The following is a 193,962-nucleotide window of genomic DNA, read 5'->3' on the forward strand; positions in this document are numbered from 1 at the left end:
TCTTTTCTTCTTCATCGGCATATCCATGACTTTTACACCTCATGATATGCCTCGCCCACGAAATCACGGATAGGTCCGCTCCGATCGCCCAATCGATGGCGGTTACGCCTGTCTTCGTAACGAACAAGGCAAGAACGATGGCCAACATCCTCGTGAACAGCTCCCAGCCAAGCTTTCGATCCTCGCTCATGAGGCCCCAGTACTCTTCAGTGATGCCTTGTTTTACGATTGCGGTCATTGGTCGCTGCTCCAGTTTTCACGACGTAAGTACTTCGTTGACAGGACGTCGTAAGTCTACATCGATGCCTAGCGATGTCGATCGCTTAACCATCGGGAACTACCCTCCAGCAGCCGTTCGGTGCGGCAGGTCAGCTCGTAGTGATGTAACAGGTCATTGACCGTTTCGATATGCCCGACGAGGCGGCTCGTTTGTGGTGCCAAGAAATTAAAAAGCCCGGAGGACACAGGGAGTCGACCGGGCTACAGCAGTGACCAAATTTTCACGAACACTGAGGAATTTTTTTCATCTCAGTGATACGTTTTTCACGATCTCTGACAACCTACAGAGTTAGACATCAATATTCCCCGCCCGCAACGCGTTCGACTCAATAAACGCCCGCCGCGGCTCGACGTCATCCCCCATGAGGGTAGTAAAGATCCCATCCGCAGCAATCGCGTCTTCGATCTGCACGCGCAGCAGACGCCGCACTGCCGGATCCATCGTCGTTTCCCACAGCTGCTCGGGGTTCATCTCGCCGAGCCCCTTATAGCGTTGTTTGGAGACGTTCCGCTCCGCATCCGCCAGCAGCCACTTCATCGCGCTCTTGAAGTCCGCCACGGCCATGCTGCGCTCACCGCGCTTGATGACCGCCCCTTCCCCAATCAGCCCCTTGAACGTATTCGCGGTGGTCACGAGCTGCTGATAATCCGCCGTGTGCTGGAATTCCTGGTCGATGACCGAGACCCGCACGTTGCCGTGATGCGTCCGCTCGACATGCAGCGCCCGCTGTTCGCGAACCGCGTCATACGAAGGCACAACCCGGACTTCGTTCTTCAGCGCCTCATCATGCAACGCCGCGTGCAGAGCCTTAGCCGAAGCCTCGGTCGACTCTTCGTTGGAAAGATCGATCACCACGCCGTCCATAACCGCTTCCAGCGCGGCCGGGTCATACAACCGGCTCAACCGATCGATCACGCTCTGCGACAGCAAATACGACCTTGCCAGCTCCCCAAGCGCATCACCCGAAATCGCCGCCGCATTCTCACCCGGCACCAACTCCGACCCTTGCAGCGCCAACCGCAGCATGTGCGCGTTGAGCTCCACGTCATCCTTCAGATACCGTTCGTCCTTGCCCGCCTTGATCTTGTAAAGCGGCGGCTGCGCGATATACACGTACCCGCGCTCGATCATGTCCGGCATCTGGCGATACAGGAACGTGAGCAGCAGCGTCCGGATGTGCGCACCGTCGACGTCCGCGTCGGTCATGATGATGATGCGGTGATAGCGGAGCTTCTCGAGGTTGTAGTCTTCCTTGCCGATCCCGCACCCAAGCGCGGTCACGAGCGTGACGATTTGCTCCGACGACAGCAGCTTGTCGTAGCGCGCCTTCTCGACGTTCAGCACCTTGCCGCGCAGCGGCAGGATCGCCTGAAATTTCCGATCACGCCCTTGCTTCGCCGACCCACCTGCCGAGTCACCCTCGACGATGTAGATTTCGCACTTCGCCGGGTCTTTCTCCTGGCAGTCCGCGAGCTTGCCGGGCAGGCCGACGCCGTCGAGCACGCCCTTGCGTCGTGTCATCTCGCGAGCCTTCCGCGCAGCATCACGCGCACGCGCGGCTTCAACGATCTTCCCGCAGATGATCTTCGCGTCGATCGGCGTTTCCAGAAGGAACTCTTCCAGCGCCTTCGCGACGACTTCTTCCACCGGCGCACGAACCTCGGAAGAAACCAGCTTGTCCTTCGTCTGCGAGCTGAACTTCGGCTCCGGCACCTTCACGGACAGAACGCACGACAGCCCTTCACGCATGTCGTCGCCGGTCGTCTCGACCTTCGCCTTCTTCGCGATTTCGTTGTCGGTGATGTACTTGTTGATGACGCGCGTCATCGCGGCGCGCAGGCCAGTCAAGTGCGTGCCACCGTCGCGTTGCGGAATGTTGTTCGTGAAGCACAGCACGTTTTCGTTGTAGCTGTCGTTCCACTGCATCGCGACTTCGACGCCCACGCCATCCTTCTCGCCGTTGGCGAAGAACACGGTCGGGTGTAGGTTGGTCTTCGTCTTGTTGATGTACTCGACGAAGCCCTTCACACCGCCGGCGAACGCGAAATCGTCTTCCTTGCCCGAACGCAGATCGGTGAGGCGAATCCGCACGCCGTTGTTCAGGAACGAAAGCTCGCGCATCCGCTTCGCGAGGATGTCGTAGTGATACTCGACCGTGCCGAAAATCGTCGGATCGGCCATGAAATGCACTTCGGTGCCGCGGTTCTCGGTGTCGCCCGTCACGAGCATCGGCGACACTTCCACGCCGTCCACCGTCTCGAGCACGCGATCCTGCGCAACACCGCGATGGAACTCCATGAACCGCTTCTTGCCGTCGCGGCGCACCGTGAGGCGCAGCCAGCTCGACAGCGCGTTCACGCACGACACGCCCACACCGTGCAGGCCGCCGGACACCTTGTAGCTGTTCTGGTCGAACTTGCCGCCGGCATGCAGCTCGGTCATCACGATCTCGGCGGCACTGCGCTTCGGCTCGTGCTTGTCGTTCATCTTCACGTCGGTCGGAATCCCGCGGCCGTTGTCGGTCACGGAAATCGAGTTGTCGGCGTGAATCGTCACGTGGATGTCGTTGCAGTACCCGGCCAACGCTTCGTCGATCGAGTTGTCGAGCACCTCGAACACGAGGTGGTGCAGACCGGTGCCGTCCGACGTGTCGCCGATGTACATCCCGGGGCGCTTGCGCACCGCTTCCAGACCTTCGAGGATCTGGATCGACGAGGCGCCGTAGCTGCTGTTATCGGGTTGCGAATTGTGCTGTTCACTCATGGATATCTTCCGGTTCTGCGGGGCCACTCTCGTGGCGGCGCGGTGCGTTTCAGCGAGAGAAATCGCCGGGCCGCTCGAGTTTCCTGGCCCGCCCCAAGCGCCGAAAAGGCACCAAAAGGGCGGGTTGTCAGTTCGCCATAAAAACGCCAAAGGGGCTTGCCGCCCCCTGGTGTGTGTCGCGATGTCGAGCGCGTCAGATGCGCATCGGCATCACGACATACTTGAACTCGTCGTTCTCGGGCACGGTGATCAGCGCGCTCGAGCTGGCGTCGCCGAGGCTCACCTGCACGGTGTCGACCTTCAGGTTCGCGAGCACGTCGAGCAGATACGTGACGTTGAAGCCGATGTCGACGGTATCGCCCTGGTAGGCGATTTCGAGTTCTTCCTGCGCCTCTTCCTGATCGGCGTTGGTCGACATGATTTTCAGCTGGCCCGGCGCGATGATGCAGCGCACGCCCTTGAACTTGTCCGACGTCAGGATCGCCGCGCGCTGCAGCGAACGCTGCAGTTCTTCACGGCCGATCTCGAACGTGTTCTTGTGCGCCTTCGGGATCACGCGCTGGAAGTCGGGGAACTTGCCCTCGACGAGTTTCGACACGAGCTCGACCTGGCCGAACGTGAACTTGGCCTGGGTTTGCGCGATGTCGATGGTGACGGTGTCGTCGATGTCTTCGAGCAGGCGCTGCAGCTCGAGAATCGTCTTGCGCGGCACGATGACTTCCTGGCGGCCGAACGTGCCGCCTTCGAGCTTCATCGACGAGAACGCGAGGCGGTGGCCGTCGGTGGCCACGGCCATCAGCTGGTCGCCGTCGACGACGAGCAGCATGCCGTTCAGGTAGTAGCGGATGTCCTGCTGCGCCATCGCGAAGTGCACCATGCCGAGCAACTGGCGGAACGACTTCTGCGGGACGGTCAGCGTGGCGCCGAAATCCTTCGCCTGCGCGACGGTCGGGAACTCGTCGGCCGCGAGCGTCTGCAGTGCGAAACGGCTCTTGCCCGATTGAACGGTGAGGCGCTTGTCGGCGAGCGACAGCGTGACCTGGCCGTCAGGCATCGCGCGCAGGATGTCGAGCAGCTTGCGCGCCGCGACGGTGGTCGCGACCTGGTCGCCGCCGACGCCGAAATCGGCGCGCGTGGTGATCTGCAGCTCCAGGTCGGTCGACAGGAACGAAACGTCCGGGCCGTTCTTGGTGATCAGCAGGTTGGCGAGGATCGGCAACGTATGGCGGCGTTCGACGATGCCGCTGACCGTTTGCAGCGGCCTGAGGAGGGTGTCTCGTTCGGTCTTGACCAGTTGCATAGAGTTCCTTCGTTGAGTAACGGCCTGCAGCGCAGCAGCCTCGCAGCGCCCCGCCGGCCGGGCTCTTGGCCCGCCACCACCGGGGCGGTCAAACCAGTATTGTGCCTCAAAACCGAACCGCCCCCCTTAAATTGGGGCGGAGGCCGAATTATCAAGCGCGGTGCGCGCGCTCAGCCCTTCAGCGTCTGTTCCAGCACGTGCAGCTCGTGGTTGAGCTGCGCGTCCTTGCTGCGCTCGTCGGCGATCTTGCGCACGGCGTGCAGCACGGTGGTGTGATCGCGACCGCCGAACAGCTCGCCGATCTCGGGCAGGCTCTTCTGCGTGAGTTCCTTCGCCAGGTACATCGCAATCTGCCGCGGCCGCGCGATGTTCGCGGGACGCTTCTTCGAATACATGTCGGCGACCTTGATGTTGTAGAAGTCGGCGACGGTCTTCTGGATGTTCTCGACCGAAATCTGCCGGTTCTGCACGGTCAGCAGGTCCTTCAGCGCTTCTTTGGTCAGCTCGATCGAGATCTCGCGGCCGTGGAACTTCGAATACGCGAGGATCTTGCGCAGCGCGCCTTCGAGTTCGCGCACGTTCGAGCGCAGGTGCTTCGCGACGAAGAACGCGACGTCTTCCGACAGGTTCACGCCTTCCGACTGCGCCTTGCGCATCAGGATCGCAACGCGCATCTCGAGCTCGGGCGGCTCGATCGCGACGGTGAGGCCGGAGTCGAAGCGCGAGATCAGGCGATCGTCGATACCCGAGATCTCCTTCGGATACGTATCGCTGGTGATGATCACCTGCGCCTTGTTCGCGACCAGCGCCTCGAACGCGTAGAAGAATTCCTCTTGCGTGCGCGACTTGCCGGAGAAGAACTGAATATCGTCGATCAGCAGCAGGTCGAGCGAATGGTAGTAGCGCTTGAAGTCGTCGAACGCCTTGCGCTGGTACGCCTTCACCACGTCGGACACGTATTGCTCGGCGTGGATGTAGCGGATGCGCGCGCCGGCCTTGTCGAGCAGCAGCTGGTTGCCGATCGCGTGGATCAGGTGGGTCTTGCCGAGGCCGACGCCGCCGTACAGGAACAGCGGGTTGTACGAGATGCCGGGGTTGTCCGCGACCTGGATCGCGGCGGCGCGCGCGAGCTGGTTGGCCTTACCGGTCACGAAGTTGTCGAAGGTGAGCACCGGGTTCAGCTTCGAGCGTTCGTACATCGAATCGGCTTCGCCGCCGTTCGCGGGTGCCGCACCGGGGCCGGGACGCCACGTGCGGCGGCCGGCCGCCGCTTCGTGCGCGGGCAGGCTCGGCAGGTCGATGTCGGCGTCGTCGGCGTTCAGGTGATGCGCGGCGGCCGCCGACGGCGTCATCGGCACGTTGGCCGGCGCGCTGGGCGCAGCGGCGGCATTCGCGGCCAGGTTGGCGGCGATCGCGGCGACCGTCGCGGCGGGGCCGGTCGGTGCCAGCGGCGCGCGCGGGGCGGCCGGCGCGGCGGCAGTTGCGCTGCGCATGCCGGCCTTCGGATCGAGGACGAACTGGACTTCGATCGGCGCATTCCAGAAATCTCGGGCCAGATCGGAGATGCGGCCCGAAAACTGGCTCTTGACCCAGTCCAGCTTGAAGCGGTTCGGCGCGGCGATGGACAGCGTGTTCGCCGACGCATCGAAGGCCACCGGGGCCAAGGGTTTGATCCACGTCACGTACTGCTGGGGCGTCAGCTCGCGCTCCAGCAGTGCGGAACAGTGTTGCCAGAAATCGTTCATCAAGTAACTGTCGTTTTTTGCGTGCACAGTGCGGCTCGCCGGCGCCCTTGTCGCGGTTGCGCAACAAGGCCCGAAGCGGTCGTGCGAGCGTGCGTCGGACGCCTGCGTCACAGTGTCGGAGGGGCAGGCGGGCACCGAAGCGGCGTGCGGGATTCTTGGAGATAAGGCGAGATTCTAACGCCAAACGCGGCCACAGCGGGACTTATCCACAGGCTGTGATTGTGGGTCGCGGGGCCGGATCGGCTGAGGCTGGCACAGGCGGACGACTCCTAAAGTATTGACCGTCAAGAGAAAAACGGTTTAAATAGCGGGTTCCGCGAAAACCAATCCTGTATTCCCGGCGATTGCGTTCGCCCGAATGCCTCCGGTTAAGGGCACGCGGTCCCCTGAATTTCGACATTCTCGAACAAGTGAGAACATCATGAAACGTACTTACCAACCGTCCGTGACGCGCCGCAAGCGCACCCATGGCTTCCGTGTCCGCATGAAGACGGCAGGTGGCCGCAAGGTCATCAACGCTCGCCGCGCGAAGGGCCGCAAGCGCCTCGCCATCTAAGGCAGGTTGCGCGCTGTGTCCGCCGTCCGCAGTCCTGCGGAAGGTACCGTCGAGCCGGGTGCGAATCCGTCGCAGACGAAAGCCGCCTTCCCGAAAGCTGCGCGGCTTCTGAAAACGGATGAATTTTCATCCGTTTTTCGTTTGCGCCCCTGGCGGCGCTCCGCGCACTTCGTGATCTACGGCAAGCCGACCGGCCAGCCTGCCCGTCTGGGGCTCGTCGTCGGCAAGAAGTATGCGCCGCGGGCAGTCACACGTAACCTCGTGAAGCGGCTGGCGCGCGACGCGTTTCGCCTGCGCCGGGCCGAATTCGCCGGTTACGACCTGCTGCTGCGGCAGCACACGCGCTTCGACAAGAAAGCGCTGCCGAGCGCGGCTTCCGCCCCGCTCGCGGCGATGTGCGCGGCCGAAATCCGCGAACTGCTCGACAGGGCAGTCCGGGAGATCGCCCGCCGGGCGTCGAAGCCCGCGTCCGAGTGACGCATCCGTGTCCGGGGCGGCGTTCGCGCCTGCCCGGCCGGTTTTGACGCGGCGTCGAACGGCGCCGCCCAAGGTATGGAAACGGTATTGATCGCCTTGCTGCGCTTCTACAAGGTTGCCGTGAGCCCGATGCTCGGCAACCGTTGCCGTTTTTATCCTTCCTGTTCGGATTACGCGCGCGAGGCAATCCAGTATCATGGCGCCGCGCGCGGCACGTATCTCGCCGTCAGGCGCGTGTGCCGATGCCATCCGTTTTCCGCGGGCGGCATCGACCTCGTCCCGCCGCCCAACTCCGACACTCGCGCTCGCGGCGAAGCCGACGCGCGGTCCCATCGACTCTGAGACAACGCATGGATATCAAACGCACCGTCCTATGGGTGATCTTCTTCATGTCAGCTGTCATGCTGTACGACAACTGGCAGCGCTCCCATGGACGCCCGTCGATGTTCTTCCCCGGCGCCACGCAGACGGCCCCCGCGGCTGCCGGCGGCGCATCGGGCACGGGCGCGACGACGACCGCAGGTGAAGTGCCTGCCGCCGCGGCAGGCACCGCTCCGTCGACGACGGCACCGGCCGCGCAGGCGCAGCTCGTGAAATTCTCGACCGACGTGTATGACGGCGAAATCGACACGCGCGGCGGCACGCTCGCGAAGCTGACGCTGAAGAAGCAGGGCGACGGCAAGCAGCCCGACCTGTACATCACGCTGTTCGACCACACGGCCGGCCACACGTATCTCGCGCGCTCGGGCCTGCTCGGCGGCGACTTCCCGAACCACAACGACGTCTACACGCAGCTGAACCCCGGCTCGACGTCGCTGACGGGCGACCAGAACGCGCTGAAGCTGTCGTTCGAATCGCCGGTGAAGGGCGGCGTGAAGGTCGTGAAGACCTACACGTTCACGCGCGGCAGCTACGTGATCGGCGTCGACACCAAGATCGACAACGTCGGCACGGCCCCGGTCACGCCGACGGCCTACATGGAACTGGTGCGCGACAACACGGCCGTCGAAACGCCGATGTTCTCGCATACGTTCCTCGGGCCCGCGGTCTACACGGACGCGAAGCACTTCCAGAAGATCAACTTCAGCGACCTCGACAAGAACAAGGCCGACTACGTGAACTCCGCCGACAACGGCTGGGTCGCGATGGTGCAGCACTATTTCGCGTCGGCATGGATTCCGCAGCAGGGCGTGAAGCGCGACATCTACGCTGAAAAGATCGATCCGACGCTGTACCGCGTCGGTGTGAAGCAGCCGGTCGCCGCGATCGCCCCGGGCCAGTCGGCCGACGTGCAGGCACGCCTGTTCGCCGGTCCGGAAGAAGAGCGCATGCTCGAAGGCATCGCGCCGGGCCTGGAACTCGTGAAGGACTACGGCTGGGTGACGATCATCGCGAAGCCGCTGTTCTGGCTGCTCGAGAAGATCCACGGCTTCGTCGGCAACTGGGGCTGGGCGATCGTGCTGCTGACGGTCCTGATCAAGGCCGTGTTCTTCCCGCTGTCGGCCGCGAGCTACAAGTCGATGGCGCGCATGAAGGAAATCACGCCGCGCATGCAGGCGCTGCGCGAACGCTTCAAGAGCGATCCGCAGAAGATGAACGCCGCGCTGATGGAGCTGTACAAGACCGAGAAGGTCAATCCGTTCGGCGGCTGCCTGCCGGTCGTGATCCAGATCCCGGTGTTCATCTCGCTGTACTGGGTGCTGCTTGCATCGGTCGAAATGCGCGGCGCGCCGTGGATTCTGTGGATTCACGACCTGTCGCAGCGCGATCCGTTCTTCATCCTGCCGGTGCTGATGGCCGTGTCGATGTTCGTGCAGACGAGCCTGAACCCGACGCCGCCGGACCCGGTCCAGGCGAAGATGATGAAGTTCATGCCGATCGCGTTCTCGGTGATGTTCTTCTTCTTCCCGGCTGGCCTGGTGCTGTACTACGTCGTGAACAACGTGCTGTCGATCGCGCAGCAGTACTACATCACGCGCAAGCTCGGCGGCGGCAAGAAGGCCTGACGTCAGTGGCACACGCGGGCGGCCAGCCGCCCGCGATACACGTGAAAAAGCCGCATGGTGCGAACCATGCGGCTTTTTTGTTTCCGGCGGGTGGGTGGCGTGCGGCGCTTGACCGCTGCCGATCAGGCCTTCTTCGCTTCGATTTTCGCGTCGCTGCCGTAGAACTGCTCGATCAGTTCCTGAACGAGGTAACGCTGATGCGGCGCCAACGCCTCGATCTTCGACGCGAGTTCGATCGTCTCGGGTGTCGGCGGATAGCGTTCGTCGCGCGGCAGCGGTTGCGGCGTCGGATGTTCGGTCACGCTTGGCGACGGGCCGTAATGCAGCCAATGCAGTTCGACGCGCAACCAGTCGGCGAGCGTTTCGAGTTTGTCCGGCGTCGGAATCGTGCGGCCCGTCAGCCATTTGTGCGCGGTTTGCGGCGAAACCGGCTGCGCACCGTGGTGACGCAGGTTGAACCGGTTCGCGAGCTCGGTCGCGCCGGCGACCTTGTCCGGGCTGCGCCGCAAGGCGAATTTCAGGCGTTCCGAGAACGCTGCTTTTTCTTCGGGTGTCGGCATGGAGGTGATTGTGCAATTCGACCGACGCATCTCAGACAACCATATAAGCTAAACATAGCTTATTCGGATGAATCCCAACCTGCCGCGGATCGTGCGGCGGAATGGGGGGCCTCGGCGTCGGACTACTCCGACAGGCATACTCGTCCGATACGGACAGTATGCGGTTGCCCGAGATTTGTACTCGACTTAGCTCCGTCGGGATAAATTCGGGCGAGTTCGAAGCTATCGGGCGTCCGGTGGCGTGCGGGCCGGCACGCTACAATGCCGGCGTCCCGTGCGCGGACTGTTGCGCGGGCGCACCATTGACTCTCTGTTGACCTGATTCATCCGATTCCCATGCTCGCTACCGATTCCGATCCGATCGTCGCCATTGCCACTGCTGCCGGCCGGGGAGGGATCGGCGTCGTCCGCGTGTCGTTCGGACGCGGCGGCGAGGCGGCCGCGCTGCCGCTGATCGATGCGTTGTGCGGGCAGCGGCTCGCGCCGCGCCACGCGAGCTACGTGCCGTTCCTGGACGAGCACGGCGCGCCGCTCGACCGCGGGATCGCGCTGTATTTCCCCGCGCCGCATTCGTACACCGGCGAGCATGTGCTGGAACTGCAGGGGCACGGCGGGCCGATCGTGATGCAGCTGCTGCTGCAGCGCTGCCTGGATGCAGGGCGCGGCTTCGGGCTGCGGCTCGCGGAGCCGGGCGAGTTCACGCGGCGCGCGTTCCTGAACGACAAGCTCGACCTCGCGCAGGCCGAGGCCGTCGCCGACCTGATCGAGGCGAGCACCGAGGCGGCGGCGCGCTCGGCCGGGCGTTCGCTCGACGGCGCGTTCTCGCGGCAGATCCACGCGCTCGTCGAGGACGTGATCACGCTGCGGATGCTGGTCGAGGCGACGCTCGATTTCCCGGAAGAGGAAATCGACTTCCTGGAAGCGGCGGATGCGCGCGGCAAGCTCGCGAAGATTCGCGAGCAACTGGCGCACGTGCTCGGCGACGCGCGGCAGGGCGCGCTGCTGCGCGAGGGGCTGTCAGTCGTGCTGGCGGGGCAGCCGAACGTCGGCAAGTCGTCGCTGCTGAATGCGCTCGCCGGCGCGGAGTTGGCGATCGTCACGCCGATCGCGGGCACGACGCGCGACAAGGTCGCGCAGACGATCCAGGTCGAAGGGATTCCGCTGCACATCATCGATACGGCCGGGCTGCGCGAGACGGAGGACGAAGTCGAGCGGATCGGGATTGCGCGCACGTGGAGCGAGATCGAGCGCGCGGACGTCGTGCTGCACCTGCTCGATTCGCGCACGGGGATGACGGCGGACGACGGGACGATCGCGGCGCGGTTCCCGGCTGGCGTGCCGGTGGTGCGCGTGCTGAACAAGACGGACCTCACCGGCGTGCCGGCGTGCGTCGAGCATCCGGCGGCCGAAGGCGACCTGACCGAGGTGCATCTGTCGGCGAAGCGCGGCGACGGGATCGACATGCTGCGCGCGGAACTGCTGCGGATCGCGGGGTGGCAGGCGGGCGCCGAAGGCGTCTATCTGGCGCGCGAGCGGCATCTGATCGCGCTGCGGGCTGCGCAGGAACACCTGGCGCAGGCGGTCGATCATGCGGAGCAGCGCGCGCAATCGCTCGATCTGTTTGCGGAGGAGTTGCGGCTCGCTCAAGAACAACTCAATGCGATTACCGGGGAGTTTACGTCGGATGATCTGCTGGGGGTGATTTTCAGCAGGTTTTGTATCGGGAAGTGAGCGGCAAACGGGATTGCAGACCGGGAACGTTGCTACCTTCCCGGAAACCGGGCATATCGGTATCCGCGTGGTGGTCGTCGAGCGGACTACTACTGTGCCGTTTCACAGATGTGGACGTTCTGCGAGCAGTCTATCGAGGAGCGTAGGAGGCAATGATATATACACCGAGTTATCACCACCATCGCCCTTTGAAAAGGATACGTATACGTCGCTATAGCTATGCCAGGATATTTCAGGAACGGGTGTGCTAAATGCGTGCTGTGCGAGTAGCTTCCCGGTTTTCGCGCGGTATACGCGGCCGACATATCGAGAATTGCCACCCGGTACCCAAGCTAGAAGGCATAGATCGGCAATGTATGTACCATCAGGAGATGTCGATTCCCTGCACTCGTCGCCGCGTGGGGTTCGATCAAAGAGGGTGAGGCCAATTAGTCCTGTGATGGATAACACGAGAATCGATTTAAAGAGTGTTTTCATGTATTTGGATGGCGCGCTATTGGCTTTGTCGTGGTTTTTGATCATAGATGGATTTTTATAAAAGGGGAGAGTGGAACGTATCGTTTGTCGGAATAGATAATAAAATCTCCTCCTCTGTTGTGTATTTCGGACCATCTCCGGAAATCACGATTCTCAACAGGATAATAGACATTTCCTTTGGCAAACGGGTTGCCTCTCGCTACAGCGTATTTGACATACGGAACATACTCTGAATTTAAAAGCGAGGATGCTACACTGTATGGAACGACGATTACGCCATCGTTGCTCCAATGCCCCAGGTATTGCGATCGATCGCCCAGTTTGTCTGTGAAGGTATAGTTGTCTTTTACATATACCCACACACCTGTCACTTCTGCCGTCGTCCTGCGTGACTCCGCGTCCCACGAGAAGCGGGCGCTTCCGAGTGCCGCATATATATTAAATGAGCCGAGCGCTCCAGATAGATCGTCGGGGGCACCATTATTGCGAAATCGCGCGTCCAGTTGGGTTTCTAGTTTTTGCCCAAACGTACCGTCAACTTTCGAGTATTGAAATTGAAAGTGATGATGCAGGTCGCGAAGATTTTCTCCGCAAATGTCTTCACTATAAAATCTTGTTGCGCCATTTTTGTATTGGAGTAGCTTTTTGTGGAGCTCGTCTCGAGATTTCTGAGATCGAATGGCTTCGTTGATGAGAAAATCGAACTGCTTTTTTGCTCGTGGAAAGCGAAGTACCCAATCCAGCTTAACGGTGGATGTATCGTACATGTCATCCGGGTAAGGTTGCCTATCCTGATTGATTTCGGATAGTTCGTCCTGGGAGGTGGGCGAATAGTTTAGTTTTCCGGAAAACCATCGTTCCATAAGCGCGGCGGATACTGGGAGGTATAGCTTGCGCATTGCTCCGGGGATTTCTTGGATATCGAACGCAGGTATGGAGGCGTCTTTTTCCAGTTTTACCGCAGTCACCTTTGGCGGACTCGGGGCGTTGAGCCACGTTTGGAAGCGAGCCAGTGCCCTGCCAGCCTTTTCTAAATCATCAACCATCTTATCGAGCGAGTCGCGCTTCGGGGTTGCAGGTGCGTGTTTGGGCTCGGCTGCTGATTTTTTCGGAGGTGCTGGAAGCGGAGGCGCGGGCTTAGCCGTGGACAGCGCAATGTTGGGAACGATCTTGCATCCGTCCGCGCCATCATGAAGTTTCCATCGCCAGAGGAATTTATTGATTGTGAAATAGGGAATTCTTTCGTTGTTTAATGGCATTTCAATTTGGTATCCGTTGATATTGAGTGGTGTCCGCGGCGTCTATCACGCTAGCGCGGTCATCTTGATGTAATCAATCGGACCAGTCTGAAATTTCGTCGAAAACAATGAAATTTAGAATGAAATTGAATTGAACGCGTAGGCCCCTTCCGGGGCAACGTAAATGCACGGAGCAATGTGCGTCGTCGGCGCGCCATTTTGGAACGAGCATTGACGTCTTCTCATAGCGTCGGTGCCACGGAGATACGCCGACGCGTTGCCCGGTTTGTTATTCGAAATGGGCCCATCCAGCCGACGGACACCAACAGGGTGATGCAGATAGGGGCAATGATGTTGAGGTGGCCGTTGGCTTATTGCCGAATCGACGGCACGTGACTATAGAGGGCGGCCAACCTGCACGAGCCAGATTGGCCGACATGCCTGACGAGCCGCTCCTGTGTGGTAGCAACGGCCTTGGTGGAAGATGGGAAAAGAATGTGCGTTTTGTGAAGCTCCACTCCAAAACGCTTGCCACGCTACGAGGGCTGCGGATGCATGCTGATCTGACCAAGCTGGTCCGCTCGGGTCGGCTCGTCCAGCATACTTGCCGCCATCAATCCCAATCCCGATGATGATGGTGGTAATACCCGCCACCACCGTAATACCCGCCACCATCCGGCACCACGATGCAGCCGCTCAACAGCACCGCCACACCGGCAATCAGCAAAAGGGTCTTCTTCATCACGCTCACCTGCTCGGATTCGACATGAACCCAGCATAGCGAGCGCGGTCAACACCGGCTGTAAGCGATCGTATCCCGGCGCCGCAATCCGTAACGGCGGATTATTCCGGTCACAATGACCGTAACAAATCCCCAATCCGCAGACGTTTTCACGCCGCGGCGACGCGGTTTCGCCCTGCATCCTTCGCGCGGTACAGCGCCGCATCGGCGGCCTCGATCAATGCATCGGACGTCGACAGGTCGTCGGCCGACAGGGTCGCACAGCCGACGCTGACGCTCACGCGCCCCGCCGGCGACCCGGGCATCGCGAGATCGAGCCGCAGCACCGCTTCGCGCGCCTCCTCGGCAACGACCCGCGCACCGCGTGCGCCGGTGTTCGGCAGCACGATCGCAAACTCCTCGCCGCCGTAGCGCGCGACGATGTCCGCCGGCCGCCGCACCGCACCGGCCAGCGCATTCGCGACAGCGATCAGGCATGCATCGCCCTTCACGTGACCGAACGCGTCGTTGTAGGCCTTGAAGTGGTCGACGTCGACCATCAGCAGCGACAACGGCTCGCTTTGCCGCCGCGCCTGCAGGAACAGCGTGTGGAAATAGTCGTTGAAGTGGCTGCGGTTGAACGCGCCGGTCAGCGCGTCGCGCGCGGACGAACGAACCAGCGTCGCGTGCGCCTCGAACAGCTGCTGATACAGCTTCGTCACTTCCCAGGCGAGCACGCACACCAGCACGCCGGGCGTGAACATGCTGAACACGCGCGCGAGATACCAGCCGACCGTGAAGCGGTTCGTGGTCAGCAGGTTCAGCGTCGTGTCGGTGAGGCAGGCGAGCACCGCGATCGCGAGCCACAGGTCGAGTGTCGTGCGCAGCCGGCCGGCGGCCACCGCCGCGACGAGCGCGAGCGCATTGAGGATCCATACGACCAGCGCGATTCCGTTGACGGGCAGCGCGGCCGCATCGCCCGGCGGATGGAACGCGGGCGGCAGCGCGACGTTCAGCGCCAGCACGCACAGCAGCGCGGCCGCGACGGCCGGGCCGCCGACCAGTGCGAAGGTCCACCAGCGCGTCTGTGCCGCGCCGACCGGTGCACGCGCGAGCCGCTCGCGCGCGAGCAGCGCGAGCATCACGAAGCACGGAAAGCCGGCATGCCAGAAGATCCACATCCACGCGGCGGTTTGCGGACGCGCGTCGAACAATCCATGCGGCGCAAATACACCGGGAAAGGTGAGCAGCTGCAGCGCGACGGCGAGTGCGGTGAACGCATAGGCGCCGCCGAGCACACCGAGCACGGGCTGGCGCGTGACGGTGAACTGCGCGCCGAGGAAGAAGGCGGCGATGCTCGCGGTGGTGAACACGGTCAGCGCGCACATCGGCATGAACGGCTCGACCGCCGGCAGCGCGACGTTCGCGTGCGGCACGGCGATCCCGAGGGCGAGCACGATGACGAGTGCCGTCAGCGCGCCGAACCAACGCTGACGACGCGTCGTGTGCTGGATCAGGATACCTTCCATGGATTCCCCCGGGCGCTCGTGCGGTCACGCCCGGTCTTGGCGCCGGGCAGCATGCATCCGGCCGCGATGCGACCGGTGCGGCCCGATCCTATCGCGTTATTCGCGCGCGCTCAAATACCGAGGCCGGGGCCGAAGTTGCCGGCGACCCAGCGCGTGACGGCATCGACGTCCGCGTAATCCTGTTCGGGCAGGCCGTCGAGCATCGACAGCACTTCGTTGCTCGCGCCGGCGTCGCGTGCGGCGTCGACGATCGCATCCTTGTTCGCCGGGTAGCGGACGGCGGCCAGCACGTCGGCGATCTGCAGGTCGATCGCTTCACCGGGGATATCGTGCGGAGGGAGAGTGGGTTTGTCGTTCACGTCGGCGTCTCGCTGATTGAGCGGGATTCGGTTCGAAGCGGGTTCGTAGCGGAAGGCGGTTGCGCCGTTCCGGGCGCCCCGCCAGGGCGGGTGATCGATTCAGTGCCCGCGCCGCACCCGGCGCCACGGATGCTTCCAGTCGATATGCGGTGCGTTTTCGTCGCGCGGATGCTGACGCCGATGTTCCTGCCACAGTTCGTCGGAGAACAGCGCAGCCACGATCATGAGTGGCAACACGAGGAAGATGCCGAGTATGACTTGCTCGATCACGATAGCCTCCTTGCGGTGGCAGGAACCCTTGCTCCCATTCTAGGCTCTGAGCTTCGCCCGCGGTCAACTTCTTGCAGCGCGGCAAGCGCCCCGTTCGCGGCGGCGCTGAACGGGTGTTTCACGCGCGCGCGGGCATCAAAAAAGGACACGAACATGCAACTCCAGAACGACAAGCACACGCTTGCACTGCGGCCGCTGGAGCGCCAGGACCTGCGCTTCGTTCACGAGCTGAACAACGACGCGAAGATCATGCGCTACTGGTTCGAGGAGCCGTACGAAACGTTCTCCGAGCTGTCGCAACTGTATGACCGCCACGTGCACGACCAGCGCGAGCGCCGCTTCGTCGCGGTCGATCCGCAGGACGAGCTGGTCGGCCTCGTCGAGCTGATCGAGCTCGACTACATTCACCGTCGCGGCGAGTTCCAGATCATCATCGCGCCCCAATGCCAGGGGCGCGGCTATGCGGGGCAGGCGACGCGCCTCGCGATCGAATACGCGTTCAAGGTACTGAACATGCGCAAGCTGTACCTGATCGTCGATACGTCGAATGCGGCGGCCATCCACGTGTACGAGAAATGCGGATTCCAGCACGAGGCGGAATTGAAGGAAGAATTTTTCGGAAACGGCGCGTATCACAACGCCTATCGCATGTGCATCTTCCAGCGCGATTATTTCGAGCGCCCGCAAGCGGTCTGAATAAAGCCGGGTAGAAGACACCGATGAAAACGCGCTGCGGTCCCGCTGCCGCGGGCGTCTGGCGCACTCGGGAAAATACGGATAAATACGCACGCGCTTATACCTGGCATTTTTCTTGTATCAGGTAAATCCGGTCCCGCACTGCGGTAAATTCACATCGTTGCGGATGACTTTATGTGCAACGCATCAAAATAGTCCCGATATTGAGATGAATTATCCAAACCGTTCAATCAGCGCATCGCAATTTCGCTGAAAGTCTTGTGGGGCAACGCTTTACGCCCGGCGGCGCGGGTGCGTTCGCCCGGCAGCAGACGCCGCCGCGCGTGCGCGGCAAGCGAAAAACCGGGTGCGCGCAGGGTGCGACAATTCGCCGCTATTGCGATCGCACAACAAATGTGCTTGATATCGCTTGCCGGTCTTCTAAAGTGAAAAACGCGGGTTCACGATCATCTTTAAACACATAGCTAACCGAGCCTGGTGCCCGCAAGCCTGGAGACAGAACATGATGAAGCGAACCGGTGTCCTTGTTGCCCTTGTCGGCGCATTTTCCGTGGTGTCGATCGCCCAGGCGAGCGGCGATGCGGCTGTCCAGCCGAAGCAGGAAATCCAGCTGACGAAGAATGCGTGGGGCTGTCTGTCGAAAGACAATCTGGACTCCGTACTGAGTCACGAGCGTGACGGCAAGTCGCAGGCGAAGCAGCAGTACTTCGACGACTACCGTTGCCTGTCGGTGCCGGAAGGCCAGCGCTTCCGCGTGGTGTCGGTCGATCAGGGCGACGTGCAGTTCGTCAGCGCCGACAATAGCGACCAGCAGGGTCTCTGGACCGATTCGCGCTTCGTCAAGCAGTAATCCGCACGCGCACCTCTCGCCTCGGCGCGCCGGCCCGAAACGTCGGCGGCGCGACCTGAACGCGGCCCGGCCGATGCCGGGCCGTCGTGCTGTGGCGTGCCCGTCACGCGCCGGGCGGCGCGCATTCGGTATCATCACGGCCCGACCGAACCGAATGCCCGCCCGGGCCGTATCCGCATGGCGCTGAAATCCACGATCTACAAAGCCGAGCTGCAAATCGCCGACATGGATCGGCACTACTACGCCGATCACGCATTGACGGTCGCCCGTCACCCGTCGGAAACCGACGACCGGATGATGGTGCGCATCGTCGCGTTCGCGCTGTTTGCGCACGAGCGTCTCGAATTCTGCAAGGGGCTGTCGGACGTCGACGAACCCGATCTGTGGCAGAAGGACCTGACGGGCGCGATCGACGTGTGGATCGAGGCCGGCCAGCCCGACGAACGGCGCATCTCGAAGGCGGCCGGCCGCGCCGGGCAGGTCACGGTGATCGCATACGGCGGCAAGACCTCGGATATCTGGTGGCAGGGCGTGCGCAGCAAGGTCGAGCGGCTGCGCAACGTGCAGGTGCTGTCGCTGGGCGACGGCGTCGCGGCCGCGCTCGGGCGCCTCGCCGAGCGCACGATGCGCCTGCAGTGCACGGTGCAGGACGGCACCGCCTGGATTTCGAGCGCCGACCACGATCCGGTCGCGGTCGAATGGACGGTGCTGAAGGCGCGCGCCGACGCGTGACGGCCGGCGCTCAGCCGAGCGCGGCCGGCGGCCCCTTGAATTCCAGCATGTTCCCTTCGGGATCGAACAGATAGATCGACGGCCCGTAGCCGCCGGCGCCGTAGCGCTCGGCGGGCGCGCCGGGGCGCGCGCCATGCGCGGCGAAATGCTCGGTCAGCGCGTCGGGGTCGAACGGCTCGACGCGCAGGCAGAGATGGTCGAGATTGCGGCCGGTGCCGGGCGGGCCGCTGTCGGGACGGTCGATCGGGCCGCCGACCGACAGCAGGTCGATCAGCGCGTCGCCGGCGCGCAACTGCACGAGGCCCAGGTCGGGCTGTTCCTTCTCCACGTGACAGCCGACGGCCTCGCAGTAAAAGCGGGTCATCGCAGCCATGTCGGTCACGCGCAGCACGACGTGATCGATCGCGCGGATGGTCGGTTTCATGAGCGGGGCACTCCTTCGCGGATGGCGTGCACCGAGTGTAGACCGTGCCGATGACGCATGCCGCAACGCTGCACGATCGACGGACGAAAAAAAGCCCGTTCACGCGGAGCGGAACGGGCTTAATCCATATCAGGAGGAGACATGGAGGAGACAGTTCCAACTATACACACGGCGATGGTGCGTTGCAATATTCCGAGTGTAAAAAATGGTCAGGACGGCGATTTGTCGCAGCCGCACTGCAACAAAATGGTGACGGAATGATGGCGAAAGCGGCGTCGAGGCAGCGCTTGCGCGGTTTTTCGTCCGATTGATCGATTCAGATGCGTCCCCGGTTTCGCCGGCGCGAATCACAGAGCAAGATTCAGGGCGCGACGGCCTGGGCCGATGTCTAGAGTAGGCACCATCTACACTAGGGAATGCGAGGTTCCGATGAAAACCGCCTATCCGACCGACGATGCCCGCTGGGGCGCCGTGACCGCCCGTGATCCGCATGCGGACGGCGCGTTCTTCTATGCCGTGCGCACGACCGGCGTGTTCTGCCGCCCGAGCTGCGCATCGCGGCTGCCGCGGCGCGAACATGTGTCCTTCTTTGCCAGTCCGGCCGACGCGCGAGCGGCCGGCTTCCGCCCGTGCAAGCGCTGTCAGCCCGAAGGGCTGCCGCGCGAGCTCGAGATCGTCAATCGTGCATGTGCGGTGCTCGACGCGCATCCGGAGCGGCTCACGCTGCAGCAGCTGAGCGACGCCGTGTACGTGAGCCCGTTCCACCTGCAGCGGCTGTTCAAGCGCGTGGTCGGCGTGTCGCCGCGGCAGTACCAGGCCGCGCAGCGCGGCGCCGCGTTGCGTGAGGCGCTGCAAAGCGGGCAGCCGGTCACGCAGGCGGCCGTCGACGCGGGCTTCAACTCGCCGTCGCGGCTCTATGCATCGGTGCCGCGCGAGCTGGGGATGGCACCGTCCGCATTCCGCCGCCAGGGCGCGGGCCTGCGGATCGACTATGCGACCGCGTCGACGCCGCTCGGCGCGGTGCTCGTCGCCGCGACCGAACAGGGTATCTGCCGGATCGCATTCGGCGACGAACCGGCGTCGCTCGTCGGCGAACTGAAGGATGCGTTCGCGCGTGCCGAGCTGGTCGAATCGCCGTCGCGGCTGGCGCCGTTCGTCGCGCAGATTCGCGCGTACCTGGACGGCACGCGGCACGCGTTCGATCTGCCGCTCGACATCGCGCCCACCGCGTTCCAGCAGCGCGTGTGGGAAGCGCTGACGCACATTCCGTACGGCGAAACGCGCAGCTATTCGGAGATTGCCGAGGCACTCGGCTCGCCGCGTGCGGTGCGGGCTGTCGCATCGGCCTGCGCATCGAATCCGGTCGCGCTCGCGATCCCGTGCCACCGTGTCGTGCAGAAAGGCGGCGCGCTCGCCGGATATCGCTGGGGCGTGCGCCGCAAGGCGACGCTGCTCGCGTCCGAGGCGCGCCATGTGCACGACGATGAAACCGAAGCCGTTGCGGAGGGCAACGCAGTTTGAGCATCGAACCAACCACGATCACGTTGATCGAGGGCGGCGGCCAGGTGCCGCCGTCCGCGCAGATGGCGCTGCGCTTCAAGGCGCCGTACGACTGGGCGCGCGTGCTGCGCTTCTTCAGCGGACGAGCGATTCCGGGTGTCGAACAGGTCGTCGACGGCGTGTATCGCCGTATCGTCGATCTGCACGGCGACGCGGGCCGGCTCACCGTCACGAAGCATCCGCGCCGGCATTGCCTGATCGCGACGATCGAAGGGGCGGCCGCGCGCCATGTCGACGACGCGTTCGCGCACCGCGTCGCGTCGATGTTCGATCTCGGCGCCGACCCGGCCGCGATCGGTGGCGGGCTCGCACGCGACCCATGGTTCGCGCCGCTCGTCGAGGCCGCACCGGGGCTGCGCGTGCCGGGCGCCTGGTCGGGATTCGAGCTCGCGGTACGCGCGATCGTCGGCCAGCAGGTGAGCGTGAAGGCGGCGACGACGATCGTCGGCCGGCTCGTCCAGCGGGCCGGCGAACGCGTCGCGCACGACGACGGCATGGCGGCGCCGGACGGCGTGCCCGCCTGGCGTTTTCCGACGCCGGACGCGCTCGCCGCATGCGATCTGGAGAAGATCGGGATGCCCGGCAAGCGGGCCGCGGCGCTGACGGGCATGGCGCGCGCGGTGGCGGCCGGCCATGTGCCGCTCGATCCCGCACAGGCCGATCTCGCGACGCTGCGCCGCGCGTGGCTCGACCTGCCCGGCATCGGCCCGTGGACCGTCGAATACATCGCGATGCGTGCGTGGCGCGACCCGGACGCCTGGCCGGCGTCCGATCTCGTGCTGATGCAGTCGATCACCGCGCGCGATCCGTCGCTCGACCGGCTCACGAGCCAAAAGCGCCGCACCGAAGGCTGGCGGCCGTGGCGCGCGTATGCGGCGCTGCATTTGTGGAACGACGTGGCGGACCGGGCAGGCGGCGCGCGCGGCGGATGACGGTCGCCGGCGGCCGGCGGGTGCGACCGGGCAGGGCGGCGCTGCGACCCGCAAAGGGCGCGGCGCCGGCAGCGATCGGTCGGTCGTCCTCACGGCGCGACGCTTGACGGCGATCTGGCCGCTCCGGCGCGCGTCGCCCCCGGCGTATGGTTGGCTCGAGTGCGACGGTGATACATCGCGGGTTCGGCTGCACGGGTTGCACCTGGCGGCACCGTTGCGCGCACTGCTCACGTTCCTTCCGACGAATTTTGCGTGATCGCCACGTCCGGCGGCACCGAAGACGGGTTGCCGCGCGCGCAGCGATCATGGCCATCGGCCCGTCCGGCGGCCCGCCACGGGCGGGTCCGCACCGCCCGGAGCCACCTCAAGCGCGCGTGACGGCGAGATGTTAAAGTGCCCGCTACCAACGAAGCGACCCATAATCCAGCCGGCCGCGCGGCATCCCGCGCGCGGCCGTCACGCACTTGCGTCTCCATGTCGAACACCATGACTCACCGCCAGTCCGAACTGCTGCTGAATCGTCTCGAAGCGCTGAGCTCGGGCCCGACGCGGCAGCATCTGCCCGACGGCCTGCGCGGCATCGAAAAGGAAAGCCTGCGCGTGACGCGCGACGGGATGATCGCGTTTACACCGCATCCGCGCGCGCTCGGTTCGGCACTCACGCACCCGTCACTGACGACCGACTATTCCGAAGCGCTGATCGAACTGATCACGCCGGCGGAAGCCGACGCGTCGATCACGCTCGAACGCCTCGACGATCTGCACCGCTACGTATATGCGTCGCTCGGCGACGAGATGCTGTGGAACGACTCGATGCCGGGCCAACTGCCGGCCGACGATGAAATCCCGATCGCCGACTACGGCACGTCGAACATCGGCCGCCTGAAGACGGTGTACCGCCGCGGCCTCGCGTATCGCTACGGCCGCACGATGCAGTGCATCGCGGGCATCCACTACAACTACTCGCTGCACGAGGAAGTGTGGCGGCGCCTGCATGCGGAAGAGGGCTCGACGGCCACGCTCGTCGACTACCAGTCGGAGCGCTATCTCGCGCAGATCCGCAACTTCCGCCGCCGCAGCTGGCTGCTGATGTACCTGTTCGGCGCATCGCCCGCGCTCGACGCGAAATTCCTGCGCGGCAAGCCGCACACGCTCGACGCGTTCGATGCCGATACGCTGTACCGGCCGTATGCGACGAGCCTGCGGATGAGCGACCTCGGTTACTCGAACACGACTGCGCAGGCCGCGCTGCACGTCGACTACAACACGCTGCCCGGCTATCTCGACGCGCTGTCGACGGCCGTGAGCGAGCCGTATCCGCCGTACGAGGCGATCGGCACGCATCGCGACGGCGAGTGGATCCAGATCAACACGAATGTGCTGCAGATCGAGAACGAGTTCTATTCGACGATCCGGCCGAAGCGCGTCACGTATTCGGGCGAGCGTCCGCTGCATGCGCTCGCGTCGCGCGGCGTGCAGTACATCGAAGTGCGCTGCCTCGACATCGATCCGTTCGAGCCGACCGGCATCGCGCTCGAGACCGCGCGCTTCATCGATGCGTTCCTGCTCGCCTGCGCGCTCGACGAGAGTCCGGCGCTCGACTGCGACGCATACAAGGAAGCGAATGCGAACTTCGGCAGCGTGACGATGGACGGGCGCAAGCCGGGGCTCACGCTGATGCGCGACGGCCAGCCGGTCACGCTGCAGGCGTGGGCGGACGACCTGATGGCCGATATCGAAACCGTCGGGCGCCGTCTCGACGAGATCCGCGGCGGCGACGAGCATGCGCGTGCGATCGCCGCGCAGCGCGAGAAGCTCGCCGATCCGGAGCGCACGCCGTCGGCGCGCGTGTTGCGCGAGATGCGCGAAAACGGGCAGTCGTTCCTCGCGTTCGCGCTCGCGCACAGCGAAGCGCATGCCGCGCATTTCCGTGCGAACCCGCCGTCGGCGGAGACGATGCGCGCCGAGCAGGCGCTCGCGGCGAAGTCGCTGGCCGAGCAGGCCGAGCTGGAAACGAAGGAGGCCGGATCGTTCGACGCATTCGTCGCGGCCTATCGTGCCTATACGCTGAACCGCTTCAGCGTTTGATCGCCGCCGCCCGCTGCGCACCGTGCGGCGGGCAGGCCGGCTGCGGTTCGGGTGGTCGCGCGTTCACGCGCGCGGCCCGGTTTCATCCGCTTCAGTGATGCGCGTACGTGTCGCGATCGACCACGTGCGGCAGCGCCGGTTTCCCCGATTCTCCATTCGCATGGCCGTCGCCGCCGTAGCCGGCCGCATCGCCGCGCGCCTGCGCGGCACGCTGCATGACCGCCTGCATGTTCTGCGGAAAGTCGGGACTGCTGGCGAGACTCGCCCGGTAGCCGGCGGCCTGCAGTTCCACGAGTTCCTGGCGAACTTCGGCACGCGTCAGCGTCGACGCGGCCTGGGCCTGGGCGGCAACAGCCGAGCCGATCAGCAGTAACGCGCACGCCGCAAGTTTCATGGTTTTCATCGTGATTGCTCCGTGAGGTGTCCGGAGCCGCACCTTCGTCGGCGCGGGCGGAATCGATGCAGCCAGTCTAGGCTTCGGATACCCAACGAAACACCCCGCTCGCCGTCAGTCACCTTTGTCGCCTGAGCAACATTGCGCCGGCGGCTTGCTGGCGCGCGCGTCAGCGGGGCGCCAGCCGCCGTTCAGCGTGCGGCGGATCTGTGTATCGGCACCGCGCGCATCGGGCTTGCCCCCCTTGTGCAAGCGCGATGCGCCTCCTAACCTTTTTTAAGCGACCGATCGGTTGGCGCTGCGGCATGGTTGCATGCGCAAGCGTCGCTCGGTTTTCGCCGCCGTCAAACGCACGTTTGATACAGGACCGGGGCATGCGCTAAAGCGCTAACTCCGTTCGACCGCAAAGCATGGGACCGGAGTAAGCGCTAAAGCGCTAACTCCGTTCGACACGGAGACGCGAGACACGATGAATCCTACCGCCGCCCTGCCGCCCGGCATCCTGTACACGCAGCCGTTGACGCCCGTCGCCAACTCGCTGTTCCTGTCCTTCCTCGTCGCCGTGATCCCGATCGCGGTCGCACTGATCGCGCTCGGCGTGCTGCGCCGGCCGGCGTGGCAAGCGTCGCTCGCCGGGCTCGTCGCCGGCCTCGCGGTCGCGATCGGCGCGTGGGGCATGCCGGCCGGCCTCGCGTTCAACGCGGTCGGCGCCGGCATGGCGCTCGCGGTCGTGCCGGTGATGTGGATCGTGTTCAACGCCTTGCTGCTGTACAACATCGCGGTGAAGTCGGGCCGCTTCGACCAGTTCCGTCAGTGGATGCTCGACCACCTGCCCGACGATCGCCGCCTCGTGCTGCTCGTCGTCGCGTTCTCGTTCGGCTGTCTGCTCGAAGGGATCTCCGGGTTCGGCACGCCGGTCGCGATCACCAGCGCGCTCTTGATCGCGCTCGGCTTCCCCGCGCTCGAAGCGCTTACCTACACGCTGCTGTTCAACACGGCACCGGTCGCGTTCGGCGCGCTCGGCGTGCCGATCACCGTGCTCGGCGCGGTCACGTCGCTGCCGCCCGCGACGCTCGGCGCGATGGTCGGCCGGCAACTGCCGTTCTTCGCGCTGCTGCTGCCGTTCTACGTAGTCGGCGCGTACGGCGGCCTGCGCTCGATCTCGAAGCTGTGGCCCGCGCTGCTCGTGTCGGGCGGCAGCTTTGCAATCGCGCAGTTCGTCACGTCGAACTTCCTCGGCTACCAGCTCACCGACGTGCTGTCGTCGCTCACGTCGTTGATCGTCACGATCGGCTTTCTGCAGGTGTGGAAGCCGCAGCCCGATCCGCAATACGCGCTCGCGCGCAGCGCGCCCGCCACGGCCGGCGCCGCGCGCGCGGGCTTCGGCGGCTGGCTGCCGTGGATCGTCGTGTCGGTGGTCGTGATCGTCTGGGTGCATGCGAACATCGCGGCAATCGGCGACGTGAAGATCAAGTGGCCGGGCCTGCACAACACGGTGTTCGTGTCGCTGTACCACAAGCCGTATGCGGCGATCTGGGACTTCCAGCCGCTCGGCACCGGCACCGCGATTCTCCTGTCGGCGATCATCACGGCGGCGCTGACGCGCACCGGCGTCGGCGCGTTCCTCGAATGCGTGGTCAAGACGTGGCGGCAGACGTGGATCGCGATCATCACGGTGATGATGATCGTCGGGCTCGCGTACCTGCTGAACTACTCGGGGATCAGCTACACGCTCGGCACCGGCGTCGCGTCGACGGGCGCGCTGTTCCCGCTCGTGTCGGCGTCGCTCGGCTGGATCGCGGTGTTCCTGTCCGGCAGCGACACATCCGGCAATGCGCTGTTCGGCAACCTGCAGGTGGTCGCCGCGCGGCAGCTCGGCCTCGATCCGGTGCTGATGGCGGCGACCAACTCGTCCGGCGGCGTGATGGGCAAGATGATCTCGCCGCAGAACATCGCGACGGGCGTGTCGACGACCGACCTGAAGGGGCAGGAAGGCGTCGTGTTCGCGCGCACTTTCTGGCACAGCGTGATCCTCACGCTGCTGCTCGGCGTGCTCGTGTTCCTGCAACAGCACGTGTTGACGTGGATGATCCCCGCACTGCCGAAGTAACGCGCGGCGGGAAGCAGCAACGCAGGCACGCGGAAAACGGCAGCACCGGAAAGGTACGGAGAAGTGCGGGGAAGTGCGGTGGGAAAGACGCGAAGCCGGTGAACGCGGGGCGGCTCAGCGCGCGTTCACCCGCCGCGTCATGCCGTGCGCGTCGTGCCCGTCGTGCCCGTCGTGCCCGTCGTGCCCGTCGTGCCCGTCGTGCGTGACGGGCTGCGCCGGCAGGATGCACGCGAGGAACGCATCGATCGCGGGGCTCTGGCGGCGCGCCTTCAGGTAGTACACGTATTCGTCGATCGTCGTGTCGACGCCGCGCAGCGCGACGACGCGCAGGTCCGGATGACGCTCGGCCTCGCCGCGCGGAAACAGGCTTCCGCCCACGCCATGCAGGATCGCCTCGCGGATCGCTTCGCGGCTGCCGATCTCGGCGACCGACGTGGCCGCGACGCCGGCCGCCGCGAGGATCGTCTCCGTGCAGCGGCGCGTGACCGACCCTTCCTCGCGAATCAAGAGCCGCACGTCGGCGAGCTGCGCGGCGTCGATCGCGTCGAAGCGGGCGAGCGGATGGTCGCGATGCACGACGAGCACGAGCGGATCGGTGGAAATCACCTTGCGTTCTAGGCCGTCCGCGTCATTGCGTTGCGACGACACCGCGAGGTCGATGCGAAACTCGTGCAGCGCCTGCAGGATTTCCTCGGAATTGCCGATCCGGCACGTGAGCGCGATCGACGGATGCGCATGCGAGAAGCGGCCGACCGCGTCCATGATGTAGTACGGCCCGGTCGCGCCGATCCGCAGGTGTCCTTCGAACAGGCCGCCGACGTTGCGCAGCATGATGTCGGCCTGCGCCTCGAGCGCGATCATCTTCTCGACGAGCGGCAGCAGCTCGATGCCGGTCTCGGTGACCTCGAGCTTGCGGCCGCTGCGATAGAACAGCTCGACGCCGTACAGTTGCTCGACCTGCCGGATCTGCGCGGCGATCGTCGGCTGGCTCACGCCCAGGTGGCGCGCGGCGCGCGTGATGCTGCCCTGCCGCACGGTCGCGTGGAACGCCTTCAGCTGATCGAACACGACTCGGCTTCTCCCCCCTCTTCATCGCGCGTCAGCGTAGCGCACGCATGTGTCGGCCGGATGAAAGGCGCGTCGGGCGTCGCTTCGAAAAAAAGCTGGGGGTGACCGCAAGAAACCTGCTGGAACCGGTCACGGCCGGGACATGCCGGTGCGGAGTAATAACGGTAACGCACCGACCGCCGGCCCCGCTCGACCGGCGCCACCCTTACCGACCCACAGGATCCCCTTCATGTCCGCCACCAATCGACGCGATTTCCTGCGCCTCGCCGCCCAGTCGGCCGGCGCGATGGCCGCCTACGCCGGCTTCCCGCCCGCGATCCGCAAGGCGCTCGCCATGCCGGCCGCGTATCGCACCGGCACGATCCGCGACGTCGAACACGTCGTGATCTTCATGCAGGAAAACCGCTCGTTCGACCATTACTTCGGCGGGCTGCGCGGCGTGCGCGGCTTCAACGACCCGCGCCCGCACCTGCTGCCGAGCGGCGCGCCGGTGTGGCAGCAGCCGCCGGCGTCGGTGTTCACGAAGCACTACCATTCGCGCGGGCTCGACCCGTCCGCGCCGTACGTGCTGCCGTTCTACCTCGACCCGAAGCAGACGACCGAATTCCAGCCGGGCACCAACCACGGCTGGAGCAGCGGCCACCTCGCATGGAACAACGGCCAGTGGGACCAGTGGGTGAACCAGAAGCAGGACGTGCTGACGATGGGCTACCTGAAGCGCCAGGACCTCACGTACCACTACGCATTGGCCGACGCGTTCACGATCTGCGACTCGTACTTCTGCTCCGCGCACGCCGACACGGCGCCGAACCGCATCTACCTGTGGACCGGCACGGTCGACCCGCGCAACATCTACGGCAACCCGCCGAACGGCCCGGGCATCGGCGAGCGCGACGACGTGAACGGCTACACGTGGACGACCTACGCGGAACGCCTCGAGAACGCGAAGATCAGCTGGAAGGTGTACCAGGGCGGCACCGGCATCCCGGGCGACCCGACCGACAACTACACCGACAACTCGCTGATGTTCTTCAAGCGCTTCCAGGTGAAGGAAGGCGCGAGCGGCCCGCTGGTCGACAAGGGCGCGTCGGACCACACGCTCGCCGAGCTGAAGGCCGACGTGCAGGCGAACCGCCTGCCGCAGGTGTCGTGGATCGTGTCGCCGTACAAGTACAGCGAGCACCCGCAGGCGTCGCCGACCGACGGCGCGTTCTACATCAACATGGTGCTCGAGGCGCTGACGTCGAACCCCGAGGTGTGGGCGAAGACGGTGTTCATCCTCAACTACGACGAGAACGACGGACTGTTCGACCACGTCGTGCCGCCGGTGCCGCCGGTCACGAGCGGCGTGGGCGGCCAGGGCATCGTGTCGTCGAACCTGCTGTCGAACCTCGGTGACGAACTGCTCGACCTGAACAAGTACCCGGGCGAGATGAGCCCGCTGGTGCCGGGCGCGGACCCGGGCGGCATCCAGCCGATCGGCCTCGGGCCGCGCGTGCCGTTGATCATCATCTCGCCGTGGACGAAGGGCGGCTGGGTCTGCTCGGAGACGTTCGACCACACGTCGGTGCTGCGTTTCCTCGAAGCGCGCTTCGGCGTGATGGAGCCGAACATCAGCGCGTGGCGCCGGTCGATCTGCGGCGACCTCACGTCGGCGTTCGATTTCTCCGCGCGGCCCGATACGCGCACGGTGAGCTTCACGGTGCCGCAGCACATCGCGACCGCCGGCCAGGCTTACCAGGTGCCCGCGCGGCAGTCCATGCCGGCGCAGGAGCCCGGCTCGCGTCCGGCGCGCGCGCTGCCGTACGAGCTGTTCGTGCATGCCCGCGTGAACGGCCGCGACGACAGCGTGTCGCTCGATTTCGCGAACTCGGGTGACGCGGGCGCCGCGTTCTACGTGTACGACCGCCGCAATCCGGCGACGCCGCCGCGCCGCTACGCGGTGTCGGCGCACGACCGCTTCGCCGATACCTGGAGCACGTCGGCCGCACGCGGCGACTACCATCTCGCCGCCTATGGCCCGAACGGCTATCTGTGCGAATTCCAGGGCAACACGCGGCTGGCCGCGGACGGCCGTCACGCGAACCCGGAAGCGAAGATCGGCTACGACGTGCGCAACCGCCACGTGTACCTGCAGCTGCGCAACAGCGGCCGTGCGGCGTGCCGCGTGGTCGTCGACAACGCTTACAGCCACGCGCACGCGCGCAGCTACACGCTGGAGCCGGGCGAGCGCATCGAGGATCACTTCGAGCTGTCGTCGAGCCACGGCTGGTACGATCTGACGGTCACCGCGACGACGCTGCGCGGTGGCGACGACAAGATCGTGCGCCGTTTCGCGGGCCACGTCGAGACGGGCCGGCCGAGCCAGAGCGACCCGGGGCCGGTCAAGCAGACGGCCTGACGACAGGCCCGGGTCGTGCGGACCGGCGTGCCCACGCCGGCCGCGCGCCGCCGCGTGCCGGCTGCATTCCTCCACGCGGAACCGGTTTTTGGAAACTGAAAACTGTTGACAATGTATCGGGCCGAGGGTATATAGGGATCATTCGCCGACATGGCGCCCTCGTTTCCTTCCGCGGCTTCGCTGCCTGCCCGACCATGACTGCCCCGAACGCGCTCAACGCCATCGAACTCCTGCAAAGCCAGTCGCTCGCGATGATTGTCCAGGACATGCTCGAGCGCGCGATCGTGTCCGGCGAATATGCGCCGGGCGAGAAACTCAACGAAGTCGATATCGCGACCAAGCTGAACGTGTCGCGCGGCCCCGTGCGTGAAGCGTTCCGCGCACTCGAGCAGGCCGGGCTGCTGCGCAACGAGAAGAACCGCGGCGTGACGGTGCGCGTCGTGCCGCTGCGCGAGGCCGAGGAGATCTACGAAGTGCGCGCGATGCTCGACGAGTCGGTCGCGCGCGCGCTCGCGAAGCGCATTTCGCCCGACACGCTGAAGGTGCTGAAGGGCATCATCCAGTCGATGAAGGATGCGGCGAAGACGCATGACGTCACGCGCTACACCGAGCTGAACGTGCAGTTCCACGATGCGATGGTGGTCGGTGTCGGCAACACGCATCTCACCGACACCTATCGCCGGCTCGTGCGCCAGCTCGGGCTGCTCCGCCAGGCCGCGATCGAGGCCGAGGAGAATGCGATCGCGGTGTCGGCGGCCGAGCACGACAAGATCGTGCAGGCGCTCGCGAGCGGCGACGAGGAGAAGGCCGTTGCGCTGGTGCGCGAGCACGTCGCGCACGGCCTCGCGCGGATGCGCCGCACGCACGAACAGGGGCTGCCGGGCACAGGCAAGGCGGCGCGCGAAAAAGCCGAGCGCGTGTAACGCGGCTGCACCGGGCCGCCGCGACGAAAGCAAAGGGACGCTTCGCAGCGTCCCTTTTGCGGTGCGCGTCACGTCATCGCATCAGCGCCTCGTCACGTTGACGCCTCGTCACGCCTTGTCGGCCTTCCCCGCCGCGCTCGCGAATTTCGCGAGCCACGTGTCGACCAGCGCCGGCCGCCGGCTCTCGTCTTCCGCGCGCTCCTTGCGGCGAATCGCGTTGCGCACGACGTGCGCGCCGACATAACGGATCGGCTCCGGCGGGAAATGGCCGAGCGGGCCGCGCACGATCGGGCTGCGCGTCCACGCGTTGTCGAGGCCGAGCACCAGCGACGACAGGATCCGCCCACCCATGTAGGTCGGCCCGACGCCGTTGCCCGAATAGCCGAAGCCGTAGAACACGTTCGGCGCGTCGTCGAGGCGGCCAAAGAACGGGAAGCCCGTCACCGAGCGGTCCGACGGGCCGTTCCAGCTTGCGGTGACCGGCACGCCCGCGAGCGACGGGAAGAACTCGCGCAGGCTCTGCGTGAGCTGCGCCTCGTACGGCGAGCGCCGGTCGAACACTGGCGCGATGCGGCTGCGCCACGAGAACGTGTTGCCGCCCTTGCCGAGCATCAGCCGGCCGTCGGCTGTCGTGCGGTAGTAGTACACGAAGATCCGCGAATCGAGCACCGATACGCCGTCCACGAGCCCGGTCTGCTCGAGCAGTTCCGGGCATTTCTCGGTGATGACCATGTCGCTCGACACGACGGCGATCGTGCGTTCGAACTGCGGGAAGCAGCTCGCCATCCACGCGTTGATTGCGAACACCAGCTTGTCCGCCCGCACGCTGCCGGACGGCGTGAGCACGATGGCCGGCTGCCCGGGCGTGAAGTCGACAAGCGGCGTGTGCTCGTAGATCCGGATCCCCATGTCGAGCGCGACGCGGCGCAGCCCACGCACGAGCTTGCCGGGATGCACGGTCGCGGCGATCGGCGAGTACACGCCGTCGAGATTGCGCGCGGAGCCCGAGCGGCGCACGACTTCCGCAGCCGGCAGCGGTTCGTAGCTGTGGATGCCGCACGCGGCGAGCGCGTCGAGCACCGGCGCGAGCGTGCCGACCTGCGCGCGCGACGTCGCGGTGTACAGCGTGCCGTCGAGCCGCAGTTCGGCATCGATGTCGTGTGCGCGGCAGAAATCGGCGATGTGCTGCACGGCCGCTTCGGATGCCTTCACGAGCCGGATCGCCTCGGCTTCGCCGAACAGGCGCCGCAGCGTCAGGAATTTTGCGGACCACGTGAGCAGGCAGCCGCCGTTGCGGCCGCTCGCGCCGGCGCCGCACAGGTCGGCCTCGATGATCGCGATGTCGAGTGCCGGGTTCTGCTGCTTCGCCTGGATCGCGGTCCAGAGCCCGGTGAAGCCGCCGCCGACGATGCACACGTCGGCCGGCGTCGCACCTTGCAGTGCGGGGGCGAGGTCGCCGTCGTTGAACAGCGCTTGTTCGATCCAGAAGGGTCGCATCGGGTGCCGTATCAGTGAGGGTGGGAGGTCGCCGTGCCGCACACGGCGCAAAAACGAAAACCAGTGCGAACGCGAAACCGACACCGTCGCACCGCGATGCACGGCAGCGTGCCGCGCGCCGCCGTGCGGCCCGATTCGTCGAGCCCGGCCACCACGGCTGCGGGCATGCGGCGCACGCTCATCGCGTTCAGCGTGTCGATGATCGCGGCGCCTGCTCCCGGCATACCGGCTTCGCCGAAGTGGCCGATGCAGCCGACGCGGAACGCGTGGGCCTCGGCGAGCTTGCCCCGCGACCGAATGTAGCCGCGCTTTTTGACCGCCTGATAAAAACCGCGCCGCAGCACGAGGCGGCCGAGTGGTCGCCACCCTTCACGCTCCTTACCCACCCGCCTTTTGCTTTCTGTTCTCTGCATGTTGTTGACAATCTACAAATCATCCATTTTAATGTCAAGTCTGGAAACACTTCCCTTCGGCGCGGCGCGGGCGCCGACGGCTCACCCCTTCGATCGGAAAGGATTGAACGTCATGACTGAAACGCCTGTATCCGTGGAAGTGAACGGCCGCCGCTACAACTGGATGAGCCGCCCCGTGGTGGTGGTCTGCGTCGACGGCTGCGCCTATGAATATCTCGAGATGGCGGCCGAGGCCGGCGTCGCGCCGTTCCTGCGCACGCTGCTGAAGCCGGGCACGGCGCTCAAGGGCGAGTGCGTGGTGCCGAGCTTCACGAACCCGAACAACCTGTCGATTGTTACCGGCGTGCCGCCGGCGATCCACGGGATCAGCGGCAACTACTTCTACGATCGCGACACCGGCGCCGAGGTGCTGATGAACGATCCGAAGTACCTCGTCGCGCCCACCGTGCTCGCGACCTTCGCCGAACAGGGCGCGCGCGTCGCGGTCGTCACCGCGAAGGACAAGCTGCGCCGCCTGCTCGGCAAGGGGCTCAAGGGCATCTGCTTCTCGTCGGAGAAGGCCGACGAGGCGAGCCTCTCGGAAAACGGCATCGACAACGTGCTCGAGCTGGTCGGCAAGCCGGTGCCGAGCGTGTACAGCGCGGACCTGTCGGAATTCGTGTTCGCGGCCGGCGTGCGCCTGCTCGAGACGCGCCCGATCGACCTGATGTACCTGTCGACGACCGATTACGTGCAGCACAAGTGCGCGCCCGGTACCCCCGGCGCGAACGCGTTCTACGCGATGATGGACACCTACCTGCGGCGTCTCGACGAGCTCGGCGCGATCGTCGCGATCACCGCCGATCACGGGATGAATGCGAAGCACGACGACGCGACCGGCGAGCCGAACGTGATCTACCTGCAGGAGCTGTTCGACGAATGGCTCGGCCACGATGCGGCGCGCGTGATCCTGCCGATCACCGATCCGTACGTCGTGCACCACGGCGCGCTCGGCTCGTTCGCGACCGTCTACGTGCCGGCTTTCGCCGATGCCGACGCGCTGCGCGCGCGGCTTGCCGCCGTGGACGGCATCGAGGTCGTGCTGACGGGCGCCGAAGGCTGCGCGCGCTTCGAGCTGCCGCCCGACCGGATGGGCGACCTGATCGTGATCTCGAAGCAGGACGTCGTGCTCGGCACGCGCCGCATCAAGCACGACCTGTCGGGCCTCGACGTGCCGCTGCGCTCGCACGGCGGGATCTCCGAGCAGATCGTGCCGCTGATCTTCAGCAAGCCGGTCGCGACCGACGTCACGGGCCGCGCGCGGCTGCGCAACTTCGACATCATCGACATCGCGCTCAACCATCTGCAGTGACGCGGACGCATCCGCCAGGGAGACACTCATGAACGCCATTGCAGCATCGACGGAGGTCCGCGCGCTTCATCGTGAAGCACTGCGAATCGATGGTGAAAGGATTCATCGCGACGCGGTGATCGAAGTGCGCAATCCGTATGACGGAACGCTCGTCGGCACCGTGTCCAAGGCGACGCTCGACGACGTGCGGCGCGCATTCGCGGTCGCGCGTGCGTACCGGCCGTCGCTCACGCGCCACGAGCGCGCGGCGATCCTGCGCCGCGCGGCCGACATCGTGCGCGCGCGCACCGCCGAGGTCGCGGCGCTGATCACGGCCGAGGCCGGGTTGTGCATCAAGGATTCGACGTATGAAGCCGGGCGCGTGGCCGACGTGCTCACGTTCGGCGCGGGCGAGGTGCTGAAGGACGACGGGCAGATCTTCTCGTGCGATCTGACGCCGCACGGCAAGAAGCGTCGCGTATACACGCAGCGCGAGCCGCTGCTCGGCGTGATTTCCGCGATCACGCCGTTCAACCATCCGATGAACCAGGTCGCGCACAAGGTCGTGCCGTCGGTCGCGACCAACAACCGGATCGTCGTGAAGCCGTCCGAGAAGGTGCCGCTGTCCTGTTACCTGTTCGCGGACATCCTGTATGAAGCCGGCCTGCCGCCGCAGATGCTGCAGGTGATTACCGGCGACCCGAAGGACATCGCGGATGAGCTGATCACGAACCCGGCGATCGACCTGATCACGTTCACCGGCGGCGTGTCGATCGGCAAGTCGATCGCGTCGCGGATGGGCTACCGGCGCGCGGTGCTCGAGCTCGGCGGCAACGATCCGATCATCGTGATGGAAGACGCCGATCTCGACGAGGCGAGCACGCTCGCCGTGTCGGGCTCGTACAAGAACTCGGGACAGCGCTGCACCGCGATCAAGCGGATGCTCGTGCACGAGGCGGTGGCCGACCGCTTCACCGAGCTGGTCGTCGAGAAAACCCGTGCCTGGAGCTACGGGAACCCGGCCGATCCGTCGGTCGACATGGGCACGGTGATCGACGAAGCGGCCGCGAAGTTCTGCGAGCAGCAGGTGAACGACGCGATTGCGCGCGGTGCGCGGCTTCTGGTCGGCAACGTGCGCGACGGTGCGCTGTATTCGCCGACGGTCATCGATCGCGTGACGCCCGACATGCCGCTCGTGAAGTACGAGACGTTCGGCCCGGTGTCGCCGATCATGCGCTTTCGCGACATCGACGAGGCGATCCGGATGTCGAACAGCACCGACTATGCGTTGTCGTCGTCGGTCTGCACGAACCGCTTCGACAACATCACGCGCTTCATCACGGAGCTGGAAGTCGGCAGTGTGAACGTGCGCGAGGTGCCGGGCTACCGGCTCGAACTGACGCCGTTCGGCGGCGTGAAGGATTCGGGCCTCGGCTACAAGGAAGGCGTGCAGGAAGCGATGAAGAGCTTCACGAATACGAAGACCTATTCGCTGCCCTGGTAAGCGGTGTGTAATTCGGACGCGCCGGCTCGAAGGCCGGCGCGCGGAATGTCCCCCGGCGGGATGCGGCTGCGACGGGCGCCAGGCAACGGTTAATCGTCGTCGTCGCGGTGATGTCGCCAGCCGCGGTGCCAGCCGTTGTCATGCCGGTAGCGGCGGTAGCGATATTCGCCGTAGTACGGGCCGTAATAGGCTGGCGCCGGCTCGTACACGACGGGCGGCGGCGTGTAATAGACAGGCGGCGGCGCCTCGATCACCGGCCCCGGCACGCCGAAGTACACGCCGACGTCGGTGTGCGCGAACGCGCTTGCCGACAGGCAGGTGGCCGCGATGCCGAGGGCACTGGACAACAGGATGCGTTTCATTTGCCGTTCACTCCGTTCGTGGGGGCAAGGCCCGCGAGCAATAGGTTCACCGGTCTTCCATGCTACGTAGCGCACGCCGAATGGGTGATACCGCGGTGTCGCTTCTGTAACCGCCGGTAACAAATCGTCGGGCGATGGCCGTGCTGCATCGCGACAGATTTCATCTGCGGGGTGAACCTTGCTGGCCGGCGCGTTATTCGACGCGCTCATATCGATAGCGGATTTGCGTTTTTGCGGGGCATCGGCGCGTCGGTAGAATTCGCGGACCGCTCGCCGGGCCGCTCGGGCCGGCGGGTTCACTCCCTTCCATCGTTCGGGGTCCGTACCATGAAATTCCTTCGCTCCATCCTGGTCGTCGCATTGCTGCAGGCCACTGCCGTCACGAGCGCACTGGCTGCCGACGACCTGTCGCAGATCAAGTCGGCCGGCGTGTTCCGGGTCGGCACCGAAGGCACCTATGCGCCGTTTACGTATCACGACGCGTCGGGCAAGCTGACCGGCTTCGACGTCGACATCGCGACCGCGATCGCTCAGCGGCTCGGTGTGAAGGCGACGTTCGTCGAAGGCAAGTGGGACGGGCTGATCGCGGGCCTCGACGTGAACCGCTACGACGCGGTCGTCAACGAAGTGTCGATCACCGATGCACGCAAGGCGAAATACGATTTCTCGACGCCGTACATCACGTCGCACGCGGTGCTGATCGTGCGCGCGGACAACACGTCGATCCGCTCGTTCGACGACCTGAAGGGCAAGCAATCCGCGAACACGCTGACGAGCAATTTCGGCAAGCTCGCGGCCGCGCACGGCGCGGACGTGGTGCCCGTGCAGGGTTTCAACGAGTCGATCGACCTGCTGAGCTCGGGGCGCGTCGACGCAACGATCAACGATTCGCTGTCGTACCTCGACTTCCGCAAGCACAAGCCCGACGCGAAACTGAAGATTGCGGCGACCGACACGACCGGCGCCGGCGATGCATCGGGCGTGCTGCTGCGCAAGGGCAGCCCGGCGCTGGTGGCGGCGATCGACAAGGCACTCGCGGACATCAAGGCCGACGGCACCTACGCGAAGATCTCGCAGAAGTACTTCGGCCGCGACGTGTCGCAGCCGTGACGCGAGGCTGACCGATGCCGCCCTGGCTGCACCTGATGGGGGAATCGCTGCGGCCCCTGCTGGTGGCGGGGCTCGTGTTCACGGTTCCACTGACGCTCGCGTCGTTCGCGATCGGCCTGCTGTTCGCGTTCGGCGCGGCGCTCGCGCGCCTGTTCGGGCCGCGCTGGGTGCAGGCCAGTGTCCGTTTCTACATCTGGCTGTTTCGCGGCTCGCCGCTGCTCGTGCAGCTGTTCGTGATCTTCTACGGATTGCCGAGCGTCGGCATCGTGCTCGATCCGCTGACTTCCGCCGTGATTGGTTTCTCGCTGAACGTCGGCGCGTACAACGCCGAGGTGATCCGCGGCGTGATCGAATCGATCCCGAAGGGACAGTGGGAAGCCGCGTACTCGATGGCGATGACGCGCGCGCAGGCGCTGCGCCGCGCGATCCTGCCGCAGGCCGCGCGCGTCGCGCTGCCTGCGCTGTCGAATTCGTTCATTTCGCTCGTGAAGGACACGTCGCTCGCGGCCGTGCTGACCGTGCCCGAGATCTTCCAGGCCGCGCAGCGCATCGCGGCCGTCACCTACGAGCCGCTGATCCTCTATACCGAAGCCGCGCTGATCTATCTGCTGTTCAGCTCGGCGCTCTCGTCGCTGCAACGTCGGCTCGAACTCCGTTTCGGCCGTCACGCGCTGTTCCACGCGGAGTTGCGATGATCCGTCTCGAACGCATCGACAAGTCGTTCGGCGCGCAGCGCGTGCTGACCGGCATTGACCTCGCATTGCAGCCCGGCAGCGTGACCGCGTTGATCGGGCCGTCCGGCAGCGGCAAGAGCACGCTGCTGCGCTGCGTGAACCTGCTCGAAGTGCCGGAGACGGGCACACTGACGGTCGGCGACGCACGCATCGACTTCGCGGCGGGGCGCCCGTCGCGCGACCACGTGTTCGCGGTGCGCCGCCAGACCGGCATGGTGTTCCAGAACTTCCAGTTGTTCCCGCACCTGAGCGTCGTGCAGAACGTGATGGAAGGGCTCGTGACCGTGCAGCGCTGGCCGCGCGAGCAGGCGCGCCAGCGGGCGGTCGCCTTGCTGGACAAGGTCGGAATCGCGGACAAGGCCGATGCATGGCCCGCGACGTTGTCGGGCGGCCAGCAGCAGCGCGTGGCCATCGCGCGTGCGCTCGCGCCGTCGCCGCAGGTGCTGCTGTGCGACGAGCCGACGTCGGCGCTCGATCCCGAACTGTCCATCGAAGTCGTCGAGGTGCTGCGCCAGCTCGCGCGGGAAGGCACGACGATGCTGATGGCCACGCACGACCTGCGCCTGGCCGCGTCGGTCGCGCACGATGCGGTGTTTCTCGCGGATGGCCGGGTCGTCGAGGCCGGCGCATCGCGCGAGCTGTTCGGTCGACCACGCGACCCGCGCACCGCGAAGTTCGTCGCGACGCTTGCACAGGGCGTGCCGGCCTTCTGACGCGCGACGTCACGCGGCTGCGTTGGCGATCAATCCAGTCCGTGTCCGTCGAACACTGCGGCGACAATCGCCTCCGGCGCATCCTCCTGGACCAGGTGGCCCGCGCGCGGCACCCTGATCAGCTTGCCGTTCGCGATGCGATCGGCAAGCGCCTGCCCCTGTTCGAGCGGAATCCACGCGTCGTCCTCGCCCCACACGATGCGCACCGGAAAGTCCGGCGGCGCATAGCGGGCTTCGGCTTCCTCGATGTAACGCTGGCGCATCTGCGCGATCTGTCGATAGAACGCCGGCTGGCCGGCCGGCGTGAGCCATGGCGAGCGATAGATCGACAGCACGTCGTCGCTCAACGGCTGCGCGACTGCATTGCCGATATAGGCCGACACGAGCGCGTGGTGCGCATACGCCGGCAGCCCGGTGAACGCGGCTTCGTGCAGCGCGACATGTCGGACGAACGGCGAGCCTTGCGGCGCGATCGCGACCGGGTTCACGAGCGTCAGGTCCGAATACGCGATGCCGTCGAGGAAATGCGCGCGCAGTACCGTCGCGCCGCCGTAGTCGTGCGCCAGCACGCGCGGGCGTGAAATACTCCATTCGCCGAGCAGCGCGCCGAACAGCACGTTCTGCCGGCCGAGCGAGACGTCAGCGTCGGGCATGTCCGACTGGCCGTAGCCGAGCAGGTCGTAGAAGAACACGCGATGGCGCCGTGCGAGCCACGGCGCGATGCGGCGCCACACCTGCGATGAAAACGGCGTGCCGTGCACGAGTACGAGCGGCGGCCCTTCGCCGAGCGTGCCCCACGCGATCCGGTGACCTTCAAAAATGAAGCGCTTGTCGAGATCGAGCATCGTGCCTCCGTGCTAACCTGTTTCGGTGGTTAACAGGTTACGCTTGTTTATCCGGACATGAAACCGATAGGTGTGAATAAATGGTTACTCGACACGAGCCTGCGCGACAGGTGCACGCATGGAGCGCTGCCGATTTCGTCGGCGGCCATCCGGCACTGGATTTCCTGAACACGGTGGCCGACACGGGCAAGACGCGCGACGAGGACAAACTCGCCGACTGGGCGGCTGTGCGGGCATGGGCCGGAAAGTCGGGGTTGCTGGCGGAGGCCGACCTGGCGCGGTTTCTGCGTCATTCGCGGCAGGATGGCGCGGACGAACTCGCCGCGCTGCATGATTTTCGCGAGGATGCATATGCAGCGCTCGCGCACCTGACGGCCGACGAGGGCGGCCGCGCCGGCGCGCGAGCGGCGGACCGGCTCGCCGAGGCGATTCGCGATGCGATCGGGCGCAGCAGATTCGACGCGGCCGATGGCCGCTTCGCGTGGCGGCCCGATGCGCGTGCCGCGGCGCGCTGGATCGATGCGGCCGCGCTCGGGTTCGAGCATCTGATGCGCGGCGACGACTTCGCGCGTGTGCGGCAGTGCGGCCGCTGTACGTGGTTCTTCATCGATCGCGGCCGCGGCGTCGGGCGACGCTGGTGCGACATGCGCACGTGCGGGAACCGCGCGAAGGTGGAGGCGTTCAGGGAGCGGTGAAGCCGGTGCCGCGGTGTCGACGGCTCGGCTCCGCGTTGGTCATTCAGCGAGTTCGTGCGACCGATGCTCGGGCCACAGCGCCCCGACGACGAACAGTCCGGCGACGAGGAACGGCGCGCCGATCGCGAACAGGATCGCCGTGAGTCCCCACCGATCCCAGAACCGGTCGATGACTGCGCGCTCGGGCGTGACGGGGTCGTACAGCACGTTGACCACCTCGCCTTCGTACAGCCCGGGATGCGATGAAGCCGAGCCTTGGGCGAATGTGACCGGGCGGCCGCTGTCGGTCGTAAACGCGACGCTTACCGAATAGAGCGATGTGCGGGTGCGGGACGAGCGTGCGGTTTCGGCGATCTCGACGACATGGCCGGTCGAGTGCGCGTAATGGTGCGCGATCTGCCACTGGCGCAGCCCGGCAGCGCCGGCACCGGCCAGGAAGCCGGTGCCGATCGCGATCGGAATCAGCACGATCGCGATGTTCCAGCGGCGCCGGGCCGTCTTGCGGGCGGCCGGTGCGGAAAGCGCGTCCGCTTGCCGGCCGCGGCGCTCGTTCACGTACAGCAGGCTGCCGATCGCGAGCGACGCGATCGCGAGCAGTGCCGGCACCGCGACGGGAAACCAGCGTTGCGTGAAATCGTCGATCACCGCGGGACGGTTCGGATGGGCCGGATCAACCAGGACGTCCACGCTTTCACCGATGTCGTACGCCGGGACCACCGATGCGGTATTGCCGGCGACTTCACGGCGGCGGCCGTCATTCGCGAGATAGGCGACGATCGGGCGATAGGCACGCATCGCGTCGCTGTCCTGCACGATGCGCACGACCGTGCCCGGCGCGCGGACCAGATCGCCGGCCGCATGGCGCGCGGCGAGGGCGAGCATGGCTGCGACCACGAGCAGCGCAACGCCGAGCGCAAGCGCGACGAGCGCGTCCTTACGCGGCATGGCCGGATCCACGGTGCGCGCCGTGCGACGGGGCCGGATGCGATCGGGGGGATGGCGCGACTCGACGTGCGCGCCGTTGTCGGCGTGACCATGCCCTCTGAATGGTCGCGTCTCGCTCACATGATTCCATGTCTGACGTCCCATGCTCTCTCAGTGCCGGCGGCGATACGGCGATCGCCGTCCCGGTCGTGTGATATTTGTCGGACGATTCTAGCGGAAAGTATATGGGCGGGGCATGTATGTGTATGTGATTGCATGCCGTGATGCGGGGGAGTCGGGCGGGCGCCGAAACGGAAAAAGGCCGGTCAGCTTGCGCTGACCGGCCTTTGGAATTCCTGGTGGGGCGTGAGTGACTCGAACACTCGACCTACGGATTAAGAGTCCGCTGCTCTACCAACTGAGCTAACGCCCCCAACAGAAGAAAGATTATGCACGTGTATTTTGGACTTGGCAAGCCCTTTCTGCGAATTTCCTCAAAATAGTTCGTCACGGCAACGGCGGCGGTCCGCGCGGTCACGAGCCATCGCAGTTGGCGCGGTCCCGGTATGATGACGTCCACACCCGTTGCGCGGCGGTCGCGCAACGTTTTCTGGACATTCGAAGATGGACGAAAACGCAGTCCGCGAATTGCTGGATCGCCTGCTGGCCCCGTGGGTCCGGTCGCTCGGTCTGGTCCCCGTATCGATCGGCGACGACAGCGTCACGATGCGCCTGCCGTTTTCCGGCGAATTCCGTCATTCGGGCGGCATCATCTGCGGCCAGGTGTTCACTGCCGCCGCCGATACCGCGATGGTGGTCGCGATCTCGGTCGCGCTCGGCGAGTTCCGGCCGATGACCACCGTGTCGCTGAACACGAACTTCATGCGTCCGGTGCGCAAGGGCGACGTGCTCGTCACCGCGCGGGTGCTGCGGATGGGCCGCAACCTGGTATTCGGCGAAGTCGAGCTGTTCGACGAGGACGGCAAGATGGCCGTCCACGCGACGTCGACCTACGCGCTCGTCGGCTGAGCGGCGCGATGTTCGACCAGATCGTCTTCGCGGGCGGCGGCAATCGCTGCTGGTGGCAGGCCGGCTTCTGGGACGTCGCGCAGCCGGCGCTCGGCTTGCGCCCGCGCGTGATCGCCGGCATCTCGGCCGGCGCGGCGACGGCCTGCATGCTGTATACACGCGACGCCGCGTGGGTGATGCGCTATTACGAGGAGGCGCTGCGCCACAACCGCAAGAACGCGTACTGGGGCAACCTGTTCGGGCGCGAGCCGGTATTTCCGCATTACCGGATCTATCGCCAGGCGCTGCTCGACATCTACGGCGAGCCGTTTGCGCGGCTCACCGACGCGCCGGAGATCCGCATCGGCGTGTCGCACGTGCCGCGCTGGCTTGGCGCACGCAGCGCGGTCGCGGCGGGCCTCATCGCGTACAACATCGAAAAGTACGTGCGCAAGACGCTGCACCCGACGCTCGGGCGCACGCTCGGCTTCCGGCCCGAGTTCGTGCGCGCGCAGGCGTGCACGAGCGTCGACGAACTCGCCGACCTGATCCTGCAGTCGTCGTGCACGCCGCCGTTCACGCCGGTGCTGCGCCGCGGCGGCCGGCCGGTGCTCGACGGCGGGATGGTCGACAACGTGCCGGTCGGCGCGCTCGACGCATCGCCGGGCGACGTGCTGGTGCTTGTCACGCGGCTGTATCCGCGCCCGCAGATGTTCACGGTCGCGCATGGCGACCAGCGGCGGCTTTATATACAGCCGTCGAGCAAGGTGCCGATTTCGAGTTGGGATTACACGAGTCCATCGCAGATGCGGCAGGCATACGATCTCGGACGGCGCGACGGCGAGCATTTCCTCACGCGTGTCGACGCGATGACGGGCGGCCGCGGGGCCGCCTGAAGGCGGGAGCGGAGAAGCAGGGCCGCGCGGCGGGCGCGGCCCGTGTCGGTCAGCGTACGCGGCGCGGCGTCAGCGCTTCCGGGTTGACGACGCTCGACAGGTCCCCCTGGTCGAACGCGAGGATGTTCCGGAACGCCGCGCTGAAATAGAGCTCGTAGCTTTCGCGCTCGACGTAGCCGATGTGCGGCGTGCAGATCACGTTTTCCATCCGCAGCAGGCTGTAGCCCTGCAGGATCGGCTCGCTCTCGAACACGTCGATCGCGACCATCCCCGGACGGTTGTGCGACAGCGCGTTGACGAGCGCGTTTTCCTCGAGCAGCTCCGCGCGGCTCGTGTTGACGAGCAGCGACGTCGGCTTCATCCGCATCAGGTCTTCCTGCTTGACGATCCCGCGCGTGTCGTCGTGCATGCGCAGGTGCAGCGACAGCACGTCGCTCTGCTCGAACAGCGCTTCGCGGCTCTCGGCGGCCGTGTAGCCGTCGGCGCGCGCGGCCTCGAGCGAATGCTCGCGGCCCCAGATCAGCACGTTCATCCCGAACGCCTTGCCGTAGCCGGCGACCAGCCGGCCGATCTTGCCGTAGCCCCAGATGCCGAGCGTCTGGCCGCGCAGCACCTGGCCGAGGCCGAAGTTCGGCGGCAGCGCCGACGTCTTCAGGCCCGACTGCTGCCAGGCACCCTGCTTCAGGTTCGCGACGTATTGTGGAATCCGGCGCTGGGCGGCCATCACGAGCGCCCAGGTCAGTTCGGCCGGCGCGACCGGCGACCCGGTGCCTTCGAGCACCGCGATGCCGCGGTCAGTACATGCTTCGAGGTCGATGTGCGTCGAGATGCGGCCGGTCTGGCTGATCATGCGCAGGTTCGGCAGCTTGGCGAGCAGTTGCGACGAAATCGGCGTGCGCTCGCGAATCAGCACGAGCGCCTCGACTTCCGCGAGACGACTCGCGAGTTGCCCCAGGCCGCGTACCGTGTTGTTGAAGACCTTCACGTCGTGCTCGGCAAGCATCTCGAAGCAGTTCAGCTTGCGGACGGCGTCCTGGTAGTCGTCGAGGATGGCAATTTTCATGGTCAGCGGGAGTCGCGCGTTGAAAGCGGCAGTGGCGGCGGCGCACGTCGCGCACCCGTCCCGCCCGGCCGGGGCCGACATGATGCTACGTCGGCGCACCTCGTGGTGTCTTTTTAACAGGTTGTTACGCTCCGCCGCAATCGGCGCCGGCCTGATCCGGCGCCGCTCCCGTCGGGTGGGGCGGGGTGCGCTGCCGTGTCGCATCAAACACGTCCTTCCTGATTCGGCCGCTTACCCGACGAGGTTCACCCAATTGTTGCTCCAATCAGAATAATTGGATCATCCATTCGCGATGAGTGAGGATGTTTGACTATTTTTATCTCGTTTCTCGGTGTCGTTAGGCAACTCTGCATCATTTCCGCTGTCGTAGGAGAATTACGCATATGCTTCAACTTTTTGAAGTTGTAACAGCGGCAGGAGTCGTTTATGGATCATTTGCAGTCGATGCGCGTGTTCGTCAAGGTTGCGGATCTCGGTAGTTTCGCGCGGGCCGCGAGTGCAATGGATATCTCCAACGCGGTCGCGACGCGTCACGTCGCCGATCTGGAAGGCCGGCTCGGTACGCGCTTGTTGAACCGCACCACGCGCAGCCTTTCGCTGACGGAGTCGGGCCAGGTCTATCTGGAGCGGGCGCGCCAGATTCTCGATGAGCTCGAGGATGTCGAACAGATGGTCGTCGCGCGCAATCACGAGCCGGTCGGCACGTTGCGCATCGTCGCGCCGGTCGTGTTCGGCCTGCACAACCTTGCCCCCGTCATGCAGTCGTACACGGAGAATTTCCCGAAAGTCGTGCCGGATCTGACGCTGGTCGACCGCCAGGTCGATCTCGTCGAGGAAGGTTTCGACGTCGGCATCGTCGTCACGCGCCAGATGCGCAGCGCGAGCATCGTCACGCGTCGGCTGACCACGGGCTGCATGACCGTGTGCGCGACGCCGAGCTATCTGGAAAAGCACGGCGTACCCACCCATCCGGAGCACCTCGCCGAGCACCCGGCGCTGAGCCTGCCGACCGAATACTGGGGCGACGAGCGCGTGTTCACGGGGCCGGACGGCGAAGTGCGCGTGCGCCCGACCAACGTGATCGTCGCGAACAACACCGCGATGCTGCGCCAGTTCGCGCTGCTCGGGATGGGCGTCGCGATCCTGCCGAGCTACCTGATCGGCAGCGACATCGCGCGCGGCGCGCTGGTGCGGCTGCTGCCGGATTTCCGGCTGCCGCAGGTGGAGATCAACATCGCGTATCCGAGTCGGCGCCATCTGCCCGCGAAGGTGCGCACGTTCATCGATCACCTCGTCGAGTATTTCAGCCACTCGACCGACGCGATGATGGGCGAACAGTGGGCCGCACAGGGTGCGGCGCCCGCGCCGATCGGCGTCGAGATGCGTGCCGAGCCGCCCGAATCGACCGACCCGAACCTGCAGCCGCGCCTCGCACGTTCGCCGCGCGCGCGCGTTGCGGTGCCGTCGCCGCTGTAGCGCCACGGCGGCCGCGCACCGTCACGGCCGGCATCAGGCATCGGGCACCAAGAAAAAACGCGGATCGAGCGATCGATCCGCGTTTTTTATCGCCGTTTGACCGGCGTGCAACGCGCCGGGGAAAGCCCCGGCGGCCGGGTCGTCACGAGCCCGTCTTGCGCGCCGTCGTCTTGCGGGCGGCGGTCTTGCGGGCCGGTGCCGGTTTCTCGTCGGCGCCTTCGGTCACGGTTTCGGCATCCTTCGTCGCCGATTTTGCCGTCTTCTTCGCCGCGGCGGCCTTCGGCTCCTTCTTCTCGAACTCGAAACCGATCTTGCCGTCCGGCTGCTTCACGAGGAATGCCTTGAAGTTGCGGCCCGTGCGCGACGACTTGAAGTTCGGCAGCAGATCCGTGCGGCCGTCGGCCAGCAGCTTCGCCATCTGCTCGCGCGTGATTTCCTGCTGCAAAATCACCTTGCCCGAACGGAAGTCGCAGGTCTTCGGATTCGCGACCGAGTGCTCGCACACATAGCTCATCCCGTGCTCGAACACGCGGCCCTTGCACTTCGGGCATGCGCCGACCGGTTCCTGCGCGGAGAAGTCGGGTGCTTCGCCTTCCTCGCCGCCCTGGTCCTGGCCGAAGTCGAACTCGAGCTTGTAGTTCTTCGTTTCGTCGTCGAACGAGAGCTTCAGGATCGCCGAGAACGGACGGCCCATCTTGCTGCGGAAGCCGGACAGCGGACCGATAGTCTTCTCCCGCAGCAGCTCCTCGACTTCCGCGATCTCGAACTGCCGGCTGCCCGGAATCTTCGAGATCGAGAACTCGCACTTCGTGCACGCGAAGCGGCGGTAGTTTTCCTTCACCTGGCCGCCGCAGTTCGGGCATGGCGTCTCGAGCGTCGCGTAATCGCCGGGGATCGTGTCGGAATCGTATTCCTTCGCGCGCTTGACGATCTGCTGCGTCATGCGGGCGATTTCCTGCATGAACGCGTCGCGCCCGAGGTTGCCGCGCTCCATCTGCGACAGCTTGTATTCCCATTCGCCGGTGAGCTCGGGCGCGGTCAGTTCCTTCACGCCGAGCCCGCGCAGCAGCGTCATCAGCTGGAATGCCTTCGCGGTCGGGATCAGTTCGCGGCCTTCGCGCACGAGGTATTTCTCGCCGAGCAGGCCTTCGATGATCGCCGCGCGCGTCGCCGGCGTGCCGAGGCCCTTCGCGGCCATCGCCTCGCGCAGTTCGTCGTCCTCGACGAGCTTGCCCGCGCCTTCCATCGCGGACAGCAGCGTCGCTTCCGAGTAGCGTGCGGGCGGTTTCGTCACGAGCGCGACGGCGGCGATCTCGTCCGTCTTCACCTTCTCGTCCTTCTGCACCGGCACGAGGTTCGCGTCCGCGCCTTCGGCGTCGCGGCCGTACACCTGCAGCCAGCCCGGCTCGACGAGCACCTTGCCTTCGGTCTTGAAGTGATGGCCGGCGACTTCGGTGATCCGCGTCGTGACGCGGAATTCGGCCGCCGGGAAGAACACCGCGAGGAAGCGCTTCACGACCATGTCGTACAGCTTCTGCTCCGGCTCGGACAGCGACTTCGGCGCCTGCAGCGTCGGGATGATGGCGAAGTGGTCGCTGATCTTCGAGTTGTCGAAGATCCGCTTGTTCGGCTTCACCCAGCCCTTGTCGAGCACCTGCTTCGCATGCGGCAGGTAGTTGTGGCTCTCCTTGAGCATCTCGAGCGTGGACTGCACCGTCGAAATGTAGTCTTCCGGCAGCGCGCGCGCGTCGGTACGCGGGTACGTCAGCACCTTGTGCTTTTCATACAGCGCCTGTGCGAGGCCGAGCGTGTTCTTCGCGGAGAAGCCGAAGCGGCTGTTCGCCTCGCGCTGCAGGCTCGTCAGATCGAACAGCAGCGGCGACAGCTGGGTCGACGGCTTCGATTCCTCCGACACCGTGCCGACCTGGTCGCGGCATGCGGCGACGATGGTTTCGGCGGCCGGCAGGCTCCACAGGCGGGAATCGCGCTTTTCCGGATCGAACTCGTCGCGCTTGAATTTCGGGTCGAACCACTTGCCTTCGTAGAAGCCGCCCGCGCACGCGAACTCGGCCTTCACTTCCCAGTAGTCGCGCGGGATGAATCGACGGATTTTCTCTTCACGTTCGACGACGATCGACAGCGTTGGCGTCTGAACGCGGCCGACGGTCGTCAGGAAGAAGCCGCCGCCCTTGCTGTTGAACGCCGTCATCGCGCGCGTGCCGTTGATGCCGACGAGCCAGTCGGCTTCCGAGCGGCAGCGTGCGGCGTCGGCGAGCGGTTGCATGTCGGTGTCGCTGCGCAGGTGTGCGAAACCGTCGCGGATCGCCTGCGGCGTCATCGACTGCAGCCACAGGCGCTGGACCGGCTGCTTCGCCTTCGCGTGCTGCACGATCAGGCGGAAAATCAGCTCGCCCTCGCGCCCCGCGTCACATGCGTTGATCAGGCGGTCGATGTCCTTGCGCTTCATCAGCTTGGTCAGGACTTTCAGGCGCGATTCGCTTTTTGCGATCGGATTCAGGTCGAAATGCGGGGGGATGACGGGCAGATGAGCGAAGCTCCATTTCCCGCGCTTGACCTCGTACTCTTCCGGGGCGGCAATTTCCAGCAGGTGGCCGACCGCGGACGACAGGACGAATTCGTCGCTCTCGAAGTATTCGTCATGCTTGGTAAAGCCGCCCAAAGCGCGCGCGATGTCGTTCGCGACAGAAGGCTTTTCCGCAATGATCAGAGCTTTGGACATGACAGGTGTATGTTGGTAGACCGGGTTCGCCGGCGTGGGTCCCTTTTACGACGGCTTTATAGCACACGCCGCAGCGACGGCGGCTCGGCGTGCAAAAAGCGGCTCATCATAGAGGGGGGGCGCAACGGCGGCAAGCGCCCGGCGTGGCGGCGCGCGCAACGGCGCGACAAGCCGCCCGGCCGGTGCGCGGTTTACGCCTCGACGTTCAGGATGTTGCGCAATTTCGGTGCGTGCGGCGCGCCGGGTACCGCGCTCAGGTCGGACAGCATCCGTTCGACGATCGCCGCGTGCGGCAGCACCGTGCCGAAGAAGCGCGCGGTGTTCGCGTCCTCGATCAGGATCGTCGGGAAATTCTCGACGTCGAGGTCGTCGAGCCGGTCGGCATGGGTTTCGATGTCGATCCACGCGAAGCAGGCGTCGGGATGGGCGTCGGCCAGCTGGTCGAAGGCCGTCCGGTAGTCGCGGCAGGTGCCGCACCACTCGGCGCACAGGCAGGCGACCAGCAGCGTGTCGGGGTCGGCGAGGCGCTCGGCGATCCGATCGGCATCGGTGTCGAGATTCAGCGCGGGCATGGCGTTCCTTGGGTATCGTCGGCGGCACGGCCGCCTCTATGCGGGGGACTGTAGCACGCCGGACGGGGGCGGGGTGGGCGCCGCGTCAAGCCGCGCGAAGCGTCCGCCGGGCACGCTCGCGATGCGGCCGGCCAGTTCGAGCGCGAGCAGCGCGCGGTGCAGCACGTCGTCGGACAGGCCGCTGTGCTCGGCGAGCCACTCGTAAGTGACCGGGCCGTATCCCAATGCGGCGAGCACGGACCGTTCGGCCGGGTTATCGGGTGGCGGCGCGCCTTCGATTCCGGCGGATGCTGATGCGGCGGCGGGAGCGGGGGCGTTCGTCGTCGCGACGTGCTCGCCGGCGCGTTGATCCGTGGCGACTGCTTCGCCGTTATCGGGGCGCGAACGCGAATTCGCCGTGGTGTGATGGGTGTGAACTGCCGGTTCGCCCAGCCCGTATTCCTCGAGCACGTCGAGCGGCGTCGAGGTGAGTTTCGCACCGTCGCGGATCAGCGCATGGCAGCCTTGCGCGAGCGGCGCGTGGATCGAGCCCGGCATCGCGAACACGTCGCGGCCCAGCTCGTTCGCGAGCCGCGCGGTGATCAGCGAGCCGGAGCGCGGCGCGGCTTCGACGACGAGTGCACCGAGCGCGAGCGCGGCGATCAGCCGGTTGCGCTGCGGGAAATGTGACGCCCGCGCGGGCGTACCGAGCGGCCATTCGGATACGATCGCGCCGCGTGCGGCGATCTCGTGCGCGAGCGTGCGGTGCCGCGCCGGATAGACGAGATCGGCGCCCGTCGCGATCACCGCGATCGTGCCGGCGCGGCCGTCGAGGCCGCCGCGATGCGCGGCGCCGTCGATGCCGAGCGCGAGGCCGGAGACGATCGCGAGCCCCGCATCGGACAGCACATGCGCGAAGTGCGTCGCGTCGGCGAGCCCTTGCGGCGTCGCGTGGCGGCTGCCGACCACGGCGAGCCCGCGCGCATGCAGCAGGTCGAGCCTGCCCTTTACATATAGCAGCGGCGGCGGATCGTGCAGGTCGCGCAGCCGTGGCGGATAGACGGGGTCGTTGAGCGTGACGATCGCGTTGCCCGGTGCGTCGAGCCATGCGAGTGCGGCGTCGGTGCACGCGTCGAGGTCGTCCCGCTCGCTGGCGCGCACCGCCCGCGCGGCGGCAGTGCTGCTCGCCGCGCCGATGGCCTGGTCGGACGCGCGCAGCAGCGCCGCCGGCGAGCCGAACGCATCGAGCAGCGCGTGCAGCACGGCGGGGGCGAGGCCCGGCGCATGCGCGAGCTGCAGCCACGCGCGCAACGCGGAAGTCGTCAGCGTTTGCGGCGACATGAGGTTCCCCTCGAATGCGGCGGCCAGCGGACCGCGTGGCGCCATGATAAAATTTTCATCATCCGAAATACTCGACAGGGCCGCGCGCGCGAGCGTCCGGCCAATTGCAGGAGGTATGACCTGCGGCGTTGATATGCCGCGCGTCCGCCTCATCTTCATTGCATCCCGGCGGCGGCGCCAGCCGGCCGGATGGCCGATGCGGCACGCCGCCCCACCGAATACCGAACACCATGGCTTTGCTGAACATTCTTCATTACCCCGACAAGCGGCTGCACAAGGTCGCCAAGCCCGTCGAGAAGGTCGACGACCGGATCCGCAAGCTCGTCGCCGACATGGCCGAAACCATGTACGCGGCGCCCGGCATCGGCCTCGCGGCGACGCAGGTCGACGTGCATGAGCGCGTGATCGTGATCGACGTCTCCGAGGAGAAGAACGAGCTGCGCGCGTTCATCAACCCCGAGATCACCTGGTCGAGCGACGTGAAGCAGGTCTACGAGGAGGGCTGCCTGTCGGTGCCCGGGATCTACGACGAGGTCGAGCGTCCGGACCACGTGCGCGTACGTGCGCTCAACGAGCACGGCGAGACCTTCGAGCTCGACTGCGAGGGCCTGCTGGCCGTGTGCGTGCAGCACGAGATGGATCACCTGATGGGGCGCGTGTTCGTCGAATACCTGTCGCCGCTGAAGCAGACCCGTATCAAGACGAAGATGAAGAAACTCGAACGCGCGATGTGACGCGCGTGTGCCCAGCCCGATCCCGAACGCTGTCATGACCCATACGTTGCGCGTGATTTTTGCCGGCACGCCGGAATTCGCCGCGGCCGCACTCGCCGCGATCCACGAGGCCGGTTTTCCGGTGCCGCTCGTGCTTACCCAGCCCGATCGCCCTGCCGGGCGCGGGATGAAACTGCAGGCGAGCGCGGTGAAGCGCTATGCCGTCGAGCACGGGATGCCAGTCGCGCAGCCGCCGTCGCTGCGCCGCGCGGGCAAGTACCCGGCGGAGGCGGCCGACGCGATCGAGCTGCTGCGCACGACCCCGCACGACGTGATGGTGGTCGCCGCATACGGCCTGCTGTTGCCGCAGGAAGTGCTCGACATTCCGCGCGCCGGCTGCATCAACATCCACGCGTCGCTGCTGCCGCGCTGGCGCGGTGCCGCGCCGATCCACCGCGCGATCGAGGCCGGTGACGCCGAGACGGGTGTCACGTTGATGCAGATGGACATCGGCCTCGACACCGGCGCGATGATCGAGGAGGCGCGCCTCGCGATCGCGCCCGACGATACGACCGCCACGCTGCACGACCGGCTGGCCGCCGACGGCGCGCGGCTGATTGTCGACGCGCTGGTGCGGCTCGAGCGCGACGGCACGCTGCCTGCCACGCCGCAGCCGGCCGACGGCGTGACCTATGCGGAAAAGATCGGCAAGCACGAAGCGGCGCTCGACTGGCGCAAGCCGGCCGACGAGCTCGCGCGCCAGGTGCGTGCGTTCGACCCGTTCCCGGGCGGCGTCGCGACGCTCGACGGCGCCGCGATCAAGCTGTGGGCGGCCGAGCCCGTGGCGGCGCGCGGCGACGCGGCGCCCGGCACGATCGTCGAGGCTGCGCCGGAAGGCGTGATCGTCGCGTGCGGCAGCGGCGCGCTGCGCGTCACGCAACTGCAGAAGCCGGGCGGCAAGCGGCTGCCCGCGCGCGAATTCCTGGCCGGCTCGCCGCTCGCCGCGGGCCAGCGCTTCGCGTTGCCCGACGCGGCCTGAGCGTCATTCGACCCGACATGCCGGCCGCACGCAATCGGCCGGATGGCCGAGTCGCGCGGCGCGGCTGGCGCGCGTAGAATTTCCCTGCGGTTCCCCGTCTTGAGGTTCTCATGCTTGGCATCACCCATTTCGGCTTCTTCGTGCTTGCGGTTTTCCTGCTGAACGTCACGCCCGGCCCCGATACGGCGTACATCGTCGGCCGCAGCGTCGCGCAGGGCCGCGGCGCGGGGCTGATGTCGGCGCTCGGCATCTCGGCGGGCTGCTGCGTGCACGCGCTTGCGTGCGCGTTCGGCCTGACCGCGCTGCTCGCGGCGTCGGCCGCCGCGTTCACGGTGATCAAGCTGATCGGTGCCGCTTACCTGATCTACCTCGGCGTGCGCATGATCGTCACGAAACAGGCTGCCGCGCCGGCAGGCGCCGAGGCGGCGCAGGCCACGGCCGCGAAGCCGCTGCGCCAGCTGTTCATGCAGGGTTTCTGGACCAACGTGCTGAACCCGAAGGTCGTGCTGTTCTTCGTGTCGTTCTTTCCGCAGTTCGTGTCGGCCGACAGCCCGCACAAGGCACTGGCGTTCCTGGCCCTCGGTTCGGTGTTCGTCGTGATGAGCACCGTCTGGACCTGCATCGTCGCGTGGGTCGCGGGCAGCGTCACGCAGCGCTTTTCAGGCAAGCCGGGCGTCAAGAAGTGGCTCGACCGCACGGTCGGCAGCGCGTTCGTCGGCCTCGGGCTGCGGCTCGCGGCGGCGCAACGCTGAAATTGAATTTTTCCGGCAAGACCTTATCTAACAAATCGCTTACAATTTTCCGCCATGCACGGTGATGTGCGGCGGGTCCCCTGACGGATAAGGAGTGGGTATGTTCAATTGGGTCAAAACGGCGATGCTGATGGCCGCGATCACGGCCCTGTTCATCGTGATCGGCGGCATGATCGGCGGCTCGCGCGGCATGACGATCGCGCTGCTGTTCGCGCTCGGCATGAATTTCTTCTCGTACTGGTTCTCCGACAAGATGGTGCTGCGCATGTACAACGCGCAGGAAGTCGACGAGAACACGGCGCCGCAGTTCTACCGGATGGTGCGCGAGCTCGCCACCCGCGCGAACCTGCCGATGCCGCGCGTCTACCTGATCAACGAGGACGCGCCGAACGCGTTCGCGACGGGCCGCAACCCCGAGCACGCGGCGGTCGCCGCGACGACGGGCATCCTGCGCGTGCTGTCCGAGCGCGAGATGCGCGGCGTGATGGCGCACGAACTCGCGCACGTGAAGCATCGCGACATCCTGATCTCGACGATCACCGCGACGATGGCGGGCGCGATTTCGGCACTGGCCAACTTCGCGATGTTCTTCGGCGGCCGCGACGAAAACGGTCGCCCGGCCAACCCGATCGCGGGGATTGCGGTCGCGCTGCTCGCGCCGATCGCCGGTGCGCTGATCCAGATGGCGATCTCGCGGGCGCGTGAATTCGAGGCCGACCGCGGCGGCGCGCAGATCTCCGGCGATCCGCAGTCGCTCGCCACCGCGCTCGACAAGATCCATCGCTATGCGGCGGGCATCCCGTTCCAGGCGGCCGAAGCGCATCCGGCCACCGCGCAGATGATGATCATGAACCCGCTCCATGGCGGCGGCCTGCAGAACCTGTTCTCCACGCACCCGGCGACCGAGGAGCGCATCGCGCGCCTGATGGAGATGGCACGTACCGGCCGCTTCGACTAAGTCGCGTCATACTCGACACATCACCCCGCACGCCCCGCGCTGCGGGGTGTTTCATTTGTGCATCCCGTAAAGGGGCCGCATGGCCTCACGCTACAATGCGCGGTTTGGAATCGCGGCGGCCACGTGGCCGCCGGGTTCCCGCCGCTCGCGGCGCCCGTTTGCCGATTTTGCTCCGATGACACGAACCCGTTCCTCCGCCCAGTCCTCCTCCGGCCGCCCTGCGCGCCTGGCCGCGCTGCATCTCGCGCCCGATTCGCTGGGCTTTGCGCTCGACGCGGCCGCGCAGGCAGTCGATGCGGTGCGGCGCGGCACCGCGCTGCCGGCGGCACTGGCCGCGGTGTTCGCGCAGATGCCGGCCGGCGCGCAGGCGCTGGCGCGCGGCGCGACGCAGGACGTCGCGTACCGGACGATGCGCCGCCTCGGCACCGCGGACTGGCTGATCGGCAAACTCGTCAGCAAGGCGCCGCCCGCGCACGTGCAGGCGGTGCTCGCCGGCGCGCTTGCGCTGCTGCTCGATCCGGAAGAATCGGCTGCGTATCCGGCGTTCACGATCGTCGACCAGGCCGTGACCGTGATCGGCGCACGGCGCGAATATGCGTTCGCGAAGGGGCTGGTCAACGCGGTGCTGCGCCGTTTCCAGCGTGAACGCGACGCGCTCGTCGCGGCGCTGCAGGACGATCCGGTCGCCCGCTGGAACTATCGCCCGTGGTGGATCGATGCGGTGAAGCGCGCGTGGCCGGACGCATGGCAGGCGATCCTCGCGGCCGGTGAGCGCCAGGGACCGCTCACGCTGCGCGTGAACGCGCGCCGCGCGACCGTCGACGCATATCTCGACACGTTGCGCGCGAACGGAATCGACGCGATCGCGATCGGCCGCCATGCGGTGCGGCTCGCGTCGGCGCTTCCCGTCGATCGCATTCCGGGCTTCGCCGATGGCGTCGTGTCGGTGCAGGATGCCGGCGCGCAACTCGCGGCCGAATGGCTCGGCGCGCGTGACGGCATGCGCGTGCTCGACGCGTGCGCGGCGCCCGGCGGCAAGACCGGCCATATCCTCGAGCTTGCCGACGCGGACGTCGTCGCGCTCGAAAGCGACGCGACCCGTGCGGCGCGCATCGGCGAGAACCTCGCGCGCCTGTCGCTCGCGGCGGACGTGCGCGTCGGCGATGCCGGCGTGCCGGACGCGTGGTACGACGGCCGTCCGTTCGACCGCGTCCTTGCCGACGTGCCGTGCTCCGCGTCGGGCATCGTGCGCCGTCATCCCGACATCCGCTGGCTGCGCCGCGAAGCCGACATCGCCGCGCTCGTCGCGGAACAGCGCCGCATCCTGACGGCGTTGTGGTCGCTCGTGAAGCCGGGCGGCGAACTGCTCTATGTGACCTGCTCGATCTTTCCCGAGGAGGGCGAATTGCAGGCCCGCTGGTTTGAAGCGTCCTGTGAAGATGCGGTACGATTGGACGCGCCCGGCCAACTGCTGCCGGGCGGCGTGCACGTCGGGGCGGCCGGCGCACGCGACCAGAACACCGATCACGACGGATTTTTCTACGCGCGGTTTCAGAAACGGTGACGATCAAACACCTTTTTCCACTTCGGCTCGCGGCCGTCCTGCTGGTCGCGCTGGCGCTGTGCCTGACTGTCGTTCGGCCGGCGCGCGCCGAGTCGATCGCCGTGCAGCGCGCATCGCTGCAGGCTGACGGAAGCGGCTGGAGTCTCGATGCCCGCTTCGATTTCGAGCTGAATCCGAACCTCGAGGATGCCGTCAACAAGGGCATCCCGCTTTACTTCACGACCGACTTCGAACTGGGCCGCGCGCGCTGGTACTGGTTCGACGAGCAGCCGGTGTCGGTGTCGCAGACGATCCGGCTGTCGTTCCAGCCGCTCACGCGCGAGTACCGCGTGTCGACGGGCGGGCTGCAGCTCGGCTTCCCGTCGCTGAAGGACGCGCTCGCGGTGGTCCGGCACATCACGTCGTGGCACGTGATCGACCGCAACCAGGTGCGCGCCGGCGAAACCTATACGGCCTCGGTGCGGATGCAGCTCGATACGGCGCTGATGCCGAAGCCGTTCCAGGTCGACGCGGTGAACAACCGCGACTGGACGCTCGGGTCGGACTGGAAGCGCTTTACGTTCACGGTGACCGAACGTGCTAAATAAAGTGCGCCGCGCGGCCAGCGGGAAGAGCCTCCTCGTTCGCGTGATCGTCTCGACCGTCGCGATCACCGCGCTGCTGCTGCTCGTGCTGCTCGCGGCCGCGAGCGCGAACACCGAATTCTTCGACCGCTACTACTCGTGGCTGTACGCGATGAACATCATCGTCGCGCTCGTGTTCCTGCTGGTCGTGCTCGGGCTGATCGGGATGATCGTCGCGCGCCTGAGGAAGGGCAAGTTCGGCACGCGGCTGCTCGCGAAGCTCGCGGTGTTCTTCGCGCTCGTCGGCGTGGTGCCGGGCGGCATCATCTACATCGTGTCGTACCAGTTCGTGTCGCGCAGTATCGAGTCGTGGTTCGACGTGAACGTCGAGACCGCGCTGACGGCCGGCCTGAACCTCGGCCGCGGGATGCTCGACGCGTCGCTGTCGGACCTGCAGACGAAGGCACGGCTGATGTCCGACCAGCTTGCGAGCGTCGATGCGAACACGAACGGCACGACGCTCACGCTCTTGCGCCTGCGCGACCAGTTCGGCGTGCAGGACGCGACGATCGTCGAGCCGAGCCGCGGCGCCTCCGGCGCGGCGCCCGACCTGCACATCGTCGCGCAGGCATCGGGCAATTTCGCCGCGCTGATTCCGGACGACCTGCCGACGCCGCTGATGCTGAGCCAGGCGCGCGAACACGGCGCGTACGCGGCGATCGAGGGCGAAGTCGACGGCGACCCGCGCGCGCACGGCGCGAAGGGCGCGTTGCGGTTGCGGGTCGTGCGGCCGATTCCCGATGCGACGACATCGCTGCTGCAGCCGGCGGAGCGGTTCCTGCAGCTCACGCAGCCGGTGCCGCCCACGCTCGCGCACAACGCCGACGCGGTGCAGCGCGCGTATCGCGAGTACCAGGAAAAAGCGCTCGGCCGCACCGGGCTGCGCAAGATGTACATCGGCACGCTGACGCTCGCGCTGTTCCTCGCGACCTTCATCGCGATGATGCTCGCGCTCGCGCTCGGCCAGCAGCTCGCGCGGCCGCTGTTCCTGCTCGCGCAGGGGACGAAGGAGATCACCGAAGGCGACTACACGCCGAAGCGCGAGATCAAGTCGCGCGACGAGCTCGGCTTCCTCACGCAGTCGTTCAACGCGATGACGCGCCAGCTGTCCGAGGCGCGGCTCGCGGTCGAGAAGAACCGCGTCGCGCTCGAGCATTCGAAGACGTATCTCGAGAGCATTCTCGCGAACCTGACCGCCGGCGTGTTCGTGCTCGACCGCCAGTTCCGGCTGACGACGGCCAACCGCGGCGCCGAGCGGATCTTCCGGCAGCCGTTCAGCGCGATGATCGGCACGGCTCTCGACCGGATCGGCGTGGTAGCGGAATTCGGCGCGATGGTGCGCAAGGCATTCGCCGATCGCGAGGCGGCTTCCGACGGCGGCAGCGGCGATCGCGGTCACTGGCAGCAGCAGTTCGCGATCGAGGTGCCGGGCGAAGCCGATCCGCTGACCCTGCTCGTGCGCGGCACGCGCCTCGTGTCGACGGTCGAGGGCGAGGCCGACGATCCGCAGACGTCCGGCTACGTCGTCGTGTTCGACGACATCTCCGACGTGATTTCCGCGCAGCGTTCGGTCGCATGGGGCGAGGTCGCGCGGCGGCTCGCACACGAGATCAAGAATCCGCTGACGCCGATCCAGCTGTCGGCGGAGCGGCTGCAGATGAAGCTGTCCGACAAGCTTGCGCCGCAGGATGCGGACGTGCTCAAGCGCGGCGCGACGATGATCGTCAACCAGGTGGCCGCGATGAAGCGGATGGTCGACGACTTCCGCGAATATGCGCGCACGCCGCCGGCGGTGCTCGCGAACCTGCAGTTGAACGAACTGGCGAGCGAGGTGCTCGGGCTGTATGGTGTCGGCGAAGGCAAGAGCGCGATCGTCGCCGAACTCGCGCCGTCGCTGCCGGTGATCCGCGGCGACGCGACGCAACTGCGCCAGGTGATTCACAACCTGTTGCAGAACGCGCAGGATTCGGTCGCGGAAGTCGCGCATCCGCGTGTGTTGATCGAAACCAAGACAGTAGAATATGGCGATCCCGACGCCGAGGGCAAAACGCGCGTCGCGGTACGTCTTACCGTGTCCGACAACGGGCCCGGTTTTCCGGCACGCATCCTGACCCGTGCGTTCGAGCCTTACGTGACGACGAAGGCGAAGGGCACGGGGCTCGGGTTGGCCACGGTCAAGAAAATCGTCGACGAGCACGGCGCGCGGATCGATCTGCGCAATCGCATGCACGGCGAGACCGTCGAGGGTGCGCAGGTGTCGATCCTTTTCCTGCAGATGGCGAGCGATACGCCAGATGCCGAATCCGGCGCGCAGGGCGGGACGGCTCCCGCCAAGACAAAAGCAAGTGTGCAGACAAAGGCAGCGTAAATGGCAACCATCCTGGTGGTAGATGATGAAATGGGCATCCGGGAATTGCTCTCGGAGATCCTCAGCGATGAAGGACATGTCGTCGAGGCGGCGGAGAACGCGCAGGCCGCGCGGGAATACCGTCTGAATCAGGCGCCCGATCTCGTGCTGCTCGATATCTGGATGCCCGATACCGACGGCGTCACGCTGCTCAAGGAATGGGCGGCGCAGGGCCTGTTGACGATGCCCGTGATCATGATGTCCGGGCACGCGACGATCGACACGGCCGTCGAGGCGACGAAGATCGGCGCACTCGATTTCCTCGAGAAGCCGATCGCACTGCAGAAGCTGTTGAAGTCCGTCGAGCACGGTCTCGCACGCGGTGCGGCACCGGTGTCCGTCAACGCGGCGGCGAAGGGCGGTGTCGGCCAGGCCTCGGGCCCGGCGGCGGTCGCGTCCGCGGCCGCGCTGCCGACGCTTGGCGACGACATGGCCGTGGCGCTCGGCCTCGCGGGCCAGACGGCCGCGATTCCGTTCGACATCCCGTTGCGCGAAGCGCGCGACGCGTTCGAGCGAGCGTATTTCGAATATCACCTCGCGCGCGAGAACGGCAGCATGACGCGCGTCGCGGAGAAGACGGGCCTCGAGCGCACGCACCTGTATCGCAAGCTCAAGCAGCTCGGCGTCGAGCTCGGCAAGAAGCCGTCGGAAGGTGTCGCGTAAAATATTTCGCGAAAACACTTGCGCAAGTGGAGATGGCTGGATATACTTTCTCTTCTTCGTTGGCCCGGTAGCTCAGTTGGTAGAGCAGCGGATTGAAAATCCGCGTGTCGATGGTTCGATTCCGTCCCAGGCCACCAGCAGTTCCAACCCCAAGAATCGGAAGGTTCTTGGGGTTTTTCGTTTGTGGTGGGTTTGCGTGGCATCGGCGGCGCGCCCGGCAGCATTCGCCGGGGCGTGATAAAATCCGTGCCCGCTCAATGACTTAGCGCATCGTTTCATGCGCACCGCAGGCGCCGCCGTGATGCGCGGCAACGATGCCGCGCGATGGGCGGTATAAGCGCCCCGTCGCGTTCGCGGCCGAGCGCGCTGCCTATACTGGTCGAGCCGGCGCAGGCCGGCACGCGTCGGGCCGCCCGGCGGCAGTCGGCCCCGGGGCGCAGCGCGACGCGAGCCTACACATTCACGGAGTATCACGGTGATTCGGACAGACGCTAAAGACGGCGCGCTCGTGTTGTTTTCCGGCGGGCAGGACTCAGCCACGTGCGTGGCCTGGGCCCTCGAACGCTACCAGACGGTCGAGACGCTTGGCTTCGATTATGGCCAGCGCCACCGCGTCGAACTCGAATGTCGCGAAGGCGTGCGCGAAGCGCTGAAGCGCAAGTTTCCGGCGTGGTCGGACCGGCTCGGCGACGATCACATGATCGACCTGTCGGTGCTCGGCGCGATCAGCGATACCGCGATGACGCGCACGATCGAGATCGAGACGACGGCGAACGGCCTGCCGAACACGTTCGTGCCGGGCCGCAACCTGATGTTCATGACGATCGCCGCGGCGATCGCCTATCGCCGCGGGCTGCGCGTGTTGGTCGGCGGGATGTGCGAGACCGACTTCTCGGGCTATCCCGACTGCCGCGACGATACGATGAAGGCGCTGCAGGTCGCGCTGAATCTCGGGATGGATACGCGCATGGTGCTCGAGACGCCGCTGATGTGGCTCGACAAGGCGCAGACCTGGCAACTCGCCGAACAGCTCGGCGGCGACGCGCTCGTCGAACTGATCCGTGTCGAGACGCACACGTGCTACGTGGGCGAGCGCGCGGAACTGCACGACTGGGGCTTCGGCTGCGGCGAATGCCCGGCCTGCAAGCTGCGCAAGCGCGGCTACGAGGCCTACCTGAAGGGCGAGCGGGTGACCGAAGCGCCGCTGTGACGCGGGTGCGCCGGCAGCGCTTGATGGATAACGGATTCTGATCGACAACGAGCGGCGCGAGCCGGACGAAGCACGATGACTTACGCGGTCAAGGAAATTTTCTACACGTTGCAGGGCGAGGGCGCGAACGCGGGCCGTCCGGCCGTGTTCTGCCGGTTCGCCGGCTGCAATCTGTGGTCGGGCCGTGAAGAGGATCGGGCGGACGCCGTGTGCCGCTTCTGCGATACGGACTTCGTTGGCACCGACGGCGAGAACGGCGGCAAGTTCAAGGACGCCGAGGCACTCGTCGCGACGATCGCCGGTCTGTGGCCGGACGGTGAGGCGCACCGCTTCGTCGTCTGCACGGGCGGCGAGCCGATGCTGCAGCTCGACCAGACGCTCGTCGACGCACTGCACGCGGCGGGCTTCGAGATCGCGATCGAGACCAACGGCTCGCTGCCGGTGCTCGAGACGATCGACTGGATCTGCGTGAGCCCGAAGGCCGACGCGCCGCTCGTCGTCACGAAGGGCAACGAACTGAAGGTCGTGATCCCGCAGGACAACCAGCGGCTTGCCGACTACGCGAAGCTCGATTTCGAGTATTTTCTCGTGCAGCCGATGGACGGCCCGTCGCGCGATCTCAACACCAAGCTCGCGATCGACTGGTGCAAGCGGCATCCGCAGTGGCGGCTGTCGATGCAGACCCACAAATATCTGAACATTCCCTGAGCCACGGCTTTTGACATCGTGCTGATTACCCGAAAACTCGAATTCGACGCGGGCCACCGCATTCCCGATCACCGCAGCCAGTGCCGCAACCTGCACGGCCATCGCTACGTGCTCGAAGTCACGCTGCGCGGCGATCTCGTCGATACCGAGGGGGCGCCCGACCGCGGCATGGTGATGGATTTCGCCGACGTGAAGGCGCTCGCGGTCGAGCACCTCGTCAACAAGTGGGATCACGCGTTCCTGGTCTACGCGCGCGACGAAGTCGTGCGCTCGTTCCTCGAGCAGATGGCCGATCACAAGACCGTCGTGATCGACCGGATCCCGACCGTCGAGAACCTGGCGGCGATCGCGTTCGACATCCTCGCGAACGTGTACGACGCGCACTATGGCGTGAACCTGCGTCTGGAACGCGTGCGCCTGTACGAAACGCCGAACTGCTGGGCCGACGTCGAGCGCCAGCCCGGCCGCTGATCCCGCCTTTCCGGCAGCCCCGCCAGCCGGCGCGGGCTGCCTGCCACCGCGCCGTACGGCCTCGTCCGGCGCCACTCCCCTCCGGTTCCCACATTCCGCGTAGCGCCGCGCTATGATCGTTGCGTGGCACCGGAAAACACATAGGTGCGCCGTCGTGCGGCCCGCGCTGTCAGATCGGCCGCCCACGGCCGACTGACGTTCATGGGCCCGGTCCGGCGCCGCCGGGCATGGCGGTCCGGCGTGTTGCGCCCGCTTGGCCTGTTGCTTGTCCCGTTCGATTGCCGTTCCGTCCAGGAGCCCGTATCGATGAGCACGCTCACCAATTCCCTCAAACTACGTCTGCATGACGGCAACGAGCCGCTGTACGGCCTGTGGCTGTCGCTCGGCTGCGATTCGGCCGCGGAAGCGCTCGCGCACGCCGGCTACGACTGGCTCTGCATCGACATGGAGCACGCGCCGAACGACAGCCGCGACGTCGCATCGCAGCTGCGCGCGCTGGCCGCCGCGCACCTGCCGAGCGAGCCCGTCGTGCGCGTGCCGGGGCGCGAGCCGTGGCTTGTGAAGCGCGCGCTCGACGCCGGCGCGCGCACGCTGATGTTCCCGTGCATCGAGACGCGCGACGAGGCCGCGCACGCGGTGCGGCTCACGCGTTTCCCGTCGCCTGACTCTCCCGACGGGCTGCGCGGCGTGGCCGGCATGGTGCGCGCGGCGGCATACGGCATGCGTCGCGATTACCTGCAGACGGCGAATGCGCAGGTCGCGGTGATCGTGCAGATCGAATCGGCGCGCGGGATCGACGAAGTCGAGCGGATCGCCGCGACGCCGGGCGTCGACTGCCTGTTCATCGGCCCGGCGGATCTGGCGGCGAGCCTCGGGCATCTCGGCGACAGCCGCCACCCGGATGTCGAGACCGCGATGGCGCGCGTGCTCGCGGCCGGCAAGCAGGCCGGCGTCGCGGTCGGCATCTTCGCGAGCGATACGGCGACCGCGCGCCAGTATCGCGAGGCCGGCTACCGGATGATCACGCTGTCGGCCGACGTGAGCTGGCTGCTGCGCGCGACGCGCCAGGCGCTGCAGGAGGTACGGTCATGAACGGTGGTGAGGGCGCGGGTCCGGGACGCGCGCGGCGTACGACCGGCGCGCTGCTGGGGCTGTGGATCGTGAGCGTCGCGGCGTTGGCACAGAATGCGCCACACGCGAAACCGGACCCGGCGCACGAGACGCAATCGGCGGTGGCCGACTACAACGCCGGCGACTATCGTGCGGCGCTGGTGCAGTTCCACGACGCGGCCGAACGCGGCGACCGGCTCGCGCAGTTCAATTACGCGATGATGCTGCTCACCGGCGTCGGCGTGACCGCGAACGTCGACGAAGGGCTGCGCTGGTTGAAGCGGGCGGCCGACGCGAACATGTCGCATGCGCAGTACGTGTACGGGCGGATGTTCGACGACGGCGAGTTCGTCGCGCGCAATCCGGCCGAAGCGCACCGCTGGTTCCTGCGCGCGGCGAAGCAGGGGCACGTGCAGGCCGAGCTGTCGCTCGCGAACCAGTTCCTCGACGGGCGCGGCACGCCGCGCGACAACCGGCAGGCCTTCACGTGGTACAAGCAGGCAGCCGACGCGGGCGAGCCGACCGCGCAGTACGTGACCGCGTCCTTCTACGAACGCGGCGGCGACGGTGTCACGCAGAACCTGAACATCGCGCGTGCGTACTACGCGGCCGCGGCCGCGCAGGGCGACGAGACGGCCGGGCTGAAATTCAAGGAGCTGAGCGCGCGGCTGAAGACGCAGGAGCCGGCATCGGGTGCCGGTGCGGACCACGGAAGTCCGCGCGCGACGCCGCAGTGAGTGGGCGCTATCCGCTGCATTCGGCCTGGGCAATGAAAAACGGCGCCCGCGGCGCCGCTTTTCATTGCTGCGAGTGCTCGCGGCTGCGTGCCACGCCGCGTCGTCAGCTCTTCATCAGTCGCCGCTGCCGCCCGACGCTCATGATCATCCCGATCGCGACGCCGAGCGTCGCGAGCGCGGTGCCGCCGTAGCTCATGAACGGCAACGGCACGCCGACGACGGGCAACACACCGCTCACCATCCCGATGTTGACGAACGCGTAGACGAAGAACGCGAGCGTGAGCGAGCCCGCGAGCAGCCGGCCGAACAGCGTCGCGCCCTGCGCGGCGATGTAGAGCCCGCGCGCGATCAGCGCCATGTAAAGCGTCAGCAGCACGAGGCCGCCGGCGAGCCCCCATTCTTCCGAGAACACCGCGAAGATGAAGTCAGTGTGCTTCTCCGGAATGAATTCGAGGTGGGCCTGCGTGCCCTTCAGGTAGCCCTTGCCGAGCGCGCCGCCCGAGCCGATCGCGATCACGGCCTGGATCGTGTGGAAGCCCTTGCCGAGCGGGTCGGAGGTCGGGTCGAGCAGCGTGCACACGCGGTGCTTCTGGTAGTCGTGCATCAGCGGCCATTGCACTTCGGGCTGGCAGATGCGCTCTTCGAACACGGCGATCGAGCCGACCGCGATCACGCCCGCGACGAGTACCGGCACGATCAGCTTGAACGACAGGCCGGCGAGGTAGATCACGAAGAAGCCGGCCGCGAACACGAGCAGGCCGGTGCCGAGGTCGGGCTGCTTCGCGATCAGGCCGACGGGCACCAGCAGGATCCCGAACGCGGCGATGAAGTCGTACCAGCGCAGCCCGCCTTCGCGGCGCTGGTAGTACCACGCGAGCATCAGCGGTGTCGCGATCTTGAGGATTTCCGACGGCTGGATCACGACGCCGACGTTCAGCCAGCGCTTCGCCCCCTTCTTGGTCATCCCGAACAGCGCGACCGCGACCAGCAGCGCGACCCCGAACGTATAGAGCGGGACCGCGAAGCGCATCAGCGTCGTCGGCGGGATGTTGGCGATCACCCACATCAGCACGAACGTCAGCAGGATGTTGCGCAACTGATCCTCGACGCGGCCCGGCATGTCGATCGCCGCGCTGTACAGCGTGACGATGCCGACGCACAGCAGCAGGAACACGATGAGGGCGAGCGGGCGGTCGAAGCCCGCGAACATCTGCTTGATCTTGTCGAGCCAGGCGCGCTTGTCGAATTGCATGCCTTTCTCCGTTAATGAGCGGTGCCGGCGTTTGCCGCTTTCGCGGAGGCCGTGGCACGGAAGTTGTCGTCACGCGGCGCGGTGGCGAGCGGCTGCGCGTCGCTGGCGGGCCGGCGCGGCCGGTGCGGGCGCCGGATCGGCGGCAGGCTCGCTGCCTTCGGTGCCGCGGTGCTCGCGTCGGACGCCTGCGCTGCGCTCGTGCTGGCTGCGCCCGACGCATCGGGTGCCGATGCGGCCGATGCCGCATCCGCCGCGCTGGCCGCGTTCGGCACGACCGGCTGCGGCAGCGCGGTGAAGCCGGCCGCGACGGCGGCGGGCTTCACCGCGTCGCCGATCACCGGCGTGCTCACCGGCTCGGTCGCCGACGCGGCGGCGGCCACGGCCGCGGCCTCGTTCTGCGGATTCTGGCGCTCGACGAGGTAATAGTCGAGCACGCGGCGCGCGATCGGGCCCGCGGCCTGCGCGCCCCAGCCGCCGTTCTCGACGACCAGCGCGAGCGCGATCTGCGGATGGTCGACCGGCGCGTAGGCGATGAACAGCGCGTGGTCGCGCAGGTGCTCGGCAAGCAGGTGGCCCTTGTAGTTCGAGCCCTGCAGCGAGAACACCTGCGCGGTACCGGTCTTGCCGGCGGCGAGGTACGGCGCGCCGCGGAACACCTTGTACGCGGTGCCGGACGGGTTCTCGATCACGTTCTCCATCCCGCGCTTCACGACGTCGATGTCGGCCTGCTTGAGCGGGATCGTTTCGCTTTCCTTCGGCACCGTCAGATGGCGCGCGCGCGAGATCGGATCCTCGACTTCCTTCACGAGGTGGGGCTTCATCACGACGCCGTTGTTCGCGAGTGTCGCGGTGGCATGCGCGAGCTGCAGGATCGTGTACGAGTTGTAGCCCTGGCCGATCCCGAGGCTGATCGTCTCGCCGTCGAACCACTTCTGTTGCGCGGCCTTCTTGAACGCCTTCTTCTTCCAGTCGGTCGACGGCAGGATCCCGCGCGCCTCGCCCTGGATGTCGATGCCGGTGATCTGGCCGAAACCGAACGGCTTCATGAAGTTCGCGATCGCGTTCACGCCGAGGTCGCGCGCGAGCATGTAGAAGTAGGTGTCGTTCGACACCATGATCGCCTTGTTCATGTCGACCCAGCCCTGGCCCGAGCGCACGTCGTTGCGGAACGTGTGGCCGCCGAACGTGAAGTAGCCGGGATCCTGGAAGCCCCAGCCCGGCGTGCGCTTGCCGAGCGTCAGGCCGGCCAGCGCCATGAACGGCTTGTACGTCGAGCCGGGCGGGTAGGTGCCGTGCAGCGGGCGATTCAGAAGCGGCTTGTCGGACGAGTTGTTCAGCTCGTCCCAGGTCTGCTGGTCGATGCCGTCGACGAACGAGTTCGGGTCGAAGCTCGGCGACGACACGAACGCGAGCACGTCGCCCGTCTTCGGCTCGATCGCGACGAGCGCGCCGCGCTTGCCGGCGAACGCCTGCTCGGCGACCTGCTGCAGCGCGATGTCGAGCGACAGCACGAGGTTGTTGCCGGGCGTCGCCTGCGTGCGCGACAGCGTGCGCACGGGCCGCCCGCCCGCCGTCACCTCGACTTCCTCGAAGCCCGTGAGGCCATGCAGCTCGGTTTCGTAGCTCTGCTCGACGCCGATCTTGCCGATGTAGTCGGTGCCCTTGTAGTTGTTCGCGTCGCGGCGCGGATCGTAGTGTTCCTGGTCGCTGTCGTTGTCGTCGCTCATCGCGTCGATGCGATCCTGGTCGCGCTTCGAGATCCGGCCGATATAGCCGATCACGTGCGCGGCGGTCATGCCGAGCGGGTACTGGCGGAACAGCCGCGCGCGCACGTCGACGCCGGGGAAGCGGAAGCGCTGCGCGGTGAAGCGCGCGACTTCCGCATCGGTGAGGCGTGTGCGGACCGGCAGGCTCTCGAAGTTCTTCGAGTCTTCCTGCAGCTTCTTGAAGCGGCGGCGGTCGCGCGCGTCGATCGGGATGATCTCGGACAGCTTGTCGATCGTGTTGTCGAGCGTGTCGTCGAGCTTCGACGGCGTGATCTCGAGCGTGTACGCGGAATAGTTCTTCGCGAGGACCACGCCGTTGCGGTCGGTGATGATCCCGCGGTTCGGCACGATCGGTGCGACCGAGATGCGGTTTTCCTCGGCCTGCAGCGCGTATTTGCCGTGCTGCATCAGCTGCAGGTAGAAGAAGCGGCTCGCGAGCAGCCCGAAGCACACGAACACGAACACGCCCGCCGCCGCGACGCGCAGGCGGAACTTCGAGAGCTGCTGTTGGGTGTCGTTGAATTCGGTCATGCGGTTACAGTCGATCCGGCCCGTGCGCGGCGCACGCGCGCGGGCGAGGGGCCGCCCCGAAGCGCGGCGCGCGGCGGGCGTGGGGGCGGCGGGTATTCAAGGTCGGTCCTGGTGCGGCTCAGATGGGGCGCGTATCGTCCGGGTCGACCGGACGGCGTTGCGGCATCAGCAGCAGGTGGCTCGCGATCGGCCACAGCGCGGCCTCGACGAAGCCGTCCACCAGATAGCGCCAGCCGGGAAACGCCGCGCCCATCACGAGGCGGATCACGAACGGCACCAGTTGCGCGACGACGAGCAGCGGCGTGACGTACAGCACCTGCACGCCGATCGGCATCCACAGCACACGGCGGTGGATCGTGATCGCGCCGTACGACAGCAGCGTATAGGCGAGCGCGTGCTCGCCGAGCAGCCCCGCATCATGCACGTCCATCAGGATGCCGAGCGCGAACGCGACGCCCATCCCGACCTTGCGCGGCTGGTGGATGTTCCAGAACAGCAGCACGAGCGCGACGAAGTCGGGCACGCCGGGCAGGCGGCCCCACGGCATCAGGTTAAGCAGGAACGCGGCGGCGAGGCTGAAGACGATGAAGTACGGGTTGACCGGCTGCAGGATGTATTGCGGACGGTTCATCGCTGGGCTCCTGGTTGCCCGGCCGCGGGCTTCGCCGGAGCGGCAGGCGCAGCCGGCGCGGGTGGCGCGCCGGGCGCGGCCGCGGTGGACGGCTTCGCGTTCGCGTCGGCCTTTGCGGCCTTGTCGCCCTTCGCGGCGGCCTTGGCGCCTTTCTTGCCCTTCGCGTTCTTGTCGGCGGCCGGCTCGGGCTCGGCCGGGCGCGGCGGGACGTCGTTCTGGTAATGCAGCACGAGCATCTGGCGCGCGCCGCGCACGGCGGCGACCGGCGCGCAGGTCACGCGTGCGAACGCGGTATCGGCGAGCTTGTCGACGCGCGCGACCTTCGCGACCGGCAGGCCCGGCGGGTACACGCCGTCGAGGCCGCTGGTGACGAGCTCGTCGCCCGCGACGAGGTCCGAACTCGTCGGCACGAAGCGCAGATCGAGCGAATCGCCCTTCGGCGTGCCGTAGATCACGCTGCGCAGGCCGGTGCGCAGCACCTGCACGGGAATCGCGAGATCGCGGTCGGTGATCAGCGTGACTTCGGCCTGCAGCGGGAACACGCGCGTGACCTGGCCGACCACGCCGTCCTCGCTGACAACCGGCGCGCCGTTCTGGATGCCCTGCTGCGAACCCTGCCCGATCACGATCTTCTGCGTGAACGGGTCGCTGGTGTCGTACTGGATCTCGACCGGCGTCGATTGCGTCGCGATGTGCTGGCGCAGCTCGAGCACCGCGCGCAGATGCATGTTTTCCTGCGTGAGCACGGCGGCCTGGTTGGCCTGCGTGGACAGCTGCAGGTTGCGCTTGCGCAGCGCGTCGTTCTCGTGGCGCAGCGATGAACCCGTGACGGCGATGTCGGCCGCGCCCATGAACAGGTCGCGCGGCACGAGCGCCGCGCGCTGCAGCGGGTACAGCACGGTGCCGAGCACGCCGCGGACGATTTCGAGCGTGCTGAAGCGCGCGTCCGATACGAGGAGCGCGATGGCGAGGGCGACGAAGAAGATGAGCCGCGCGAGCGCGGGCGGACCTTGCTTGAAGAGGGGCGGCGGACTGTATTCCATGGTCGGCGCCGGGCGCGTGGTGATCGGTTAAATGATGCTCAGACGCGCAAACGGCGTGGCGGTTCGTTCTGAACGAGCGATCCGGCCACGCCGCGGGTGCGTCATATCAAACGGGACTGCTTAGGCGATCACTCGTACGAGAAGATGCTGCCCAGCTTGTCCATGCGTTCGAGCGCCATGCCCGAACCGCGTACGACGCAGGTGAGCGGATCTTCCGCGACGAGCACCGGCAGGCCGGTTTCTTCCGCGAGCAGGCGATCGAGGTCGCGCAGCAGCGCGCCGCCGCCGGTCAGCATCATCCCGCGCTCGGCGATGTCGGCGCCGAGTTCCGGCGGCGTCTGCTCGAGGGCGATCTTCACGGACGACACGATCTGGTTCAGCGGATCGGTCAGCGCTTCGAGGATTTCGTTGCTGGAGATCGTGAAGCTGCGCGGAATGCCTTCCGACAGGTTGCGGCCCTTCACTTCCATTTCCTTGACTTCGGAGCCCGGGAACGCGGAGCCGATTTCCTTCTTGATCGCTTCGGCGGTCTGTTCGCCGATCAGCATCCCGTAGTTGCGGCGGATGTAGTTGACGATCGCTTCGTCGAACTTGTCGCCGCCGACGCGCACCGAGCCTTTATAGACGATGCCGCCGAGCGAGATCACGCCGACTTCGGTCGTGCCGCCGCCGATGTCGACGACCATCGAGCCGGTGGCTTCCGATACCGGCAGGCCCGCGCCGATCGCAGCCGCCATCGGCTCCTCGATCAGGTAGACCTGCGATGCGCCGGCGCCGTGCGCGGCTTCCTTGATCGCGCGGCGCTCGACCTGGGTCGAGCCGCACGGCACGCAGATGATGATGCGCGGCGACGGCGAGAACATGCGCGACTCGTGCGCCGTCTTGATGAACTGCTTGATCATCTGCTCGGTGACGGTGAAGTCGGCGATCACGCCGTCCTTCATCGGGCGGATCGCCTCGATGTTGCCCGGCACCTTGCCGAGCATCTGCTTGGCTTCCTTGCCGACCGCCTGGATCGTCTTCTTGCCGTTGGGGCCGCCTTCCTGGCGGATCGACACGACCGACGGCTCATCGAGCACGATGCCCTTGCCGCGCATGTAGATCAGGGTGTTTGCGGTGCCGAGGTCGATCGCCAGATCGTTGGAGAAGTAGCTGCGCAAAAAACCGAACATTCAGAATCCTGTTTCGCTCTGGGCCGGCCCTGCATAGCGAGCGCTGAGGGCGGCAGCGGAAAAAATAACAGCCTCGGGAAGCGTGGCGGAAGCGGCCGCCGCGGCGCACGAAGCTGCGAGTGATGTCTACCGGGGATCGCACGAAGCACGCACGGCTTGCCGAAGCGGGGCGAAACGGTGCGGGAAAAGGCTGCCGGGTTTGGGTCGAACGCGTAATGATACCTTATAATTTCGCGGTATTTGAATCGAAACGGACGGTATTTTTGCCGCTTCGGCCCCGATTATTGAGGGTGGGATCGTACCCTCCAACCCCCCGCCGCAGCGCGGTTTTTGATCCGCTGCGCAGTCTTGTTTTTCCGGTGATCGCATGGCCCTGACCCTGACCGATGTGAAACGCATCGCGCACCTGGCGCGACTCGAAATGGCCGACGCCGACGCCGAGCATACGCTCGGCCAGCTCAATGAATTCTTCGGCCTCGTCGAGCAGATGCAGGCGGTCGACACCGCCGGCATCGCGCCGCTCGCCCACCCGATCGAACAGATCCAGGAAGTCGCGCAGCGCCTGCGCGACGACGCCGTGACGGAAGTCGTCAATCGCGACGACAACCAGCGTCCGGCGCCGTCCGTCCAGGACGGCCTCTATCTCGTGCCGAAGGTGATCGAGTAAGCATTCGATGAGAAGCGCGCCGGCCGGCTTGCGCCGCGCGCCACCCAGAATTCCCAGGAAAACCACTCAATGCACGCAAAAAGCCTGACCGAACTGCGCGCCGCGCTCGCCGCCAAGGAATGCTCGGCCGTCGAGCTCGCGCAGCTCTACCTGAAACGGATCGACGCGGCACGCGACCTGAACGCGTTCGTCCATGTCGACGCCGACCTCACCCTCGCGCAGGCGAAGGCCGCCGACGCCGAACTCGCGCGCGGCGCGGGCGGCGCGCTGACCGGCCTGCCGATCGCGCACAAGGACGTGTTCGTCACGCGCGGCTGGCGCTCGACCGCCGGCTCGAAGATGCTCGCGAACTACGAGAGCCCGTTCGACGCGACCGTCGTCGCCCGCCTGCAGGCGGCCGGCATGGTCACGCTCGGCAAGACCAACATGGACGAGTTCGCGATGGGCTCGTCGAACGAGAATTCGGCGTTCGGCGCGGTGAAGAACCCGTGGGACACGAACGCGGTGCCGGGCGGCAGCTCGGGCGGCAGCTCGGCGGCCGTCGCCGCGCGCCTCGCGCCGGCCGCGACCGGCACCGACACCGGCGGCTCGATCCGCCAACCCGCGTCGTTCGCGGGCGTGACGGGCATCAAGCCGACCTACGGCCGCGTGTCGCGCTACGGGATGATCGCGTTCGCGTCGTCGCTCGACCAGGGCGGCCCGATGGCGCAGAGCGCGTCCGACTGCGCGCTGCTGCTGAACGCGATGGCCGGTTTCGACGAGCGCGACTCGACGAGCCTCGAGCGCGACGATGAAGACTTCACGCGCCACCTCGGCCAGCCGTGGGCGGCGGGCAACGACGCGGGCAAGCCGCTCGCGGGGCTGCGCATCGGCCTGCCGAACGAGTATTTCGGCGACGGCCTCGCCGACGACGTGCGCGCGTCGATCGACGCGGCACTCAAGCAATATGAAGCGCTCGGCGCGACGCTCGTGCCGGTGTCGCTGCCGAAGACCGAACTGTCGATCCCCGTGTACTACGTGATCGCACCGGCCGAGGCCTCGTCGAACCTGTCGCGTTTCGACGGTGTGCGCTTCGGCCATCGCGCCGCGCAGTACGGCGACCTGCTCGACATGTACAAGAAGTCGCGCGCCGAAGGCTTCGGCCCCGAAGTGAAGCGCCGGATTCTCGTCGGCACCTACGTGCTGTCGCACGGCTACTACGACGCGTACTACCTGCAGGCGCAGAAGATCCGCCGCATCATCGCGAACGATTTCCAGGAAGCGTTCAAGTCCTGCGACGTGATCATGGGCCCGGCGTCGCCGACGGTCGCATGGAATCTCGGCGCGAAGGGCGACGATCCGGTGCAGATGTATCTCGCGGATATCTACACGCTGTCGGTGAGCCTCGCGGGCCTGCCCGGCATGAGCGTGCCGTGCGGCTTCGGCGCCGGCGCGAACGCGAAGCGCCCGGTCGGTCTGCAGATCATCGGCAACTATTTCAACGAAGCCCGGATGCTGCAGGTCGCCGACGCGTTCCAGCGCGCGACCGACTGGCACAAGCAAGTTCCGGCGGGGGTGGGGAATGAGCCCCCACGCTCACTTTGTTCGCTGCCCCCCGAGGGGGCGCATGCCTCCCTTGAGGCGGCTCGGCGGGAGGCATGAACATGGCTACTCAATGGGAAGTCGTCATCGGTCTCGAGACGCACGCGCAACTGTCGACCGTCTCGAAGATTTTCTCCGGCGCGTCGACGCAGTTCGGCGCCGAGCCGAACACGCAGGCCTGCCCGGTCGACCTGGCGCTGCCGGGCGTGCTGCCGGTGCTGAACCGCGGCGCGGTCGAGCGGGCGATCCGCTTCGGCCTCGCGATCGGCTCGACCATCGCGCCGCGCAGCATCTTCGCGCGCAAGAATTATTTCTACCCCGATCTGCCGAAGGGCTATCAGATCAGCCAGTACGAGATTCCGGTCGTGCAGGGCGGCCAGATCACGATCCAGGTGCCCGCCAACGAAAAGGCCGGCAAGGAAGCGTACGAGAAGACCGTCAACCTGACCCGCGCGCACCTCGAGGAAGATGCGGGCAAGTCGCTGCATGAAGACTTCGCCGGGATGACCGGGATCGACCTGAACCGAGCGGGCACGCCGCTGCTCGAGATCGTCACCGAGCCGGAAATGCGCAGCGCGGCCGAGGCCGTGGCCTATGCGAAGGCGCTGCATGCGCTCGTCGTGTGGCTCGGCATCTGCGACGGCAACATGCAGGAAGGCTCGTTCCGCTGCGACGCGAACGTGTCGGTGCGCCCGGTCGGGCAGGAAAAGTTCGGCACGCGCGCCGAGATCAAGAACCTGAACTCGTTCCGGTTCCTTGAAGAAGCGATCAACTACGAAGTGCGCCGCCAGATCGAGCTGATCGAGGACGGCGGCGAAGTCGTGCAGGAAACGCGCCTCTACGATCCGGACAAGCGCGAGACGCGTTCGATGCGCAGCAAGGAAGACGCGCACGACTACCGCTATTTCCCCGACCCCGACCTGATGCCGCTCGTGATCGGCCAGGACTGGATCGAGCGCGTGCAGGCCGGGATGCCCGAACTGCCGGCCGCGATGCAGCAGCGCTTCGTCGCGCAATACGGCGTGTCCGCGTACGACGCGGGCGTGCTGACGTCGAGCAAGGCGATGGCCGCGTACTTCGAGGCCGTGGTCGCGAAGGCCGGCGCGGCGAACGCGAAGATCGCCGCGAACTGGCTGATGGGCGACGTGTCGTCGCAGCTCAATCGCGACGGCATCGAGATCGACGCGATTCCGGTCTCGGCTGCACAGCTCGCGCTGGTGCTGCAGCGCATCGCCGACGGCACGATCTCGAACAAGATCGCGAAGGAAATCTTCGCGACGATCTGGGACGAGAAGGCGACCGACGATGCCGCGGCCGACCGCGTCATCGACGCGAAGGGCCTGAAGCAGATCTCCGACACCGGCGCGCTGGAAGCGATCATCGACGAAGTGCTCGCGGCCAACGCGAAGTCGGTCGAGGAATTCCGCGCGGGCAAGGAAAAGGCGTTCAATGCGCTGATCGGCCAGGCGATGAAGGCGACCAAGGGCAAGGCGAATCCGCAGCAGGTCAACGAACTGCTGAAGAAGAAGCTCGGCTGAACATGGCCGCGCGCCTGAACCGCGCCTGACGACGGGCCGCCGCCGGATTCGTTCGGGGCGGCCCGTCGCTTTGGTGCATGCGTTATCGTGTGCGCGTGTGCATCGCACCGCCCAACGGAGGAACGAATGGCGAAACAACCGTCGCTCGACGATTTCCGCGTGCCGTACAGCACGCGCGAGAAGGAAGCTGCCGCATTCAAGCTCGATGCGTTCGATCCGGCCGCGAAGCCGTTCTCGTCGGGGGAGAAGGATGCCGACCGCGAACGGCTGTCGGCCGTGTCGACCGAGCTCGACGTGCAGCAGGAGCGCCTGCACACGCAGCAGAAGAAGCGCGTGCTGCTCGTGCTCCAGGGGATGGATACCAGCGGCAAGGACGGTACCGTGCGCGCGGTGTTCCGCGAGGTCGATCCGCTCGGCCTGCGCGTGGTGTCATTCAAGGCGCCGACGCCGATCGAGGCCGCGCACGACTTCATGTGGCGCGTGCATGCGCAGGTGCCGGCTGCGGGCGAGCTCGCGATCTTCAACCGCAGCCACTACGAAGACGTGCTCGTGCCGCGCGTGCTCGACGCGATCGACAGCAAGGAATGCGAGCGCCGCTTCCGCCAGATCCGCGATTTCGAGACGATGCTGTTCGAGAACGGCACCACGATCGTCAAGTGCTTCCTGCACATCTCGAAGGACGAGCAGCGCGCGCGGCTGCAGGCGCGCATCGACGATCCGACCAAGCACTGGAAGTTCGACATCTCCGATCTCGACGCGCGCAAGCACTGGGACGCGTACCAGTCGGCGTACCGCGATGCGCTCGCGGCGACGTCGGCCGAGCATGCGCCGTGGTACGTGATCCCGGCGAACTCGAAGACGCACCGCAACGTGATGATCGCCGAGCTGCTGCTGCGCACGATGACCGATATGAAGCTCGAATTCCCGCCGCCGAAGCCGGAACTCGAAGGCGTGAAGATCCGCTAGGCTGCGATCCTGCAAGAACTTCGAACAGAACTGAACTGAACAACGGAACCCGACATGATGCGAGTGATTACCGCCAACCTGAACGGCATCCGCTCCGCCGCGAAGAAGGGCTTCTTCGAATGGCTCGGCGAACAGAATGCCGACTGCGTATGCGTGCAGGAAATCAAGGTATCGGCCGACGACCTGCCGGCCGAGTTCGTCGAGCCGCACGGCTTCAGGAGCTACTTCCACCACGCGGAGAAGAAGGGCTACAGCGGCGCGGGCGTGTACAGCCGCCACGAGCCCGATGACGTGATCATCGGCTTCGGCAGCAGCGAATTCGATTCCGAGGGGCGCTACGTCGAGGCGCGCTACGGCAAGCTGTCGGTCGTGTCGGTGTACGTGCCGTCCGGCTCGAGCGGCGAAGAGCGCCAGCAGGCGAAGTACCGCTTCATGGACGAGTTCATGCCGCACCTCGCCGCGCTGAAGAAGACGCGCGAGGTGATCCTGTGCGGCGACGTGAACATCGTGCACAAGGAAATCGACATCAAGAACTGGAAGAGCAACCAGAAGAACTCGGGCTGCCTGCCGGAAGAGCGCGCGTGGCTCACGCAGCTGTTCGACGATGTCGGTTATGTCGACGTGTTCCGCACGCTCGACCCGCGTCCCGAGCAGTACACGTGGTGGAGCAACCGCGGCCAGGCGTACGCGAAGAACGTCGGGTGGCGGATCGATTACCAGATCGCGACGCCGGGCGTGGCCGGCACCGCGAAGCGCACGTCGATCTTCAAGGACATCAAGTTCAGCGATCACGCGCCGCTGACGGTGGATTACGACTACAAGAAGTGATGTTTTCCGCCGCGCATCGTGCGCGGCGGCGCGGTACGTGTCCGATCGCAGCTTGCCCCGGTGTATCGGGGGAAACTTCATATTGACTCGCGGGCGGCATCTTGCCCAATTGCAGTCGTCTCGGTTCGCCGGACACGGGTGCTTCATCACATCCGGCCGTTCGGCGGGCATTTCTCCCATGCGCCACGAAGTTACTTCAGGCGTACATTTCATCCAAATTTTCGTACTCCTCCTATTTTCGCGTGTGCGCGTTTTCGGAAGACTGTCTGGCGAAATGGCGTGTGCGGGCTGAAGGTGCGAATCACCAATGACCAGTCATGTGGGCGGGCGTGATTGTGCGAGCCCGCGCTTCATGTCGAACGACGGGGATGGAATGGGAGCGCGATGATGAAGCTGTCGTATTACAGAGTCAACAAGATCTTCTGGATATGGACGCGATGCGAAGGCAAGGACGGTTGCGAAATTGTTCGTGATGCGAGGTTGTCAATGGGCAAGGCGCCACCACCATTGCCAGAGCCGCCGAAGAAGCCCGAGCCCCAGAAGCCGCGCCCCCGGCGGTTGACTCATAAGGATCGCGTGAACAATACCTTCGATGGGCTGTTGGCCGCGGCCGAGGGAATTTCGCGCTTCAAGAAATGGCTGAACACACCTGATCCGCCGAAGGAACACAAGCCTGCACCGGTCAAGAAACAGGAAAAGGAGTCGACTGTCCCGCCGTTCGATATTCAGGAAATTCCGCGGGCGATGCGCAAGATCTTTTTGCCGAAGTCGGCCGAGTTGATGGAGCGATGGTTTGCCGGACGGCTCAACTATTCGCCGGTCGACGCCGACGAAGGGGCGGAGATCAATCAGGACGGCAAGCCCTATCCGCCTGATATGTACGATACGACGACGATAAAGCTGGATTGGGTGCTCCGCTTTCCTCGTGCCAAGGAGAAATATGACTATCTGATCAATGAAGGCATTCGGTCCCCGAATGCAATCGATGTGCTCACAAAGATGCTCGTGACATACAAGAACCAGGTGATCGATCTCTACACAGGAGACATTTGTAGAAACAATCCTGTGACCTTACATCGCAATTTTCAGTTTCAGCGTGTTGCAGTCGATGGGACGTTCGGGCAGAAGATAAATCTATTGCTGACAGCGGAGTGGGAGCGTAGTGGTGCTCCTGACGATCTCACCGGTGCCCTCGGTTCGTTCGTCATCTACGCCGCCCTTGGTCGTGCACAGTTCTCCTGGGATGTCGAATGGCGCCGGACCGTGGTCGAGGTAACCGGCATTTGGGTATACGTGAAAGACAACTACACATTCACCGACAAACCCGGCGACCGTTCGCAATACTTGGGCCACTGGAGCAGTAACGGCGTCATCGTCGTGCCGCTCGATACGTTCGCGGCCCAGTCTCGTTATATCCCGTATGTCAAATCCGCCGTCACGCTTGGAAATCCTGCGACGAAGGGAAACGTCTACTATCCGGTGCACAACGCCGATTTTCGACAGTGGGCGATCAAGCATCAACGAGGTGGGGATTTCATCATCTACTCTGATTGTCGTTATGTTCCTGTCAATCCGAGTATCAAGATCTATCTATGATTCGATCAGCCAAGACCATCACGCTGCCGAAGTCTGATACAGCGGAAGAACATCCTTGCAACATGGAGAAGCGGCGAACATCAATTGAACGGCGGATGACACCATTGGTTGTTCCACTGGCACGCCGATCGAGGTGTCGCCGTGATAGTTGATTTCGGTGAGCCGCTCGCAGCGCTGTTCGGCGCATCTGCCGCATTGATTACTATCGCCTTCACGGCAATCAAGTGGCGCACGTGGCAAGAGGCGTCACGTGCGAGAGCGACGAAGATCGGCAAGGCGGCCGTGATATTGGCCGCCATCTACATGTGTTACGCGAGTCTCTTCAACAGCACGCCGGATGGAACCGGGTGCCAGAGTTCAGCCTCTTTGGATGGCCTTTACATTGCAGAGCGATGCTTGCTGAAATGGGTGCCTGGGGGGAGTTCCAAGTACGTAGGACGGTTGTTCGACGCAAAGAGTAGAAAGTTGCTCGCCCAACGTACGTTCACTACATCGAGCCCGGCGATCGAGTGGTCCATAAACGGTCGTTCTGCTTACTTCTCGAGGGGAGATTCGGATGATGGCGACGATGAAATAACGCTGCCACCTTCAAGATGGGACAGACTACTTGCCGCGCGCCTACGTTTGTAACAACCGCTACAGGCCCGTTATTTCACAGGCTGGCGTGATCGCATGCGGCGGCACGTGACGCGATCCGCATCCGTGCCGCCATTTCACGACATCGTCCGACCGGCTGACTGAAATGCCGAATCGTTGCTCAGTGCTTGATCGACGCCATGTCCACCACGAACCGATACTTCACGTCGCTCTTGAGCATCCGTTCGTAAGCGGCATTGATCTGCTGCATCGGAATCGTTTCGATATCCGACGTGATCCCGTGCTCCGCGCAGAAATCGAGCATTTCCTGCGTTTCCGCGATCCCGCCGATCAGCGAGCCCGCGAGGCGGCGGCGCTTGAAGATCAGGTTGAACACTTGCGGCGACGGATGGTCGTGCTCCGGCGCACCGACGAGCGTCATCGTGCCGTCGCGCTTCAGCAGGTGCAGGAACGGGTTCAGGTCGTGCTGGGCGGCCACCGTGTTCAGGATGAAGTCGAAGCTGTTCAGGTGCGCGTTCATCTGCGCTTCGTCCTTCGAGATCACCACTTCATGCGCGCCGAGCCGCTTGCCGTCCTCGATCTTCGACGGCGACGTCGTGAACAGCACGACGTGCGCGCCCATCGCGCGCGCGAGCTTCACGCCCATGTGGCCGAGCCCGCCGAGGCCGACGATCCCGACTTTCTTGCCGGGCCCGACGTTCCACTGGCGCAGCGGCGAGTAGGTCGTGATCCCCGCGCACAGCAGCGGCGCGGCGCCGGCCGGGTCCAGCGTCTCGGGCACGCGCAGCACGAACGCCTCGTCGACGACGAGCTGCGTCGAATAGCCGCCGTACGTGACGTCGCCGGTCACGCGGTCCTGGCCGTTGTAGGTGCCGACGAAGCCGTTCTCGCAATACTGCTCGAGGCCTTCCGCGCAGCTCGGGCAGGTGCGGCACGAATCGACGAGGCAGCCGACGCCGACCAGCTCGCCGACCTTGAAGCGCGTCACTTGCGGGCCGGTCGCGGTCACGCGGCCGACGATTTCATGGCCCGGCACGACCGGGTAGATCGTGTTGCGCCATTCGTTGCGGGCCTGGTGCAGGTCCGAGTGGCAGACGCCGCAGTAGAGCACCTCGATCTGGACGTCGAGGTCGCGCAGCGCGCGGCGCTGGAATTCGAACGGGGCGAGCGGCGAGCGCGCATCGGTCGCCGCGTAAGCGTAAGTTGTGCTCATGCAGGGGGCTCCTTGTCCGGGAAAAACGTCCGGCGAATCAGACTGCCGCCGCATCATGTGGCGACGCGGCGAGACAGGTGCCCATCGTAAGGAGCAGGGCGCTTCGGCGAAATACACGAAGGTCTCGAAGATTTGCCTATTCCTCTCGAATTGCGCGCGAACGACCATCAAAATGCTTTCAAGATGCTACATTGCGAGCCTGATTCTCTTGCCGGACAGGACGACGCCGATGAGCTTCCAGCCCCTTTTCGACGACTCGGGCGACCGTGTGCGGCGCCGCATGATCGAGCTGCATGCGCGCCTCGCGCCGAACGAGGGCGATACGCTGGCGGCGCTCGACGGCGTGCGCTTCATTCGCGTGAGCCGTCCCGTGCCTCGCATGCCGGTGCTGTACGAACCGAGCATCATCGTCGTGTGCCAGGGCCGCAAGCTCGGCTATCTCGGCGACCGCTCGTTCGTTTATGACGCGCAGCAGTATCTCGTGCTGTCGGTGCCGCTGCCGTTCGAATGCGAGACCTTCGCGAGCATGGACGAGCCGTTTCTCGCGATCTCGATCCGCGTCGATCTCGCGGTGATCGCCGAACTGGCGATCCTGCTCGACGAGACGCTCGGCGCGGCGGTCAGCGAGCCGCACGGCGTCTATTCGACGCCGCTCGATGCGCCGCTCGCCGACGCGGTGGTGCGGCTGCTCGAGGCGCTCGCGTCGCCGCACGACACGTGCGTGCTCGGGCCGGCGATCATGCGCGAGATCGCGTACCGCGTGCTGACGGGCGCACAGGGCGACGCGATTCGGGCGGCGCTCGCCCAGCAACATCATTTCGGCCGCATCGCGAAGGCGCTGCGGCGCATCCATGCGGACCTGAAGGCCGAACTCGACGTCGAGACGCTCGCGCGCGAGGCCGGGATGAGCCTTGCGGTGTTCCACGCGCAGTTCAAGCACGTGACGGCGACGTCGCCGATGCAGTATGTGAAGGCCGCGCGCCTGCACCAGGCGCGGTTGATGATGGTGCAGGACGGCGTCGGGGCGGGGGCCGCCGCCGCGCGGGTCGGCTATGCGAGCGCGTCGCAGTTCAGCCGCGAGTTCAAGCGGCTGTTCGGCCGCAGCCCGGGAGACGACGTGCGCTGGATGCGAGAAAGCGGAAGCCGGCCCATCGGCGAACCGGGGGCGATCGACCTGGCGACCTGAGCGAACGGCGGCGCGAGAGCGGCGGTGCCGCGCGCGTGAAATCGCGGCGTGCGGCGCTGCCGCCTGCTCAGCGTCGCACCACCTTGCGACGCTGCGCGCTGATGCCCGCGTAGTCGGGCAGCGTGTCGACGCGCAGGCCCGTCGCCTTCGCGTACAGCGGCATGAGATCCGGCAGGCGGTTCAGCAGATCCTGGCGGCGGGCGGCGCTGTACGGGTGCATGTAGATGAAGCCCGACGTCCTGTTCGCGCGCGTCGCCACCGCGAGCTTGTCCCACAGCGTGATCGCCGCGCGCGGATCGAAGCCCGCGCGGGCGGCGATGTCGCCGCCGATCACGTCGGCTTCGGTCTCGTCGGTCGGGTCGTAGCGCAGCGTCTGCAGGCGGGCGCCGAGGTTCAGCGCCTGCGGCAGCGGATCGCCGACGCCGAACAGCGGCGGTAGCGTGGCCGCGCGCAGCGAGGTTTGCGACATCTCGCTGAAATTGCTGCGCGCGTGTTCGCGCAGCGCATGCGCGATGCCGTGCGCGAGCAGCACGCCGAATTCGTCGTCGTTCAGGCGGACGCGATCGAGCAGCCCGCCGTACACGAGCACCTTGCCGCCCGGCAGGCAGGTGACGCGGATGTCGCGCGAGCGGATCGCGTTGACGTCCCACGCCCAGTTCTTCACGCGATCGTTCCATTTCACCGAATACGGCGCGAGCTTCATGACGATCGCGCGCAGGCGCTTCACACGCGGCTGGTTCGCGGGCAGCAGGCGGTCGCTGTCGGCGGCCGTCTGCACGATCTGCGCGTATTCGCTCGCGGTCAGCAGTTCGAGCAGCGGCGACGGGATCAGCGTGCGGAACGCGATCGCGTTGCCGTAGCGGAGCTGCTGCGGCGTCGGCGTATAGGCTTTCGCGGGCACGGCCGCGCCGGTCGGTTGTGCGGCTTCGGCGGTGGATGGCGGAACGGGGAGCGCCGGCGTGGACGGCGCAGCCGGCGCGGCTGCGGAGCCGGCCACGGCCGCACCGGTGTCGGACGCGTGAGCGCTTCCCGCCGCGCCGAGTGTCGCGATGCCGACGCTCAGCGCGGCGGCGACGCGTGCCAGGCGATGCCGGCGATCATTGCGCACGGCTGGCCTCGCCGTTGCGCGCGGCGCCGTTCCACGGCGCGATCTTGAACAGCAGCAGCATGCCGGGGATCGCGAGCGCGGTGCACACGATGAAGTAGTCGAACCAGCCGATCGTCGCGACGATGAAACCGCTCGCGGCCGATGCGAGCGTGCGCGGCACGGACGCGAGGCTCGTGAACAGCGCAAACTGCGTGGCCGTGTAGCGCGGGTCGGTCGTGCTCGCGATATACGCGACGAACGCGGCCATCGTCAGGCCGGTCGTGAAGGTTTCGACGCCGTAGACGATCGCGAGCGCGACCGTCATCGGGCTGAATTGCGGCGTGACGGTGATGCCGAACACCGACAGCGCCGCGGCGATCGCGTGGCTCGTCGATACCGTGAAATCGTACAGCACGGCAAGCACGGGCGAGCCGGGGCCGAGCTGCGCGAGCCACGCGAAGCCGAGCGTCGATACCATCTGCAGCGCGCCGAAGATCCATAGCCCACGGCCGATCCCGATCTTCACGAGCCAGACGCCGCCGATGATGCCGCCGGCGACGCTCGCGACGAGCGCGGTGGTTTTCGCGACGATGCCGATTTCGGTGCGCGTGAAGCCGATGTCGAGGAAGAACGACGTCGACAGCGTGGTCGCCATCGTGTCGCCGATCTTGAACAGGAAGATGAACGCGATGACGAGCAGCGCGCCGGCCCAGCCGTCACGCTGGATGAATTCACGGAACGGCAGCACGATCGCGTCGCGCAGGTTGCGCGGCGGCGCGCCGACGACTTCGGGCTCGCGCACGACGAGCGTCATCAGGATGCCCGGCAGCATGAACGCGCCGGTGAGCGCAAACACGGCGTCCCACGGCATGTGGTCGGACAGGATCAGCGCCAGCGAGCCGGGGATCAGCGCGGCGAGCTTGTACGCGTTCACGTGCACCGCATTGCCGAGGCCCTGTTCGGTGTCGCGCAGCAGTTCGCGGCGATACGCGTCGATCACGATGTCGGAGCTTGCGCCGAAGAACGCGACGAGCGTCGTGAGCGCGGCGACCGTCCAGATCGAGTCGCGCGGCGACACGAAGCCGAGCGCGGCGATCGCGCCGGCGACCAGCACCTGCGTGAGCAGCATCCAGCCGCGCCGGCGGCCGGGCCGCCAGCCGGGCAAGCGCGGGATGAAGCGGTCCATCAGCGGCGCCCACAGGAACTTCCACGTATACGGGAACTGGATCAGCGCGAACAGGCCGATTTCCTTCAGGTTCACGCCCTCGGAGCGCAGCCATGCCTGCACGAGGTAGACGAGCGTGAACAGGGGGAGACCCGACGTGAAGCCGAGGAACACGCAGATCAGCATGTGCGTGTTCAGATAGGCTCGCCAGCCGGGGTGATCCTCGTGAGCGGTGAGCGCGGGCGCCTCGTGTGGCGTTTTGGACATGGACTGGAACTGGGTAGCGTTGACTGATTGCGGCGGCAGCGCAGGCGGTGCGGACGGCGCAGAAGGGGCGGCCGCACGCGCGTGCGGGCCGGATCTTCGGTCAACAGCCCACCGGCTCAGCTGCGCTTGACGCGGTAGACAGCAAGACTACCACGCCAGTTCGCTCCCCATCGAATCGGCTGGCCTTCGTGCAGCACCACGCGGTCGAGGATCGTCACGCCGACTTCGGGCGCGAGCGCCTCGAAATCCTCGATCGTCAGCACCCGGACGTTCGGCGTGTTGTGCCACTGGTAGGGCAGCGACTTCGACACCGGCATCCGGCCGTTCAGCACCGACAGCCGGTGCGGCCAGTAGCCGAAGTTCGGGAACGACACGATGCATTCGCGCCCGACCCGCGCGGTTTCGCGCAGGATCGCGGCCGTCTGGTGAATCGTCTGCAAAGTCTGCGACAGGATCGCGATGTCGAAGCTGTGGTCCTCGAACAGGCGCAGGCCGTCCTCGAGGTTCTGCTGGATCACGTTGATGCCGTTCTTCGCGCTCGCGAGCACGCCCGCGTCGTTCAGCTCGATCCCGTAGCCGGTCACGTCCAGTTCTTCCATCAGCAGCGCGAGCAGCGAGCCGTCGCCGCAACCGAGGTCGAGCACCGTCGAGCGCGGTTCGACCCAGCGCGCGATCGTGCGGAAGTCCGCGCGCGCGGACAGGGAATTCAGCGCTTGCTGGTTCATGCGCCCACCTCGTTGGCGATTCGTTCGTAATACGCGCGGAGCAGGTTGTGATAGCGCGCGTCGTCGAGCAGGAACGCGTCGTGGCCGTGCGGCGCGTCGATCTCCGCGTAGCTGACCGTGCGCTTGTTGTCGAGCAGCGCCTTCACGATCTCGCGCGAGCGGGCCGGCGCGAAACGCCAGTCGGTCGAGAAGCTCGCGATCAGGTATTTCGCCTGCGTGTGCGCGAGCGCGGCCGTCAGGTTGCCGTCGAACGCCTTCGCCGGGTCGAAGTAGTCGAGCGCGCGCGTGATCAGCAGGTACGTGTTCGCGTCGAAGTAGTCGGCGAACTTGTCGCCCTGGTAGCGCAGGTACGACTCGACCTCGAACTCGACGTCGAAGCTGAAGTTGTAGGCGTCGAGCGCGCCGTCCGCGCGGCGCAGCGCACGGCCGAATTTCTCGGCCATGTCGTCGTCGGACAGGTACGTGATGTGGCCGATCATCCGCGCGACGCGCAGGCCGCGCTTCGGTTTGACGTTGTGCGCGTAATAGTCGCCGCCGTGGAAATCGGGATCGGACAGGATCGCCGAGCGCGCGACCTCGTTGAACGCGATGTTCTGCGCGGACAGCTTCGGCGTGGATGCGATGTCGATGCAGTGCGCGACGCGCTCCGGATACATCAGGCTCCATGCGAGCGCCTGCATCCCGCCGAGGCTGCCGCCCATCACCGCGGCGAAACGCTCGATGCCGAACGCGTCGGCGACACGCGCCTGCGCATGGACCCAGTCCTCGACGGTCACCACCGGGAATTTGGCGCCGTACGGTTTGCCGGTCGACGGATCGATGCTCATCGGGCCGGTCGAGCCGAAACACGAGCCGAGGTTGTTCACGCCGATCACGAAGAAACGGTTGGTGTCGAGCGGCTTGCCCGGGCCGACCATGTTGTCCCACCAGCCGGTGCTGCGCGGATCGTCCGCGTAGACGCCGGCGACGTGGTGCGACGCGTTCAGCGCGTGGCAGACGAGCACCGCGTTCGAGCGCGCGGCGTTGAGCTCGCCGTACGTCTCGACGACGAGCTGATAGTTGCCGATCACGCTGCCGCTTTGCAAGCGCAGCGGTTCGGCGAAGTGCATGGTCTGTGGAGCGACGATGCCGATCGATTCCATTCGTTCCGCCTTATGACTGGGCGGCTAAACGGTGTCGGCGATGCGCGGAGGCGAAGGTGCGCGGCTGACGACCTCTTTAGCCGCATTTGTAGTGAACCGCCGGGACAAAGATATACATCCATGCCCGGCCGGTTCGCGCGCCCGCAATCGAGTCAGCAAATCGGCGCGCTTCCGACTGCCGCCAAGCGGGCGGCAGTCGGAGGAGTATAGCGGAATTCCGCGGGGCGCGGATTTCATGCCCCGCCGGCGGTCTGCGCGGCTTACCAGCGATATTTTGCCGAGAGTTGCCCCCGGACGACCGAATAGTCGGACAGATTGCCTTCCACGCCGACGCTCGCCGATATCGAGAATTGCCGGCTCAACTGCCCGGTCGCGCCGATCCGGACGGCAACCCGGTCGCGCGGTACGCTGAACGAGAACGCATTGCGATCGAGCGTCAGCGAGCGCGAGCCGGGGCCGTGCCACCAGTTTGCCTCGATGAACGGCCGAAGTTCGCGTCCATGCGGCATCGCGGTGATGCCATGCACGCGCACGCCCAGGCGGGTGAGCACGTCGGTGGAGCCCTCGCCGTCGATCCGGCCGCCGGGCGTGGCGTGTGCGTCCGCGCGATAGTCCGACACGACGACCTGCGCTTCGGGTTCGACGAAGAAGCGTGTGTCGCCTCGCTCGTAGAAGGGCAGTGAATAGCCCGTTTCGAGCGAGCCCGTAACGGTTCGCGATCGGTACGAGTCGGCAGCCAGACTGCCGCCGATGCTGTTCGCATACGCGCCATACATGAACCACGCATCGACGTACGGGCCGGTCAGGATGTCGCGGTTGCCGTACCACGTGCCGTACAGCCCGACGTTGTAGCCGGAGACGCTGCCGCGCGCGGTGGCGTTCATCACGCGGTGCTCGATCGCGTTCCACAGGGGGCGCGTCGACCAGTTCGTCTGGCTGCCGTACATGCCCATCGCGCCGACCCGGATGCTGCCGCCGCGACCGTCGTTGAAGCGGAGCAGGTCGGCGCCCGCGTGGATCAGGCGGCCGTTACCCGACACGCTGCGGTTGCCGCCCGACATCGACGTCATCTGGCCCTCGGCACGCAGCCAGACCGCACCATCGAGCGGGCCGGCTGCTTCGGTGCGCAGCGAGCGATCGTCGCGCTGATGCAGCGTGTGGATTGCCATCGTCGACGCTGCATCGGCGTTCGCGAGATACGCATCGGGCTCCGGGGCGGCAGTGCGAGGGGGCGGAACGATTTCCGGGCTGATCGGCGGATCGGGATCGACGGGGCCGGGCGGCTGCGGCGGTTCCGGCGGCTGCGGCGGTTCCGGCGGTACGGGTTTTGCCGCGGAGACGAGATACCAGTCGTCCTCCCGGCCGCCCTGGCCGCCGCGCTTGAGCATGTAGTCATAGCCGCCGGCCGACAACGTGCCGAAGCCGTTCCGGTAGCCGTCCGATCCCGCATCGAGCGTGAAGGCCGACGCGTCGGTCGTGCCGCCATTGCGGGTTTCGACGAGCGGGATGCCGATGGTCGTCGGCGCGCCGTCGCCGCCGGAACGCTTGACGACGATGCCGGTGTCGCCCGACGCGTGGCCGCCGTCGATCACGAGGCGATCGGTCGGCGACGCGTCGTCCTGCAGCGTCGTATGGAGGACCAGCCGGCCGTTGCGGGCCGTATAGTCGCCCGTCACGACGAGTGTGCGTGGTGTCGGCGTGCCGCGTGCCGCGGGCGCGGCGAACGCGATCGTCGAATCGTTCAGCGCGACGGAGCCGACCGTCGAATTGGCGGTGACGGTCCAGCGGCTGTTCGTGTTCAGCGACAGTGTGCGGACCGCGTCGGTCGAGCCGGTCCATACGGATGCATTGGCGAGCGAGACGTCCGTCACGGCATCCGTCGGGCTGCCGTCGTCGGTCGGCTGGTTGACGATGTCGCCGTCGGCACGGGAGCCGGTGTCGAGCGTCAGGCGCACGGGAGCGCCGGACTCCGCATGGACGGATAGCAGCGTGCCGTTGCCGCCGATGGCGTGCGTGCCGTTCTTCAGCGCGATGATCGCGTCGGACGCGTCGATCGCGCCGTGGCGTTCGCTGATCAGCGAGCCGTCGTCGATCGTCAGCGTGCCGCCGTAGACGGCCGCTGCATGGGCGCCGTCGCCGGTCGCGCGCGCGCTGCTCCGCACCAGGTCGATCGTGCCGCCGGCGCTTGAATAAAGCGCGGCGGCTGCCTTGCCGTGGGTTTCGACGCTCGTGTCGACGAGGGACGCGACGGAGTCCGTGCCGGCCGACATCACGCCGCGCGCGCGTTCGCCGTCCGTCGTGATCCCGCCGCGCGTCATCGCGATCTTGCCGCCGAGGCGGGCGATCACGCCGATCGCGCGGTCGCCGGTGGTGGTCACGAACGTATCGGTTGCATTGACGACAGGCGTATCGGTGTATTCCTTCGATGCATAAAGCCCGTGCGCGCTCTTGCCGTGCGTGATGACGCGCGTGCCCGCGAGTTCGACGCTGCCCTCGCGCGTGTCCACGCCGAGCGCGTAGTCGCCGGCGGTTTCAAGGTGCGAGTCGCTGAATGCAACCGTGGAGGCGCTCGGCAGGTACAGCACCGACGCATAGTCGCCATCCGTGCGGATATCGGTGCGGGTCAGTGTCGCGCGGACACCACCGTAACTGATGGACAGGCCGACGCCGAACAGGCCGCTGGTACGAACCAGCGTATCAGCCACGTCGATGGTGCCGCCCGGCGCCAGGATCGCCGTGATGCCATGTGCTTCCTTGCCGCGTGTCACGATCACGCTGTCGGAGAGCGTGAGGCGCGCGTTGGTGCCGTCGACGGACGCGCCATGCGAATAGTCGCTGTCGGTATCGATGGACACGCGTTCCGCGGATGCGTTGCCGCCGTTACGAAGTTCGATGCCGGCGCTGGAGCCGCCGCGAGTCCGGATTTCGGTATCGCGGAGGACGATGCGCGACGTGCTGCCCCACGCGGAGACACCCGCGGCGCCGTTGCCGGTCGAAAAAACGCGGGTCCGGCCGCTGGTCGTCAGGATGCCGCCGTTGATCGCGGAAAGCACGGCTTCGCCGGACTTGCGCGTCGAATATTCACCCGGCGCGACTTCGAGTTCAATGCCGTCGGCTCGCTGCGGGCCGCCGCCCGTGACTTGTGCGGTTGACGGCGACGACATCGCCGCGCCTGCGAGCAGGGCCGAATGTGCGACATACAGGCGGACGCGCGCACGGGCCGAGATGAAATAACTGCGGTTCACCAGATCACCTTTCCTTTCTTGAGTAGGTGAAAAGTAGTTCCATTGAGCACGTTTGGATATTGGACGAGTTCGAATTTGTGGAAGGCGCCGAAGGGCGGCACGGCGTACACGTGAGGCGCGAAGGCGCTTCGGTGCCGACTCCTGGATGATTGCGGGCGTGGTGGGGCGGACCCGGAACCGGGCCGGCCAATTGCGTGGCGCCCGGCGCGAGCGTTTCCGGCCGGGTTCGTGAGGGAATCCTGAAAGAGGTGAGATGCAGTGACGACTGCTCGAACGACCATGCCGTCCGCGGGCGGATCGATGGCCGCTGGTCTGCCGAGGATGTGGGGGAAGGGGCGCACCCCCGCGCCCCGGTGACGATCCGGCGCGCGGGACGTGCGCCGGATCGTGGACTTTACTGATACATGATCGAGTACATCACCGAGGTGTTCACCGTGCCCTGGCCCGCGGCGCCGCCCGTCGCGACATACTGGGCGTAGTACGGCAGGTCCGCAGCGCCGTCCTTCAGCGCGACGGCCTTCGAGTTTTCATCGGCCTTGCCGACTCCGATATTGCTCGTGTCGCCGTTGAGCAGGCCGACTTCGACGTTCTTCGCGGTGCCCGATGCGTTGAGCAGCTGACCGGTCGTCGAGTTGACCGTGGTGCCCGGTTCGAAGTGCGTGTAGACGTTGCCGGTGGCCGGCGAGCAGTTCTTCAGGCCGATCTTGAACGGCGTGCGGCCGGCCGTCGCGCCGCCGCTGGCGAGCGACGTCGTCGACACCTTCGGCAGCGCGACCGTGAAGTCCTTGCCGCCCGTGCCGTTGCCGTCGATCGTGCAGGTTTGCGTACCGATCTTGCCGTTGATGGTGATGGTGCCGTCGGCGGCGTGCGAGACGGCCGGCATCATGGCTGCGGCAGCGACGGTGAGAGCAGCGATGCTGGAGAGTGCGAATTTCATATCAATTTCCTCGAGTACTGGTTGAAAAAACGCGGACTCCGTCGTCGTGCCGCCTGCTCGCCGGGACTGGCCGTGCGTGCGGCATGTCGAGTTCATCCGATAAGCACCTTCCGATGAAGTCCTGTCGGACTGCTAATCAGAAGCTTGTTCCGGTCACCGATCGGGCGGTGACCGATGGAGCGCGCCGGCTGCGTGAAACTGGGTTGCGGCCGGCGCACTGCCGAATTGCTTTGATCGAGTGCGACGCGTTCACTGATAGCTCAACGTGAACGTCGCGGCGCCCTTGACCTTCCCGCCGGATACGACGCCGGTCGCGATGTATTGCGCGCTCAGCGGGATGCTGCTGACCGACCCTGACGATCCGACGTACCACTGGTTCGGGTTGCCGACCGCGGACGAATCGGGACCGTAGCTGACGGGTTGGCCGTTCCTGAGGATCCGCAGCTTGACGCCCTTCGCCGTGGCGTCCGGCGTGAGCGTGAGTGCATTGCCCATGTTTCCCGGATCGGTCAGGTCCGTCAGCGTCACGTAGAGGTTCGTACCGGCCTTGCAGGACAGGCTGATGGCGAAGTCGCGATCGCCGGCTGTCATGCCGACCGCGTTCAGCTTGCTGGCGGCGACCGGTGGCAGCGGGACGTTCACGTTGTTCGTCAGGACGGTACAGCTGGCCGGCGTGAGCGCGATGTTCCCGGTGTCCCACCAATAGGATCTCCAATACCCTTTCAGTTGATTGGTATTCCTGTTGAATGCTTGTATTTCCGAGTCGTATTGAGTCATGTTGAACAGGACTGCATTGGGATAGTTGTAGATGTTGTCGCTCAGTTTGATCAGCTCTTTCTTGATCCTCAGCACGCCTTGGGTAGCCCCGGTCTGACCGATTGGTGGCCCCCACGGCTGAGTAAGAGCGGTATTCGCCATCATGACTTCACCCGTATCCAGGTTCGTCGTGCGGATGCCAACGTACAAATAGTGAACAGTATTCGAGCCGGTCAACCCGCCGGTGTTGTAGGCCCCCGGTATGTTGGTCGGGTAGTAATACTGCGCGAACCTGAACTCCCATCCGCCGGGATTGGCGTCACACTTGTACGAAATGTCCTGGGTCGCGGTTCCAATTACGGCGCCGTTCGGCAAATTGGGCGGAATGACGAGTTTCCCTCCCTTGACGAATCCGTAGGGCCAGAAGATCCCATTGGGGGGGGTGTCAAACTTGCAGTATTGCGCATGCGCAATGCCGATACCGCATGCCACCGGCATCAACCAGACGATGAGCAGCCGGAGAAGATGAATGGCGAATCTGCGTGGGGTGAACTTCATGAAACCTCACCGTAAAAATTGTGTGTTCGAAGGAGTCGGCCGCATGTGGAACGGCTTACGGCCGGGCCTTGATCGGCGAGTAGTCGCATTTCGCGTTCATCCGCTCGTACGCGGCATGCTTGCTCCGCTCCGTCGGCAAACTGTAGGAGAACGAACAGGCCTGATTGGCGCGGTTGCCCCATTTCGCGGTCAGCACACCCGAGTCATTCAGGCCGCGCGTGAATACCGTGCCGCCCTGGCCCGCCATGCCGATCGAATTGCCTTCCTCGTCGACCACCGCGCTGCCAAACGGAATGGGCGTGCCGTCCGGCTGATGAATCCCGAGCAGCACCGCGCGTCCGCTGACGGTGCCGAACTTGAGCTTCACCACCGAATTCGCGCGCGGAGCGACCTGCTGGCTCGTCGTCAGCATTTCCACGTCGAGCGGAATGCCCTTCGGGTCGAGCTCGATCGTGTTCATCTTGTACGGCGTCAGATACGGCAGCACCGCATAGCCGCGCCGGCCGATCCGAACGTCCGTGCCGTTGGTGACACGGGCACCGACGGCGTCCTTGGCCTCGATGATCGCGACGGTATCGCCGAGATCGTTGGCCAGCGTGACGCCGCCCGCATGACCGACGACGCCGCCCGATACGCCGACGGATACGCTCGAGTAGCCGCTGCCGCCGGCCGCGCTGCCCGAGAAAGTCGCGAACGGGCTGCGATACTGCGCGTTGCCGCCGCCCGACGTCGTGCCGCCGCCGGTGGTGGTGTTCAAGCCGTAGGTGAGCGCGCCGGATTCGCCGAGCGTGCCGGTCAGCGACATCTGGCCGGTGGTGCCGCCCTGGTTGTCGTGCGCGATACTCGAGCTCAACGTCGGCGCGTACGAGCGCCGGCCGAGCGGGATGGTCACGTTCGCGTAGATCTGGTTGTTCAGGTTGCCGGAATAGCCGTCGCGCTGCCGCGACACCGACAGGTTGTAGCTCACGTTGAGGCCGGCGATCCGCAGACTGTTGTTGTAGCCGACCTGGAACTGCGTGGTCGTGCCTTGCCGATTCCAGTAGCTGGACGACGAGCCGATCGCGAACAGCGTGCCGCGCCCTTCGCCGAGCGTCTGGTTCAGCGTCAGTTGAACCTGGTTGCGCTGCCGGTACACGTCGCCCGGATTCCGGCCTGCTGCCGCTTGTTCCCGGGCATACATCGCATCGCGCATGCCCCAGTATCCGCGCGACGAGTAGCGGTACGCGGCGACCGCGACGTTGGTGCCCGTCGCTTCGACGGACTTGCTGTAGCTGACGCGCACGCTCTGGCCGCTCGTGGCCGACACGCCCGGGATGCGGGCGCTCGCCTGCGTGACATCGACCGCGAACGCGCCGGCCGGCGTGTTGAACGCGGCACCGACCAGCCCGGCCAGATAGTTTTCCGCGACGATGGCCCCGACATAGCCGGTCAGCAGGTTGCTGATGCCGCGCTGATAGGTGGCCTGCGCAAAATTCGGGTGACGCTCGAGCAGCGGCTCGCGCAACTGCCCCACCGCGACGCCGAAACGCGAGAGGCCGGGGCGCAGCGACTGCACGACTGCCGCATACGGCACCGTGAAGCTGTGCTTTCTACCGTCGGCCTCGGTGACCGTGACGAGCAGGTTGCCGCCATAGCCGGTCGGGTACAGGTCGTTGATCTCGAACGGGCCGGGCGCGACGTTGGTTTCGTACAGAAGCGCGCCGTTCTGCGACACCTCGACGTGCGCATTGCTCGTGGCGACGCCGCGGATCATCGGCGCATAGCCGCGCATCGAATCGGGCAGCATCCGGTCGTCCGTCTCGAGCGTGGCGCCGCGAATGCCGACGCTCTCGAACAGCGTGCCGTCGGTATAGGTCTCGCCGATCTTCAGCTGGCTGCGCCATGCGGGCAGGTCGCGCTGCAGATAGGTGTTGAGGCTCCGATAGCGGCTCGGCCCCTGGGATTGCGCGCTATAGGAGCCGTTGTGGCGGAAATGCCAGTTGCCGATATTGGCGCCCGCATTCAACCCGAGATAGGCCTGCGTGCTGTCATAGCCGGACGACATGTTCCGGAACACGTTCGCGTCGTACTTGAGCGTCATGCTCGGCACGCCGCTGTCCCAGAGTTCCGGACTCACATAGCCGCGCGGATTGCGCAGCAGCGATGCCTGCGGAATGCTCACGTTCAGCCGCAGCTCGGACATGTCGAACTCAACGGTGGCGCCGGCCACCAGACTGGCGACGTCCGTGCACTCGCCGGCCTGCACGCGCGCCAGCTCGGCGCGCGCTGCATCGGTCAGCGTCTCGCTGTCGAGGCCGAGCCGGCTCACGAGCGTGCGGTCGAAGCACGGCGTCGCGCTGACCGCGCCTGCCGGTGCATCGAAGCGTACCGTCGAGCGGCCCGTCCACGTTTCGTTCACGTAGAGGTCGACCAGATACTCGCCGGCCGGAACCGGGTTGCCTTTCGCGAAGCGATCGAGGTCGAGCCGCTGGCCGCGCGGCTTCATCATCAACGTGTCATTGAACTGAACCTGCGCGACGTCGAAGGGCTCCGCCGGAGCGGCTGACGCGTCGGCGGCGAATGCACCGGCCGTCCAGCCGCCGAGCGTCGCCATGACGAGCAGATAGCCCGGCTTGAACGCGAAACGCGGAGACTCCAGTGGTTGAATGTGATGATTCGCTCGCATGAATTCAATGTGTTGATGCCGCATCGTCATAACGCGAGCGACGGTCTGCCTGCGCCGGTGCGACTGCCGCACCGCCGGTCAGCATCGGGTTGAGTCGGGAACGGTCGGGCCGTGTCAGTGCGCCTTTTTCGGCGCGTAACGGCCTTCGATGGCGGCGCCGTAATCGTTGAGGAACGTGTAGTCGACCTCGATCGGCGCGCCGGACGGCGACGGCACATTGCCGACGTCGAATTGTTCGGTGGCGCCCGGCTTGACCATGCCGCCCTTGTCGTCGGTCCAGGTCGCGCCGCCGGACTTGACGACCAGCTTGGTGAACGTCACGTGGTAGGGCGTCGGATTCGTCGCTTGCAGCGCATAGCCGCCGCTGGACTTCGGCGCGAAATTCCAGGTGACTTTTTCCGCGGATTCGTCGGCGACGCCTTGCAGTGCCGCAGGGCGGAAGAACAATTTGATGCGCGTGCGGAACGCGAGCTGCAGCATGTTCGGATCATTCGAATCGCCGGTGGCCTGAGGCGGGACGTCGAGCACGTTGAGCCAGTACAGCGTTTCCTTGTCCGGCGCGAGCGGTTCCTGCGTATAGATCAGCCGCAGGCTCTGGCCTTTCTTCGGATCGAGACGGAACAACGGCGGCGTCAGCGTAAACGGTACCTTCGAGTCGTCCGGCAGCGCGTTCGCGTGGCCGTCGTCGACCCATGCCTGGACGAGCGAAGGCCGGTCGCCCTCGTTGGTCAGCTTGACCGTGACCTCGCGCTCCTTTTCCGGATAGATCACGCGCGTTCCGCCGATTACGACGCTTGCATCCGCGGTGCTCAGGCCGGACAGCGACGCGATCAGCGTTGCGGCCCCCACGCTCAAGCGCAAGTTCATTGGCATTCCCATCGCTGACTTCTCCTTGTAGATGGACAGTTCACTGTTGGTCGGACGCGGCCCGTGCAGCGCCACTGCATCGCGTGCCCGGGCCGCCGGTCGGCAGACCGCGTTACTGGTACGAGACCGAGTACATGACCGACGTATTGACCGTGCCGGCCGTGGACGCGCCGCCGGTCGCGACGTATTGCGCAAAGTAGTTCAGCTCGGCTGCGCCGGCCGCGATCGGCACGGTCTGCGAGTTCTGCTGCGCTTGCGCCTTGCCCAGCTCGATCTTCGAACCGTCCTTGTTCAGCAGGCCGACTTCGACGTTCTTCGCGTCACCCGTTGCATTGAAGAGCTGGCCCGTCTGCGCGTTGACCGTCGTGCCCGGCTCGAAGTACACCGACGCATTGCCCGAATTCGGCGAGCAGTTGGTCAGGTTGATGCGGAACGGCTTGCGGCCGGCCGTCGAGCCCGGCGTAGCGAGGGCGGACGTCGACACGTTGGGCAGCGTGACGGTGAAATCCTTGCCGCCGCCGTCACCCGAGATGTTGCAGGTCTGGGCGGTGATCTCGCCGGTGATCGTGATCGTGCCGTCGGCTGCCTGGGCCGACGAAGCAACGGCCAGGAGGCCCGCTGTCGTCATCAGAATGGAAAGTGCTTTTTTGGACATGAAAGTACCTGTTAGTAAGGAGTCCTGCGTCTATAGACGACGCACCGACGTTTCCTGAGCGCTGCCTGTCGACGTCGTTGAAACGGAACGGAAGCGGCGACAGGAAACAGCCGATATTGTTGAGTTTTAATGCGTTTGAAAGAATTGGACGATTACTAATCCATTTGTTTATTTGTTCGTTCTGGTACTAAATTCTTTCAAATATTGTCAGACGAGCGGGTTCGCATGCGTTGACGCCGGACTCGGATGCTGTCGGTGCAGGGCTGGAGGCCATTCAGCGGGGGCGCGGCGCAAATGCCTGAGCGAGAGGCGATAGACGCAGGGGGAGCGGCGACGTCGATAGCGAGTTGTTGATACACGGCAACAAACAGGAATCCTGATCGTATACGGTGAGGTGCTCACGTGTCGCGCGTGTCGCGCCGAATCGGGGGGCGTTCGGCAATCGTGCCCGTGGTTATAAAGGCGGACGCCGCGCGGGCGATCGATGCCGGTGCGGGCGCCACCCGGATCAGGACGGTTCGAGTCGGAAATGCGCTCGATCCGGTGGGAGATCGTTACGCTGAAGCGCCGGACCGCGTGTCAGTCGGTGCGGACGCGCCGCGCATCACTGCAGGATCAGCAGCAAATGTGCATCGGCCTGCTCGCCGGGCGGTTTCTGGAACCCGCCTTTTGCGAACCGATGCCACCGGCCGATCACGTAGCTGACGAGCAGGCTTGCGCGGGCGGCGGGATCGTAATCGGCCGGCAGCACGAACGGCGCCGCGCCGTCGGGCGCCTGCGCCTCGGTGCGCGCGACGCGCAGGCACTGCTTGACGGTCGCCTCGATCCGGTCGAGCAACTGGTTCACGCGCTCGGTGAGCCGCTCGTCCTCGCCGACCAGCGCCTCGCCGGTCAGCACGCGCGTCATCCCCGGGTTCTTCGCGGCGAAATTGAGCATCGTCAGCGCGATCGTGCGCGCCTGTTGCACGCCGTTCGGCTCCTTCGCGACGATCTGGTTGACGAGCCCGAACAGCGCCTGCTCGATGAACTCGATCAGCCCTTCGTACATCTTCGCCTTGCTGGCGAAATGCCGGTAGAGCGCGGCTTCCGACACGTCGAGCCGGGCCGCGAGCGCGGCGGTCGTGATTTTCTCGGGTTTCGGCGCCTCGAGCATCGCGGCGAGCGTCTGCAGGATCATCACGCGCCGCTCGCCCGGCTTCGGGCGCGGGCGCGACGGCGTGGCCTGGTCTTCCGTTACGGCTTGGTCCTGCGGGTAAGTCGGCTGCATTTCTGTCGCCCCGATCGTGTGCCCAGTCGCAGTGATTTTAACGAACGAATCCGCTGGTCGACATAATGCGGGCGGCCGGTGTTCGGCAGGTGGCCCGGCAGGTGCCCGGTGATCCACACCGTGCCGATGCCGAGGCGCTTGTAGCGCTTCAGGTGGCCGCGCGTATCCTCGACGAGGATCGCGTCTTCCATACGCGCGTTGGCCGCACGCAGCGTCCGGCGCAGCATCGTGTGATCGGGCTTCGCGCGCCAGATGCGGCGGTCGCGCATGTGCTCGATCGCGATCACGCGCTCGAACAACCGCTCGATGCGCAGCTCGCGCAGCACCGCGCGCGCGTAGTTCTCCGGCGCGTTGGTCAGCACGAACTTGCGGCCCGGCAGCGCGGCGATGATGTGCGCGAGGCCGCGCTCGGCGCGCAGCATCGCGGGCAGGTCGGAGAACGTGTGGACCACCCGCAGGAAGTCGTGCGGATCGATCGGATGATGGCGCGTGAGGCCGAGGAGCGCCGCGCCGTAGCGCTGCGTGTAGCCGGTGCGCAGCCGGTCGGCCTCGGCACGCCCGACGTGGAGCGTGTCGACGATGTACTGCGTCATCGCGCGGTTGATCTCCGGAAAGATCGCGTGCGATGCGTGGTGCAGCGTGTTGTCGAGATCGAACAGCCAGACGGGCGCGCCGGCACGCGGCCGGCTGCGGGAGATGCGCCGGCGTCGCAGCGACGCCGGCAGGTCGGAACGCTTGGGCAGGCGGCGTGCGCTCAATGCGAGCGGATCATCGTGCCGAACGGCTGCTCGGTCAGGATTTCCAGCAGCACCGAGTGCTCGATCCGGCCATCGACGATGTGGACCGACTTCACGCCGCTCTTCGCGGCGTCGAGTGCCGACGAGATCTTCGGCAGCATGCCGCCCGAGATCGTGCCGTCCTCGAACAGCGCGTCGATCTCGCGGGCCGACAGGTCGGTCAGCAGGTTGCCGTCCTTGTCCATCACGCCGGGGATGTTGGTCATCATCAGCAGCTTCTCGGCGTTCAGCACGGTCGCGAGCTTGCCGGCGACGAGGTCGGCATTGATGTTGTACGACAGGCCGTCCTCACCGAAGCCGATCGGCGAGATCACCGGGATGAACGCGTCGTCCTGCAGCGCCTTCACGACGGCCGGATTGATCGCCTCGACTTCGCCGACCTGGCCGATGTCGATGTACTGGCCCGGGTTGTCGCGGTCCGGCATCAGCAGCTTGCGCGCGTGGATCAGGCCGCCGTCCTTGCCCGTCAGGCCCACCGCATGGCCGCCGAAGTGGTTGATCAGCGTCACGATGTCCTGCTGCACTTCGCCGCCCAGCACCCATTCGACGACTTCCATCGTCTCTTCGTCGGTGACGCGCATGCCCTGGATGAAGGTGCCGGCCTTGCCGATCTTCTTCAGTGCCTGATCGATCTGCGGACCGCCGCCGTGGACGATCACCGGGTTGATGCCGACCAGTTTCAGCAGGATCACGTCGCGCGCGAAGCCTTGCTTGAGCCGCTCTTCCGTCATCGCATTGCCGCCGTATTTGATGACCACGGTCTTGCCGTGGTAGCGACGGATGTACGGCAGCGCTTCCGCGAGGATTTCTGCTTTCAGCGTGGGGGCGATCTGCGAGAGGTCGATGGGCTCGGACATGGCGGCGGCTCTGGCTGGGAACGGTTGAAACAGGGCGAATTGTACAGGAGTGGCGCAGCGCAGCATCGGGTTTTTGGGCTGGCCGGACGGCGGATCGCGCGGGCCCCGCGCCACGCGCGGCGGCCCGCCGGCCGTGGCGCCGGACCCTGCGCCGGGCCCCGCGGCAGCGGCGCGGGCGGGGCGGCGCCCGGCGTGTGCGGCGGTGTCGGCGGCACGCATCGGCTGGACGGCCGACGTGCAAAATCCGTGCGCCGCGCTATGCTTGTCGCGTAGGGTGAGGTTCATGCCCGCTTTCGCGCTTTCGCCATGACCGATTCCGCCGCCGACGCCCGTTCGACCCCGCGCCGCGCGCGTTGCCCGCACTGCGGGCGTGGCTTCGACTGCGGCGCCCGCACGCAGCCGTTCGAGTGCTGGTGCGCGTCGATGCCGGCCGTGCCCGGCGGCGTGCCGCCTGTGGCCGGTACGCGCTGCCGCTGCCCGGAGTGCCTCGCCGACGAGATTGCGCAGCGCATGGCCGGGGCGGTTGGCTGACGGTGCAGGCCCGTGCAACCGGACGCGCCACCGGCTTGCCCCGGCGGTCCATTGATCCTTCCAGATCCGGCCCCCGGTAGAGGCGTCGGGCGCTAAACGGGTAAACTGCTCGGATGCAACGAATCACCACCACCGGGCGCGTCAACCTCAGTCACCTGTTCTGGCTGCGCAATCTTGCGATCATCGGTCAGCTCGTGACGATCGGCGTCGTGCAGACCTATTTCGGCGTGCACCTGCCGTTGCCGGCGATGCTGATGGTCATCGCGCTCGAAATCGTTTTCAACGCGCTGACCTGGGTGCGCGTGCTTCGCGCGCGGCCCGAGACCAATTTCGAGCTGCTCGGCCAACTGTGGGTCGACCTCGGCGCGTTGTCGGCGCTGCTGTTCCTGTCGGGCGGGACGACGAACCCGTTCGTGTCGCTGTACCTGCCGTCGCTCGCGATTGCGGCGGCCGTGCTGCCGTGGCACCTGATGATCTGGCTCGCGGCGTTCGCGGTCGCGTGCTACGCGGCGCTCGGTTTCGATTCGGTGCCGCTCAACATGGACAACCCGGCGAACCTGTTCGACTATTACCGCACCGGGATGTGGGCGAACTTCATGGTCAGCGTCGGGCTGATCGCATGGTTCGTCGCGCGCATGTCGAACGCGCTGCGCCAGCGCGATGCGGCGCTCGGCGAAGCGCAGGCGCACCTGCTGCGCGACGAGCGGGCGGTCGCGCTCGGCGTGCAGGCGGCCACCGTCGCGCACGAGATGGGCACGCCGCTGTCGACGATCGCGATGCTCGCGGAGGAGCTGCGCGACGCGGCACGCGCCGATCCGGGGCTCGCGCGCTACGAGGCCGACCTGAAGGTGCTGGAAGAACAGATGACGCTCTGCACGTCGGCGCTCGCGCGCCTGCGCAGCCGCGCGAGCGCGCCGGCGAGCCGCCAGCCCGTGGACGACTGGCTCGACACGTTCGTCGAACACTGGCGCCTGCGGCATCCGCACGTGCAGTTCGAATTGCTCGGCGCGCGTCCGTCGGGCGTCGGGCTCGACGACACGGTCGCGGCCGGCCAGATCCTGACGATCCTGCTCGACAACGCCGCGCGGGCGAGCCCGCATCGCGTGACGCTGGCCGCGAAGCTCGCGCACAACGAGCGGGCGGCCGACCGGATCGAATTCGAAGTATGCGACGACGGCCCCGGCATTCCGGCGGCGTTGCGCGAATCGCTCGGCGCGATGCCGGTCGACAGCACGCAGGGCGGGCACGGGGTCGGCCTGTACCTTGCGTTCAGCGCGGCCGTGCGCCTCGGCGGCGAGATCGAGCTGTCCGACGTCACGCCGCGCGCGGCGGGCGGCAACGGGCGCGCCGGTGGCGGCGCGAACGGTCACGCCGCGGCTGCGGCGGGCCAGCGCGCGGCCGAGCGGTCGGCAGCCGCGCCGGACAGCCGCCCGGCCGGTGCGCCGGGCCGCGGCACGCGCGCGGTGCTGCGCCTGCCGGTGGCGCGCATCGCGGCGCCGGCCGCCTCAACCAACACGTAGACGGAGAAACCACATGAGCGAGAACAATTTCCTGGTGATCGACGACAACGAGGTGTTCGCGGGCACGCTCGCGCGCGGCCTCGAGCGCCGCGGCTATGCGGTCCAGCAGGCGCACGACAAGGAGGCGGCGCTGCGGCTCGCGGCCGGCGGCAAGTTCCAGTTCATCACCGTCGACCTGCATCTCGGCGACGATTCGGGCCTGAGCCTGATCGCGCCGCTGTGCGACCTGCAGCCCGACGCGCGGATTCTCGTGCTGACCGGCTACGCGAGCATCGCGACCGCCGTGCAGGCCGTGAAGGAGGGCGCCGACAACTATCTCGCGAAGCCCGCGAACATCGAGTCGATCCTGGCCGCGCTGCAGACCAACGCGAGCGAAGTGCAGGCCGACGAGGCGCTCGAGAATCCGGTCGTGCTGTCGGTCGACCGGCTCGAATGGGAGCACATCCAGCGCGTGCTGGCGGAGAACAACAACAACATCTCGGCAACCGCGCGCGCGCTGAACATGCACCGCCGCACGCTGCAGCGCAAGCTCGCGAAGAAGCCGGTGCGGCAGTAAGCGGCGCGGCGGCATCGGCCGGCCGCATCAACGAAAACGGGCGGCCCGCCGGGCCGCCCGTTTCGCATTCGACGCCGCGTGCGTTACAGCACGTAGCGCGACAGGTCTTCGTCCTGCGACACTTCGCCGAGCGCGCGGTCGACATACTTCGCGTCGATCGTCACGCGCTCGCCGGCATGGTTGCCGGCCGAGAACGACACTTCCTCGAGCAGCTTCTCGATCACCGTGTAGAGCCGGCGCGCACCGATGTTCTCGGTCTTCTCGTTGACCGAATACGCGATCTCGGCGAGGCGGCGGATACCGTCTTCGGCGAACTCGAGCTGCACGTCTTCGGTGGCGAGCAGCGCCTGGTACTGCTTGACGAGGCTCGCGTCGGTCGCGACGAGGATCGCCTCGAAATCCTTCACCGACAGCGAGTCGAGCTCGACGCGGATCGGGAAGCGGCCCTGCAGTTCGGGAATCAGGTCGCTCGGCTTCGCGAGGTGGAACGCGCCGCTCGCGATGAACAGGATGTGATCGGTCTTCACCATCCCGTACTTCGTGTTGACGGTCGTGCCCTCGACGAGCGGCAGCAGGTCGCGCTGCACGCCCTGGCGCGACACTTCGCCGCCGCTGCCTTCGTTGTTGCGCGACGTGATCTTGTCGATCTCGTCGAGGAACACGATGCCGTTCTGTTCGACGTTCTGCACGGCCTTCGACTTCACTTCCTCGTCGTTGAGCATCTTGGCGGCTTCCTCGTCGGTCAGCAGCTTCAGCGCTTCCTTGATCTTCACCTTGCGGCGCTGCTTCTTGCCGCTGCCGAGGTTCGAGAACATCGAGCGGATCTGCTCGGTCATCTCTTCCATCCCCGGCGGTGCCATGATGTCCATGCCGGCCGACGGCTGCTCGATGTCGAGCTCGACTTCCTTGTCGTCGAGCTGGCCTTCGCGCAGGCGCTTGCGGAAGGTCTGGCGCGTCGCGTTGTTGTCGTCGTTCGCGTGTTCGGCATTGCCGCCGAAGCCCACCGCGCGCGGTTGCGGCAGCAGGATGTCGAGAATGCGGTCTTCCGCCTGGTCGGTCGCCTTGCTGCGCACCTTGCGCATCTCGGATTCGCGCGTCTGCTTGACCGAGATCTCGATCAGGTCGCGCACGATGCTGTCGACGTCGCGGCCGACGTAGCCGACTTCGGTGAACTTGGTCGCCTCGATCTTGATGAACGGCGCGTCGGCGAGCTTCGCGAGGCGGCGCGCGATTTCGGTCTTGCCGACGCCCGTCGGCCCGATCATCAGGATGTTCTTCGGCGTGATTTCCTGGCGCAGCGGGTCGGCGACCTGCTGGCGGCGCCAGCGGTTGCGCAGCGCGACCGCGACGGCCTTCTTCGCGTTGGCCTGGCCGATGATGTGCTTGTCGAGTTCCGAGACGATCTCGGCAGGGGTCATGGTGCTCATGGTGCGGTCCTTACTCGATCGTTTCGATGATGCGGTTGTGGTTCGTATAGATGCACATGTCGCCGGCGATCTCGAGCGACTTCTCGACGATCTCGCGCGGAGACAGCTCGGTGTTCTCCGCGAGCGCGCGGGCCGCGGCCTGCGCATAGGCACCGCCCGAACCGATCGCGCAGATGCCGCCTTCCGGGTCGAGCACGTCGCCGTTGCCGGTGATCACGAGGGTGGTGGTGGCATCGGCCGTGATCAGCATCGCCTCGAGGCGGCGCAGCATCCGGTCGGTGCGCCAGTCCTTCGCGAGCTCGACGGCCGCGCGGGTCAGGTTGCCCTGGTGCTTCTCGAGCTTCGCCTCGAAGCGATCGAGCAGCGAGAACGCATCGGCGGTGCCGCCCGCGAATCCGACCAGGACCTGGTTGTTGTAGATCCGCCGCACTTTCCGCGCGCCACCCTTCATGACGATGTTGCCGAGGGTTACCTGGCCGTCGCCGCCGAGCGCGACCTTGTCGCCGCGCCGGACCGAAACGATGGTCGTGCCGTGAAATTGCTCCATCTGCGTTCCTTGAGAAAAACGGGGAAGAGTCGGGCGGCGCCGGGCGCCGCCGCGTGAATCGCAGTGCGCCGGGGAGTGGCCCGGCGCGCGTCCGATTCATTTTAGGGCGGGCGCCGGGATATCAAGAGGGGGATGCAAATCGGCCCGGGCGGGAACCGGTGCCGGAAAAACAAAAAGCGCGCGGCAGGCCGCGCGCTTTCGGGAAGCAGCGTGTCGGAGCGGAACGCCGCTCGATCAGTCGCCGAACAGCTTCTGGCGCAGCTCTCGGCGCTCTTGCGCCTCGAGCGACAGCGTGGCCGTCGGACGCGCGAGCAGGCGCGGGATGCCGATCGGTTCGCCGGTTTCCTCGCACCAGCCGTAGTCGCCGGAATCGATGCGGGCGAGCGACTGCTGAACCTTCTTGAGGAGCTTGCGTTCGCGATCGCGCGTGCGCAGTTCGAGCGCGTGCTCTTCCTCGATCGTCGCGCGATCGGCGGGATCGGGGACGATCACCGTCTCGCGCAGGTTCTCGGTCGTCTGGCCTGCGTTCTTGAGGATGTCCGCCTGCAACTGTTCGAGCCGATTTTTGAAGAAGGCGAGCTGATCCTCATTCATGTAATCCTTGTCGCTCATCTTCAGGATTTCGGCTTCGGTCAAGAGTTTCTTCGTCATCTGCTTGCTTCTTCAATGTGCGGCAAATCAGGAGATAGTGCCTGCACTTTGGGATTACCCGCAACTGCGCTTGCAATCATTTGCGATTTGCCGCCGCGGGGCCGAAAGCCTCTGGAAAACCGGTTCTCAAATACCAGGATAGGCCTGGCGCGGATTTGCGCGCGCGGCGAACCGGTGCTGCGCGGCAGATCGCATCGGCCGCGGCCGGTTGGCGGATGGGCGATCCGGCGCGGTTGCGATGCCCGGGTAATGGTTCAGCAAGAACCGGGCCTGTTATTGCCGTACTCCAGCGGGCACGTATTGTAACTGAATCGCAAGCGGGCGCCGTATCGGGTCGATCCCCGTCGGCTGCGCCAATATCTAGAAAATATAACGCGCAAATCGCGAAAAAGCGATGACGGCGAAACCCTGCCCGGAAAAGGCACCGCGCAAGCGCCGCGGCCGCCCGCGAGGGCGGCCGCACGGAAGGTGCGCGACGCCGGCCGAACGCTCAGGCGAGGCAGGCGTCGAGGCCGTCGGTGATCAGGTCCTGCGGCAGGTCGACGCCGATGAACACCATCTTGTTGGTCTTCTTCTCGACCGGCAGCCATTTCGCGGCGAGGTCGCTGCCCATCATCTGGTGCACGCCCTGGAACACGACCTTGCGGTCGACGCCCTTCATGTACAGCACGCCCTTGTAGCGCAGCATCCGTTCGCCGTAGATCTGCAGGATGCCGCCGAGGAAGTCCTCCAGCTTGTTCGGGTCGAACGGGCGATCGTTGCGGTACACGAACGACTTGATCTTGTCGTCGTGGTGCGCATGGTGGTGGCCGTGGCCGTGGCCGTGGTCGTGATCGTGCGCGCATTGACCGTGATCGTGGTCGCAATCCGCGTGATCGTGGTCATGGTCATGGTCATGGTCGTGATCGTGGTGATGGTGCGCGTGGTCGTCCTCGGCCAGGAAGTCCGGGTCGATCTCGAGCTTCGCGTTCAGGTTGAAGCCGCGCAGGTCGAAGATTTCCTTGATGTCGGCTTCGCCGAAGTTGACGACCTTGATCGCGGCGCGCGGGTTCATGTGCATCAGGCGGTGCTTGAGGTCGGCCACCGTCTGGTCGTCGACCAGATCCGACTTCGTGATGAACAGGCGATCGGCGAAGCCGACCTGGCGCTGCACCACTTCGTGTTCGTCGAGCTGCGCGTTCGCATGCTTCGCGTCGACCAGCGTGATGACCGCGTCGAGCAGGAAATCGTCGGCGATCTCGCTGTCGATGAAGAAGGTCTGTGCGACGGGGCCCGGATTCGCGAGGCCGGTCGTTTCGATCACGATGCGGTCGAAGTCGAGCTTGCCTTCGCGCTTCTTCGCGGCCAGGTCGCCGAGCGCGCGTGCGAGGTCGCCGCGGATCGTGCAGCAGATGCAGCCGTTGCTCATCTGGATGATCTGCTCTTTCGTGTCCTGAACGAGGATCTCGTTGTCGATGTTCTCTTCGCCGAATTCGTTCTCGATCACGGCGATCTTCATGCCGTGCTGTTCGTTCAGGATGCGCTTGAGCAGCGTCGTCTTGCCGCTGCCGAGGAAGCCGGTGAGGATGGTGACGGGAGTGGCCATGTCGGTCGCCTGTGGTTCGTGAATCGGGGTCAAAACCAGGATGTGTGCGTCGCGCCTTCGACTCGCGAGCCGGGGCGCACAACCATCCATTGAAACATACCTGTCAAGCCCTCGCCCGTCGTCCGGACGACAGGCGGGAGTGCGAATCCGCCGGGCGCGAGGCTGCGGCCGGCGGATGGTTACGCGCGTAGATCGGGGCGATCAGACGATTTGCAACAGCAGGCCCTTCAGATATTCGCCTTCCGGGAACGCGGCGAGCAGCGGGTGATCGACGCCCGCGCCGAGCCGTTTCAGGATGCGTGCGTCGACCTTCGCGTCGGCGGCCGCGCCCGCGACGATCTTCTGGAACAGGTCCATGTCGATCGCGCCCGAGCACGAGTACGTGAACAGCAGGCCGCCCGGGCGCAGCAGCCTGAAGCCGCTCAGGTTGATGTCCTTGTACGCGCGTGACGCGCGGTCGACGCTGTCGCGGGTTGGCGCGAACTTCGGCGGATCGAGCACGATCAGGTCGAAGCGCTCGCCTTCGTCGACGAGGCGGCGCAGCGTCTTGAACGCGTCCGCGTCGAGCCAGGTCGCGCGTTCGGCGTCGAAGCCGTTCGCCACGACGTTCTGCTGCGCGAGCGCGAGCGCGTCGCCCGACGAGTCGATCGACACGACACGTTTCGCGCCGCCCTTGAGCGCGGCGAGCGAGAAGCCGCCGGTGTAGCAGAAGCAGTTGAGCACGTCGCGGCCGTCCGCGTATTGCGCGACGAGCGCGCGGTTGTCGCGCTGGTCGACGTAGAAACCCGTCTTGTGGCCGTTCGGCACGTCGACGTGATAACGCACGCCGTTTTCGTTCGCGATCAGCGTCGCGGGCGGCGCGTCGCCGGCGAGCACGCCGGTCGTCTGCGCGAGCCCCTCCTTGTCGCGGATCGACACGTCCGAGCGCTCGTAGACGTTCGGGCAGCCGGTCGCGCCGCTGAGCGCCGCGACGATCGCGTCCTTCCACGCCTCGACGCCCGCGGCCATGAACTGGCACACGAGCTGGCCGCGCGGCGCGGCGCCCGGTTCGGCCGTGTCCGCGATGTAGTAGTCGACGATCAGCCCGGGCAGCCCGTCGGCTTCGCCGAACACGAGCCGCACCGCGCCCGTGCCCGACACCATCGTCGTGCGGTGCGCGACCGCGCGCTGCACGCGGCGCTTGAAGAACGCGTGATCGATCGGCTCGTTCTCGTCGAAGCTCCACACGCGCACGCGGATCTGCGACTGCGGGCTGTACGCGCCGCGTGCGAGGAAGCGGCCGTCGTGCGCGCGCACGAGCACGGTCGCGCCGGGCGCGGGCTTGCCGTCGACGCGGTCGATCGCATTGGCGTAGATCCACGGATGGCGGCGCAGCAGCGATTTTTCCTTGGACGGCTTGAGGGTGACGGTTTGCATGATGAGATCGAAATGGGCCGCGCGCGACGCCGGCCGGTGCCGGCCGCCGCGCGTGGCGGGTAACACGGGACGCGCGTCAGTCGCGCTTCTTCGCGCGCGGATGCGCGCTGTCGTAAATTTTCGCGAGATGCTGGAAGTCGAGCGACGTGTAGACCTGCGTCGCGGCGACGCTCGCGTGGCCGAGCAGTTCCTGCACCGCGCGCAGGTCGCCGCTCGACTGCAGCACGTGCGTCGCGAACGAGTGGCGCAACACGTGCGGGTGAACGTTGGCGGGGATGCCGGCGGCGAGCGCCGCGCGCTTCACGCGGTCGCGCACGACGCCCGGCGACATCCGGTTGCCGCGCACCGACACGAACAGCGGATGCGGATCGTGCTTCACGAATTCGTCGCGCACCGCGAGCCACGCATTCAGCGCGTCGATCGCCTTGCGGCCGACCGGCACCTTGCGTTCCTTGTTGCCCTTGCCGCGCACGGTGACTTCGGCTTCGGCGAGATCGAGCCAGCCGGCCGAGCGGTAGCCGTCCGCGTGCGTGTACATGACGTCGAGCCCGACCAGTTCGGCGAGGCGCAGCCCGGACGAATAGAACAGCTCGAGGATCGCGTGATCGCGGATGCCTTCGGTCGTGCTGGCGAGCGGCGCGTCCATCAGCGCCGATGCGTCGTCGACCGACAGCGCCTTCGGCAGCGTCTTCGGGCGCTTCGGCGCGCGCACCGCGGCGACGGGGTTCGCGGGCATCTCGATGCGCTGCGCGAGCCAGCGGTAGAACGCGCGCCACGCGGACAGCCGGTGCGAGATCGAGCGCGCGGACAACCCGCCCGCATGCGCGCGCGCGACCGCACCGCGCATGTCGGCGGCCGTCAGTGCGTCGAGCGGGCGGCCGGCCGCGAGCTTCTTCAGTTCGTCGAGTTCGTGCGTGTACGCACGCAGCGTGTGTTCCGACAGCTGCCTGACGTGCTTCAGGTTCGACAGGTAGGCGGCGATCGGATCGTCGGTCATGGGCGCGACGTCAGTGCGGCAGCAGGCGCGTGAGCGCGGCGCTCGCGAGCGTCGCGATCTGCGCGAGGAAGTCGGTCGCCATCCCGTCGTGGAAGCGGCGCGGATCGGGCGAGCCGAGCACGAGCAGGCCGAACGCGGGCGCATCGGTGCCGGCGAGCGGTGCGCGCAGTGCGAGCAGCGCGACCGACGTGGCCGCGCCGTCGCCGGCCGGTGCGGCTTCGGCGCCTTCCGCCGTGTTCGCGGCCGGCGCCACGAGCGCGGGCGCGAGCCACTGGGCGGCTTCGAATCCGGTGTTCGCGCCGCAGTACGGCGTCGACAGCCCGTTCGTGAACAGGCGCACTTCCTCGCCGACCTGGCGCGCGAAATCGGCCTGCGCATAGGTGTCGGCGACGTCCCATACGCGCAGCGCCGTTTGCGGCACGTCGAATACGTCGGCGATGCCTTCGGCGATCGTGCGCGGCAGCGCGTACGGGTCGCGTTCCGCGATCACGCGCGCGGTCCAGCGGCCGAACTTCGCGGACAGGCTGTCGTTCTCGTGCCCGTAGCGCACGAGCTCGGCGAGCCGGCGCTCGAGATGCTTGTTCTTGTCGCGCAGCATCTCCATCTGCCGCTCCTGCAGCGAGATCGCGGCCTTGCCGTGCGGGTTCGCGAGACGGATCGTCGCGAGCAGTTCCGCGTGTTGCGCGAAGAATTCGGGATTGGCGAGCAGGTAGTCGGCGACTTCGCGATCGTTCATGTGGCTGGAGCGTTCAGTTATCAAGGACGTTGCAGGGTCAGATGTTCAGATCGATCTCGCCTTCGAACACGGTCGCGGCGGGCCCGGACATCATCAGCGCGGCGGCTTCGTCGCGCGCGCCGCCCCAGCCGATCGTCAGCGTGCCGCCATGCGTGTGAACGGTCACCGGCGAATCGAGCAGGCCGCGCCGGATGCCGGCCGCGACCGCCGCGCACGCGCCGGTGCCGCACGCGAGCGTCTCGCCCGCGCCGCGTTCGTACACGCGCAGCTTCACCTCGTTGCGCGACACGATCTGCATGAAGCCGGCGTTCACGCGCTGCGGGAAGCGGACGTGGCGCTCGATCAGCGGGCCTTCGTCGAGCACGGGATACGCTTCGGCGTCGTCGACGACCTGCACCGCGTGCGGGTTGCCCATCGACACCGTCGAGATCCAGCGCGTGTGGCCGCCGACGTCGAGCGGCCACAGCGTGTCGTTGCCTTCCGGCCGGCCGTCGAGCCCCGATGCGTCGAACGGCACTTCCGCCGGCGTGAACACGGGCGCGCCCATGTCGACGGCGACTTCGCCGTTGTCCTGCATCGTCAGCGTGATCAGGCCCTTCATCACCTGCACGCGCACGCTGCGCTTGTCGGTCAGCCCGCGGTCGCTGACGAACTTCACGAAGCAGCGCGCGCCGTTGCCGCAGTGTTCGACTTCGCCGCCGTCGCAATTGAAGATCCGGTACTTGAAATCCGCGCCCTCGATGGTCGGTTTCTCGACGAGCAGCAACTGGTCGGCGCCGATGCCGAAGTGTCGGTTGGCGAGCGCGCGCACCTGCGCCTCGGTGAGCGGCGGCAATGCGCGCGAATAGCTGTCGAGCACGACGAAGTCGTTGCCCGCGCCGTGCATCTTGGTGAACGAGAGTTTCACTGGGTCCGGAATTCCATGGCGAACAGGGCGGCCGGCACGACGGACGCGGCGTGCCGCCATGCCGGGCGGCGTCGTTCGTCGTGCTGATCTCAACCGCAAATGATACATGCAGCCGACAGGGGCGAGGAAAACGGCGGGAAGGCGGATCTGTGGCTCGCGCAGCAGTCGGCCTACGATCTCTGGCAGGCACGCGCGAAAGGCGCGCCGAAGGTGGCGAGGGTGCAGGCGCGCATCTGACGGCGCGCCCGCGGGTTCGACTCAGTAGAGGCTCGGCTCGCCGGGCGGGCGCGTCTTGAAGCGCTTGTGCACCCAGTAATACTGTTCGGGCATCAGCGGAATCTGCTCCTCGAGGAATTCGTTCATCCGCCGCGCATCGAGATCGTCGTCGCCGGTCGGGTAATTGGCCCACGGCTTGAAGACCTTCAGCCGATAGCCCTTGTAGTTCGGCAGCACCTCGCCGATAAAGGGCAGCACCTGCGCATGGCCCGTCTTTGCGAACCGGCCGACAGCCGTCAGCGTGCAGGCCGGTACACCGAAGAAGGGCACGAACGTCGAGTTGCGCAGCCCGTAGTCCATGTCGGCGCCCAGCATCACCGGCTTGCGGTCGCGCAGCCACCGCAACACGGTTCGCGCGCTGTCGGCCCGGCTCGCGAGTTCCGCGCCGAAGCGGCTGCGGCCGGCCTTGGCCGCGGCTTCGATTTCCGGGCTCTTCATCGGCGTGTAGAGCGAGCCGCACGTACGGCCGAGTGCGAGGTTGATCGCCATGGAGCCGGCCTCGATGCCGACGAAATGGAAGCCGAGCAAGAGCGTCGGCGGCATGTCCGGATCGCTGAGGTCAACCTCGCTCTCGACCGTAAACAGCTTGCGGTATGCCTGCTCCGACGCGAACCACTGGTAGCTGCGCTCGACGTAGCTGCGGATCGCATGGCGGAAATGCAGGCCCGCGACTTCCTCGCGCCGTTCGTCGCTCCAGTCGGGGAAACAGAGTTTCAGATTGATATGTACGATGCGCTTTCGCCGGCTCGGAATCTGGTACAGCAGCCAGCCGAGGCCATCGCCGAACCGCGCGGTCAAACCGTACGGCAGCAGGGCGAGCAGCTTCAGCAAGCCGATGGCGAGGTGCGTGCCGAGGCGGCCTAGCATGCGGAATCTCCGTGGGGCCGGCGGGCCGGCACGTTGCGAACAGGGGGGGAGGACAGCGGACGATGCAGCACGGGCGGCGCTCTGTGACAATTCACGAAAGCCGCTATAATACGGTCTTCGCCGAGTTAACTGACAACTTGCGGGGCGAAGCCGGCTGGCGCGAAGCGCGCTGCCCGGTCCTGGTAATCCGCTAAAGCGTCGCCGCTTCAGGCCCAACGAAGCTGGCTACGTGAAACCAACCGTAACCACACAGGAGCCTGAAAAAGTGGCAAACGATTATCTCTTCACGTCCGAATCCGTCTCCGAAGGCCATCCGGACAAGGTCGCGGACCAAATCTCGGACGCGATTCTCGACGCCATCCTCGAGCAGGACAAATACTCCCGCGTTGCGGCGGAAACGCTGTGCAACACGGGTCTCGTCGTTCTGGCCGGTGAAATCACCACGACGGCGAACATCGATTACATCCAGATCGCGCGCGACACCATCAAGCGCATCGGCTACGACAACACCGATTACGGCATCGACTACAAGGGTTGCGCGGTGCTCGTCGCGTACGACAAGCAGTCGCCGGACATCGCGCAGGGCGTCGACCGCGCGCATGACGACAACCTCGATCAAGGCGCGGGCGACCAGGGCCTGATGTTCGGTTACGCATGCGACGAAACGCCGGAACTGATGCCGCTGCCGATCTACCTGTCGCACCGTCTCGTCGAGCGCCAGGCGAGCCTGCGCCGCGACGGCCGCCTGCAGTGGCTGCGTCCGGACGCGAAGTCGCAGGTGACGGTCCGCTACGTCGATGGCCGCCCTGATTCGATCGACACCGTCGTGCTGTCGACGCAGCATGCCCCGGACATCGAACTGCCGGCGCTGCGCGAAGCCGTGATCGAGGAAATCATCAAGCCGACGCTGCCGGCCGACCTGATCAAGGGCGACATCAAGTTCCTGGTGAACCCGACCGGCCGGTTCGTGATCGGTGGCCCGCAGGGCGACTGCGGCCTGACGGGCCGCAAGATCATCGTCGATACCTACGGCGGTGCCGCACCCCACGGCGGCGGCGCGTTCTCGGGCAAGGATCCGTCGAAGGTCGACCGTTCGGCAGCCTATGCCGGCCGTTACGTCGCGAAGAACATCGTCGCGGCAGGCCTCGCATCGCGCGCGCTGATCCAGGTGTCGTACGCGATCGGCGTCGCCGAGCCGACCTCGGTGATGGTCAACACGTTCGGCACGGGCCGCGTGTCGGATGCGGTGATCACGAAGCTCGTGCGCGAGCATTTCGACCTGCGTCCGAAGGGCATCATCAAGATGCTCGACCTGCTGCGCCCGATCTACGAGAAGACGGCCGCTTACGGCCACTTCGGCCGCGAAGAGCCGGAATTCTCGTGGGAAGCGACCGACAAGGCACTCGCACTGGCCGAAGCGGCCGGCGTGGAGCCGACGGCGCGCGTCGCGTAAGCGTCGTCCGCGTGAAACGAAAAACCCCGGCATGCCGGGGTTTTTTTATGCGTGTCGAGCGCCGGCGAGATGCCGGCGTCGCGACGATCGCGGCGGGCACTGCCCGCCGGCGCGGCGTCAGCGTGCGCTGAACCCGAACCAGCCGTTGCTGGCCGCGAGGCGGCGCGGGCGGTTGACGCGGCGCTGCGGGCCCAGCGTGCGGCGCAGCGCGAGCGCGCGCAGCGACGATGGCTTCTGCAGCAGCGAGCGCAGGCCGGCGCGGCGTGCGAACCCGTGCGCGCTCATCATCGAGAAGAACGCGTGGAACCACGCGCGGATGCCGTCCAGCCGGCTGTGCGCGTGCGTGTGCTCGGCGAGCACCTGCGTGCGGGCGCGGTGATGGCGCAGCGGACGGGAGGGAGCGGGCGGCACGACGCGCTTCGCAGCGCGGCTGAGACGGGAAGTCAGACGGAATGGCATGTGAACGATGCTTCGCTTGTATGAATGGCGCCCTTGAAGAGCGCACTGGTATGAACGGCCTCGGATGGCGCAACGGATCTTACCGAAAGTCGTTGCGCGCCGCGCCCGCCAGAATTGACAGGCCGCGACAGGCTACAAGGGTTTCATGACCGGCAAAAGTCGCGATAAACCCTTGTGCCGCAAGCGTGTCGCCGCATACCGCCTGTCGCTGAGGCTCGCGCCGCGCCGCACAGTTCCCTTGCGCCAGATCAAATCGGCGATTGGCATGCCCCCGCGCACGACAATGGCGCTGTTCGCGGCATCCGGCGCCGATTTACAATCGTCACATTCACACAATAAACGTCTGGCATCCCATGTCGTCTCCATTGCAGTCGGAATCGATCCGCGCGCAAGTCGCGGAATTGCGCGAACGCGGCTTCGTCGTCGCGCGCGGCCTCGTCGGCGAAGCGCGGTGCGCGGCGCTCAAGCAGATCGCGGCGCGCCAGTTGCAGGAAGCGGCGGAGCCGATCGAGTTCGAGGCGGATTTGCGCTACCCGGGCGCGCCCGAGTCGAAGCATGCGCCGGGCGGTCATACGGTGCGGCGGCTGCTGGACGCCTATGCGCGCGATCCGGCGTTCGCCGAGCGCGCGATCGCACCCGAAATCGGCGCGTGGATGCGCGAATACTTCGGCGAGCAGCCCGTGCTGTCGCGCGCGCATCACAACTGCATGATGACGAAGCACCCTGCGTACGGCAGCCTGACGGGCTGGCATCGCGATTTCCGCTACTGGTCGTTCGAACGCGCGGACATGGTGTCGGTGTGGCTCGCGCTCGGGCCGGAAACGAATGAAAACGGCGCGCTCTGGCTGGTGCCGGGCTCGCATACGGCCGAATTCGGGCCGGAAGCGTTCGACGATGCGAAATTCTTCCGCAGCGACCTGCCGGAGAACCGCAAGATGATCGACGCGGCAACCTGCCCGCCGCTGCAGACCGGCGACGTCGTGTTCTTCCACTGCAACACGCTGCATTCGGCGGGGCAGAATCGCTCCGACCAGGTGAAGTTCTCGCTCGTGTACACGTATCACGGCGTGAGCAACCGGCCGGTGCCGGGCACGCGTTCGGCGGCGAAGCCGGAAGTGCAGCTCTAGCAGCGGTTCGGACGACGAGGCGGCCGCGTCGTCGTCCGATGCGGCACGGCGGCCGCGCAAGCGGATGAACAAACGGGCGGCCTGGGCCGCCCGTTGCGTTTTGCGCGGCCCGCTCGCGCGATGCGGGCCTTCACGAGTCGCGCGGCTGCGCGATCAGCGCTTGTTGGCCGGCATCGCGAGGCCGATCAGGCCGATCAGCAAGGCGACGGCGCCGCCGGCGATCAGCAGGATCGTCTTCGTGGCAGGCGAGCCGGTGAAGAAGCGCGACACGTTGTCGTTGATCGAATGGAACGACTGGCCGCCGAAATACAGCAGCACGACGCCGCCGACGAGCAGCGCAACCGAGATGACCCGGGACATACCAACCTCGCTGTAACGGTGATTCGAGACGCCGCAGTGTAGGCGACGCGTGCGACCGCGTCCATTGCCGTGCGCGCTTCGGCCACGTTCGCTACCATAACCGTCGTATGTTTCCTTCGCCGCCGGCGCGTGATGTTCGCGCGCGGCGCGCGTCCCTTCCCCGACGTCCTGACGGAACCGACTCATGGCCTACGAAGCAGCTTCCGAACGTTATGCCGACATGCAATACCGCACCTGCGGCAAATCCGGGCTCAAACTGCCCGCCCTGTCGCTCGGCCTGTGGCACAACTTCGGCGACTCGACGCCGATCGCGACGCAGCGCGACATCCTGCGCACCGCGTTCGACCTCGGCATCAATCACTTCGACCTCGCGAACAACTACGGGCCGCCGTACGGGAGCGCCGAAACCAACTTCGGCCGGCTGCTGAAGGAAGATTTCCGGCCGTATCGCGACGAGTTGCTGATCTCGACGAAGGCCGGCTGGGACATGTGGCCGGGGCCGTACGGCAGCGGCGGCGGGTCGCGCAAGTATGTGCTCGCGAGCCTCGACCAGAGCCTGCAGCGAATGGGGCTCGACTACGTCGACATCTTCTATTCGCACCGCTTCGACGCGCACACGCCGCTCGAGGAAACCGCCGGCGCGCTCGCATCGGCCGTGCAGCAGGGCAAGGCGCTGTACATCGGCATCTCGTCGTACTCGGCCGCGAAGACGCGCGAGATGGCCGAACTGCTCGCGCAATACAAGGTGCCGCTGCTGATCCACCAGCCGTCGTACAACCTGCTGAACCGCTGGATCGAGCAGGATCTGCTCGGCACGCTCGACGACATCGGCACGGGCAGCATCGCGTTCACGCCGCTCGCGCAGGGGCTGCTGACGTCGAAATACCTGAACGGCGTGCCGGCCGATGCGCGCGTGAACAAGCCGGGCGGCGGCTCGCTGAAGCAGGATCACCTGAGCGCGGACAACCTCGAGCAGGTGCGCAAGCTCAACGGCATCGCGGAGCGGCGCGGGCAGAGCCTCGCGCAGATGGCGCTCGCGTGGGTGTTGCGCAACGGCCGCGTGACGTCCGCACTGATCGGCGCGAGCCGTGCGGAGCAGGTGCGTGAAAACGTCGGCGCGCTGAAGAATCTCGAATTCTCGGCCGACGAACTCGCGGAGATCGATCGCTACGCGACCGAAGGCGGCATCAATCTGTGGGAAAAGCCGTCCACCGATCAGGCGATCTGACCGGCGGCAAGGACAGTCGATACGGGATGCGAACTATATCGCATGCCGTATCGCGGCGCGCGCACACAAGCCGTCACGTCGCTGCGATGCGGGGCGATGTGACCGGCGCGCGCCAACGCGTCGCTAGAGCAGCGCAGGCAGGCCTTCGACGAGCAATACCGCCACGCCGACGCCGAGGATGACGCCGAGCACGCGCAGCAGGTTGTGGCGGAATTCGGTTGCGCACGGCACCGCGCCGAGAAATAGCGCTCCGGCCAGCGCCATCGGAATCAACAGGATGAAGTCGCCGATCGTGAAATAGGTCGTCATGCGTGTCTCCATAGTCGGCCGGAACAGGCGCACACGCGTCTTCCAGCCCCATGCCGGGCATTTCTCATATTTGGGCCGACCCGATTTCGAGCGGGTCGGACAGTTCGAGTATAGGCAACCTCGTCGCGTTTTTCGCTATCCGAACCATTAAAAGTATGCGGAAAACCCCGGGGATTCCGCATTTTTTCCGCGAATCGGACGAATGCCTTGCGCAAGTCTTTCCCGTTCCTTTCGATTCGTGCGGAAACGTCGTACGTGTGCGATACGGGCTGCCGCACCCGCGGGTGCGGCAGCCCGTCCGCTTACGCGCGATCGGGTTGCGCGCGGACGGCCGGCGTGCGGAACACGAGTGCGAGCCCCGCGACGATCGCCCCCATGCCGGCGAGCGCGAGCGGTTCGGGCCGGTTGCCGAGCCAGACCGCGTCCATCAGCGTGGTGACGACGGGCACGAGATAGAACAGGCTCGTCACGTTGACGAGATCGCCGCGTTGCATCAACCGGTAGAACAGCAACTGCGCGATCACCGAGATCACGATGCCGAGCCACAGCAGCGGCACGACGAACGCCCAGCCGATCTCGAGCGAGATCGGCCGGAACGGCAGGATCGCCACGCACAGCGCAAGGCCGATCGCGTTCTGCAGCGGCAGCACGTCGGCAGGCGCCGCACGCACGCGCTTTTGCAGCAGCGAGCCGGCGGTCAGCGCGACGAGCGCCGTGAGCGCGCAGACGACACCCATGATCGGCAGGCCGGCACCGCCCACGCCGCGGCACACGACGAGCGCGAGGCCGGACAGCGACAGCCCGAGCCCGGCGATACGCATCGGCTGCCAGCGCCGCTCGACGATCGCGAGGGTGAGGATCGGCTGTACGCCGAGGATCGTCGCGAGCACGCCTGGCGCGATCCCGCGGTCGAGCGCGAGCAGGTAGAAGATCGAATAGCCGCCCATCATCAGCAGGCCGGTCAGCGCCGCCATGCGCCGCTCGCGGCGTGGCGGCAGCCAGCGTCCGCGCATGATGGCCGGCACGAGCAGCACGAGTGACGCGAGCGCGAATCGTGCGGTGAGAAAGACGAACGCGGATGCGTGATGCAGACCGAGTTCAGCGAAGATCGCGCCGCTGCTCCACAACAAGACGAAGAGCGACGTCACGCCATGCGCGGCGAGCGCGCGTTTGAACGAAACCATGTGAATCCACCTGTCGAACGGATCGAAACGTTCCATGTCGCGCGCGCGGGAACGCGCCGTGCGTGATCACGCACGAACGGCCGCAAACGGGCGAATGGAAAACGGAAAACGAGCGCCGGCTGGGGTCAGCCGACGCGTGCCGCCGGCGGGGGCGGCGCGGCGCCGACGCGCGGCGGTGCGACAGGAGGAGGGAGGACCGACGGATGCGCGCACGCCTGCGGCCGCGAGTCGAACTGCGGCCGGGATTTTGCAAGAGCGGACGTGAGCGGATGCATCGTGTCGAAATGCGATTGAACGCGAATGAGCGTCAAAGGTAACGCAAGGCGGCCATCCCGCGCAACCGCTGTCGGCGGTGAGCCGGTGCCGCGCGCTCGAGCGTCACGCACGCGAAGCTTGCTGACGACCGGGCAAAGGGCAGACGATACGCACGGTGCGCGATTCGCGTGCGCGCCGCGCGTGTGGCCGGATTCGGCGGACAGTCACATTTGACAGGGTATGATGGGGGTAACCGCCCGTGCAAGCGCACGCGCGGCGCAGTGGTTGATTGGAGACATTCGACGAATTCGCGGCACTTCGCCTGCTTCTTCTTCTTTTCGCGCTTCGATAAACCGTGAACAATGGGATCACGCGCAACACCCCGACGAGGGCGGCGCGGATCGTGCATTTGCCGGCTCGCCAGCGAGCCGGGTTTCAAGTTTCAAGAGTGGGGAACCATCATGCATGTCGGGTCGATTGTCTGCACTACCCATATCGCGGTGCCGAAGGGCGCGCGCGGCATCGTTCAGCGCCTTCTGGGCGACATGGCCATGGTGACCTGGTACGCGGGCGTGCCGGGCGAGTCGAAGGAACTCAACACCGAGCCGTTCTTTCTCGAGGACCTGATCGACACCGGCGAATCCGTGCTGCCGGCCGGCGCCGCGATCCACTGAGTGCGCGTGCCGCACCGGGCGCTCGTGTTTCGGCGCGGCTGACGGCACAATGCGGGGCATGAAAGACGACACTTCCGCCCCCGCAGCTCCCGCCGGCCCGCCGTTCGCCGGCCTCACGCCCGAGTGCGTGCTCGACGCGCTCGACAGCGTGCTGATGCCGGCCGGGCTGCGTACCGACGGGCGCCTGCTCGCCCTCAACAGCTACGAAAACCGCGTCTACCAGGTCGGCATCGAAGACGGTCCGCCCGTCGTCGCGAAGTTCTACCGGCCGGCGCGCTGGTCGGACGACGCGATCCTGGAAGAACACGCGTTCGTCGCCGAACTCGCCGCGCGCGAGATTCCGGCGGTGCCCGCGCACGCGTTCGACGGCCGCACGCTGCACGCGTTCGACGGCTTCCGCTTCTCGATCTTCGAGCGGCGCGGCGGCCGCGCGCCCGATCTCGACCGCAGCGACACGCTCGAATGGCTCGGTCGCTTCATCGGCCGGATTCACGCGGTCGGCGCGACCCAGCCGTATGTCGCGCGTCCGGTGCTCGACATTCGCACGTTCGGCTACGAGCCGCGCGACTACCTGCTCGCGCACGATTTCATTCCCGACGATGTGCGGCCCGCCTACGAAACGGCCGTGACGCTCGCGCTCGAAGGCGTCGAGGCCGCGTTCGAGCGTGCGGGCGAGATCCGCCTGCTGCGCACGCACGGCGACTGCCATCCGAGCAACGTGCTGTGGACCGACGCGGGCCCGCATTTCGTCGACTTCGACGACAGCCGGATGGCGCCCGCGATCCAGGATCTGTGGCTGCTGCTGCCCGGCGATCGCGAAGGCGCGTCGCGCGCGCTCGCGGACCTGCTCGCCGGTTATGAGGACTTCTGCGAATTCGAGCCGCGCGAGCTGCATCTGGTCGAAGCGCTGCGCACGCTGCGCTTGATCCACTATGCGGCGTGGCTTGCGCGCCGCTGGGATGATCCGGCGTTTCCGGCCGCATTCCCGTGGTTCAACACGCATCGCTACTGGGAGGCACGTGTGCTCGAGTTGCGCGAGCAGATCGGCGCGATGCAGGAAGGGCCGCTCTGGCCCGTGTGACGGCGCGCGCGGCAGCGTCGCCGCGCCGCGTGGTCCGGTGGGCCGCCGCGCGTGGCGCGCGGCCCGCACCGCTCAGAACTTCAGCATCATCCTGATCACTGCCGCGAAGCGCTTGCCGTAAGGCGGCGCGATCAGCCCGCGGGTATTCAGGCGCGCCTGCGTGAGCACGGGCTTCATCTTCGAGAACGTCACGAAGCCGTCGTAGCCGTGATACGCACCCATCCCGCTCGCGCCGACGCCGCCGAACGGCAAGCTGCCGCACGCGATGTGCATCAGCGTGTCGTTGACCGTCACGCCGCCCGAGATCGTTTCGCGCATCACGCGGTCGACCGTGCCGCCATCCTCGTCGAACAGGTACAGCGCGAGCGGGCGCGGCCGTGCGTTCACGTACGCGATCGCCTCGTCGAGCCGCTCGTACGGCACGAGCGGCAGCAGCGGCCCGAAGATCTCCTCCTGCATCAGCTGTGACGAGGCCGGCACGTGCGTGACCGCGCACGGCACGAAGCGGCGCGACGCGGGATCGGACCGCGCGTCCGACAGCGGATGCAGTTGCGCGCCGGCCGCCTGCGCGTCGGTCGCAAGCTGCTGCAGCCGGGCGTAGTGGCGCGGCGACACGATCGTCGTGTAGTCGCCGTTGGTCGACAGGTCCGGATACAGCTTTGCGAAGCGCGCCCGCGCGCGCTCGATGAACGCGCCCTCCATCCCGCGCGGCAGCAGCACGTAGTCGGGCGCGATGCAGGTCTGGCCCGCGTTCAGCGTCTTGCCGCCGATGATTGCGTCGACGGCCGCATCGAAGCGCGCATTCGGGCCGACGATCGCCGGCGACTTGCCGCCGAGCTCGAGCGTGACGGGCGTGAGATTGTCCGCCGCGGCACGCATCACGTGGCGGCCGACGTGCGTCGAGCCGGTGAACAGCAGGTGATCGAACGGCAGCGCGCTGAATGCGGCACCGATCTCGGCATCGCCGTTCACGACCGCGACGTGGTCGCGCGAGAAGGTCTTCGCGATCAGCTGCTCGAACAGCGCCGACGTGCGCGGCGTCAGTTCGGACATCTTGATGATCGCGCGGTTGCCGGCCGCGAGCGCGCAGATCAGCGGTCCGGCCGCAAGCAGGATCGGATAGTTCCACGGCACGACGATGCCGACCACGCCGAGCGGCTGCGGCAGCACCTTCGCGCGCGCCGGCCGCAGCCACTTGTTCATCGGCTTGCGGATCGGCTTCATCCAGCGCTTGCCGTGCTTGAGCGCGTCGTCGATCTCTTCCTTCGCCATCCAGATTTCCGACAGCAGCACTTCCTGCTTCGCGCGATGCCCGAAGTCGGCGCTGACCACATCGGCGAGCGCATCCGCGTGATCGATCAGCATCGTGCGCAGCGCGCGCAGGTGCTGCGCGCGAGTGTCCCACTCCGGGTACGGCGCGCGCAGGTAGGCCGCGCGCTGGTCGCGCAGCAGCGACGTCAGCGCATCGACCGATGGCGGCGCTTGCGGGGCCAGTTCGGGCAGGTCGTTCTTCATGTCGTCTCCTCCAGTTGGGCGTGGCACGGCGGCCAGCAGTCAGGTCGCACGTACTCGCTCGGCGAGCGTGGCGGGGCGGGGCCGGATGACGCGCGTCGCGCGGCGTGGGGCCGGGTGCGATGCGCGGGCGAAAAAAACAGGGTGCAGCGTGCGGCAAGCGTCGCATCCGCGCGACGGTGTTCGCGTTCCAACACGGGATTGCGCGGGGTGCGCGCAGGGCTCGATGCGACTGCTGACCGATGCGCGATCGTGCGTTGCAGGCGTTTGCCGCCGCGCTGAAGCGGCGTCGTGCGATGCGCGCGGCGACGCACGCACCGGCAGGTCGCCCCGCGCATGCGACGAGCCGTCCAAACGGTCGGCGATACGCGGTGTCGTTCGATTTCGACCGGCCGCGCGCGCGGTGTTGCACGTCACCGTCCGGGCATCCGTTTGAAATGAAATGCGGGCCGCGCGCGGTGCGTCCGGACAACCCGGTCGGCACGCGGCCTGTGGAACGTCACGCTGCATCGTCGTCTCCCCAGTTTCGCGACGGCGCGGCTTCTGTCGGCCGATGCATCGCGTCACATCAATCGATACATCTTAAATTTAGTTCACGCGGGCGTTTAGAGGAATCGCTCTTGAATCGGCGTGCCGCGCGCGCGACGGCCATTCCTACAATGCCCGAACATTACAAGCGGGAGCCGGGCCGCGCCGGGCGCCGTTCATGACACGAAGGAGACGTGACATGCAATACGACTACATCATCGTGGGTGGAGGGTCGGGCGGGTCGAGCCTCGCCAGCCGCCTCGCCGATGCATGCCCCGACGCGACGATCGCACTGATCGAGGCCGGCTCGCACACGGAGCGCAACCTGCTCGTCAACATGCCGGTGGGGATCGCGGCGCTCGTGCCGTTCAAGCTCGGCACGAACTACGGTTACGAGACGGTGCCGCAGCCGGGCCTCGGCGGCCGCCGAGGGTACCAGCCGCGCGGGCGCGGGATGGGCGGCTCGAGCGCGATCAACGCGATGATCTATACGCGCGGCCACCCGGGCGACTACGACGAGTGGGCACAACTCGGCGCGACGGGCTGGGGCTGGCAGGACGTGCTGCCGTATTTCCGCCGCGCGGAAGGCAACGCGCGCGGCGCCGATGCATGGCACGGCGCGGACGGTCCGTTGACGGTGTCCGATCTGCGCTTTCGCAATCCGTTCTCCGAACGATTCATCCAGGCGGCGCACGCGGCCGGTTATCCGCTCAACGACGATTTCAACGGCGCGACGCAGGAAGGCGTCGGCTTCTATCAGGTCACGCATCGCGACGGCTCGCGCTGCAGCGTCGCGCGTGCGTACATCTATGGCCGCAACCGGCCGAACCTGCATGTGATCACCGACGCGACGGTGCTGCGCGTGGGTTTCGACGGCAAGCGCGCGGTCGGTGTCGTGGTGTCGCGCGACGGACGCGTCGAGACGCTCGGCGCGCGCGCGGAAGTGATCCTGTCGGCCGGCGCGTTCAATTCGCCGCAACTGCTGATGTGCTCGGGGATCGGTCCGGCGGAACAGTTGCGCCGGCACGGGATCGCGGTGGTGCAGGACGCGCCGGCCGTCGGCACCAACCTGATCGACCATATCGACTTCATCATCAACACGCGGGTGAATTCGTCGGAGCTGGTCGGCATCTGCCTGCGCGGGATCACGAAGATGACGCCGGCGCTCGCGCGCTACTTCTCGAGCCGCACGGGGATGATGACGAGCAACGTCGCGGAGGCCGGCGGCTTCATCAAGAGCGATCCGTCGCTCGATCGCCCGGACCTGCAGCTGCATTTCTGCACTGCGCTCGTCGACGATCACAACCGCAAGATGCACTGGGGCTTCGGTTATTCGCTGCACGTGTGCGCGCTGCGCCCGTTCAGCCGCGGCACGGTCGCGCTCGCGAGCGGCGATGCGCGCGACGCGCCGCTGATCGATCCGCGCTTCTTCAGCGATACGCGCGATCTCGACCTGCTCGTGCGCGGCGCGCAGGCGATGCGCCGGATCCTGTCGCAGGCGCCGCTCGCGTCGCAGGGCGGGCGCGAGCTGTACACGCGGGCGGACCAGAGCGAAGCCGAGCTGCGCGCGACGATCGTCGCGCACGCCGACACGATCTATCACCCGGTCGGCACCTGCCGGATGGGCTCGGATGCGCGCGCGGTGGTGGATCCGCAACTGCGCGTGCGGGGTGTCGAAGCGCTGCGGGTGGTGGATGCGTCGGTGATGCCGACGCTGATCGGCGGGAACACGAATGCGCCGTCGGTGATGATCGGCGAACGCGCGGCGGACTTCATCGTCGCGACGCGCAAGAGCGGCGTGCCGCGCGGCCAGGCGGCCGCGGCGGTGCACGGCCGCTGAGCGGCGCGCACCGGCACGCGACCGGCGCGATGCTCAGGCGAACGTATCGACGAGGCCCGCGCGGCTCACGGTCGCGCCGGCCGCTGCGGATTGCGCAGCGTCGACCGGTGCATCGACGGCTGACGATCCGGCGCGCGCGCGCGGCGACGACTGGCCGCCGGCGAAGCGCTGTTGCGGGTTCTGCTGCTGCGACGCGAAGCCGCCGTCGCTGACGGTCGCGCTACCCAGGCCGAGCCCGCCCGCTTCCATCGCTTCGCGCAGCTTCGGCAGCGCGGCTTCCACCGCGTCACGCACCTGCGGGTGCTGCGACACGAACAGCGCATGTGCGTGGTTGTCCGCGACGCGCAGCACGACCTGCAGCGGGCCGAGGTCCGGCGGGTTCAGCGTCAGCTCGGCGCTCTGCTGGTGCGCATTCGACAGGAACACGACCTTCTGGCTCAGCGCGTCGGTCCAGTCGGCGGTGCCGACATGCGGGGCCAGCACATGCGCGTTGGCCGCGGCGATCGAGCTTGCGGCGGGCGATGTCGGGAGGTTCGCCTGTGCAGCTGCCGCGGCCGTCGCGGCGGCCGCGACCGTTGCGTCGGGAGCCGGGCCGGCGGTTTCTTCGGCGGCCGCGAATGCATGCGCCGCGGGCTGGCCGGTTGCGCCGGCCTGCAGTGCCGGCGCGGTGGCTTGCGCGGGCGTTTGCTGCGTCGCGAGCGCACCTTTCGCGTCGGCGAGCGTGTGGTCGAAGGTGGTGACTTTCGGTGTCAGCGGTGCCGCGGCGGCCGATGGGGACGTCGTCGATGCCGGTGCTGGCGCGGCGGCTGCCGTGCCGGTCGCGGGCATCGCGATCGCACCCGGGCCGCCGGTCAGCTTCGCCAGCGCCGCCTGTAGCGCGTCGCGACCCGACGCCGGCACGGCCGGCTCGGCGGCCGCATCCTTGCCGGCATGATTCGTCAGCGCGGCCGTGGCGTCGGGCTGGCCGGACACGGCCGTCGTTTGCGCGGCGGTGGCGGCGGTAGCACCGGTGGCGGCGCTGGCGGCATCGGCCGGCACCGCATCGTTCGCGCGCGCCTGCAGTTGCGCCTGCACGGCGGCGGCCGCGGCGAGCGCGGCGGCGTCGGGATTGGGCGGTGTGTTCGCGTCGACGATCGACTTGTCGCCGTCGCCGTCGTTGTCGGACGGCTTCGTGCCGGCGGCGGGCGTCGACGACGCCTGTTTCGTCGAGACGTCCGGCTTGCCGGCGAGCGTCGCGTCGTGCCGCGTGACGACGCTTTGCTTCAGCGTCTGCGCGAACGGCACGGCGGCCGGACTGGTTGCGGCATCGTTGCCGGCGGACGTGGCGACGGCGGACGAACCCGCGTCGCGGACGGCCTTGAGTGCGGTGCCGGCGGTGTCGAGCAGCGCGCCGAGCAGGGGCAGTGGAGGCATGACGATTCTCTCGTTCGAAAGCGGTGAGCAGTTACGCCGAGCGGGCCGCGTCGGCCCGCATGCGCAGGATCTTCGCGGCGTGTTCGTCCGCGTCGCGCTGTTCGCGCTTCGCGGTACGCCGCGCTTCCTGCGCGACGCCGCGCGCCTGCAGGATTTCGTATGAGCCGACGGTTCGCTTCTTCTGCTGCCAGTTCGGGCGCGCCTCGTCGATGCGGACCTCGGCCGCGGCCAGCACGTTGCGCTGCTGCACGATCGCCGCGTCGAGCGTATCGATGAACGCCTGGAAGTTGCGCCAGTTGCCGGCCGGCATCCCGTGCTGCGCGGACTGCGCGAAGCGCGCGTGGTATTCGTCGCGATAGCGCAGCAGCGCATCGAGCTGTTCGGCGGCCGCGGTGCGGTCGCGCTGCGCGGTGCCGAGTTGCTTCGCGGCCGTGTCGAGGTCTTCCTGCGCACGGTCGAGCAGCAGTTGAAGAGGAAAGCCGGGTGCCATCGGGATCAGCCTCCGTGTACGTCGAACAGCGCATCGAGTGCGGCGAGGCTCGACGCGAACGGCGCGCATTCGCGAAAGCCCTGCTGCAGGAACGATTCGATGCGCGGGTAGAGCGCGATTGCGCGGTCGAGCTGCGCGTCGCGGCCGGGCGCATAGGCGCCGACCGCGATCAGGTCGCGATTGCGCTGGTAGCGCGACAGCATCTGCTTGAACTGCCGCACGCGGTCGAGATGCGTTTCGTCGATCAGCGCAGTCATCGCGCGGCTGATCGATGCCTCGATGTCGATCGCCGGATAGTGGCCGGCCTCGGCGAGCGCGCGCGACAGCACGATGTGGCCGTCGAGGATCGCGCGCGCCGAGTCGGCGATCGGGTCCTGCTGGTCGTCGCCTTCGGTCAGCACCGTGTAGAACGCGGTGATCGAGCCGCCGCCTTCGGGCCCGTTGCCGGTGCGCTCGACGAGCGCGGGCAGCTTCGCGAACACCGACGGCGGATAGCCCTTGGTCGCGGGCGGCTCGCCGATCGCGAGCGCGATCTCGCGCTGCGCCATCGCATAGCGCGTCAGCGAATCCATCAGCAGCAGCACGTGCTTGCCCTGGTCGCGGAAATACTCGGCGAGCGACGTCGCGTAGGCGGCGCCCTGCATCCGCAGCAGCGGCGACACGTCGGCCGGCGCCGCGACGACGACCGAGCGCGCGAGCCCGTCCTCGCCGAGGATCTGTTCGATGAATTCCTTCACTTCGCGGCCGCGTTCGCCGATCAGCCCGATCACGATCACTTCCGCGCTCGTGTAGCGCGCCATCGTGCCGAGCAGCACGGACTTGCCGACGCCGGAGCCCGCGAACAGGCCCATCCGCTGCCCGCGGCCGACGGTGAGCAGCCCGTTGATCGCGCGCACGCCGACGTCGAGCACGTGGTCGATCGGCTCGCGATCGAGCGGGTTGATCGATGGCGCCGACAGCGGTGCGTCGACCTTCGACGCGAGCGGGCCCAGGCCGTCGAGCGGGCGGCCCGACGCGTCGACGACGCGCCCGAGCATTTCCCAGCCGACCGGCAGCCGCTTCGCGCCCGCGAGCGGATCGGCGACGGGCGCGGCCTCCAGCGGCCACACGCGCGCGCCGGGCAGCACGCCTGCGACGTCGGTGGTGGGCATCAGGAACAGGCGATCGCCGGAGAACCCGACGACTTCCGCTTCCGCGTGCGGCAGCGTGCTGCCGGGCGGCAATTCGATCGTGCATTCGGCGCCGACCGACAGGCGCAGCCCGATCGCCTCGAGCACGAGGCCCGCGGCGCGCGTGAGGCGCCCGCACGGCCGCAGCGGCAGCGCGCGGTGGCTGCGTGTCGCGAGCCCGTTCAGGTGCGTGCGCCAGTGCGCGAGATGCGGATTGTGCGGTGCGCGCGGTGCATCGCAGGCGGCATCCGTCACGTGCGCAGGTGCGCCGTGAGCAGTGTCGTGCGTACTGTCGGGACCGAACGACGCGAGCGCGAGCTCGCGCTCGAGCGGCGTCATCCCGTCGTACAGGATCGATTCGGGCGTGGGCGTCACCATGCGCTCACCTTGCCGATCGCGGCGGCGACGCGCTGCCAGCGGGTGGGCAGCGTCGCGTCGACCTCGCCAGTCGCGGCGTGCGCGCGGCAGCCGCCGCGCTCGATCGACGCGTCGGTGCGCACGTTCCATCCGAGCGTATCGAGATCGTCCTGCAGATAGGCTTCGACGACGGGCAGGTCGGCCGGATTCACCGCGAGATGCGGCGCGCCTGACAGCGCCGGTTCGGCGGCGAGCACGTCGCGCACGGCCGCGACGAGCGCGGCGGGATCGTGCTTCACGTGCTGGCGCACGACCTGCTGCGCGATGTCGAGCGCGAGCTGCGCGAGGTCGGACGCGAGATCGTGCTCGACGCTCGACACGGCTTCTCGGAACGACGCGGCGAGCGCCGCGAGCTGCGCGGCCAGTTCGCGGGCTTCAGCCTGGCCGGCCTCGAAGCCCTGCTCGCGGCCCTGGTCGAAACCGGCCTGGTAACCCAGCGCCTGGCCCTCGACGTGACCGGCCGCATGGCCTTCGGCATGCGCGGCGTCGCGCACGCGCTGCAGTTCCGCGGCGAGCGCGGCGGCGGCCGCAGCCGCGTCGTCGGGCGGCGGCGGGGGCGGCGGCGGATCGAACGACGCCATCTCCCACCGCTGGTACGCGGTGAGGGTGCCGGCGCGGTCGCGCGCGGAATCAGACATACGCGTCTTCCGCCTTGCCGCCGATCACGATCTGACCGCTCTCGGCGAGGTTGCGCACGATCTGCAGGATGCGGCGCTGCTGCGTCTCGACTTCGGACACGCGCACCGGGCCGCGCGCGTCGAGATCCTCGGCGAGCAGCTCGGCCGCGCGTTGCGACATGTTCGCGAGGAACTTCTGGCGCAGCGCGGGCGGCGCGCCCTTCAGCGCGATGATCAGCGTTTCCGACTCGACTTCCTTGAGCACCATCTGGATCGCACGATCCTCGAGGTCGAGCAGGTTCTCGAACACGAACATCTGGTCGACGATCTTCTGCGCGAGGTCGGCGTCATACTGGCGCACGCTTTCGAGCACGCCTTCTTCATGATTGCTCGTCATGAAGTTCAGGATCTCGGCCGCGGTGCGGATGCCGCCCATCGGGCTGCGCTTCAGGTTGTCGCTGCCGGACAGCAGGCCGGTCAGCACGTCGTCGAGCTCGCGCAGCGCGGCCGGCTGGATGCCGTCGAGCGTCGCGATCCGCAGCAGCACGTCGTTGCGCAGCCGCTCGGTGAAGCATGACGCGATCTCGGACGCCTGGTCGCGGTCGAGGTGCACGAGGATGGTCGCGATGATCTGCGGATGCTCGTTCTTGATCAGTTCGGCGACGGCGCCCGAGTCCATCCACTTCAGGCCCTCGATGCCGCTCGTGTCGCTGCCCTGCAGGATCCGGTCGATCAGCACGCCGGCCTTGTCCTCGCCGAGCGCCTTGGTCAGCACCGAGCGGATGTACTCGCTCGAATCGAGCGACAGCGCGGTGTGCTGCTCGGCTTCCTTCGCGAACTCCTGCAGCACGTCCTCGACCTGCTCGCGCGTGACGTTCTTCAGCGCGGCCATCGCGGCGCCGATCTTCTGCACCTCGCGCGGCGCGAGGAACTTGAATACTTCAGCGGCCTCTTCCTCGCCGATCGACATCAGCAGCAGCGCGCTCTTGGTCAGGCCTTCAGCGTTCATCGGACACCCAGTTCTTCACGACGGTGGCGACGATCTTCGGATCCTGGCGGGCGATCGTGCGCGCGTAGTCGAGGTTGCGTTCGTAGCGGTTCTTTTCGTTCTCGAAGCCGAGCAGCAGCGCATCGGGCTCCTCGGCCTTGTCCGGGGCGGGCAGGCCGTCGAGCGCGACCGCATCCTCCGGCGCCGCGAGCGCCGGCGCGACCGGCTCGGGCGGCGGGAACGCGCGGCGCATCGCCGGGCGCACGAACATGAAATAGAGCGCCGCCGCGGCCGCCGCGATGCCGAGCCACTTCGCGGCTTCCTTCGCCATCGCGATCATGTCCGGCTGGCGCCACCACGGCAGGTCGGCGTACGGATCGCTGGCGGTCGAGAACGCGCTGTTCACGACGTTCACCGAGTCGCCGCGCTTCTCGTCGTAGCCCATCGCGTCCTTCACGAGCTGTTCGATCTGCGCGAGCTTCGCGGGCGGCAGCGGCTGCATCGTCACTTTGCCCTTCGCGTCGGCGACCGGCTGGTAGTTGACGACGACGGCGACCGACAGCCGCTTCACGTTGCCCATCGGCTGCTCGACGTGACGGATCGTCTTGTCGAGCTCGTAGTTGGTCGTCTGGTCCTTGCGGTCGCTGACGGGCGTCGACTGCGGCCCGTTCTGGCCGTTGCCGGCGACGATCGGCGCGGAGGCCGGCTGCGGCGGCGTGTTCGACAGCGCGCCCGGCACGCCCGATGCGCCGCCCTGCGCGAGTTCGGTCGCGCTGCTGGTCTGCTGGCTGCGGATCGCGGCCTGCTGCGGCGCGCCGTTCGGGCCGTAGCTTTCCGAGGTCTGCTCGAGCTTCGAGAAATCGATGTCCGCGCTGACCTGCGAGCGCGCGTTGCCGGTGCCGAAGATCGGCGCGAGGATCGTGTCGATGCGCTTCTGCGTATTGCGCTCGACCTGCTGCACATACTTGAGCTGGCTCGCGTCGAGGCCGGAGGCCGACGCGGTCTGCGTCAGCAGGTTGCCGTCCTGGTCGACGATCGTCACGTTCCTGGCCGGCATGTCGGGCACGCCGGACGACACCATCCGCGTGATCGCCTGCACCTGGCCCTCGTCGAGCACGCGGCCCGGGTAGAGGTCGACGAATACCGACGCGCTCGGCGCTTCCTTGTCGCGCACGAACACCGACGGCTTCGGGATCGCGAGATGCACGCGCGCGCCGCGCACCGCGTTGATCGATTCGATCGTGCGCTGCAGCTCGCCTTCGAGCGCGCGCTGGTAGTTCACCTGCTCGGCGAACTGGCTGATGCCGAATTTCTGGCTGTCCATCAGCTCGAAGCCGACCGAGCCGCCCTTGGGCAGGCCCATCGCGGCGAGCTTCAGGCGTGTTTCGTGCACCTGGTTCGACGGCACGAGGATCGCGCCGCCGGCATCGGCGAACTTGTAGGGAACGTTTGCCTGCTGGAGCGCGGTGATGATCGCGCCGCCGTCGCGGTCCGACAGGTTGCTGTACAGCACGCGATAGTCGGGCGCGCGGCTCCACAGCACGAGCGCGGTGATCGCGGCGATGGCGAACGCGACGGCGATCACGAACGGCAGCTTCGGGTTGCCCTTCATCCGCGAGATGCCGGAGATGCGTTCCGCGAAGCCGCCGAAGCCGAAGTCCGCGCCGGCGCCGCCTGCTCCCGGCAACGCGGCGGCCGCGGCGGCGCCTGGCACCGGGCTGGCGAGGCCCGTGCGGGCGTCGGGGTTGATCAGCGAGTTGGCCTGCGAATCCATGCGTGGAGTTTCTCCGGAGCGGGACGACTGAGCCGCTCGGACGAGCGGACGGACAATGACACGATGCGATTATCGGGACCCGGGCACGACTCCGATCGACCGAAAAGAGCGGGGTTTCCCCCGTACTTTCGCGGCTTTGGCGCGCGCCGCGCTGCTATCCTTTTTCGCGATCCGGCATGGTGCGCGTCGTGCGGTGCCGTCGGAAACGCCCGGTGCGCCCGGGTCTTTTCTCTTATATGTCTGGGGACAGCATGGCTGCCAACGTCAGCGGAATCGGTTCGGTGTTGCAACAGATGCAGGCGATGGCCGCGCAGGCGAGCGGCGGCGTCGCCAGCCCCGCGGCGGCGCTCGCCGGCTCGGGTGCCGCGACGGCCGGCACGTTCGCGAGCGCGATGAAGGCGTCGCTCGACAAGATCAGCGGCGACCAGCAGCACGCGCTCGGCGAGGCGCACGCGTTCGAGGTCGGCGCGGCGAACGTGTCGCTGAACGACGTGATGGTCGACATGCAGAAGGCCAACATCGGTTTCCAGTTCGGTCTCCAGGTCCGCAACAAGCTCGTGAGCGCGTACAACGACATCATGCAGATGTCGGTGTGATGGGACGGCCACCCGGCGACGGGCATCCGGGGACGGCCATCCGGGGACGGCCATCCGGGAGCGGCCGGCCCGGCGGTCCGTGCGCCTAAAGCTTTTCAATTCCCTTCCGATAACTCTGGAACAAGGCCGCGCCGTGCATCGCAGGGCGGCGGCCGCTGCATAGCCACCGCATCACAAGGAGAAGCGCATGTTTTCCCCAGGACACGCTGGAGCCAGTGCGTACGCGCGTGTCGGCGTCGAGACGGGGGTGATGGGCGCCTCCCCGCACCGGCTGATCGCGATGCTGTACCAGGGCGCGCGACAGGCCATCGCGCTCGCGCGCATGCATTTGCAGCAGGGCAACGTGCCCGCACGCGGCGAAGCGATCGGCAAGGCGATCGGGATCGTCGAGAGCGGCCTGCAGGCGTCGCTGAACCGCGACGCGGGCGGCCAGATCGCCGGGCGCCTCGACGCGCTGTACGCGTATATCGGCCGGCGCCTGCTGGAAGCCAACCTGCATGCGAGCGACGCGATGCTGGTCGAGGTCGACGGGCTGCTCGCGACGCTCGAGGAAGCGTGGACGGGCATCGCCCCGGAAGTCGCGCGCATGGCCGCACAACAGGCGGTGGGCGCGGCGCGATGAATCTCAAGGCCGAATACTTCGCTCGCTACGAGGCGCTCGCGGCCGTGTCGGGCCGCATGCTGTCCGCGGCGCGCGGCGCGGACTGGCGCGCGCTGCCGGAGTTGCAGGCCGAATTCCTGAGGCTCGTCGACGGGTTGAAGGAGGCCGATCCGGGCGTCGCGTTCGACGAAGCGGACCTCGGCCGCAAGCTTGCGCTGATCCGCCGCATCCTCGCCGACGACGCCGCGATCCGCGATCTCGCGAGCCCGGAGGTCGCGCGGCTGTCCGCGCTGTTCGAGGCGCGGCGCTCGACCAAGGTATTGACCGATCTCTACCGCGCTCGCGGGTAGTGCCCGTTCGCCGGGGCGGCGGTTGCCGCGTGCCCGGCTTCGCAACGATGTGGCTGAGGTGAGCAGGCTCCGATCATGACCGGTATCGACTCCGTTGCGGCCGCCCTGCTGGCGAGCCGCCTCGACAGCCTGCTGACCGGCACCGTGGCGGCGCCCGCCGGCGGTGGCGCGACCGCGCAGGTCGGCACGCCGGGCATGGGCGCTTCGTCGCCGTCTTCGACAGGGGCCACGCCGGCCGCGCCGCCGGCGTCCGCGCAGACTGCGCTGTCCGATGTCGCGCTCGTGCTCGACGCGATCTCGCGCTCGGGCGGTGTCGCGACCCCGGCGATCGCCGGGCGCACGCCGCTGCTGGCCGATCCTTCCGTGCTGCTGAGCGCCGCGGCGGCCGCGCCGCCGGACGGACAGCCGTCGACGGAGCCGGCGTCCTCCGCGTCTTCGTCGGTAGCTTCTTCCGCTGCGTCGGCCGCATCGGGAGCGTCAGCCGCGTCGGCGGTGCGCGATGCGGCGAGCACGCCGCCCGTCGCGGCGCTGCGTGCGGCGCTTGCGCAGGCCGTGAGCGAAAGCGGCCTCTTTTACGAATCCCATCTCGCGCAGTGGCTGGCCGGCCAGCGCCCGCTCGCCGCGCTGATGCGCGAACCGCAGGCGCGCCTCATGACCGCGCCGGTGCAGCCCGCCCCGGATGCCGCGCAGCACGACGCGCCCGACGTGCTCGACGAACTGCTCGCGCGGCGTCTGCCGTTGCCGACGGCGGCGCCGCGATCCGCCACGCAGCCGGGTGCGCCCGCGCCGGGCGGTGCGGGGCCGCACGAACTCGCGCAGAGCGCGGCGGTGACGACCCGGCAGTCTGCCGCGTCGAGCACGGCCGCGACGACCGGCCCGCTCGGCGACCACCCCGACACGCGCTGGACGCCCGCGCGCGCCGAACTGGCCGCCGCGTCGGCCGATCCGCAGACGCAGGCACAGGTTCCGGTGCATCCGGGCGCCGTGCCGATCGTCCGGCAGCAGCTCGATGCACTCGCGACCGACCAGTTCCGCTGGGCCGGCGAGGCGTGGCCCGGCGCGAGGCTCGACTGGACGATCGAGCCCGACGACCCGGGCGGCCACGCGTCGCGCAGCGGCGACGACACGGGGGACGGGATCGCGTGGCGCACGCGGCTGACGCTCACGTTGCCGTCGCTCGGCACGGTCGACGCGGAGCTGGTGTTGAACGGCAAGCAGCTCGTCGCACGGTTGCGCGCGAATTCGGCCGGCGCCGACCGGCTCACGCGGAACGAGGCCGCACTGCGGCAGCGGTTCGAGGGATCGGGGCTGCAACTCGGCGGACTGTCGATTCGCGCGGTCGGCGACGAACCGGACGGCCTCGACCCGCTCGTCGCGCAGGCCGCCGTCGCCGCATACACGCGCGGCGCGGCCGGCGGCACGCCGCGCGCCGACGACGAGAGCCCGCGATGAGCATGACGTCCCGCAAGCGCGCGACCGCGCTCGTCTACGATCCGAAAGGCGGCGATACGGCGCCGCGCGTGGTCGCGAAGGGGTATGGCCTGCTCGCCGAGATGATCGTCGCCCGGGCGCGCGATGCGGGGCTGTACGTGCATACCGCGCCGGAGATGGTGTCGCTGCTGATGCAGGTCGACCTCGACGACCGGATTCCGGCGCAGCTTTACCAGGCCGTCGCGGATCTGCTCGCGTGGCTGTACGCGCTCGATCGCACCGAGCCCGAGCCGGGCGACGTCGCGCCGCGCTTTCCGCTGCCGCCGCTGCGCCGCTGAGCGTGCGCCGGCCTCGCTTTTCTTGCGACATGCTGCCCGGGGCTTTCCCGATCGTTTCACAGGCATTTTTCTTCTATTGACCGGAATCGGCGTGCAATCCGCGTGCTTTGTCGGTTATCACCGGACTTGTGCGCTCGCCCCCCGTGCGCCGTCGGATTGAGCGGCCGTGCTATTTATGTAATGATATCCATTCTCATTTCATGTTGACCGGGCGGCGCACGTTTTCCCGTGCGCCGCCCGTTGTTTTGAACGAATGGACACTCTCGCGTGAACGCGCCCGAAACGATCGCCCCGCCGCAGGCGGGCAGGCCCCCCGCGGGCGTCACCGTGCCGCATCCGGCCGCACGTTCCCTGAGCGACGCCGAACTGGCGGCGCGCCGCCAGCGCTCGCGCCGTGCGACCTTCATCAAATGGCTGCGCAAGGTGCACGGCTGGGTCGGGCTGTGGGGTGCGGTGCTGGGGCTGCTGTTCGGCGTGACGGGCGTGCTGCTGAACCATCGCGCGCCGCCGCTGAAGATCCCGACCGGCGAACCGCAGGTCGAGCAGATGCAGATCGCACTGCCGGATCCGGTGCCGAAGTCGCCGGCCGCGATGACGAAGTGGCTGCAGCAGGAACTGCACGTCGACGGCCGGCCGGGCCGCGTGCGCAAGGAGCCTGCGCAGCCGGTCGCCTGGGGCGACCGGCGCGTGATGCAGCCCGAGCACTGGCAGATGGGCCTGTTCGGGCCGCACCAGAACCTGCAGGCCGAATACTGGGTCGGCAACGGCTACGTGTCGGTGAAGCGCACCGGCAACACGTTCCTGACGACGCTGAACAACCTGCATCGCGGCGTCGGCATGAATCTCGGCTGGGTGCTGCTGATGGACACGATCGCGGGTTCGCTGATCCTGTTGTCGCTGACGGGCGTGCTGCTGTGGACGGAGCTGAACAAGCGCCGCACGGTCGGCGTCGTGCTGGTGGCCGGTTCGGTCGCGGCGGCGCTCGCCGCGGGCCTCGCCTGACGCAACGGTCGCAACGGTCGCAACGGTCGCAACGGTCGAAACAGTCGCAACAGTCGCAACGCGCAGGCTTGCTGCCGGCGCGCCTCAGAGGCCGCAGGTCGCGCCGCGGTTTGCCGCGATCTCGCGGGCGGCCTTCGCGCCCTCGACCTGCAGGATCGTCGGCAGCGACACGTTATTCTTCGCGGCCGTCACCTCGGCGAGGATCGAGATCGCGATTTCCGGCGGCGTGCGGCTGCCGATGTAGATGCCGGCCGGCCCGTGCAGCCGTGCCAGTTCCGCGTCGTTCAGGTCGAATTCGAGCAGCCGCTCGCGCCGCGCCGCGTTGTTGCGCCGCGAGCCGAGCGCGCCCACGTAGAACGCGGGTGTCTTCAGCGCTTCCATCAGCGCGAGATCGTCGAGCTTCGGGTCGTGCGTGAGCGCGATCACGGCCGAACGCACGTCGAGCTTCATGTCGAGCACCGTGTCGTCGGGCATCGTATGCGCGACGCGCGTGCCCGGCACGTCCCACGCATCCGTGTATTCCTCGCGCGGATCGCAGACCGTCACCTGGTAGTCGAGCCCGACCGCGATCTGGCAAAGATAGCGCGACAACTGCCCCGCGCCGATCACGAGCATCCGGTAGCGCGGCCCATGGATCGTCACGAGCCGTTCGCCGTCGAACGCGAGCCCGTCGGTCGCCTGCGCGGGCGACAGCGACGCGCGGCCGGTGGCGAGTGTCATCGTGCGCGTGACGAGGCGGCCGGCTTCGACTTCCGCGCACAGCGCGGCGATCCCGCTGTCGCGCGTGAGCGGCTCCAGCACGAGCTGGATCGTGCCGCCGCAGGGCAGGCCGAAGCGGTGCGCTTCCTCGGCCGTCACGCCGTACTTGACGGCTTCCGGGCGCGCGTCGGCCGCGATTCCGCTCGCATGCACGCGGGCGATCAGGTCGTCCTCGATGCACCCGCCGGACACGGAGCCGACCACGAGCCCGTCCTCGCGCACCGCGAGCATCGCGCCCTCGGGGCGGGGTGACGAGCCCCACGTCTTCACGACCGTCACGAGCAGCACGCGGCGCCCTTCGTCGAGCCAGCGCGCGCTGGATTTCAGTACATCGAGATCGACGCTTTCCATCATCCTTTCCTGTTGCCGGACGGCCCGCCGGGCAGGACCGTGTTCGATGGCGGGATTATGAACCGCCCGGCGCGCGCCTGCAGGCAGCGTGCGAATCGTCCGCGCAAATCCGGAGGATCGGGCAAGACATCGCGACGATCGGGCAGCGGCGGCGCGCGGGCGCGGCGCGGCGGCGCGTGCCCGGCGGCGGTGGGTTCGACAACAGGAGGGAGGGGTGCCGCACGGGGCCGCTCATGGCCGGGTGCGGCATCGCACCGCCGCGCGCGGCATGCGCACGCGGCGGCTCGGGTCAGTGCGCGTCGTGGTGACCGCGGGCGAGCTTCGAGTGGTGTCGCGAATACAGGAAGTAGATCACGAGGCCGATCACGAGCCAGATGCCGAACGCAGCCCACGTGACGGGCTGCAGGTTCAGCATCAGGAACAGGCACGCGCCGACCGCGAGGATCGGCACCACCGGCACGCCCGGGCAGCGGAACGCGCGCGGCAGGTCCGGGTGCGTGCGGCGCAGCACCAGCACCGCGATCGACACCATCGAGAACGCGGCGAGGGTGCCGATGTTGATCAGCTCGGCGAGCACGTTGAGCGGCACGAGCGCGGCGATCAGCCCGAAGAACAGGCCGACGAGCCAGGTCGTCAGGAACGGCGTCGCGTAGCGCGGATGCACGCGCGACAGCGTTGCGGGCAGCAGCCCGTCGCGCGACATCGCGAAGATGATCCGCGTCTGGCCGTAGCTCATCACGAGGATCACGGTCAGCATGCCGAGCACCGCGCCGAGATCGATGAAGCCCGCGACCCACTTCTCGCCGGCGATCTGCAGCGCATATGAGATCGGGTGCGACACGTTCGCATACTGCGCCGCCGGCACGATGCCGGTCGCGACCGCGGCAACCGCCACGTACAGCACCGCACACACCGCGAGCGACGCGATGATGCCGATCGGCAGGTCGCGCTTCGGATTCTTCACTTCCTCGGCCGCCGACGACACCGCGTCGAAGCCGATGAACGCGAAGAACATCACGGCCGCCGCGCCGAACACGCCGTTCCAGCCGTGCGGCATGAACGGCTTCCAGTTCGCGGGGGTCACGTGGAACAGGCCGACCGCGATCACGAGCAGCACCACCGACACCTTGATGAACACCATGATGTTGTTGATGCGGGTCGACTCGCGGATGCCGATCGACAGCAGCGTCGTGATCACCACCATCACGAGGAACGCGGGCAGGTTGAACCACGTGACGACGCCCGGAATCGCGCCGGGTGCGGCCGTCAGCACGGTCGGCAGCGAGAGCCCGAAACCCTGCAGCAGCGACTGCAGGTAGCCTGACCAGCCGACCGACACGGCCGACGCCGCGAGGCCGTATTCGAGCATCAGGTCCCAGCCAATGATCCAGGCAACGAGCTCGCCGAGCGTCGCGTACGAGTACGTATAGATCGAGCCCGCGACCGGAATCGTCGACGCGAATTCGGCGTACGACAGCGCCGCGAGGCCGCACGCGATCGCTGCGATCACGAACGACAGCATCAGCGCGGGGCCGGCCTGCACGGCGCCCGTGCCGGTCAGCACGAAGATGCCGGTGCCGATGATCGCGCCGATGCCGAGGAAGGTGAGGTCGATTGCGCCGAGCGCTTTCTTGAGTCCGGCGCCGTGCGCGCCGGCGATCATGCGATCGACGTTTTTCTTGCGGAAGAGGGACATTGCGGATGAGTCTCCAGCGCGCGAGTGCGGCGCCGCCGAGTGAGTGAAAAACCCGTAATTTTAGCCGATTTGGCGTGGAAGACCCGCTGCGGCGCAGCGGTGCGCACCAGAATCGTCCGATAAAACAAGCGCTTGCGCGCAAGGTTCGGCGGCCGGCGCCGGCGCGGAGCACGCCGGCGCGGTGAATCGCGCGATTCCGGTGAATTCGGTGGATCAGGCGCCCGACGCGGGCGCCATCTCGACGAGCCGGTTGCTCATCACGTAGAACGTCAGTTCCGCGTTGTTCGACAGCCGCATCTTCTCGAGCAGCCGCGTCCGGTACACGCTCACCGTCTTCACCGACAGCGACAGCGTGTTCGCGATGTCGGTGAGGCGCTTGCCCGACGCGAGCATGCAGAGCGTCTGGTATTCGCGGTCGGACAGCTTCTCGTGCGGCAGCGGTTCGTTCTCGAACGACACGTATTCGGCGAGCGCCTCGGCCATTGCCGGGCTCACGTACTTGCGGCCGGCCGCGACCTGCTGGATCGCGCCGATCATCTGCGCGGCATTCACCGTCTTCGACAGGTAGCCGGCCGCGCCGGCCTTCAGCGCGCGCACCGCGTACTGGTCCTCGCGGTACATCGAGAACATCAGCACCGCCGCGCCCGGCAGCTTGCGCTTGATGCGCTTGAGCACCTCGATGCCGTTCGTGTCCGGCAGCGAGATGTCGAGCAGGATCACGTCGAAGGCCTGGCGGTCGACGGCGGCCACCGCATCGCTGCCGGTCTCGGCTTCGGTCACGTCGCGCGCGACGCCGCGGTCGATCAGCAGGTGGCGGATCCCTTGCCGGACGATCGCGTGATCGTCCACGAGCAGGATGTTCAGGCTCATGACGACCTCACGAAAGCGACGCGCGGCGCGCGGCGGCCGGCACGGCGAACAGCGAGTCCCACGCGAAGCGGGCGGTGACGCGTGTGCCGCGGCCCGCTTCCGGTCCGCTCGCGTCGAAGCTGCCGCCGAACGCCTCGCAGCGTGCACGCATCCCGGCGAGGCCGTAGCCGGTGCGCCGGCCGCGGGAGAAACCGGTCCCATCGTCGGTGACGATCAGGGACAGATGCGAGCCGTCCGTGTCGATCCGCACGTCGACGGACGCCGCGCGCGCATGCTTCGCGACATTCGACAGCGCTTCCTGCGCGACGCGGAAGATCGCGAGCGCGCCGGCGCCGCCGAGTTGCGTGAGCCGTGCGTCGGCCGCGCAGACGAAGCTCGTGCGCAGGCCGGTGCGGGCGGCGTGGCTGTCGGCCCACGCCGACAGTGCACCGACGACGCCGCCGTCGAGTGCCGGCGTGTCGCGCTCGTCGATCAGCCGGCGGTTGGCGTCGGTCGCGGCGTCGAGCGACCGCTGTGCCAGCTCGAGCGCGCGCAGGCAGCCGTCCGGCGCATCGGCCGGCAGCCACGTTTGAACGTTTGCGAGCGCGAAACGCGCGGCGGTGAGTTCGGCGCCGAGCCCGTCATGCAGCTCGCCGGCCAGATGGCGGCGGGCCGCTTCGTCGGCGACCATCAGCTGGAGGGACAGCGCGGCGATCCGGGCGGCGGACGTGTCGCGGTTGGGCAGGGCTTCGGCCACGGGGGCGGCCGCGTCGCAGCCATGCACGAGCGGCTGCGACGGGAACGGGGCGTGGGCGCGTGGGGGCGCGTTGAGCGACGTATCCATGACTCTCCCTGCTGTCAGAAAGCGGTTCAGGCACCGGCTGGCTGCGTGGATCGGCTGCCGTTTCGATGACGGTCGCCGCCAGGGAATCGCCCCTTGCCGAGGTAACAAAAGTTACATCTCGTAACGTTTGAGTCCGACCCTTCAATGACCATCCGCATGGCATCCACGCGGGCCGAATAATATCTCAAAATTTCTGAAAAGATCATGTCAGGCGGACATTTAAGGGTAAATGTGAATAATCGGAATGAAGCTGTTGTAGGAAAAACACCGACACGAAAGCACCTGGACGGCCCGTATCCAAATGTAACGATTTGACGTGGAATGGTCCCAGTTTGTTACGAGTTCGCCAAGTAGGGACAAAAAAAAACCGGAGCTTTTGCTCCGGTTCTTGATGCGGCACAAATTCGGGGATCGATCAGTCCACGAATGCGCGTTCGATCACGTAGTGACCCGGTGCGCTGTTCTTGCCTTCGACCAGGCCGGCCTGCTTCAGCAGGTCGGTCGTATCCTTCAGCATCGCGGTGCTGCCGCACAGCATCACGCGGTCGTTTTCCGGCGAGAACGCCGGTACGCCGAGGTCCGTGAACAGCTTGCCCGTCGCGATCAGGTCGGTGATCCGGCCCTCGTTGTCGAACGCCTCGCGCGTGACCGTCGGGTAGTAGACGAGCTTTTCCTTGATGATGTCGCCGAGGTACTCGTGGCCCGGCAGGTCGTGCTTGATGTAGTCCATGTACGCCAGCTCGCCCTTCAGGCGGCAGGTGTGCGTCAGGATGACCTTGTCGAAGCGTTCGTAGATGTCCGGGTCGCGGATGATCGACATGAACGGCGCGAGGCCCGTGCCGGTCGACAGCATCCACAGCGTCTTGCCGGGCAGCAGGTTGTCGGCGACGAGCGTGCCGGTCGGCTTCTTGCCGATCAGCACCGAGTCGCCCACCTTCAGGTGCTGCAGGCGCGACGTCAGCGGGCCGTTCTGGACCTTGATGCTGAAGAACTCGAGATGCTCTTCGTAGTTCGGGCTGACGATCGAGTAGGCACGCGCGAGCGGCTTGCCGTCGACCTCGAGGCCGACCATCGTGAATTCGCCGTTGTTGAAGCGCAGGCTCGGCTCACGGGTGCAGGTGAAGCTGAAAAGCGTGTCGGTCCAGTGATGGACGGATTGGACGGTGGCGGTGTCGTATTTGCTCATGGCTTTGAAAACGGACGCGCGTAGCGGACGCGTGTAACGGGCCCAAAAACGGGCAAAAAAACCGAGTGCGTCGGCCCGATCGCGGATCGGCCGGCCGGCGCGTCGGACACGCGCCTTCTCGATGACAGACGTTTGAGGAACTCGTTATTTTACCCTGCTTGGGGCAGATGCGGGCTTGACCCGCGCGGCTGCGCGGATTTGGCGCAACGAAATCTTGCGATCGGCTTTCAGTGATCGGCCGCGAGCTGCGCGCCGAGGCCCACGAGCGCGGCGCCGCGCGGCCGCGCTGGCGGTGCCGCCGCGCTACCGCGACCGCGGATCGAGGCGCAGCCGCGCGATATACGGCAGGTGGTCCGACAGCCACGCGGTTTCGCCGGACGGCGCCTGCCATTCGAGCGGCGTCAGCCCGCGCACGAACATCTTGTCGAGCGCGAGCGCCGGGGAGAACGCGGGGAACGTGCGGCCCGACTGGCCGAGCAGCGTCGCGACCTCGGACAGCCCGATCTCGGCGAACAGCGCGACCGAATCGTTGCGCCAGTCGTTGAAGTCGCCGGCGAGCACGAGCGGGTCGTCGCCCGCGTTGCGCACGATCCAGTGGGCGATCCAGTGCATCTGGCGCAGCCGCGCCGCGCGCGTGAGCGCGAGGTGCGCGCACAGCAGCGTGACGGGCCGCGCGCCGGCGAGCGTCGCGCGCGCGACCAGCAGCCCGCGCCGCTCGAAGCGGTGCGCGGAGATGTCCCAGCGGCCGCCCAGGTCGAGCGGATGCGGCGACAGGATCGCGTTGCCGTGCCGCCAAGACGGCTTGAACACGTTCGGTCCGAGCGCGATCTGCCAGTCGAGCGCCTGCGCGATCTCGGTGGCCTGGCAGTGCCATACGTCGTCGACCGCGTCGTCCATCGGCGCGCCGAAGCCGGGTGCCAGCATCGGGCGCGGCATGCGGCGCGCCATCGCTTCCTGCAGAAAATACACGTCGGCGTGCGTCGACTGCATCCAGTTGCGCATCGCGTTCCATGCGGTGAAGCCGAGCGGCGAGCGGCCCTTGTGCAGGTTCCAGCTGACCGCGGTGATTTCGTCGGGTGCGGCGTGCGGTTCGGCGAACGGCAAGGACAGGGCGTCGGCGGACATGGCGCTCAGTCCTTCGCGACGTGCGCGCGCACGCGGTAGACGAGATGCGGGTGCTGCTCGACGAGCGTCCAGTCGGTCCATGCGTCGCCGCCGACCGACAGCCCCGGATGGCTCGCGACGATCTGCCGCGGCGACGCGGGCAGGCACGGATCGCTGCGCGTCGCGTTTTCGTCGTCGAGGGTTTCCTGCACGTCGAGCGCGAGCGACACCGTGTGCGCGGCGTCGTCGACGGTGAGCGGCGCGACCGTCACCGAGCGCGAGCGCTCGGTCGGCACGACGCGCGCGGCATTGCCGCAGCCGACGGGCACGGCGGACGGATAGCGATGAGTGTCGGTGCGGGTTTGACCGACGGTGGTGCGTTGCTGGAACGTGTCGATCGTCTGACCGTCGCGCACCACCTGGATCTCCCATGCGACGACGGCCGGTGCGGGGCTCTGCGCATGGGCCGCGAGCACGGCGCTCGCGAGCAGGACGGCCAGGCCGTGTTTCAGCATGAAACTTCTCCGGAAACGCGGGGTAGCGGGGAACGGACGCACATCTTACGCCCGATCGATTTGAACGGTGGTGTGACAGGATGCGTCGCCGCGGGTTCGCAGCACGCTCCGGTCCTGATCGAAAGGTAGGTGCGCGTCACGCGTTTTCAAGCGAAAAAGCGCGTGAACTCGGCGACGCTCGCGCGCCGTCGGCGAGGCCGGTACCGCGGCCGGTGAACTTTCGATCATACGCCGCGCGGCGCGACGCTGCAGTGCGCGCGCGGTGTTAGCAGCAGACCGGGACGGCTGCTTGCTTGCACGCCGATGCGAGATCGCTACACTGAAATCGTAAGGGTCTGATGGACGTGTGACGGCAGCGGTAGCGAGGTTGGTATGACGACGGCGATGGTGAAACAGGAACTGGCGGTGGCGTCCTTCAGCACGGTGTACGACCTCGAGCAGGTCGAGACCGCGCTGAACGACCTGAACGAGAGCGCGAGCGACGCATTGCGCGCCACCTACGAGCGGATGCTCAAGACCGGCAATTTGCGCTTTTGCGTGAAGCCGAACCGGATGCCGTCGTTCGACGAACTCGGCGACGCACTGCCCAATTTCACCGAGCCGCTCGACGACGTGCGCAAGCAGGTCGCGCTGTGCCTCGAGACGGACGACCGGCTCGAACTGATGCCGATCCTGCTGCTCGGGCCGCCCGGCATCGGCAAGACGCACTTCGCGAAGGCGCTCGCGCAACTGCTCGGCACCGCGTATCACTACGTGCCGATGAGTTCGCTGACGGCCGGCTGGATCCTGTCGGGCGCGTCGTCGCAATGGAAGAACGCGAAGCCCGGCAAGGTGTTCGATGCGCTCGTCAACGGCAGCTATGCGAACCCGGTGATCGCGGTCGACGAGATCGACAAGGCGGGCAGCGACGCGCAATACGATCCGCTCGGCGCGCTGTACGCGTTGCTCGAGCATGACACCGCGCGCGCGTTCGTCGACGAATTCGCCGAAGTGCCAATCGATGCGGGCAACGTGATCTGGGTCGCGACCGCGAACGATGCGCAGGCGATTCCGGAGCCGCTGCTGAACCGGATGAACGTGTACGAGATCGCGCCGCCGGACGCGGCCGGCGCGCGCCGGATCGCGCAGACGATCTACGACGAGATTCGCACGTCGCACGCGTGGGGGCGGCGCTTCCCCGACACGCTCGACGACGACGCGCTCGACGTGCTGGCCGCGACGCCGCCGCGCACGATGCGCCGGGCGCTGCTGCATGCGTTCGGCGCCGCGCGGCTCGACGGCCGGGACGTGATCGCACCGTCCGACATCCGCGCCGACGAGGGCGCGACGAAGCGCCGGCCGATCGGATTCTGAGCCGGCGGCGTGCGCGTCGCCGCGGCCCGCGCACGTCGCGTCGGGCCGCGCGACGCGCTCGCCCGACCGGATGTGCATGCGTTCGGCAAGCGGGCGAGCCGGGACGTACAATTCTCTTCTCTCCCCTCGACGCGTGAGCGACGCGAAACGCCATGGAGCAGATGGATTGTGTGGTGATCGGCGCGGGTGTGGTCGGTCTGGCGATTTCGCGGGAACTGGCCGCGCGCGGGCGCGAAACGATCGTGCTCGAGGCGGCCGACGCGATCGGCACGGAAACGAGTTCGCGCAACAGCGAGGTGATTCACGCGGGGCTCTATTACCCGCGCGGCTCGCTGAAGGCGATGTCGTGCGTGCACGGGCGCGACCTGTTGTACGCGTTCTGCGAAACGCATCACGTGCCGCACCGGCGCACCGGCAAGCTGCTCGTCGCGACCAGCGCCGCGCAGGTGAAGCAGTTGAAGGCGATCGCCGCGCGCGCGGCGGAAAACGGCGTGCTCGACCTGATGCCGCTCACGCGCGGCGAGGCGCAGACGCTCGAGCCCGCGCTCGAATGCGTCGAGGCGCTGTTCTCGCCGAGCACGGGCATCGTCGACAGCCACCAGCTGATGCTCGCGCTGCTCGGCGATGCGGAGCGCGACGGCGCGACGTGCGCGCTGAAATCCCCGGTCGAGTCGATCGACGTGTTGCGCGGCGGCCGCTTCGTCGTGCGTACCGGCGGCGACGCGCCGACCGAAATGGAGGCCGCGTGCGTGATCAACAGCGCGGGCCTCGGGGCGCAGGCGCTCGCGCGCCGCACGCGCGGCCTCGACCCGCGCTGGGTGCCGCCGCTCTATCTCGCGCGCGGCAACTACTTCAGCCTGTCCGGGCGCGCGCCGTTCTCGCACCTCGTGTATCCGATGCCTGACCGGGCAGGGCTCGGCGTGCACCTGACGCTCGACCTGGCCGGGCAGGCGCGCTTCGGACCGGACGTCGAATGGGTCGACGCGCTGCGCTACGAAGTCGATCCGGCGCGCGCGCAGGCGTTCTACGCGTCGATTCGCGCGTACTGGCCGGAACTGCCCGACGATGCACTGCAGCCGGCCTACGCGGGGATCCGGCCGAAGCTCGCGGGGCCCGGCGAGCCGCCGGCCGACTTCATCGTGCAGGGCGCGGCGCAGCACGGCGTGCGCGGGCTCGTGAACCTGTTCGGCATCGAGTCGCCGGGGCTGACCGCGTCGCTCGCGCTCGCGCAGCGCGTCGGCGACATGACGTCATATACGTGACGCACACGTGACGCACGGGGCCCGGGTCCGTGCGGGCCGGCCGTGCGAAACCCCGTGTGAAATCCCTTATCTCCGGCATTTCGGCGCGCACATTTGCTCGCTTGAGCGTTATTCTGTCGAACGGCCGTCGCCAGAACGGCTTTCAAACCGATAACGTTGGAGCGAGTCCCCATGAAAGCAACCCGTCGGAGTTTCCTGATTACGAGCATTGGTGCCGTGTCCGCGCTGGCGCTGTCGCGTGAAGCGCTGGCCGATGCGCCGATGCTGTCGGAAACCGATCCGACCGCGGTGGCGCTCGGCTACAAGGCCGATGCCACGAAGGTCGACAAGACGAAGTATCCGAAATACGCAGCGGGCCAGGATTGCGCGGCCTGCATGCTGTACCAGGGCAAGAAGGGCTCGGCTTCGGGCCCGTGCGGCGCGTTCCCCGGCAAGCAGGTATCGGCGAAGGGCTGGTGCAGCGCATTCTCGAAGATGGGTTGATGCCCGCGGCGGCATCGTGCGATGCCGCAATGTGGCGAAAACCGCAAAACGCCCGCCGTCGAACGACGGCGGGCGTTTTTTATGCTTGAAAACGGTTCCGTCGCTTTCTACACTCGCTGCAAACCAGCGCGCCGCGGCCCCCCGCGCCGCACCCGACCGATACGGCGAATTCACGAGGACGAGGCTCGCATGGCGACGATTGCGAATTCAACGAAAACGATCCGGCCCGAGCGTGCGCTGAACCGGCGCGCGGTCGCGGCGGCCGTGATCGGCAACGCGCTCGAGTGGTACGACTTCACGGTGTTCGGCTTCATGACGGTCGTGATCGCCGAGCTGTTCTTCCCGACTTCGAGTGAATACTCGTCGCTGCTCTTGACCACCGCGACGTTCGGCGTCGCGTTCTTCATGCGCCCGATCGGCGGCATCGTGTTCGGGCTGTACGCCGACCGCGCGGGCCGCAAGGCCGCGCTGTCGCTCGTGATCCTGCTGATGACGGCCGGCATCTTCCTGCTCGCGATCGCACCGCCCTACGCGGCGATCGGCATCGGCGGCCCGCTGCTGATCGTGCTCGGCCGCCTGTTGCAGGGTTTCTCGGCGGGCGGCGAATTCGGCAGCGCGACCGCGCTCCTGATCGAAGCCGCGCCGTTCTCGAAACGCGGTTTCTACGGCAGCTGGCAGATGGCGAGCCAGGCAGCCGCGCTGCTGATCGGCGCGCTCGTCGGCGCGGCCGTCACGCGCGGGCTGTCGCACGACGCGCTGCACAGCTGGGGCTGGCGCGTGCCGTTCATCCTCGGGCTCGTGATCGGGCCGATCGGTTTCTACATCCGCCGTCATCTCGCGGATTCCGAAGCGTTCCTGCATGCGCAGCAAAGCGCACGCCGCGCAACGCTCGGCGAAGTGTTTACGCGCCATCCGCGCGAGGTGCTGTGCGGGCTCGGCTCGGTGATCGCGCTGACGGTGACGGTCTACGTGCTGATCAGCTATCTGCCGACCTTCGCGGTGAAGCAGCTGAAGCTGCCGTATGCGCAATCGTTCTATGCGGTGATCATCGGCAACCTGCTGCTGATGGTGCTGTCGCCGGTCGCAGGCGCATGGTCGGACCGCATCGGCCGCAAGGGGCTGTCGCTGTGGTCGCTCGTGCTGACGCTCGTACTGATGTATCCACTGTTCGCGTGGCTCGACGCGGCGCCGAGCATCGGGCGGCTGATCGCGGTGCAGGCCGTGCTGTCGGTGACGCTCGCCGGCTACTACGGGCCGTTCGGCGCGATGATCGCCGAGCTCTTCCCGGCCAACGTGCGCTCGACCGGGCTGTCGATCGCGTACAACGTCGCGGTGATGCTGTTCGGCGGTTTCGGGCAGTTCATCGTCACGTGGCTGATCAAGGTGACGGGCACGCCGCTCGCGCCGACCTATTACGTGATGGCGGGGCTCGTGCTGTCGATCGTCGCGGTCGCTTTCGTGCCCGCGCGCAGCGCGGATCTCGACGCGCCGGCCTGACGGTTGCATTGCAGCGCATGCAACGTTTCGAAAGCCGCAACGATGCGCGACCTGGCCCCGAAAGCGGCGTGACAACCCTTCGCATACGCGTCCGAATTGTTTAGTTGTAGAAGGAAACATGCGCAGGATGAACGAAATGGCCGCTCGCACGCGCAGAGGCACTTTTCGCGTGCGCAAGACATCGGCAAAAACCCGCGTGGATGCGTCTAGAGGAGTTATTTCTCCAGCTTGTTGCAAAATTGCTGGCTCAAGTAATATCCGCGTACCCGGCCCCTGGGGGGACCGGTTCCGATCTGGAGACCTGGAGGAAACATGGAATACAACCGTCTGTTGCACACCCTGCGTGTTACCGCCATCGCAGGCGTGGCAGCGGCATCGCTCGGCGTCGCGGGCTCTGCTTTCGCACAGATCCCGAACAAAACGCTCGTCTACTGCTCAGAAGGCAGCCCGGCGGGTTTTGATTCCGCGCAATTCACGACCGGCGTCGATTTCACCGCCGCCACGTTCACCGTCTACAACCGTCTCGTCGAATTCGAGCGCGGCGGCACCAAGGTCGAGCCGGGCCTCGCCGAGAAGTGGGACGTCTCGTCCGACGGCAAGGTGTACACGTTCCACCTGCGCCATGGCGTGAAGTTCCACACGACCGACTTCTTCAAGCCGACGCGTGAATTCAACGCGGACGACGTCGTGTTCTCGTTCGAGCGCATGCTCGATCCGAACCAGCCGTTCCGCAAGGCCTACCCGGTGTCGTTCCCGTACTTCACCGACATGGGCCTCGACAAGCTGATCACGAAGGTCGAGAAGGTCGATCCGTATACCGTGAAGTTCACGCTCTCCGAGCCGAACGCGCCGTTCATCCAGAACATGGCGATGGAATTCGCGTCGATCCTGTCGGCCGAATATGGCGATCAGCTGATGAAGGCCGGCAAGGCCGCCGACATCAACCAGAAGCCGATCGGCACGGGCCCGTTCATCTTCCGCAGCTACACGAAGGACGCGACGATCCGTTTCGACGGCAATCCTGACTACTGGAAGAAGGGCGCGGTGAAGCTGTCGAAGCTGATCTTCTCGATCACGCCCGACCCGGGCGTGCGCGTGCAGAAGATCAAGCGCAACGAATGCCAGGTGATGAGCTATCCGCGTCCGGCCGACATCGCGACGCTGAAGGCCGACTCGGGCATCGACATGCCGTCGCAGCCGGGCTTCAACCTCGGCTACCTCGCGTACAACGTCGAGCACAAGCCGGTCGACAAGCTCGAAGTGCGTCAGGCACTCGACATGGCGATCAACAAGAAGGCGATTCTCGAGTCCGTGTACCAGGGCGCAGGCCAGGCCGCCAGCGCGCCGATGCCGCCGACCCAATGGTCGTACGACAAGAACCTGAAGATGGCGCCGAACGACACCGCGAAGGCGAAGGCGCTGCTCGAGAAGGCCGGCTATCCGAACGGTTTCGACATCACGCTGTGGGCGATGCCGGTGCAGCGCGCGTACAACCCGAACGCCCGCCTGATGGCCGAGATGATCCAGGCTGACTGGGCGAAGATTGGCGTGAAGGCGAAGATCGTCACGTACGAGTGGGGCGAGTACATCAAGCGCGCGCACACTGGCGAGCAGGACACGATGCTGATCGGCTGGACGGGCGACAACGGCGACCCCGACAACTGGCTCGGCACGCTGCTCGGCTGCGAAGCGATCAAGGGCAACAACTTCTCGCACTGGTGCTACAAGCCGTTCGACGAGCTGATCCAGAAGGGTCGCACGACGACGGGCCAGGACGCGCGCACGAAGATCTACACGCAGGCCCAGCAGATCTTCGCGCAGCAGCTGCCGTTCTCGCCGATCGCGAACTCGACGGTCTACCAGCCGGTCCGCAAGACCGTGGTCGACATGCGCATCGAGCCGCTCGGCTATGCCCGCTTCGACGGTGTCGGCGTGAAGTAACACGACCCGTGTAAGCTGTCGAGAAGACTAGCTCATTCATCCGGCGGCGGGAGGCCAAAAGCTTCCCGTCGCCGGTCGCACATTTCCCACAAGAAAATACGAGACGCATCATGTTCACGTTCGTGTTGCGCCGCGTGGGCATGGTGATCCCGACCTTCATCGGCATCACCATCCTGGCGTTTGCGCTGATTCACCTGATACCGGGCGACCCCATCGAAGTGATGATGGGCGAACGCGGCGTCGATCCCGCGATGCATGCGGAGGCAATGAAACGCCTCGGGCTCGACCAGCCGCTGCCCCTGCAGTACATCCACTACATCGGCCGTGCGCTGCACGGCGACCTCGGCACGTCGATCATCACCAACACCAGCGTCGCGGGCGAGTTCTTCGCGCGCTTCCCGGCGACCGTCGAGCTGTCGCTGTGCGCGCTCGTGTTCGCGCTCGTAGTCGGCCTGCCGGCCGGCGTGATCGCCGCGCTGCGGCGCGGTTCGGTCGTCGATCACGGCGTGATGGGCACCGCGCTCACCGGCTACTCGATGCCGATCTTCTGGTGGGGGCTGATCCTCATCATGGTGTTTTCGTCGTATCTCGGCTGGACGCCCGTGTCGGGACGCATCGCGGTCGAATACGACTTCCCGCACCCGACCGGCTTCATGCTGATCGACGCGCTGCTCGCGCCGGACGAAGGCGCGTTCAAGTCGGCGGTCAGCCACCTGATCCTGCCCGCGATCGTGCTCGGCACGATCCCGCTCGCGGTGATCGCGCGGATGACGCGCTCGTCGATGCTCGAAGTGCTGCGTGAGGACTACATCCGCACCGCCCGCGCGAAGGGGCTGTCACCCGCGCGCGTGGTCGTCGTGCATGCGCTGCGCAATGCGCTGATCCCGGTCGTCACCGTGATCGGCCTGCAGATCGGCACGCTGCTCGCGGGCGCCGTGCTGACCGAGACGCTCTTTTCGTGGCCCGGTGTCGGCAAGTGGCTGATCGATGCGATCGGCCGTCGCGACTATCCGGTCGTCCAGGGCGGCATCCTGCTGATCGCGACGCTCGTGATCGTCGTGAACCTGGTCGTCGACCTGCTGTACGGCGTGCTGAATCCGCGCATCCGCCACACGAGGTAATTCCATGAGCAATCTGCAAAATACCCTGCCGAGCGAATCCGCGCCGGCCGGCGGCCGTGCGCTCGCGCTGCGCGAGTTCTGGGCCAACTTCTCGCGCAACCGCGGCGCCGTCGGCGCCGGCATCGTCGTGCTGGTGCTGATCCTGGTCGCGATCTTCGCGCCGCTGATCGCGCCGCACAGCCCGGTCGAGCAATACCGCGACTACGTGAAGATCCCGCCCGCGTGGCTCGCTGGCGGCAACTGGCGGTTCATCCTCGGCACCGACGAAGCGGGCCGCGACATCCTTTCGCGCCTGATGTTCGGCGCGCGCATGTCGTTCTGGATCGGCTTCGTGTCGGTCGTGCTCGCGCTGATCCCCGGCATCGTGCTCGGGCTGGTCGCCGCGTTCTTCCAGAAGTGGGCCGACACGCCCGTGATGCGCATCATGGACGTGCTGCTCGCGCTGCCGTCGCTGCTGCTCGCGGTCGCGGTCGTCGCGATCATCGGCCCGGGCCTCACCAACACGATGTTCGCGATCGCGATCGTCGCGCTGCCGGCCTACGTGCGTCTCACGCGCGCGTCGGCGCTCGGCGAACTGCAGAAGGAGTACGTGACGGCGTCGCGCGTGGCCGGTGCCGGCACGCTGCGCCTGATGTTCTCGCAGGTGCTGCCGAACTGCACCGCGCCGCTGATCGTGCAGGCGACGCTCGGCTTCTCGTCGGCGATCCTCGACGCCGCGGCGCTCGGCTTCCTCGGCCTCGGCGTGCAGCCGCCGACCGCCGAGTGGGGCGCGATGCTCGCGTCCGCGCGCGACTACATCGACAACGCATGGTGGATCGTGACGATGCCCGGCCTGTCGATCCTGATTTCGGTGCTCGCGATCAACCTGCTCGGCGACGGGCTGCGCGACGCGCTCGATCCCAAACTGAAACGGATGGCCTGAAGATGAAACAACCCCCACGCTCACTTTGTTCGCTGCCCCCCGAGGGGGCGGTCATCCTCCTTGGGGCGGCCCGGCGGAGGATGACATGAGCCAAGATCTTCTGACCATCCGCAATCTCGCGGTGAACTTCAACGGCCTGCCCGCTGTCGACCGGATCAACCTGTCGATCGCGCCGGGCGAGGTGGTGGGCGTCGTCGGCGAATCGGGCTCGGGCAAGAGCGTGACGATGATGGCGCTGATGGGCCTGATCGACGCGCCGGGCAAGGTGACGGCCGACGAGGTCACGTTCAACGGTGTCGATCTGCTGAAGGCGTCGCCGAAGGCGCGACGCAGGATCGTCGGCAAGGACATCGCGATGGTGTTCCAGGATGCGCTGACGAGCCTGAACCCGAGCTACACGGTCGGCTACCAGATCAAGGAGGTGCTGAAGCTGCACGAAGGCCTGCGCGGCGACGCGCTGCACCGGCGCGCGCTCGAACTGCTCGACCAGGTCGGCATTCCCGATGCGAAGAACCGCATCACGGCGTTTCCGCACCAGATGTCCGGCGGGATGAACCAGCGCGTGATGATCGCGATGGCGGTCGCGTGCAACCCGAAGCTGCTGATCGCCGACGAGCCGACCACCGCGCTCGACGTGACGATCCAGGCGCAGATCATGGATCTGCTCGTGAAGCTGCAGAAGGAGCGCGGGATGGCGCTCGTGCTGATCTCGCACGACCTGGCCGTGGTGTCGGAGGTCGCGCAGCGCGTCGCGGTGATGTACGCGGGCGAGGTCATCGAGACCAATCGCGTGCCGGACATCTTCCGTGCGCCGCATCATCCGTACACCGAAGCGCTGCTCGCGGCGATTCCCGAGCACAATCAGGGGGCGCGTCGCCTTGCCGCATTGCCGGGCATGGTGCCCGGCCGCGATGATCGCCCGTCCGGGTGCCTGTTCGCGCCGCGCTGCAAGTACGTCGTCGACGATTGCCGCAAGGCGCGTCCGGCGCTCGATACGCTGGTGCCGGCCAACGATGCGATGCGGGCGCGCTGCATCAAGCCGCTCAATGTTTCCAACCTCGACCTGACGGGAGGTGCACGATGAATGCAGTCAATCAAACGCGTGCCACGCCGCACGACGAGGAAGCCGTGCTGGTGGCCGACGGCCTCGCGAAGCACTATACGGTCAAGCGCGGGATGTTCGGTCAGGGCACGGTGAAGGCGCTGAACGGCGTGTCGTTCTCGCTGAAGCGCGGCAAGACGCTCGCCGTCGTCGGCGAGTCGGGCTGCGGGAAATCGACGCTCGCACGCCAGCTCACGATGATCGAGACGCCCACCGCGGGCAGCCTGGTGATCGACGGCAAGAACGTGGCCGGCGCGAACCGCGAGACGGTCGCCGACCTGCGCCGCCGCGTGCAGATGGTGTTCCAGAACCCGTTCGCGTCGCTGAACCCGCGCAAGACGGTCGAGCAGACACTCTCCGAGCCGCTCGAGATCAACACGAACCTGACGGCCGCCGAGCGCGCGCAGCGCATCGCGCAGATCATGCGCACGGTCGGCCTGCGGCCCGAGCACGCGAAGCGTTATCCGCACATGTTCTCGGGCGGCCAGCGCCAGCGGGTCGCGATCGCACGCGCGATGATCCTCGATCCGCGGATCGTCGTCGCCGACGAGCCGGTGTCCGCGCTCGACGTGTCGATCCAGGCACAGATCCTGAACCTGTTCATGGATCTGCAGGAGCAGTTCAAGACGAGCTACGTGTTCATCTCGCACAACCTGTCGGTGGTCGAGCATGTCGCCGACGACGTGATGGTGATGTACTTCGGCAGCGTCGCCGAGCTCGGCGACAAGGCGACGATCTACGCACGGCCGCGCCATCCGTACACGCGCGCGCTGATGTCGGCGACGCCGGCGATCTTCGAGGAAGACCGTCGCGTGCAGATCAAGCTGCAGGGCGAGCTGCCGTCGCCGCTCAATCCGCCGTCGGGCTGCGCGTTTCACCAGCGCTGCCCGTACGCGGTCGAGCGCTGCCGCGTCGAGGAACCGCAGCTGCGCGACGTCGACGGACGCCGCGTGGCCTGCCATCGCGCCGAGGAGGTAGGGGAGGTGAATGCCTGATGGTTTGGCGGCGCGCGCGCCTGGCGTGCGCCGTTCGGGGGCCGGCAGCGCGCGCGTGATGCGCGCGTGCCGCAACGCACGGCGCTGGAGCGTGCGCACGGTCACGGGCGCGGCGCTGGCCGGCGCGTGCGTGGCCGCCAGCGTGCTGGCGCCGGTCGACACCGCGCATGCCGAAGGGCGTGCGCCGGCGAGTTCGCCGATCCATCCGGCGCAGGTTCCGCCGCCCGCCATGAACCTGCCGGGCTTCCATGCGCCGTCCGTGTCGAACGGCGCGGTCGCGCGCGGCACGGTGCGCGTGCAGCCCGCGCGCATGCCGTTCTATGTCGCGACCCGGGGCAAGGTCACGCTGTACGTGCTCGGCACGCTGCACACGGGCGACCCGTCCGACTATCCGCCCGCGCAGCCGTTCCGGCCGGGCATCCTCGCGGCGCTCGCCGCGTCGCCGACGCTCGCGCTCGAGCTGTCGCCGGACGACCTCCTCGAATCGCAGGACGACGTGTCGAAGTACGGCGTGTGCCGCTACCCGTGCCTGCAGCGCCAGCTGCCCGAGCCGCTGTGGCAGCGCCTCGCGGCGCGCCTGCGCGGCAATCCGGCCGCGCTCGCGGAGATCCGCCGGATGCGGCCGTGGCTCGCGGCGCTGGTCGTCGAGACCTACGACTCGCTGTCGGCCGGCCTGCAGACCGAGTACGGCACCGAGGCGCAGCTGCAGAACGTGTTCCTGAAGAAGAAGGGCGGCCGCGTGATCGGGCTCGAGACGCTCGCCGAGCAGATGCGCGCGTTCACCGGGCTGACGCTCGCCGAACAGCGCGAGATGCTCGCGCAGGACTTGGTGCAGACCCCGGCGCAGAATGCCGACGACATCAAGTCGCTGCACCGGCTGTGGCGAATTGGCGACGCCGATGCGATCTCGGCGTGGGCGGTCGCGAAGAGCGAGCGGCTGGCTCGTTCGAAGGCCCTGTCGGCGTCGATCGACAACAAGATCCTGTACGAGCGCAACCGGCGCTTCGTTGCACGGATGACGGCAATCGCCGCACCGAACCGGCCGGTATTCGTCGCCATCGGCGCGCTGCATCTGGGTGGCCCGCGCGGCGTGCTCGAATTGTTGCGCCAGCAAGGGTATCAGGTGGACGCGAACTGATCGCGCCGGGTGCCGCGCATCGATCCTCCCCTGTTTGATTGACGGCGCGCGAATGGTGCGAGGCGCCTGCGCGGCCGCGCGATTCGATAAGGAAAACCCTCGAATCCTCAGGAAATAGCGTTTAAAACGATTGACATCCGCTTCGGCCAATCTCTATTCTTCATCCCACAAGTTGAAAAAATGAAAAGAATAGAAAACGTTCTACGGGGTAGCAGAAAACAAAGCGCGGGGTTAGCGTAGCCGGCACGTGATAGTCGTGCCGGCCGCGGAATGTCTGCATGCACGGCGGGGCCAATCATCGTCGGCACAACAAATGCATGCGGCAGACTTGCGGTATAAGCAACGTTCCGTCGTCCAACCGGGGAAGCAGTAAGCGGGGGGCGGCGGACGTTTTTTAACCGGAGCATTTTTCCGGTCACCGTCGACAGACGGTTTCGGGGGGCGAATCGACAGACGGCGAAGTCCGCGGCGATTGCGCCAACAGAAAGGCGCCACGAGGGCGCTTTTTTTCTTTGGTGCGGCGGTTTTCGCCGGGCGGCGGCGGGGCGTGCGTGCCTGTCAGGTGCCTTCGTCGGCCTGCACCGCGCCGGGCGCGACGACGTCGACACCCGCCGCTTCGAGCGCCGTGCGAATCCGCTTCGCGAACGCGAGCGCATGCGGGCCGTCGCCGTGCAGGCAGACGGTCTGCGCATTGAGCGGCACCCACTCGCCGCTCACCGCCCGCACCTTCCGCTCGCGCACCATGTCGAGCGTGCGCGCGAGCACCGCATCTTCATCGTCGATCAGCGCGCCGGGCTGGCTGCGCGGCACGAGCGAGCCATCCGCGCGGTAGCCGCGATCGGCGAACACTTCCTCCACCGCGGCGAGCCCCGCGTGGCGCGCGGCCGCGACGAACACGCTGTTCGCGAGCCCGAACACCGCCAGCGACGGATCGAAGTCGTGGATCGCGGACACCACCGCGTCGGCGATCATCGGGTCGCGCGCGGCCTGGTTGTACAGCGCGCCGTGCGGCTTCACGTGCGCGATGCGGCCGCCCTCGGCCTGCGCGATCGCCGACAGTGCGCCGAGCTGGTACAGCACGCCCGCATAGATGTCGCCGGCCGGCAGCTGCATTTCCTTGCGGCCGAAATTCTCCGGGTCGTGAAAGCTCGGGTGCGCGCCGATCGACACGCCCTTCTGCACGGCCCAGCGCACGCAGTCGCGCATCGCATTCGCGCCGCCTGCATGCCAGCCGCATGCGATGTTCGCCGACGTGACGAGATCGAGCAGCGCCTCGTCCGAGTCGCATCCTTCGCCGAGATCGGCATTCAGATCGATTTCCATGGTGTTCCTCGTCCACTGATTGCGTGGCGCGTCCTTCGTCCTGCTTCCGCTATTGTCACGCCGCGCGCGATTGCGCGCGGCGGCGCGTTTCCTCGCGCATCTCGATCGCGACGTCGATCTGCCGCAGATAGGCACGTTCCGCGGTCAGGGCGGCGCGCGCGGCGTCGGGTGTCGTGCGCACGAAGCGGATCGGCAGGTTGAGCCGCGCCTGTGCGAGTTTCCAGAGATCCGCGCGGATCACCGTGCCGATCTTCGGATAGCCGCCGGTCGTCTGCGCGTCGTGCATCAGCACGATCGGCTGGCCGTTCGGCGGCACCTGGATCGTGCCGGGCAGCACCGCGTGCGACAGCAGCTCGGCCGGCCGCTCGCGCACCAGTTCGGCGCCGGCGAGACGATAGCCCATCCGGTTGCTGTTCGCGGTGACGAGCCATTCCTCGTCCCAGAACGCCTGCTGCGAATCGGCCGCGAACGACGCGTAGTCGGGGCCCGGCAGCACGCGCACGGGCATTGCCCACGGCGCATGCGCGGGCCGGTGGCGGCGCGGCGGTTCGTCGACGCGCACGAACGCGCACCACGCGGGCGCCTTCACGCCGAATTCGGGCGCAGCGGCCGCGAGGCAGCCGGCGCCGGCCGGCGGCACGCCGACCGGGAGCCGATCGCCGTCGCGCAGCGCGCGGCCGCCGAGGCCGCCGAAGCGCGACGCGAGATCGGTGCTGCGCGAACCGAGCATCGGCAGCACGTCGATGCCGCCCGCGATGCACAGGTAGCCGCGCATCCCGCGCTTCGCGGCCGGCAGCACGAGCGTTTGCCCGGCCTCGACCGGCAGGCTCCACCAGGAATACACGGGCCTGCCGTCGAGCGTCGCGCCGAATTCGGTGCCGGTGATCGCGATGCGCGTCGCGCGCGTGAAGCGGAACGCGGCCGGGCCGATCGTGATCTCGACGGCCGCCGCGTCGGGGCGATTGCCGACGAGGCGGTTGCCGACCTCGAGCGCGAGGCCGTCGAGCGCGCCGCCCTGCGCGACGCCGAGATGGCGCGTGCCGCGGCGGCCGAGATCCTGCACGGTCGACAGCGGGCCGGCGCGGACGACCTCGATCGTGCCCGGTGCGGTGTTCTGGCTCATGTCGCGTCGACTCCGGCAATGGTGAAGCGCACGCGGTCGCCGGGCACCAGCAGCGTCGGCTGCGGCCGCGTGGGGTCGAACAGCACGCGCGACGTGCGGCCGATCAGCTGCCAGCCGCCGGGCGACGTGGCCGGATAGATGCCCGTCTGCGCACCGCCGATGCCGACCGAGCCGGCCGGCACCTCCAGTCGCGGTGCCGCGCGGCGCGGCGTGTGCAGCGACGCGTCGAGGCCGCCGAGATACGCGAAGCCCGGCTGGAAGCCGACGAAGAACACGACGTATTCGCCGCCCGCGTGGCGCGCGACGACCTCGTCGGCCGACAGCCCGGTGTGTGCGGCGACCGCCGCCAGGTCGGGGCCGGCCGCGCCGCCGTATTCGACCGGGATCTCGATCTCGCGGCCGTCCGCATGCTCGACGTCGGCGGTTTCCCACGCGTCGCGCAGCGCCGGCGTGAGCGACTCGGCCGTCGCGGCGAGCGCGTCGAACACGATCGTCAGGTTGTTCATGCCGGGCACGACGTCGATCACGTCGGGCCACGCGCGCGCAGCCTCGGCGACGGCCCAGACGCGGCGCTGGCAATCGAGCGTGGCGGGCGGCGGCACCTCGCAGACGAGGGCGGCATCGCCGAGCGGATAAAAGCGGGGTTGCGTCATCGGACTGGCACGGTTCGGACGGCAATGTTAGCGCACATTGTCAATAAAATATCGACAACTTCCCAATAAGCGTTTTCGCCTAGCCCGTATGTCAGGGCTTCTGGCGTACACTCGGCACACCCTGTCATCCGGCTTGCGCCGCCTTTCCATGAAGCGTCCTGCGACCAAGATCGTGTCATCCGAACACCTCGTTTCCGATTCCAGCGCGGAGCTGTCGGAGCTCGAATACGGGCTCATCATGGCCGGCAACGCATTTAACCGCTGGATGGTGCGCTGCATGTCGGCGGCGGGCGCGAAGGACATGACGGCGGTCGAGGTGTCGCTGCTGCATCACGTCAGCCATCGCGAACGGAAGAAGAAGCTCGCCGACATCTGCTTCGTGCTCAATATCGAGGATACGCACGTCGCGACCTATGCGCTGAAAAAACTGATTGCGCGCGGCTATGTGAAGAGCGAGAAGAGCGGCAAGGAAGTGTTCTTCTTCGCGACCGACGCGGGCCGCGCGCTGTGCCTGAAGTATCGCGAGGTGCGCGAGCATTGCCTGATCGAGACGCTGAAGGACAGCGGCCTCACCAACGAGCAGATCGGCGACGCGGCGCAGCTGCTGCGCCACGCATCGGGCCTCTACGACACGGCCGCGCGCGCGGCGGCGTCGCTGTAAACGATTGCGAACGGGACGGTGAACGCGGTGACGCGCGGCATGCCGCTGACGCAGCGTCGCGCGCCGCGTCATCCGGCGGCCGGGTAAAGCGCGCCGTCGGTCACGATCCAGCGCATCGCGAGATCGTGCGCTTCGGCCGGCAGCGCATCCACGCGGCACGCGTCATATGCGATGCCGACCGTTACCGGCAGCGTGTCGCCCGGCCACACCGCGAGCGTGCGGTCGTAATAGCCGCCGCCATAGCCGAGCCGGTAGCGCTGCAGGTCGAATCCCACACACGGAATCAGCAACAGATCGGGCACGACGACGACCCCGGACGCCGGTTCCGGAATCCGGTGGTGCCCTTCGCGCATCGGCGTATCCGCATCCCACGCATGGAACGCGAGCGGCGTGTGCTTCTCGCCGATCACCGGCAGCGCGGCACGGCGGCCCGGGCCTGCCGCGGACCACGCGAGCACCGCGTCGCGCGCGTCGAATTCGCCCGGCAGCGGCCAGTAGAAGCCGACCGTGCGCGGGGCGAGGCGCTCCAGCAACAGGCGCAGCCGCGCGTCGAGCGCGGCGTTCGCGGCAGGCTGCGACGCGGCGTCGCGACGCGCGCCGGACAGCGTTTTGCGCAGCGCAACCTTCGGGTTCGGCACAGGGTTGCATGCTATGCTTTCGCTCAATTCGTGCTCCATTCAAAACGATGTCGAACAGCCTTTTCCGAGTATATCGCGCGGTCGCGCTCACGCTGTCGGCCGCCGCGCTCGTCGCGGGCACGGCCGCGTGCGCCGCACCGGGCGACGACACGCTCGCCGGGGACGACCAGATCTTCGTGCAGCTGCGCGAAGCCGCGCGCCGCAACGACGCCGCGAAGGCCGCGCAGCTCGCGTCGACGATCCCGAACTATCCGGTCCCGTCCTACGTCGAGTATTTCCAGATCAAGCCGCAACTGTTCGATTCGACCGGCCGCGCGCGTGTCGACGCACCCGACGCACCCGTGCAGTCGTTCCTGCAGCGTTACGACGGCCAGGCGATCGCCGACCGCCTGCGCAACGACTACCTGCTCGTGCTCGGCGCGCGCCACGACTGGCGCACCTTCGACGACCAGTACAAGCGCTTCGTGCTCGACGACGACACGCAGGTCAAGTGCTACGCGCTCGAATCGCGCGCGGCGCGCGGCGAGAACGTCGCCGAGGCGGCGCGCGCGCTGCTCGTCGAGCCGAAATACTACGGCGACGCCTGTGTCGACCTGATTACGGCGCTGACGGTCAACCAGCAGTTCACGAGCGACGACGTGTGGCAGCAGGCGCGCCTCGCGTACGAGCAGAACTACACGACGCTCGGCGGCAAGATCGTCGATGCGCTCGGCCCGCGCCCGGTCGGCTTCGATCAGGCGACCAGCGCGCCGCCGCTGTACCTCGCGCGCGGCGTCGGCGCCGACGCGGCATCGCACCAGCTCGCGCTGATCGCGCTCGGCCGCATGGCGCGCAACGATCCGGATGCGGCGGCGGGGATGCTGACGTCGGTCGCCGGTTCGCTGACGAAGCAGGAGCAGGCGATCGCGTGGGGGGCGATCGGCTACCAGGGCGCGATCAAGCGTTCGCCGCTCGCGTCGGTCTGGTATGCGAAATCCTCGAACGCGCCGCTGTCGAACCCGGGCTACGAATGGCGCACGCGCGCCGCGCTGCTCGCCGGCAACTGGCCGATGGTGCGCTGGTCGATCGAACAGATGCCGCCGTCGCTGCGCGACGATCCGGCCTGGATCTACTGGCATGCGCGCGCGCTCAAGCAGAGCGGCGACACGCTGCAGGCGAACCAGGAATTCGAGCAGGTCGCGGGCCAGTACAACTTCTACGGACAGCTCGCCGGCGAAGAGCTCGGCCAGCGCACGTCGATCCCGCCGCGCACCAAGGTGAGCGACGCCGACGTCGACGCGATGAGCAAGATCCCGGGCTTCGCGCTCGCGCAACGCCTCTACGGGTTGAACCTGCGTCTCGAAGGCAACCGCGAATGGAACTGGCCGCTGCGCGGGATGACCGATCGCCAGCTGCTCGCGGCCGCCGAATACGGCAAGCGCATCGACCTGCTCGACCGCACGGTCAACACGGCCGACCGCACGAAGGCCGAGCACGACTTCACGCTGCGCTACCCGTCGCCGTACCGCGACATCGTCGAGCGCTACGCGCAGTCGTCGGGCCTCGACATCGAATGGGCGTACGGGCTGATCCGCCAGGAGTCGCGCTTCATCACGAACGCGCGTTCGTCGGTCGGCGCGGGCGGCCTGATGCAGCTGATGCCGGCCACCGCGCAACTGGTCGCGAAGAAGCTCGGGATGGGCACGATCACGCGGGCGCAGATGCACGACATCAATACCAACGTCCAGCTCGGCACCTGGTATCTGGCGGACATCTACAACACCTTCGACAGCTCGCCGGTGCTGGCGACCGCCGGTTACAACGCGGGCCCGGGCCGGCCGCGCCAGTGGCGCCAGGTGTTGACGCAGCCGGTCGAAGGCGCGATCTTCGCGGAGACGATTCCGTTCAACGAGACACGCGACTACGTGAAGAACGTGCTGTCGAACACCGTCTACTACGCGGCGCTCTTCGAGGGCAAATCGCAGTCGTTGAAGAAACGTCTAGGCATGATCTCGCCCTGATCCGCAATCTTCACACTGCCGCGCGAGACGCGGCAGTGTTTAAGAGGCTGTTCACGCTAATAACGGGCTCGTTCCCCTGTTTGAAAAAAATCATTCGAGGGGCTGGCCGCCAGAAGGGCCGATCGCTGCGTCATGCTCCTTGCGAATACGTCGAGTATTCGCTTCGTCGCAATCCTTGCGCTCGGCCCTTCTGGCGGCCAGCGCAAGCCCGTTATTAGCGTGAACAGCCCCTTAGAGGACCGAACAATGGATCGCCAGACCGTCGCGCTATTGGGCGGCACCGGCTTCATCGGCAGCCGGCTCGTCAATGCGCTGATCGATGCCGGCAAGCAGGTGCGGATCGGCACGCGTCGGCGCGAGCACGCGCGCCACCTGCAGATGCTGTCGGTCGAGATCGTCGAGCTCGACGCACTCGATACGCGCACGCTCGCCCGGTTCGTCGCCGGCGCGCACGCGGCCGTCAATCTCGTCGGCGTGCTGCATGGCGGCCGCGGCACGCCGTACGGGCCCGGGTTCGAGCGCGCGCACGTCGCGCTGCCGGCCGCGCTGGCCGCCGCGTGCGTCGAAGTCGGCGTGCGGCGCGTGCTGCACATGAGCGCGCTCGGCGCCGATTCGCACGGCCCGAGCATGTACCAGCGCTCGAAGGGCGACGGCGAGGCCGCGCTGCATGCGGTCGCGGCGACCGATTCGCTCGCGCTGACGATCTTCCGCCCGTCGGTCGTGTTCGGCCCCGGCGACGCGTTCCTGAACACGTTCGCGAACCTGCAGCGCACGCTGCCCGTGCTGCCGCTCGCGATGCCCGATGCGCGCTTCCAGCCGGTGTTCGTCGGCGACGTCGTGCGCGCGTTCGTCAACACGCTCGATCTCGTGGCCGCGCACGGCAAGACCTACGAACTGGGCGGCCCGACCGTCTACACGCTCGAGCAGCTGGTGCGTTATTGCGGCACGCTGGTCGGCCGGCAGGCACGCATCGTGCGCCTGCCCGACGCGCTCGCCCGGCTGCAGGCGAGCGTGTTCGAATGCCTGCCCGGCGAGCCGGTGATCACGCGCGACAATCTCGCGTCGATGTCGGTGCCGAACGTGCTGTCCGGGCCGCTCGCACCGGAACTCGGGATCTCGCCCGCGAGTCTCGAGAGCATCGCACCCGCGTATCTCGGCCACGCGGCACAGCGGTCCCGCTTCGACTGGTTCCGCTCGCGCCGCCGCTAGGCGGTTCGGGCCTCCGCTTCCGTCCTTCACTTTCGCGCTTATCGGAACACCACCATGAAACTCGTCATTGGAGACAAGAATTACTCGTCGTGGTCGATGCGGCCGTGGCTGCTGCTCGCGCATTTCGGGATCCCGTTCGACGAGATCGCGATCGAGCTGCGCCGCGACGACACGGCCGCGCGCATCCGCGAGTATTCGCCGACCGGCAAGGTGCCGTGCCTGATCGACGACCACGGCGTCGCGATCTGGGATTCGCTCGCGATCGCCGAGACGCTCGCCGAGCGCTATCCGCAGTTTCCGATGTGGCCGGCCGATCCGCTCGATCGCGCGCATGCACGCTGCATCTCGGCCGAGATGCATTCGGGCTTCGCCGCGCTGCGCACGCAGATGGGGATGAACGTGCGCGCGTCGATGCCGGGACGCGGTGCGACGCCGGAGGCGCTCGCCGACGTCGCGCGCATCGACGCATTGTGGGGCGCGTGCATCGAGGCATCGGGCGGGCCGTTCCTGTTCGGTGAATTCGGGATCGCCGATGCGATGTATGCGCCCGTCGTGATGCGCTTCAACACGTATGCGCCGGCGCTGTCGCCGGAAGCGGCCGGATATGCCGCGCGCGTGACGGCGCTGCCGGCGGTGCAGCGCTGGATCGATGCCGCGCGCCGCGAAACCAACGTGATTGCCGAATACGAACCCGCTCCATGAACATCTATGCAGTAGGCGGAGCGATCCGCGACGAATTGCTCGGCGTGCCGGTGCAGGACCGCGACTACGTGGTGGTGGGCGCGACGCCGGAACAGATGGCCGCGCAGGGCTTCCGGCCGGTCGGCAAGGATTTCCCCGTGTTCCTGCATCCGGACACGCAGGAGGAATACGCGCTCGCGCGCACCGAGCGCAAGACGGCGGCCGGCTATCACGGCTTCCAGTTCTACTACGCGCCGGACGTGACGCTCGACGAGGACCTCGCGCGGCGCGACCTGACGATCAACGCGATGGCGCGCGAAGTGAGCCCGGAGGGCGCGCTGATCGGGCCGGTGATCGATCCGTTCGACGGACAGGCCGACCTGCGTGCGCGCGTGTTCCGGCACGTGGGCGACGCGTTCGTCGAGGATCCGGTGCGGATCCTGCGGATCGCGCGCTTTGCCGCGCGCTTCGCGGATTTCACGGTCGCGGACGACACGCTCGCGCTGATGCGGCGCATGGTCGACGCGGGCGAGGCGGACGCGCTGGTTCCCGAGCGCGTGTGGCAGGAGATCGCGCGCGGGCTGATGGAGGCGAAACCGTCGCGGATGTTCGCGGTGCTGCGCGAGTGCGGCGCGCTCGCGCGCATCCTGCCCGAGGTCGACGCGCTGTGGGGCGTGCCGCAGCGCGCGGACTACCATCCGGAAGTCGACACGGGCGTGCATGTGATGATGGTCGTCGACTATGCGGCGAAGCAGGGTTATTCGTTGCCGGTGCGCTTCGCGGCGCTCACGCACGATCTGGGCAAGGCGACGACGCCTGCCGACGTGCTGCCGCGCCATGTCGGCCACGAAGGCCGCAGCGCCGACCTCATCAAGCCGTTGTGCGAGCGGCTGCGCGTGCCGAACGATTGCCGCGATCTCGCGCTGGTGGTCGCGCGCGAGCACGGCAACCTGCATCGCGTGATGGAAATGGGCGCGGCCGCGCTGGTGCGCTTCTTCGAGCGCAGCGACGCGCTGCGCAAGCCGGCGCGCTTCGCCGAGATGCTGCAGGCGTGCGAATCGGATGCGCGCGGCCGGCTCGGGCTCGACACGCAGCCGTATCCGCAGGCCGAGCGGCTGCGCGTGGCGCTGGTGGCGGCGCGCAGCGTCGATGCGGGCGCGATCGCGCGCGGCGTCGGCAACGATGCGATGCAGATCAAGGACGCCGTGCATCGCGCGCGGGTCGAGGCCGTCAAGCAGGCGCTGGCGATCGGCGAATAGCCAGGCACGAGGCGCGGCCGGGGGGGCGCGGATGGCCGCCCGCCGTTATTGCTTCGTGCGGGCGCCGGCGCGGCGGGCCGGGGTTGCGGCGGCCGGACGTTTGCCGGCGGCCGCGCGCGGTTTCCCGGCGGTCGGCTTTGCCGCTGAGCGGACCGGCGTGTCGGCGGGCGTTGCCGCATCCGCGTCGCGCTCGCGTGCCGGCGCGGGTGCGCGGCGGCTTACGCGCGGCTCGCCCGGCGTTGCGCCGGCATCGCGCGCGAGCAGCCTGATTTTCATCGCCGCGGAGCCCAACTCGGCGCAGTTGTCGTCGAAGAGGGGCAGCGTGCCGACCGCGATCAGCTCGGCGGGCCCGTCGCCGACGTTCGCGACGCGATGGCGTTTCCGCGCATCGAAGTGCAGCGAATCGCCGGGCGACAGCGGGTAATCCTTCTTGCCGATCGTGTAGCACAGCCGGCCGGTCAGCACGTACACGAACTCGTCGCCGCCGTGCGCGACCCATTCCGAACGGTAACCCTCCATCATCCGGACCTTGAGCGCGTTGATCTGGCTGCCGTCGAAGGTGCTGGACAGCCGCTCGTACCACTGCGACGCGGCGTCGACCGCGTACGGTTCGCGGCGGCCCGCGTGCGAATCCGGCTGCGCCTGGCGCGGCTGGTCGATCAGCGTGCCGAGCGGCACGTTCAGCGCCTTCGCGACGTTGACGAGCGATGACAGCGAGATGCCGGTGAGATGGCGCTCGACCTGCGACAGGAACCCGACCGACAGATTCGCCTCGGTCGCGACTTCCAGCAGCGTCTTCTTCGCTTCCCGGCGCAGGCGCCGAATGCGCTGGCCGATACGCATGATGTCTGAATCCATGAATCTCTTTCGTGGCAACGAACCGGAAGGCGAGCGCACGGCGGTGCTGTCGCCGGGATGTTGCTTTGCGCGAATCGCACGAAGCACGGCCGTCGGGACGACGATGCCGGCGCATTGTACCGCGCGGTCGCGCCCGGACGGCGCCGCGCAGGGCCGTGCCGCGTGTTGCCGCGCTCGCGCGCCGTGCCGGTAATTTTAGCCCTACGAAAATTTTGGCTTGACCTCAATTTCAGCGTGCTCTAGATTCTGTCGCGCGAATCAAACAAAGTTAAGTGAGACAAAAATTTCCCCCTCAAGGCCTGTCGCCGGAACGGCACCGCGGCCCAGCTGTCCGGCTGTCCGCTGGACCGCGCGTCGTCCGCGCACGGGCGGCTTGCCGTTTCAGGCATGCGCCATGCCGCGTGACCCCGCCGGCCGCCGACAACAATCAAGAACGGGTATCCGATGATCGATCGACTGAAATACAGCTTCTCCGGCCTTCCCTCGTATGACGCGTCCGTCGCCGACACGCAGGCCGGCCTGTCGCGCCTGCTCGACGCCGCCCGGCTCGACGCGGTCGTGGTCACGTCGCAGGACGAGTACATCACCGAATACCTGCCGCGCCGCAACAACCCGCGCTACGCGCTGTCGGGCTTCGACGGCTCGGCCGGCTGCGGGATCTTCCTGAGCGCGGCGACCGCGCAGGCGCTCGGCGTGCCGCCGTTCGTGCTGTTCGTCGACGGCCGCTATCACCTGCAGGCCGAACAGCAGTGCGACCCGGTGCGCGTGCGCATCGAGAAGCTCGGGATGAACGTGACGATCTGGCAGGCACTGGCCGACTGGCTGGTCGCGCACGCGAGCCGGCTCGCGCGGGTCGGCTACGACGCGCTGCGGATCAGCGTCGCGCAGCGCGACCGGCTGGTCGAGCGGACGCAGGCCGCGTCGCTCGACTGGACGAGCCTCGGCGAGCGCGAGATCGACCGCGCGATCGCGTTGCCGGGCTGGGTGGTCGAGCGGCCGATCTTCGAGCTGCCGGACGCGATGACCGGCGCGAGCGTCGCGCAGAACCTCGACGCGCTGAACCGGCGGCTCGCCGCGCACACCGGCGCGGCGCCCGGCAAGACCGCATTCTTCACGTGCGCGTCGGACGATCTCGCGTATCTGCTGAACAGCCGCGGCTATCACATCCCCAATGCGTCGTCGCACCTGGGCTTCCTGTTCGCCATCGGCGAGCAGGTCGCGCTGTTCCTGCCGGAAGGCTGCGATCGCTGCCCGGTCGAACTGGCGTCGTATCCGGCGCTGCACGTGATCCGGCGCGACTTCGCCGAACTCGAGCGTTTCCTCGCGCAGTTCGCGGTCAACCACGTGTGCTACGGCTTCGAATCGGTCAACTGCGCGCTCGTCGAATCGGTGCGCCGCGTGTGGCCGCACGCGCGCCACGCCGATTTCAACCCGGTCGAGGCGCTGCGGGCCGGCAAGACGCCGGCGGTGCTCGACCGGTTCCGCGACGCGTTCGCGCGCAGTTCGGCCGCGATCGCCGAAACGATGCGCTGGGCGAAGGCCGGCGAGGCGGGGCAGCGCCATACCGAATACGACCTGGCCCGCACGATCAACGACGCGTACGGCGCGCGCTCGGCGGTCGCGCTGACATTCCCGTCCATCGCGGCGAACGGCGCGAACAGCGCGTTCGCGCACTACACGGCGGCGAGCGCCGACGTCGCGCTGACGGAAGGCGAACTCGTGCTGCTCGACAGCGGCGCATACTACGACGCCGGTTTCGCGACGGACTGCACGCGCGTCGTGCTGCGTCGCACGCAGCCGGAGACGGTCGCGCAGCCGTGGCAGCGGGAGATCTACACGGTCGCGCTGAAGGCCTGCATCAAGGGGCTCGTCACGCGCTTCCCGAAGACGGCGACGGGCGGTGACGTCGATGCGACGGTGCGCCAGGTGTGCCGCGACCACGGCTACGATTTCGGCCACGGCACCGGGCACGGCGTCGGGATCCACGTGCACGAGGGCGGCGTGCGGTTCGCGCCGGGCGCGAAGTACGGGCTGGTGCCGAACGCGGTGATTTCGGTCGAACCGGGCATCTACGTGCCGGGCAAGGGCGGCGTGCGGATCGAGAACATCGTGGTCGTGCGCGCGGACGACGAGGCGTCGGACACCGTCGCGTTCGAGAACCTCGTCACGGTCGGCTACGACTGGGACCTGATCGATGTCGAGCTGCTGGACGACGACGAGCGCGCGTACCTGCGCGACTACGAACGGCTTTGCGTGGAACGCGGCACGCAGGTCACCGCGTGTCCGCTGCTGTAAGGCGGGGAAGGCGCGCGCGGCCGCGGCAGGGCCGCGCGGTGCGCGGCCGGCGCGTCGGTGCGCCGGCATGATCGGTACATCGGTGCGGGCGGCGTATCAGCGCATCAGCGCATCAGCGCCGATACACGCCCGTCGGGCCCGTAGACGCCGGCCGGCGCGGGCGCCGAGCGCAGCACCGCGAGCGCGCGCTCGTTGTAGTCCATCCGGATCCGGATCAGCATCCCGTTGGTCGCGTTGGCCTGGCGCGCGCGTTCGGCGGCCTGCAGCAGCAACTGCCAGCGGCCGGCGAGGCGTGCATCGCGCTCGGCGGCCTGGTCCATCCCTTTCTTGCCGGCCGGAAAGCCGAGCGCGGACAGCTGCGTGTCGCGCGTGCGCTCGAGCTGCGCGAGCCGGTCGATCAGCGCGCTCTTCTTCTCGACGATGCCGGGCAGCATTTCCAGCGGCTCCGGCGTCGTGAGCGCCTTTTCCTCGTAGGCGAGCAGGGACGCGAATGCTTCGACCGTCGCGTGTTCGTCGTTGACCGTGGCCAGCAGCTCTTCTCTCATCGCGTCATGCTCGTCGCGCCGGCACGCGTGTCCGCATGCCGGCAAACCAGGGGACCGGTCTGGGCGTGACGGGCCCCGGGCCGGCTCAGTTGCCCTTCGCGCGCTGCTGTTGCAGCAGGTCGCGGGCGGTATTCAATACGCCGTCGGCGATCTTGTTCACATCGATCGTCAACGTGCCGTTGTTCAGCGCATCCTTGATCGACTGGACGAGGGCCGTGTCGATGTCGGCGCTGCCGGAGCCCGACAGCGAACGCAACTGGCCGGACAGACCCGACAGGTTCACGGTCGTGTCGCCGCCGGTCGATCCTGCGTCGGCCGCCTGCGCGGGCGACGACGAAGCCGCGCCGGATTGCGCGCGGGCCGCGCCGTTGCCGGTCGACGCGAGGGGGCTCGGGTTCGGAGTGGAATCGATCTTCACGATGGGTTTCCTGGACGGTATGACCCAGATAACGGCGGGGTCGGCCCGAACTTTAGCATCGTGAGCCCGAAATTCTCCGAATAAACAATTCTTTGCAATCTTGCGGCGGCATTCGTCCCTATAGCGGAATTTCCACGGTCCCGGCGTCCTTGACGATCGCCGTGACGATTTGCCCCGCCGCCATCCTGACCCGCACCGACTGGCCCGGCGCCGCATTCGCGAGCGCGCTGCCCTCGGCCGAGATCGTGAAGCCGGGCCCGGCCGCGACGACCCGCACCGTCTGGCCGGCCGACACCGACGCGGCGCTCTTGAGCATGTCCTGGCGCAGCGGCAGCCCGGCCGAGATCCGGGCCAGCGCGGTCGCGCCGACGGCCTGCGCGGGATCGGTGATCACCGCGAGCGGCAGCACCGTCAGGTCGCCGTCGCGCGCGACGAGGTCGGCCGCGGTGAGCGGCTCGCCGGGCGCGATCTGCCGCGCGGCGACGTAATAAGTGGCCTGCACGGCGACCTTCGCCTGCAGGTAGACGGTCCACGGCCGCTCGCCGGCGCAGCGCACGCCGACCGTCGTGCGGCCCCACAGGCGCGCGCCGGTCGGCAGGAACGGCTCGAGCGTCGTGCACGCGGCGAGCCCGCGCGGAAACGCGGCCGCGACCGTCGCGGTGGTCTTGCCCGGCAGGCCCGCGACCTGCTGCTGCAGGAACGCGAGGGCCGTGCGCCGGATCGTGTCGGGGTCCTGCTGGCCGGGCGGTGTCGCAGGCAGGGGCGCGGCGCCCGCCTGGAGCGGGTTGGCTGCCTGGGCCGGGTTGGCGGCAGCCGCCGGCGCGCGCGGGGCCGGCGCGGCCGGCGCGGCCGGCGTGGCGCGTGCCGCCGCCATGCGCGCGGCGACGGCCGGTCGCGCGGGATTCGATGCGGGGTCGGCCGTACCGGCGACGACGGTCGCGACGGCACCCGAAGCCGTTCCCGCATTCCCGCCGAATTGCCCGCCGCTCGCCGCGTTCGCATGCGCGAGCGCGGTCTCGGCCGTCTCGCCGCGTCCGGGAATCACGATCATCCCGTCGTCCGCGTGCGCAACCGGCACCGCGAGCCACAGCGCCGCGGCGAGCGCGAACGCACGCGGCAGGCGCGTGCCGCGTGCGTCGTTTCCGCGAAGTGCGCTGCGTGTCATCGCCGTGTCCTCGAAGCCGTTGATCCGATTCGCATTCTAGGGAGCCGGGCCGTCGCGCAAACGATGAATAGAGGGGGCCTTTGCCGCGTTATTCGTCCGATTGCCGGTTGCGCCCGGCGCCTACCATCGCTGTCATGGAAAAAAGCCCCTTGGGTCGCCATCCGGCGCAACGGGCGTGCAGCGCTTCATACGGAGAGACGCACACATGCTGGACAAACTCGATGCCGAATTCGCGTTCGGCCGACAGGCGCTCGACGTGCGCGCCTATCGGCAGGAACTGCTGTCGTCGAACATCGCGAACGCCGACACGCCCGGCTACCAGGCCCGCGACACCGATTTCGCGTCGACCCTCGCGCGCTCGCTGAAGCAGACCAGCGGCGGTCTCGCGCCGAGCAACGCCGCGCAGCTGCCGATGGCGCAGCCGGCCGGCGTGACGAGCGGGATGACGATGGCGTCAACGGCGCCGGGTCACATGGCCGGCACCGCGAAGCTGATTCCGACCGGCGGCCCGGCCGATGACTACGGTCGTGCGCAGTACCGGATGCCGCTGCAGCCGTCGCTCGACGGCAACACGGTCGATCTCGACGTCGAGCGCGTGCAGTTCGCGAACAACGCGCTGCACTACGAAACCGGGATGACCGTGATGACCCAGCAGATCAAGGCGATGATCGCCGCGATCTCGACGAACTCGTAAGCGCGCGCCGCTTCCGCACCCGAACCAGGAGTCTCCATGCCCTCGTTGATGAACATCTTCGGCGTCGCCGGTTCGGCGCTGTCCGCGCAATCGCAGCGCCTGAACGTCACCGCGTCGAACCTCGCGAACGCCGACAGCGCGACCGGCCCCGACGGCAAGCCGTACAAGGCCAAGCAGGTCGTGTTCGCGACCGACCCGATGGGCGGCGCGCGCACCGCGTCCGGCCAGGGCGTGGGCGGCGTGCGCGTGACCAGGGTGGTCGACGATCCGTCGCCGATGAAGTCGACCTACGACCCGGCGAACCCGGCCGCCGACGCGAACGGCTACGTGCAGATGCCGAACGTCGACCCGGTGCAGGAGATGGTGAACATGATCTCGGCGTCGCGCTCGTACCAGGCCAACGTCGAGACGCTGAACACCGCGAAGACGCTGATGCTCAAGACGCTGACGATCGGCACGTAAGCCGCGCGCCGAGCGCCCTTCCACACCGAGACCCGGATCCGACAGTTCCGACACAAGGCCACCCAGGATGACTTCCACCAGCACGACGATCGGCGGCAACGGCACCAGCGTGTCGACCCTGCCGACCGACACGATGAACACCAACAACGTGTCGACGACCGGCACGTCGGCGAGCGACCTGCAGGCGACGTTCCTGAAGCTGCTCGTCACGCAGTTGCAGAACCAGGATCCGACCAGCCCGGTCGACAGCTCGCAGATGACGTCGCAGCTCGCGCAGATCAACACGGTGAGCGGCATCGCGCAGCTGAACACGTCGCTCACGTCGCTGTCGACGCAGCTCGCGGCCGGCCAGCAGACGCAGGCCGCGCTGCTGATCGGCACGAACGTGCTCGCGCCGGGCAATAGCGTCGCGGTGAAGAGCGGCGCGGCGTCGCCGTTCGGCGTGTCGCTCACGAGCGACGTGTCGAACCTGACGATCACCGTGAAGAACAGCGCGGGCGCCGTCGTGAACACGATCAACGCGGGCCAGCAGTCGGCCGGCACGGTGCCGTTCAACTGGACGCCGACCGATGCGGCCGGCAACGCGCTGCCGGACGGCAAGTACACCGTGAGCGCGCAGTACACGGGCAGCGACGGCAAGACGTATGCGCCGACCGTGCTCGCGGCCGCGCAGGTCCAGAGCGTGATCAAGCAGGCCGACGGCACGGCGGGGCTCGTGCTGTCGAACGGCACGACGGTGGGGCTGACCCAGGTCGCGTCGATTTTCCCGAACACCGCGTCGTCGTCGTCCGGCGGCACGACCACCACCAACTGATCCAGCTTTCTCGAAAACGGAGACCGAAATGGGTTATCAACAGGGTCTGAGCGGCCTCGCCGGCGCATCGAACGCGCTCGACGTGATCGGCAACAACATCGCGAACGCGAACACGGTCGGCTTCAAGTCGAGCACCGCGCAGTTCTCCGACATGTACGCGAACTCGGTCGCGACGTCGGTCAACACGCAGATCGGGATCGGCACGACGCTCGCGTCGGTGCAGCAGCAGTTCGGCCAGGGCACGATCAACACGACGAACTCGTCGCTCGACGTCGCGATCAACGGCAACGGCTTCTTCCAGATGTCGAACAACGGCGTGACGACGTACTCGCGCGACGGCACGTTCCAGCGCGACAAGAACGGCTTCATCGTCAACTCGGCGGGTGCGAACCTGATGGGCTACGCCGCCGACAAGAACGGCGTGATCAGCACCGCGCAAACCGTGCCGCTGCAGGCGCCGACGACCAACATCGCGCCGACCGCGACGACCAAGATCTCGGCCCAGTTCAACCTGAACTCGCAGGACACGCCGCCGACCAAGACCCCGTTCAGCGCAACCGACACCACGACGTACAACTACTCGACGTCGATCCAGGTGTACGACTCGCTCGGCGGCTCGCAGGCGGTCAACATGTACTTCGTGAAGTCGGCGGCCGGCACGTGGGAGGCCTACGCGGGCGTGCAGGGCGCCGCCGCGACCGACCTCGGCACGGTCACGTTCAACTCGTCGGGCGCGATCCAGGGCACGACGACGGGCACGCCGGCCGCGCCGACCGCGTCGCTCGGCCAGTTCCAGTTCACCGTGCCGAACACCGATGGCTCGGCGACGCCGCAGCAGCTCACGCTCGACCTGACCGGCACCACGCAGTACGGCGGCAAGGACGGCGTGAACAACCTCGCGCAGGACGGCTATGCGAGCGGCACGCTGACGACCTTCTCGATCGGCGCCGACGGCAAGCTGACCGGCAACTACTCGAACGGCCAGACGTCGGTACTCGGCCAGATCGTGCTCGCGAACTTCAACAACCCGAACGGGCTCGTCAACCTCGGCGGCAACCAGTACGCCGAATCGTCCGCGTCGGGCGTGCCGCAGATCTCGTCGCCGGGCAGCACGAACCACGGTTCGCTGCAGGGCAGCGCGCTCGAGAACTCGAACGTCGACCTGACGTCGCAGCTCGTCAACCTGATCACCGCGCAGCGCAACTACCAGGCGAACGCGCAGACGATCAAGACGCAGCAGACCGTCGACCAGACGCTCATCAACCTGTAATGCGCGGATAACCGGCAGCCATGGACCGACTGATCTACACGGCGATGACGGGCGCGTCGCAGTCGCTCGACCAGCAGGCGATCGTCGCGAACAACCTCGCGAACGCATCGACGACGGGCTTTCGCGCGCAGCTCGCGACCTACCGCGCGGTGCCGATGAATTTCGGCGACGGCAGCACGATCGACCCGACGACGACGCGCACCTACGTGCTCGCGTCGACGCCCGGCGCGGATTACGCACCGGGTCCGATCACGCGCACCGGCAACCCGCTCGACGTCGCGGTGCAGGGCGCCGGCTGGCTGTCGGTGCAGACGGCCGACGGCAGCGAGGCGTACACGCGCGCCGGCAACCTGCACGTCGATGAAAACGGCCAGCTCGTCAACGCGAGCAACCTGCCGGTGATCGGCAACGGCGGCCCGATCTCGGTGCCGCCGAACGCGGAAGTGACGATCGGCAAGGACGGCACGGTGTCCGCGCTGATGCCGGGCGACCCGCCGACGGCGGTCGCGATCGTCGACCAGATGAAGCTCGTGAACCCCGATCCGGCCACGCTCGCGCGCGGCAACGACGGGCTGTTCCGCACCGCCGACGGCAATCCGGCCGACGCCGACCCGACCGTGGTCGTCACGCCGAATTCGCTCGAAGGCAGCAACGTGAATCCGGTGACCGCGATGGTCGCGATGATCGACAACGCACGGGCGTTCCAGCTGCAGTCGAAGCTGATCCAGACGGCCGACCAGAACGAGCAGACGGCGAACCAGCTGCTCAACTTCAGCTGAGCGGCACGGCCCTCGCTACCAGGAGAAGATTCAACATGAACCGATCGCTCTACATCGCCGCCACCGGCATGAATGCGCAGCAGGCGCAGATGGACGTGATCTCGAACAACCTCGCGAACACCAGCACGAACGGCTTCAAGGCGTCGCGCGCGGTGTTCGAGGATCTGCTGTACCAGACCATCCGCCAGCCGGGCGCGAACTCGACGCAGCAGACCGAACTGCCGTCGGGCCTGCAGCTCGGCACCGGTGTGCAGCAGGTCGCGACCGAGCGCCTGTACACGCAGGGCGGCCTCACTCAGACGGGCAACTCGAAGGACGTCGCGATCAACGGCGCGGGCTTCTTCCAGGTGCTGATGCCGGACGGCACGAACGCCTATACGCGCGACGGCTCGTTCCAGACCAACGCGCAGGGCCAGCTCGTCACGTCGAGCGGCTATCAGATCCTGCCGGCGATCACGGTGCCGCAGAACGCGCAGTCGCTGACGATCGGCAAGGACGGCGTCGTGTCGGTCACGCAGCCGGGCTCGAGCAACGCGGTGCAGATCGGCTCGCTGCAGATCGCGACCTTCATCAACCCGGCCGGCCTCGAGGCGAAGGGCGAGAACCTGTTCGCCGAGACCACGTCGTCGGGCGCGCCGAACGTGTCGCAGCCGGGCCTGAACGGCGCGGGCGTGCTCAACCAGGGCTACGTCGAGGCGTCGAACGTGAACGTCGTGCAGGAACTCGTCAACATGATCCAGACGCAGCGTGCGTACGAGATCAACAGCAAGGCCGTGACGACGTCCGACCAGATGCTGCAGACCGTCACGCAGATGAAGAGCTAACCGGAAAGTCACGCCGTCGCCATGAAGCAGGTTCGCCTCCTCCCGTCAGCCCCCGTCCGCGCCGTGTGCGCGGTCGCGGTGGCCGCGCTCGCCGGTTGCGCGCAGATTCCGCGCGACCCGATCATCCAGCAGCCGATGACGGCGCAGCCGCCGATGCCGATGTCGATGCAGGCGCCCGGCTCGATCTACAACCCCGGCTTTGCGGGGCGGCCGCTGTTCGAGGATCAGCGGCCGCGCAACGTCGGCGACATCCTGACGATCATGATCGCGGAGAACATCAATGCGACCAAGTCGTCGGGCGCGAACACCAACCGGCAGGGCAACACCGACTTCAGCGTGCCGACCGCCGCGTTCCTCGGCGGGCTGTTCGCGAAGGCGAACCTGTCGGCGGCCGGCAACAACAAGTTCGCGGCGACGGGCGGCGCCAGCGCGGCGAACACGTTCAACGGCACGATCACGGTGACCGTCACCAGCGTGCTGCCGAACGGCAACCTCGTCGTCAGCGGCGAGAAGCAGATGCTGATCAACCAGGGCAACGAATTCGTGCGCTTCTCGGGCGTCGTCAACCCGAACACGATCTCGGGCGCGAACTCGGTCTACTCGACGCAGGTCGCCGACGCGAAGATCGAATATTCGTCGAAGGGCTACATCAACGAAGCCGAGACGATGGGCTGGCTGCAGCGCTTCTTCCTCAACATCGCACCGTGGTGATGACGATGCCGCTGCCTCTTGTTCACCACCTTTCGTTCAGTTCGTCCCGGGCGTTCCGTGCACTGGCCGCCGCGCTTGCGCTGGCGGCGTGCGCGTTCGGCGCGGCGCCCGTGCACGCGGAGCGCCTGAAGGACCTCGCGCAGATCCAGGGCGTGCGCGACAACCCGCTGATCGGCTATGGCCTCGTCGTCGGCCTCGACGGCACGGGCGACCAGACGATGCAGACGCCGTTCACCACGCAGACGCTCGCGAACATGCTCGCGAACCTCGGCATCTCGATCAACAACGGTTCGGCCAACGGCGGCCCGTCGTCGCTGAACAACATGCAGCTGAAGAACGTCGCGGCCGTGATGGTGACCGCCACGCTGCCGCCGTTCGCGCGGCCCGGCGAGGCGCTCGACGTGACCGTGTCGTCGCTCGGCAACGCGAAGAGCCTGCGCGGCGGCACGCTGCTGCTCACGCCGCTGAAGGGCGCGGACGGCCAGGTATACGCGCTCGCGCAGGGCAACATGGCGGTCGGCGGCGCGGGGGCGAGCGCGAACGGCAGCCGCGTGCAGGTGAACCAGCTCGCGGCCGGCCGGATCGTCGGCGGCGCGATCGTCGAGCGCTCGGTGCCGAACGCGATCGCGCAGATGAACGGCGTGCTGCAGCTGCAGCTGAACGACATGGACTACGGCACCGCGCAACGGATCGTGTCCGCGGTCAATTCGAGCTTCGGCCCGGGCACCGCGACGGCGCTCGACGGCCGCACGATCCAGCTCGCCGCGCCGGCGGATTCCGCACAGCAGGTCGCGTTCATGGCGCGCCTGCAGAACCTCGACGTGAGCCCGGACAAGGCCGCCGCGAAGGTGATCCTGAACGCGCGCACCGGCTCGATCGTGATGAACCAGATGGTCACGCTGCAAAGCTGCGCGGTCGCGCACGGCAACCTGTCGGTGATCGTCAACACGCAGCCGGTGGTGTCGCAGCCGGGGCCGTTCTCGAACGGGCAGACGGTGGTCGCGCAGCAGTCGCAGATCCAGCTGAAGCAGGACAACGGGGCGCTCAAGATGGTGACGGCCGGCGCGAACCTCGCCGACGTCGTGAAGGCGCTGAACACCCTCGGCGCGACGCCGGCGGACCTGATGTCGATCCTGCAGGCGATGAAGGCGGCCGGCGCGCTGCGCGCGGACCTGGAGGTGATCTAAATGGCAGCCAATCTCCCGAACGCGAACGACCTGACGCAGCGCTTCGCGCTCGACGTGCAGGGCTTCGACGCGCTGCGCGCGCAGGCGAAGCAGTCGCCGCAGGCCGGCGCGAAGGCGGTCGCCGGCCAGTTCGACGCGATGTTCACGCAGATGATGCTCAAGAGCATGCGCGACGCGTCGCCCGACGGCGGGCTGCTCGATTCGCACACGTCGAAGATGTACACGTCGATGCTCGACCAGCAGCTCGCGCAGCAGATGTCGAAGCGCGGGATCGGCGTGGCCGACGCGCTGATGAAGCAGCTGCTGCGCAACGCGGGGCAGGGCACGGACAGCGACACGGCGGCCGACGCCGGCGCGGCCGGGCTCGGTGCGGCGGGCTTCGGCGCGACCGGCGTCGGCGCGTCGGGCAACGAAGGCAGCCTCGCCGCGATGAACGCGATGGCGCGGGCCTACGCGAACGCGGCGAACAACGGCGGGCTCGCCGGCGCGCGCGGCTACTCGGCCGGCAGCGCGCTGACGCCGCCGCTGAAGGGCGCGAGCGGCGTGCAGGACGCCGACGCGTTCGTCGACCGCCTCGCCGGCCCGGCGCAGGCGGCGAGCGCGACCACCGGCATCCCGGCGCGCTTCATCGTCGGGCAGGCCGCGCTCGAATCGGGCTGGGGCAAGCGCGAGATCCGCGCGAGCGACGGCTCGACGAGCTACAACGTGTTCGGCATCAAGGCGAACAAGGGCTGGACGGGCCGCACGGTGTCGGCACTGACGACCGAATACGTGAACGGCACGCCGCGCCGCGTCGTCGCGAAGTTCCGCGCGTACGACTCGTACGAGCACGCGATGACCGATTACGCGAACCTGCTGAAGAACAACCCGCGCTACGCGGGCGTGCTGAGCGCGAGCCGCAGCGTCGAGGGCTTCGCGCACGGGATGCAGAAGGCCGGCTACGCGACCGACCCGAATTACGCGAAGAAGCTGATCTCGATCATGCAGCAGATCGGCTGACGGGCCCGCCCCGCCGCCCGTTTGCAATGTTACGGACCGCGCCCGGCAGACCGCCGCGCGCGGTTTCAACGTTTGCGCGAAAAAAACCGGCGTTTCGATCTAAACTTTCGGTGAGCACTGCCGCTAAGTGTGAGAGACCTGTAACCGGGCCATGTTCTGGCCCGGTTTTACTGCGCACCGGTCGTCCCGGGCGCCCATGAAAAGAAAACCGGCTAGCCATGAATATCGAAACGTCGACCGATCCGAGCCTGGATGCGGGCCATTCCGGCCCCGACTACGCCCGCCGCAATCCGCTGGAGATCGGCGTGCAGTTGCGCAACCTCGTGAACCGCGGCGACTTCCTGACCGTCCAGTACCCGGGCGGCCAGCTCGTCACGCGCCTGCTCGAGGTCGACGTCGGCGCGCGCACGTTCACGTTCGACTGGGGCGCGCTGTCCGAGCAGAACGCCGGCATCCTCGGCGCGTCGCACTGCACCTTCGCGGCCGCGCCGGAAGGCGTGCGCGTCGAATTCACCACGGGCACGCCGCGCGAGACGCGCTACGAGGGGCTGCCCGCGTTCGTCGCCGATTTCCCCGACGTGCTCATGTGCATCCAGCGCCGCGAGTATTTCCGCGTCGATGCGCCGATCGTCGATCCGTTCCTGTGCCGCGGCAAGCTGCCGGACGGCGAGAGCTTCGTGTTCGAGGTGCATAACCTGTCGCTCGGCGGCGTCGGGCTGCGGACGGCCGACGAGCGTATCGAGGCGCTCGAGGTCGGCACGCTGCTGCCCGACGTCGAACTCGAGTTGAACGGCCACGGCAAGCTGTCGCTCGACCTGCAGCTCGTGTCGCAGCGTTCGACCCAGCTGCCGAACGGCTCGCGCCGCTACCAGCTCGGCTTTCGCTTCCTGGCGCTGCCGGGCAGCGCGGAGAACACGCTGCAGCGCCTGATCACGCAACTCGAGATGAAGCGTCGCTCGCTCGCGCGGGCCTGACGCATCCGTTGCGGCCCCGCCCGGGGCCGCTTTCACGGCGGCGCCGGCATCGTCCGCCGGGCCGCTCGACAGACGACGCGCACGCGCGCGTCGCCCACGCATTTTTCCCTCAATTTTTCCGATCCGCGGCCGTTATACCGGGAGTCACGCAACCCGGCGGCCGCAGCGCGGCCGGCTCATCAGGATCGCGCATGTCCAACACACTCATGAACCTCGGCGTCAGCGGCCTCAATGCCGCGCTCTGGGGCCTCACGACGACCGGCCAGAACATCAGCAACGCCGCGACGCCCGGCTATTCGGTCGAGCGCCCGGTCTATGCCGAGGCGAGCGGCCAGTACACGGCGAGCGGCTACATGCCGCAGGGCGTGAGCACCGTCACCGTGCAGCGACAGTACAGCCAGTACCTGAGCGACCAGCTGAACAGCGCGCAGTCGCAGGGCGGCTCGCTGTCGACGTGGTATTCGCTCGTCGCGCAGCTGAACAATTACGTCGGCAGCCCGACGGCCGGGATCTCGACCGCGATCACCGGCTATTTCACCGGCTTGCAGAACGTCGCGAACAGCGCCGCCGATCCGTCGGTGCGGCAGACCGCGATCAGCAACGCGCAGATCCTCGCGAACCAGCTCAATGCGGGCGGCCAGCAGTACGACGCGCTGCGCCAGAGCGTGAATACGCAACTCACCAGCACGGTGTCGCAGATCAACACGTACACCGCGCAGATCGCGCAGCTGAACCAGCAGATCTCGGCGGCGAGCAGCCAGGGGCAGCCGCCGAACCAGCTGATGGACCAGCGCGACCTCGCGGTATCGAACCTGTCGGGCCTCGCCGGCGTGCAGGTGGTGCGCGGCGACAGCGGCTACAGCGTGTTCCTCGCGGGCGGCCAGCCGCTCGTCCTCGCCGACAAGAGCTACCAGCTCGCGACCGTCACGTCGCCGTCCGATCCGAGCGAGCTGACCGTCGTGTCGCAGGGGATCGCCGGCACGAACCCGCAAGGCCCGAACCAGGCGCTGCCGGATGCATCGCTGTCGGGCGGCACGCTCGGCGGCCTGCTCGCGTTCCGCAGCCAGACGCTCGACCCCGCGCAGGCGCAGCTCGGCGCGGTCGCGGCCAGCTTCGCCGCGCAGGTCAACGCGCAGAACGCGCTCGGTGTCGACCTGTCGGGCAACCCGGGCGGCGCCCTGTTCACGGTGGCGGCCCCGGCCGTCTATTCGAACCAGGGCAATACCGGCAACGCGTCGCTGTCCGTGTCGTTCGCCAACGCGTCGCAGCCGACGACGAGCGACTACACGCTGTCGTACGACGGCACGAACTACACGCTGACCGACCGCGCGAGCGGGTCGGTGGTCGACCAGAAGGCGGGGCCGATGCCGGTCTCGCTCGGCGGGCTGAACTTCTCGTTCTCGTCCGGCGCGATGAATGCCGGCGACCAGTTCACCGTGCTGCCGACGCGCGGCGCGCTGGACGGCTTCGGGCTCGCGACGACGAGCGGCGCGGCGATCGCGGCCGCGTCGCCGGTCGTCACGTCGGCGTCGAGCACCAACATCGGCACCGGCAAGATCGCGCTGAGCGGGGTGAGCGCCGGCTATCAGGTGCCGTCGACCAAGCTGACCTACGACGCGGCGACGAAGTCGCTGTCGGGCTTCCCGGTCGGCACCACGGTGACGATCCCGGGCACGCCGCCGACGTCGGTGACGATCAGCACGCCGACCGACTCCGTGCCGTACGATCCGTCGACCGGCGCGGCGATGACGATGTCGGGCACGGCCGCCGGGGCGCTGAACGGCGTGACCGTCACGCTGTCGGGCACGCCGTCGGACGGCGATTCGTTCACGATCGGGCCGTACGCGGGCGGCACGAGCGACGGCAGCAACGCGCTCGCGCTGTCGCAGCTCGTCAACGCGAAGACCCTCGGCGGCGGCACGACCACGCTCACGGGCGCCTATGCGAAATACGTGAACAACATCGGCAACGCCGCGAGCCAGCTCAAGTCGTCGAGTACCGCACAGACGGCGCTGGTCGGCCAGATCACGTCCGCGCAGCAGTCGGTGTCGGGCGTGAACCAGAACGAGGAAGCCGCGAACCTGATGCAGTACCAGCAGCTCTACCAGGCCAACGCGAAAGTGATCCAGACGGCGGCTTCGCTGTTCCAGACCGTGCTGGGCCTGTTCAGCTGACCGGATTCGAGAGGATAGACACGATGCGGATTTCCACGACCCAGTTCTACCAGCTGAACGTCGGACAGATGAACGATCAGCAGGCCCAGCTCGCGCAGCTCTACCAGCAGATCTCGAGCGGCGTGAGCCTCACGACCCCGGCCGACAACCCGGTGGGCGCGGCGCAGGCCGTGCAGCTGTCGATGACGTCGGCCACGCTGTCGCAGTACGCGGCGAACCAGAATACGGCGCTCGAGTCGCTGCAGGCCGAGGACCAGACGCTGCAGAGCGTCAGCAGCGTACTCGGCAGCATCCAGTCGGTGATCGTGCGAGCCGGCGACGGTTCGCTCGCCGACAGCGACCGCGGGGCGCTCGCGACGCAGCTCGAGGGCTATCGCAACCAGTTGATGTCGCTCGCGAACTCGACCGACGGCGCGGGCAACTACCTGTTCGCCGGCTACAAGAATGCGGCGGCGCCGTTCACGAAGAATGCCGCCGGCGCCATCAGCTACGTCGGCGATACGGGCACGCGCACCGTACAGATCGACGATTCGCGCAGCGTGCCGCAGGGCGACTCGGGCATCTCGGTGTTCATGTCGGTACAGGCGCTGGGCAGCTCGCCGGTCCAGGCGGCCGGCGCGAGCAACACGGGCACGGCCACCATCGGCAACGTCACGGTGACGGATCCGTCGGCCGCGACGAACGGCCATCAATTCACGATCACCTTCGGCGGCACCCCGGCCGCGCCGACCTACACGGTGACCGACAATTCGATCTTGCCCCCGACGCCCGGGCCCGCGCAGGCTTATACGTCAGGCACCGCGATCGCGCTCGGCAGCGGGATGAAGGTGGCCGTGTCGGGCACGCCGTCGCCCACCGATACTTTCTCGGTCACGCCCGCGCCGCAGGCGAGCGGGGTCGACGTGTTCTCGACGCTCGATTCGATGATCACGGCATTGAAGACGCCCGTCACCGGCAATCCGACGGCGACCGCCGCGCTGTCGAACGCGATGGGCACGGCCGCGACGAAGATCGGCAACTCGATGCGCAACGTCACGACCGTGCTGGCGTCGGTCGGCGGCCGCGAGCAGGAAGTCAAGGCGATGCAGACCGTCAACCAGACCGCCGCGCTGCAGACGACCAGCAACCTGTCGGACCTGACGAGCACCAACATGGTGACGACCATCAGCCAGTACCTGCAGGTGCAGAACGCGCTGAGCGGCGCGCAGAAGGCCTACGCGCAGCTGCAGAACATGTCGCTGTTCCAGTACATCAATCCGTGATCCCCGCGGCGCACGCTGCGATGTGAGCGCCCGCTTACATCGCGCGATGCGCGTGCCAGTCGGCGGCCAGCCGCCGGCCGGCCGCCGTCGATGCGGTCGCGCCGCCTGGTTGGCCGCCCGGACGGCCGCTCGGCGGGCACGACCGCCGCACCGGCGGCTCGCGCTTGCCAGCCCCATTTCCGCTCCGTAAACTCGCGCCAGATTCCAGACCGGCGCACCGTCCGCAGCCGGCGTACGACAGGAGCCCATTTCCCCATGTCCGATTCCTACTTCCCGCGCTGGCGGGTGCAACCGACCGGCGCGGTCTCGCGCGTGGTCGGCCCCGACGAGCGCCTCGCGTGGCCGCAGATGGTCGCGATGGGCGTGCAGCACGTCGTCGCGATGTTCGGCTCGACCGTGCTCGCGCCGCTGCTGATGGGCTTCGACCCGAACCTGTGCATCTTCATGTCGGGCATCGGCACGCTGCTGTTCTTCGTGCTGGTCGGCGGCCGCGTGCCGAGCTACCTCGGCTCGAGCTTCGCGTTCATCGGCCTCGTGATCGCGGTGACGGGCTACGGCGGCAGCGGGCCGAACCCGAACATCCCGGTCGCGCTCGGCGGGATCATCGCGTGCGGCGTCGTGTACGTCGCGCTCGGCGCGCTGGTGCAGGCGATCGGCACGCGCTGGATCGAGACGCTGATGCCGCCCGTCGTCACCGGCGCGGTGGTCGCGGTGATCGGGCTGAACCTGGCGCCGATCGCGGTCAAGGGCGTGTCGGCATCGACCTTCGACTCGGTGATGGCGCTCGTCACGGTGCTGTGCGTCGGCGGCGTCGCGGTGTTCGCGCGCGGGATGATGCAGCGCCTCCTGATCCTCGTCGGGCTGGTGATCGCGTACGTGATCTATGCGATCGCGAGCAACGGGATGGGCCTCGGCAAGCCGGTCGATTTCTCGATCGTCGCGCAGGCCGCGTGGTTCGGCGTGCCGAGCTTCCGTGCGCCGGTCTTCGATCCGCACGCGATGCTGATGCTCGCGCCGGTCGCGGTGATCCTGGTCGCGGAGAACCTCGGCCACATCAAGGCTGTCAGCGCGATGACGGGCACCAACCTCGACCGCTACGTCGGTCGCGCGTTCATCGGCGACGGGCTCGCGACGATCGTGTCGGGCAGCGTCGGCGGCACCGGCGTGACCACCTACGCGGAGAACATCGGCGTGATGGCCGTCACGCGGATCTATTCGACGCTCGTGTTCGCGGTCGCCGCGCTGATCGCGATCGGGCTGGGCTTCTCGCCGAAGTTCGGCGCGGTGATCCAGACGATCCCGGGCCCGGTGCTCGGCGGCGTGTCGATCGTCGTGTTCGGGCTGATCGCGGTGACGGGCGCGCGAATCTGGGTCGTCAACAAGGTCGACTTCTCCGACAACCGCAACCTGATCGTCGCGGCCGTCACGCTGGTGCTCGGCGCCGGCGACTTCTCGCTGAAGTTCGGCGGCTTCGGGCTCGGCGGGATCGGCACCGCGACGTTCGGCGCGATCATCCTGTACGCGATCCTGCGCAAGGAAAAGGAACCGGGCCCGGTGGTGTGACCGGGAGCGGGCGGTGCAACGCCGCCCGCCGGCGCGTCCTCAAGCGCCGGTATTCGACTGCGCCTGCAGCCACGCGCAGAACTGCGCGACGAGCGGATCGTCGGCCGGCGCGCCCGGCGCGATCCACCAGTAGCTGCGCGTCGCGATGCGCGGCCCGTCGAGCGGCATCACGAGGCGGCCACTCGCGAGCTCGTCGTCGATCAGCGGCAGCGGGCCGAGCGCGACACCCAGCCCGTCGACGGCCGCCTGCAGCGCCAGGTAGAAGTGGTCGAACGACTGCCGCTTGCGCCCCTTCATCGTTACGCCGGCCGCCGCGAACCAGTCGCGCCAGCCTTCCGGCCGCGTATCCGAATGCAGCAGCACGTGCCGCGCGAGATCGTCCGCGCGGATGATCGGCGCGCGCTTGAGCAGCGCGGGACTGCACACCGGAATCACGCTTTCGTCGAGGAAGTGGCCGCTCGTGCAGTTCGGCCAATGGCCGGGGCCGCGGCGGATCGCGACGTCGAAACCGTCGAGCGCATCGAGCGGCGCGTTCGACGTGGACAGCTTCAGCTCGACGTTCGGCACGTCGCGCTGGAATCGCGACAGGCGCGGCAGCAGCCATTTCATCGCGAAGGTCGGCAGCGCATTGATGCGCAGCACGCGCGCGGCACCGGTGTTGCGCAGCTGCTCGGTGGCGAGCGCGATGCTGTCGAACGCGGCGCGGACGGTATCCAGATAGCGACGGCCCTCGTCGGTGAGCTTCACGCGCTTGCCGTAGCGGTGGAACACCGGCTTGCCGAGCCATGCCTCGAACCCGGCGATCTGCCGGCTGATGGCACCGTGAGTCACATGCAGCTCGTCGCCGGCGGCGCTGAAGCTTTCGTGTCGTGCCGCTGCTTCAAAGGCCCGAAGCGCGGAAAAGGGCGGGAGGTCGCGTGCCATGCTTGTGATTCTAGATCACAAGGGCGCGCCGATAAAATCGTTTTGCCGGCGTGCCGAACGGCGGTAACCTCGGGCCATCGTTTGATGAGGATCCCCATGCAATCCGTTTCTCCGCCGCCCGCCGCGTCCCCACGCCGGATCGGCCTCGCCGAGCTGTTCACCGGCTTCCTGTCGCTCGGCCTGATGTCATTCGGCGGCGCGCTGCCGTTCGCGCGGCGCACGATCGTCGACGAGCGCAAATGGCTCACCGCCGACGAATTCACCGATCTGCTCGGCCTGTGCCAGTTCCTGCCGGGTGGCAACGTGATCAACCTGTCGGTCGCCGTCGGCATGCGCTTTCGCGGCGTCGCGGGCGCGTTCGCCGGCATTCTCGGGCTGATCGCGGGGCCCACCCTCGTGGTCGTCGCGCTCGGCGTGCTGTATGCGAAGACGCAGGCCGATCCGCGCGTGCAGCACCTGTTCGGCGGGCTCGCCGCCGCGGCCGCGGGCCTGCTCGTCGCGATGGCCGTGAAGGTCGCGAAGCCGCTGCTGCACGCGCCGCGCACGGCGGCCGGCATCGCGGCGCTCGCGTTCGTCGCGATCGCGGTGCTGCGCGTTCCGCTCCTGACCACGATGCTGGTGCTGACGCCCGTGAGCATCTGGCTCGCGTCGCGGCGTCGCGAGACGCCGGCACCGCAGCGCGCCGCCGCGCGCGACGGAGGCCGGTCATGAACGACACGTTGATCGCGATCGCGACGATCTTCAGTCAGCTCTCCCTGCTCGCGTTCGGCGGCGGCAACACGATCCTGCCGGAGATGCAGCGGCAGGTCGTCGACGTGCACCACTGGATGAGCGCGCACGAATTCACCGCGCTGTTCGCGCTCGCGCAGGCCGCGCCGGGGCCGAACATGATGATCGTATCGCTGGTCGGCTGGCATGTGGCCGGCTGGGCCGGGCTGCTGGTCGCGTCGATCGCGAAGTTCGGGCCGTCGTCGCTCGTCACCGTGCTGGCGTTGCACGCGTGGGAGCGTTTTCGCGACCGGCCGTGGCGCCGCTACGTGCAGCACGGGCTGATGCCGGTCACGGCCGGGCTCGTCGCGGCCAGCGCGGTGCTGATCTCGGAAGCGTCGAATCGCACCGCGATCCAGTGGGGCATCACCGCCGCGTGCGCGGTGCTCGCATGGCGCACGCGCATCCATCCGCTGTGGCTGCTCGCGGCCGGCGCGCTGATCGGGCTTACCGGCATCGGCCAGTGAGCGGCGCACGACCGGCCTCCCGTGCGCGATACTGGCGCGGCTCTTCACGGGAGGCCTGATGGATCTCGACGGCGCCAGCCGCAACCTCACCGTCGCCGCGCTGCTCACGCTGTCCGGCGGCTACCTCGACGCGTACACCTACGTCGGTCACGGCCACGTGTTCGCGAACACGATGACCGGCAACGTCGCGCTGCTCGGCATCAACGTGTCGGCCGGCGAATGGGCGGCCGCGCTGCATCACGTGCCGCCGCTCGGCGGCTTCGTGGTCGCGGTGTTCGTCGCGCACCTGCTCGGCCTCGCCGCGCAGCGCGGCTGGATGCGCCACACGGCGTTCGCGAGCCTGATCGTCGAGATCGCGTTTCTCGGCGTCGCCGCGAGCGGCCTCGTCGGCGCGTCGAGCGCGTGGCTGATCCCCGGCATCTCGTTCGTCGCGACGCTGCAGACGCTGTCGTTCACCCATCTCGAGGCACTGTCGTATACGTCGGTGATGACGACCGGCAACCTGCGGCGCGCCGCGCAGAAGCTGTTCGTCGGGTTGATTCCGCGCTACGACGCGGGTGCACTGCACGATTCGGCGCTGCTCGCGACGATCAGCTTCTGCTTCCTGGCCGGCGCGGTGGTCGGCGGCTTCGTGACGCGGCTCGTGCCGGACGTCGCGCTGTGGGGCGCGGTGCTGCTGCTGGTCGGTGCGTTCGCGGAGATCGTGCGGCGGGCGCGGCGGCGCGCGGGGCACGGCGGCGACGACACCGGCGGCGACGGCCAGCCCGAATGCGGGACGCCGCGGTCGGCTTGAGCGACCTGAGCGGGCGGGATCGCTGTCCGCCATCTCCGTGGCGTGCCGCACCGGCTGGCCGCGTCGCGGCCCCCGTCGGCCAGCCTCGCCCGATCCTTACAGCACCGGCCCTCGTTCCGCCATCGCCGCGCTCCGCATCCGCCACGCGAGAGGCAAGCCCGGCGCGGGAAACGTTGTTCCAGGGCGACAATCGCGCGTGACCGCGCATTTCAATTTCTTTCAGGGCGCGCACTGGTCTTATGATTCAGCCCACATCGCGCGCGCCATGAACGTACGCGATCGCCACCCGGCTGCGCACGCGGCCGGCCATGAATGGAGACACCTACAAAGGGAAAGCTCATGAAGCAGACCACCCGACTCGCAGCCATCGCAGGGGGCGCGGTGCTGGCCTTCGCCAGCCAGTACGCAGCAGCACAAAGCTCGGTCACGCTCTGGGGCGTCGCCGACGTCAGCATCCGGTACCTGACCAACGCCAACGCGAAGAACGACGGCCTGCTGTCGATGACCAACGGCGCGATCACCAACAGCCGCTTCGGCATCTACGGCACGGAAGACCTCGGCGGCGGCCTGAAGGCCCTGTTCAACCTCGAAAGCGGCGTGAACCTGCAGAACGGCGCATTCGCCGACAGCGGCCGCCTGTTCAACCGCGCGGCGTATGTCGGCCTGCAGAGCCCGTACGGCACGGTGACCCTCGGTCGCCAGAAGACGCCGCTGTTCGACCTGCTGTCGGACACCTACGATCCGCTGACGGTCGGTAACTACTTCGAAAACGCGTGGCTGCCGGTCGCGCTGGGTGGCGGCCTGTATGCGGACAACCAGATCAAGTACACGGGCAAGTTCGCGGGCCTGACCGCGAAGGCAATGTACTCGACGGGCACCAACTACGAATCGACCGGCGCGGGCGGCTTCTCGGGCCAGATCCCGGGCTCGCTGGGCAAGGGCAATGCATGGGGCGTGTCGCTGTCATACGTGGCGGGCCCGCTCAGCATCGCGGCCGGCGCGCAGCAGAACAGCGACAACTCGGCGCGCAAGCAGACGATCTACCACGCGAACGTCGTGTACGCGTTCAGCAAGGCGAAGGTCTATGCGGGCTACCTGCGCTCGAAGGACGACACTGGTTTCGTCGACAGCCTGCTCGCGCAGCAGTCGATTCCGGTCTCGAAGGGCACGGGCCGGATCGACGACGGTCCGTTCGCGGGCGTGAGCTGGCAGGTCAGCACGCCGCTGACGCTGACGGGCGCGTTCTACTACGACCATATGCGCAACGCGATGACCACGAACGGTACGCTCGCGAGCGGCAACCGCTACGCGATCGTCGGCATTGCCGAATACGCGCTCAGCAAGCGCACGGAAGTCTACGGCACCGTCGACTTCAACAAGACGAACGGCGCGGCGAACGTCGAGCTGCCGGGTCGCAGCAACCAGACCGGCATCGCGATCGGCCTGCGCAATATCTTCTGACGAACGTCGGAACGCGTGCGCCGGTTCACGCTCGGCGCGCATCGAAGAGGCTCCCGCGGGAGCCTCTTTTTTTTCGTCACGCGCCCTTCATGCGCGCGGACGACCATTCAGCGATCGCTCCATCGGGAACGGCCCGGCCGTAAGCGTTCCGTCGGCATTCCAGAACATACTTTGACAGTGCGCGCGAAGGGATTCCGCTACGCTGCGTGCAAGGTCCGCCGTGTGCCGCAACGCACGCGCGGGCGCCGTTCCGGCGCGCGTTTCGCGTGCGGCCGGCCTGGTGCATAATTTTTGTATCCGGTGATGACAAACACGGTCCGCCGGTTTTTTTCGTGGGACGATGCGCTCACGATTTTCTTGAAAGGGGATGACGATGGGTATCCTGAATACCGTGGGTGAAATCGCTGGTGCCGTGGCAGCCGTCGAGGCGGCGGAAAAGGTCGATCCGGATGCGGGCCTGCTGACCAAGGCGGCGGCGGCCGTCGCCGGCTTCAAGGGTGCGGAAGCGATCGAAGGCATGCTCGAGAAGAAGGAAGAGCAGCCCCAGCAGGCAGACGATACGCAGGCGACGGACGGCGGCGACACGTCGCAGGCCTGAGCATGGCGGCTGGTCCGCCGCGGGTGCGCCGTTCGCGCGCCCGGTCGGACCGGTGCCGCGCGGCCGGCAGGCCGGGCATGTGGTCGATCGGTGACGCATGGTACACCCGGCAGCTGGTTTGACCGGCGAGAGGCGACGTCTCTCGCCGTTTTTTGTGGCGCGCGCGTTCCGCGGCGCCACGTCCCGCACGAATTCCGGAATCTTGTTATCGTGCCGTCATCGGAACTGCGATGAGGGCTTGCGATGGATTTCGACTACGACCTGTTCGTCATCGGAGCCGGCTCCGGCGGCGTGAGGCTCGCCCGGATGTCGGCGTCATACGGCGCGCGCGTCGGCATAGCGGAAGAAGAGCAGATCGGCGGCACCTGCGTGCTGCGCGGCTGTATCCCGAAGAAGCTGCTCGTCTACGCATCGCACTATCCGCACGAACTCGAGGACGCGAAGGGCTTCGGCTGGACCTTCGGTGCCGGCACGCTCGACTGGCCCGCGCTGATCGCCGCGAAGGATCGCGAGATCAACCGGCTCAGCGACATCTACATCAACCTGCTGCGGCAATCCGGCGTCGAGATGCACGCCGGGCGCGCGACGCTCGTCGACGCGCATACGGTCGCGATCGGCGAGCGCACCCTCCGCGCGCGCCACATCGCGATCGCGACCGGCTCGCGCCCGTCGATGCCGGAGCGGCCCGGCATCGAGCATGCGATCACGTCGCGCGAGGCGCTGTCGCTCGCGAAGCTGCCCGCGCGCATCGCGGTGGTCGGCGGCGGCTATATCGCGGTCGAGTTCGCGGGCATCTTCAACGGCGTCGGCAGCCATGTCGATCTCTTCTATCGCGGCGAGAAGATCCTGCGCGGCTTCGACGACGACGTGCGGCAATGCCTGACGGACGAGATGACCCGGCAGGGCGTCGCGATCCACGCGCGCGCGGTGGTCGAATCGATCGCGCGCGCGGACGACGGCACGCTCTCCGTGCGTGCCGGCGACGCGCAGCATGGGCCGTACGACGCGGTGCTCTATGCGACCGGCCGCGTGCCGAACGTCGAAGGGCTTGGCCTCGAGCGCGCGGGCGTCATGCTCGACGCGCGCGGCGCGATCGCGGTCGATGCGTATTCGGCGACGTCGGTCGAATCGATCCATGCGATCGGCGACGTGACGTCGCGGCCGCAGCTCACGCCGGTCGCGACGCGCGACGGCGCGCTGCTCGCGCGGACACTGTTCGGCGGGTCGCGTGTCGCGGCCGATCACGACTATGTGCCGTCGGCCGTGTTCAGCCAGCCCGAGGTCGCGACGGTCGGCCTGACCGAGGCCGATGCGCGTCGCGTGCACGGCGAGCTCGACATCTACCGCACGTCGTTCAAGGCGCTGCGCCACACGCTGTCGGGCCGCGACGAGCGCACGCTGATGAAGCTGGTGGTCGCGCGCGACAGCCAGCGCGTGATCGGCGCGCACATGGTCGGCCGCGACGCGGGCGAGATCATCCAGGGCATCGCGATCGCAATCCGCGCGGGCGTGACGAAGGCGCAGTTCGACGACACGATCGGCATTCACCCGACCGCGGCCGAGGAGTTCGTGACGATGCGGCAGAAGGCGGCCGACTGACCGCGACCGGCGCGGATGTCCCGCGCGCGCCCTCGGCGCGGGACGTAGCACGGATTGGCGACGATTCGTAAAGAACGTCAATTCTTCTCAAGAAATGCCGCGTCGATAATCAGGCTTGGTATGATCGGCCAAAATCATATACGGGGCCGATCATGCGCGATCAACAGCGCAGTAAGCAGAATCACGCGGTAGCCGGCGTACACGGGGTTGTCGATCCCTGCGCCGCGCGTTCGCATCTTGCCGCACGTCCGCTGCGCGCACTTTCCCATCGCATGCCGCCATCTCGATCGCCATCCGGGCGATGAAGCCGCGCGCGCCCCAGCCGTTTCGATCACCGCATCGACCGCCGGTTCGCCAGTGAGCCGGCGTGCCCGTTTCGGGCAATCTTTTCACGCAAGGAGACCAGCAGTGAACATTCAGACACGACGCACCGTTCTCGTGGCGACGGCGCTCGTCGCCGCGTTGTCCGGCTGCGCGACCGAATCGTCGCGCACGCTCGACGTGCCGGCGGTGAGCAGCGCGCAGAAGCCGTATGCGGGCAAGCCCGTCGCGATCGCGGTCGGCAAGTTCGACAACCGCTCGAGCTACATGCGCGGCATCTTCTCGGACGGCATCGACCGCCTCGGCGGACAGGCGAAGACGATTCTCGTCACGCGCCTGCAGCAGAGCCGCCGCTTCAACGTGCTCGATCGCGAGAACCTCGACGAGATCAAGCAGGAAGCCGGCTTCATGAAGAAGCCGCAGGCCGTGAAGGGCGCGAACTACGTCGTGACCGGCGACGTGACCGAGTTCGGCCGCAAGGACGTCGGCGATCACCAGTTGTTCGGGATTCTCGGCCGCGGCAAGACGCAGGTCGCGTACGCGAAGGTCAACCTGAACATCGTCGATACGACGACGTCGGAAGTCGTCGCGTCGAGCCAGGGTGCGGGCGAGTTCAGCCTGTCGAATCGCGAAGTGATCGGCTTCGGCGGCACCGCCGGTTACGACTCGACGCTCAACGGCAAGGTGCTGGACCTCGCGATCCAGGAAGCCGTGAACCACCTCGTCGACCAGGTCGACGCCGGTACGCTGAAGGCGCCGCAGTAAGCGTCGCAGCCCATGCCGCAGCGCGCGCCGGGGCCGGCCCGCGCTGGACCGATTCACCACGACATCAAAAGAGAACAGACCATGAAACGGGGTAACTGGCTGCCGGCAACGGCCGCCGCCTTGCTGCTCGCCGGCTGCGCGAGTTCCACGCCGCCGCTCTATCAGTGGACCGGCTATCAGCCGCAGGTGTACGAGTACTTCAAGGGACAGAAGTCGCCGCAGGAGCAGATCGACGCGCTCGAAAAGGCGCTGCAGGAGATTCGCGGGAAGGGCCATACGCCGCCGCCGGGCTTCCACGCGCATCTGGGGATGCTGTACGCGAGCGTCGGCAACGAGCAGCAGGCCGAACAGGAACTGCAGGCCGAGAAGCAGCTGTTCCCGGAATCGTCGACCTTCATGGATTTCCTGCTGAAGAAGAAGTCCGGCGCGCCGAAGACCGCGGATCAGAAGACGGCCGTCCAGGCGATCGCCGGCCAGAAGGATCCTGTCCCGACCACCGCCAAACCGTGACCCGCCCGCCATGTTCAAGACACTCTCATTCAAGCTGATGTCCGTGCTGTCGATCGTCGCGCTGCTGAGCGCGTGCGCGCAGCCGGTGAAACGCCCCGACTACACGGCGTTCAAGAAGAGCCAGCCACGCTCGATCCTGGTACTGCCGCCCGTCAACGAGACGTCCGACGTGGCGGCGACCTACGGGATGCTGTCGCAGATGACGCTGCCGCTCGCCGAATCCGGCTACTACGTGGTGCCGGTCGCCGTGATGGACGAGACGTTCAAGCAGAACGGCCTGACCAACGCGGCCGAGATCCAGCAGACGTCGCCCGCGAAGCTGCGCGAGATCTTCGGTGCGGATGCCGCGCTGTATTCGAAGGTGTCGCAGTACGGCACCGTCTACCGGATCCTGGCGAGCGCAACGGTCGTGTCGGCCTCGGCGAAGCTCGTCGACCTGCGTACCGGCGACGTGCTGTGGCAGGGCCACGCGAGCGCGAGCAGCGACGAGGGCGGCAACAGTGGCGGTGGCGGCCTGATCGGCATGCTGGTGACGGCAGCGGTCAAGCAGATCGCGAACACGCTGATGGACCAGAGCCACGACGTCGCCGCGTTCACCAGCACGCGGCTGTTGTCGGCCGGTCCGCCCAACGGGCTGCTGTACGGTCCGCATTCGCCGAAGTACGGGACGGACTGAGCGGCGCATGTCGTGTGCGGCGCGCGGGCAACGCATGTGCCCGCCGCGCCGACGTCATACGATCCGATCGGGCGGCCGCGCTGTTGCGCGGCCGTTTTCGTTTGGCGTCGGCGCGTGGCGTGCGCTTGCGGCTTGCGCCGCATCGCACCGAACCGATGCGGGATGACGCTCAATGCATGCCGAACGCGTCGAGCAGCCGGTACCAGCTCATCGCGAGCACCAGCGCCGGCGTGCGCAGCGTCGCGCCACCGGGGAAGTCGCGATGCCGGATCCTGCCGAACAGGTCGAAGCGGCTCGCCTGTCCGTCGATCGCCTCGGCGATCAGCTTGCCCGCGAGCGCGGTCGTGTTCACGCCGTGCCCCGAGAAGCCCTGCGCGAAATACATCGTCGGCGCGACGCGCCCGAAGTGCGGCGCGCGGTTCATCGTGATGTCGACGAAGCCACCCCATGCGTAGTCGACCTTCACGTCCGCTAGCTGCGGGAACGTCTTCAGCATGTCCGCGCGCATCGCGTCGGCGAGATTGCGCGGCGGCCGCGTCGAGTAGCTGACCTTGCCGCCCCACACGAGCCGCGTGTCGGGCGCCGGCCGGAAATAGTCGAGCACGAAGCGGCTGTCGCAGACGGCCGCACGCGCGGGCATCAGCGCGGCGGCGCGCGCTTTGCCCAGCGGCTCGGTCGCGATCACGTAGGTGCCGACCGGCATGATCTTCCTCGATAGCGTGGGCGCGAGCGTACCGACGTACGTATTGCATGCGAGCACGACGAAGCGCGCGCGCACCTGTCCCTGATCGGTCTCGACGACATGGCCGCCCGTGACGTCGCGCACGCGCGTCACGCAGCTGTCCTCGTGGATCCGCACGCCGGCGTCGGTCGCCGCGCGCGCGAGGCCGAGCGTGTAGTTCAGCGGATGCAGGTGGCCGCTGTCGGGGTCGTACAGCCCGCCGCGATAGCGTGCCGACTGCACGTAGTCGCCGAGCTCGTCGGCTTCGACGAAATGGAAGCGGTCGTACCCAAAGCGCTTCGCGGCGTCGTCGCGCCAGCGCTTCAGCGCATCCGCGTCGCGCTCGGTGTTCGCGGCGGTCAGGTAGCCGGGCACGAGCGCGCAGTCGATGTCGTGCCGCGCGATGCGCGACTTCACGAGCGACAGCGTTTCGAGCCCCATGTCCCAGATCCGCTTCACGTCGCCTTCCGGCATGAAGTTGCCGAACGTATCGATGTCGCACGCGAAGCCGCCGATCAGCTGGCCGCCGTTGCGCCCGCTTGCCGCCCATCCGACCCGCGACGCCTCGAGCACGGTCACCGAATGGCCGCGCTCGGCGAGATTGAGCGCGGCGGACAACCCGGTGAGGCCCGCGCCGATCACGCACACGTCGGCGTCGGTCGCGCCGGCGAGCGGTGCATGGCGGGTCGTATCGTTGGCAGTCGCCGCGTAGTACGACGCGACGTGCGGCTGGTTGGCGAATGTCGGCATGGTCAGGAGAACGGAGAAAGAAGGCTCAGAACAGCTCGCGCACGCGGTGGTACAGCATCCCGAGCTCGAGCGCCGGCTGCCGCCATGCGTCGCCGCCCGGAAAGCGCCGGTGGCGCAGTTGCGCGAACAGGTCGAACGCGCGCGTGTCGCCCGCGATCGCGCCGGCGATCGCCCGTCCGGCGATGCCGGTCAGCGCGACGCCGTGTCCGCTGAAGCCCTGGACGTAGAAGAAGTTCGGATCGAGCGCGCCGAAGTCCGGCGCGCGGTTGCGCGTGACGTCGACGAAGCCGCCCCACGCGTGGTCGACGCGCACGTCGGCGAGCTGCGGGAACACGCCGACCATGCGCTGCCGGATCGTTTCGGCGAGCGTGTCGGGCGATGCGCCCGCGGAGTTCGCCCGGCCGCCGAACAGCATCCGGTGATCGGCCGACAGCCGGAAGTAGTCGAGGAAGAAGTTGTTGTCGCACACGGCTTCGCGCTGCGCGATCAGTGCGTCGGCGCGCGCACGGCCGAGCGGTTCGGTCGCGATGATGTACGACGCGATCGGCGCGATGCGCGCGGCGCTCGCGGCCGGCAGGATGCCGCCGGGCCCCGCGTTGCAGCACGACACGACGAAGCGGCAGCGCACTTCGCCCAACGGCGTGCGCACGACCGGCCGGGCGCCGCGCGCGACCTCGAGCGCGGGGGTGTGCGCACGGAGCGCGACGCCTTCGCGGCGCGCGGCTTCGGCCAGGCCGAGGCAATACTTGAGCGGGTGCAGGTGGCCCGACAGCGGATCGTGGACGCCCGCCAGATAGCGTGACGACGCGATGCGCGCGCGGATTTCGCCGGTGTCGAGCCACGCCAGCGACGGATGACCCCAGCGCGATGTCGCGGCCTCCATCCATGCACGCAGGTCGTCGATGCGGCGCGGCTTCGTCGCGACCGTCAGGTAGCCGCGCGTGAAGTCGCAGTCGATGCCGTAGCGTGCGATCCGCTCGGCGATCAGCGCGACGCCGTCGAGCGACAGCGACCACGCGGCGCGCGCACCGGCGGCGCCGAGTTGCTTCTCGATCACCTCGTCTTTCGCGAAGCCGGTGATCGCCTGGCCGCCGTTGCGGCCCGATGCACCCCAGCCGGGCCGGTGCGCATCGATCACGGCGACCGACAGCCCGCGCGCACGGCAATCGAGCGCCGTCGACAGGCCGGCGAAGCCCGCGCCGATCACGCACACGTCGACGTCGATCACGTCCTCAAGAACGGGGTCGTCGACCACCGGCCGCGTGGCGGTCGCTTCGTAGTACGAGTCGCGCGCGAGTGCGTCGGCGCGGCGGGTAAAGGACTGCGTCATCAAGCCGACTCCCTCGAGGACGGCCGGCGGCGGTGCGCGACGCACCGCGAGCCGGCCGGGTGAAACGACGCGGGACGCCGTGCGTGCTGCACGGCGTCCCGCGCGGCCTGCATCAGAACGAATAGATGAACTGCGTCGCGAGCAGGTCGTTGGACTTGCCGTACGAACCGTCGTTGCGCAGGAACACCTTGTTGTTCGCCCAGTCGTGCCGGTATTCGACCTTCACGGTGATCTGCTGGGTCGGATAGAACAGCAGGTCGAGCGCGACGTCCTGGCGGATCGCCCCCTTGCAGTCGAAGCCCAGGCCGCCGTTCGCCTTCGACGTCGCGAGGCAGTCCGCATCGACGCCGAAGCCGTTGTTCGGATCCATCCCGTTGCCGTTCAGCGCGATGCCGCCGCCGCCGCCGCCGTTCTTGCTGTTCACGAGCGCGTCGTAGCGCAGCGTCACGCCCATGCGGCCGACCACCGGCGCGTTGAACTTGCGGTGCGCGAGCAGCGACAGGCCGTACCACTGCGCGAGCCCGCCGTTGAACGCCGCATGCTGCTGCTGGCCGTAGTCGAGTTCGGCGTTGTACTGGATGTCGGCAAGCGTGTAGGTCGCGTCGACTTCGCCGAAGAAGAACGTGCCGTATGCGCTCGGCGCGGCGCCGCCCGGGCCGTAATGCACGTTGCCCTGATCGTCGATCGCGCTCGCCAGCGTCTGGCGGCCGATGTTGAACGATCCGCCGATGTCGAGCGCGCTCGACCACGTGTAGTCCACGCGGCCGGTGAAGGTCGGCACCTTGTTGCTGGTCGTGATCGGATCGCCGAGCGCGTTGGTGCCCGTCTGCGTGACCGAGCCGTACGTGCGGTACTGCTCGTTGCCGAGGAAGAACTTCCACGCCCAGTTGCCCTTCGTGTAGTTCGCACCCGCGCCGACGTAGCTGCCCGGATCGGAGAAGTCGTACAGCAGGTTGTGCGTGAGCGTGAGCATCTGGTTCGACTGCTGCACCTCGTAGCCGCCGAAGCTAGGAATCAGGCCGGCGACGAGCGTCGTCGTCGCGCTGATCGGCACGTTGACGACCGCGGTGTTCAGCAGGTTGTCGGTGATCGAGCCGCGCGAGTTCTGCAGCAGCGTGATGCCGTTGCCGCGGTTCGGCATCAGCGTGATCTCCGCCGACGGCGCCATCGGGCCGACGCCGAAGGTCTTCTTGATGTCCAGGTACAGGTCGCCGAACGTGCTGTTGAAGTAGTTGTACGCGTTCTCGTGGTTCGCGAACAGGAACGACGAGGTGCCGGCCGCGCGGTTGTAGATGTAGGTCGGATCGATGTAGCCCGTGACCGACAGGCCCGCGAGCGGCCCGGTGTTGGCCGCGTCCGTCAGCGAGTCGACCTTCAGCTGCTGGTTCGCGATCTGCTGCTTCATTTCGCTGACTTCGTCGTTGGTCAGCGCGGCTTGCGCACGACCGTAGTCCGGCGAGGACGGATCGGCGGCCACGATCGCCGGCCGGGCCGCGGCCGGCGCGCCGGCCTGCGCGACCGGCGCGCCGCCCGGCTTCGCGGCGAGCTGCGCCTGCATGGCCTTCATCTGCTTCTGCAGCGCGGCGACCTGCGCCTGCAGTGCCTTGATCTCGGCGGAGGTCGAGTCGGCCAGCGCGATGCCCGGTAACGCGCCGGCCACCAGCAGGCAGATCAGTTTCTTCTTCATTGCGGATTCTCCTTGTCGTACGCGTGTCAATGTGTGCTCGGCTTGCGCGCCGCAATCGTGCGGCGCGCGGGTCTTGTTATCGATGGATAGGGGAGAGGGGATTCAGGCCGCCGCGAACGCCGCCTTCATGTCGGCCACCCGGCGCCGCTCGCGCGCGATCATCATCTGGTTCACGACGATCACGCCGATCGTGACCGCCGTGATGAACAGCGTCGCCAGTGCGTTCATCTCCGGGTTCAGCCCGAGCCGCACGCGCGAGAACACCACCAGCGGCAGCGTCGTCGAGCCCGGCCCGGACAGGAACGCCGACAGCACCAGGTCGTCGATCGACAGCGTGAACGACAGCAGCCACCCCGACAGCAGCGCCTGCGAGATCAGCGGCAGCGTCACCACGAAGAACACCTTCAGCGGTGTCGCGCCCAGATCCAGCGCCGCCTCCTCCAGCGACTTGTTCATCTCCTTCACGCGCGACTGCACGATGATCGCCACGTACGACACGCACAGCATCACGTGACCGATCCAGATCGTCACCATCCCGCGCCCCTTCGGCCAGCCGAACATCTGCTCCAGCGCCACGAACAGCAGCAGCAGCGAGATCCCCTGGATCACCTCCGGAATCACCAGCGGCGCGTTGATCATCCCCGTGTACAGCGTGAAGCCCTTGAAGCGGCCGAAGCGCGCGAGCACGAAGCCCGCCCACGTGCCGATCACGACCGACGCGGTGGCCGTCAAGAGGCCGATCTTCAGCGACAGCCACGCGGCCGTCAGCAGTTCGTCGTCCTGCCACAGCGCCGCGTACCACTTCAGCGAGAAGCCCGACCACACCGTCACCAGCTTCGACTCGTTGAACGAGTACACGACCAGGCTGATGATCGGGATGTACAGGAACAGGAAGCCGAAGGCGAGAACGCCCGTCGACAGCGGTTTGCTCGGCTTGATCATTTCGCTTCCTCCAGTTCCTTGACCTGGTAGTACTGGAACAGCGCCATCGGCACCAGCAACAGCAGCACCATCGCGACCGTCACCGCGGACGCCATCGGCCAGTCCATGTTGTTGAAGAACTCGTCCCACATCACGCGGCCGATCATCAGCGTGTCGGCGCCGCCGAGCAGTTCCGGAATCACGTACTCGCCGACCGCCGGAATGAACACCAGCAGGCTGCCGGCGATGATCCCGTTCTTCGACAGCGGCAGCGTGATGCGGGTGAACGCGACCCACGGCTTGGCGCCCAGGTCGTACGCGGCCTCGAGCAGCGTGAGGTCCATCTTCACGAGGTGCGCGTACAGCGGCATCACCATGAACGGCAGGTACGAATAGACCATCCCGATGTAGACGCCCGCGTCGCTGTGATAGAGGCGCAGCGGCGTGTGGATGATGCCCAGCGCGATCAGCGCGTGGTTCAGCAGGCCGTCATCCTTCAGGATGCCGATCCATGCGTACACGCGGATCAGGAACGACGTCCAGAACGGCAGCATCACGGCCATCATCAGCACGTTGCGGCGGCCCGGCTCCGAGCGCGCGATGTAGTACGCCATCGGATAGCCGATCAGCAAGCACAGCAGCGTCGACACGGCGGCCATCTTCAGCGAGCTGAGGTAGGTCGCGATGTACAGGTCGTCCTGCAGCAGGAACGCGTAGTGCGACAGCTGCAGCGCGAAGTGCACGACGCTGTCCTTGATCTCGACGAGCGACGTGTACGGCGGGATGCCCATCACCTGGTCGGCGAAGCTGATCTTGAACACCAGCACGAACGGCAGCGCGAAGAAGATCACGAGCCACAGGAACGGCACGCCGATCGCGACGCCGCGGCCCGACGG

The 193,962-nt window shown here is 67.2% G+C and carries 177 protein-coding genes, 2 tRNA genes and 2 pseudogenes; 98 read left to right on the top strand and 83 right to left on the bottom strand.

The genetic code is table 11. From position 1 onward, the window contains the following. The 4 genes from DIE06_RS10860 to dnaA form a co-directional block, all read right to left on the bottom strand. The coding region (locus DIE06_RS10860; RefSeq protein ID WP_148094364.1) for a hypothetical protein at positions 1 to 238 on the bottom strand (238 nt) is incomplete at its 3' end. Between the two features lie 330 nt (positions 239 to 568). Then, positions 569 to 3,043: a DNA topoisomerase (ATP-hydrolyzing) subunit B gene (gyrB, locus tag DIE06_RS10865; protein ID WP_124631119.1), complete on the bottom strand. Its 2,475-nt coding sequence runs from the start codon at positions 3,041 to 3,043 to the stop codon at positions 569 to 571. A 193-nt stretch (positions 3,044 to 3,236) separates the two neighbouring features. Further along, a complete protein-coding gene (gene dnaN, locus DIE06_RS10870; RefSeq protein WP_006756934.1) occupies positions 3,237 to 4,343 on the bottom strand; it encodes a DNA polymerase III subunit beta in 1,107 nt (368 codons plus the stop codon). Positions 4,344 to 4,513: 170 nt separating this feature from the next. Then, the gene (gene dnaA / locus DIE06_RS10875) at positions 4,514 to 6,088 is read right to left on the bottom strand and encodes a chromosomal replication initiator protein DnaA (RefSeq protein ID WP_221624048.1); all 1,575 of its coding nucleotides are present in this window, start codon (positions 6,086 to 6,088) and stop codon (positions 4,514 to 4,516) included. Between the two features lie 421 nt (positions 6,089 to 6,509). Between dnaA and rpmH the strand changes: the two genes are divergently transcribed. The 4 genes from rpmH to yidC all read left to right on the top strand — a co-directional run bounded on the left by rpmH (position 6,510) and on the right by yidC (position 9,127). Continuing rightward, positions 6,510 to 6,644 carry a 50S ribosomal protein L34 gene (rpmH, locus tag DIE06_RS10880; protein ID WP_004198824.1) on the top strand — a complete coding sequence of 45 codons (135 nt, stop codon included), beginning with the start codon at positions 6,510 to 6,512 and terminating at the stop codon, positions 6,642 to 6,644. Positions 6,645 to 6,659: 15 nt separating this feature from the next. Then, positions 6,660 to 7,121, top strand: coding sequence for a ribonuclease P protein component (gene rnpA / locus DIE06_RS10885; RefSeq protein WP_006756936.1), 462 nt, complete (start codon positions 6,660 to 6,662; stop codon positions 7,119 to 7,121). Positions 7,122 to 7,196: 75 nt separating this feature from the next. Further along, complete coding sequence (gene yidD, locus DIE06_RS10890) at positions 7,197 to 7,463, top strand: membrane protein insertion efficiency factor YidD (RefSeq protein ID WP_006750110.1); 267 nt, start codon at positions 7,197 to 7,199, stop codon at positions 7,461 to 7,463. An 8-nt stretch (positions 7,464 to 7,471) separates the two neighbouring features. After that, positions 7,472 to 9,127, top strand: coding sequence for a membrane protein insertase YidC (gene yidC, locus DIE06_RS10895; protein WP_124661431.1), 1,656 nt, complete (start codon positions 7,472 to 7,474; stop codon positions 9,125 to 9,127). Between the two features lie 122 nt (positions 9,128 to 9,249). Here yidC and DIE06_RS10900 read toward each other — a convergent pair whose 3' ends face one another. Then, positions 9,250 to 9,687, bottom strand: a complete 438-nt coding sequence (locus DIE06_RS10900) for a helix-turn-helix domain-containing protein (protein WP_124661432.1) — start codon at positions 9,685 to 9,687, stop codon at positions 9,250 to 9,252. 336 nt (positions 9,688 to 10,023) lie between these two features. Here DIE06_RS10900 and mnmE point away from each other — a divergent pair, with 336 nt between their 5' ends. Continuing rightward, on the top strand, positions 10,024 to 11,418 hold the full coding sequence (gene mnmE, locus DIE06_RS10905) for a tRNA uridine-5-carboxymethylaminomethyl(34) synthesis GTPase MnmE (RefSeq protein ID WP_124661433.1): 1,395 nt from the start codon (positions 10,024 to 10,026) through the stop codon (positions 11,416 to 11,418). 518 nt (positions 11,419 to 11,936) lie between these two features. Here mnmE and DIE06_RS10910 read toward each other — a convergent pair. From DIE06_RS10910 to DIE06_RS38250, 5 genes are all read right to left on the bottom strand, one after another. Next, positions 11,937 to 13,154, bottom strand: coding sequence for a DUF6402 family protein (locus DIE06_RS10910; RefSeq protein WP_124661434.1), 1,218 nt, complete (start codon positions 13,152 to 13,154; stop codon positions 11,937 to 11,939). 592 nt (positions 13,155 to 13,746) lie between these two features. After that, complete coding sequence (locus tag DIE06_RS38965) at positions 13,747 to 13,875, bottom strand: hypothetical protein (protein WP_256941070.1); 129 nt, start codon at positions 13,873 to 13,875, stop codon at positions 13,747 to 13,749. Between the two features lie 149 nt (positions 13,876 to 14,024). Then, positions 14,025 to 15,383 carry a sensor domain-containing diguanylate cyclase gene (locus DIE06_RS10915; protein ID WP_124661435.1) on the bottom strand — a complete coding sequence of 453 codons (1,359 nt, stop codon included), beginning with the start codon at positions 15,381 to 15,383 and terminating at the stop codon, positions 14,025 to 14,027. A 110-nt stretch (positions 15,384 to 15,493) separates the two neighbouring features. Further along, a complete protein-coding gene (locus DIE06_RS10920) occupies positions 15,494 to 15,742 on the bottom strand; it encodes a DUF2795 domain-containing protein (RefSeq protein ID WP_124661436.1) in 249 nt (82 codons plus the stop codon). 99 nt (positions 15,743 to 15,841) lie between these two features. Continuing rightward, the gene (locus DIE06_RS38250; RefSeq protein ID WP_044848668.1) at positions 15,842 to 16,012 is read right to left on the bottom strand and encodes a hypothetical protein; all 171 of its coding nucleotides are present in this window, start codon (positions 16,010 to 16,012) and stop codon (positions 15,842 to 15,844) included. Positions 16,013 to 16,165: 153 nt separating this feature from the next. Here DIE06_RS38250 and speG point away from each other — a divergent pair, with 153 nt between their 5' ends. From speG to DIE06_RS10935, 3 genes are all read left to right on the top strand, one after another. After that, positions 16,166 to 16,708 carry a spermidine N1-acetyltransferase gene (gene speG / locus DIE06_RS10925; RefSeq protein ID WP_124486734.1) on the top strand — a complete coding sequence of 181 codons (543 nt, stop codon included), beginning with the start codon at positions 16,166 to 16,168 and terminating at the stop codon, positions 16,706 to 16,708. Positions 16,709 to 17,210: 502 nt separating this feature from the next. Beyond that, positions 17,211 to 17,558 carry a surface attachment protein Sap1 gene (sap1, locus tag DIE06_RS10930; protein WP_185733385.1) on the top strand — a complete coding sequence of 116 codons (348 nt, stop codon included), beginning with the start codon at positions 17,211 to 17,213 and terminating at the stop codon, positions 17,556 to 17,558. A 177-nt stretch (positions 17,559 to 17,735) separates the two neighbouring features. Further along, entirely contained in the window at positions 17,736 to 18,290 is a 555-nt protein-coding gene (locus DIE06_RS10935; protein WP_124614246.1) for a YaeQ family protein, read from the top strand. 10 nt (positions 18,291 to 18,300) lie between these two features. Here DIE06_RS10935 and DIE06_RS10940 read toward each other — a convergent pair whose 3' ends face one another. After that, positions 18,301 to 18,714, bottom strand: a complete 414-nt coding sequence (locus DIE06_RS10940) for a VOC family protein (RefSeq protein ID WP_124661437.1) — start codon at positions 18,712 to 18,714, stop codon at positions 18,301 to 18,303. A gap of 429 nt (positions 18,715 to 19,143) precedes the next feature. Here DIE06_RS10940 and ada point away from each other — a divergent pair, with 429 nt between their 5' ends. The 3 genes from ada to gshA all read left to right on the top strand — a co-directional run bounded on the left by ada (position 19,144) and on the right by gshA (position 23,294). After that, complete coding sequence (ada, locus tag DIE06_RS10950) at positions 19,144 to 20,235, top strand: bifunctional DNA-binding transcriptional regulator/O6-methylguanine-DNA methyltransferase Ada (protein ID WP_124661439.1); 1,092 nt, start codon at positions 19,144 to 19,146, stop codon at positions 20,233 to 20,235. Further along, positions 20,232 to 21,206: a DNA-3-methyladenine glycosylase gene (locus tag DIE06_RS10955; protein WP_124661440.1), complete on the top strand. Its 975-nt coding sequence runs from the start codon at positions 20,232 to 20,234 to the stop codon at positions 21,204 to 21,206. The genes ada and DIE06_RS10955 overlap by 4 nt, the downstream gene beginning before the upstream one ends. Before the next feature lie 474 nt (positions 21,207 to 21,680). Beyond that, complete coding sequence (gene gshA, locus DIE06_RS10960; protein WP_185733386.1) at positions 21,681 to 23,294, top strand: glutamate--cysteine ligase; 1,614 nt, start codon at positions 21,681 to 21,683, stop codon at positions 23,292 to 23,294. Positions 23,295 to 23,385: 91 nt separating this feature from the next. Here the strand turns inward: gshA and DIE06_RS10965 are convergent, their stop codons facing one another. Next, entirely contained in the window at positions 23,386 to 23,697 is a 312-nt protein-coding gene (locus DIE06_RS10965) for a DUF4148 domain-containing protein (protein WP_124661442.1), read from the bottom strand. Positions 23,698 to 24,157: 460 nt separating this feature from the next. Between DIE06_RS10965 and DIE06_RS10970 the strand changes: the two genes are divergently transcribed. Next, positions 24,158 to 25,798, top strand: a complete 1,641-nt coding sequence (locus DIE06_RS10970) for an L-lactate permease (RefSeq protein WP_124661443.1) — start codon at positions 24,158 to 24,160, stop codon at positions 25,796 to 25,798. A gap of 114 nt (positions 25,799 to 25,912) precedes the next feature. Here DIE06_RS10970 and DIE06_RS10980 read toward each other — a convergent pair whose 3' ends face one another. After that, complete coding sequence (locus DIE06_RS10980) at positions 25,913 to 26,866, bottom strand: LysR family transcriptional regulator (RefSeq protein ID WP_260433592.1); 954 nt, start codon at positions 26,864 to 26,866, stop codon at positions 25,913 to 25,915. Between the two features lie 229 nt (positions 26,867 to 27,095). On the opposite strand from DIE06_RS10980, the gene DIE06_RS10985 reads away from it, so the two are divergent. Continuing rightward, positions 27,096 to 29,267, top strand: coding sequence for a phosphocholine-specific phospholipase C (locus DIE06_RS10985; RefSeq protein WP_124661444.1), 2,172 nt, complete (start codon positions 27,096 to 27,098; stop codon positions 29,265 to 29,267). A 194-nt stretch (positions 29,268 to 29,461) separates the two neighbouring features. Then, positions 29,462 to 30,190 (top strand): phosphonate utilization associated transcriptional regulator, encoded by a 729-nt coding sequence (locus DIE06_RS10990; protein ID WP_124661445.1) that lies wholly within the window; start codon positions 29,462 to 29,464, stop codon positions 30,188 to 30,190. Positions 30,191 to 30,298: 108 nt separating this feature from the next. Here the strand turns inward: DIE06_RS10990 and DIE06_RS10995 are convergent, their stop codons facing one another. Both DIE06_RS10995 and DIE06_RS39440 read right to left on the bottom strand, forming a co-directional pair. Further along, positions 30,299 to 31,687, bottom strand: coding sequence for an FAD-dependent oxidoreductase (locus DIE06_RS10995; protein WP_124661446.1), 1,389 nt, complete (start codon positions 31,685 to 31,687; stop codon positions 30,299 to 30,301). Between the two features lie 146 nt (positions 31,688 to 31,833). Further along, a pseudogene (locus DIE06_RS39440) lies at positions 31,834 to 32,016 on the bottom strand (2-aminoethylphosphonate--pyruvate transaminase); the annotation flags it as partial. A gap of 196 nt (positions 32,017 to 32,212) precedes the next feature. Here DIE06_RS39440 and phnA point away from each other — a divergent pair. After that, positions 32,213 to 33,451: a phosphonoacetate hydrolase gene (gene phnA / locus DIE06_RS11005; RefSeq protein WP_124661447.1), complete on the top strand. Its 1,239-nt coding sequence runs from the start codon at positions 32,213 to 32,215 to the stop codon at positions 33,449 to 33,451. Positions 33,452 to 33,479: 28 nt separating this feature from the next. Further along, positions 33,480 to 34,934, top strand: coding sequence for a phosphonoacetaldehyde dehydrogenase (phnY, locus tag DIE06_RS11010; RefSeq protein WP_124661448.1), 1,455 nt, complete (start codon positions 33,480 to 33,482; stop codon positions 34,932 to 34,934). Positions 34,935 to 35,023: 89 nt separating this feature from the next. Here the strand turns inward: phnY and DIE06_RS11015 are convergent, their stop codons facing one another. Beyond that, positions 35,024 to 35,296, bottom strand: coding sequence for a hypothetical protein (locus DIE06_RS11015; RefSeq protein ID WP_124661449.1), 273 nt, complete (start codon positions 35,294 to 35,296; stop codon positions 35,024 to 35,026). A gap of 327 nt (positions 35,297 to 35,623) precedes the next feature. On the opposite strand from DIE06_RS11015, the gene DIE06_RS11020 reads away from it, so the two are divergent. The 3 genes from DIE06_RS11020 to DIE06_RS11030 are packed head-to-tail and all read left to right on the top strand — an operon-like array spanning position 35,624 to position 37,853. After that, the gene (locus tag DIE06_RS11020; protein WP_124661450.1) at positions 35,624 to 36,406 is read left to right on the top strand and encodes an amino acid ABC transporter substrate-binding protein; all 783 of its coding nucleotides are present in this window, start codon (positions 35,624 to 35,626) and stop codon (positions 36,404 to 36,406) included. Positions 36,407 to 36,420: 14 nt separating this feature from the next. Next, positions 36,421 to 37,101: an amino acid ABC transporter permease gene (locus DIE06_RS11025; RefSeq protein WP_124661451.1), complete on the top strand. Its 681-nt coding sequence runs from the start codon at positions 36,421 to 36,423 to the stop codon at positions 37,099 to 37,101. Next, entirely contained in the window at positions 37,098 to 37,853 is a 756-nt protein-coding gene (locus DIE06_RS11030) for an amino acid ABC transporter ATP-binding protein (protein WP_124661452.1), read from the top strand. The genes DIE06_RS11025 and DIE06_RS11030 overlap by 4 nt, the downstream gene beginning before the upstream one ends. 29 nt (positions 37,854 to 37,882) lie before the next feature. On the opposite strand, the gene DIE06_RS11035 is transcribed toward DIE06_RS11030, so the two are convergent. Next, on the bottom strand, positions 37,883 to 38,698 hold the full coding sequence (locus tag DIE06_RS11035; protein WP_124661453.1) for an alpha/beta fold hydrolase: 816 nt from the start codon (positions 38,696 to 38,698) through the stop codon (positions 37,883 to 37,885). An 80-nt stretch (positions 38,699 to 38,778) separates the two neighbouring features. On the opposite strand from DIE06_RS11035, the gene DIE06_RS11040 reads away from it, so the two are divergent. After that, positions 38,779 to 39,393 (top strand): CGNR zinc finger domain-containing protein, encoded by a 615-nt coding sequence (locus tag DIE06_RS11040; protein WP_124661454.1) that lies wholly within the window; start codon positions 38,779 to 38,781, stop codon positions 39,391 to 39,393. A gap of 39 nt (positions 39,394 to 39,432) precedes the next feature. Here DIE06_RS11040 and DIE06_RS11045 read toward each other — a convergent pair whose 3' ends face one another. Continuing rightward, positions 39,433 to 40,482 carry a DUF3592 domain-containing protein gene (locus DIE06_RS11045; RefSeq protein WP_124661455.1) on the bottom strand — a complete coding sequence of 350 codons (1,050 nt, stop codon included), beginning with the start codon at positions 40,480 to 40,482 and terminating at the stop codon, positions 39,433 to 39,435. Positions 40,483 to 40,674: 192 nt separating this feature from the next. Further along, positions 40,675 to 40,750, bottom strand: a tRNA-Lys gene (locus tag DIE06_RS11050). Positions 40,751 to 40,941: 191 nt separating this feature from the next. On the opposite strand from DIE06_RS11050, the gene DIE06_RS11055 reads away from it, so the two are divergent. Next, positions 40,942 to 41,346, top strand: coding sequence for a PaaI family thioesterase (locus DIE06_RS11055; protein WP_059534903.1), 405 nt, complete (start codon positions 40,942 to 40,944; stop codon positions 41,344 to 41,346). 8 nt (positions 41,347 to 41,354) lie between these two features. After that, a complete protein-coding gene (locus DIE06_RS11060) occupies positions 41,355 to 42,221 on the top strand; it encodes a patatin-like phospholipase family protein (RefSeq protein ID WP_124661456.1) in 867 nt (288 codons plus the stop codon). Positions 42,222 to 42,270: 49 nt separating this feature from the next. On the opposite strand, the gene DIE06_RS11065 is transcribed toward DIE06_RS11060, so the two are convergent. Continuing rightward, positions 42,271 to 43,284 (bottom strand): D-2-hydroxyacid dehydrogenase family protein, encoded by a 1,014-nt coding sequence (locus DIE06_RS11065; RefSeq protein ID WP_124614223.1) that lies wholly within the window; start codon positions 43,282 to 43,284, stop codon positions 42,271 to 42,273. Positions 43,285 to 43,710: 426 nt separating this feature from the next. Here DIE06_RS11065 and DIE06_RS11070 point away from each other — a divergent pair, with 426 nt between their 5' ends. After that, on the top strand, positions 43,711 to 44,760 hold the full coding sequence (locus DIE06_RS11070) for a LysR family transcriptional regulator (RefSeq protein WP_124661457.1): 1,050 nt from the start codon (positions 43,711 to 43,713) through the stop codon (positions 44,758 to 44,760). 142 nt (positions 44,761 to 44,902) lie between these two features. Here DIE06_RS11070 and DIE06_RS11075 read toward each other — a convergent pair whose 3' ends face one another. From DIE06_RS11075 to dprA, 3 genes are all read right to left on the bottom strand, one after another. Next, a complete protein-coding gene (locus tag DIE06_RS11075; protein ID WP_124661458.1) occupies positions 44,903 to 47,500 on the bottom strand; it encodes a DNA topoisomerase III in 2,598 nt (865 codons plus the stop codon). 191 nt (positions 47,501 to 47,691) lie between these two features. Beyond that, the gene (locus DIE06_RS11080) at positions 47,692 to 48,072 is read right to left on the bottom strand and encodes a thioredoxin family protein (RefSeq protein ID WP_006750078.1); all 381 of its coding nucleotides are present in this window, start codon (positions 48,070 to 48,072) and stop codon (positions 47,692 to 47,694) included. A gap of 36 nt (positions 48,073 to 48,108) precedes the next feature. Then, complete coding sequence (gene dprA / locus DIE06_RS11085) at positions 48,109 to 49,551, bottom strand: DNA-processing protein DprA (protein WP_124661459.1); 1,443 nt, start codon at positions 49,549 to 49,551, stop codon at positions 48,109 to 48,111. Positions 49,552 to 49,622: 71 nt separating this feature from the next. On the opposite strand from dprA, the gene def reads away from it, so the two are divergent. From def to DIE06_RS11155, 14 genes are all read left to right on the top strand, one after another. Then, a complete protein-coding gene (gene def, locus DIE06_RS11090) occupies positions 49,623 to 50,126 on the top strand; it encodes a peptide deformylase (RefSeq protein ID WP_124661460.1) in 504 nt (167 codons plus the stop codon). Positions 50,127 to 50,160: 34 nt separating this feature from the next. After that, positions 50,161 to 51,144: a methionyl-tRNA formyltransferase gene (gene fmt, locus DIE06_RS11095; RefSeq protein ID WP_124661461.1), complete on the top strand. Its 984-nt coding sequence runs from the start codon at positions 50,161 to 50,163 to the stop codon at positions 51,142 to 51,144. Positions 51,145 to 51,254: 110 nt separating this feature from the next. Continuing rightward, positions 51,255 to 51,896 (top strand): LysE family translocator, encoded by a 642-nt coding sequence (locus DIE06_RS11100; protein ID WP_124661462.1) that lies wholly within the window; start codon positions 51,255 to 51,257, stop codon positions 51,894 to 51,896. Positions 51,897 to 51,996: 100 nt separating this feature from the next. Continuing rightward, complete coding sequence (gene htpX, locus DIE06_RS11105) at positions 51,997 to 52,854, top strand: zinc metalloprotease HtpX (RefSeq protein WP_006485774.1); 858 nt, start codon at positions 51,997 to 51,999, stop codon at positions 52,852 to 52,854. A 175-nt stretch (positions 52,855 to 53,029) separates the two neighbouring features. Continuing rightward, a complete protein-coding gene (gene rsmB, locus DIE06_RS11110) occupies positions 53,030 to 54,418 on the top strand; it encodes a 16S rRNA (cytosine(967)-C(5))-methyltransferase RsmB (protein WP_124661463.1) in 1,389 nt (462 codons plus the stop codon). After that, on the top strand, positions 54,415 to 55,005 hold the full coding sequence (locus DIE06_RS11115) for a DUF4390 domain-containing protein (RefSeq protein WP_059607510.1): 591 nt from the start codon (positions 54,415 to 54,417) through the stop codon (positions 55,003 to 55,005). Before rsmB ends, DIE06_RS11115 begins: the two co-directional genes overlap by 4 nt. After that, entirely contained in the window at positions 54,995 to 57,409 is a 2,415-nt protein-coding gene (esaS, locus tag DIE06_RS11120) for a sensor histidine kinase EsaS (RefSeq protein WP_124661464.1), read from the top strand. The genes DIE06_RS11115 and esaS overlap by 11 nt, the downstream gene beginning before the upstream one ends. Further along, positions 57,410 to 58,111 (top strand): response regulator transcription factor EsaR, encoded by a 702-nt coding sequence (gene esaR, locus DIE06_RS11125; protein ID WP_124661465.1) that lies wholly within the window; start codon positions 57,410 to 57,412, stop codon positions 58,109 to 58,111. Between the two features lie 61 nt (positions 58,112 to 58,172). Continuing rightward, positions 58,173 to 58,248, top strand: a tRNA-Phe gene (locus DIE06_RS11130). A gap of 338 nt (positions 58,249 to 58,586) precedes the next feature. Beyond that, complete coding sequence (gene queC / locus DIE06_RS11135; RefSeq protein ID WP_006495384.1) at positions 58,587 to 59,321, top strand: 7-cyano-7-deazaguanine synthase QueC; 735 nt, start codon at positions 58,587 to 58,589, stop codon at positions 59,319 to 59,321. 75 nt (positions 59,322 to 59,396) lie between these two features. Continuing rightward, positions 59,397 to 60,029 (top strand): 7-carboxy-7-deazaguanine synthase, encoded by a 633-nt coding sequence (gene queE, locus DIE06_RS11140; RefSeq protein ID WP_124661466.1) that lies wholly within the window; start codon positions 59,397 to 59,399, stop codon positions 60,027 to 60,029. A gap of 18 nt (positions 60,030 to 60,047) precedes the next feature. After that, on the top strand, positions 60,048 to 60,500 hold the full coding sequence (gene queD, locus DIE06_RS11145; RefSeq protein ID WP_014895699.1) for a 6-carboxytetrahydropterin synthase QueD: 453 nt from the start codon (positions 60,048 to 60,050) through the stop codon (positions 60,498 to 60,500). A gap of 306 nt (positions 60,501 to 60,806) precedes the next feature. After that, entirely contained in the window at positions 60,807 to 61,592 is a 786-nt protein-coding gene (locus DIE06_RS11150; RefSeq protein WP_124661467.1) for an HpcH/HpaI aldolase/citrate lyase family protein, read from the top strand. Continuing rightward, complete coding sequence (locus DIE06_RS11155; protein ID WP_124661468.1) at positions 61,589 to 62,347, top strand: tetratricopeptide repeat protein; 759 nt, start codon at positions 61,589 to 61,591, stop codon at positions 62,345 to 62,347. The genes DIE06_RS11150 and DIE06_RS11155 overlap by 4 nt, the downstream gene beginning before the upstream one ends. 103 nt (positions 62,348 to 62,450) lie before the next feature. Here the strand turns inward: DIE06_RS11155 and rodA are convergent, their stop codons facing one another. The 5 genes from rodA to DIE06_RS11180 all read right to left on the bottom strand — a co-directional run bounded on the left by rodA (position 62,451) and on the right by DIE06_RS11180 (position 68,742). Then, positions 62,451 to 63,599: a rod shape-determining protein RodA gene (rodA, locus tag DIE06_RS11160; protein ID WP_124614209.1), complete on the bottom strand. Its 1,149-nt coding sequence runs from the start codon at positions 63,597 to 63,599 to the stop codon at positions 62,451 to 62,453. An 11-nt stretch (positions 63,600 to 63,610) separates the two neighbouring features. After that, positions 63,611 to 65,896, bottom strand: coding sequence for a penicillin-binding protein 2 (mrdA, locus tag DIE06_RS11165; protein WP_124661469.1), 2,286 nt, complete (start codon positions 65,894 to 65,896; stop codon positions 63,611 to 63,613). A 118-nt stretch (positions 65,897 to 66,014) separates the two neighbouring features. Continuing rightward, positions 66,015 to 66,527 (bottom strand): rod shape-determining protein MreD, encoded by a 513-nt coding sequence (gene mreD, locus DIE06_RS11170; RefSeq protein ID WP_009687274.1) that lies wholly within the window; start codon positions 66,525 to 66,527, stop codon positions 66,015 to 66,017. Continuing rightward, complete coding sequence (gene mreC, locus DIE06_RS11175) at positions 66,524 to 67,570, bottom strand: rod shape-determining protein MreC (RefSeq protein WP_124661470.1); 1,047 nt, start codon at positions 67,568 to 67,570, stop codon at positions 66,524 to 66,526. Before mreC ends, mreD begins: the two co-directional genes overlap by 4 nt. 128 nt (positions 67,571 to 67,698) lie before the next feature. Continuing rightward, the gene (locus tag DIE06_RS11180) at positions 67,699 to 68,742 is read right to left on the bottom strand and encodes a rod shape-determining protein (protein ID WP_004189550.1); all 1,044 of its coding nucleotides are present in this window, start codon (positions 68,740 to 68,742) and stop codon (positions 67,699 to 67,701) included. 367 nt (positions 68,743 to 69,109) lie between these two features. Here DIE06_RS11180 and gatC point away from each other — a divergent pair, with 367 nt between their 5' ends. The 6 genes from gatC (at position 69,110) to DIE06_RS11210 (ending at position 75,918) form a co-directional block, all read left to right on the top strand. Beyond that, positions 69,110 to 69,409 (top strand): Asp-tRNA(Asn)/Glu-tRNA(Gln) amidotransferase subunit GatC, encoded by a 300-nt coding sequence (gatC, locus tag DIE06_RS11185; protein WP_088925094.1) that lies wholly within the window; start codon positions 69,110 to 69,112, stop codon positions 69,407 to 69,409. Between the two features lie 69 nt (positions 69,410 to 69,478). Next, entirely contained in the window at positions 69,479 to 71,050 is a 1,572-nt protein-coding gene (gene gatA, locus DIE06_RS11190) for an Asp-tRNA(Asn)/Glu-tRNA(Gln) amidotransferase subunit GatA (RefSeq protein ID WP_124661471.1), read from the top strand. 2 nt (positions 71,051 to 71,052) lie between these two features. Next, positions 71,053 to 72,528: an Asp-tRNA(Asn)/Glu-tRNA(Gln) amidotransferase subunit GatB gene (gatB, locus tag DIE06_RS11195; RefSeq protein WP_124661472.1), complete on the top strand. Its 1,476-nt coding sequence runs from the start codon at positions 71,053 to 71,055 to the stop codon at positions 72,526 to 72,528. Between the two features lie 126 nt (positions 72,529 to 72,654). Next, a complete protein-coding gene (locus DIE06_RS11200; protein WP_124661473.1) occupies positions 72,655 to 73,494 on the top strand; it encodes a polyphosphate kinase 2 family protein in 840 nt (279 codons plus the stop codon). A gap of 54 nt (positions 73,495 to 73,548) precedes the next feature. Then, the gene (locus DIE06_RS11205; RefSeq protein ID WP_124661474.1) at positions 73,549 to 74,322 is read left to right on the top strand and encodes an exodeoxyribonuclease III; all 774 of its coding nucleotides are present in this window, start codon (positions 73,549 to 73,551) and stop codon (positions 74,320 to 74,322) included. Between the two features lie 384 nt (positions 74,323 to 74,706). After that, complete coding sequence (locus tag DIE06_RS11210) at positions 74,707 to 75,918, top strand: DUF6402 family protein (protein WP_124661475.1); 1,212 nt, start codon at positions 74,707 to 74,709, stop codon at positions 75,916 to 75,918. 757 nt (positions 75,919 to 76,675) lie between these two features. Here the strand turns inward: DIE06_RS11210 and DIE06_RS11220 are convergent. Continuing rightward, positions 76,676 to 77,728 (bottom strand): NAD(P)-dependent alcohol dehydrogenase, encoded by a 1,053-nt coding sequence (locus tag DIE06_RS11220; protein ID WP_124661477.1) that lies wholly within the window; start codon positions 77,726 to 77,728, stop codon positions 76,676 to 76,678. 229 nt (positions 77,729 to 77,957) lie between these two features. Between DIE06_RS11220 and DIE06_RS11225 the strand changes: the two genes are divergently transcribed. Continuing rightward, positions 77,958 to 78,914 (top strand): AraC family transcriptional regulator, encoded by a 957-nt coding sequence (locus DIE06_RS11225; RefSeq protein ID WP_124661478.1) that lies wholly within the window; start codon positions 77,958 to 77,960, stop codon positions 78,912 to 78,914. 67 nt (positions 78,915 to 78,981) lie between these two features. On the opposite strand, the gene DIE06_RS11230 is transcribed toward DIE06_RS11225, so the two are convergent. The 13 genes from DIE06_RS11230 to argB all read right to left on the bottom strand — a co-directional run bounded on the left by DIE06_RS11230 (position 78,982) and on the right by argB (position 95,904). Then, a complete protein-coding gene (locus tag DIE06_RS11230; RefSeq protein WP_124661479.1) occupies positions 78,982 to 80,022 on the bottom strand; it encodes a M48 family metallopeptidase in 1,041 nt (346 codons plus the stop codon). Then, entirely contained in the window at positions 80,012 to 81,433 is a 1,422-nt protein-coding gene (locus DIE06_RS11235) for an AmpG family muropeptide MFS transporter (protein WP_124661480.1), read from the bottom strand. Before DIE06_RS11235 ends, DIE06_RS11230 begins: the two co-directional genes overlap by 11 nt. Before the next feature lie 116 nt (positions 81,434 to 81,549). Then, entirely contained in the window at positions 81,550 to 82,158 is a 609-nt protein-coding gene (gene metW / locus DIE06_RS11240; RefSeq protein WP_006755281.1) for a methionine biosynthesis protein MetW, read from the bottom strand. Continuing rightward, positions 82,155 to 83,300 (bottom strand): homoserine O-acetyltransferase, encoded by a 1,146-nt coding sequence (locus DIE06_RS11245; RefSeq protein WP_124661481.1) that lies wholly within the window; start codon positions 83,298 to 83,300, stop codon positions 82,155 to 82,157. Before DIE06_RS11245 ends, metW begins: the two co-directional genes overlap by 4 nt. A gap of 260 nt (positions 83,301 to 83,560) precedes the next feature. Next, complete coding sequence (locus DIE06_RS11250; protein WP_260433595.1) at positions 83,561 to 86,545, bottom strand: autotransporter outer membrane beta-barrel domain-containing protein; 2,985 nt, start codon at positions 86,543 to 86,545, stop codon at positions 83,561 to 83,563. Positions 86,546 to 86,939: 394 nt separating this feature from the next. Beyond that, positions 86,940 to 87,482, bottom strand: a complete 543-nt coding sequence (locus DIE06_RS11255; protein ID WP_124661482.1) for a fimbrial protein — start codon at positions 87,480 to 87,482, stop codon at positions 86,940 to 86,942. 249 nt (positions 87,483 to 87,731) lie between these two features. After that, entirely contained in the window at positions 87,732 to 88,796 is a 1,065-nt protein-coding gene (locus DIE06_RS11260; RefSeq protein WP_124661483.1) for a fimbrial protein, read from the bottom strand. A gap of 55 nt (positions 88,797 to 88,851) precedes the next feature. Beyond that, a complete protein-coding gene (locus DIE06_RS11265) occupies positions 88,852 to 91,461 on the bottom strand; it encodes a fimbria/pilus outer membrane usher protein (protein ID WP_124661484.1) in 2,610 nt (869 codons plus the stop codon). A gap of 114 nt (positions 91,462 to 91,575) precedes the next feature. Further along, on the bottom strand, positions 91,576 to 92,328 hold the full coding sequence (locus tag DIE06_RS11270) for a molecular chaperone (protein WP_260433596.1): 753 nt from the start codon (positions 92,326 to 92,328) through the stop codon (positions 91,576 to 91,578). Positions 92,329 to 92,440: 112 nt separating this feature from the next. Then, positions 92,441 to 92,983, bottom strand: coding sequence for a fimbrial protein (locus DIE06_RS11275; protein ID WP_124661486.1), 543 nt, complete (start codon positions 92,981 to 92,983; stop codon positions 92,441 to 92,443). A 604-nt stretch (positions 92,984 to 93,587) separates the two neighbouring features. Then, complete coding sequence (gene slmA, locus DIE06_RS11280) at positions 93,588 to 94,250, bottom strand: nucleoid occlusion factor SlmA (protein ID WP_124661487.1); 663 nt, start codon at positions 94,248 to 94,250, stop codon at positions 93,588 to 93,590. Further along, positions 94,217 to 95,008 (bottom strand): pyrimidine 5'-nucleotidase, encoded by a 792-nt coding sequence (locus tag DIE06_RS11285; protein WP_124661488.1) that lies wholly within the window; start codon positions 95,006 to 95,008, stop codon positions 94,217 to 94,219. The genes slmA and DIE06_RS11285 overlap by 34 nt, the downstream gene beginning before the upstream one ends. Continuing rightward, on the bottom strand, positions 95,005 to 95,904 hold the full coding sequence (gene argB / locus DIE06_RS11290; RefSeq protein ID WP_006754950.1) for an acetylglutamate kinase: 900 nt from the start codon (positions 95,902 to 95,904) through the stop codon (positions 95,005 to 95,007). Before argB ends, DIE06_RS11285 begins: the two co-directional genes overlap by 4 nt. A 306-nt stretch (positions 95,905 to 96,210) precedes the next feature. Here argB and DIE06_RS11300 point away from each other — a divergent pair, with 306 nt between their 5' ends. From DIE06_RS11300 to DIE06_RS11310, 3 genes are all read left to right on the top strand, one after another. Further along, a complete protein-coding gene (locus DIE06_RS11300; RefSeq protein WP_124661489.1) occupies positions 96,211 to 96,435 on the top strand; it encodes a cysteine-rich CWC family protein in 225 nt (74 codons plus the stop codon). 113 nt (positions 96,436 to 96,548) lie between these two features. Then, positions 96,549 to 97,955, top strand: coding sequence for an ATP-binding protein (locus DIE06_RS11305; RefSeq protein ID WP_124661490.1), 1,407 nt, complete (start codon positions 96,549 to 96,551; stop codon positions 97,953 to 97,955). 13 nt (positions 97,956 to 97,968) lie between these two features. After that, on the top strand, positions 97,969 to 98,511 hold the full coding sequence (locus DIE06_RS11310; RefSeq protein ID WP_044847841.1) for a response regulator transcription factor: 543 nt from the start codon (positions 97,969 to 97,971) through the stop codon (positions 98,509 to 98,511). 83 nt (positions 98,512 to 98,594) lie between these two features. Here DIE06_RS11310 and hslU read toward each other — a convergent pair whose 3' ends face one another. The 8 genes from hslU to dapF all read right to left on the bottom strand — a co-directional run bounded on the left by hslU (position 98,595) and on the right by dapF (position 106,777). Beyond that, the gene (gene hslU, locus DIE06_RS11315; protein ID WP_124661491.1) at positions 98,595 to 99,938 is read right to left on the bottom strand and encodes an ATP-dependent protease ATPase subunit HslU; all 1,344 of its coding nucleotides are present in this window, start codon (positions 99,936 to 99,938) and stop codon (positions 98,595 to 98,597) included. A 10-nt stretch (positions 99,939 to 99,948) separates the two neighbouring features. Beyond that, on the bottom strand, positions 99,949 to 100,485 hold the full coding sequence (hslV, locus tag DIE06_RS11320) for an ATP-dependent protease subunit HslV (RefSeq protein WP_006760749.1): 537 nt from the start codon (positions 100,483 to 100,485) through the stop codon (positions 99,949 to 99,951). A 234-nt stretch (positions 100,486 to 100,719) separates the two neighbouring features. Further along, positions 100,720 to 101,136, bottom strand: coding sequence for an RNA polymerase-binding protein DksA (gene dksA, locus DIE06_RS11325; protein WP_006477498.1), 417 nt, complete (start codon positions 101,134 to 101,136; stop codon positions 100,720 to 100,722). A gap of 490 nt (positions 101,137 to 101,626) precedes the next feature. After that, the gene (locus DIE06_RS11335; protein ID WP_124661492.1) at positions 101,627 to 102,721 is read right to left on the bottom strand and encodes a GTP-binding protein; all 1,095 of its coding nucleotides are present in this window, start codon (positions 102,719 to 102,721) and stop codon (positions 101,627 to 101,629) included. A 201-nt stretch (positions 102,722 to 102,922) separates the two neighbouring features. Next, a complete protein-coding gene (locus DIE06_RS11340; protein WP_124661493.1) occupies positions 102,923 to 104,137 on the bottom strand; it encodes a class I SAM-dependent rRNA methyltransferase in 1,215 nt (404 codons plus the stop codon). A gap of 76 nt (positions 104,138 to 104,213) precedes the next feature. Continuing rightward, positions 104,214 to 105,134 (bottom strand): tyrosine recombinase XerC, encoded by a 921-nt coding sequence (xerC, locus tag DIE06_RS11345; RefSeq protein WP_124661494.1) that lies wholly within the window; start codon positions 105,132 to 105,134, stop codon positions 104,214 to 104,216. A 10-nt stretch (positions 105,135 to 105,144) separates the two neighbouring features. Further along, positions 105,145 to 105,870, bottom strand: a complete 726-nt coding sequence (locus DIE06_RS11350; RefSeq protein WP_124661495.1) for a DUF484 family protein — start codon at positions 105,868 to 105,870, stop codon at positions 105,145 to 105,147. Positions 105,871 to 105,907: 37 nt separating this feature from the next. Beyond that, positions 105,908 to 106,777: a diaminopimelate epimerase gene (gene dapF / locus DIE06_RS11355; RefSeq protein WP_124661496.1), complete on the bottom strand. Its 870-nt coding sequence runs from the start codon at positions 106,775 to 106,777 to the stop codon at positions 105,908 to 105,910. Between the two features lie 120 nt (positions 106,778 to 106,897). Between dapF and DIE06_RS11360 the strand changes: the two are divergent. Then, positions 106,898 to 107,014 (top strand): annotated as a pseudogene (locus tag DIE06_RS11360) (addiction module antidote protein, HigA family); the annotation flags it as partial. 21 nt (positions 107,015 to 107,035) lie between these two features. Here DIE06_RS11360 and DIE06_RS11365 read toward each other — a convergent pair. Further along, the gene (locus tag DIE06_RS11365; protein WP_124661498.1) at positions 107,036 to 107,920 is read right to left on the bottom strand and encodes a lipid A biosynthesis lauroyl acyltransferase; all 885 of its coding nucleotides are present in this window, start codon (positions 107,918 to 107,920) and stop codon (positions 107,036 to 107,038) included. A 265-nt stretch (positions 107,921 to 108,185) separates the two neighbouring features. Between DIE06_RS11365 and metK the strand changes: the two genes are divergently transcribed. Further along, on the top strand, positions 108,186 to 109,373 hold the full coding sequence (gene metK, locus DIE06_RS11370; RefSeq protein ID WP_040128500.1) for a methionine adenosyltransferase: 1,188 nt from the start codon (positions 108,186 to 108,188) through the stop codon (positions 109,371 to 109,373). A 117-nt stretch (positions 109,374 to 109,490) separates the two neighbouring features. Here the strand turns inward: metK and DIE06_RS11375 are convergent, their stop codons facing one another. Beyond that, positions 109,491 to 109,832, bottom strand: a complete 342-nt coding sequence (locus DIE06_RS11375; RefSeq protein ID WP_124661499.1) for a hypothetical protein — start codon at positions 109,830 to 109,832, stop codon at positions 109,491 to 109,493. Between the two features lie 353 nt (positions 109,833 to 110,185). On the opposite strand from DIE06_RS11375, the gene DIE06_RS11380 reads away from it, so the two are divergent. Next, a complete protein-coding gene (locus DIE06_RS11380; RefSeq protein WP_124661500.1) occupies positions 110,186 to 110,959 on the top strand; it encodes a phytanoyl-CoA dioxygenase family protein in 774 nt (257 codons plus the stop codon). A gap of 153 nt (positions 110,960 to 111,112) precedes the next feature. Here DIE06_RS11380 and DIE06_RS11385 read toward each other — a convergent pair whose 3' ends face one another. After that, positions 111,113 to 111,319, bottom strand: a complete 207-nt coding sequence (locus tag DIE06_RS11385; protein ID WP_124614369.1) for a DUF3185 family protein — start codon at positions 111,317 to 111,319, stop codon at positions 111,113 to 111,115. A 184-nt stretch (positions 111,320 to 111,503) separates the two neighbouring features. Here DIE06_RS11385 and mgrA point away from each other — a divergent pair, with 184 nt between their 5' ends. Further along, positions 111,504 to 112,547: an L-glyceraldehyde 3-phosphate reductase gene (mgrA, locus tag DIE06_RS11390; RefSeq protein ID WP_124661501.1), complete on the top strand. Its 1,044-nt coding sequence runs from the start codon at positions 111,504 to 111,506 to the stop codon at positions 112,545 to 112,547. A 123-nt stretch (positions 112,548 to 112,670) separates the two neighbouring features. Here mgrA and DIE06_RS11395 read toward each other — a convergent pair whose 3' ends face one another. Together DIE06_RS11395 and DIE06_RS11400 are read right to left on the bottom strand one after the other, a co-directional pair. Then, positions 112,671 to 112,856, bottom strand: a complete 186-nt coding sequence (locus DIE06_RS11395; protein ID WP_014895742.1) for a hypothetical protein — start codon at positions 112,854 to 112,856, stop codon at positions 112,671 to 112,673. A gap of 302 nt (positions 112,857 to 113,158) precedes the next feature. Beyond that, complete coding sequence (locus DIE06_RS11400; protein WP_124661502.1) at positions 113,159 to 114,040, bottom strand: DMT family transporter; 882 nt, start codon at positions 114,038 to 114,040, stop codon at positions 113,159 to 113,161. A 716-nt stretch (positions 114,041 to 114,756) separates the two neighbouring features. On the opposite strand from DIE06_RS11400, the gene DIE06_RS11410 reads away from it, so the two are divergent. Beyond that, entirely contained in the window at positions 114,757 to 114,969 is a 213-nt protein-coding gene (locus tag DIE06_RS11410; RefSeq protein WP_006753011.1) for a hypothetical protein, read from the top strand. A gap of 49 nt (positions 114,970 to 115,018) precedes the next feature. Continuing rightward, entirely contained in the window at positions 115,019 to 116,050 is a 1,032-nt protein-coding gene (locus tag DIE06_RS11415; protein WP_124661504.1) for a serine/threonine protein kinase, read from the top strand. 72 nt (positions 116,051 to 116,122) lie between these two features. Here the strand turns inward: DIE06_RS11415 and DIE06_RS11420 are convergent, their stop codons facing one another. Continuing rightward, positions 116,123 to 117,565 carry a coniferyl aldehyde dehydrogenase gene (locus tag DIE06_RS11420; RefSeq protein WP_124661505.1) on the bottom strand — a complete coding sequence of 481 codons (1,443 nt, stop codon included), beginning with the start codon at positions 117,563 to 117,565 and terminating at the stop codon, positions 116,123 to 116,125. A gap of 724 nt (positions 117,566 to 118,289) precedes the next feature. Between DIE06_RS11420 and DIE06_RS11430 the strand changes: the two genes are divergently transcribed. Next, on the top strand, positions 118,290 to 119,930 hold the full coding sequence (locus tag DIE06_RS11430) for a GMC family oxidoreductase (protein ID WP_124661506.1): 1,641 nt from the start codon (positions 118,290 to 118,292) through the stop codon (positions 119,928 to 119,930). A 33-nt stretch (positions 119,931 to 119,963) separates the two neighbouring features. Here the strand turns inward: DIE06_RS11430 and DIE06_RS11435 are convergent, their stop codons facing one another. Genes DIE06_RS11435 through fliF form a run of 6 tightly spaced genes read right to left on the bottom strand, consistent with a single transcriptional unit; the run spans position 119,964 to position 126,798 of the window. Then, positions 119,964 to 121,343, bottom strand: coding sequence for a flagellar hook-length control protein FliK (locus DIE06_RS11435; protein ID WP_124661507.1), 1,380 nt, complete (start codon positions 121,341 to 121,343; stop codon positions 119,964 to 119,966). 31 nt (positions 121,344 to 121,374) lie between these two features. Beyond that, positions 121,375 to 121,833: a flagellar export protein FliJ gene (gene fliJ, locus DIE06_RS11440; protein ID WP_124661508.1), complete on the bottom strand. Its 459-nt coding sequence runs from the start codon at positions 121,831 to 121,833 to the stop codon at positions 121,375 to 121,377. Positions 121,834 to 121,838: 5 nt separating this feature from the next. After that, the gene (fliI, locus tag DIE06_RS11445; RefSeq protein ID WP_124661509.1) at positions 121,839 to 123,380 is read right to left on the bottom strand and encodes a flagellar protein export ATPase FliI; all 1,542 of its coding nucleotides are present in this window, start codon (positions 123,378 to 123,380) and stop codon (positions 121,839 to 121,841) included. After that, positions 123,374 to 124,057, bottom strand: coding sequence for a flagellar assembly protein FliH (gene fliH / locus DIE06_RS11450; protein ID WP_124661510.1), 684 nt, complete (start codon positions 124,055 to 124,057; stop codon positions 123,374 to 123,376). Before fliH ends, fliI begins: the two co-directional genes overlap by 7 nt. Beyond that, positions 124,050 to 125,045, bottom strand: a complete 996-nt coding sequence (gene fliG / locus DIE06_RS11455) for a flagellar motor switch protein FliG (RefSeq protein ID WP_124499889.1) — start codon at positions 125,043 to 125,045, stop codon at positions 124,050 to 124,052. The genes fliH and fliG overlap by 8 nt, the downstream gene beginning before the upstream one ends. After that, positions 125,035 to 126,798: a flagellar basal-body MS-ring/collar protein FliF gene (gene fliF / locus DIE06_RS11460; protein WP_124661511.1), complete on the bottom strand. Its 1,764-nt coding sequence runs from the start codon at positions 126,796 to 126,798 to the stop codon at positions 125,035 to 125,037. The genes fliG and fliF overlap by 11 nt, the downstream gene beginning before the upstream one ends. Positions 126,799 to 127,049: 251 nt before the next feature. Between fliF and fliE the strand changes: the two genes are divergently transcribed. From fliE to DIE06_RS11495, 6 genes are all read left to right on the top strand, one after another. Then, positions 127,050 to 127,394, top strand: coding sequence for a flagellar hook-basal body complex protein FliE (fliE, locus tag DIE06_RS11470; protein WP_124570749.1), 345 nt, complete (start codon positions 127,050 to 127,052; stop codon positions 127,392 to 127,394). A gap of 187 nt (positions 127,395 to 127,581) precedes the next feature. Further along, positions 127,582 to 128,016: a flagellar export chaperone FliS gene (gene fliS, locus DIE06_RS11475; protein ID WP_124661512.1), complete on the top strand. Its 435-nt coding sequence runs from the start codon at positions 127,582 to 127,584 to the stop codon at positions 128,014 to 128,016. Beyond that, positions 128,013 to 128,345: a flagellar protein FliT gene (locus DIE06_RS11480; RefSeq protein WP_124661513.1), complete on the top strand. Its 333-nt coding sequence runs from the start codon at positions 128,013 to 128,015 to the stop codon at positions 128,343 to 128,345. The genes fliS and DIE06_RS11480 overlap by 4 nt, the downstream gene beginning before the upstream one ends. Before the next feature lie 75 nt (positions 128,346 to 128,420). Continuing rightward, positions 128,421 to 129,797 carry a flagellar hook-length control protein FliK gene (locus DIE06_RS11485; protein ID WP_124661514.1) on the top strand — a complete coding sequence of 459 codons (1,377 nt, stop codon included), beginning with the start codon at positions 128,421 to 128,423 and terminating at the stop codon, positions 129,795 to 129,797. Then, positions 129,794 to 130,114 carry an EscU/YscU/HrcU family type III secretion system export apparatus switch protein gene (locus DIE06_RS11490; protein WP_185733388.1) on the top strand — a complete coding sequence of 107 codons (321 nt, stop codon included), beginning with the start codon at positions 129,794 to 129,796 and terminating at the stop codon, positions 130,112 to 130,114. Before DIE06_RS11485 ends, DIE06_RS11490 begins: the two co-directional genes overlap by 4 nt. A 267-nt stretch (positions 130,115 to 130,381) precedes the next feature. Continuing rightward, positions 130,382 to 131,116, top strand: coding sequence for a PepSY-associated TM helix domain-containing protein (locus tag DIE06_RS11495; RefSeq protein ID WP_124661515.1), 735 nt, complete (start codon positions 130,382 to 130,384; stop codon positions 131,114 to 131,116). A gap of 84 nt (positions 131,117 to 131,200) precedes the next feature. Here the strand turns inward: DIE06_RS11495 and DIE06_RS11500 are convergent, their stop codons facing one another. The 7 genes from DIE06_RS11500 to DIE06_RS11530 form a co-directional block, all read right to left on the bottom strand. Continuing rightward, positions 131,201 to 132,226: an XdhC family protein gene (locus tag DIE06_RS11500; protein ID WP_124661516.1), complete on the bottom strand. Its 1,026-nt coding sequence runs from the start codon at positions 132,224 to 132,226 to the stop codon at positions 131,201 to 131,203. 289 nt (positions 132,227 to 132,515) lie between these two features. Further along, on the bottom strand, positions 132,516 to 133,922 hold the full coding sequence (locus DIE06_RS11505; RefSeq protein ID WP_124661517.1) for an amino acid permease: 1,407 nt from the start codon (positions 133,920 to 133,922) through the stop codon (positions 132,516 to 132,518). A 213-nt stretch (positions 133,923 to 134,135) separates the two neighbouring features. Beyond that, positions 134,136 to 134,792: a response regulator transcription factor RqpR gene (gene rqpR, locus DIE06_RS11510; protein WP_124661518.1), complete on the bottom strand. Its 657-nt coding sequence runs from the start codon at positions 134,790 to 134,792 to the stop codon at positions 134,136 to 134,138. 7 nt (positions 134,793 to 134,799) lie between these two features. Beyond that, positions 134,800 to 135,615, bottom strand: coding sequence for a quorum system sensor histidine kinase RqpS (gene rqpS, locus DIE06_RS11515; RefSeq protein ID WP_124661519.1), 816 nt, complete (start codon positions 135,613 to 135,615; stop codon positions 134,800 to 134,802). 415 nt (positions 135,616 to 136,030) lie between these two features. Beyond that, complete coding sequence (locus tag DIE06_RS11520) at positions 136,031 to 136,801, bottom strand: ferredoxin--NADP reductase (RefSeq protein ID WP_059535031.1); 771 nt, start codon at positions 136,799 to 136,801, stop codon at positions 136,031 to 136,033. 303 nt (positions 136,802 to 137,104) lie between these two features. Continuing rightward, positions 137,105 to 137,926: an endonuclease/exonuclease/phosphatase family protein gene (locus tag DIE06_RS11525; RefSeq protein WP_124661520.1), complete on the bottom strand. Its 822-nt coding sequence runs from the start codon at positions 137,924 to 137,926 to the stop codon at positions 137,105 to 137,107. Positions 137,927 to 137,931: 5 nt separating this feature from the next. Then, entirely contained in the window at positions 137,932 to 138,420 is a 489-nt protein-coding gene (locus DIE06_RS11530) for a hypothetical protein (RefSeq protein ID WP_124661521.1), read from the bottom strand. 372 nt (positions 138,421 to 138,792) lie between these two features. Between DIE06_RS11530 and DIE06_RS11535 the strand changes: the two genes are divergently transcribed. The 10 genes from DIE06_RS11535 to DIE06_RS11580 all read left to right on the top strand — a co-directional run bounded on the left by DIE06_RS11535 (position 138,793) and on the right by DIE06_RS11580 (position 150,234). After that, positions 138,793 to 139,773 (top strand): AAA family ATPase, encoded by a 981-nt coding sequence (locus DIE06_RS11535; protein ID WP_124661522.1) that lies wholly within the window; start codon positions 138,793 to 138,795, stop codon positions 139,771 to 139,773. A 152-nt stretch (positions 139,774 to 139,925) separates the two neighbouring features. Further along, complete coding sequence (locus tag DIE06_RS11540) at positions 139,926 to 141,035, top strand: NAD(P)/FAD-dependent oxidoreductase (protein WP_124661523.1); 1,110 nt, start codon at positions 139,926 to 139,928, stop codon at positions 141,033 to 141,035. A gap of 171 nt (positions 141,036 to 141,206) precedes the next feature. Next, positions 141,207 to 141,518 (top strand): high-potential iron-sulfur protein, encoded by a 312-nt coding sequence (locus DIE06_RS11545; protein WP_040142448.1) that lies wholly within the window; start codon positions 141,207 to 141,209, stop codon positions 141,516 to 141,518. A gap of 189 nt (positions 141,519 to 141,707) precedes the next feature. Further along, positions 141,708 to 143,015 (top strand): MFS transporter, encoded by a 1,308-nt coding sequence (locus tag DIE06_RS11550; RefSeq protein ID WP_124661524.1) that lies wholly within the window; start codon positions 141,708 to 141,710, stop codon positions 143,013 to 143,015. A gap of 312 nt (positions 143,016 to 143,327) precedes the next feature. Then, a complete protein-coding gene (locus DIE06_RS11555) occupies positions 143,328 to 144,956 on the top strand; it encodes an ABC transporter substrate-binding protein (protein ID WP_124661525.1) in 1,629 nt (542 codons plus the stop codon). 110 nt (positions 144,957 to 145,066) lie between these two features. Further along, positions 145,067 to 146,077: an ABC transporter permease subunit gene (locus tag DIE06_RS11560; RefSeq protein ID WP_124661526.1), complete on the top strand. Its 1,011-nt coding sequence runs from the start codon at positions 145,067 to 145,069 to the stop codon at positions 146,075 to 146,077. A 4-nt stretch (positions 146,078 to 146,081) separates the two neighbouring features. Continuing rightward, a complete protein-coding gene (locus tag DIE06_RS11565; RefSeq protein WP_124661527.1) occupies positions 146,082 to 146,999 on the top strand; it encodes an ABC transporter permease subunit in 918 nt (305 codons plus the stop codon). 85 nt (positions 147,000 to 147,084) lie between these two features. Continuing rightward, a complete protein-coding gene (locus tag DIE06_RS11570) occupies positions 147,085 to 148,083 on the top strand; it encodes an ABC transporter ATP-binding protein (RefSeq protein WP_124661528.1) in 999 nt (332 codons plus the stop codon). After that, the gene (locus DIE06_RS11575; RefSeq protein WP_124661529.1) at positions 148,080 to 149,096 is read left to right on the top strand and encodes a peptide ABC transporter ATP-binding protein; all 1,017 of its coding nucleotides are present in this window, start codon (positions 148,080 to 148,082) and stop codon (positions 149,094 to 149,096) included. The genes DIE06_RS11570 and DIE06_RS11575 overlap by 4 nt, the downstream gene beginning before the upstream one ends. After that, positions 149,089 to 150,234, top strand: a complete 1,146-nt coding sequence (locus DIE06_RS11580) for a TraB/GumN family protein (RefSeq protein WP_124661530.1) — start codon at positions 149,089 to 149,091, stop codon at positions 150,232 to 150,234. The genes DIE06_RS11575 and DIE06_RS11580 overlap by 8 nt, the downstream gene beginning before the upstream one ends. A gap of 558 nt (positions 150,235 to 150,792) precedes the next feature. Here the strand turns inward: DIE06_RS11580 and pxpA are convergent. Genes pxpA through pxpB form a run of 3 tightly spaced genes read right to left on the bottom strand, consistent with a single transcriptional unit; the run spans position 150,793 to position 153,333 of the window. Beyond that, entirely contained in the window at positions 150,793 to 151,557 is a 765-nt protein-coding gene (pxpA, locus tag DIE06_RS11585) for a 5-oxoprolinase subunit PxpA (protein ID WP_124661531.1), read from the bottom strand. A 55-nt stretch (positions 151,558 to 151,612) separates the two neighbouring features. Continuing rightward, a complete protein-coding gene (locus tag DIE06_RS11590; RefSeq protein WP_124661532.1) occupies positions 151,613 to 152,680 on the bottom strand; it encodes a biotin-dependent carboxyltransferase family protein in 1,068 nt (355 codons plus the stop codon). Continuing rightward, entirely contained in the window at positions 152,677 to 153,333 is a 657-nt protein-coding gene (gene pxpB / locus DIE06_RS11595; RefSeq protein WP_124661533.1) for a 5-oxoprolinase subunit PxpB, read from the bottom strand. The genes DIE06_RS11590 and pxpB overlap by 4 nt, the downstream gene beginning before the upstream one ends. A 148-nt stretch (positions 153,334 to 153,481) precedes the next feature. Here pxpB and DIE06_RS11600 point away from each other — a divergent pair, with 148 nt between their 5' ends. Further along, positions 153,482 to 153,994 carry a winged helix DNA-binding protein gene (locus DIE06_RS11600; RefSeq protein ID WP_124661534.1) on the top strand — a complete coding sequence of 171 codons (513 nt, stop codon included), beginning with the start codon at positions 153,482 to 153,484 and terminating at the stop codon, positions 153,992 to 153,994. Between the two features lie 68 nt (positions 153,995 to 154,062). Here DIE06_RS11600 and DIE06_RS11605 read toward each other — a convergent pair whose 3' ends face one another. Further along, a complete protein-coding gene (locus DIE06_RS11605) occupies positions 154,063 to 154,671 on the bottom strand; it encodes a 5-formyltetrahydrofolate cyclo-ligase (protein ID WP_124661535.1) in 609 nt (202 codons plus the stop codon). An 8-nt stretch (positions 154,672 to 154,679) separates the two neighbouring features. On the opposite strand from DIE06_RS11605, the gene DIE06_RS11610 reads away from it, so the two are divergent. The 4 genes from DIE06_RS11610 to DIE06_RS11625 all read left to right on the top strand — a co-directional run bounded on the left by DIE06_RS11610 (position 154,680) and on the right by DIE06_RS11625 (position 159,781). Further along, positions 154,680 to 156,632, top strand: coding sequence for a lytic transglycosylase domain-containing protein (locus DIE06_RS11610; RefSeq protein ID WP_124661536.1), 1,953 nt, complete (start codon positions 154,680 to 154,682; stop codon positions 156,630 to 156,632). Between the two features lie 246 nt (positions 156,633 to 156,878). Further along, positions 156,879 to 157,841: a complex I NDUFA9 subunit family protein gene (locus DIE06_RS11615; protein WP_124661537.1), complete on the top strand. Its 963-nt coding sequence runs from the start codon at positions 156,879 to 156,881 to the stop codon at positions 157,839 to 157,841. 54 nt (positions 157,842 to 157,895) lie between these two features. After that, positions 157,896 to 158,543, top strand: a complete 648-nt coding sequence (locus DIE06_RS11620) for a glutathione S-transferase family protein (protein ID WP_124661538.1) — start codon at positions 157,896 to 157,898, stop codon at positions 158,541 to 158,543. After that, positions 158,540 to 159,781, top strand: a complete 1,242-nt coding sequence (locus DIE06_RS11625; protein WP_124661539.1) for a multifunctional CCA addition/repair protein — start codon at positions 158,540 to 158,542, stop codon at positions 159,779 to 159,781. Before DIE06_RS11620 ends, DIE06_RS11625 begins: the two co-directional genes overlap by 4 nt. 45 nt (positions 159,782 to 159,826) lie before the next feature. Here DIE06_RS11625 and DIE06_RS11630 read toward each other — a convergent pair whose 3' ends face one another. Then, positions 159,827 to 160,639, bottom strand: a complete 813-nt coding sequence (locus DIE06_RS11630) for a helix-turn-helix domain-containing protein (protein ID WP_124661540.1) — start codon at positions 160,637 to 160,639, stop codon at positions 159,827 to 159,829. Between the two features lie 444 nt (positions 160,640 to 161,083). On the opposite strand from DIE06_RS11630, the gene DIE06_RS11635 reads away from it, so the two are divergent. Next, a complete protein-coding gene (locus tag DIE06_RS11635) occupies positions 161,084 to 162,934 on the top strand; it encodes a M24 family metallopeptidase (RefSeq protein WP_124661541.1) in 1,851 nt (616 codons plus the stop codon). A 104-nt stretch (positions 162,935 to 163,038) separates the two neighbouring features. Here the strand turns inward: DIE06_RS11635 and DIE06_RS11640 are convergent, their stop codons facing one another. From DIE06_RS11640 to flgA, 3 genes are all read right to left on the bottom strand, one after another. Next, entirely contained in the window at positions 163,039 to 163,479 is a 441-nt protein-coding gene (locus DIE06_RS11640; protein WP_039317824.1) for a flagella synthesis protein FlgN, read from the bottom strand. An 85-nt stretch (positions 163,480 to 163,564) separates the two neighbouring features. After that, on the bottom strand, positions 163,565 to 163,897 hold the full coding sequence (gene flgM, locus DIE06_RS11645) for a flagellar biosynthesis anti-sigma factor FlgM (protein ID WP_124661542.1): 333 nt from the start codon (positions 163,895 to 163,897) through the stop codon (positions 163,565 to 163,567). 118 nt (positions 163,898 to 164,015) lie between these two features. Beyond that, positions 164,016 to 165,062: a flagellar basal body P-ring formation chaperone FlgA gene (flgA, locus tag DIE06_RS11650; RefSeq protein ID WP_124661543.1), complete on the bottom strand. Its 1,047-nt coding sequence runs from the start codon at positions 165,060 to 165,062 to the stop codon at positions 164,016 to 164,018. A 205-nt stretch (positions 165,063 to 165,267) separates the two neighbouring features. Here flgA and flgB point away from each other — a divergent pair, with 205 nt between their 5' ends. The 13 genes from flgB (at position 165,268) to DIE06_RS11715 (ending at position 178,775) form a co-directional block, all read left to right on the top strand. After that, the gene (gene flgB, locus DIE06_RS11655) at positions 165,268 to 165,756 is read left to right on the top strand and encodes a flagellar basal body rod protein FlgB (protein WP_124661544.1); all 489 of its coding nucleotides are present in this window, start codon (positions 165,268 to 165,270) and stop codon (positions 165,754 to 165,756) included. A gap of 36 nt (positions 165,757 to 165,792) precedes the next feature. Beyond that, on the top strand, positions 165,793 to 166,218 hold the full coding sequence (flgC, locus tag DIE06_RS11660) for a flagellar basal body rod protein FlgC (RefSeq protein ID WP_124661545.1): 426 nt from the start codon (positions 165,793 to 165,795) through the stop codon (positions 166,216 to 166,218). Positions 166,219 to 166,285: 67 nt separating this feature from the next. Continuing rightward, positions 166,286 to 167,032, top strand: a complete 747-nt coding sequence (locus DIE06_RS11665) for a flagellar hook assembly protein FlgD (protein ID WP_124661546.1) — start codon at positions 166,286 to 166,288, stop codon at positions 167,030 to 167,032. Positions 167,033 to 167,060: 28 nt separating this feature from the next. Next, on the top strand, positions 167,061 to 168,302 hold the full coding sequence (gene flgE, locus DIE06_RS11670; protein ID WP_124661547.1) for a flagellar hook protein FlgE: 1,242 nt from the start codon (positions 167,061 to 167,063) through the stop codon (positions 168,300 to 168,302). 20 nt (positions 168,303 to 168,322) lie between these two features. Then, positions 168,323 to 169,081, top strand: a complete 759-nt coding sequence (gene flgF / locus DIE06_RS11675; protein WP_124661548.1) for a flagellar basal-body rod protein FlgF — start codon at positions 168,323 to 168,325, stop codon at positions 169,079 to 169,081. A 35-nt stretch (positions 169,082 to 169,116) separates the two neighbouring features. Beyond that, positions 169,117 to 169,905, top strand: coding sequence for a flagellar basal-body rod protein FlgG (flgG, locus tag DIE06_RS11680; RefSeq protein WP_014895799.1), 789 nt, complete (start codon positions 169,117 to 169,119; stop codon positions 169,903 to 169,905). Between the two features lie 21 nt (positions 169,906 to 169,926). Continuing rightward, positions 169,927 to 170,616, top strand: coding sequence for a flagellar basal body L-ring protein FlgH (gene flgH, locus DIE06_RS11685; RefSeq protein ID WP_124661549.1), 690 nt, complete (start codon positions 169,927 to 169,929; stop codon positions 170,614 to 170,616). Between the two features lie 5 nt (positions 170,617 to 170,621). Further along, the gene (locus DIE06_RS11690; protein WP_124661550.1) at positions 170,622 to 171,803 is read left to right on the top strand and encodes a flagellar basal body P-ring protein FlgI; all 1,182 of its coding nucleotides are present in this window, start codon (positions 170,622 to 170,624) and stop codon (positions 171,801 to 171,803) included. Next, the gene (gene flgJ, locus DIE06_RS11695; protein WP_124661551.1) at positions 171,804 to 172,802 is read left to right on the top strand and encodes a flagellar assembly peptidoglycan hydrolase FlgJ; all 999 of its coding nucleotides are present in this window, start codon (positions 171,804 to 171,806) and stop codon (positions 172,800 to 172,802) included. Positions 172,803 to 173,020: 218 nt separating this feature from the next. Continuing rightward, positions 173,021 to 173,776, top strand: a complete 756-nt coding sequence (locus tag DIE06_RS11700) for a flagellar brake protein (protein WP_124661552.1) — start codon at positions 173,021 to 173,023, stop codon at positions 173,774 to 173,776. A gap of 191 nt (positions 173,777 to 173,967) precedes the next feature. After that, positions 173,968 to 175,950, top strand: coding sequence for a flagellar hook-associated protein FlgK (gene flgK / locus DIE06_RS11705; RefSeq protein WP_124661553.1), 1,983 nt, complete (start codon positions 173,968 to 173,970; stop codon positions 175,948 to 175,950). Between the two features lie 23 nt (positions 175,951 to 175,973). Beyond that, entirely contained in the window at positions 175,974 to 177,212 is a 1,239-nt protein-coding gene (flgL, locus tag DIE06_RS11710) for a flagellar hook-associated protein FlgL (protein ID WP_124661554.1), read from the top strand. 255 nt (positions 177,213 to 177,467) lie between these two features. After that, positions 177,468 to 178,775: a solute carrier family 23 protein gene (locus DIE06_RS11715; RefSeq protein ID WP_124661555.1), complete on the top strand. Its 1,308-nt coding sequence runs from the start codon at positions 177,468 to 177,470 to the stop codon at positions 178,773 to 178,775. 39 nt (positions 178,776 to 178,814) lie between these two features. Here the strand turns inward: DIE06_RS11715 and DIE06_RS11720 are convergent, their stop codons facing one another. Next, positions 178,815 to 179,699, bottom strand: a complete 885-nt coding sequence (locus tag DIE06_RS11720; RefSeq protein WP_124661556.1) for a transcriptional regulator GcvA — start codon at positions 179,697 to 179,699, stop codon at positions 178,815 to 178,817. A gap of 96 nt (positions 179,700 to 179,795) precedes the next feature. Here DIE06_RS11720 and DIE06_RS11725 point away from each other — a divergent pair, with 96 nt between their 5' ends. The 9 genes from DIE06_RS11725 (at position 179,796) to DIE06_RS11765 (ending at position 187,657) form a co-directional block, all read left to right on the top strand. Next, on the top strand, positions 179,796 to 180,410 hold the full coding sequence (locus DIE06_RS11725; RefSeq protein WP_124661557.1) for a chromate transporter: 615 nt from the start codon (positions 179,796 to 179,798) through the stop codon (positions 180,408 to 180,410). Next, the gene (locus tag DIE06_RS11730; RefSeq protein ID WP_124661558.1) at positions 180,407 to 180,934 is read left to right on the top strand and encodes a chromate transporter; all 528 of its coding nucleotides are present in this window, start codon (positions 180,407 to 180,409) and stop codon (positions 180,932 to 180,934) included. Before DIE06_RS11725 ends, DIE06_RS11730 begins: the two co-directional genes overlap by 4 nt. 58 nt (positions 180,935 to 180,992) lie before the next feature. Beyond that, entirely contained in the window at positions 180,993 to 181,727 is a 735-nt protein-coding gene (locus tag DIE06_RS11735) for a YoaK family protein (RefSeq protein ID WP_124661559.1), read from the top strand. A 339-nt stretch (positions 181,728 to 182,066) separates the two neighbouring features. Further along, positions 182,067 to 183,188, top strand: a complete 1,122-nt coding sequence (locus DIE06_RS11740; RefSeq protein WP_124661560.1) for a porin — start codon at positions 182,067 to 182,069, stop codon at positions 183,186 to 183,188. Between the two features lie 373 nt (positions 183,189 to 183,561). After that, entirely contained in the window at positions 183,562 to 183,786 is a 225-nt protein-coding gene (locus tag DIE06_RS11745) for a hypothetical protein (protein WP_059448526.1), read from the top strand. Between the two features lie 243 nt (positions 183,787 to 184,029). Continuing rightward, positions 184,030 to 185,385: a glutathione-disulfide reductase gene (gor, locus tag DIE06_RS11750; RefSeq protein ID WP_124661561.1), complete on the top strand. Its 1,356-nt coding sequence runs from the start codon at positions 184,030 to 184,032 to the stop codon at positions 185,383 to 185,385. A 414-nt stretch (positions 185,386 to 185,799) separates the two neighbouring features. Beyond that, positions 185,800 to 186,471 (top strand): CsgG/HfaB family protein, encoded by a 672-nt coding sequence (locus tag DIE06_RS11755; protein WP_185733390.1) that lies wholly within the window; start codon positions 185,800 to 185,802, stop codon positions 186,469 to 186,471. 81 nt (positions 186,472 to 186,552) lie between these two features. Further along, positions 186,553 to 186,981: a DUF4810 domain-containing protein gene (locus tag DIE06_RS11760; RefSeq protein WP_124661563.1), complete on the top strand. Its 429-nt coding sequence runs from the start codon at positions 186,553 to 186,555 to the stop codon at positions 186,979 to 186,981. A 10-nt stretch (positions 186,982 to 186,991) separates the two neighbouring features. Continuing rightward, complete coding sequence (locus tag DIE06_RS11765) at positions 186,992 to 187,657, top strand: DUF799 domain-containing protein (protein ID WP_124661564.1); 666 nt, start codon at positions 186,992 to 186,994, stop codon at positions 187,655 to 187,657. A 169-nt stretch (positions 187,658 to 187,826) separates the two neighbouring features. Here DIE06_RS11765 and DIE06_RS11770 read toward each other — a convergent pair whose 3' ends face one another. From DIE06_RS11770 to DIE06_RS11790, 5 genes are all read right to left on the bottom strand, one after another. Further along, positions 187,827 to 189,128, bottom strand: a complete 1,302-nt coding sequence (locus tag DIE06_RS11770) for an FAD-binding oxidoreductase (RefSeq protein ID WP_124661565.1) — start codon at positions 189,126 to 189,128, stop codon at positions 187,827 to 187,829. A gap of 25 nt (positions 189,129 to 189,153) precedes the next feature. Next, positions 189,154 to 190,458 carry an FAD-binding oxidoreductase gene (locus DIE06_RS11775; protein ID WP_124661566.1) on the bottom strand — a complete coding sequence of 435 codons (1,305 nt, stop codon included), beginning with the start codon at positions 190,456 to 190,458 and terminating at the stop codon, positions 189,154 to 189,156. A 112-nt stretch (positions 190,459 to 190,570) separates the two neighbouring features. Next, positions 190,571 to 192,145, bottom strand: a complete 1,575-nt coding sequence (locus tag DIE06_RS11780) for a DUF3138 family protein (protein ID WP_124661567.1) — start codon at positions 192,143 to 192,145, stop codon at positions 190,571 to 190,573. A 102-nt stretch (positions 192,146 to 192,247) separates the two neighbouring features. Then, positions 192,248 to 193,087 carry an ABC transporter permease subunit gene (locus tag DIE06_RS11785; RefSeq protein ID WP_044847895.1) on the bottom strand — a complete coding sequence of 280 codons (840 nt, stop codon included), beginning with the start codon at positions 193,085 to 193,087 and terminating at the stop codon, positions 192,248 to 192,250. Further along, positions 193,084 to 193,962, bottom strand: an 879-nt coding sequence (locus tag DIE06_RS11790; protein WP_124661568.1) for an ABC transporter permease subunit, incomplete at its 5' end; no start/stop codon positions are given. The genes DIE06_RS11790 and DIE06_RS11785, both read right to left, overlap by 4 nt.

The sequence above is a fragment of the Burkholderia sp. Bp8998 genome (assembly GCF_003854235.1).
Lineage (GTDB): Bacteria > Pseudomonadota > Gammaproteobacteria > Burkholderiales > Burkholderiaceae > Burkholderia.

Bases quoted from the DNA above. Each gene is read 5' to 3' on its own strand.
- gyrB (WP_124631119.1), bottom strand. From the start codon at position 3,043: ATGAGTGAACAGCACAATTCGCAACCCGATAACAGCAGCTACGGCGCC.
- dnaN (WP_006756934.1), bottom strand. From the start codon at position 4,343: ATGCAACTGGTCAAGACCGAACGAGACACCCTCCTCAGGCCGCTGCAA.
- dnaA (WP_221624048.1), bottom strand. From the start codon at position 6,088: ATGAACGATTTCTGGCAACACTGTTCCGCACTGCTGGAGCGCGAGCTG.
- rpmH (WP_004198824.1), top strand. From the start codon at position 6,510: ATGAAACGTACTTACCAACCGTCCGTGACGCGCCGCAAGCGCACCCAT.
- yidD (WP_006750110.1), top strand. From the start codon at position 7,197: ATGGAAACGGTATTGATCGCCTTGCTGCGCTTCTACAAGGTTGCCGTG.
- yidC (WP_124661431.1), top strand. From the start codon at position 7,472: ATGGATATCAAACGCACCGTCCTATGGGTGATCTTCTTCATGTCAGCT.
- DIE06_RS10900 (WP_124661432.1), bottom strand. From the start codon at position 9,687: ATGCCGACACCCGAAGAAAAAGCAGCGTTCTCGGAACGCCTGAAATTC.
- mnmE (WP_124661433.1), top strand. From the start codon at position 10,024: ATGCTCGCTACCGATTCCGATCCGATCGTCGCCATTGCCACTGCTGCC.
- DIE06_RS10910 (WP_124661434.1), bottom strand. From the start codon at position 13,154: ATGCCATTAAACAACGAAAGAATTCCCTATTTCACAATCAATAAATTC.
- DIE06_RS38965 (WP_256941070.1), bottom strand. From the start codon at position 13,875: ATGAAGAAGACCCTTTTGCTGATTGCCGGTGTGGCGGTGCTGTTGAGC.
- DIE06_RS10915 (WP_124661435.1), bottom strand. From the start codon at position 15,383: ATGGAAGGTATCCTGATCCAGCACACGACGCGTCGTCAGCGTTGGTTC.
- speG (WP_124486734.1), top strand. From the start codon at position 16,166: ATGCAACTCCAGAACGACAAGCACACGCTTGCACTGCGGCCGCTGGAG.
- sap1 (WP_185733385.1), top strand. From the start codon at position 17,211: ATGATGAAGCGAACCGGTGTCCTTGTTGCCCTTGTCGGCGCATTTTCC.
- DIE06_RS10935 (WP_124614246.1), top strand. From the start codon at position 17,736: ATGGCGCTGAAATCCACGATCTACAAAGCCGAGCTGCAAATCGCCGAC.
- DIE06_RS10940 (WP_124661437.1), bottom strand. From the start codon at position 18,714: ATGAAACCGACCATCCGCGCGATCGATCACGTCGTGCTGCGCGTGACC.
- ada (WP_124661439.1), top strand. From the start codon at position 19,144: ATGAAAACCGCCTATCCGACCGACGATGCCCGCTGGGGCGCCGTGACC.
- gshA (WP_185733386.1), top strand. From the start codon at position 21,681: ATGTCGAACACCATGACTCACCGCCAGTCCGAACTGCTGCTGAATCGT.
- DIE06_RS10965 (WP_124661442.1), bottom strand. From the start codon at position 23,697: ATGAAAACCATGAAACTTGCGGCGTGCGCGTTACTGCTGATCGGCTCG.
- DIE06_RS10970 (WP_124661443.1), top strand. From the start codon at position 24,158: ATGAATCCTACCGCCGCCCTGCCGCCCGGCATCCTGTACACGCAGCCG.
- DIE06_RS10985 (WP_124661444.1), top strand. From the start codon at position 27,096: ATGTCCGCCACCAATCGACGCGATTTCCTGCGCCTCGCCGCCCAGTCG.
- DIE06_RS10990 (WP_124661445.1), top strand. From the start codon at position 29,462: ATGACTGCCCCGAACGCGCTCAACGCCATCGAACTCCTGCAAAGCCAG.
- DIE06_RS10995 (WP_124661446.1), bottom strand. From the start codon at position 31,687: ATGCGACCCTTCTGGATCGAACAAGCGCTGTTCAACGACGGCGACCTC.
- phnA (WP_124661447.1), top strand. From the start codon at position 32,213: ATGACTGAAACGCCTGTATCCGTGGAAGTGAACGGCCGCCGCTACAAC.
- phnY (WP_124661448.1), top strand. From the start codon at position 33,480: ATGAACGCCATTGCAGCATCGACGGAGGTCCGCGCGCTTCATCGTGAA.
- DIE06_RS11015 (WP_124661449.1), bottom strand. From the start codon at position 35,296: ATGAAACGCATCCTGTTGTCCAGTGCCCTCGGCATCGCGGCCACCTGC.
- DIE06_RS11020 (WP_124661450.1), top strand. From the start codon at position 35,624: ATGAAATTCCTTCGCTCCATCCTGGTCGTCGCATTGCTGCAGGCCACT.
- DIE06_RS11025 (WP_124661451.1), top strand. From the start codon at position 36,421: ATGCCGCCCTGGCTGCACCTGATGGGGGAATCGCTGCGGCCCCTGCTG.
- DIE06_RS11030 (WP_124661452.1), top strand. From the start codon at position 37,098: ATGATCCGTCTCGAACGCATCGACAAGTCGTTCGGCGCGCAGCGCGTG.
- DIE06_RS11035 (WP_124661453.1), bottom strand. From the start codon at position 38,698: ATGCTCGATCTCGACAAGCGCTTCATTTTTGAAGGTCACCGGATCGCG.
- DIE06_RS11040 (WP_124661454.1), top strand. From the start codon at position 38,779: ATGGTTACTCGACACGAGCCTGCGCGACAGGTGCACGCATGGAGCGCT.
- DIE06_RS11045 (WP_124661455.1), bottom strand. From the start codon at position 40,482: ATGGGACGTCAGACATGGAATCATGTGAGCGAGACGCGACCATTCAGA.
- DIE06_RS11055 (WP_059534903.1), top strand. From the start codon at position 40,942: ATGGACGAAAACGCAGTCCGCGAATTGCTGGATCGCCTGCTGGCCCCG.
- DIE06_RS11060 (WP_124661456.1), top strand. From the start codon at position 41,355: ATGTTCGACCAGATCGTCTTCGCGGGCGGCGGCAATCGCTGCTGGTGG.
- DIE06_RS11065 (WP_124614223.1), bottom strand. From the start codon at position 43,284: ATGAAAATTGCCATCCTCGACGACTACCAGGACGCCGTCCGCAAGCTG.
- DIE06_RS11070 (WP_124661457.1), top strand. From the start codon at position 43,711: ATGGATCATTTGCAGTCGATGCGCGTGTTCGTCAAGGTTGCGGATCTC.
- DIE06_RS11075 (WP_124661458.1), bottom strand. From the start codon at position 47,500: ATGTCCAAAGCTCTGATCATTGCGGAAAAGCCTTCTGTCGCGAACGAC.
- DIE06_RS11080 (WP_006750078.1), bottom strand. From the start codon at position 48,072: ATGCCCGCGCTGAATCTCGACACCGATGCCGATCGGATCGCCGAGCGC.
- dprA (WP_124661459.1), bottom strand. From the start codon at position 49,551: ATGAAGATGAGGCGGACGCGCGGCATATCAACGCCGCAGGTCATACCT.
- def (WP_124661460.1), top strand. From the start codon at position 49,623: ATGGCTTTGCTGAACATTCTTCATTACCCCGACAAGCGGCTGCACAAG.
- fmt (WP_124661461.1), top strand. From the start codon at position 50,161: ATGACCCATACGTTGCGCGTGATTTTTGCCGGCACGCCGGAATTCGCC.
- DIE06_RS11100 (WP_124661462.1), top strand. From the start codon at position 51,255: ATGCTTGGCATCACCCATTTCGGCTTCTTCGTGCTTGCGGTTTTCCTG.
- htpX (WP_006485774.1), top strand. From the start codon at position 51,997: ATGTTCAATTGGGTCAAAACGGCGATGCTGATGGCCGCGATCACGGCC.
- rsmB (WP_124661463.1), top strand. From the start codon at position 53,030: ATGACACGAACCCGTTCCTCCGCCCAGTCCTCCTCCGGCCGCCCTGCG.
- esaR (WP_124661465.1), top strand. From the start codon at position 57,410: ATGGCAACCATCCTGGTGGTAGATGATGAAATGGGCATCCGGGAATTG.
- queE (WP_124661466.1), top strand. From the start codon at position 59,397: ATGACTTACGCGGTCAAGGAAATTTTCTACACGTTGCAGGGCGAGGGC.
- DIE06_RS11150 (WP_124661467.1), top strand. From the start codon at position 60,807: ATGAGCACGCTCACCAATTCCCTCAAACTACGTCTGCATGACGGCAAC.
- DIE06_RS11155 (WP_124661468.1), top strand. From the start codon at position 61,589: ATGAACGGTGGTGAGGGCGCGGGTCCGGGACGCGCGCGGCGTACGACC.
- rodA (WP_124614209.1), bottom strand. From the start codon at position 63,599: ATGCAATTCGACAAGCGCGCCTGGCTCGACAAGATCAAGCAGATGTTC.
- mrdA (WP_124661469.1), bottom strand. From the start codon at position 65,896: ATGACCGAATTCAACGACACCCAACAGCAGCTCTCGAAGTTCCGCCTG.
- mreD (WP_009687274.1), bottom strand. From the start codon at position 66,527: ATGAACCGTCCGCAATACATCCTGCAGCCGGTCAACCCGTACTTCATC.
- mreC (WP_124661470.1), bottom strand. From the start codon at position 67,570: ATGGAATACAGTCCGCCGCCCCTCTTCAAGCAAGGTCCGCCCGCGCTC.
- DIE06_RS11180 (WP_004189550.1), bottom strand. From the start codon at position 68,742: ATGTTCGGTTTTTTGCGCAGCTACTTCTCCAACGATCTGGCGATCGAC.
- gatC (WP_088925094.1), top strand. From the start codon at position 69,110: ATGGCCCTGACCCTGACCGATGTGAAACGCATCGCGCACCTGGCGCGA.
- gatA (WP_124661471.1), top strand. From the start codon at position 69,479: ATGCACGCAAAAAGCCTGACCGAACTGCGCGCCGCGCTCGCCGCCAAG.
- gatB (WP_124661472.1), top strand. From the start codon at position 71,053: ATGGCTACTCAATGGGAAGTCGTCATCGGTCTCGAGACGCACGCGCAA.
- DIE06_RS11200 (WP_124661473.1), top strand. From the start codon at position 72,655: ATGGCGAAACAACCGTCGCTCGACGATTTCCGCGTGCCGTACAGCACG.
- DIE06_RS11205 (WP_124661474.1), top strand. From the start codon at position 73,549: ATGATGCGAGTGATTACCGCCAACCTGAACGGCATCCGCTCCGCCGCG.
- DIE06_RS11210 (WP_124661475.1), top strand. From the start codon at position 74,707: ATGATGAAGCTGTCGTATTACAGAGTCAACAAGATCTTCTGGATATGG.
- DIE06_RS11220 (WP_124661477.1), bottom strand. From the start codon at position 77,728: ATGAGCACAACTTACGCTTACGCGGCGACCGATGCGCGCTCGCCGCTC.
- DIE06_RS11225 (WP_124661478.1), top strand. From the start codon at position 77,958: ATGAGCTTCCAGCCCCTTTTCGACGACTCGGGCGACCGTGTGCGGCGC.
- DIE06_RS11235 (WP_124661480.1), bottom strand. From the start codon at position 81,433: ATGTCCAAAACGCCACACGAGGCGCCCGCGCTCACCGCTCACGAGGAT.
- metW (WP_006755281.1), bottom strand. From the start codon at position 82,158: ATGAACCAGCAAGCGCTGAATTCCCTGTCCGCGCGCGCGGACTTCCGC.
- DIE06_RS11245 (WP_124661481.1), bottom strand. From the start codon at position 83,300: ATGGAATCGATCGGCATCGTCGCTCCACAGACCATGCACTTCGCCGAA.
- DIE06_RS11255 (WP_124661482.1), bottom strand. From the start codon at position 87,482: ATGAAATTCGCACTCTCCAGCATCGCTGCTCTCACCGTCGCTGCCGCA.
- DIE06_RS11260 (WP_124661483.1), bottom strand. From the start codon at position 88,796: ATGAAGTTCACCCCACGCAGATTCGCCATTCATCTTCTCCGGCTGCTC.
- DIE06_RS11265 (WP_124661484.1), bottom strand. From the start codon at position 91,461: ATGCGAGCGAATCATCACATTCAACCACTGGAGTCTCCGCGTTTCGCG.
- DIE06_RS11270 (WP_260433596.1), bottom strand. From the start codon at position 92,328: ATGAACTTGCGCTTGAGCGTGGGGGCCGCAACGCTGATCGCGTCGCTG.
- DIE06_RS11275 (WP_124661486.1), bottom strand. From the start codon at position 92,983: ATGTCCAAAAAAGCACTTTCCATTCTGATGACGACAGCGGGCCTCCTG.
- slmA (WP_124661487.1), bottom strand. From the start codon at position 94,250: ATGCAGCCGACTTACCCGCAGGACCAAGCCGTAACGGAAGACCAGGCC.
- argB (WP_006754950.1), bottom strand. From the start codon at position 95,904: ATGTCCGAGCCCATCGACCTCTCGCAGATCGCCCCCACGCTGAAAGCA.
- DIE06_RS11300 (WP_124661489.1), top strand. From the start codon at position 96,211: ATGACCGATTCCGCCGCCGACGCCCGTTCGACCCCGCGCCGCGCGCGT.
- DIE06_RS11305 (WP_124661490.1), top strand. From the start codon at position 96,549: ATGCAACGAATCACCACCACCGGGCGCGTCAACCTCAGTCACCTGTTC.
- DIE06_RS11310 (WP_044847841.1), top strand. From the start codon at position 97,969: ATGAGCGAGAACAATTTCCTGGTGATCGACGACAACGAGGTGTTCGCG.
- hslU (WP_124661491.1), bottom strand. From the start codon at position 99,938: ATGAGCACCATGACCCCTGCCGAGATCGTCTCGGAACTCGACAAGCAC.
- hslV (WP_006760749.1), bottom strand. From the start codon at position 100,485: ATGGAGCAATTTCACGGCACGACCATCGTTTCGGTCCGGCGCGGCGAC.
- dksA (WP_006477498.1), bottom strand. From the start codon at position 101,136: ATGACGAAGAAACTCTTGACCGAAGCCGAAATCCTGAAGATGAGCGAC.
- DIE06_RS11335 (WP_124661492.1), bottom strand. From the start codon at position 102,721: ATGGCCACTCCCGTCACCATCCTCACCGGCTTCCTCGGCAGCGGCAAG.
- DIE06_RS11340 (WP_124661493.1), bottom strand. From the start codon at position 104,137: ATGCAAACCGTCACCCTCAAGCCGTCCAAGGAAAAATCGCTGCTGCGC.
- xerC (WP_124661494.1), bottom strand. From the start codon at position 105,134: ATGACCGACGATCCGATCGCCGCCTACCTGTCGAACCTGAAGCACGTC.
- DIE06_RS11350 (WP_124661495.1), bottom strand. From the start codon at position 105,870: ATGAACGATCGCGAAGTCGCCGACTACCTGCTCGCCAATCCCGAATTC.
- DIE06_RS11365 (WP_124661498.1), bottom strand. From the start codon at position 107,920: ATGCTAGGCCGCCTCGGCACGCACCTCGCCATCGGCTTGCTGAAGCTG.
- DIE06_RS11375 (WP_124661499.1), bottom strand. From the start codon at position 109,832: ATGCCATTCCGTCTGACTTCCCGTCTCAGCCGCGCTGCGAAGCGCGTC.
- DIE06_RS11380 (WP_124661500.1), top strand. From the start codon at position 110,186: ATGTCGTCTCCATTGCAGTCGGAATCGATCCGCGCGCAAGTCGCGGAA.
- DIE06_RS11385 (WP_124614369.1), bottom strand. From the start codon at position 111,319: ATGTCCCGGGTCATCTCGGTTGCGCTGCTCGTCGGCGGCGTCGTGCTG.
- mgrA (WP_124661501.1), top strand. From the start codon at position 111,504: ATGGCCTACGAAGCAGCTTCCGAACGTTATGCCGACATGCAATACCGC.
- DIE06_RS11395 (WP_014895742.1), bottom strand. From the start codon at position 112,856: ATGACGACCTATTTCACGATCGGCGACTTCATCCTGTTGATTCCGATG.
- DIE06_RS11400 (WP_124661502.1), bottom strand. From the start codon at position 114,040: ATGGTTTCGTTCAAACGCGCGCTCGCCGCGCATGGCGTGACGTCGCTC.
- DIE06_RS11410 (WP_006753011.1), top strand. From the start codon at position 114,757: ATGCATGTCGGGTCGATTGTCTGCACTACCCATATCGCGGTGCCGAAG.
- DIE06_RS11415 (WP_124661504.1), top strand. From the start codon at position 115,019: ATGCGGGGCATGAAAGACGACACTTCCGCCCCCGCAGCTCCCGCCGGC.
- DIE06_RS11420 (WP_124661505.1), bottom strand. From the start codon at position 117,565: ATGAAGAACGACCTGCCCGAACTGGCCCCGCAAGCGCCGCCATCGGTC.
- DIE06_RS11430 (WP_124661506.1), top strand. From the start codon at position 118,290: ATGCAATACGACTACATCATCGTGGGTGGAGGGTCGGGCGGGTCGAGC.
- DIE06_RS11435 (WP_124661507.1), bottom strand. From the start codon at position 121,343: ATGCCTCCACTGCCCCTGCTCGGCGCGCTGCTCGACACCGCCGGCACC.
- fliJ (WP_124661508.1), bottom strand. From the start codon at position 121,833: ATGGCACCCGGCTTTCCTCTTCAACTGCTGCTCGACCGTGCGCAGGAA.
- fliI (WP_124661509.1), bottom strand. From the start codon at position 123,380: ATGGTGACGCCCACGCCCGAATCGATCCTGTACGACGGGATGACGCCG.
- fliH (WP_124661510.1), bottom strand. From the start codon at position 124,057: ATGTCTGATTCCGCGCGCGACCGCGCCGGCACCCTCACCGCGTACCAG.
- fliG (WP_124499889.1), bottom strand. From the start codon at position 125,045: ATGAACGCTGAAGGCCTGACCAAGAGCGCGCTGCTGCTGATGTCGATC.
- fliF (WP_124661511.1), bottom strand. From the start codon at position 126,798: ATGGATTCGCAGGCCAACTCGCTGATCAACCCCGACGCCCGCACGGGC.
- fliE (WP_124570749.1), top strand. From the start codon at position 127,050: ATGGCTGCCAACGTCAGCGGAATCGGTTCGGTGTTGCAACAGATGCAG.
- fliS (WP_124661512.1), top strand. From the start codon at position 127,582: ATGTTTTCCCCAGGACACGCTGGAGCCAGTGCGTACGCGCGTGTCGGC.
- DIE06_RS11480 (WP_124661513.1), top strand. From the start codon at position 128,013: ATGAATCTCAAGGCCGAATACTTCGCTCGCTACGAGGCGCTCGCGGCC.
- DIE06_RS11485 (WP_124661514.1), top strand. From the start codon at position 128,421: ATGACCGGTATCGACTCCGTTGCGGCCGCCCTGCTGGCGAGCCGCCTC.
- DIE06_RS11490 (WP_185733388.1), top strand. From the start codon at position 129,794: ATGAGCATGACGTCCCGCAAGCGCGCGACCGCGCTCGTCTACGATCCG.
- DIE06_RS11500 (WP_124661516.1), bottom strand. From the start codon at position 132,226: ATGGAAAGCGTCGATCTCGATGTACTGAAATCCAGCGCGCGCTGGCTC.
- DIE06_RS11505 (WP_124661517.1), bottom strand. From the start codon at position 133,922: ATGTCCCTCTTCCGCAAGAAAAACGTCGATCGCATGATCGCCGGCGCG.
- rqpR (WP_124661518.1), bottom strand. From the start codon at position 134,792: ATGAGCCTGAACATCCTGCTCGTGGACGATCACGCGATCGTCCGGCAA.
- rqpS (WP_124661519.1), bottom strand. From the start codon at position 135,615: ATGGATACGTCGCTCAACGCGCCCCCACGCGCCCACGCCCCGTTCCCG.
- DIE06_RS11520 (WP_059535031.1), bottom strand. From the start codon at position 136,801: ATGAGCAAATACGACACCGCCACCGTCCAATCCGTCCATCACTGGACC.
- DIE06_RS11525 (WP_124661520.1), bottom strand. From the start codon at position 137,926: ATGTCCGCCGACGCCCTGTCCTTGCCGTTCGCCGAACCGCACGCCGCA.
- DIE06_RS11530 (WP_124661521.1), bottom strand. From the start codon at position 138,420: ATGCTGAAACACGGCCTGGCCGTCCTGCTCGCGAGCGCCGTGCTCGCG.
- DIE06_RS11535 (WP_124661522.1), top strand. From the start codon at position 138,793: ATGACGACGGCGATGGTGAAACAGGAACTGGCGGTGGCGTCCTTCAGC.
- DIE06_RS11540 (WP_124661523.1), top strand. From the start codon at position 139,926: ATGGAGCAGATGGATTGTGTGGTGATCGGCGCGGGTGTGGTCGGTCTG.
- DIE06_RS11545 (WP_040142448.1), top strand. From the start codon at position 141,207: ATGAAAGCAACCCGTCGGAGTTTCCTGATTACGAGCATTGGTGCCGTG.
- DIE06_RS11550 (WP_124661524.1), top strand. From the start codon at position 141,708: ATGGCGACGATTGCGAATTCAACGAAAACGATCCGGCCCGAGCGTGCG.
- DIE06_RS11555 (WP_124661525.1), top strand. From the start codon at position 143,328: ATGGAATACAACCGTCTGTTGCACACCCTGCGTGTTACCGCCATCGCA.
- DIE06_RS11560 (WP_124661526.1), top strand. From the start codon at position 145,067: ATGTTCACGTTCGTGTTGCGCCGCGTGGGCATGGTGATCCCGACCTTC.
- DIE06_RS11565 (WP_124661527.1), top strand. From the start codon at position 146,082: ATGAGCAATCTGCAAAATACCCTGCCGAGCGAATCCGCGCCGGCCGGC.
- DIE06_RS11570 (WP_124661528.1), top strand. From the start codon at position 147,085: ATGAGCCAAGATCTTCTGACCATCCGCAATCTCGCGGTGAACTTCAAC.
- DIE06_RS11575 (WP_124661529.1), top strand. From the start codon at position 148,080: ATGAATGCAGTCAATCAAACGCGTGCCACGCCGCACGACGAGGAAGCC.
- DIE06_RS11580 (WP_124661530.1), top strand. From the start codon at position 149,089: ATGCCTGATGGTTTGGCGGCGCGCGCGCCTGGCGTGCGCCGTTCGGGG.
- pxpA (WP_124661531.1), bottom strand. From the start codon at position 151,557: ATGGAAATCGATCTGAATGCCGATCTCGGCGAAGGATGCGACTCGGAC.
- DIE06_RS11590 (WP_124661532.1), bottom strand. From the start codon at position 152,680: ATGAGCCAGAACACCGCACCGGGCACGATCGAGGTCGTCCGCGCCGGC.
- pxpB (WP_124661533.1), bottom strand. From the start codon at position 153,333: ATGACGCAACCCCGCTTTTATCCGCTCGGCGATGCCGCCCTCGTCTGC.
- DIE06_RS11600 (WP_124661534.1), top strand. From the start codon at position 153,482: ATGAAGCGTCCTGCGACCAAGATCGTGTCATCCGAACACCTCGTTTCC.
- DIE06_RS11605 (WP_124661535.1), bottom strand. From the start codon at position 154,671: ATGGAGCACGAATTGAGCGAAAGCATAGCATGCAACCCTGTGCCGAAC.
- DIE06_RS11610 (WP_124661536.1), top strand. From the start codon at position 154,680: ATGTCGAACAGCCTTTTCCGAGTATATCGCGCGGTCGCGCTCACGCTG.
- DIE06_RS11615 (WP_124661537.1), top strand. From the start codon at position 156,879: ATGGATCGCCAGACCGTCGCGCTATTGGGCGGCACCGGCTTCATCGGC.
- DIE06_RS11620 (WP_124661538.1), top strand. From the start codon at position 157,896: ATGAAACTCGTCATTGGAGACAAGAATTACTCGTCGTGGTCGATGCGG.
- DIE06_RS11625 (WP_124661539.1), top strand. From the start codon at position 158,540: ATGAACATCTATGCAGTAGGCGGAGCGATCCGCGACGAATTGCTCGGC.
- DIE06_RS11630 (WP_124661540.1), bottom strand. From the start codon at position 160,639: ATGGATTCAGACATCATGCGTATCGGCCAGCGCATTCGGCGCCTGCGC.
- DIE06_RS11635 (WP_124661541.1), top strand. From the start codon at position 161,084: ATGATCGATCGACTGAAATACAGCTTCTCCGGCCTTCCCTCGTATGAC.
- DIE06_RS11640 (WP_039317824.1), bottom strand. From the start codon at position 163,479: ATGAGAGAAGAGCTGCTGGCCACGGTCAACGACGAACACGCGACGGTC.
- flgA (WP_124661543.1), bottom strand. From the start codon at position 165,062: ATGACACGCAGCGCACTTCGCGGAAACGACGCACGCGGCACGCGCCTG.
- flgB (WP_124661544.1), top strand. From the start codon at position 165,268: ATGCTGGACAAACTCGATGCCGAATTCGCGTTCGGCCGACAGGCGCTC.
- flgC (WP_124661545.1), top strand. From the start codon at position 165,793: ATGCCCTCGTTGATGAACATCTTCGGCGTCGCCGGTTCGGCGCTGTCC.
- DIE06_RS11665 (WP_124661546.1), top strand. From the start codon at position 166,286: ATGACTTCCACCAGCACGACGATCGGCGGCAACGGCACCAGCGTGTCG.
- flgE (WP_124661547.1), top strand. From the start codon at position 167,061: ATGGGTTATCAACAGGGTCTGAGCGGCCTCGCCGGCGCATCGAACGCG.
- flgF (WP_124661548.1), top strand. From the start codon at position 168,323: ATGGACCGACTGATCTACACGGCGATGACGGGCGCGTCGCAGTCGCTC.
- flgG (WP_014895799.1), top strand. From the start codon at position 169,117: ATGAACCGATCGCTCTACATCGCCGCCACCGGCATGAATGCGCAGCAG.
- flgH (WP_124661549.1), top strand. From the start codon at position 169,927: ATGAAGCAGGTTCGCCTCCTCCCGTCAGCCCCCGTCCGCGCCGTGTGC.
- DIE06_RS11690 (WP_124661550.1), top strand. From the start codon at position 170,622: ATGCCGCTGCCTCTTGTTCACCACCTTTCGTTCAGTTCGTCCCGGGCG.
- flgJ (WP_124661551.1), top strand. From the start codon at position 171,804: ATGGCAGCCAATCTCCCGAACGCGAACGACCTGACGCAGCGCTTCGCG.
- DIE06_RS11700 (WP_124661552.1), top strand. From the start codon at position 173,021: ATGAATATCGAAACGTCGACCGATCCGAGCCTGGATGCGGGCCATTCC.
- flgK (WP_124661553.1), top strand. From the start codon at position 173,968: ATGTCCAACACACTCATGAACCTCGGCGTCAGCGGCCTCAATGCCGCG.
- flgL (WP_124661554.1), top strand. From the start codon at position 175,974: ATGCGGATTTCCACGACCCAGTTCTACCAGCTGAACGTCGGACAGATG.
- DIE06_RS11715 (WP_124661555.1), top strand. From the start codon at position 177,468: ATGTCCGATTCCTACTTCCCGCGCTGGCGGGTGCAACCGACCGGCGCG.
- DIE06_RS11720 (WP_124661556.1), bottom strand. From the start codon at position 179,699: ATGGCACGCGACCTCCCGCCCTTTTCCGCGCTTCGGGCCTTTGAAGCA.
- DIE06_RS11725 (WP_124661557.1), top strand. From the start codon at position 179,796: ATGCAATCCGTTTCTCCGCCGCCCGCCGCGTCCCCACGCCGGATCGGC.
- DIE06_RS11730 (WP_124661558.1), top strand. From the start codon at position 180,407: ATGAACGACACGTTGATCGCGATCGCGACGATCTTCAGTCAGCTCTCC.
- DIE06_RS11735 (WP_124661559.1), top strand. From the start codon at position 180,993: ATGGATCTCGACGGCGCCAGCCGCAACCTCACCGTCGCCGCGCTGCTC.
- DIE06_RS11740 (WP_124661560.1), top strand. From the start codon at position 182,067: ATGAAGCAGACCACCCGACTCGCAGCCATCGCAGGGGGCGCGGTGCTG.
- DIE06_RS11745 (WP_059448526.1), top strand. From the start codon at position 183,562: ATGGGTATCCTGAATACCGTGGGTGAAATCGCTGGTGCCGTGGCAGCC.
- gor (WP_124661561.1), top strand. From the start codon at position 184,030: ATGGATTTCGACTACGACCTGTTCGTCATCGGAGCCGGCTCCGGCGGC.
- DIE06_RS11760 (WP_124661563.1), top strand. From the start codon at position 186,553: ATGAAACGGGGTAACTGGCTGCCGGCAACGGCCGCCGCCTTGCTGCTC.
- DIE06_RS11765 (WP_124661564.1), top strand. From the start codon at position 186,992: ATGTTCAAGACACTCTCATTCAAGCTGATGTCCGTGCTGTCGATCGTC.
- DIE06_RS11770 (WP_124661565.1), bottom strand. From the start codon at position 189,128: ATGCCGACATTCGCCAACCAGCCGCACGTCGCGTCGTACTACGCGGCG.
- DIE06_RS11775 (WP_124661566.1), bottom strand. From the start codon at position 190,458: ATGACGCAGTCCTTTACCCGCCGCGCCGACGCACTCGCGCGCGACTCG.
- DIE06_RS11780 (WP_124661567.1), bottom strand. From the start codon at position 192,145: ATGAAGAAGAAACTGATCTGCCTGCTGGTGGCCGGCGCGTTACCGGGC.
- DIE06_RS11785 (WP_044847895.1), bottom strand. From the start codon at position 193,087: ATGATCAAGCCGAGCAAACCGCTGTCGACGGGCGTTCTCGCCTTCGGC.